This window comes from Sphingobacterium tabacisoli (assembly GCF_017908035.1).
GTDB lineage: Bacteria > Bacteroidota > Bacteroidia > Sphingobacteriales > Sphingobacteriaceae > Sphingobacterium > Sphingobacterium tabacisoli.
In genome coordinates, this window is the sequence record NZ_JAEQMU010000009.1 from 1 (window position 1) to 175,498 (window position 175,498).

Annotated in this window: 152 protein-coding genes; 69 read left to right on the forward strand and 83 right to left on the reverse strand. The window is 40.2% G+C overall.

Annotated elements, in window-relative coordinates:
- The first annotated feature begins 253 nt into the window (after positions 1-253).
- The 4 genes from JKG64_RS21595 to aqpZ all read left to right on the forward strand — a co-directional run bounded on the left by JKG64_RS21595 (position 254) and on the right by aqpZ (position 3,148).
- The gene (locus tag JKG64_RS21595) at positions 254-709 is read left to right on the forward strand and encodes a hypothetical protein (RefSeq protein ID WP_210356347.1); all 456 of its coding nucleotides are present in this window, start codon (positions 254-256) and stop codon (positions 707-709) included.
- A 21-nt stretch (positions 710-730) separates the two neighbouring features.
- Positions 731-1,447, forward strand: a complete 717-nt coding sequence (locus tag JKG64_RS21600) for a hypothetical protein (protein ID WP_210356348.1) — start codon at positions 731-733, stop codon at positions 1,445-1,447.
- A 15-nt stretch (positions 1,448-1,462) separates the two neighbouring features.
- The gene (locus JKG64_RS21605) at positions 1,463-2,032 is read left to right on the forward strand and encodes a hypothetical protein (RefSeq protein ID WP_210356349.1); all 570 of its coding nucleotides are present in this window, start codon (positions 1,463-1,465) and stop codon (positions 2,030-2,032) included.
- Positions 2,033-2,431: 399 nt separating this feature from the next.
- On the forward strand, positions 2,432-3,148 hold the full coding sequence (gene aqpZ, locus JKG64_RS21610) for an aquaporin Z (RefSeq protein WP_210356350.1): 717 nt from the start codon (positions 2,432-2,434) through the stop codon (positions 3,146-3,148).
- Positions 3,149-3,221: 73 nt separating this feature from the next.
- Here aqpZ and JKG64_RS21615 read toward each other — a convergent pair whose 3' ends face one another.
- The 3 genes from JKG64_RS21615 to JKG64_RS21625 form a co-directional block, all read right to left on the reverse strand.
- Positions 3,222-4,118 (reverse strand): 3-hydroxyacyl-CoA dehydrogenase, encoded by an 897-nt coding sequence (locus JKG64_RS21615; protein WP_210356351.1) that lies wholly within the window; start codon positions 4,116-4,118, stop codon positions 3,222-3,224.
- Between the two features lie 33 nt (positions 4,119-4,151).
- Complete coding sequence (locus tag JKG64_RS21620) at positions 4,152-6,092, reverse strand: oleate hydratase (protein WP_210356352.1); 1,941 nt, start codon at positions 6,090-6,092, stop codon at positions 4,152-4,154.
- Between the two features lie 81 nt (positions 6,093-6,173).
- On the reverse strand, positions 6,174-7,061 hold the full coding sequence (locus tag JKG64_RS21625) for a helix-turn-helix domain-containing protein (RefSeq protein ID WP_210356353.1): 888 nt from the start codon (positions 7,059-7,061) through the stop codon (positions 6,174-6,176).
- Positions 7,062-7,481: 420 nt separating this feature from the next.
- Here JKG64_RS21625 and JKG64_RS21630 point away from each other — a divergent pair, with 420 nt between their 5' ends.
- Together JKG64_RS21630 and JKG64_RS21635 are read left to right on the forward strand one after the other, a co-directional pair.
- Entirely contained in the window at positions 7,482-8,498 is a 1,017-nt protein-coding gene (locus tag JKG64_RS21630; protein ID WP_210356354.1) for a PAS domain-containing protein, read from the forward strand.
- Positions 8,499-8,503: 5 nt separating this feature from the next.
- Positions 8,504-8,902 (forward strand): response regulator, encoded by a 399-nt coding sequence (locus JKG64_RS21635; protein ID WP_210356355.1) that lies wholly within the window; start codon positions 8,504-8,506, stop codon positions 8,900-8,902.
- A gap of 69 nt (positions 8,903-8,971) precedes the next feature.
- Here the strand turns inward: JKG64_RS21635 and JKG64_RS21640 are convergent, their stop codons facing one another.
- The 24 genes from JKG64_RS21640 to JKG64_RS21755 form a co-directional block, all read right to left on the reverse strand.
- Positions 8,972-10,105, reverse strand: a complete 1,134-nt coding sequence (locus JKG64_RS21640; RefSeq protein WP_210356356.1) for a redoxin domain-containing protein — start codon at positions 10,103-10,105, stop codon at positions 8,972-8,974.
- A gap of 122 nt (positions 10,106-10,227) precedes the next feature.
- Positions 10,228-10,854, reverse strand: a complete 627-nt coding sequence (locus tag JKG64_RS21645) for a Pr6Pr family membrane protein (RefSeq protein ID WP_210356357.1) — start codon at positions 10,852-10,854, stop codon at positions 10,228-10,230.
- A 106-nt stretch (positions 10,855-10,960) separates the two neighbouring features.
- Positions 10,961-12,502 carry a PKD-like family lipoprotein gene (locus JKG64_RS21650; RefSeq protein ID WP_210356358.1) on the reverse strand — a complete coding sequence of 514 codons (1,542 nt, stop codon included), beginning with the start codon at positions 12,500-12,502 and terminating at the stop codon, positions 10,961-10,963.
- A gap of 31 nt (positions 12,503-12,533) precedes the next feature.
- Entirely contained in the window at positions 12,534-13,307 is a 774-nt protein-coding gene (locus JKG64_RS21655; RefSeq protein WP_210356359.1) for a DUF4843 domain-containing protein, read from the reverse strand.
- A gap of 5 nt (positions 13,308-13,312) precedes the next feature.
- The gene (locus JKG64_RS21660; protein ID WP_210356360.1) at positions 13,313-14,749 is read right to left on the reverse strand and encodes a RagB/SusD family nutrient uptake outer membrane protein; all 1,437 of its coding nucleotides are present in this window, start codon (positions 14,747-14,749) and stop codon (positions 13,313-13,315) included.
- A 4-nt stretch (positions 14,750-14,753) separates the two neighbouring features.
- On the reverse strand, positions 14,754-18,083 hold the full coding sequence (locus JKG64_RS21665) for a SusC/RagA family TonB-linked outer membrane protein (protein ID WP_210356361.1): 3,330 nt from the start codon (positions 18,081-18,083) through the stop codon (positions 14,754-14,756).
- A gap of 179 nt (positions 18,084-18,262) precedes the next feature.
- Complete coding sequence (locus JKG64_RS21670) at positions 18,263-19,411, reverse strand: FecR family protein (RefSeq protein WP_210356362.1); 1,149 nt, start codon at positions 19,409-19,411, stop codon at positions 18,263-18,265.
- An 89-nt stretch (positions 19,412-19,500) separates the two neighbouring features.
- Complete coding sequence (locus JKG64_RS21675; RefSeq protein WP_210356363.1) at positions 19,501-20,085, reverse strand: RNA polymerase sigma factor; 585 nt, start codon at positions 20,083-20,085, stop codon at positions 19,501-19,503.
- 141 nt (positions 20,086-20,226) lie between these two features.
- On the reverse strand, positions 20,227-21,567 hold the full coding sequence (locus JKG64_RS21680; protein ID WP_210356364.1) for a TlpA family protein disulfide reductase: 1,341 nt from the start codon (positions 21,565-21,567) through the stop codon (positions 20,227-20,229).
- Positions 21,568-21,579: 12 nt separating this feature from the next.
- On the reverse strand, positions 21,580-23,160 hold the full coding sequence (locus JKG64_RS21685) for a PKD-like family lipoprotein (RefSeq protein ID WP_210356365.1): 1,581 nt from the start codon (positions 23,158-23,160) through the stop codon (positions 21,580-21,582).
- 4 nt (positions 23,161-23,164) lie between these two features.
- The gene (locus JKG64_RS21690; RefSeq protein ID WP_021071728.1) at positions 23,165-23,980 is read right to left on the reverse strand and encodes a DUF4843 domain-containing protein; all 816 of its coding nucleotides are present in this window, start codon (positions 23,978-23,980) and stop codon (positions 23,165-23,167) included.
- Between the two features lie 11 nt (positions 23,981-23,991).
- Entirely contained in the window at positions 23,992-25,410 is a 1,419-nt protein-coding gene (locus tag JKG64_RS21695) for a RagB/SusD family nutrient uptake outer membrane protein (RefSeq protein WP_210356366.1), read from the reverse strand.
- 9 nt (positions 25,411-25,419) lie between these two features.
- Entirely contained in the window at positions 25,420-28,758 is a 3,339-nt protein-coding gene (locus JKG64_RS21700; protein ID WP_210356367.1) for a SusC/RagA family TonB-linked outer membrane protein, read from the reverse strand.
- Positions 28,759-28,963: 205 nt separating this feature from the next.
- Positions 28,964-30,112, reverse strand: a complete 1,149-nt coding sequence (locus tag JKG64_RS21705; RefSeq protein WP_210356368.1) for a FecR family protein — start codon at positions 30,110-30,112, stop codon at positions 28,964-28,966.
- Between the two features lie 85 nt (positions 30,113-30,197).
- Positions 30,198-30,776 (reverse strand): RNA polymerase sigma factor, encoded by a 579-nt coding sequence (locus JKG64_RS21710; protein WP_210356369.1) that lies wholly within the window; start codon positions 30,774-30,776, stop codon positions 30,198-30,200.
- A 178-nt stretch (positions 30,777-30,954) separates the two neighbouring features.
- Positions 30,955-32,082, reverse strand: coding sequence for a PKD domain-containing protein (locus tag JKG64_RS21715; RefSeq protein WP_210356370.1), 1,128 nt, complete (start codon positions 32,080-32,082; stop codon positions 30,955-30,957).
- Positions 32,083-32,119: 37 nt separating this feature from the next.
- Positions 32,120-32,956 (reverse strand): cyanophycinase, encoded by an 837-nt coding sequence (locus JKG64_RS21720; protein WP_246512755.1) that lies wholly within the window; start codon positions 32,954-32,956, stop codon positions 32,120-32,122.
- On the reverse strand, positions 32,956-34,005 hold the full coding sequence (locus JKG64_RS21725) for an isoaspartyl peptidase/L-asparaginase family protein (protein ID WP_210356371.1): 1,050 nt from the start codon (positions 34,003-34,005) through the stop codon (positions 32,956-32,958). Before JKG64_RS21725 ends, JKG64_RS21720 begins: the two co-directional genes overlap by 1 nt.
- A 15-nt stretch (positions 34,006-34,020) precedes the next feature.
- A complete protein-coding gene (locus JKG64_RS21730) occupies positions 34,021-35,082 on the reverse strand; it encodes a cyanophycinase (protein ID WP_210356372.1) in 1,062 nt (353 codons plus the stop codon).
- A gap of 10 nt (positions 35,083-35,092) precedes the next feature.
- The gene (locus JKG64_RS21735; protein ID WP_210356373.1) at positions 35,093-36,514 is read right to left on the reverse strand and encodes a RagB/SusD family nutrient uptake outer membrane protein; all 1,422 of its coding nucleotides are present in this window, start codon (positions 36,512-36,514) and stop codon (positions 35,093-35,095) included.
- A 38-nt stretch (positions 36,515-36,552) separates the two neighbouring features.
- Positions 36,553-37,869: a SusC/RagA family TonB-linked outer membrane protein gene (locus tag JKG64_RS21740; RefSeq protein WP_210356374.1), complete on the reverse strand. Its 1,317-nt coding sequence runs from the start codon at positions 37,867-37,869 to the stop codon at positions 36,553-36,555.
- A gap of 42 nt (positions 37,870-37,911) precedes the next feature.
- On the reverse strand, positions 37,912-39,996 hold the full coding sequence (locus JKG64_RS21745; protein WP_210356375.1) for a SusC/RagA family TonB-linked outer membrane protein: 2,085 nt from the start codon (positions 39,994-39,996) through the stop codon (positions 37,912-37,914).
- A 32-nt stretch (positions 39,997-40,028) separates the two neighbouring features.
- The gene (locus JKG64_RS21750; RefSeq protein WP_210356376.1) at positions 40,029-41,156 is read right to left on the reverse strand and encodes a FecR family protein; all 1,128 of its coding nucleotides are present in this window, start codon (positions 41,154-41,156) and stop codon (positions 40,029-40,031) included.
- Positions 41,157-41,229: 73 nt separating this feature from the next.
- Positions 41,230-41,793, reverse strand: a complete 564-nt coding sequence (locus tag JKG64_RS21755; protein ID WP_210356377.1) for an RNA polymerase sigma factor — start codon at positions 41,791-41,793, stop codon at positions 41,230-41,232.
- A 281-nt stretch (positions 41,794-42,074) separates the two neighbouring features.
- Here JKG64_RS21755 and JKG64_RS21760 point away from each other — a divergent pair, with 281 nt between their 5' ends.
- From JKG64_RS21760 to JKG64_RS21780, 5 genes are all read left to right on the forward strand, one after another.
- A complete protein-coding gene (locus JKG64_RS21760) occupies positions 42,075-42,641 on the forward strand; it encodes an RNA polymerase sigma factor (protein ID WP_210356378.1) in 567 nt (188 codons plus the stop codon).
- Positions 42,642-42,696: 55 nt separating this feature from the next.
- Positions 42,697-43,800 carry a FecR family protein gene (locus tag JKG64_RS21765; RefSeq protein WP_210356379.1) on the forward strand — a complete coding sequence of 368 codons (1,104 nt, stop codon included), beginning with the start codon at positions 42,697-42,699 and terminating at the stop codon, positions 43,798-43,800.
- 239 nt (positions 43,801-44,039) lie between these two features.
- Positions 44,040-47,429 carry a TonB-dependent receptor gene (locus JKG64_RS21770; protein ID WP_210356380.1) on the forward strand — a complete coding sequence of 1,130 codons (3,390 nt, stop codon included), beginning with the start codon at positions 44,040-44,042 and terminating at the stop codon, positions 47,427-47,429.
- Positions 47,430-47,447: 18 nt separating this feature from the next.
- Positions 47,448-49,241: a RagB/SusD family nutrient uptake outer membrane protein gene (locus JKG64_RS21775; RefSeq protein WP_210356381.1), complete on the forward strand. Its 1,794-nt coding sequence runs from the start codon at positions 47,448-47,450 to the stop codon at positions 49,239-49,241.
- 8 nt (positions 49,242-49,249) lie between these two features.
- The gene (locus JKG64_RS21780; RefSeq protein ID WP_210356382.1) at positions 49,250-51,604 is read left to right on the forward strand and encodes an outer membrane protein assembly factor BamB family protein; all 2,355 of its coding nucleotides are present in this window, start codon (positions 49,250-49,252) and stop codon (positions 51,602-51,604) included.
- Between the two features lie 278 nt (positions 51,605-51,882).
- On the opposite strand, the gene JKG64_RS21785 is transcribed toward JKG64_RS21780, so the two are convergent.
- The 7 genes from JKG64_RS21785 to JKG64_RS21815 all read right to left on the reverse strand — a co-directional run bounded on the left by JKG64_RS21785 (position 51,883) and on the right by JKG64_RS21815 (position 56,843).
- The gene (locus tag JKG64_RS21785) at positions 51,883-52,308 is read right to left on the reverse strand and encodes a hypothetical protein (protein WP_210356383.1); all 426 of its coding nucleotides are present in this window, start codon (positions 52,306-52,308) and stop codon (positions 51,883-51,885) included.
- Positions 52,309-52,412: 104 nt separating this feature from the next.
- Positions 52,413-53,393 carry an NlpC/P60 family protein gene (locus JKG64_RS23105; protein ID WP_246512757.1) on the reverse strand — a complete coding sequence of 327 codons (981 nt, stop codon included), beginning with the start codon at positions 53,391-53,393 and terminating at the stop codon, positions 52,413-52,415.
- Positions 53,312-53,698, reverse strand: coding sequence for a hypothetical protein (locus tag JKG64_RS21795; RefSeq protein WP_210356384.1), 387 nt, complete (start codon positions 53,696-53,698; stop codon positions 53,312-53,314). Before JKG64_RS21795 ends, JKG64_RS23105 begins: the two co-directional genes overlap by 82 nt.
- A gap of 66 nt (positions 53,699-53,764) precedes the next feature.
- On the reverse strand, positions 53,765-54,313 hold the full coding sequence (locus JKG64_RS21800) for a DUF6266 family protein (protein ID WP_210356385.1): 549 nt from the start codon (positions 54,311-54,313) through the stop codon (positions 53,765-53,767).
- 72 nt (positions 54,314-54,385) lie between these two features.
- Entirely contained in the window at positions 54,386-55,030 is a 645-nt protein-coding gene (locus JKG64_RS21805; protein WP_210356386.1) for a DUF6266 family protein, read from the reverse strand.
- Positions 55,031-55,402: 372 nt separating this feature from the next.
- Positions 55,403-55,789 (reverse strand): MerR family transcriptional regulator, encoded by a 387-nt coding sequence (locus JKG64_RS21810; protein WP_210356387.1) that lies wholly within the window; start codon positions 55,787-55,789, stop codon positions 55,403-55,405.
- Between the two features lie 85 nt (positions 55,790-55,874).
- Complete coding sequence (locus JKG64_RS21815; protein ID WP_210356388.1) at positions 55,875-56,843, reverse strand: hypothetical protein; 969 nt, start codon at positions 56,841-56,843, stop codon at positions 55,875-55,877.
- Between the two features lie 321 nt (positions 56,844-57,164).
- Here JKG64_RS21815 and JKG64_RS21820 point away from each other — a divergent pair, with 321 nt between their 5' ends.
- From JKG64_RS21820 to JKG64_RS21835, 4 genes are all read left to right on the forward strand, one after another.
- On the forward strand, positions 57,165-57,566 hold the full coding sequence (locus JKG64_RS21820) for a hypothetical protein (RefSeq protein WP_210356389.1): 402 nt from the start codon (positions 57,165-57,167) through the stop codon (positions 57,564-57,566).
- 174 nt (positions 57,567-57,740) lie between these two features.
- The gene (locus tag JKG64_RS21825; protein ID WP_210356390.1) at positions 57,741-58,271 is read left to right on the forward strand and encodes a Crp/Fnr family transcriptional regulator; all 531 of its coding nucleotides are present in this window, start codon (positions 57,741-57,743) and stop codon (positions 58,269-58,271) included.
- An 86-nt stretch (positions 58,272-58,357) separates the two neighbouring features.
- Complete coding sequence (locus JKG64_RS21830) at positions 58,358-58,558, forward strand: hypothetical protein (protein WP_210356391.1); 201 nt, start codon at positions 58,358-58,360, stop codon at positions 58,556-58,558.
- Positions 58,559-58,723: 165 nt separating this feature from the next.
- Positions 58,724-58,963, forward strand: a complete 240-nt coding sequence (locus tag JKG64_RS21835; RefSeq protein ID WP_210356392.1) for a hypothetical protein — start codon at positions 58,724-58,726, stop codon at positions 58,961-58,963.
- A gap of 70 nt (positions 58,964-59,033) precedes the next feature.
- Here the strand turns inward: JKG64_RS21835 and JKG64_RS21840 are convergent, their stop codons facing one another.
- Genes JKG64_RS21840 through JKG64_RS21850 form a run of 3 tightly spaced genes read right to left on the reverse strand, consistent with a single transcriptional unit; the run spans position 59,034 to position 65,169 of the window.
- A complete protein-coding gene (locus JKG64_RS21840; RefSeq protein WP_210356393.1) occupies positions 59,034-60,299 on the reverse strand; it encodes a TlpA family protein disulfide reductase in 1,266 nt (421 codons plus the stop codon).
- Between the two features lie 20 nt (positions 60,300-60,319).
- A complete protein-coding gene (locus tag JKG64_RS21845) occupies positions 60,320-61,672 on the reverse strand; it encodes a RagB/SusD family nutrient uptake outer membrane protein (RefSeq protein WP_210356394.1) in 1,353 nt (450 codons plus the stop codon).
- A gap of 11 nt (positions 61,673-61,683) precedes the next feature.
- Positions 61,684-65,169, reverse strand: a complete 3,486-nt coding sequence (locus tag JKG64_RS21850) for a SusC/RagA family TonB-linked outer membrane protein (RefSeq protein WP_210356395.1) — start codon at positions 65,167-65,169, stop codon at positions 61,684-61,686.
- Between the two features lie 678 nt (positions 65,170-65,847).
- On the opposite strand from JKG64_RS21850, the gene JKG64_RS21855 reads away from it, so the two are divergent.
- The 4 genes from JKG64_RS21855 (at position 65,848) to JKG64_RS21870 (ending at position 70,765) form a co-directional block, all read left to right on the forward strand.
- Positions 65,848-66,477, forward strand: coding sequence for a hypothetical protein (locus JKG64_RS21855; RefSeq protein WP_210356396.1), 630 nt, complete (start codon positions 65,848-65,850; stop codon positions 66,475-66,477).
- A gap of 239 nt (positions 66,478-66,716) precedes the next feature.
- Positions 66,717-67,985, forward strand: coding sequence for a gliding motility-associated C-terminal domain-containing protein (locus JKG64_RS21860; RefSeq protein WP_210356397.1), 1,269 nt, complete (start codon positions 66,717-66,719; stop codon positions 67,983-67,985).
- A gap of 4 nt (positions 67,986-67,989) precedes the next feature.
- On the forward strand, positions 67,990-70,356 hold the full coding sequence (locus JKG64_RS21865) for a collagen-like domain-containing protein (RefSeq protein WP_246512759.1): 2,367 nt from the start codon (positions 67,990-67,992) through the stop codon (positions 70,354-70,356).
- A 7-nt stretch (positions 70,357-70,363) separates the two neighbouring features.
- Positions 70,364-70,765, forward strand: coding sequence for a hypothetical protein (locus tag JKG64_RS21870; protein ID WP_210356398.1), 402 nt, complete (start codon positions 70,364-70,366; stop codon positions 70,763-70,765).
- Positions 70,766-70,986: 221 nt separating this feature from the next.
- Here the strand turns inward: JKG64_RS21870 and JKG64_RS21875 are convergent, their stop codons facing one another.
- The 11 genes from JKG64_RS21875 to JKG64_RS21925 all read right to left on the reverse strand — a co-directional run bounded on the left by JKG64_RS21875 (position 70,987) and on the right by JKG64_RS21925 (position 84,027).
- Positions 70,987-72,408, reverse strand: a complete 1,422-nt coding sequence (locus tag JKG64_RS21875) for a TlpA disulfide reductase family protein (protein ID WP_210356399.1) — start codon at positions 72,406-72,408, stop codon at positions 70,987-70,989.
- Positions 72,409-72,421: 13 nt separating this feature from the next.
- Entirely contained in the window at positions 72,422-73,885 is a 1,464-nt protein-coding gene (locus JKG64_RS21880) for a PKD-like family lipoprotein (RefSeq protein WP_210356400.1), read from the reverse strand.
- 16 nt (positions 73,886-73,901) lie between these two features.
- Complete coding sequence (locus tag JKG64_RS21885) at positions 73,902-74,615, reverse strand: DUF4843 domain-containing protein (RefSeq protein ID WP_210356401.1); 714 nt, start codon at positions 74,613-74,615, stop codon at positions 73,902-73,904.
- Between the two features lie 23 nt (positions 74,616-74,638).
- Positions 74,639-76,081, reverse strand: a complete 1,443-nt coding sequence (locus tag JKG64_RS21890; RefSeq protein WP_210356402.1) for a RagB/SusD family nutrient uptake outer membrane protein — start codon at positions 76,079-76,081, stop codon at positions 74,639-74,641.
- Positions 76,082-76,093: 12 nt separating this feature from the next.
- The gene (locus JKG64_RS21895; RefSeq protein WP_210356403.1) at positions 76,094-79,387 is read right to left on the reverse strand and encodes a SusC/RagA family TonB-linked outer membrane protein; all 3,294 of its coding nucleotides are present in this window, start codon (positions 79,385-79,387) and stop codon (positions 76,094-76,096) included.
- Between the two features lie 214 nt (positions 79,388-79,601).
- The gene (locus tag JKG64_RS21900; protein WP_210356404.1) at positions 79,602-80,741 is read right to left on the reverse strand and encodes a FecR family protein; all 1,140 of its coding nucleotides are present in this window, start codon (positions 80,739-80,741) and stop codon (positions 79,602-79,604) included.
- Positions 80,742-80,830: 89 nt separating this feature from the next.
- Positions 80,831-81,412 (reverse strand): RNA polymerase sigma factor, encoded by a 582-nt coding sequence (locus JKG64_RS21905; RefSeq protein ID WP_210356405.1) that lies wholly within the window; start codon positions 81,410-81,412, stop codon positions 80,831-80,833.
- Between the two features lie 229 nt (positions 81,413-81,641).
- Positions 81,642-82,448, reverse strand: coding sequence for a hypothetical protein (locus tag JKG64_RS21910; RefSeq protein ID WP_210356406.1), 807 nt, complete (start codon positions 82,446-82,448; stop codon positions 81,642-81,644).
- Position 82,449: 1 nt separating this feature from the next.
- Complete coding sequence (locus tag JKG64_RS21915) at positions 82,450-82,959, reverse strand: heavy-metal-associated domain-containing protein (protein ID WP_210356407.1); 510 nt, start codon at positions 82,957-82,959, stop codon at positions 82,450-82,452.
- A 7-nt stretch (positions 82,960-82,966) separates the two neighbouring features.
- Positions 82,967-83,446: a TlpA family protein disulfide reductase gene (locus JKG64_RS21920; RefSeq protein WP_210356408.1), complete on the reverse strand. Its 480-nt coding sequence runs from the start codon at positions 83,444-83,446 to the stop codon at positions 82,967-82,969.
- A gap of 230 nt (positions 83,447-83,676) precedes the next feature.
- Positions 83,677-84,027, reverse strand: coding sequence for a hypothetical protein (locus JKG64_RS21925; protein WP_210356409.1), 351 nt, complete (start codon positions 84,025-84,027; stop codon positions 83,677-83,679).
- Positions 84,028-84,176: 149 nt separating this feature from the next.
- Here JKG64_RS21925 and JKG64_RS21930 point away from each other — a divergent pair, with 149 nt between their 5' ends.
- Entirely contained in the window at positions 84,177-84,773 is a 597-nt protein-coding gene (locus JKG64_RS21930) for a methyltransferase domain-containing protein (RefSeq protein ID WP_210356410.1), read from the forward strand.
- Positions 84,774-84,827: 54 nt separating this feature from the next.
- Here JKG64_RS21930 and JKG64_RS21935 read toward each other — a convergent pair whose 3' ends face one another.
- The 11 genes from JKG64_RS21935 to JKG64_RS21985 form a co-directional block, all read right to left on the reverse strand.
- On the reverse strand, positions 84,828-86,171 hold the full coding sequence (locus JKG64_RS21935; RefSeq protein ID WP_246512761.1) for a TlpA family protein disulfide reductase: 1,344 nt from the start codon (positions 86,169-86,171) through the stop codon (positions 84,828-84,830).
- A 49-nt stretch (positions 86,172-86,220) separates the two neighbouring features.
- Positions 86,221-87,438, reverse strand: a complete 1,218-nt coding sequence (locus JKG64_RS21940; RefSeq protein WP_210356411.1) for a thioredoxin family protein — start codon at positions 87,436-87,438, stop codon at positions 86,221-86,223.
- An 87-nt stretch (positions 87,439-87,525) separates the two neighbouring features.
- Positions 87,526-89,037 carry a PKD-like family lipoprotein gene (locus JKG64_RS21945; RefSeq protein ID WP_210356412.1) on the reverse strand — a complete coding sequence of 504 codons (1,512 nt, stop codon included), beginning with the start codon at positions 89,035-89,037 and terminating at the stop codon, positions 87,526-87,528.
- 10 nt (positions 89,038-89,047) lie between these two features.
- Positions 89,048-89,860 (reverse strand): DUF4843 domain-containing protein, encoded by an 813-nt coding sequence (locus tag JKG64_RS21950; RefSeq protein WP_210356413.1) that lies wholly within the window; start codon positions 89,858-89,860, stop codon positions 89,048-89,050.
- A gap of 8 nt (positions 89,861-89,868) precedes the next feature.
- Entirely contained in the window at positions 89,869-91,317 is a 1,449-nt protein-coding gene (locus JKG64_RS21955) for a RagB/SusD family nutrient uptake outer membrane protein (protein WP_210356414.1), read from the reverse strand.
- A 6-nt stretch (positions 91,318-91,323) separates the two neighbouring features.
- A complete protein-coding gene (locus JKG64_RS21960) occupies positions 91,324-94,806 on the reverse strand; it encodes a SusC/RagA family TonB-linked outer membrane protein (protein ID WP_210356415.1) in 3,483 nt (1,160 codons plus the stop codon).
- Positions 94,807-94,965: 159 nt separating this feature from the next.
- Positions 94,966-96,087, reverse strand: coding sequence for a FecR family protein (locus JKG64_RS21965; protein ID WP_210356416.1), 1,122 nt, complete (start codon positions 96,085-96,087; stop codon positions 94,966-94,968).
- A gap of 141 nt (positions 96,088-96,228) precedes the next feature.
- Positions 96,229-96,792, reverse strand: a complete 564-nt coding sequence (locus JKG64_RS21970; RefSeq protein ID WP_210356417.1) for an RNA polymerase sigma factor — start codon at positions 96,790-96,792, stop codon at positions 96,229-96,231.
- 124 nt (positions 96,793-96,916) lie between these two features.
- A complete protein-coding gene (gene miaA, locus JKG64_RS21975) occupies positions 96,917-97,831 on the reverse strand; it encodes a tRNA (adenosine(37)-N6)-dimethylallyltransferase MiaA (protein WP_210356418.1) in 915 nt (304 codons plus the stop codon).
- The gene (locus tag JKG64_RS21980) at positions 97,828-99,000 is read right to left on the reverse strand and encodes a Gfo/Idh/MocA family protein (protein ID WP_210356419.1); all 1,173 of its coding nucleotides are present in this window, start codon (positions 98,998-99,000) and stop codon (positions 97,828-97,830) included. Before JKG64_RS21980 ends, miaA begins: the two co-directional genes overlap by 4 nt.
- Before the next feature lie 50 nt (positions 99,001-99,050).
- Positions 99,051-99,797 (reverse strand): hypothetical protein, encoded by a 747-nt coding sequence (locus JKG64_RS21985; protein ID WP_210356420.1) that lies wholly within the window; start codon positions 99,795-99,797, stop codon positions 99,051-99,053.
- 101 nt (positions 99,798-99,898) lie between these two features.
- On the opposite strand from JKG64_RS21985, the gene def reads away from it, so the two are divergent.
- Positions 99,899-100,477: a peptide deformylase gene (gene def, locus JKG64_RS21990; protein WP_210356421.1), complete on the forward strand. Its 579-nt coding sequence runs from the start codon at positions 99,899-99,901 to the stop codon at positions 100,475-100,477.
- 29 nt (positions 100,478-100,506) lie between these two features.
- Here def and JKG64_RS21995 read toward each other — a convergent pair whose 3' ends face one another.
- Positions 100,507-101,562, reverse strand: a complete 1,056-nt coding sequence (locus JKG64_RS21995; RefSeq protein ID WP_210356422.1) for a sugar phosphate isomerase/epimerase family protein — start codon at positions 101,560-101,562, stop codon at positions 100,507-100,509.
- A gap of 301 nt (positions 101,563-101,863) precedes the next feature.
- Between JKG64_RS21995 and JKG64_RS22000 the strand changes: the two genes are divergently transcribed.
- On the forward strand, positions 101,864-103,606 hold the full coding sequence (locus tag JKG64_RS22000) for an aromatic amino acid hydroxylase (RefSeq protein WP_210356423.1): 1,743 nt from the start codon (positions 101,864-101,866) through the stop codon (positions 103,604-103,606).
- Here JKG64_RS22000 and JKG64_RS22005 read toward each other — a convergent pair.
- Entirely contained in the window at positions 103,603-104,829 is a 1,227-nt protein-coding gene (locus tag JKG64_RS22005; protein ID WP_210356424.1) for a glycosyltransferase, read from the reverse strand. The two genes, JKG64_RS22000 and JKG64_RS22005, sit on opposite strands and share 4 nt — an antisense overlap.
- A gap of 316 nt (positions 104,830-105,145) precedes the next feature.
- Between JKG64_RS22005 and miaE the strand changes: the two genes are divergently transcribed.
- The 3 genes from miaE to JKG64_RS22020 all read left to right on the forward strand — a co-directional run bounded on the left by miaE (position 105,146) and on the right by JKG64_RS22020 (position 107,902).
- Entirely contained in the window at positions 105,146-105,727 is a 582-nt protein-coding gene (miaE, locus tag JKG64_RS22010) for a tRNA-(ms[2]io[6]A)-hydroxylase (RefSeq protein ID WP_210356425.1), read from the forward strand.
- A 113-nt stretch (positions 105,728-105,840) separates the two neighbouring features.
- A complete protein-coding gene (locus tag JKG64_RS22015) occupies positions 105,841-106,875 on the forward strand; it encodes an Atu2307/SP_0267 family LLM class monooxygenase (protein WP_210356426.1) in 1,035 nt (344 codons plus the stop codon).
- A 154-nt stretch (positions 106,876-107,029) separates the two neighbouring features.
- A complete protein-coding gene (locus tag JKG64_RS22020) occupies positions 107,030-107,902 on the forward strand; it encodes a DUF4349 domain-containing protein (RefSeq protein WP_210356427.1) in 873 nt (290 codons plus the stop codon).
- Positions 107,903-107,945: 43 nt separating this feature from the next.
- On the opposite strand, the gene JKG64_RS22025 is transcribed toward JKG64_RS22020, so the two are convergent.
- Positions 107,946-108,596 carry a hypothetical protein gene (locus tag JKG64_RS22025; protein WP_210356428.1) on the reverse strand — a complete coding sequence of 217 codons (651 nt, stop codon included), beginning with the start codon at positions 108,594-108,596 and terminating at the stop codon, positions 107,946-107,948.
- A 199-nt stretch (positions 108,597-108,795) separates the two neighbouring features.
- On the opposite strand from JKG64_RS22025, the gene apaG reads away from it, so the two are divergent.
- The 4 genes from apaG (at position 108,796) to JKG64_RS22045 (ending at position 115,026) form a co-directional block, all read left to right on the forward strand.
- A complete protein-coding gene (gene apaG, locus JKG64_RS22030) occupies positions 108,796-109,182 on the forward strand; it encodes a Co2+/Mg2+ efflux protein ApaG (RefSeq protein WP_210356429.1) in 387 nt (128 codons plus the stop codon).
- Positions 109,183-109,485: 303 nt separating this feature from the next.
- Positions 109,486-111,348, forward strand: a complete 1,863-nt coding sequence (locus tag JKG64_RS22035; protein WP_210356430.1) for an ABC-F family ATP-binding cassette domain-containing protein — start codon at positions 109,486-109,488, stop codon at positions 111,346-111,348.
- A gap of 62 nt (positions 111,349-111,410) precedes the next feature.
- Positions 111,411-113,270 (forward strand): tRNA uridine-5-carboxymethylaminomethyl(34) synthesis enzyme MnmG, encoded by a 1,860-nt coding sequence (mnmG, locus tag JKG64_RS22040; protein ID WP_210356431.1) that lies wholly within the window; start codon positions 111,411-111,413, stop codon positions 113,268-113,270.
- A 199-nt stretch (positions 113,271-113,469) separates the two neighbouring features.
- The gene (locus JKG64_RS22045) at positions 113,470-115,026 is read left to right on the forward strand and encodes an Ig-like domain-containing protein (protein WP_246512763.1); all 1,557 of its coding nucleotides are present in this window, start codon (positions 113,470-113,472) and stop codon (positions 115,024-115,026) included.
- A 27-nt stretch (positions 115,027-115,053) separates the two neighbouring features.
- On the opposite strand, the gene JKG64_RS22050 is transcribed toward JKG64_RS22045, so the two are convergent.
- Both JKG64_RS22050 and nadB read right to left on the reverse strand, forming a co-directional pair.
- Entirely contained in the window at positions 115,054-115,563 is a 510-nt protein-coding gene (locus JKG64_RS22050; RefSeq protein ID WP_210356433.1) for a gamma carbonic anhydrase family protein, read from the reverse strand.
- A 3-nt stretch (positions 115,564-115,566) separates the two neighbouring features.
- A complete protein-coding gene (gene nadB, locus JKG64_RS22055; RefSeq protein WP_021069599.1) occupies positions 115,567-117,159 on the reverse strand; it encodes an L-aspartate oxidase in 1,593 nt (530 codons plus the stop codon).
- A gap of 481 nt (positions 117,160-117,640) precedes the next feature.
- Between nadB and nadA the strand changes: the two genes are divergently transcribed.
- The 3 genes from nadA to JKG64_RS22070 all read left to right on the forward strand — a co-directional run bounded on the left by nadA (position 117,641) and on the right by JKG64_RS22070 (position 121,740).
- Positions 117,641-118,639 (forward strand): quinolinate synthase NadA, encoded by a 999-nt coding sequence (gene nadA / locus JKG64_RS22060; protein WP_021069598.1) that lies wholly within the window; start codon positions 117,641-117,643, stop codon positions 118,637-118,639.
- A 31-nt stretch (positions 118,640-118,670) separates the two neighbouring features.
- Positions 118,671-119,711 carry a thiamine-phosphate kinase gene (gene thiL / locus JKG64_RS22065; protein WP_021069597.1) on the forward strand — a complete coding sequence of 347 codons (1,041 nt, stop codon included), beginning with the start codon at positions 118,671-118,673 and terminating at the stop codon, positions 119,709-119,711.
- 118 nt (positions 119,712-119,829) lie between these two features.
- A complete protein-coding gene (locus tag JKG64_RS22070; protein WP_210356434.1) occupies positions 119,830-121,740 on the forward strand; it encodes an acetoacetate--CoA ligase in 1,911 nt (636 codons plus the stop codon).
- A gap of 49 nt (positions 121,741-121,789) precedes the next feature.
- Here the strand turns inward: JKG64_RS22070 and JKG64_RS22075 are convergent, their stop codons facing one another.
- Entirely contained in the window at positions 121,790-123,397 is a 1,608-nt protein-coding gene (locus tag JKG64_RS22075) for an acyl-CoA carboxylase subunit beta (protein ID WP_210356435.1), read from the reverse strand.
- A gap of 137 nt (positions 123,398-123,534) precedes the next feature.
- Here JKG64_RS22075 and JKG64_RS22080 point away from each other — a divergent pair, with 137 nt between their 5' ends.
- From JKG64_RS22080 to JKG64_RS22090, 3 genes are read left to right on the forward strand one after another with little or no spacing between them, the layout of a single operon-like run.
- Positions 123,535-124,686, forward strand: coding sequence for an acyl-CoA dehydrogenase family protein (locus JKG64_RS22080; RefSeq protein ID WP_021069594.1), 1,152 nt, complete (start codon positions 123,535-123,537; stop codon positions 124,684-124,686).
- Positions 124,676-125,530, forward strand: a complete 855-nt coding sequence (locus JKG64_RS22085; protein ID WP_210356436.1) for a beta/alpha barrel domain-containing protein — start codon at positions 124,676-124,678, stop codon at positions 125,528-125,530. The genes JKG64_RS22080 and JKG64_RS22085 overlap by 11 nt, the downstream gene beginning before the upstream one ends.
- Positions 125,517-126,224: an enoyl-CoA hydratase/isomerase family protein gene (locus tag JKG64_RS22090; protein ID WP_210356437.1), complete on the forward strand. Its 708-nt coding sequence runs from the start codon at positions 125,517-125,519 to the stop codon at positions 126,222-126,224. Before JKG64_RS22085 ends, JKG64_RS22090 begins: the two co-directional genes overlap by 14 nt.
- Here the strand turns inward: JKG64_RS22090 and JKG64_RS22095 are convergent.
- A complete protein-coding gene (locus tag JKG64_RS22095; RefSeq protein WP_394370183.1) occupies positions 126,221-127,015 on the reverse strand; it encodes a segregation and condensation protein A in 795 nt (264 codons plus the stop codon). The genes JKG64_RS22090 and JKG64_RS22095 overlap by 4 nt on opposite strands.
- 142 nt (positions 127,016-127,157) lie before the next feature.
- Here JKG64_RS22095 and dxs point away from each other — a divergent pair, with 142 nt between their 5' ends.
- Both dxs and dnaA read left to right on the forward strand, forming a co-directional pair.
- Positions 127,158-129,086 (forward strand): 1-deoxy-D-xylulose-5-phosphate synthase, encoded by a 1,929-nt coding sequence (gene dxs, locus JKG64_RS22100; protein ID WP_210356438.1) that lies wholly within the window; start codon positions 127,158-127,160, stop codon positions 129,084-129,086.
- A gap of 383 nt (positions 129,087-129,469) precedes the next feature.
- Positions 129,470-130,897 (forward strand): chromosomal replication initiator protein DnaA, encoded by a 1,428-nt coding sequence (dnaA, locus tag JKG64_RS22105; protein WP_133586785.1) that lies wholly within the window; start codon positions 129,470-129,472, stop codon positions 130,895-130,897.
- Between the two features lie 143 nt (positions 130,898-131,040).
- On the opposite strand, the gene JKG64_RS22110 is transcribed toward dnaA, so the two are convergent.
- The 6 genes from JKG64_RS22110 to JKG64_RS22135 all read right to left on the reverse strand — a co-directional run bounded on the left by JKG64_RS22110 (position 131,041) and on the right by JKG64_RS22135 (position 136,117).
- Positions 131,041-131,388 (reverse strand): hypothetical protein, encoded by a 348-nt coding sequence (locus JKG64_RS22110; protein ID WP_210356439.1) that lies wholly within the window; start codon positions 131,386-131,388, stop codon positions 131,041-131,043.
- Between the two features lie 180 nt (positions 131,389-131,568).
- Entirely contained in the window at positions 131,569-131,907 is a 339-nt protein-coding gene (locus JKG64_RS22115) for a hypothetical protein (RefSeq protein ID WP_210356440.1), read from the reverse strand.
- A 99-nt stretch (positions 131,908-132,006) separates the two neighbouring features.
- Positions 132,007-133,053 (reverse strand): tetraacyldisaccharide 4'-kinase, encoded by a 1,047-nt coding sequence (gene lpxK, locus JKG64_RS22120; RefSeq protein ID WP_210356441.1) that lies wholly within the window; start codon positions 133,051-133,053, stop codon positions 132,007-132,009.
- Entirely contained in the window at positions 133,050-133,511 is a 462-nt protein-coding gene (locus tag JKG64_RS22125; RefSeq protein ID WP_246512765.1) for a gliding motility lipoprotein GldH, read from the reverse strand. Before JKG64_RS22125 ends, lpxK begins: the two co-directional genes overlap by 4 nt.
- A gap of 23 nt (positions 133,512-133,534) precedes the next feature.
- Entirely contained in the window at positions 133,535-134,959 is a 1,425-nt protein-coding gene (locus JKG64_RS22130) for a PSP1 domain-containing protein (RefSeq protein ID WP_210356442.1), read from the reverse strand.
- A 9-nt stretch (positions 134,960-134,968) separates the two neighbouring features.
- Positions 134,969-136,117, reverse strand: a complete 1,149-nt coding sequence (locus tag JKG64_RS22135) for a DNA polymerase III subunit (protein ID WP_210356443.1) — start codon at positions 136,115-136,117, stop codon at positions 134,969-134,971.
- Positions 136,118-136,283: 166 nt separating this feature from the next.
- Between JKG64_RS22135 and dnaN the strand changes: the two genes are divergently transcribed.
- The 15 genes from dnaN to JKG64_RS22210 all read left to right on the forward strand — a co-directional run bounded on the left by dnaN (position 136,284) and on the right by JKG64_RS22210 (position 150,562).
- Complete coding sequence (dnaN, locus tag JKG64_RS22140) at positions 136,284-137,408, forward strand: DNA polymerase III subunit beta (protein ID WP_202105101.1); 1,125 nt, start codon at positions 136,284-136,286, stop codon at positions 137,406-137,408.
- Positions 137,409-137,420: 12 nt separating this feature from the next.
- A complete protein-coding gene (locus tag JKG64_RS22145; protein WP_210356444.1) occupies positions 137,421-138,080 on the forward strand; it encodes a DedA family protein in 660 nt (219 codons plus the stop codon).
- A 369-nt stretch (positions 138,081-138,449) separates the two neighbouring features.
- A complete protein-coding gene (locus tag JKG64_RS22150) occupies positions 138,450-139,022 on the forward strand; it encodes a CAP domain-containing protein (protein WP_210356445.1) in 573 nt (190 codons plus the stop codon).
- Between the two features lie 102 nt (positions 139,023-139,124).
- Positions 139,125-140,000 carry a YicC/YloC family endoribonuclease gene (locus JKG64_RS22155; RefSeq protein ID WP_133586776.1) on the forward strand — a complete coding sequence of 292 codons (876 nt, stop codon included), beginning with the start codon at positions 139,125-139,127 and terminating at the stop codon, positions 139,998-140,000.
- Between the two features lie 3 nt (positions 140,001-140,003).
- Positions 140,004-140,573 carry a guanylate kinase gene (gmk, locus tag JKG64_RS22160; RefSeq protein WP_021069579.1) on the forward strand — a complete coding sequence of 190 codons (570 nt, stop codon included), beginning with the start codon at positions 140,004-140,006 and terminating at the stop codon, positions 140,571-140,573.
- On the forward strand, positions 140,573-141,154 hold the full coding sequence (gene nadD / locus JKG64_RS22165) for a nicotinate (nicotinamide) nucleotide adenylyltransferase (RefSeq protein ID WP_210356446.1): 582 nt from the start codon (positions 140,573-140,575) through the stop codon (positions 141,152-141,154). The genes gmk and nadD overlap by 1 nt, the downstream gene beginning before the upstream one ends.
- A gap of 156 nt (positions 141,155-141,310) precedes the next feature.
- On the forward strand, positions 141,311-142,069 hold the full coding sequence (locus tag JKG64_RS22170; protein WP_210356447.1) for a hypothetical protein: 759 nt from the start codon (positions 141,311-141,313) through the stop codon (positions 142,067-142,069).
- A 31-nt stretch (positions 142,070-142,100) separates the two neighbouring features.
- Positions 142,101-142,913, forward strand: a complete 813-nt coding sequence (locus JKG64_RS22175) for a formylglycine-generating enzyme family protein (protein WP_210356448.1) — start codon at positions 142,101-142,103, stop codon at positions 142,911-142,913.
- Positions 142,914-142,934: 21 nt separating this feature from the next.
- The gene (gene surE, locus JKG64_RS22180; protein ID WP_210356449.1) at positions 142,935-143,717 is read left to right on the forward strand and encodes a 5'/3'-nucleotidase SurE; all 783 of its coding nucleotides are present in this window, start codon (positions 142,935-142,937) and stop codon (positions 143,715-143,717) included.
- The gene (locus tag JKG64_RS22185) at positions 143,718-143,978 is read left to right on the forward strand and encodes a hypothetical protein (RefSeq protein WP_202105109.1); all 261 of its coding nucleotides are present in this window, start codon (positions 143,718-143,720) and stop codon (positions 143,976-143,978) included. It abuts the gene before it with no gap.
- 15 nt (positions 143,979-143,993) lie between these two features.
- A complete protein-coding gene (locus JKG64_RS22190; RefSeq protein ID WP_210356450.1) occupies positions 143,994-144,881 on the forward strand; it encodes a 1,4-dihydroxy-6-naphthoate synthase in 888 nt (295 codons plus the stop codon).
- A gap of 133 nt (positions 144,882-145,014) precedes the next feature.
- Positions 145,015-148,308 (forward strand): preprotein translocase subunit SecA, encoded by a 3,294-nt coding sequence (gene secA / locus JKG64_RS22195; RefSeq protein ID WP_210356451.1) that lies wholly within the window; start codon positions 145,015-145,017, stop codon positions 148,306-148,308.
- A gap of 11 nt (positions 148,309-148,319) precedes the next feature.
- On the forward strand, positions 148,320-148,775 hold the full coding sequence (locus JKG64_RS22200; protein ID WP_210356452.1) for an SPOR domain-containing protein: 456 nt from the start codon (positions 148,320-148,322) through the stop codon (positions 148,773-148,775).
- A 13-nt stretch (positions 148,776-148,788) separates the two neighbouring features.
- The gene (locus JKG64_RS22205) at positions 148,789-149,979 is read left to right on the forward strand and encodes a M20 metallopeptidase family protein (RefSeq protein ID WP_210356453.1); all 1,191 of its coding nucleotides are present in this window, start codon (positions 148,789-148,791) and stop codon (positions 149,977-149,979) included.
- 19 nt (positions 149,980-149,998) lie between these two features.
- On the forward strand, positions 149,999-150,562 hold the full coding sequence (locus tag JKG64_RS22210) for a thiamine diphosphokinase (protein ID WP_210356454.1): 564 nt from the start codon (positions 149,999-150,001) through the stop codon (positions 150,560-150,562).
- Here JKG64_RS22210 and JKG64_RS22215 read toward each other — a convergent pair.
- Positions 150,559-151,854, reverse strand: coding sequence for a M20/M25/M40 family metallo-hydrolase (locus tag JKG64_RS22215; protein WP_210356455.1), 1,296 nt, complete (start codon positions 151,852-151,854; stop codon positions 150,559-150,561). The genes JKG64_RS22210 and JKG64_RS22215 overlap by 4 nt on opposite strands.
- A 220-nt stretch (positions 151,855-152,074) precedes the next feature.
- Between JKG64_RS22215 and JKG64_RS22220 the strand changes: the two genes are divergently transcribed.
- The 4 genes from JKG64_RS22220 (at position 152,075) to JKG64_RS22235 (ending at position 154,558) form a co-directional block, all read left to right on the forward strand.
- Positions 152,075-152,389, forward strand: coding sequence for a rhodanese-like domain-containing protein (locus JKG64_RS22220; RefSeq protein WP_210356456.1), 315 nt, complete (start codon positions 152,075-152,077; stop codon positions 152,387-152,389).
- A 191-nt stretch (positions 152,390-152,580) separates the two neighbouring features.
- On the forward strand, positions 152,581-153,999 hold the full coding sequence (locus JKG64_RS22225) for a Glu/Leu/Phe/Val family dehydrogenase (protein ID WP_210356457.1): 1,419 nt from the start codon (positions 152,581-152,583) through the stop codon (positions 153,997-153,999).
- A gap of 29 nt (positions 154,000-154,028) precedes the next feature.
- Entirely contained in the window at positions 154,029-154,331 is a 303-nt protein-coding gene (locus tag JKG64_RS22230) for a hypothetical protein (RefSeq protein ID WP_210356458.1), read from the forward strand.
- A complete protein-coding gene (locus tag JKG64_RS22235) occupies positions 154,328-154,558 on the forward strand; it encodes a DUF6358 family protein (protein ID WP_021069564.1) in 231 nt (76 codons plus the stop codon). The genes JKG64_RS22230 and JKG64_RS22235 overlap by 4 nt, the downstream gene beginning before the upstream one ends.
- A gap of 50 nt (positions 154,559-154,608) precedes the next feature.
- Here JKG64_RS22235 and gcvT read toward each other — a convergent pair whose 3' ends face one another.
- The 5 genes from gcvT to JKG64_RS22260 form a co-directional block, all read right to left on the reverse strand.
- Positions 154,609-155,688 (reverse strand): glycine cleavage system aminomethyltransferase GcvT, encoded by a 1,080-nt coding sequence (gene gcvT, locus JKG64_RS22240; protein WP_210356459.1) that lies wholly within the window; start codon positions 155,686-155,688, stop codon positions 154,609-154,611.
- A 165-nt stretch (positions 155,689-155,853) separates the two neighbouring features.
- Positions 155,854-156,549, reverse strand: a complete 696-nt coding sequence (locus JKG64_RS22245; protein WP_210356460.1) for a pseudouridine synthase — start codon at positions 156,547-156,549, stop codon at positions 155,854-155,856.
- On the reverse strand, positions 156,549-156,917 hold the full coding sequence (locus tag JKG64_RS22250; protein ID WP_210356461.1) for a hypothetical protein: 369 nt from the start codon (positions 156,915-156,917) through the stop codon (positions 156,549-156,551). The genes JKG64_RS22245 and JKG64_RS22250 overlap by 1 nt, the downstream gene beginning before the upstream one ends.
- A 74-nt stretch (positions 156,918-156,991) precedes the next feature.
- Entirely contained in the window at positions 156,992-157,480 is a 489-nt protein-coding gene (locus tag JKG64_RS22255) for a DUF4112 domain-containing protein (protein ID WP_210356462.1), read from the reverse strand.
- A gap of 7 nt (positions 157,481-157,487) precedes the next feature.
- A complete protein-coding gene (locus JKG64_RS22260) occupies positions 157,488-158,207 on the reverse strand; it encodes an SIMPL domain-containing protein (RefSeq protein ID WP_210356463.1) in 720 nt (239 codons plus the stop codon).
- Between the two features lie 132 nt (positions 158,208-158,339).
- On the opposite strand from JKG64_RS22260, the gene JKG64_RS22265 reads away from it, so the two are divergent.
- Entirely contained in the window at positions 158,340-158,531 is a 192-nt protein-coding gene (locus JKG64_RS22265; RefSeq protein WP_133586755.1) for a cold-shock protein, read from the forward strand.
- Between the two features lie 79 nt (positions 158,532-158,610).
- On the opposite strand, the gene JKG64_RS22270 is transcribed toward JKG64_RS22265, so the two are convergent.
- Both JKG64_RS22270 and recO read right to left on the reverse strand, forming a co-directional pair.
- Positions 158,611-159,081: a DUF805 domain-containing protein gene (locus tag JKG64_RS22270; RefSeq protein ID WP_210356464.1), complete on the reverse strand. Its 471-nt coding sequence runs from the start codon at positions 159,079-159,081 to the stop codon at positions 158,611-158,613.
- 93 nt (positions 159,082-159,174) lie between these two features.
- The gene (gene recO, locus JKG64_RS22275; protein WP_210356465.1) at positions 159,175-159,897 is read right to left on the reverse strand and encodes a DNA repair protein RecO; all 723 of its coding nucleotides are present in this window, start codon (positions 159,895-159,897) and stop codon (positions 159,175-159,177) included.
- A gap of 342 nt (positions 159,898-160,239) precedes the next feature.
- On the opposite strand from recO, the gene rpmB reads away from it, so the two are divergent.
- From rpmB to rimO, 5 genes are all read left to right on the forward strand, one after another.
- Positions 160,240-160,473, forward strand: coding sequence for a 50S ribosomal protein L28 (gene rpmB / locus JKG64_RS22280; RefSeq protein WP_021069554.1), 234 nt, complete (start codon positions 160,240-160,242; stop codon positions 160,471-160,473).
- A gap of 74 nt (positions 160,474-160,547) precedes the next feature.
- Positions 160,548-160,730, forward strand: a complete 183-nt coding sequence (gene rpmG / locus JKG64_RS22285; protein WP_002998409.1) for a 50S ribosomal protein L33 — start codon at positions 160,548-160,550, stop codon at positions 160,728-160,730.
- Positions 160,731-160,778: 48 nt separating this feature from the next.
- Entirely contained in the window at positions 160,779-160,940 is a 162-nt protein-coding gene (locus JKG64_RS22290; protein ID WP_210356466.1) for a DUF4295 domain-containing protein, read from the forward strand.
- 179 nt (positions 160,941-161,119) lie between these two features.
- A complete protein-coding gene (ftsY, locus tag JKG64_RS22295; RefSeq protein WP_210356467.1) occupies positions 161,120-162,082 on the forward strand; it encodes a signal recognition particle-docking protein FtsY in 963 nt (320 codons plus the stop codon).
- Between the two features lie 122 nt (positions 162,083-162,204).
- Positions 162,205-163,539, forward strand: a complete 1,335-nt coding sequence (rimO, locus tag JKG64_RS22300) for a 30S ribosomal protein S12 methylthiotransferase RimO (RefSeq protein ID WP_210356468.1) — start codon at positions 162,205-162,207, stop codon at positions 163,537-163,539.
- 32 nt (positions 163,540-163,571) lie between these two features.
- On the opposite strand, the gene JKG64_RS22305 is transcribed toward rimO, so the two are convergent.
- Complete coding sequence (locus JKG64_RS22305) at positions 163,572-164,396, reverse strand: N-acetylmuramoyl-L-alanine amidase (RefSeq protein WP_210356469.1); 825 nt, start codon at positions 164,394-164,396, stop codon at positions 163,572-163,574.
- 79 nt (positions 164,397-164,475) lie between these two features.
- Here JKG64_RS22305 and rlmN point away from each other — a divergent pair, with 79 nt between their 5' ends.
- Both rlmN and JKG64_RS23275 read left to right on the forward strand, forming a co-directional pair.
- Positions 164,476-165,567 (forward strand): 23S rRNA (adenine(2503)-C(2))-methyltransferase RlmN, encoded by a 1,092-nt coding sequence (rlmN, locus tag JKG64_RS22310; protein ID WP_210356470.1) that lies wholly within the window; start codon positions 164,476-164,478, stop codon positions 165,565-165,567.
- 55 nt (positions 165,568-165,622) lie between these two features.
- Positions 165,623-166,315, forward strand: coding sequence for a ComF family protein (locus tag JKG64_RS23275; protein ID WP_210356471.1), 693 nt, complete (start codon positions 165,623-165,625; stop codon positions 166,313-166,315).
- 136 nt (positions 166,316-166,451) lie between these two features.
- On the opposite strand, the gene JKG64_RS23355 is transcribed toward JKG64_RS23275, so the two are convergent.
- A complete protein-coding gene (locus JKG64_RS23355) occupies positions 166,452-166,835 on the reverse strand; it encodes a VanZ family protein (protein ID WP_021069547.1) in 384 nt (127 codons plus the stop codon).
- 176 nt (positions 166,836-167,011) lie between these two features.
- Between JKG64_RS23355 and JKG64_RS22325 the strand changes: the two genes are divergently transcribed.
- From JKG64_RS22325 to JKG64_RS22345, 5 genes are all read left to right on the forward strand, one after another.
- Positions 167,012-167,347, forward strand: a complete 336-nt coding sequence (locus JKG64_RS22325) for a PadR family transcriptional regulator (protein WP_021069546.1) — start codon at positions 167,012-167,014, stop codon at positions 167,345-167,347.
- A 137-nt stretch (positions 167,348-167,484) separates the two neighbouring features.
- Positions 167,485-169,110, forward strand: a complete 1,626-nt coding sequence (locus tag JKG64_RS22330; protein ID WP_246512767.1) for a PspC domain-containing protein — start codon at positions 167,485-167,487, stop codon at positions 169,108-169,110.
- 45 nt (positions 169,111-169,155) lie between these two features.
- On the forward strand, positions 169,156-171,570 hold the full coding sequence (locus tag JKG64_RS22335) for a TonB-dependent receptor domain-containing protein (RefSeq protein ID WP_210356472.1): 2,415 nt from the start codon (positions 169,156-169,158) through the stop codon (positions 171,568-171,570).
- Between the two features lie 264 nt (positions 171,571-171,834).
- Positions 171,835-172,659, forward strand: a complete 825-nt coding sequence (locus tag JKG64_RS22340) for an SMP-30/gluconolactonase/LRE family protein (RefSeq protein ID WP_210356473.1) — start codon at positions 171,835-171,837, stop codon at positions 172,657-172,659.
- 81 nt (positions 172,660-172,740) lie between these two features.
- Positions 172,741-174,036 (forward strand): UDP-N-acetylmuramoyl-tripeptide--D-alanyl-D-alanine ligase, encoded by a 1,296-nt coding sequence (locus JKG64_RS22345; protein WP_210356474.1) that lies wholly within the window; start codon positions 172,741-172,743, stop codon positions 174,034-174,036.
- Here JKG64_RS22345 and JKG64_RS22350 read toward each other — a convergent pair.
- On the reverse strand, positions 174,033-174,653 hold the full coding sequence (locus JKG64_RS22350; protein WP_133586741.1) for a trimeric intracellular cation channel family protein: 621 nt from the start codon (positions 174,651-174,653) through the stop codon (positions 174,033-174,035). The genes JKG64_RS22345 and JKG64_RS22350 overlap by 4 nt on opposite strands.
- Positions 174,654-175,498 lie beyond the last annotated feature (845 nt).

A 175,498-nucleotide genomic window follows, 5' to 3' on the forward strand; every position in this document is an offset into this window, starting at 1 on the left:
CTAAAAATCAGTATGCCTACGAAAGCTACTAAGACAACCCTTGGCTCTTCCTCTTCTCACTATATAAAGCAAATCTATAAAACAAAAAATGTCTCCTATATTTGCTTACAACAAACATAGGAGACAGCCTATTCATCGTCTCCCTATCTTTTCTGCTTTCTTTAGACGTTTCGTAAGACACCCTTGACGAATTGTAAACCATTTACCTTTTCTAAATAGTACTTTCTAATTTTGTTTCAAATCAAATCAAGATATGGCATCATTAAAACAAATCATCCTCGTATTAGCGCTGCTCATAGGGACCTCGAGTCTTTCATTAGCAAGAGTTAAAATCCCTCTTGGAGAAAGAGAAGTGCTTAACAAAGTTCACGACTTACCTGATACCGATGAATTCAAACTAGAAAACGGTAGCTACCTAGATCTGGCAACACTACACACGGAGTTTAATATCGCTTATATATTGCCATTGTATATCACTGCGGCCCCAAAACTTGTTGGCTATGATGAAAAAACAAAAGAGTACTATGATATTCCGGCCAAGGAATTAGAAACCTTATTAATTGAGCAGAAATTAAAATCCAGCAACCTTAATAAACTGCCTTTTTACACCCAATATGGCGGAAAATTAGTAGGATTAGCATTGATCGCCTTTATCATCTGGGGATTCATCCCTTCAAAGAAAAAGAAAGTAGAACCAAAGAATATTTAACCTTTAAAAACAATAAATATCATGAGTATTCAAGTAATATTAATCATTGCGTTCACCATTCTTGTGTATGGTGGAATAATGTACTTCACTTACGCGAAAAAAAGAAAATTGAAAGAGGCCATGCAGAATACAGACTTCAAAGCAGAGCTGCAAAAAGCCACAACTTATCGAGACAACTTTCTAGGCGGAGAATATAGTTACCTTCAAAAGCAAATGGGCAATCTTCCCATTGACGCATTCAACTTTGCCAACCTAGACTATAGCAATAAATCTGCTATAAAAGATGGCTTAAAAGACTCTTTAAGAAGCGCCGCAACTCTTGGTACCGTCAGATATCAGACTGTACAGACTCCCAAATACTTAATTCTGAGTGGCGATGATCTTCATCTTTTAGACACAGATACGGAAGGCGACATCAGCAATCATTTCGTATTCGACAAAGACAGACTTGCTCAAGCAACACTTATAGAAATCCCACAAAAAGGCACTATGCAGGCATTTGCCAAACAGAAGGGAGATAACGTAAAAGCCTATAGAATCTCACTACCGACAGACGGCCAACCCATAGAGCTTGTCCTGTTTTCTGCATTAGTTTTCACCTACGCGACGACCAGTACAGCCATGCTGTCAATGAATACCCAGAAACTAATCCAGGAAAACGTGATCGCGAATGATTTTCTTCAGCAGATAGGTCAAAAATACCCGAATCTCCGAGTAGCTATACCACTTTTGGACTAATACCCTCACTTTCAAATGAAAAACAAAAAATCAATTTTCATACTCATAGGACTACTGGTCTTGTCAACGGCAGGAATTGCAATCTGGGCCTACTCCGTATTGAATGGTATTGAAGAAGATAAGGAACAAACACTAAAACTATCAACAAAGATTTTAGATAGCTTCCCTAACCATACTTCCATCTATAAATACCCCGTATCCCCATCCATACCTAAATGGGGCAACAATTACCTTATCATCGAAAATGGAGGATATGATGAATTGGGCATTACTTACAAAGCAAAATGGAATGAAGGGCTTGGCACAACTTCCAACTTCCCTGGCGAGCAGATCAAGGGCTTAGTTGTGATTGCTATGGATATGCAGGCCCGAGGCGAATACATCGGAAAACTTGGACAAAAAGATAAGGCCTATCAAAGAAACTACATCGTGAGTTACTTTGACTTAGATAAAAAAACAGTTATTGCACGGGACACCTTATATGGAGAAGAACCTCCGACCACTAAAAGATCCACAGGCTCAGGAGCAGGAGCATTTCCCACAGACCAAACTGTGATTGATGCCATATCCAATCGTATACAATAAATAAACTACATACTCTTTTGTTAATCCCGTTGGTTAGACCCAACGGGATTTTTTTTTCTGAAAGTATATGTATTATTGATTCGATTCTATATTCCAAGGAATCAATGAGCTCTCTTAGTTCGGTTCAATAGACATCAAGAACTTTTTTCATGATAATTTCCTTTTGCATTGACATTCAAGAGCTCCTTGATAACATCGGGATCGGTTAACCACGGTTGGTGATTCAAAGGGATTATGAAAGTTTTATTTTAACAACATATCCTATCTGTAGACAAAAAACTACTTTTAGTCAAACTATTTTTACCTACCTTTAACATTAAAATGTTTCACTAGAAGAAATATTGCAATAACTTAAAATACCAATATATTCTTAAATAACAGTTATAAATTTAAAAAGTCATGACAAAAAAGCTATTCGCCGAATTTTTCGGCACATTTTGGTTAGTCTTCGGTGGCTGTGGTAGCGCTGTGTTTGCAGCTGGCGTTCCCGACATAGGAATTGGTTTACTGGGTGTTTCCCTCGCCTTTGGTCTAACCGTACTCACGATGGCCTACGCTGTGGGGCACATCTCAGGAGGCCACTTTAATCCCGCTGTCTCTGTAGGGTTATTTATAGGGGGACGTTTCTCGGCAAAAGATCTAGCCCCTTACATTATCGCCCAGCTCTTAGGAGCTATCGCTGCCGCAGGGTGTCTTTACACCATACTAAACGGTGCCGGCGCTTTTTCGACAGAAGGTCCTGGAGCGTTTGCCACCAATTTCTATGACATGCCTGGTTATCACGAGCGTAGCTACAGTGTTGGAGCCGCATTCCTGACCGAGTTTCTCCTCACTACCTTCTTCTTAATCATCATCTTGGGTGCTACCGACAAATGGGCCAATGGCAAATTTGCGGGACTTAGCATAGGCCTCGCTTTGACTCTCATTCACTTAATATCTATTCCGATAACAAACACCTCAGTCAATCCAGCCCGCAGTACCTCACAGGCTCTATTTGTTGGAGGAGCAGCATTATCTCAATTGTGGTTATTCTGGATAGCGCCGATATTAGGTGCCATCGCTGGAGGACTTATATATAGGCATCTTCTTAAAAAAGAAGACAACGCTACGGGATAGGGAAAACCATCTTAAAAAAAATAGCCACAACTTCCTATCTGTTGTGGCTATTACTGTTCGGTATCATTACACCTTACTTCAAGAAATCCTTATCCTTATAAGCAGGGTTTGGGTAGGTATAGAACCCCTCTCCCGTCGATACTCCCAATTTATTTTCATCAATAAACTGCTCTTTCAAATACGCTACAGTCTTTACCTTCAACGGATCACCCGTTGCGTCTGCCGCCATCTTATTAATATTGTAAGCTGTCGTAATCCCTACCACATCTAATATCGCAAAAGGCCCCAATGGAGCACCTGTAGCTACCATCCAAGTCTTGTCTATTGTTTCCGCATCGGAGACACCATCGACCAGAAGATTGGTTGCCGCCGTAAGAAGTGGCACCAGCAACGAATTAACAATATATCCAGGTTGTTCTTTATGCAGAGGCAAAGCAACCATACCAATTGTCTTCGAAAAAGAAACCACTTTATCAAATACAGCTTTATCCGTGCCTGGATGTCCCATTATTTCTGCCGTATTGTGTTTCCATATTTCATTCGCAAAATGCAACGCAAGAAATTTTTCCGGACGGCCAGTCTCATCTGCAAACTGGCTAGGCAATAACGTAGACGAGTTTGTTGCAAAAATGGTCTTCTCGGGGGCGACTTTGGCCAGTTTATGATAAAAATCGATCTTTATCTGAGGGCTTTCAGGAACTGCCTCAATTAGCAGATCTGCATCCTTTGTGGCCTCTCCTAGATCCGAACTATAGGCCAATCTGTTCTTAGCAGCATCGATCTCCTCCTGCCTGGCATTCAGATCCCTTTTAAAAGCGGCACTCAATATATCAAACTTACCCTTCGCTTTCTCTAAAACCTCATCATTGATATCATATACCGTCACACTATATCCATGAAAAGCACTTTGAAAGGCGATTTGATACCCTAATACCCCACTACCTGCTACTGTTACGTTTTTTATGTCCATATCTTAAATTTATTTTATATCAATCATTCGACCTTATCCCCTGATTCCCTTCATCCATTCTTTAAATTTAGCGAGGTGTTCGCCAATAAAAGATTCATGCTCTTCGTCATCCTTCTCCTCCCATGGCAGGATATGGTCGAAATAAGTTCCTTTTAACACTCTGCGAAGCAATCCTTCTCCAACAAACGGCTTATCATCATTAAGCGTTTTTGCAGCCTTCAGAAGATGTCTGATGTCATACTGAAGCGGACTAACATCCGGCACCTGCTTATTCAGATTCAAAAGTTCATATACTGCAATCCGGGCCGTCCGAACAGAACTTTCCATCGTAAAAACCACATCGTTGTTAGTCTCCACAAACTGTCCGACCAATCCAAGATTCTTACAGCCCTCCGGTACCACCGCTGGCCTATCTCCCTTAGCCCTTGGCATAAACATCGATGTAATGTAAGGCATGAATGCCGTACGTACGATAGTATTTGCAACTACATCATCCAGCTGATCGATGATACCCAAATGATGGCACAGCTCCGCCAAGATTTCATTTCCTGTACATTCCGGCATTGTTTTCTTTACATAATCTCCCTTTTTATCCATAAAGAGCGCATACACCCACAATACCAATACATCATCTGGCTGCTCCGGAAAATGGGGTTGTCTATTACAGGTAAAACTCATCAACCAATTCGAATCCGTTATCGTAATAATTCCACCGGTCACCGTTTTACCCGAATAAGGGTCATTGACAGCATATTCCTTTAATTTATCGATAAGCGCTGATGGTTTACAGGTGAGCGTCGCAGACTCCCAAGATGACTTCTCGATATTACTACAGAATTTTTCCGGATTACCGAAAATAGTCGATTTGGCGGCAAGGTTTTTCCATATCTTCCACCCTGCGCTCTGTCCACTAGTTGCATTATCGATTGCCGCAATAGGAGCCTTCGTATTATCTCCATACGAAGTATCCTCTGTCATCGACCCCGTAGTCACAATAACATAATCCTGTTCACGTACAGGAATGATCACCTCCTTACCTTTCTGCTCCGTGATAATTGCCTTTACCGTTTTTCCTTCCGTATTGATATGAATATCCAGATCCTTTACCAGGTTATTGAACTGTACCTCTACGCCTTTATCTTTCAAAAACCGGCCCAATGGTGTGACAAACGTATCATATTGATTGTATTTCGGGAATACTAATGCAGATAGATCATTTAGGCCATCAATAGCATGTAAAAAACGGTGCATATACAGCTTAAACTCTAATAAACTGTGCCAGTTTTCGAAGGCGAACATCGTACGCCAGAATGTCCAAAAATTGCTGGATAAGAAAGATTCTCCAAAAAACTCTTCGATAGAAATATCATCCAGTTCTTCCTTCCTTTTTAGTAAAAGCTTAATCAGCGTTAGCTGATCCTTCTTATTGAGACCAAACTTACTGAAATCCTGGACTTTTCCTTTATTATGAATTAGGCGCGCCTTCGAGAAGTTCGGGTCGTTATCATTAATCAAACGGTACTCATCTAAAACACTGTACGGAGCTGGCATCTCTAATGCGGGAATATCCTGAAACATATCCCACAGATTTTCATAAGTCATATCCATCTCGCGTCCACCCCGAATGATATACCCCTCCTTCGCATTACCTGCTCCGTCAAGAGATCCTCCTTCTACAGCCAGTTGTTCCAAAAACACTATATTTTTTGCGGGGATATGCCCATCACGGATAAAATAATATGCAGCAGACATTCCCGCGATGCCACTTCCTATAATATACACCTTACTATCTTGATACGATTTCGTTGGAATTCCTTTATTCCGCTGATAATTCCCAATCTGATCCGAAAAAGGGAGCGATTTCTCTGGGACGTTGCGTTGCCGCTCCTGACTAGCATCAGGTTGATGTTGCACATTACCGTTGCTTGAAGAAGCTTGCAATACTTTGTCAAATTTTGAAGTGATTGTTTTCATAAGTACTTACTATTTTAACGTTTACGTAAAATTACAGCATTATAACTAGCACTTGCTATCCCCAAATTCGCCAATACTGTGCTAGATTTCCCCACCACTAACCTGCGCCCGTCTATATTCAGAAGGTGACACATAGCTATACTTCTTAAAGAAGCGCCCAAAGGCCGATACAGAATTAAAACCAATAGCGTACGCTACATCAGACACCGTCTTCTCCGGGTTTCCTAATAGCGCTAAAGCCTCTTTCAAGATATACTCATCTATGATTTGATGAGGTGTCTTTCCTGCGCCCCGCTTTACCGCATTGATAAGATATTTATTGGACACACATAGACAGTCTGCATAATAAGCGACATCTTTATGCTGTCCCACATGCTCACAGACCAACTCCATAAACCTGAAATACAAACAATTACCATCCGAAAGAACATCCTCTTCCTCATGCATTTCATTGGCCACGATTTCGGCGACTTCTAATAATACATTAAATATCAACGTCCTCACCAGATCCAATGTATACCTCCCATTACGTTGACTCACTTCCTGAAGGTACTCCAAAAGTGAGAATATCCTGTTAGCATCTGCTACATTCGAACGAATCACACGGAATGAGCGTCCTCCAAATAGCCCCATTTTATCCAAAAAGAAGGGGTCAGCTATATTTTTCAGTAAGAAATTCTTATCAAACAGAAGAAGCCTCATCCTTAACTGTCCATCTGTTTCTACAAACCGAAGCACGGTCGAGGGCGCAAGCACCAAAAATTCATTTTCAGACAAGTGGTACTGGAGGTTATCAATCTCTATCCCGATCTGGCCTTCTACACATACACACACGGCGTAATAATCTACCCGAAAGGATGTTTTGGGAAATTCTGGAATAGGATTACCAGATGATATATAGTATGGCCGCACACAGTCGACTCCATAAAACATCAACGTATCATGCAATTTTTCATGTGCTTTATCCATATACCGCTTATTTGGTAGAGCTTAATCAAACAACCGCACAACATGCTGCACGGCACAACACTTAACTACATCGGTAGATATATATACTAAGATAATAAATATCTCTTAAATAGCTATTCGAAGCTCCCTCCTAAAATAGTCTACACAGCGTGATTTCCTTTTTTTTCTGTACATAACGAAAAAGAATCCTTTGTTTTCATTTTATTCAAGTATATTTAGCTATAATTTTTCAGGAGAATCGTCATTAAGCTTCTCTTTTTGTGCAACTTCCGCAGGTTCACAAAACTGAATTATCTATGAAAAACATAAAGCTGACCAGACAACAGGCCTTGTCCGCTTTCAACGATGTTCCCCTTATAGCAGATTTAGGATAAATCTAACTACACCTGGGCACATAGTAATTTTTAATTATAAGTTATAATGGAAAGAACGTTTGAATACAGTCAGTTTTTTAAATCGATGAAGTGTCCTTCTGTTATACTTAAGGTCACTGAACATGGCTTCGATATCGTTGACGTTAACGATGGCTATCTCGCCCTATGTGCTTTGCGCTTAAAAGATATGGAGGGGAAAAATTTCTTTTCCCTTTTTCCGATCAATCCCTACATCTCCGAAGATGATTGGCTCAACTCCTTTGACTCCGTTTTAGTCAAAAAACAAGAAGTGACCCTAGGAGTCCGGAAACTCGTATATCCTCTCAACTCAAAGACTACATTTTTGGATGTACGCTATTATGAAATACATCATATTCCAATTTTGAATGACCAGGAAGAAGTCACCTATATTATACGGACACTGACCAACGTGACACAACGTGTCATTCTAGAAGAGCTCTACAATGATTCCCAAAAATCAGTTCAGTATGGCAACTGGTGGGTCAACACCCAACATCAGACCGTCGAATTATCTTCTGGAGTTAAAGAGATCTTAGAAGTCCCCGATTCCTTCAAGCCAGACTTACAGTCGACAAAAAGATTCTATTGTAGCGAAGAAGAATTGGCAAGTTTCTACGAAGCCGTAAATAGAGCTGTAATCGAAAAAAAGATGTTCAAAAAACTACTCCGCATCGTTACAGCCAAAGGCAATAAACGCTGGTTATTATTAATCGGGCAGCCTGATTTTGTTGAAGGCATCTGCATAGGTGTACGTGGTGTCGCAAAAGATGTTTCGGAGAAACTAGCCTATATGGATAAAGTAGAAAACCAGCACAACAACCTCAAATATATTGCCTTTGCTCAGTCACACCTGGTACGAGCCCCATTGGCACGTATACTAGCATTAGTAGTACATTTGAAACAGAGATTTAATGAAGGCAATTTAGAGCCGCAACTATTTGATGCCCTCAATCATTCCGCACAGGAACTAGATGCTGTTATACATGAAATTATAAACAAGACTGTTGGAGAAAAACGGTTAATTGTTGACGATAAAGACTAAATCCTATGAAACTGAATACAGCTATTGTGGACGACGATAAGATTTTCCATTTTCTAATGTCTATCATGCTCAAAGAGACCCAGATCTCTTCCTCTCCACTATGCCTACAAGAAGGAGGACAATTCCTTCAATGGTGGCATACTCAAAAAAGCATCTCAGAAAATGTCCTTATATTTCTGGACCTTAACATGCCCTTAGTAGATGGATGGCAAGTGCTCGATGAGCTCAGAAATGAAAATGCAAAAAATATCTTTGTAGTAATCATTACCTCATCTATCGATCCTAAAGATAAAAAAAGAGCAGAGCGCTACCCCATGGTTATCGACTTCATTGTCAAACCGATACAATTACACGATCTTTTAAAAATTAAACATTCCACTTCTCTAACCCCATATTTCAGTTAACTTACCGGATAAAACATAAAAGGGGAAGTGTAAAACACTTCCCCTTTTATGTTTTTGTATAGACTAAGCTTAATTTAGCAACTCTGCTAATTTCTGATGTAACTCTTCTCCTCTCAAGTTACTCGCTACGATCTTTCCATCAGGACCGATTAAATAATTCTGAGGAATACCACGCACACCGTACAACGTCGAAGCTGCGTTTTTCCACCCTTGTAGATCACTTACATTAGTCCATTCCAATTTATCATCTGCGATCGCTTTCAACCAGTTATCTTTCTTCCCTGGGTTGTCTAGAGAGACACCTAATACCGTGAAATTTTTGTCTTTAAACTTGTGATATGCTTCTACCACATTAGGATTCTCCATACGACAAGGGCCACACCAAGATGCCCAGAAATCAAGCAGTACATATTTTCCTCTGAAATCAGACAGCTTCACCGGTTTATCATTTACATCGTTTTGTGTAAAGTCTGGAGCCATCGCACCTACAGCGGTTGCTTTTGCAGCGATAATCCGTTTATTGAAAGCCTCTCCTGCAGGTGTTTTTTTCACGTCTGCGCCCAATTTGTTAAAAGCAGGTTCCGCAAAATCTACGTCAAGCTGCGACCCTGAAAGGTCCTGCAATGCCAACAATGCAAAATATGATGTTGGGTTTTTCGCCAAATAATCTTTTTGAACAGTCTCCTTCTCTTCCATCAAAGGCCCCGCTAGACCTCTTAGCTTTTCTGCTAATTTACCGTCTTTACGTTGTTCATCAGTCGCGCCATACCATTCTGCATCTAGCGCAGCCATTCCCTTTGTCGATTTTTCCAACTGCTTTGCATACTGTGCATACTCTACACTCAAAGGATTACCTGATACAGTAGCATTTTTGATAGAATCTGTTGCCACCAATTTGGCAGTTCCTTTATCGATATATAAACTGTAAGAATCAGCTGTCTGCGCTGCACGACGATCCAATTTTCCTGTTGGAGCATAAGTGATTGTCATCTGTGTAGGCCCCTCTACCGTTCCCGCAAAAGAGAACTTTCCCTTCTTCACTTCAACGCTGTCTTGCGTCATACCATTACCCGTGCGATAAGCTAGGTACGCCTTAGCGTTGTCATTTGATTTTTTTACTTGAGCTTCGATTTTAAAAGCCCCTTGCTGTGCCCATACCGCTATTGGTAATGCGAGCACCATTGTTAATACTGTTTTTTTCATTTTAAAATTTAGTAATTGATTACATAGTAACCAGAAGCTAAATTAGATATTTTCACTTTTCCCTGCGACTAATACACGTATCAATTACGTTACCGCCTTTTATAAACAGGATTGGATCGGTTTTATTTTATAGAAAAACAGTGCTTATCTATCCAAATCAATAGCGCCGAAAACAAGAGAATAACCGCCCCTACGATCCCACAATTCACCAATACCATCGGTATACCCAGTGCATTCACATCTACAAACGGGTAGGGATAGAACCCCGTGATAGCTCCATGAGCCAACGTATACAACAGGTAGATGAGCGGGTAGATGAGCCACCCCAGTATATACTTCCATCTCAACATCTCCTTTTCAGGACTACGCCACCAATAGCATAATACCAGCAATGGAATCACGGAGTGGAGCAATTCGTCCATAAATCGAGCAAAGCCTTGTGGTTGCCACAAGAACCGTAAAGCTACATTATACACAAGACCGACGATAAGAATATAAAGTGTGATTGCTGTCAGTGTCGAGCTCTTCCCAAAAAATACACCAACGCACTTTTGGGGAGACAACCACAGACAGGTCGTACTTATGGCCACCATCAAATTGGTCTGTATCGTAAAATAACTGAAAAACCGGATTATGCGTACAACCGGAGACAATGAAGCGCTATTAATACCAACACAAAATTGAGCGACAATGGCAAACCAAGCCGTTACGGCAATTATTGCAGCAAGATTTCTTTGAGATAAAGTCATGACATCTATTATGTTATTATCCTAAGGTAAATATTTTTATACATAAAGGGTGCTACCATATGGTAGCACCCTTTATCGAAATCTATAAATACATCAAAACACGATTCTAAGGTATAGGCTTATAGGTATCTGCACTTACATCTCCATCGATATACATCACATCACGAGGACTTCCTTCTCCCTCTAATGTCATTTCAGGCATAGCCTTCAAATCCCCAGCGACCTTTTCAAATAGCATTACTTTATAGCTCCCCCCCTGTTTCACACCAATAGCAACATAGTTAAATGGAGTAACAGATCCTGAATGTCTCAAATGCTTTATAAAAGTTACTTCGCCACCGCCGGACACCGTATATTGAAGCTGCTCAAAGCTATTCGCCAAGTTTCGGCTATACACATTACCATCCGTTGCGACAAAATACATCATCTCTTCATCTCCAAACAGTAGCGTATGCAATTTCCCATCAAATAGCCTTTCTGTTGGTTGAATTACTTTTCTAGTGATTTTCATCGTCACAAAGTTAGGTTCCAACCTAGCGACTACACGACGGCTGGGATTGCTCTTATCTTCAAAAATTGCATATCCAATGATCTCATACCTATACTCTGGTGCCCCCAAATAAACCTGGTTTTTTAGTCCCATATAGTGTACCTTCTGGTTATTCTGCTCTACATCCATTTGAGATCCCTTACCTACCTGCACCTTGGTAAACATGGTTCCTGATGCGTCGGGCAGCGTCACAAATGTGCTACTCGCTGTATCAAAGAAATAACTGTACTGTCCTGGCAAGTAAAAAGGTGAGAGTGTATAATCCGAGTTTTTACTATCAAACATGACATTCGTTCCAAACATCCCCTTACTGACGTTCATCATATTTATACCGTACAATCGTCCATTATTAATAAGAAACTCGGACATTGAACCATAAAAAACAGCATCTCCACGGAAGTCATGGCTTGGGCTTCCCAAAAAGAATGTTTCCTTTGTATTTATCACCTTCAATGTGTTCAGGTACACCGCCTGGATATCACCTGTTGTATTGACAAACAATGTGGGCGTATTCGATGGTTTTGGCTTTTCGACGGTAGACTTATAGTTATGGACAAAACTCAGCTTCCCCGCCTTTCCCTCAAGCTTTCGCCCATTCACTGCACTATAGATATCAGAACTCATCCATTCTACATTACGAAACTTCGAGGCATAGAAAAAATCAAGATCACTATTCTGTTCATCATCTTTCAGCACATACCAGCCTGTTGTAAATTTTGTATTCACTCTGATATTGGCCTGACTTAACTTAGCTAAGCCTGTTTTCTTATTTTTGGCAATATGCACCAATATCCAATTCCCAGCGATCAATTTGACACGGTACTCTAATACTCTCGACCGGCCAATCGTGTCTAAGGTTCCTGACACAAGTGGATCGAAAACACCCCAAACGTATTCAAAGTCAGCATCAGGCAAGGTCGAATGAGCCATCGCGTCAATCCGAAGTGTATCATGCTCGGATATAACATTGTAACGTTGCTCCAACCCTTCAACACTGATGCTTTCTGCCTCTTTATAGTCATAACTATTACCATCCTTATGACAAGAGCTGACCAGTACAGCGATCATTGCTAACAACAACCCAAGTATATTTTTCATTTTCATAATTTATTCATTAGTTACGTTACACTTATCTTGGAAAAACAATAAGTTGCCTATTTTCATCACGCAGCGGTCCAGTTGTACTTTCGTTATTGTACTTTATCAATGCCGCATTAAGAACAGCCTTATAATACATCATCAAATCGGTCTGTGGCACCGCTTCAACAATCATCTGTTCATCCCACCGCTGTTGTGTCACCTTAATCATAAAACGATGCTTTTCAGCACTGTAATCACCGAGATAATACCGAGACACATTCGCTGTCCAGCCATCGGGTTTACTCAATTGATCCGTATACGACACCTCTCGCCAGAGCTTTTCTTTTTCGCCTAAGACAAACTCTTCATTCGCTTGTAGCTTAAACTTTAAAACCACCGTATTTTTCTTCAACGACTCGTCTCTTAGTAATACAACAGGGAGCTGCGTGTGCACGGTATTCGCTTTAATCACACAGAGCGCACCCCCCTCTTTATCGAAGGATTGATAATGGACCCCTGGAACCGCATTCTCCACATCAGGAACAGCCTCTTGTTCTATTTTAAAAAAACGATCCTTATTTTTTTTACCACCCAGTGCATATACATCAAAGTATACCGTATCCTGTAATTTATCTTCGGGTTCATAGACAAATGTATGCGCCTTAACCCGGTTGCGGAGCTGCCGGTCACTGTTATACAGATCTGCCGGTGCAGGGCCAAACTGTATAATATTAATATCTTCAAAGGTATTATAAGGAGCCTGTTTGCAGGACCAGAACGATACCGTCATACATGCAAAAAGCAAATACTTTATTATTTTCATAGCTCTTAATTTATAGTCTCTATCTTAGGTAGAGGCAGTACATAATTGATGGTCGCAGTAGCAGGTAAAAACAAAAAACTTGATCTTTGTACGTTTTTGCGTTTATAAGTATAGAAAGTCTGCCCTTCCGCATAAAATTCCTTGCGATACTCTTTTACAATTTCTACGTCCAATGCTTCAGGGTTAATGGGAGCTGACAAGTCTAGGTTCCGTGCCTTTCTAAAAGAAGCGAAGTATTCGAGCCCCTCTCCAAACGGAGCCGCCTCTGCAGCGATAAGATACAATTCACTTATACGAATCATCGGTATTTGTTTATAGTCTCGTCCTCCGGAAGTTTGAGAATTAGGCTTTGCCGAATATTTTTTGATAATATTCCCTTTCTTTCCATCTGCCAGGACTACGTTTTGCCATAATGAGGTTTCTCTGATGTCTTTCCCTGTATTCCCGTAAAGCACCTCTTTTAGTTTGTTCCATTCCTCTTCTTTTTTCAAAACCAGACTGGCGTAGTTTGCATCATACCTTTTTTCCAGATCATGGTCATACAAACCAAATAAATGCTCGCCGACCAACGTAAAGTTTTCTTTTGCAAAGTCTGCGGCAACTCCTAATTTGAATTTGACAGATCCATCCTTATTTTTAGATTCAAGTACTTCCTTGGCTGCTATATAAGCCTTTTCTTTATCTCCATACCAAAGATGTATCCGTGCTTTCAGTCCCTTAGCAGCGTAATAATTCATACGCAGATAGCGATGAGCAAAATAAGAATCTTTTACTGGGGCAGTCCCAAGACGCATATCCTCGATGGAGAGTTCTTGAATCGGATCGACTCGACCAAGTAATGTTGCTGCCTCATCAATATCACTGATCAACAAACTTTTACACTGCTCGTAAGACATCTTTTCGTGCAGCATAGTGGTAAATTTAGTAACGTAAGCCAGTTGACTTCCCTCTGCTGGGTTATGAGGCGCAGGACCAAACAACCGCATCAGATCAAAATGCAAGTAGGCCCTTAGTGCTAAAGCTTCTCCCTTGACCAGTTCATAAAGCCCAGCTGTTTTAAACACATTTTTTCTACTGTCAATCTGGCCCAACATCGCATTAACACTAGCGATCATAGCATATTGCTTTAGAAAAATCTCATCCAACATCGTCGCCACCTGTTCATTTTTATAGTCAAAATAGCCCAAGCGTCCTTCTGCGGATAGACTTGCCGCGTCCCAACTAGATACCAGGTGTTCTATCGTTGTTTGCGTCAATCGTCCACCATAGACCGTCTCTTCTTTCATCTGCACATAGACACCTGTCAACGCATCTTTGAAACCCTCTTCATCCTCAAAAAATGTCTCCAACTCGATCTGGGTTTTTGGACTGACATTTAAATAATCATTGCAAGATGTAAGCAATAGCCCACCCAACAACAGCATACTATATATATTTTTCATCTTTTTAAAAAGTTACGTTAAAGCCTAAGGAGTATTGTCTTGCAAAAGGATAACTTGTCCCTCGCTCTCTTCTTATGGTGGACAAGTACAACGGTTCAGACATATTGGCTGTTACGCTCAGCATATTTAGCCTCATAGCACGCATCCATGCTTTCCCACGTACGTCATATTGAAGATGTATATTCGATATGGCCAGCAGACTTTCATTCTGCACAAAACGAGAAGACTTATATGTCGGTGTATTCACCAGTAAACCCTTAAAGGCCGCAACATCTCCCGGTTCTTTCCAACGATCGTCAAATACACGTTGATCGACATTATACTTATAGTCCGTCACTTCCACCTTATCAGCCAGCGTACTGTTATACTGCTGAGCTCCGAATGAGTATCTAAAAGCCGTATTCAAGGTTATATCCTTGTATCTTATCAACGTACTAAAGTTTCCAAACAACGTAGGCTCCGTAGATCCCATCGCCACCACATCACGGCCACTCCAGGTCAACGTAGGTTCGCCATCGATTCCCCGAAACACTTCCATACCCGTACTTGGATCAATTCCCATGGATGGCACTACCCATATCGTTTTACTGGAGTACCCTTCTTCATACACGTTACCTATGATATCCCCTCTCGCTTTAGCCGTCGCCTGTGCCTTTTTCAATTCTTCAGAAGTTTCCAGTACTTTATTCTTATTCCTTACAAGACCTCCTGTTATAGACCAGAAAAAGGACTGCGGGTTATTCAACAGAACTACGGTTGCCGAACTCTCCACCCCCTTATTTCCTACGCGCCCGACATTTTCGGTATAACTTGTAAAACCATTAGAAGCAGGAAGGTTCAGAGTTGATATCAAACCTTTTGTTGTCTCTTCATACACATCAAGTTTCACTTTCAGCTTCCTGTCCAAAAATTCTGCATCGAATCCAATATTCTTTTTAAAGGTCTGTTGCCATTTCAATTGTTCATTTCCTAATCCCAAGAGAAAAGCTCCATTCCAATTGTAGTATCGATCCCCCGTATAGTATTTGTATGAGGTCATTGCTTGATAAGGGTCAAAATTTTGCGATCCCGCTATCCCTAAAGACCCTCTCATTTTTAAATGATTAATAACTTCATTGTTTTTTAAGAACTTCTCTTCATGCACATTCCACCCTAGACCAAATGACCAAAAAGGAGCATAACGATTTTTAGAACCAAACTGAGAGGCCCCATCCTTTCTATACACCATATCTGCGAAATACCGGTTGTCGTAGATATAATTGACGTTAGTTGTAAAACCTATTGCTCTACTTATCTTATCATTCCCTGTTGGTGTACTTCCTTTCGCATACTGCAACCCCATACTCAGAAAATCAAGCTTAGGATTCGAGAATCCCTCCACTAAAAAATTGTATCTATAGTTCTCGCTATGACGCAGATTGAAATCAACTCCTCCAAAAACGGTGTGTTTTTTATGGAATGTCTTATTGAAAGAAAGATTAACTCCAGCATCATATCCAAACTGATTGGAGGTTGACAGTCTATAATCACCTTTTCTAAATACGTTATCTAGACTATAATTAGCAAAGGCAGTATGTTCTGCTGGTCTAAAGCGGTCAGATTGTCCCATAGCTTTAACCAATCCCAACTGTGTTCGCAGAATAAGACCTTTCACTATCGTCCATTCTATAGACGTATTATTTAGAATATCGTTGGACGAGGTCCTATCATATGTTTTTAGGGTCGCATTATACAATGGATTTGCAGGTAAAGGATTCCAATAGAAGCCATAAGAAGATGCATCACCAGAATCTCCTAAAAATAAATTGAGCTGTCCGTCTTCGTTATAAGGTGCCCAGTATGGGTTCTGCTTACTATAATTATCAAAAGTTCCATAAGGGGACTGTGCATGTTTTCCTGCTTTAAATTTCGTGTCGTTACGAAATCTTATATTTTGATAATTATAGGTAATGGTCACCCCTCCATTGAATGTGTTTCGGTCGGAGCCCCTCATCACACCCGCTATCTTATTATATTGTGCCGAAGCAGCATATCTAAACCGACTATCTCCCCCTTCTACCCGCAGATTGTGCCTTTGTCCGTGCCCCGTCCTCAATGGAATAGACAACCAGTCGGTTTCTACCCCCCTATTAATTTCACTTAGGATGTAATTGTAATATTGCTTTAAACTAAAATCTTTATCTGGATTACGGTCACTGTAATAGCCTACAAGTCGCTCCAATTCCAATTTCTCGCGGGCTTTCAGAAGTGTGTATCCGGATAAATCTGGATTCTCAAAATTTATCATCCCTCCATAACTGACTCTCAATTTACCAGCAGTAGGCACCTTCGTTGTTATCACCACAACACCATTGGCACCTCTAGATCCATATATTGCCGTTGCTGTCGCATCTTTCAATATCGTGATGGACTCGACATCATTCTCATTGATATCCAGCAATGTAGCCAGGTTAGACTCAAAACCATCCAAAATGACCAAAGGCGTATTCAATTCAGCATGCGATTCATTCTTCAGATCCTTGATATTCGGAATACTGGAGTTACCGCGTATTTGAATCTCAGGCATTCGGTTCGGATCCGAGCCATACAGATTACTTTCTATAATATTAAAAGACGGGTCGATATTCCTCAATGATGTAATCAGATTTCGCGTCCCAAAGAGTTGCAGCTCCTTCGCCGTCACCGTAGTCGAAGCCCCAGTAAAGCTCTTATCTACCTTCTTAAATATACCAGTAGATATCACAACTTCGTCCAGCTCGCCTTCCTCCAGCACCATGCGTACGATATGACGAACCTCTTTTGGATTCAGCAGTTGTACTTTAGGTGTATACCCTAAAAAACTAAACACGACCTCTTGGTTAGATGCTGCTGCGGGCAGTACAAATTCCCCTTGTCTATTCGTCTGTGCTAAATTGGCACCTGTTGATCTCAAGCGAATAGAAACTCCAGCCAAAGGCTTGCCCGATTCATCCATCACGACTCCCTTTACTAGATCCTGCCGCTCGTCTACAGCGGATCGATCCACTTTACGGATCGTGACGACCTGATTATCCAATGTAAAAGCAAAACCTTGCCCAAGTAAACAGCTATTCAATACATCCGTCAGATTTCGATCGGACGCTTGAATGGTTATCGGTCTGAGCGACTTTACCTGTTCCGCATCGTAAATAAAATCATACTTTGTCTGCTGCTGAATTTGATTCAGAACCTCCTTCAAGCTTGCATTTTTGACACGCATCGATACTTTTTGCGCATAAGTCGATGCACTTACCTGAAGTAGCATCAATAGCCACCCCGTAAAGACAAGTTTCATGATGAGAATAAATTTCTTCATGCGTGGCAAAATAATGCCCGCATTTGTGGTCAATAATTTATACATTTGAAATAATGTGGTTAAAAAAAAGTTAGTTATTGTTAGCTTCAATCGACTGATTAACACTGCATTCACGGAAGTGTTAGCGCACTTCCGTTTTTGTTAACGAGCCGACCATATTTTTGTCTTTGTCAAGTCTCCTATTTCACAATTATCCTCCTTCCTTTGACTTCTATTTGGACACTCGCTACGCCCTCTATTCGTTTCAATATATCAGCAAGACTTCGGGTACGCGCAAAGCTCAACGTAAGCCGTGAAGGCACTTTCTTTTGAAACAGCACCTCATCAACGTCATACCACCGCTTCAATTCATCCAAGATAACTTCAAGCGGCTGCTCAGAGAATCGGAAATATCCTTCCTTCCAACCTGTCTCCTGGTCTACTTCCACCTGCAGAACTCGTATACCATTCTTCTCTGCTATAGTAATCGCCTGTTGCCCTGGAGACAACACCAAGTCCTTACCCTTATGCGATATCCGGACTATCCCTTCAGATAGCGTAGTTTTTGTTTCCAGCTCATTCTCAAAAGCCCGGATGTTAAAAACAGTCCCCAGCACCGTGACCTTAGCCTCTTTGGCATACACCTCAAAAGGAGATTTCTCCTGTTTAGCGACTTCAAAGTAAGCTTCCCCAATAAGTTTAACCTTACGGGTACCTGCTTTATAGTTTGAAGAAACCAACAACTGCGATGATGAGTTAAGCCACACTTTTGTGCCATCTGATAAAATGACCTGATTTGATACGCCTTTAGGTGTAGAAAAAGACAAAAACTCTTCCTTTACCGTCGGCCAGGCCAATACATCAAATCGATAGACACCTTCACTTATTCGCTGTACAGCAACATCTTTTGTCTCCAACCGGTCCAAAGAATCATTCACAACAAATACAGACCCATCACCCAATTTTACAAGCGCCTTATCATCTGGCAAAGTGATATCCACAGGAGCGGTTGCAACTTCGACCATAGCGTCTGCATTCCAAACATCCAATTTCAGCACAGCGACAGACAATACTCCCGCGATTAAGGCGGCGGCGGCATAAGGATACCACCTACGGAAGAGTGGCTTCCGATTCTCTAGCACCATTCCTGCTTCAGACCGTATTGCGCCCCGAAGGTTCTCTTTCTCAAATGGGGCGGCCATATCCACCACGATAGTCTCATCTACCATAGAAGACACCACTTCTTCCGGAAGTTCGACCATCAGGAGCCACAGCTCCTCCCGTTCGGCAACAGTTATGTCCCGTTTATAGTATTTCGGTAATAATTCTTTAAGTCGGTTAGCCTTCAAGTCAGTTGTATTTGTGATAAGAACACCACAAAATCAGTATGCTACTAGTCAATGCTGATATTTTTTATAAGAGACTACTATATAGCTATTTAAAAAAGCTTATTGATATACACAATAAGGGCTAGGTACAATTCGGCATCACTATGCTGTAGTTTACGCCTCAAGTTTTTAAGAGCTTGCGCCATGTGATTACGCACCGTATGAGTTGATAGTCCCAGCCGTTCGGCAATTTCCCGGTGGGTGAGTTGTTCATTTCGACTAAGCTCGATAATAATCTGTTGTTGCTTAGGCAGATCCGCGATACTTCGTTCGAGCAGCAGTTCCAGTTCTTTATGGAATATATCCTGTTCGACTGATGGAGTAATCATCGTCTTTTCATCGATACCATCATACGCCATACGCTGCCGTTGCAGTGACCTTATTTTATTCAGGCTCAAACGCTTAGAAACCACATAGAGAAAGACCCAAAGATTACCCTCTATATTAAGTTTGTCACGGGATCCCCAAAGCTTCACAAACACCTCCTGCACCACCTCCTCTGCCAGGAACCGATCCTGTGTCAGGTTAAAAGAGACACTGTACACGCCATGGCTTAGCGTATCATACACCTGTTCAAAGGCCCTTAGGCTACCTTCTTGAAGCTTCCGTATTGTCTCTTTTTCAACCAAATGCATATCACATACATCTTATTATAGCGGACTAAGTTAGAAAAAAAGAAGAGATTTACCTATAGAACAATAGTATGCCTTACAAAAAGAGGGCTACTCTTTCAAGCAGCCCTCTGCACAAACTAAACACTATTTATACTGATTTTTCTATTTTTTCTCCCACTCCTCCAAGAGTGTCTTCAACTTCGGATCAGAAGGCCTAGGACTGTCTGCCGTAATCAAATTACCCTCCTTGTCTATCAAGATATAACGAGGAATATTAGTTACTTTATATGCTTTAGAAAGACCATTATTCGGCCCTGCATGCAACTGTATTCCCTTAAGCTTTTTCTCCTTGACATACGCTTCCCATTTGGGTTTGTCTTTGTCTGTTGAAACCCCAACAAACGCTACAGCTTTATCTTTAAACGCGTCATTCAGTTGCTCCCAATACGGTTCTTCTCCACGACAGGGTCCACACCAAGTCGCCCACATATCTACCAACATTACCTTTCCTTTCATATTCTCGAGTGCGATATCGTTTCCTTCCAGATCTGGAAAAGCAAACTTAAAAGCAGGTACTCCCACCTTAGTTTCTACAAGCTTAGCCCCCACCGCGGCCGCACGTTCTTTTTGTTCCGTCAATGTAAAGTAACTTTCATAGCGCTCATACATTGTCAGAAAATCACTGTACGAACGGGCTCCTTCCAAACGGTTCAATACAAACTGTCCTTTCAGTATATTTGAGGGGATGGCCTCCACTTGCTTCTCGAAAGGTGGTTTGCTTGCTAAATCCACTTTTTGGTACACCAAAATGCTCATAAAACGATCGCCATACGGCAGTAGTAACAACTCATCTTTCAGATAGGCGTCGATATCGAGTCGTTTATAATAATCACTCATTTCCTCTTTGGCGGGGTGTGTCGATCGAGGCATGTAGAGATAAGAAATCGCATAATAAGCGAAATCAAAATCCACCAAAGTCCGAAAGAAGGTGTCAAACTTCGAATTTCCGGTTCTCGCAGACCTCCCGATTTTAACAACCTCATTTTTAAAAGCCTCTACTTCGGGAAAGAAGTCCACATATGTACTCATTCCACCCAGGTTAGTCCCTTTCTCTTTAAAGTTGGCAACCTGTTTATCCCAAGTGTATAAAGTCTGATTCTCTTTCGTATTCTTTCCCGTTAACTCGTATCCCCCTTTAGTCAGTCTAAAGCTTAAGGACTCGCCCCCTTTGACATAAAAACGGCTCAATCCCTGCTGCCCTTGTGTAGAGCCCGCCCCCACGAGATACAAGCCCTCATAGTCAGGAATAAAGCGAAAAGCAAAAGCCCCCTGACTATTCGGCATAGCAGTTGCGATTTCAACCAATCGCCCATTATACACCTTAAATAAGCTAACTTCTTTCAATGGAGTGACCTCGGTCACTCCATTAATATTCGTTGCTTTTTGGGCACGCAGCGTTGTAATTCCCAACAGCAAGATCGCAATGATATATAGATACTTCATTCTTTCTTCTTTTTACCAGCCTAAAGGTACTTCTGCTTCCGTCACATCAGCGACCTTTCCAAAACCATCAAAAGATAATAGGCTCTTGAATGCCCCATTAAATTGCGGCGCCTCCCACACATCCACTTTACCCGAAGCCTGTGGCTGTGATGGATCAAACGTAGCTACCACCAGCCCTATAGTCGAAGGAAGGAAGCGCTTGCCATGGGTTTTCTCATTTCTAGGGTTGGTCACTGTAGCGTATGTTACATATATACTACGCAGGTATTTGAACGTCGAAATCTGCCTATTACCATAGTCCTTCATCAAGGTTGTTGTCTTCTCGCTTGGATCGTATTGGTATATTTTACCTCCTACCACATATTGAAGGTAGCCGTAGCGTTGATCCACTTCAAAATGTGTTGCTTGCGCTATTCCTGGAATATGCGTTATTTCATCCCAAAACCGCCCGGCGAAAGTTTCAGTATTGGTCATCCGAGCCAAAAAGAACTTATTGTCCTTGGTCAGCACCGCATAAGCCTGACCGCCGAATGCTACAGTTTGGTTCATCCACACCAGATCCATCCCCACATTATTTGGATTGAATGCCGAATTGTTCGCATTGTAGGGCAATGGAGAGCTTGCTGTTTGCAACATGTCACCATTTCTTATGAAACGTTTATTAGCTATGTCATACATAAGGCACCCCATAAGAAAACCAGGATAAACAGCAACAGAAGAAGATACCTTTATATGCTTCCCATCCGATAGCCTATTAACTGGAGTACCTACCGACCATTGAAATGTTGGATTTTTAATATATACATCACTTCCTTTTACGACATAACCTGCAGAGGGTTCTGTCGGTCGTATCGCATCGATAGTTTCAAACTCAGATGGCCTTGCTGTCTCAAATTTGAACGCGTATTGTTCATTCCAGATAAAGCCATCAGTCAGGTTAATCTTTTCCGTGCGTTGGTCAGTTCCGATATACACCATATACTTAGCCCCTGTTCCACTGGCCTCAGTTTGGTTATTCCAAGTTGTAATAAACTTTGGTTTACCCTCTAGATTAATCTGCTTACCGGAAAGGTCCTTAATATTTTCCTGAAAATTACGATGTGCCTTAGGATAGGTACCTGTAGCATGATCGTACTCAAAGAAGTCAATCCTCGATTTACCATTATCTTCCGCCAAGATCATCCATCCGCCGTTATATCCTGCTGTAATCTGCATCTTAAACTTTTTTGTCCAACTAATATTGCTTTTCTTTTCTTTAACGGTATAATACACCGTATATGTACCGAAGCCCAAGGGTATCGCTTCATCTAGATTAACATGTTCTCCTAGAATAACAGGTTCTTTGTTCATTCCTACCTGATATGCCGTCCATCTATAAGTATAATCGTCCGTATTCACTTCCCTACCCGAAGACAACTTGATTACAGGTTCAATCTGTGGATTAGTAGCTGTTTTAGCCATGTACAGCTCTTCAAGGTTTGTTATAAAGAGACTATCTATAGTCGTGTATTCATAATTGCCCAAATCTTTTTTGCATCCTACAAATACAACAACAAGAGCCAATAATGCTATATATTTTGCAACTGTTTTCATTTTTCTAATTTGAGTTATTATTGCTAGGTCCCATTGTTATTTCCTTACCATTTTCATCTCGATGAACACGCCCTTCGGAAGCTTCTTTCGCTAGCCAATAGGACATATATGAGCCCCAAAACGACAACTTAGCTACAGTAAAATACTTATCAGCAACATATTGTGGGTTAATAAAGTGCTCTAGGTCTTCGTCAAACAGTTCGACGATAAGGTTCACTTTTGCGCCGGAGTATTCTCCCAAATACCCTTCAACCTGAACTTTCTTCGCAATCCATAAGTACGGTTTATCAAATCTATTGTCCGCTACAACGCGAAATTTTAACACCGATGTCTTTTTCTGTAGATTATCTCTCCAGCGATAAGCAATATTGGTATTAAAATTTTCATTCGGAACGAGTTCAAAAGCAGTCGAGAGCGGAGCGAGTTTCATTTCCTCGGCTTTCAGCACCTTAAGCTTGATGATACCTTTGTTTTTTCCGGCAGGAATTATCAAACGATCTGTCAATATCTGATAATGTATATTTTCCTTCAGCGTTCCCTCGGGATCAATTTTTATTTTGAATTCCCGATCTGCCCTATGTGTCGGCCCTGCGACCGATACGGATATACTATCTATTGCAGAAGTGACTCCCACAGGCATAAAGCCAAACTTAATGCTTAGACTATCTAAGGGTATTGTATTAGCCCCCGTTCTATATAGTTCTGTAAAATAAATAGACGCTCCATTTTCACTTTCATCAAACACGTCGAGCGACTGTTCCTTACAAGAGTAAAAAATAATGGCAGCAAATACTACATACAAAAATTTTATTTTATTCATAATATGTCAGGTTATCGATTAGCTAATTCTTCTTCTGGAATTGGGACTACCCAAGCGGTATTCGGTATATTACTGTTACCCGTAGTCAGTGAAGAAAGTACTGTCTCTATTTTTTTCCGCTTATAGTAGTACCACAACTGCCCTTCTCCATAAAACTCTTTTCGATATTCTTTCAGAATTTCATTATCCAGATTTGTCGTCGTTGTGAGTGCAGTCAGCCCTCTAGCATTCAGCACTTTATTCAAATAAGCAAGTCCTGTTGCCGGTGTGGGGTCCGTTTCGGCCAAGATATAGTACATTTCACTCAATCGGATGAGAGGAATCAGGTTACGTTGTTGTTCTACCCCCACGCGTTTATCCGCGATATCACTGTACTTAAAAAATACCTCGTGCCCTACTATCGCTGGAGGGGTTTTCCACAAATAAGTATAACGGTAATCCGCTGTTTTTTCCTCAAAGACTCTATTTATGAATTTATGAGGTCCTCCAGCCAAAATATTATCCCCCTGTTCATAATAGAAGTACTCATTGTAGTTGTTGTACAGGTCATTTGAATAGGCTGCAAAAAGAAGCTCCGTATGGAATATCCGGTCTGGATTTTTCGTATCTGCCGTGATTTTGGCCCCTTTTATCCATGGAAATAGATCAGATTGCTCGACGACTTCTTTGGCAGCCTGATGTGCCCCCACCTTATCTTTTCTATACAATAGCGCCCGCGCTTTTGTTCCCAACACCGCATAATAGTTGAAACGGTGGTTGTTCTGCTCCTTATAACCTAAACTCTTCACAGGATCATCCTTCATTAGAGACAATGCTTCATTGAGATCCATTAGCACCATATCTATCACCTTGTTCGCTGGAGACAATGGCTGCACTTCTACATTTGTCGCTCGGTAATAAGGGATAGCATGGAGTGTCGAATCGGCGCTATCATACACCGGCCCATACAGACGCAACATATCAAAATGTAGAAATGCCCGCAGGCCCAACAGCTCTCCTTTCATGGTATGGAGCCGATCGTGCTGCAATACCGCCCCCCCTTTGGTATCTATGGCCTCTATCAATTTGTTGATATTAGCGATAGCAACATAAGCATCCCCCCAAATCGCTTTTATACGAGGTTTGACCACCTTGGTTTCTCCATACTCATAGCGACCTAAAGCGGCCAATGCATGTGTGGCAGCACTGTTGGTCATGTACAACTGCGCCAATATATCTGGAATAGTCAAGGTAAGATTATCCCCATAGAGGTTGTTTGACGATAATTTGATATACACGCCATTCAGCGTCTCTTCAAATCCCTGTGCCGTCGAAAAAACCTGCTCTTCGGAGAATCGATCCTCTGGCTGTACATTTAGCCATTTGGTACAAGAACTAAAAGCCAGCCCTATAGAGCACGCAATGATTAGTTTAATATTCTTTAGTTTCATAATATTCTATTATTGAAAGTTTGCCGACAAACTGAACGATACTGTACGGGCAAATGGGTAACTGATACCGCGCTCTCTTTTTACCGTAGACAGTCTAAAAATCTCATTCACATAACCTGTAAACCGGAGGTTGCTCAATCGTGCAGATTGCATCCATGCTCGATTACGCAACTCATACCCTACGCTTGCAGATTCTAGTGAAAGTGTATATTCCTTTTGCACAAAACGCGAAGATGGTTGGGTCGACTGGTCTACGTTTGATGTTGATTCATCCCAATCATTTAACTGGATTTTTCTAAACTCCGCAATATCTCCCATCTCTTTCCACCGCGAATAAAGCGCACGTCTATCCTGATTGCTATTCACCATATCGCTCCAGTTGATATTTTCTACTTTATTGAACAGTGCCGAGTTAAAGGCTCCTTGGTTAAGGATATACCTAAAATTGACTCCCATGGTAAATCCTTTGAACGAAAAATTACTGCTCAATATTCCCTGAAATTTAGGTGCAGAATTGGCCGCAACGACCTCATCTTCCCAATCATACTGGAAGGTATAAGAACCGTCCTTCTTTCTAAAAACTTCGTTTCCTGTAGCTGGATCTATCCCCAAGGAAGGCACAGCCCATATATCATTGGGTGATCCACCGTCGCGATATTTCATCAAGGTACGACTATCACGCAGGCTTCTATTCAACGTCTCCAACACATTTCCGAATCCGGAATAAGTTTGCTTCACCGTGGAAGAAGTAAGCCCTAAAGTCCATACCACACGCTCTGAAGGTCTATAGATCGGCGAATATCGCGTAATAAGTTCCAAACCGTCTACAGTCAATGCTCCCGCATTTATAGGATAGTTGGACAATGCTGTCGAAGGTGGCAAGGTAATACCGACAACAAGCGGATCCGTAAACTTCCGGTAAGCGTTAACCTGTACCGAAACCCTATTATTGAACAAGTTAGCATCAAGTCCTACACTTGTCTGTCTCGTACTCTGCCATTGCAGGTTTGGATTACCTAATGAAGACAAATACAATCCCTGCCCCGAATAATTATAATCTTTGTAATAATCATAGGTACTGATTGAAGTATAGCTGGCAAAGCTTTGATTTCCAGTAATCCCGATATTTGCGCGCAGACGCAATAAATCGACCCACGTCGCTTCTTTCAAAAACTCCTCTTGGTTCAGGTTCCAGCTCAGTCCTGCCGAAAAGAAAGGTGAGTACACATTATTCGTTCCGAAGGAAGTCGAGCCATCATAGGTCAGCGATAGATCGGCATTATAACGTCTATCGTACGAATAGTTGAAAGAACTCACGATAGAATTCCGACGACTGACGCTCGATGAAGCTTCCGGTCTACCATTAGGCGCATATCCGTAAGCAAATCTCGGATTACCGTTACTATTGGTCGGAAATCCTACAGCCAAGAAACCTGCACTCGTATTATCCAGATCACTCACTTCAAACCGTAACACACCATTGACCAAATGCTTTCCAAATGTCTCTCCATACTGCGCTCCCACATTGGCCGTATAACCAAAAGACTCTCTATTTCTTGAACGCAGTGTTCCACGTTCCAATATAGCTGTCTTATCAAAACTCAGATCCAATGGCGAAAGAAATCTTTCCGACTTCGTATTGAATTTTTTGACTTGTATCGACGACTCTAACCTTAACGCATTATTGAGCTGATAGATTGCCTTAAAGTTGTTGGTCAGATCAAAATTCTTAGCTCGGTCAAAATTCGCCAACGTCGTCGCATACAGTGGATTTCTTATATATGTCGTTTCTTTGGTATCGTATTGTTTAAGTTCTGCCAAATACCTTTCCGAAGCATCTTTCTTTTCGTAATAAGGATTGGTATTCACCCAGGTTGAGAACTCGCCATAAGGAGATTCTTCACTCTCAAAACCACTCACGTACAGTTGGTTGATAATATTCACCTTTCCTGCACGATAGCCGAGATTCAAACGAGCACCCCAGTTTTTACCACCAGACCCCTTCATCACACCGTTATAGTATTTATAATCTCCACCTACAGAATAGGTCAAAGCATTCTCTCCTCCACTCACCATCAGAGAGTGCCGTTGCGAAAAGCTCGTCTGCAACGGTTCGTTCAGCCAATAGGTATTTACACCACGAGCCAGTTCTTTCTGATAGAACGAATACAACGAATCCAGCTTCTCCTGTTTTTCCCAGCTATCATTACGATAATGCCTGGTAAATCTTCCTGACAGGCGCTCAAATTCAATTTTTTCGGTAGCATTCATCATATTATATCCCGACAGATCCGGAAACTGTATATTCCCATCCGTGGTATAGTTGAAAATAAGCTCCCCTGCTTTAGGTCTTATCGTCTCAATGACCACCACACCATTCGACGCTCTAGATCCGTATGCTGCCGTAGAGGCTGCATCCTTCAATAGTGTCACCGAAGCGATACGGTTAATATCCAGATCCACGATAGTCTTCAACGACGTCTCAAATCCATCCAGTATAAATAACGGCTGATTTGGATCCGAAGAAAATTCATCCCTCAGCCCTTCCGTCGAGATACTCGATTGCCCTCGAAGTTCAATAGTTGGCAACGCATTTGGATTTCCCCCCGCAAGATTATTCTCCATAATTAAAAAAGAAGGATCCAATGTTTTCAAGGACTGCAACACGTTGGTATTGGATATTGCTTTAAGCTCTTCTCCCTTAAAAGACGAAGTAGCACCTGTAAAAGTTTCTTTCCGACGTTCCATCATTCCAGTGATGATGACCTCTTCGACTTTATGTTCTTGCCTTTTAAGAGTAATGATCGTCAGCCCTTGACTTTTAGTCACTTTAAATTCCTTACTTTCATAACCTAAATATGAAACGATAAATGTCTCGTTGACCAAATTGCCAGAGATATCAAACGTTCCGTCTTCCCTAGTTGCCACAGCCCAAGTCTGGTTCGACTTTAACCTGACCGATGCCCCCTTGACCGGAGCACCCTTTTCATCCAATATTTTGGCGACAAGCTGTTGCATAGCTGTTTGCGTCACCCTACCCGGACTCGTTCCGCTTTTTTTCCGAATAATAACAACCTTATTATCCAGTACATAGTCGAACCCTTGATTTCCTAAACAAAGATCTAATACCTCTGTCAGTCCGACAGCAGATACATCCAGCGTAATGGGAGGCAATGCTTTCACCTGCTCAGAGTTGTACATAAAATCATATTGGGTCTGTTTTTGCACCAGATCAAGAACCTCTTTAAGGCTCGCATTTTTAGCCTTAAGGGTGACCTTTTGTGCATAAACAGAGGCACTGACCTGCACAAGCATCAGTAGCCAGATCCCGATGACCAGTTTCATCATGAGAATACACTTCTTTAAACGGGACAAATAAATGTCCACGTTATAGATTAATAATTTATACATTTGAAATGTGTAGTTAAATAATTAGAATTAGTTACTATTAGGTATAATCAACTGATTTTCTACATGTATAGCGGGAGTGTTGCTGCACTTCCGCTTTTTATTCAGTTTGTTCATTATTGCATGCTTAGGTTCCATTTACCCTTTACTCCACAACGATCCTCCTTTCTTTAATAGTGAATTTCAGGGTCGATATCATTTCAAGTTTAGTCAACAGTTCGCCCAAACTACGTGTCCGTGCCAAACTAGCTGTCACCTTTTCTTTTGATTTTTTACGCCACTCTACTCCATCGACATCATACCAGTTGACCAGCTCTTCTACCACTTCCTCTATTGGCCGATCCACAAAGCTGAAGTATCCATTTTTCCAAGCTACGACAGTGCGTACGTCGACCTTCTTTTTTTGTAGATCAGCCACGCCTTGTTTCACGTAGGCCTGTTCGCCTGGCGACAGAATCAACTTAGATCCGTCATTTCTTACCGACACACTTCCTTCTATCAAAGTTGTTGCCGCTGTTTTCTCCCTGTTTACGGTCTGTATATTGAACGAAGTACCCAATACCTCCACCACAGCGCCTTCTATCTGCACACGGAATGGTCGTTGCTTATTGTGTGCCACTTCAAAATAGCCTTCACCCATTAACCGGACTTCTCGTTTTCCATTCCCTTCGTAGTAAGACGATACTTCTAGCTTAGATCTGGCATTAAGCCATATTTTTGTGCCATCTGACAGAATAACTTGGTTGGACACCCCTTTAGGCGTAGAGAAAGATAAAAATTCTTCCTTTGTACCTGGCTGAGCCAGCACATCAAAACGGTACACTCCTTCACCTATTCGCTGTACAGCGACATCTTTTGTTTCCAATCTGTCTAGCGAATCATTGACGACAAACACAGAGCCATCGCCCAGTTTGACCAAAGCCTTATCATCAGGCAAAGTGATATCCACTGGAGTGACCGCTAGGTCTGTCGTAGGCTCCTCCTTCCAGAAATCCAATTTCATAAGGCCAACAGATACGATTCCAGCAATCAAGACCGCGGCGGCATAACGCACCCAAGCAAGCCGACGCGTACTGCGAGGTTGCTCCTTACCGACACGCTCTTCAATCCGCTCAAACACAACGTCCCTTGCATAATGGATTCCCATGTCGACCTCTATCGTTTCGTCGATAACCCTGTTGACCTCTTCTTCACTCAAAGACAACAACAACTCCTCAAATACAATACGCTCTTCGGGCAGAAGAGTTCCTGCATTATACTTTACCCATAATTCTTTAAACCTTGCTGTACCCAAAATTCAGATTGCTTTTATTAGAAGAACACCGCAAAAAGAGAGCATAACTACTCCATGCTATTTTTTTTTGCAGAAAAAAGAAAACTTAGAAGAAAAAAGTCACAAAAGCCATATAGAGATCTCCATTCTTCCCTTTAAGCTTCGCTTTTAGTTGCTTTAAGGCTCGGGTGATATGGTTATTGACCGTATTTGGAGAAATCCCTAACCTTTCGGCGATCTGTTGGTGCGTCAACCCTTCATTTCGGCTCATTTCTATAACCTGTCGCTGTTTTTCGGGCAAATCAGCGATAGTCAAATTCAACAGATTGACTAACTCCTGATAAAAAATACGTTCTTCAAAAGAGTCAGCTATACCCGTAACCTGCTCCGCCAGGCCATCATGCGCTGCCTTTGCTCGCTTTATAGACCTTAATTTATTAATACTGAGACGCTTGGCAACCACATACAGAAAAACCCATAAGTTACCTTCCGTATCGATCTTATCACGGTGTAGCCACAGCCTTGTAAAAACTTCCTGCACCACCTCTTCAGCCAGAAACTGCTCCTTAGTAATCTGAACAGCGACACTATACACCCCTCCCCCCAGTTTATCATACACCGTCTTGAACGCCAGTCTGTTCCCAGCGATGAGGTCTTGTACAGTATCACGATCCACTAAATGCATTCGAGAAAAAAACTTAAGGGTAAGTATCTGTTAGTTACGCAAAAGTACAATATTATTTCAATTCTACCGCTATAGAGGGGCACAACAAAAAAGGGATAACAAAAACCCAAAAGGTTTTCGTTATCCCTATATTAACAGGAACGTATCCCCTTAAAAATCTATAGGCTATAACCGCTTACTACTTAACAAACATCCCTCTCGGATTATTGACTCCCGACAGCACGGTTTCGATTTCTGTACCGTCTAGATTTGCTTTCTTGATAATTCCATTGTTGGTCTCCGCCCAATATATTTTATTAGCAGTGTGATCTACCGTCATACCTGAGCCCCCTCTGTTACCAGAGAATGTCGCAATTTTGACCACTCCTGAGCCATTAAGCTCTGCTCGCATAAGTCCTCCTGCATTCCGATCATCATAATAGATCTTCTCATTGATCTCATCGACATACATACCATATCCATAAGCTCCTGCGATGAGTATACTTCCTCCTGTTCCATCAGCTTTCGCTACATGCAGATTTTCTTCATTCACATCATAGTAGTAGATAAATCCAGTTTTGCTGTTAAAACCAATCGCCCGCATTGATCCCCCCACTACTTTGATAAACTCCTTCTCATATCCGCTACCATCCAGATTCGCGCGAGATACATTTGTACCATCCGCTATATACATCTTATTATCAGCAAGATTGACCGCCACCCCATAAGGAGCACCTAATCCCGAAAGAAGCTCTTCCACATTGCTGCCATCAGCATTCATACGCCACACCTTGCCGGATCCTGAGTTTTGGAAATCACAGTAGTAAATTTTTTCATTTACCGCATCGTAGGCCATTCCGTGTCCCTCTTTACCCGTCATGCTGATTACGGTTTCAGCTGCCGAGCCCGGCACAAGCGACACCTTACGTATTAACTTGCTTCCATACTCTATAAAAAAGAGCTCCTTATCCGTATCAATTACCGCATCCGGATCAATTACAGCCAAGTCAACCGAATAGTTCCCCGTTCCTCCTGCCCCTACAGCTTTCAACTTAACAGTATATACGCCCGGAGCCGTATACGTCTTTAAAGGCGCTTTCTCCTTGGAGCTCGTTCCGTCACCAAAATCCCAGAGATAAGTTTCCGCACTCTCGGAGCCATTAGCAAACTCAATAGCCTCGTTAATTTTAAATTCTGTTCCCTTGACCATAAAAAAGCTTTTCACCGGCTCGCCTAGATCGTCAAAGTTGTATTTATTGTCTTTACAGCCTACCATTGCGATCAACACAATCAACAGTGTAGGCAACACTCTTTTCAACATGTTCATAATATTTAAGTTATATTATTAGTTCAACCGTGATATCCTATCTTATATTAAAGCTCTGTCCCTCTGAAAAAAGAGAGAATGTTGCGTTTTCAAAAGAAACCTTATCCTTACCGAACACTTTCAATTTTTTAGGAGCCGACACCACTACCACCTGACTATCTCCTGCCACAGTCGCTTTTTTTCCCTTCACAATAATCGCAGTCCCTTCATCTATCCCGATCAACATCTTGTCCGGATGATCAGCCAAAACACTCAGTAACCGGTTATAACGGCTTCTTATGATAAAATGTTGATCAATAATGGCATCCGTCAGATAACCCATTCCTTGAGCCGTCTCTGCATTATTTTTTCTCACCTCTTTAAAACTTCCCCCCGCTTTCTCCTCTCCGGTAAACATAATCGCAGACATTACTGCCGCACCGGCACTTGTTCCCGAGATCGTCGCTCCCTGCGCATGGGCTTTATGCAATGCATCATAGAGCTTCGTTCCTTTGACCACATTCATAAACTTATTCTGGTCTCCCCCGGTTATATAGATCAGACGTGCATGTGCTACTGAATCAATCCAAGACTGCTTTTCATTCGCTTCTTCCCGGGTAAAGTTAAAACTCGCTATTGCATTGTCGCAATGCTGCAAGAGCTGTCCACTGATAAACTCGACAGACTCCTCCGGTATACTTGTCGCCATAGGCAGCACGACAATATAATCTGAAGTCCGAAGATTCGCTGTCCTGACCAGGGTATTCACCAAGGCGTCCGAACGGTCGCCCCCTCCAATAATAAAAAGACTACCCTTTGATTGTCCAAGCGTGAAGCCTGCCATGCACACAAAAGCAATCAATACTAAATATTTAACTACAAAACCTCTTTCCATTACTTATAGATATAAACTGAAATTTTACCATTTTCATCCACCGTGCCACGATACATACCCGAGGTATTAAATGTCATAGCCACCTTACCCGTTTTATCCAAGCCAATGATTCCTCCATCACCCCCCATCTTTCCAATCTCATCGATTACCTGTTTCGTCGCTTGTTCGAGAGACAATTTCTTCAATTCGATCAGTGCAGACACCCTATTGGCTGCCACTTCTCGAATATAATACTCGCCCCAGCCCGTACTAGATATCCCGGCCGTCAGGTTATTACAATAGGTTCCCGCACCAATAATCGGCGAATCGCCCACACGACCATATTTCTTATTGGTCATACCACCAGTAGAGGTTCCCGCAGCGAGGTTTCCTTCCTTATCCAAGGCAACAGCGCCTACTGTACCGAATTTTTTATCGGCTTCCGCAACACCCGAGATCCGGCTCTTACGTATATCCACATCATTAAAAGCTGCACGTCCGGTCTCTTCCTCCCGTTTGGTCCGTTGCAATTGATCCCAGCGCTCCTGGGTAAAGAAATAAGAAGCCGGCACCGTATCACAGCCATTAGCGGCAGCAAAGAATTCTGCCCCCTTTCCGACCATCATCACATGTTCCGATTTATCCATCACCGCTCTTGCTGCATTGATGGGGTTTTTTATATTCGTAATACCAGCTACCGCACCCGCTTTTAGCGTCTTACCATCCATAATCGAGGCATCCAATTCATTCTTGCCCTCATTGGTAAATACAGCCCCTTTCCCCGCATTAAAGAGCGGTGAATTTTCCATCACATTAACAGCTGCCTGCACCGCATCCATAGAAGATTTACCTTCCTTTAAGAGGTCATAGCCGCTTTGGAGCGCCTCCGTCAGCGCAGCCGTATAGGCGGCTTCCTTTTCCGGTGTCATATGCTGTTTTTCGATTGTACCTGCCCCACCATGAATCACCATTATATACTTGGCCTCATCGATCTTCACTGCCTGATTTGTGCAGGATAATACGGTACTAGCCATCCCGACCAAACAAAAAACTCTAAAAATATTCTTCATCTCAGATCCTATTATTTAACGAGCCGATTGACTCCAGTTTCCACTTACAACTGACCACCAGTATTTTTCCCAACCGGTTGTACTGGCTGGTTCAAATGTGGTCATATTGAATCTATTATTTATTGCTGTCCCAGCTATTGCTACTACTTCTATGGCCTTTCCTCCATTATTCCAGGTCACAGGCTTGCCATCTTCAAATACCTCTGCTTTCTTACTGCCATCTGTTTTTAAGAAAAAAGCTTTGTTAGCTCCTAGCACTTCCGCCATTCCGTTCGCATCAATACAGACCGCGGTCTTTTCATCTACCGCAATACCATTAGGTGTTTTATTCCAGTCCTTCATGATACGTCCTAAAAACACGGCAGATCGTCCTTGTCGGCTACGTTGGGTAAAATGCTGATCCGTGATTACGTTTTGTAAGAAAGGAGCTTTCAGCAGATCATCTCTTCCTATACTAACTCTTTGCCCGTAAGGATTAATCAACGCATCAGCCGATTCCACACCACCTCTTTCTGCACTGAAATAGTAGTTGCCTAGAATAGCCGCACCAGCACTCGTACCTCCAACGGGCACTTTCTTCTCTGTCAGCAGATAATTAATAGCCGCCATTGTTTTCGTGCCTTTCCAGTACCCCACATAATCCGCCTGATCCCCACCTGCGATAAACAGCATCTCTGCATTCCGGATGATATGGGCTACCCCCGCATCGTCAGCTAGTTTGCGCGAGTCTATTTTTAATGTTTCCACCGAGTTGACTGTACCCAACCCCTTAATATAAGCATTATAAGCATCCGCTCCACTCGATCGAATCACCACCACATCGCCTCCACCACTACGGGCAATCATCCATTTTATTGCTGCATCCACATCAGCTCCTCCTCCCATGATGACGATTCCAGCTTGCGTTGGCGTTTTCACATCAGCGGTATCTCCGACGATACCTATAGAAGCTGGGCGTGCCACAGGTTTAGTCGGCTTGGGTGCATTCGGATCAAATGGATTAGGTGTATTATCCTTCTTACAAGAAGTAAATAGTGCCATTGCACCAAATACAACAAGAAAACCAATGTTTTTCATAATCCCCCTTCTATTTACCACCGTAATTTGGATTCTGCTCCATACTCTTATTTACCTTTATCTCCTCGGCCGGAATTGGAAAACAATATTGAGCCGCTGTAGGTTCCAATTTTATAGCCCCTACGGTATTGATCGCATCCTGTGTCGTACGCTCTACAGGAAGACCACGTCGTTTCAGATCAAAAAAACGATGACCTTCAAAAGCGAGTTCTTTAAACCTTTCGTTATAAATGGCATTCACCAGGCTTTGTTTATCTACAAAATTCTGAGGTATATAATTGTAAATTCGGGCAGCCCGCAGATCATTGAGGTCTTTAGCTGCTGCAGAAAGCGCCGCCGCACCATTACCCTTCTCCAACTCAGCCTCGGCACGTATCAGGTACATTTCAGCCGTACGAAAGAGCTTGATGTCAGCCAGGCCACGATAGCCCGCCTTACCTCCGGTATACTTTTCAACAGCATATTGCGATTTTCCGGTAGGACGGTTCGCATCGTATTTGATATAGCTCGCAAAACGTACATCATCATTGCGCTGTACAGTGGTTCCAAATAGATCGATCAGTTTGAAAGATGGAGCATATAGTACAATATCCCCTGTCTCCCGATAAAAAGCAGCACCAACCCGGGACTCTCCAATCAAGCGGGGCAATCTCCACACCAGCTCCGCTTGGCTTTCATCCTTCCATATCTTTCCAAAATCATTCTTCGGAGCCAACGGCTCCTTCGCAATTACTTCTGTTGCAAAACCCGACGCTTCGTCCCATTTTTTGGCATATAACGCTACCCGTGCCTGAATCGCTGATATCGCCGTTTTCGTAATCCGGCTATTATCACTAAATCCATCCGGCATGAGCTCTTTTGCCGCCTTCAGATCGGCAAAAATATCATCAAAATTAGACTGTACCGTTGGTCTTGTGGGATAAATAACTTCATACTTTTTCATATAAGGAACTCCCATCCCGTTGGGCTCATAAGAAGAAGCATAGCCCCTCAGGAGCTCAAAATGACTATAAGCCCGTAGCGCAAGTAATTCGGCTTGATATTGATTTGACCGATTTTGCTCGCTCGCGGCAATATTCAATTTTGGAATAGCTTCTAATACTAGATTCGCCCTACCAACAGGCATATACAAATCATAAAACGGAGAAGTCACGGAACCCGAAGACGAGTCATAGATCCATCGGTGTGAGGAAGTATTGGACACTGTATTTTCTGTCGGAAGCATCGCTTCATCAGATACGATAGCTACCGCATCGATCCAACCTGAATTAAGCACTGCATAAGCTCCCAAAACGCCCATATTTACATCTTCTAGATTACGAAATGCTTTGCTGGCATCAATCTGATCTACAGGAGGGAGATCTAGCTTATTGCAAGACTGTAAAACAGCACCCGTCAGTGCGAGTAAAACAACTATATTTTTGATATTCATAATTCTCTAAATTATCTCGTGAACTCGTGAAAGTCCGGTTAAAAATTAACATTGATACCTGCCGTATATTTTCGGGCATTCGGATATTCAAACCGCCCATACTGTCGGTTGTTTTCCGGATCCAATCCACGCCATGTTGTCCAGGTAAACAAGTTTTGACCTTGCACAAAAATATTAGCCCTTTTAAAAATTGTCTTTCCAAACAATGCGACCGGAATACTATAATTCAGCTGTAGGTTTCGCAGACGCATAAAGGACGCGTCCTGAATATCCTTGGATGTAAAATTCCGAGGAACATCTATCCGCTGTAGTACAGCAACATCGCCCGGTTTTTTCCAACGGTCGTACAACATTCGTTTACTTTGATTACTCGTCATGTAGGCCTGGTTCTCGATATAAAAATCAATATTATTCCAGCGATCCACACCGGACACAAAGGACAGCAATGCACTTAGAGTCAAGTCTTTCCAACGGAAGCTGGTCGTGATCCCTCCCGTAAACTTAGGAAACCGACTTGCCGACAACGGCACCGATTGCCCATCCGAATCGTAGACATTCGTGACCGAACCATCCCTATTATAATACTGCGCATCGCCATTTTCAGGATTCACCCCTGCCCACTGCGGACCATAATACGTGCCATAAGGAAGTCCGACCTGTATAATCCGGGTATCACCATCCATCAACTCATCCGATACGTCACTGACCCGCAATATCTTATTCTGATTATAAGCTCCATTTATACCGATATTCCAAGTGATATCCTTATTCCTTATAAGATCCCCATTCAAAGCAAATTCGATCCCCTTGTTTCCCATTCTTCCGGAACTCAATGGAATCGTAACCCCCGCCCCCATTCCTACTGTCGCAGAGGGTTGCAGATCCAAGAACATATTCCGGGTAATTTTATTATAAAAATCAACTGTCAAGTTTAAGCGTTGCCCACGAAAGAGGCCTATATCGAATCCGGTATTAAACTCATTGACATATTCCCAATCCGAATCGGGATTTGCCAGATTTGCAGGACGCATTGCTGGTTGGCCTCCATAGGATGTATTTACCGAGTACCATGACATATGGTTAAAACTAGAACCAAGCGGACTTGCAGTCTGCCCGTAACTGGCTCGCAACCTTAGTACCGGTATGAATTCATTCTCACGTAAGAACTCTTCTTGTTTTGCATCCCAGGCAGCCCCAAAGGAATAAAATCCATGCCAGCGATTTTTGCTCGGCACAGAAGCTAGAGAAGCTCCATCATACCTATAACTTCCCGTGATGGTATACTTGTTATCGTAGGTATAGCGACCGATTCCCATATAAGATAATAGAGCTGTCGCATCCCTTCTTCCTGTCAAATCAGGAATAAAGGCGGGGCTTACCGTAATCGCTTTCGGCGATTACGGAAGACGGTCATCCAAGCCATAACCTGTATAGCCAAATGCTTTTTCATTGCTTTGGACATATTCGAAGAATCCCGACACTTCAAAATCGTGCAAATCAATCGCTTTGCTGTAGGTCAGTCCAGAAGTAGACACCAAGTTAAAATATCTCTCATACCCTTCTCCAAAAGAACCTTTCTTTCCAAATTGGTTCTGCCCAATATAAGATAGCGGATTAACGAAAACCTGCCCCTCAGAATTTCTAAAATCAACCCCCGCACGGGTAGACACTTTCAAGCCAGGCATGATTTCATATGCCATATTCAATCCCAAAATCGTTTTAAATTGGTTTGTTTTGTTGGAGGTCCCATATAACACATCAATCCCCCGGCTACCTTCCCGGGTATCATAGAATGGATGGTCTGTATCGGTCGCATAAAAAACACCATCAGCCGTGTACGGATATTCATACGGTAGGGCATAGTACACAGATGCCATTGGCGAACCAACCCCTGTACCACCTTCATTGTATGTAAAACGGGAATTGGAATACCCTAGACTGAGGTTGACTCCTGCCGTAAAGCGACCATAATTCATATTGGTATTGCTCCTCAAGGTATACCTATTCATTCCTGTCTCTTTGACGATCCCATCTTCATTCCAAAGACTCAACGAGTTATAAGTCTGCACGTTTTCATTCCCTCCACTCAAGCTGAGCTGCTGCTCCATAAAACGTCCATCCTGAAAGAAAAGATCCCGCCAATCGGTATCCATATTCCGCAAACTATCCAACGCTTGATTGGCATCCTTCTGCCATCCTGCAGACTGCGTATTATAGTTGGGGTTTCTTGGAGAGAGTCTCCATCCAGGGCCTATATCCCGGCCTGTCTCCAGTCCGACCTCTTCCTCAAAGCGGAGCCGCTCTTTGGAATCCATCATTTCAAAAGCTGTCCTCGTCAACGTAGAGAAACCATACTGCGAGCTATAATTAACACTTAAACGTCCCTTCTTCCCTTTTTTCGTCGTTATTACCACCACACCATTTGATCCACGGGAGCCGTAAAGAGCTTTGGCCGAAGCATCCTTCAAAACATTCACGTTTTCAATATCTTCCGGGTTGATTGCCTGAAATGCGTTCCCTTCAATAGGAACACCATCCATCACATACAGTGGCCTCGTCGTCCCTCGGATAGAACCAATACCTCGTATTACCACATCGGCACTCTTTCCTGGCTGCCCGGAACTCGACACCACACTCATGCCCGGTACTTTACCTTGAAGTACCTGATCCAAAGATCCCATAGGCACTCCTCCAATATCTTTAGCTTGCACCGAAGCTGTTGCACTCGCGCTTTTACCTTTTTTATAATCGGTATAGCCTGTTATGACAACCTGCTCGATGAGGTTATCATTAGCCTGTAATACAATATTCAAATTTCCACTACCAACTTTAACGGTTTTAGAGAAATAAGAAATATGGGAAATAATCAGTTCATCTCCTTCTTTCGCATCAATGGAAAAAGTACCTCCACTTGTGGTTGACACCACTGCTTTCCCCCCTTTTACCGTAACAACCGCTCCGAGAATAGGATTGCCCGATTCGTCAACAACCTTACCGGTCTGTTGTTGATGCTGCGAAGTATGATAAGCCACACTCGTATTAACTGGTGCAGCCCTCTTAATGACCACCGTCTTATTCACTATTTCGCACTCCAGGCCATACGGGGCCAAGATCGACTCCAATGCTTGATTGAGGTCCGTATTGTTAAAAGATACACCTCTCCTTTTGAATTCAGCCACATCCACATCTTTATAAAAAAAGCTGTAACCGGACTGCTTCTCCATCTGTTGGAAAATCTGTTTAATAGACGCCTCTTTGAGATTCAAGGTTATCTTTTGCGCCTGAATTGGCATAGGCATCTGGAGTAAGGCTGTGGATAGCAGAACAACAGAAAGTCGCGTTTTCCAATTCCCTTTTGCAGGATATGCCTTTTGGATTTCCCCTAACAAATTCCCTTGCGAAGACCATTCTTGTCCCCGCCCTGTCGCCAACGGCTCTGCCGACTCCAATTCTCTTGGTCGAGCTTTAGTGTACTTTTTCATTAGGTTAATTAGTTATGTTAGTAATATATAATTTAGAGTGACTGCTTCTGGAATTCGATTTCTTTATGCTTGAGTTTATTCTCCCCTATTTTAAAGTGAATTCCAGCCACCTGGAGCACCTCCAGGACCTCAGCTAGGTTCATTTTTTGACTTATCTTGCCACTAAACCGCTCTGTGGAGGATCCTACATCCGACTTTATTTTCAAATCGTACCAGTTGGTGAGCTCTTCCATAATCTGGTTGGGTGTCGCATTATGGAATACAAAGTATCCATCCTTCCACGCGCTATATTCCGAGGCGTCCACAGTTCTCTTTTGCAGCTTATTACCCATGACGATAACCTGTTCATTTGGCAATAGAGGAATCTTTTCTGCTCCGCGCTCCAGCTGCACCCGACCTTCCATCAATGTTGTACGTTGTGTTCCGTCCCTATATGCCGCTATATTAAAATGCGTCCCTAGTACCCTCACCTTCTGATCAGCAAATGCTACAACAAAAGGTTGCTTATCGTCTTCCGAAACCTCAAAATATGCTTCTCCCTGCAAACGTACATTGCGCTCAGGGCCCAAAAATCTAGATGGAAAGGAGAGTTCACTTTTGGCATTCATCCACACCTTAGTACCATCTGGAAGATTTATTCTAAATATATTTCCTTGAGGTGTAGTCACAATATTATTGACAACCGCTTCCGATGAAGCGTTGTAGATCAGCTCCCCATCTATAATGGCCTGAGAACTACCGATAGTGCGGTTCGCTCCACTGTCTGGCGAAAGGAGAACCACTTTACCATCTTCAAATGTCAATCGGATAGAATCCTGCACCGGCATTATCTCTGCAATCGCACTAACATCCAGCTCCTTATAGATATTATTGGTGTAGTAATGTAAAACCCATGCAGCAATCCCCACTACCCCAATAACCATTGCTACACGCAGTAGTGGCCTTAGATAGGTTACAGTAGATTTTGGAGATACGTTTTTGACACTTTCCAGCAAGCGTTTACGTATTTTTGCTCTACTTTGCTCCTGCTGCAAAGGATCGAGCATAGCTTCCCCCTCCACTGAATCGAACCAAGTGCTCAACGTTTTAAATTCTTCCGGATTTTCAAATCCATCAAAATAGGCCTTTCGTATATTTTTATTCTTTTCTGAAAGAGGCATATCAGGTATTATATGGGTTACTTACTATATAGTGCCTCAGATTAAAACCAGCACCTACGCGGAAAGAGAAAAATTAGAGGTATAAATACAAAAACGCGTAGAACCCACTGGTTTTCAGGCGAATTCTTTTTATTGCCTTATTGATCTGATTCTCGACTGTACTCTTAGACAAGCCATATTCTATCGCTATTTCATCAATAGTCTTGTGATTGAACCGGCTCTCTTTAAAGATAAGTTTACATTTCTCCGGCAGATTTTCAATTTCTTCATGCGCCAGATCGAGTATGTATCGGTAGTGTAGTCGATCTTCCAGTGGGGCTTCTGGCAGTATCAACTCGATATTTTCCATATTCATATGTATGCCTTTTTCCTTATCAAGGTATTTGAAAGTCAGGTATCGCGCACCACTCATTAGGTAGGCAGGCATATTCAGCACCTCATGGATTCGACTTCTATTCTTCCATATACTCAAGAATAGGTCGTGCACAATATCCTCTGTCGCCTCGACCTGTTGGATTTTACGGTACACCTTATTATATACCTGCTGCCAATAGCATTCATAAAAATCGGCAAAAGCACGCTGATCACCAGCCGCCAACCTTTCAATCCAGGAAGGATCGCTCATTGCTTTAGCCATATTATAATTGAATAGATAATCACAAATATAGTAAACGGCCTACTTTCCTGCTAACAATCAAAAGCTTATTTATCAGTCTCTAATTTGTAATGCTTCCCAAACAATCTATCATTACATTCTGACAAACAATCAAGCTACATGTTGCATTATTCCCTTTATAGCTACCCTTCCATGCACCCTCTATTATCTGCAACACTATCTCTATCAGAGAGAAATTAATATTAAGTTAATACGGCATTACTACCTTTGGTGCATATCTTCAAATATCCACCACTAAGATTATGGAAAGCGAAAATATCAAAGAATGGACTGATGTCGAATTATTTGTAAAACTTCGTGAAGGAGACTCGTATTCCTTTACCGAAATTGTTAATAGATATTCAGACAGGCTTTTTCGTATTATACAAAAACGAGTCTCGGACAAGGATGACTCTCAAGATATACTGCAGGACATCTTCATCTCTTTATGGAGACGTCGCCAAGATATCCATATTGTAGACTCCTTCTTCCCCTATCTATCCAAAGCCGTGCAATACGAAGTGATTGACTTTATGGTTAAGAAGGATAAAAAAATCAAACGAGAATTTCTATTAGCAGAAAAAAGTGATCTGGACATTTGTACAACAGATCATTTTGAAGACAAAATCCATGCAGATGAACTCGACAACCTCATTACAGGTGAAGTGGATCGTATGCCAAAAACCATGAAGGCTGTATTCACACTAAGTCGCAAACATGCGCTTTCTATCCAAGAAATCGCGACCCAATTAGCCTTGTCTGAACAAACCGTAAAAAACAACATATCACTAGCCATCAGCAAGTTGAAATCCAGGTTTAAGTTCAACTAAAGAAAAATAATATTTTTTCGGTACTTCCTTACTTCTTTCAGGGTTATTATATTGTATGAAGGAAGTATATGCATACCGAGCGCTTCTAAAGAAATATTTAGAAGGTAAATGTACAGAGGAAGAAAAATCTCGTATTCGCCTTTGGTTTGATTCGTTTGATAATGAATCTGCTTCAGAAGAGGCCCCTTTTGACAAGGTGGCATTTATTCAAACACTACAACATCGAATAGAAAAGTCTGATGTAATACCCCTATCGAGAAAAAATAGAAAATCCAGCAAACTCATACGATTTTCAGCTGTTGCCAGCCTGATTCTCAGCCTAGGCATATCTATCCTGCTATACCATCAGCAATTAGCCCCAACCAAAGCACAATCACTCGCTGCCATCATCCCTTCTACATCAGCAGAAAATGATAATGATATTCTACCTGGTACACATTTCGCCACACTCAGCGATACAAAAGGAGTTCAAAACCTTGATCAAGATTCTATACTGATACTATCAGAATCGGCGGAAAAATCTTTTACCGATGAATCCATATCCCTCGAGACTCCCAAATCCGCTACCTATCAGATACAATTAGAAGATGGCACCAAAGTCTGGCTCAACGCATCTTCAAAGCTAATATTTCCGAATAAATTCAATAATGATGAACGACTGGTATCCTTAGAAGGAGAAGCATATTTCGAGGTTGCCAAAGACCCTAATCGCCCTTTTCGGATTCAGTCTAAAGGAACAGCGATTGAAGTCTTGGGCACATCGTTCAACTTGAAGGCCTATGACGAGGCAGTATCCACCTCTCTGATAGAAGGAAGTGTAAAAATCAACAACGGAAAACAAGTAGCTTTACTTATCCCAGGGCAGGAAGCTTCGACCCAAAAAGACAAAATAGTCATAACTGAGTCTGACCTACATGAACGGTTGGCTTGGAAACGAGGTGAATTCTATTTTGACGGACACAACATCAAGACTGTAATCCAACAAATCAGCATATGGTATAATATCTCATTCGCAGACGATGTTTTATTTACAGACGACTATAGTTTTAAGGGAACCATCAACCGGAATTCTAAACTCTCTGAGGTAATAAAAATACTATCATTTGCGACAGACCAAAGGCTGACAATTAAAGGAAGAAAAGTCTGTTTATTGAAATAACCACCATTTATCAAAAAAAATCGCCATGACATAACATATACTAAACCCCAAAAGCCATCATAACGAAAAAAGGGGATGTTGACGCATCCCCCGTTAATTGAAAGGCTTATTTCCGTGATCGTAATTAGGAACTATTAACCTTAAAACAATTCAAATTTATGAATTTTTTTTCAACATCCCCTTGTTGGGATTCTGTGAGGCTACAGAAGAAAGCACAAGCCTTAAAAATTCTTTGCATCATGAAATTATATGCTTTGATATTCCTGCTCTTCTCTGCTGGAGTATACGCATCCACAGGACGTGCACAGACCGTCAATCTTAAGCTAAAAAAAGTACATTTAGAAGATGTGTTGGAAGAGATTTCCAAACAGACAAAGCTAAAGCTTTTCTATAACCAACATGTTCTGGTTAACACCAAACCTGTCAATGTATATTCGATTGATGATGACGTCGCCGATGTGCTAGAAAAAGCATTGAAAGGACAGAACCTCCGATTTGAAATCATCGATAACACCATTGTAATCAGAGAAGATACCAAGACAGATATCGATATCAAGGGCACGGTTAGAGATTCTCTCAGTACATTAGGAGGAGTATCGGTGTTTGTAGAAAAACATCCAAAAATATCAACTCGAACCGACGCCAATGGACAATATACCTTACGTGTACCCGAAGGTTCGACCCTGATCTTTCGCTACATGGGCTATGCCGACGAGCATATAGCAATTGATAATCAAAAGATCGTCGATGTTACCTTACGCACGCAACAATCCAAACTTGATGAAATCGTCGTCGTGGGTTATGGTGTACAGAAAAAAGCCAATCTTACTGGAGCAGTGGATATGATTACCTCCGAGCAGCTGGCCAACAGACCTATTGCTAGCGTCGGAGCAGGTCTACAAGGGCTCATTCCTAACCTTAACATAGGCATATCCAACGGCCGAGCCACCACTAATCCTACATTTAATATCCGTGGCTATACCAGCATAAATGGGGGTAGCCCATTGATCCTCGTTGATAATATACCGTATACCGAAAGTGAAGTTGCCACCATCAACCCCAGCGATATCGAATCCGTATCCGTGCTAAAAGATGCAGCAGCTGGTGCTATTTATGGTGCTAGAGGAGGCTTTGGAGTCGTATTGATTACAACCAAATCAGCCAAATCTAACAAATTGGAGATCAATTTCAATACCAATATCGGCTATCGTACTATCGGTAAGTTACCTAAAACCGAAGCAGACCCCTATGTTGTCATGGATTTAAAAACACAGGCAGCAAGACCGCTCTACAACCTCTATCCAGAGTCAGCACGCGCATATGCCAAGCGCCGTTCAGAAGACCCTACACTACCTGAGGTAATATTATCCGACAACGAGGACAGCTGGATATATACTGGTAGCACACATTGGCTCAAAGAGGCCTACAAAGAAAGTGCTCCAACTTATATTGCCAACTTAAGCCTAGCTAAAAAAGCAGACAATCTCAGCTACTACCTATCTAGCGAATACTATCAGCAAGACGGGCTTCTGAAATTCGGCAACGACATTTACAGGCGTTACAATGTACGAGGCAAAGTAGATCTTGATGTCACAGATTGGCTTAAGATATCCAACAATACCCTATTGACCATGTCTCAGTATGATGCTCCGGTATATCTGGATGAGGATTTTTTCTGGAACATAATATCTACCAATTCATTGAGTGTTCCTAAGAATCCTGACGGAAGCTGGACTTCTGCTGGAGCTTCTGTACTTGGTCCATTAAAAGATGGTGGTCGTAGAAATTTTAAAAACAATGAGTTTTTAACCACCTTTTCGGCATCTGCAGCACTTCTTAAGAATATTTGGGACCTTAAGGGAGATATGACCTTCCGCAGAGGAACCTTCGACCAGCGCTCTTTCAACGTACCTGCTTTATATAAAACAGGCCCCAACTCAGCAGAACAACAAACTTTTGCCAACTCTTGGGCAAAAAATGACAATACAACAGGTCGATACAATGTCTTTAATCTATACACAGATTATCACCAACAACTTGGCAAGCACTTCTTACAAGCCTTGCTAGGTTACAACCAAGAGTATCAATATACCCAATCTTTGTGGACCCGTCGCGATGGGCTTCTTTCTCCTTCTCTACCCTCTATAGGCACAGCTGTAGGCAGCAATATCTCGAATCACGAAAGTATCAACGATTGGGCTGTACAAGGCGTATTCATACGGACGGCATACAACTATGGCAACCGTTATTTGGTAGAGTTTAATGGCAGATATGATGGTTCATCACGCTTTCCTAAAGGAAAAAGATGGGGTTTCTTCCCGTCGGCATCTGCAGGGTGGAATCTTTCAGAAGAACAGTTTTTCAGACCAATAAAAGAATCTATCCAACTGGATATGTTTAAGATAAGAGGATCATATGGCTCATTAGGCAACCAGGCTTCTGTATCAGAATATGGCTACATTCCGACCATGAGCAACAAACAGGTAGATTATATCTTAGGCAAAGGAAAACCACAGGCCGTATATGCTCCAGGAGCAGTATCCGACAATTTCAGTTGGGAGAGTATCGAGACCGTCAATCTCGGTGTAGATTTAAGTCTTCTTAAAAACCGTCTGAATATCAATTTTGACAAATACACCCGTTACACCAACAATATGCTTATTTCTGGTAAAGAGTTGCCAGGTATATTCGGAACAACAGTTCCCCAAGAGAATGCTGGTGATTTAAAAACTAAAGGATGGGAGCTTCGCCTAGGCTGGCGAGACAGTAAAGATATAGCCAACTCAGCGTTATGGTATAGTATCAATCTAACCTTGGCCGACAATCGCGCCTGGATCACCCGTTATGACAACCCAAGCAAGTCATTGGGTGGATACTTCGACCGTTACTATGTGGGACGTGAGATTGGCGAGATATGGGGTGCAGATATCACAGGATACTTCAAAAGCGATGAAGACGTTAAAGACCACCCCAATCAGACCGCCATGGGTACCGATGACCAGTCGTACAAATTCTATGCTGGAGACCCCATATTTGCAGACCGCAACGGTGATGGTAAGGTCGATAAAGGAGACGGAACAGTAGATAATCCCGGTGATATGTATGTCATAGGAAACGATGCTGCGAGACTCCCATATGGAGTCGATTTATCAGCCGGATGGAAAGGCTTTGACATACGCGCTTTTGTACAAGGTATTGGAAAGCGCGATTGGTATCCAGGTGCATCTAACATGTACTTTTGGGGAGTATTCACCAATCCCTGGACCAATCCTACCGTACAGAATCTAGATTACTGGACCCCCGAAAATCCTGATACTTACTTCCCAGCTATACGTGCATACTCGGCAGAAGACAGCTATCAACAGCTCGGCATTCCAAACAACCGTTACTTGCAGAACGGTGCTTATCTTAGAATGAAGAACCTGACTGTAGGGTATACATTACCACAGCGCATCCTTCAACGAGCACACATTAACAAGCTAAGATTCTTTTTCAGCGCCGAAAATGTATTTGAAATATCACATATCAAAGTAAAATTAGACCCCGAATCTATTGGCCCCGGAAGTACAGCACAGGCTGCTTACCCATTCCAACGCACATATACCTTTGGTCTATCCGTCAGTTTTTAAATATAAAGATCGTTAGTTATGAAACTCTTACAATATTCTATAATGCTACTAGCTGTTGCCACAACAGCTTGTAAGCAAGACTTCCTACAGCGGACACCGCAGACCAATGTAACGGACGAGACATTCCTACAGAACCCTACGGACCTAGAAACCTACACTAATGGGCTATACAGTCAGATAAAGGCCAATTATACAGATCTTCTATCCGACAATATCGCTTTAAGCAATAATGATCAAAACGCCGATGTACGGACATTATTGACCGGGACATTAAGTCCTGCTACTGTAGGAGGTTGGAACAAGTCGACTTGGGAACCCTTACGCAATATCAACTTTATGTTAGGTAAAGCGTCAAAAATCCAGGGAGATCCAGCCGTTATCAACCATTACATTGGCGTAGCACGTTTCCTAAGAGCCAACTTCTATTATACCATGGTCAAACGATACGGCGATGCACCATGGTATTCTACCGTAGTGGGTACCAGCGACGAAGCATTGCTCTACAAGGCGAAAGATCCACGCATATTGGTGGTAGACTCCGTCATGGCAGACCTTGAATTTGCAGCCAGGCACATACAACCGAGCCGTACAGACAATACATACGTCACAAAATGGTCTGCCCTCACCTTGCTGTCTAGAGTCGCATTGCACGAAGGAACCTTTAGAAAATATCATACCGAACTAAAGCTAGAAACAACAGCCAATGCATTCTTAGAGCGCGCGGCATCAGCCTCTGCCGAAGTAATCAGTCAGGGCGGCTTCCAGATCGAAGGTAATAGTGTAAATGACTTTATTAAGTTATTTTCGAGCAATAACCTCTCGTCCAACAAAGAAATCATTTTCCTTCAGCGAAATGACAAAAATCTAGCCGTAGCCAACAATACACATACCGTCCTGGACTGGCAATGGGCCTTAAGCTCCAGCTTAATGGATGAGTTTTTGATGGCAGATGGCACATCATTCACCGATTTAAAAGATTATGACAAAAAGGAGTTTGTCCAGGTATTTGAAAACCGTGACCCGCGTTTGGCGGCCACGATTATGCCTCCAGGATTCAAGACTTCCGAAAATGGCAATCCCTATGTAACACGACCTGACTTCGGAGGTTACCTTCAAATAAAATTTTATCCGAGAGATCCCGCTTTACGGGGAGGATGGGTATTGAACTATACTGATCTACCAATCATGCGTTATGCCGAAGTTTTACTGAATAATGCCGAAGCCAAAGCCGAACTGGGCACCCTGACACAGGCAGACCTAGACAACACCATCAATAAGTTACGTACCCGAGTAGGCATGCCAGCTTTGCTGATGACCGAGTCCAATGCCAAGCCTGACAATTACCTTTCAACAAGGCATCCCCATGTCACAGGCAATAATAAAGGGGTCATTCTCGAAATACGCCGAGAGCGCCGCGTCGAGCTTGCTTGCGAGGGATTCCGGTTTGACGACCTCTATCGCTGGAAAGACGGAGCTTTACTAGCCAAAAATCCGGAAGGCTTCTATATCTCTGGCCTAGGTGCTATCGACGTGACCGGCGATGGTACACCTGATATAGCCATACTGAAAGACGGAGACGAAACTCCTTTGTCAGGTCTATCTCCATCTATAAAAGAAAAAATTGTCAAATTTAATATCAATAGCGGAAATTTCTACCTTTCAAAAGAGACCTCAGGGCGTATTATGTTTAATGATGACAAAGCTAATCAACGTCCTCGTAGCTTTGACGAGAAGAAATACTACTATTTCCCCATACCTTTAGAACAAACCATCCTTAATCCGAACCTAAAACAACCGGAAGGCTGGCAATAATAGAAAAGATGAAAACACCTGTCTTAATACTATTTATACTCAGTAGCATCGGTGGTCTCAAGGCCCAATCCCTACAGGGATTGGTCTTTGAAGACCTCAATCAGAATGGATATTGGGATAAAAATGAACCCTACCTGAATCAAGTCCGTATCTCTGACGGATATGATGTGGCGACTACAGCCCCAAAAGGATCTTTCAACATCCAAGTACAACCGGAATCACGGTTTCTATCCATTACAACACCCAGCGGCTACAAACCTTTATTAAAACACTATATCACTATAGATCCCAATATCGGACAATACCTATTCCCATTAATCAAAGACAATCGCCAATCCACAGACAAGACAAGACTGCTTCAGATTACGGATTCGGAGACAAGTAATAGAGGGCCATGGGTCGACAACTTAAAAAACTACGCTGTCAATCAATCTGTTTCTTTTCTATTGCATACAGGAGACATCTGCTATGAGCCAGGCCTGCAGATGCATGCTGACAAAATAAACAGCACAGAGATGGGACTTCCGACATACTATACCGTGGGCAACCATGACCTGGTGAAAGGACAATATGGAGAGCGCATGTTTGAGGATCTTTTCGGCCCTACCTACTATTCTTTCGAGTCAGGACCCGTCCACATGGTCGTAACTCCGATGTTACATGGAGACCACGCGCCCCGATACACCAAAGATCAGGTGATTCGTTGGCTAAAAAAAGACCTAGCACTTAAAGACCCCAAAAAACCACTCGTATTTGTCAACCATAACTACATTGCAGATGCAGATTTTGTACTAAAGGGAGAATCCGAGTCTATCGATCTGAAAAACTATAATCTAAAAGCCTGGCTGTACGGACATTGGCACAACAACTACATCTACCAGCATCATGGCGTATATGTCATCTGCTCCGCACCTCCACACAGGGGCGGCATTGACAATGCCGCAGGACAGTTCCTTTCAATCGAACTAAACACCGATGGTGTATCTAACATCCGTCCGATATATAGTAATCTGACACAGCATTTGGAACTAATCAGCCCCTCGCATAGCACTAAAAACCCGACACAGAAGGAAAAACTGATCGACGTAGTAGCTTACGACTCCGAGCGTCAGATTATTTCTGTAGATGCTACTGCATTGGTTGACAACAGCCAACAGATCTCTACACAACTATCACCACAAGGAGACTGGCATTGGAAGGGTTCCCTAGACACCAAACAAGCGATCCATTCTTTAAACATAATGGTCAAATACAATGACGGCAAAATATTAAGTCGCAACTACCCAATGCCCACGAGCAGCGGTACCATCACAAAACTATGGAGCACAACATTAGATGCAGCAGTATGGCGATCCAAACCTCTAATATCCAAAGATAAAATCTATTTTGGAGCCATGGACGACGGATTCGGCAAACCTTTGGGAGTGTATGCTTTAAACAAAGAAAGCGGAAAGGTTATTTGGTACAGCCCCACAACAAACTCCATAAAGAACGAGCTTCAATTGATCAATAATACACTGCTGGCTACAGATGTAGAGGGTAATGCTTATGCACTAAATGCCGAAAACGGAAAAACAATTTGGGACAACAAGGTCTCGCATCCTACCATCCCGGCTTTTGTCTCTGGCCCTACAGTAGACCAGCAGTATTACTATACCGGAACAGGTACAACATACCGAAAGATTGCTATTGCGAAAGGTGAAACACAGTGGACAAGCACAGGTACCCAAGGCGGTGAAGCATCTCCTGCAGCCATGTCCCTATATAAAGATCAATTATTTGTTGGTGTCAACTGGAATGCACTATATGCATTGAATAAGAATAATGGAGAGGTTCTATGGAAAAATAATGATAGGGCATTGATATTCCGGAGTGCTGCTGTATCCTTTGCAAAGGATACTCTATATGCTGTCGGCAGCGGTTCTATCTACAAATTCAACCCTGCAGATGGCCAGGTATATCACAAAAAAGAAACCGAGGATAACCTTAATGTGATGGGAGCTCCACTAATTTTGGATCATTTGCTCATCTTAGGGACCGGCACGGGAGGAGTCAAAGCATACGATCGAGGTTCATTGACTGAGAAATGGCAATTTCAAACAGAGAATGCCCTTGTCTATACCTCTCCCTATACAGGACCGGAGCAGTCTCCTCGTATAGCCACCGTCGAGCCATCTATCCTACAACATAAAGGCAGACTCTATGTCGGAGCTTCAGATGGTCATCTCTATATTTTGAGCTTAGCGGGAGAGCTATTACAGAAAATAAATTTTGGAGCCCCAATATTTGCAGACCCAGTAATTGTAAATGACCGGTTATATGTTGCTGACTTTTCAGGGACAGTAACCTGCTTCAAGTTGTAGCTACCTAGCAAAGTACAACAACAGACACAAGAGAAGCTTTTTACACAAAGCTTCTCTTACTATTTTTTTGAATACCCTAGATTTCAACAACTTTAGCCTAACTCTATTTAATTCTTTATCTTTGACCAAGAGTCAAAAACAGAATGTTTCGTCACAAAGGAAAACGGATAAACTACACACACAATCTAAGACTTTCCTTTGTTGCAGGCCTCGTAATTGTAAGTGAAGTTATGCAATTACAGGTGCTTACATCATTTTTGGATACATGCCCTTTTGAATTAGACTCTACGATATATCACCAGTAGCACTAATACTATCACGATCCAAAAAAAAACATGGATCCCCCCGTCCTTAATATTGCGCGACCAATTGTAGTTCCATTCACCAGTGGCATCAATTTCAGTTTTCTGCTGTACACTGTCTGTAGACATAGAGCCCTTCGCCTGATGCGTACGAGCATCTGCGACTAAGATTTCTCCTCCCTTACTCCATACTCCTCCCTCAGGATGATAGAAGAAAATCGAGTCTGTTCGCAGTCGCCAATACGACAAACTGCTATCCTCCCGTTGCCATGACGACTTCTCCAAAGAGAGATACAGACTTTCCTGTTCTTTAGTTTGACCCTTAACTGTTTCCTGCTTCTTTCGGTTGATGCGACAGCCAATAAGAACAAAAGAGATAATGATGATTGTGATGTATTGCATGGTTATAAAGTTATCGTGCTATGTCCCGAATTTACTCCGGGGTTAACAAGCCTATATAATTAATTATATTTTGAGATCACAATCTGGATAACAGGTTAACATGTTCACTCGTTAACCTGATCAACCCAACCCGCCAACGCATACACCGTCCGCAGGTGTCGACGTCGGGATTGGACACGATCATTACTATTTCCCTCGATCGTGATCAAGTAATCGTTAGCCCGCTCTTTAACCAGTCCCACATGATTAATACGTTTCACTCTGGTTCCGTATATACCGAATACATGCGCTTTTACCTTCTCACTTTCTAACGTTTTAACCTTTTCACCACTTCTCCAATACACCCGAGCCTTTGGAAACAAGGCCGGAGACCACGGGTTACGTGGAACGTCAAATCCAGCTTGCCCATAAACCCAACTCACAAAAACCGCGCACCACTCATAGCCTTTACCAAGATTAGTATAGTGGAGGTATTCTTCTACACGAGGACCGTCGTTATTGCCAGTCGCTTCACGGACGCCAAGTTCTTTTGAAGCTATCGTTATTATTGATTGACGAATACTAGCAAAAAGAATCTTATCATCTTTAATCTTCATGTCTTCGTCGCCAGACGGGTTCCTTCTTTTTCCCAAAAAGAAGCAAAAATCGTCGCTCGAACCTTTTGACCGTACTGTAGTGCCTCCCCCTACTAATGTCAAAAGCTTCACAGGCGACATTAATTTTGGTTGTAAGGGACTACTAGCACTTGCTAGATAAGGCGGTCTAGGTTGTGAGACTGTTTGAGTTCTTGATGTTTCGTCATCCAACGGCCTAGGGTGATACAGCGTTAAGAATATTTTTTGCAGGTCGTTAAAAACATATCGATGAAGTGGAGCGAAGTGCAACGGCTCCGAGATGTTTAGACCTGTCAAGAAATATTTAGCGTCGTATTGCCCAAGTCTTGATTTGTTTGCTTCTTTATTTATCAAGGAATAAAGAAGAGCCTCTCGCGGCTTAAGCGAGCTTAAAACACTACTACCATCGCCTTCAAAACTGCATAAAGCAGTAAAAAGAAAACCGAGAAATAGATAATACATTGTTGCCATGATGATAGTTGATTAAAATGATGACCAAACTGTTTACGAAATGATTTAAGCGGATGCCACAGTAGCTCCTGCAGCCATATACTGATATAGATAGCGAGCCATCCTACGAGCAGCCCAAAGACCGCAACGGTCAGCGTACCAAAGTCCAGCACACCGATGGCAGGATCCATAAGCTGTAATATGACCGATAGACCTACCCAACCAATAATCAGGAAGAGAAAGCCAAAGAATAGCTTCTCTTTTAAAGAGAGTTCATTCTGCCAGCCCTGGGCCAGCCATGAAGGGTTGTTTGTTAATGTTTGCATATTATTAAGATATAAGGTTACGAGGTTATGTAGTTATAGCATTCAGCAAGTAATGAGTGTTCAGCATCAATAAAAACCAAGGTATTGGCTACGCGAGAAGTACTTTCTGTCCCTATCATGCACCACAAGATAGAGATGGACAGGACGACCATGCAGTATACTGGGCAGTGCGGTCTCCATCTTTTCATCCCTGCGCAACACCTTCTCTTCATTGATAGCCGCGTTTCCCTGCTCCACATCATATGCACAGAGGATCAGCTCATCGTCCCACTCGACATCTGCTATACGAGACTCCACCAAAGTCCACTCCAAGACAAGTGTATCTCCCTGACGGAATACCGTATTGATTTGCTGCCCTACAAATGATCCATTTGACAATTTCGCCAACGCAGGATCAACCTTTATATCAGGATACTCTCCCACCATGGCATTACGGATCAAGAAAGACATCGCTTGTCCGATTGGACTCTTCACTTTCTTACCTCTTGAAAACCCCATACGGATCAAACTATTGAGGGGGTTTATAAAAAACCTTGCCTGTGCAAAGCGCTGTCGCACAGTCAGAGCTGCTAGAGGAGCCGCTTCCTTTATTTTCTTTTCAGATATGACCAACATAATCTCCAAAATTTAAAGGGACGAACCAGAGGGAGTATAAATCCCTCCGGCTCAGCCCCTGGATTAAACCATTTATACCAAATCCAATTCGCCTAGATACGAGCTTCTAGACACTTTTTTACCTTTGCGATCTGCAAAGAATATCCATACATGCCCTTTACCTCCCAAGAAGTGAGTCGGGATGACAATATCTACCGTACCATCCGCACGTGTCGGTGGCGTAGGTACCGTCATAAACTCATTTATCGTAGGCTGATGCAGCAGGATGACCACCTGATCATCGGCTTTGGAGCCGTACAGCGAATTAAGCGCAGTATCCCAATCGATAGAAAGCGTACCGGCAGCTACCGAAGCTGTCATAGCTCCACCGCCCACAAACGATCCCGAGCTGATCAGGATCTTGCTGTAATCCAGCTCAAATAAGGGATAGACACCTGTCACCGCAGTATCCATATTCGCCTGTAGCGCTACATTGGCAGGCGTCATCGCATCGGCATTCTTCTGTCCGAAGCCCAATTTCAGGATCGGTGCTATCGGCATCAGAAACTTTGTAATAGTCGCAAACCGCTCCTGTTGGATTTTCTGTTCTTCACTAAACGGTTTTGTCCGTTTTTTGGAGAGCCCTTTGATGTAGTCGATTCCCTTCCAGCTGCTCCCGATCACCGAACCTGCTTTTCCTTTGAAGCCACCATTTGCTCCATGTTTGATTGTTGCCATTTTTTTGAAATTTAAAAATTAAACCATACGTAAAGAATTGACATATACCGGTATTAATTGCTTTACACGGACAAACATAGTTCCTAACACATACCCCTGTCAATAGCCAGAAGACACTTGTCGGGAGTATGGCGGACATCACCCAAGATACTGTCGGGACGCTGTCGGTATCAAGTTCCGCCCAGGGCTAGACCTGTTCCGTACCAGCTCTGTACCAGCTTCGGAATTTCCAGTTCCTATAATCCGTATTCCAACACCTATTCATCGCGTGCACCTGATAACAACGTGATGAATAGGTGATAAATCTGTGATAAAAAGGTGATGTGCGGCCGAAGCTGGTACGAAGCGAGGGCGAAGCCATAGCGAAGATGGTCAAGGCATGATATTGGGCATCCTACGGTGGTAGATACGGTAGAAAATCACTACATCACTTTTGGTATAGTACTTTTCAACGCCCTGGGTAAATTTAGAGCGGATCATCTCTTCCTTTACCTTACGGTTGAGCGTCCGCTCAGATATCCCTACGTAGGCGCACACCTCCTTTGTGGACATATATCCCTCATCTAAAGCAACTTTTAAAAAACCCATTAGGAGTTCTCCTTTCTTCAGAAACAATGTTTCCAGCGCACGGTTACCAGGACCGTCTGCAGTCAATGGGGAAGAGGAATCTAATAATCTTCGCAGAAGATCCTGTGTAATACCTATAGAGGCCTCTATACGCGATAGAACCGTCAATATTTCTGGAATTGAATTAAGCATGGTTATGGTCATTTAGGCCATACCGAAACCACGGGGATATCGCTATAAATCCCCTATGACAGGTTAAAAATGGAGGAGAATCCGTCTACAGCCGCTCACCTAGATCAATATACTGATCAGCCCAGTCTTCTGGAAAACTCGCTCTATGTTGGAGATGAGACACGACTTTACTTTTTAACCCCTTGGAAATACCGCTCAGCTCGGCTACGGTACACCGCTCCTGATCAGCAATATGCTCCAGAACCGAGGCACTCAGCTCTCCGTCTGCCCGAACTAGGATTTTTTTCCGTTTCTGACACACAAAATACCATACATTGAGCCACACACCACGCCTTATCTCGACAAACCAGCCGCTTACCAATAGATACGAGAGCACAACAGAAGTACTCTTCATACTATGTCTGCTTCCATCAACGGTGTAACACCGGCCATACTTATTAAAGATCAAAAGGACTACTTCCTTTGCCAATAGGCGCTTCATATTGTCCGGAATAGACCCTTTTTCTACCAGATCCTGGACACGCTCGCTGATACTGACCCTCGCAGTAGGGTATTCTACCCGACGGCTTATTCCATAAGCAATCATACTGCTTCTCAGATGAATAGCAGGAAGATATATAGGGTGCCACAAAGGTCTTAGCTGCAGCAAAAAAGACTGTAACAACATGAATAAAACAAATATCGGAAACCCCTCAGTCGGAAAGCTAGAATCCCAGACCGAACTATCTGCCACACGAAATAATAGCTTGACTGCCATAAAATGCAATAGCAATAATGGGACAGCAACCGATATCAAATACCATAAAGCGAGCCTTCCTCTACGTGCGGGATCCCCCAAAGGATTACGGTGTTCAAAAAAAAGAATGTAAGCAATCACCAATACAAAAGAATAGAGAGTAAAAAGCAAAAACGACACCACACAGATCAACCAAAAGACAATATTGTCTATATAAACATTTATCATCCAAAAACGGCTACCTGTATTCACCAGATAAGCAAACAGCATAACCACGAACACCATAGAGGCCTGATGTAATTTTCGTAAGACCGACATATAAAAAAGTTTATAAAAGGCTAGTAACCAACCTACAATATATAAACATTTTCTTTAAAATTATTCTTTATCCTGAAAAAACAAATTTCATCATGGCGTTTTTCTTCTATTCAGCCACATACCCTATACCACGCACCCCCTCCTATCTACCTCCTCACCGCTAAAAAGTTTTCCACAAAACAACCGTTCGTCCGAAATATACCCCAACAGCCCCCGTTCTCCTTTTTCCAATAACGGGCGCACCCTATATTCGCACTGACATGGGCAAGATAGAACGACTATCTCCCAACTGATAGATAACCTTTTAAAAAATTAATTTCTATGAAAAAACCATTCAATGTATCCGGTGTCGCCGCGGTACAGTCCTGGCTGATGCAACTCTCGGATCAGGATCTCGCCCTAGAGCTACAGCTACTCCAAAAAGATCCTGTCGTCTGGCTATTATTACACTTTGAGTTTACACCCTCCCAAGAGCAGCAACTTCGCAGTCTAACAACCGACTTTCTTGAGGCATTGGCCCAGGCGCTCGCCAACAGTTGGCAGAACAGGGAGCTTGTCGCCTTCCAAAAGAATGAGCCGCCTGCCGCTCCCATCGCAACGAAAGATAAAAGCCACAACAAGGATGTCTTATTTTTCGGGACTACATCCAGCCAACAGCGTATCGCCGAAGATAGCCGACCGCTGAGCAGCAGTGCGCTAGCTGTACAGATCATATACAGCTAGTAATTTTTGAGACACGAACCATAGCCCCACGCTGACCGAAACCCGGAGTGGGGCTACTATAATAAACCATGCAACCTGAGACAATCCCTATATATTGAACTAGAGCAGCTAATTCGGCTCTCGTGGTAGCCACTACCAAGATCGAAATTTGTAACACACACAGATTATACCCATATGAACAGTAATACGCACAGTGGTCTCGACCAATATCTAAGTAGTATAAAAGCCGACTGGAAAATCCATTATCCCGATCTGGAGAAACATCTACAGCTAGAGCAGCTATACGCCAGCGAGTGGCTGTACCATGAACAAGGATGCATCTACCTCCTTCTCGAGGGGGTATTAGGCAAGTATAAGAAGAATATACCCTTGCGGTATGTGTTACCTCATGAACCCATAATAATCCTACAGGAACAATCTCCAACACGCTTCAAAGCGCTAACCCATGCATTGCTCTACAAGATAGACCAGCAGAAGCTGTACGAACTCCACCGGCTCTATAGTGATATAGCACAGCTCTATCACCGCATCTGGCTCAATCATCATCAATACCTAGAATACCGCAACAACCTACTTGAGTACCGCAAAGGCGAAAGGCTAGAAGTATTCCGTAAGGACTTTCAGGTAGTGATCCCATTAATCACACGGAAGGAACTCGCTCAATATCTCAATCTAAGCGAAGAATATTTACGTCAACTCTTCTGAATATAAATCCCCAACTAATTGGGGTATGAAACCCAACTTTTACCAGAATACCTGCTTTAATTTTGAGATATAATAGTAAAAAAGAAATGACAGCAGTAGCAACATATCAACCATCAGGTACAGCACAAGCAGGCAGACACCGAGCCTTGCGGATAGACTCCGCAGCTATAGGCCATCCCTCCTGGGGGCAGACCTACCCTATGCTGTATTCAGTTGGCATGATGAGAAGCTATTGCTACCGGCCGCTATTCAAACGGATACGGCGTAGATTCGCGGTATACCCGTGAGGCGGTATTAAAGAGAATGGTCTGGCAAATAAGGAGTCCCACCGCCAAGAACCAAAAAGCTCTCTTCGTGAGGGCTGGGGCCAATGAAGTATCTGATTTTTTTAACCAAGGCAGATACCGCCATTGTGATCAATTCATAAATCTAAGTTACGTAATTCCAATATTATGGCACTACAATGGTTTAAATACAACAGCGGCAACGCTTCTGATCCGGCAAGCTACACTAAGCATGGTGCAACAGCACCGACAGACTGTAGCACACCAACACAGCAGCTCTGTGCTATTCGGGCAGAAGAAGATACAAACGCAAAACCCATTATCGACAATACTATTCTAATCGAGATGGTTAATGCACTACAAGCTGAAAGTAATAAACCTGGCTTCGTCTTATTGAAGCCTCGTTAACAGCGTGTAAGGTAAACAGTGTATAGTAATCCAATTAGGGTATGGTTGAAGAAACCATACCCTTTTGCCTTTATAAGTTGACCTCTTCAACAACTAAAACATCTATTTTTCGTTCTTCGATTTCTCCACGAATACCATAAACGACAAGCTGTTTATTCAATTCTTCCAAAGTTTTAACATTTCCTACCTCGATTCTAGTATCAATATTTACCTCGTCTATGACAGGTGGGAATTGGTTTACGTAATCTAAAAAAGTAGCAAATACTTTCGAACCAACGTAGACCATCTGCCCCTCTTTCTTCTCTTTAGATGGTACAGCAACACATGATTTGAGAACCAAGCAAGGCATAAGTTTTTTATCAAGATAAATTTTTACACCGTATATGCTTTCAAAGTCATACATAATTTCTAGAGCCTGTATAGAATCCGGTCTCTTTATCCTATCGTAGCGTTCATATGATATCCCATTGTCTACAAGCCATACTTCTTTAGGATTAGCAGAGAAATTCTCATAAATTGTTGAATCCTTCACTTTCCACACCACCCTGTCCATTCGTGGGACGAAGTACTTATCTAAAAGCTTAGCATTCGCCATTAAGCTCTTTAACGCACTATATATTCCTGAATTGAAAATAGATGACCTATATAAGCCCGTAACACTGTCCGTTTCAAACTTCCACGGCTGATAATTTACATCACTTTGATAACCTGAAAAAAACACACCCGCTTTTAAAATTTCAGTAACGCTACCGCTTGCCGCAAGAAGATTTCCTTTGCCAAAATCATCTTTCAATGGCAGATCTATGCTTCCCTGCTGATGTAGCTTGAGGATATTATCCGACGTTATGAATCCACTGGAAGTAATAGCCTGCACCTTTCCCTGATATAGCAATATTGCCTGTGGAATACTCTTGTATGGGAACATTTTTCTGAAGTAATCATCTTGATAGATTACAGGGAGATTTACTTTATGCTCTTTAAGATACTCGTTTTTATGGAAGAAGTCCGTCATCGTCTTCTTATCTTCAGGCGTAACTATTATGACTTTAAAAATATTTCCATGTTTCTTTTCAAGCTCCTGTAGATGCGGCATGATCTGTATACAGGAACCACAAGAGGTCTCAAATAAATCGATCAGTACCACTTTATCGTACAATGCCTTCCAATTGATCTTATTCTCCATTCCACGCATCAGCTTTATGGAGCTAGGTGGTGTAAACTGCTCACCGACATAAAGTCTTTTAGAGAGATCAATCACTTTAGCGTTCTGTGCAATCAGGTTAATGTGCGTACTGATCAAAGTCAGTAATATTATAAATGGCTTTAAATTTTTCATTTCTTGTTATCTTTAATTGGTTATCGTCTATTTTGTTGTACACCGCTTAGTTCTATTACCGTTTCGGGTATTCTATAAGCGTACCGTAAGTCATTTGGTGGTAAAGTATAGGTCTGATCACCTATAGTACGTTTCAACGTAGTCTGAAATCGCGGATCTAGATTGAGCCGTTTGAGGTCAGACCAACGTCTACCGCGAAACACCAATTCTTTACGTCGTTCCGTCAGTATTGTACGAAGCAATTCGTCTTCATTAGATTCAGACACAGGGATAAACAGCGCATCCTTATTCCATCTTGATTTTAAAAGTGTATTGAGTGCTTTGTGGGCTTCATCAAACTTGCCGATACGGGCGGCAGCTTCCGATTTTACGAGATAGATCTCACTGGTAGTAATCCCAAAGAACAGTGTATTACTCTGATCGTAGCTCCCTTTAAAATAGTGAGTGCCTTCGGGCTCGATATTAGCTTTGAAAAACGCACGTTTACGTAAGTCATCATCCGAATACGCGGAAAATAAAATAGTATCTACCAATGCATTAGTAGCTCCCAAGGGATTCGTTGTAATAGCTAGAGCGGGAAATAGTACTTCCACATTAAATCTTAGCATGGGGTAATTAGCGTTTAAAGCCAGACTATGGAAGTCCAAGAGCTCAGGACTCAACTGTAAACAGGAGTCAGCATAAATGTAGGCTTGATTAAAATCTCCCATATCCAAAAAAACACGAGCCAATGCTCCATAAGCACTAGCTTTATGGGGCCGTCCTTTTGTCGTTTCTACAATGGGGAGATTAGCGATCGCTGTCTTAAAATCCGATATGATCTGCTTGTAAGTATCCACTAGGGATGGACGAATCGATTTTTGGTCTATACCAGGACTGAGCCGCACTGGAACACCCATTTCATGAGCAGCTGTTGACATGGTATATGCGGGACTATAAATTTCAGTAAGCTGATGAAGTGCAAAAGCTCGGTAGAAATGCGCTCCTCCGTGTATGCGCTTATATCTTCCATCAGCTTCGTCTACCCCTTTCAGAATATCCAATACCTGATTGGATATATATACCACCTTGTAGGGCCGTTGCCACTGGATTGTATTCGTATAGGGTTCATCCGCCCAGATATAGGCCATACGCTGTTCGTAATTGGTTATGCTCTGCCATACATCTTGGGTCAGAAAGTAATCATCTACCCCAATTTCACCCCATGCCGGGTAATAGGTATTCAACGTACCGTAATCATTAAGAAGTAATTCGGTATCTTCAATAGTCTTGGGAACAACCAGCTTGATATCCGATTTTTTATCTAGAAAGTTATCGCAAGAACTCAATATCCATACTGCGACAGCTATTAAACATATTACATTCAGTTTCATTTTCATTCAGTTTAAAGGTTAAAATTGATTCCGAAAGAGCTCATCATGGGATCGGGATACCAGTCACTTCCGTATTCTGGATCTATACCATGTTTGTTGGCGCGCCATATGGCACCTAGGTTTTGGAGATAAGCATATACACGCATATCTTTCAGGCCATATCTTGCCAAACTGGGCAATCGGAGGCTCATCTGTATATCACGCAGTTTGATCTGCCCTGCATTCTCTACTAAAGCGGATGAAGATCTGTATAAGTCGCTACCCGATGTGATATTGGGATAAGTAAATGCTGGTACATCAGTCCACAATTCATCCCCCGGCTTTTGCCATCTTTGCTGATAATCGGCATGTCCATAGCTCTGATTTAGAAAATCTGAATTAAAAAATGAAGTGCGCAGAAATTTATGTCCGAGCTGATAGGATATATTCCAGGAGAGTTCCAGCCCCTTATACTGTATGCTATTCCTCCATGACCCAAAGTATACCGGTAAATAAGAGCCGTGATTTTCCAGAGTTTCGAGTTTACCGGTGGTTATTGCAGCGTAATTCTTTGAAATTTCACCATTCAGATAGCCTCTTGCTGTTCCATCTTCAGGGTCCAGTCCAGCCCATTTGTAGGTACGCAGACTATTGAGCTGCTCTCCTTCTACCGCTGTAGAGCGAGCTCCAACTAAAAGAATAGCCATATCGGTTTCCAAAAATGCTTTGGTCACCATCGTCTTTGAATAAGAAAATACCAGATTACTATTCCATATCCAGTTTTTAAGTGAGAGCGGTTTTCCATTCAAGGACACTTCTACTCCGCGGGTATCCAGATTTGCGGTATTGATCCGCATGGATGTAAAACCTGTAGTCGGATCGATCTCTCCGCCTGCTATCAGATCTTTAGGCTTTTTCTGATAGTATTCTATCGTACCCCGGAGTACATTGTTTCTGACAGCAAAATCGAGTCCTAGATTAAGATTACTCACCCGCTCCCATCGCAGCGTCGGATTGGGCGGTGTACTCATCTCTGCATAGCTCTGCCCTGTAATGCTATTGGGCATAGGCGAAATATAGATGATAGGAGAAGCTGCTACTTCAGCATTAACATTACCATTATAGCCGTAGGTGGCTCTAAGCTTCAATAGCGGGAATAAGTCTTTATCCATAAATGATTCTCCTGACAGTAGCCATGCCCCACCTACAGACCAAAACGGCTGTCCCCTATCGTTTGTCTTTACACCAAACAGATTGGAAGCGTCCTTGCGTACACTAGAACTGAAGATATAACGATCTTTATACGTATAAGATCCATTAACATAATAGGATACAAAGCGATTCACCAGCGATTGATAATAATTATTATCCGGGATAAAAGTAGTACCGAAAAGACCATTAAGAAAAGGAACCTCTATCCCATGTGGCATCGGTTGGAATGCACCAGTCTCAGGGTCGAAACCATCGTATTGTACCGTCCTAAATTCCTTATTCACACTTCGGATATCAAATCCTCCGAACAAGCTGAGGTCATGATCGTCCCATTTTTTATCATAAGAGACAGTCATTCTGCCCTGATGGATATTGCTATTCCATAGCCTCTCTCCATAATAGTCACCCAAAGGTAAATTCCAGTACACCTGATCTCCATTCCAGCTCGCTAGGTCGTTCAATCTACGTCGCTGGCTGTAACTTTTCACTCCGTACCAATCTTCTATAGGATTGTGATTTCGCTGATACCCATAGAGTCCCGAGATCTTTATCCCAAAAGGAAACTCATATGTAGCGGATAAGTTCGTATGAAGATCACGGTTGTATTGCGTCTGGCTTGTCTGATTAATATCCTCCAACGGAATATAGTCCCATCTCATCAACCTACCTCCTGCTACGGTATCGCGGAATGTCTGGCTGAATGGCACGATGTCTACAGCTAAAGGATTTCCCCGATCATCTGCAAGCTGCATATAAGGCCAGTTGGAAACTCCTTTCCCAAGTCGCCTATAGGCGACAGGCTGAAAACTATCCTTTTTACGAGACTCCGTATAGGTTACCCCTAGATTGATCAGCAAATTCTCTGTTGCTTTGATCTGTGTATTGGACTGCAGATTCCATCGTTTGTAATCGGATGTGATTACTTCTCCTAGATTTTTATCAAAACCTACCCCTATAGAAGTACTTACTTTTTCTCCACCGGCATTTATACGTACACTATATTGCTGATTGACACCTTCACGGTAGATATACTTCAAAAAATCATCCCTCATATCGATACTACGTAAATGATCCAACTGCATATTAAGTTCCTCTTCTGTTATCAGGTTCTTCCGCTGTTGGTCCATCAGCTGGATTATCGGTTCAGGATTACTATACCAAGACCGTAAATCCCGATCGAACTTACCTTTAGCGAACAAGCTTTGCATGGCATCGATATAGTCTGTGGATCTCATGCTTGGTAGATAATAGAGATTGGGCTTTGCCTTTACACTGATACTAGTATTCACTGCAATGTTCGTCTTTTCATTAAACTTAGCTCGTTTAGTAGTTATCACTATTACCCCATTGCCGGCACGCGCTCCCCATATAGAGGCCGCTGCTGCATCTTTTAAGACGGTTACACTTTCTACATCGTTGGGATTGATGTTGTTAAAGGTTCCGTAACCATAGTCCCCCAACACATTATCATACGGGACTCCATCAATCACCACTAGAGGCCAAGATTCAGACATTAAAGTACTTTGCCCTCGAATTCTAACATTAAGCAAGTTTCCACGATTATCGTTGTATATTTTATTAGACAAAATACCCGGCACCACATCCTCCAATCTGGATACAAAATCCGTAGACACCTTACGATTGAACAGCGCCGAGTCGATAAACTCAAAGCTCCCCGTAGCTCTTTCCTTGGGTATCTTCTGGTATCCGGTAGATACCACTTCTACCTCTTCAATCTGTTTTTCATTGGCCTGTAGGGCGATATTTAATGTAGTAGACGTATTCTCATAGGCAACCCGTTGCTCTTTGTATCCGATATGTTTTATTAGTAATACCCCTGTAGGCTTATCTACGCTGATGGTAAACCTCCCCTCCCTGTCCGTGCGTGTATGCTTCTTATCTACTGTGACCGAAGCCCCTTCGATAGGCTTTCTATCCTGAAGAGATGATACCACACCTATCAGTACGGATTGAGTTAGGCCTTTGGCCCCCTGCCCGTAGGCAGGAGAAACCAAATAGCCACTAAACAACACACAGAATATTATTAAAATAGCTGATAGCTTTTGGCTCATAGCTAATGGCAATCTCCATCCACGCACTACGTCACCTCGACCGAAGTGGAGAGGTCTACAATTTGGCAATGGAAACTTTGTATTTTGTTCTTTTGGGCGACCAGAACGGTCTTGATAACGGGGACCTGTCCCGATTTTATATCGGGATAACATGTTAACTCCTTCATCCGCCAGTAGTCGGACACAGCCTTCCCCGAAGGGCAGTTCTCTCCCACCCCTTAAAAAATTGTTCATTTTTCGGTTATTTTTGATGTGACCTAATAGCTATGTGACCGTCACCCTTCTCCTATCCCGATTCTAATCGGGAAGCGAATCCACTAACTAGCGGATAAGTCGAACGGGTCTACAATCATGCAACCATAAGGCAGGCCACACGGTTAATAAATAAAATTGATTGATTCAATATCGGGCGAGCTCTCTTTTAAGTCTTTAATTGGTATAATTATCGGGTTTTATAATTGGAGCGCAAAACCGATTAGATTGGTCTCCCAGAGACCAAATCCACCCCCAAGCTACTCGGGTGCGGAGATTAATTTTTTTTCGAATTGTTTTTTCATAACTCACTTTATATTCAGTGAGTCTCTCTAGATGAGCAAAAAACGTGGAGTGCTATCTAGCTTTATCCCCCGGGTCTCACGCCTTCGAAGTCCGCATCAAACGATAGCATCCACGCCTTTATATTGCGAATATAGCAAACAAAGGTCAATGGATGTAATCTACCGCTCTCGACTTCTATAAATTGTGAGACTTGGGAAACGAGACTCGTAAACTACAATTACTAACGACTTACAAAGTAACTTATAAACCCATAAATCATTATTAGTTCAAATATACAAAATAAATAATAATAAATAATAAAAAAGTAGAACTTTAGTTATACAACTAAATCCAATTATAAGCTTTAATTTATAAATGGAAAGTCGTTATGAAAAATCTTTAGAAAAAGACATCAAAAAACTCCAAAAAAGGCTAGGAGAACTATTGAAACAAGAAAGGGAAAAGTCCATTCACGGAGAAATAAAATCCTACACAGCATTAGTAGACATCGACAAAAGTACAATTTATGCAGGTGAACGCGGTGAGTCCAACTTTACAGTCTCAAGGCTTTACACATTGCTTAGAGGCAACGGACAAACTCACGAAGAAATTATTCAAGCCTTCACATTCTTAATAACTGGCCTACATAAATATAGCGAGTTTTCATTATCTCCTGAAACCGAACAACAACTCAGACTACAAGTAAAAACCAAGTTAGGAACAGAAGTAGCTAAGTCCTTAAAATCTGACCACATTAACAGAATATACCTGATGTTGGCCTATTGTGATGACAAAAAAATAAGAAAAACTGATCTAAAGAAGTTTTTTGACCTCGATAGCTATACGAAACATTTTAACTTCTGCCTCAAAATAGCCGATGACATGGGCTGGATAAATATGACCAACCCAGAAAAACCCAATGCCAAAGACCAAAGCTACTACACAACCAAAGCTGGTAAGGAAATACTTCGTCTGAAACAAGAGGAAGGTAGCGAAACAACATAATAATAGCTATTCCCAAAAGAAAACAAAAAGGGGGTAAAATGAATAAGGGTTATAATATATATCTACAAATTCATAGACAGCTCCCTAATTTCAATCTTAAAACATACCAAAAACACAAAAAAAGCGCTCAACACAGCATTTGTCCCCCTATTGTCCACCCCTAAAACTTCAAAGTAGGCACCCCCATACCTTATCTTTACCGAGTTAGATATTTTTCAAAGTAAAGTATTCCCTATTCAATGAAGCCGATAGCAGCCTTGTTCTTACTTCTTCTTTCTGTTGGATACGCATTCTGTCAGGACAACAAAGGAAGTGTTATCCTCGACAACTCCGTAGTGCGTGTAGAGCAAGATGTCACAAGATCGCTATTCGGCGAAACTATTTATTTTGGTCCTGAAGCGGAATGGAGTATTAATGGTACACTCGAAATATGGTGCCAACGTATCTGGATAGCACCTGGAGCAAAGATCTACGGAAACGGCCGTATCCTAATTTACAATCCTGCGGAAAGCCCATTTTATGATGGCCTTAAGAAGAAACCGACGGTAATCGATGGTAACAATGGCAATTTTATTAAACTACTCGTAGAGCATCATAATAGTGTCGGTATAATACTGCAAGACATCGATGATCCAGGGTATAGCTCCACAGGTGTATCCGGATCGGATGGAGCAGCACTAAATATAGGAGGCGAATTAAAACTTGCGCAAGATGGGGCTGATATACAGCTCAACGGCTATAACCTATCGTTTGATAAAGAGGCATCCATAACGCAATATGGCAATCGCCGCAAACTGATCATGCGAAATGATTATGGACATGTTTCCAAAATACTGGCCTCTGGTTCACATTTTATGTTTCCGATAGCGACGGCATCGCTCCACTATGCCCCCGTCACTATATCTGGGAGCGACAAGGATGCGACAATCTACGCTCGGAGCAGCGATTATGCAAGCAGTATAGTACGACTTAAGCATCCGCAATCGGGTATTGCTATAAACTGGCAGGTCTACGCTTCGCAACCATTAACTGCAATGCTGACGCTCACACATCCGGTGACAGCGAATAAGGAAAAGTATAGGGACGAGCAAGCCGCGATCTACCAGTTTACGGAGATGGAAGAAATGGATCTCCTTCCCACCAAGCGAGTTTCGGAAGGAACACATCAATCCGGTGCTGTTCAATTAGCTACAGAACCATCAGATTATAGATCATGGTTTACCAAGTCAATCGCTTTATCCAATGAGCTGTTTATACCTAATGTTTTTACTCCAAATGGAGACGGCGTGAATGATCGATTTGTAATACAGCAGATGGAAGCTTTCGACATAGTCAGTCTTTCTGTTTTTAACCGCTGGGGCGACAATGTTTACCATAAGCGCGTGTATGACAATAGCTGGGATGGCTCGGGGTTGAATCCAGGGACGTATTATTATGTTATCGAAGCAAAAGAAGGGAATAATAGCTCTATATATAAAGGGTGGGTTTTATTAATAAAAGAAAATTAACGGTATGCAGAAAATATATAGTCTATTCATCATAAGCTTCTTTATTATCGGAGGCGTAAAGGGACAATCAAAAATTTCGGACAGTAGCGGAGATAGGTCACTGCCCAGCAAAAACGCGATCTTGGAATTGAACAGTAAAACACGTGGCCTCCTACATGCCCGTGTCGAACTAAGAGAAACAAAAGATCCCTATCCACTAGCCGCCCACGAAGCTGGTATTATGGTTTTTAACACCAAGGCTGTTGCCGATGTTCAAGTTGGTATTTATTATAATGATGGAACAAAGTGGGTAGCTAACCTTTCGGCTTACGATAGTTGGCTGTCGGCGGGAAATACGGGGTCGGTCGCAGATTTTGTAGCTTCATTGAAAGGAGCAAAGGGTGATAAAGGAGATGCTGGTGCTGATGGTGATACCGGTATACAAGGACCAGCAGGACCTATAGGGCCACAAGGTCTAAAAGGAGAAACCGGTTCCAAGGGAGATGCTGGGGCCGATGGTGCTGCCGGTATACAAGGACCAGCAGGACCTATAGGGCCACAAGGCGTAAAAGGGGATATTGGCCCCAAAGGAGATACGGGTGCAGACGGTGCAACTGGTACTCAAGGACCAGCGGGACCTATAGGACCACAAGGCTTAAAAGGTGACACAGGCCCTAAAGGAGATACGGGGGCAGACGGCGCAACGGGTACTCAAGGGCCAGCGGGACCTATAGGACCACAAGGCTTAAAAGGTGACACAGGCCCTAAAGGAGATACGGGGGCAGACGGCGCAACGGGTACTCAAGGGCCAGCGGGACCTACAGGACCACAAGGCTTAAAAGGTGACACAGGCGATATGGGGCCGGCTGGTTCAGATGCTTCGATCAACAATGTAGCCGCAGGAGGCGATCTAGCAGGTCAATACCCTGCTCCACAAGTAGCCGCACTACGCGGAAAAGCAATCAGCACGACAGCTCCGGTGACCAACGATATTTTAAAATTTGACGGGACACAGTGGGCACCATCCACACTAAGCGCTTTATCGGGACTAGTACTCCCCTATGCTGCTAATGAAAATAATACCTCCCCCCTATTTGCTATTAACAATAGCGGGGATGGAGCCGCAATTTCAGGTACATTAAACAGTACAAGCTCGAGCATCGCAGCGGTACAGGGTGTAATAGACAATACAACACCAGGCGGGTTTTCTACCGCTGTAAAAGGCATCAATAACGGTACGGGGGGATTAGGAATAGGCGTCTGGGGTTCCCATGCCGGATCGGCCTGGGGAGTATATTGTAGTGCTCCCAATGGGCTAGGCGTATATGGAAATGCTACAGCCAACGGCACAGGAGTATATGCCAATAGTAATACAGGCACAGGTCTTATAGCAGCTAGTACTAATGGCGTGCCGGCAAGTATCTCCATATTTAACAATTCAAACAACAACAACGTATTGAAGGCAAGCTCCGTTGGCAACGGAACTGTTATAGATGTCTCGACAACAGGTAACGGCAAAGGGGTGTTTGCGGATACGAAGTCTGGCTTTGCTATCCACGGGGTAACAGCAGCACAAAACTCTGCAGGTATCGTAGGAAATAACAATGGCGGTGGTGAGGCCATAGTAGGAATTACGACAAGTGATATAGCTGGAGCCGTGGTAGGACGTAACAACGGAGGTGGCTATGGCGTACGGGGCTTTGTAGCCACGAATACGAGCGGGAACAGCATAGGCGTATATGGGGATGTAGGGACAAGCGGCAGCACGGGCCGTGCCGGACGCTTTGAGAATTATAATGCTAACAATCCAGCGAATACGCTGGAAGTAGAAACAAACGGCACCGGCAATGCACTCCTGATAAACCATACGGGAGCATCTGGAAATTTGGCTGTATTTCAAAATGACGAAACCAATGTCGTACGGATCACGAAGACCGGTCAGGGTATCTTCAATGGTGGCACACAAAACTCTGGAGCAGACATCGCAGAGGCCTTTGATGTGATCGGCGCGCGAAATACTTACGAACCTGGAGATGTACTCGTGATATCGATAGATGAGGATCGTAAGGTAGAAAAATCATCCGATGCCTATTCGACATTGGTAATAGGTGTATATGCGACCAAACCTGGGGTATTGCTGACCGAAGAAGATATGGATACGGATCTCTCAGACAAGGTACCTATGGGAGTAGTGGGCGTAATCCCAACCAAAGTCTGTAACGAAGGCGGCCCTATTCAAAGGGGAGATCTATTGGTTACCTCTTCTGTGCCTGGCGTAGCCATGAAAGCGGACCCGAACAAAGTAAAAGTAGGTCAGGTAATCGGTAAAGCCTTACAGCCATTTGCTGGAACTGGTATAGATAAAATAAAGGTATTCGTTAACGTAAAGTAAAAACATTATGTATAGTAAATTATTGGTTATAAGCTTCATATTATGTGCACACAGTCTATTTGCACAGTCGCACGGAGAGAATAAGAAATTACAACAGGCCATAAACATGCCGAGTGACATGCAAAGCCTCAAGCCTCAAAGCACGGTCACTAAACGTACAGCGCCCCTATTGTCAACAACGGAAGATATACGTGGTCAAATAAAAACCCCACAGGAACTGTTTAATTGGATGTTTTCGATGTCGCCAATAGTGACTGTCTCTAATAGCCCTGTAGCCCTCCACTCCACTTCGGTTTCGGATACACACCTGCTCCCTACTGATATAAAGCTAGCTTCGGATCAACCCATAGAAGAGCGAAAAATAGAAAAGCCTAAAGATATAAGCAAGATGAGCAATCAAGGGCAATAAAATTAGCGCTTAGTGTCGCTAAAACGCAAACCTTACAGTCGAAGGAGGTCAAAATATGGATGACAGGTCTCTTGTCTTATAATAATTTTGATAACCTGAATTATTATGAAGCCTTCCCATCGGATGACTATAATGATATCCCCTCCCGATTATAAAAAAAATAGCCGTTTGGAAACGACGATCCAAACGGCTATTCCATATCACCTCTATATGGAGGATTATTATTTGACCAGGTCTATCTTATAACTGATTTCATCTACGATCTCCTTTACAACAGGTGAGCTGCCAGATGACTTGAACCGGACCTTACCATTCTTATCAATAATGATCTTGGTAGGAATACCGGTAATACCGTATTGCTCGACCAATGCCCCGGCACCTTCCATCTTATCAAATACCACATGAAAACGGTAACCTTTCTCTCCAATAAAGGCTTTCACCTTTTCCTTGTAATCTTCGCTGCGCTCCCAGGTATTAATGAATAGGAATACGACCTCTGGATCATCTTTATACTTGTCTACCGCTGCTTGCATGCCAGGAAATGAATTGACACATGGTCCGCACCAAGTCGCCCAAAAATCAAGAACGAGAGTTTTGTCTTTGTAATCGGACGATTTTACAATTTTTCCATCCATATCCATTAACTCAAAGTCGAAAGAGTTCTCATTGATCATCGAATTTTTCCAATAGGCCTCATTCTCTTTGGTTTTTTTCTGGTCGATACGAATTTTATAAGCTTCCCACTCCGCGGCAGTACTGCCTAAATTTTCGAACAATACTGGCCCTTCGCGTTCTTGGATTGGCGTAAGTGCTGTTTTAGCATATCTAGTATCGAGCTGCAGGAAAGCATCAAAGTTACGACCGGTCTGCATGAGCGCCTGAAATCTGATGTCCTCTAGAGAAAGCTTATGCTCTTCGATGAGGCTTAAGGCCTCTGCCCATTTCTGCTGCTTGCTAAAGAGCTGTGCCTGCAACGTATATACCTGCTGTGCAAGGTATTTGTTTTCCTGAAGCACATTAGGATACTTCGCAATAAGCCCATCAAGGAGCTGCCCACTTTGGGAGACATCACCTTGCTCAAATGCCTGTTGCGACAGCTTAAACTCAAAATTTGCTTTTGGCCCGTCTTTAACGATCAGAGCTGCATACTTTCTAGCACCAATAATCGCGTCATTATCGGTTAATTTATTGCTAATCTTAGCATAGCTTGCATCCGCAAACGATTCTGTCTGTAAAGCTGCCTTATACTGCTTCTTCCAGGTATTGATGTCTTTATCTAAACTGGATTCGTCCGTATAATCTTTCAATATATCATCTAGACGGCTACCTGCAGCATAAGTACTCTTAGGAAACTTCTTTAATAGGTTCTGATGGGCAAGCTCTACAGACTTGTTATCTCCCAAAAAACTAAAAACAGATTTGCCGTGTTTGATATACTCTTCGTTCTTGGATTCTATTAAATGGGAAGCTTCCCATTTAATAGAATCTTTTGCCAATGGATCCTTACTCGTCAATAAGCCATTGACACGATCTTGAATGTCTTTGAAAGTCAGGTTTGGTCGATTCGCCAATTGCGCCTGGGCCGTACCACCTAGTACCGCTGATAAAACGATAGCTAGAATTGTCTTTTTATATAAATGCATCTTTATCGTATTATTATTCTTTCGGATTTCTATAGTTTAGCTGCACAATATCTCCGAAATCACCGAAAGATTGTACATATTTACCTCCTTCGATATCACCTGTCGGTGTCAAATCAAAAAAGAATACTTCGCCTTCTTTACCATCATAAGTACCCACAACCAATCTTCTGTTGTACAAAGGATCTCTATATGCGCTCCAACTCTTAGCCTTATACATCTTGATATCCTTGATCTTTTTATTGGCCGGGAACTCATATAGCTTACGCGAAGAATTAGCCATTATATCATACAAATAAATAGCCTGATCTGTCGTATAGTAAAGATGCTTAAGCGATGATGAAGCCGCAAAAGCTGTTGCCTTCTCCAACGCTGGACTATTCTGAATAGCCCAGTTGGTATCGGCAGGCGTCTTCAAACTAGGGTTATAACCATAATAGTAATAACCGGACGCATCTTTCATCACGGTATAATAAGCCCCATCCATCCCCAAATCAGCAGCAATCATCGTTTTCCCTACATTAGTGACATCGTAGCTCGCGCCTACAATAGGAGTAAATGCGCGCAACACACGGCTATTATAGTCTGCAAACAAAAAGCGCTTGTGTTTATTGTCATAGAATGAATTGTAAATCTGCTTTCCCGCTGCAAAGAAATATGGAAACAAATCCGCATCTTCTCCTCCAAAAGCTCCAGAATATTTTCCCGGTGCGCCAAAGTCTGCTGATATATCTGCATGTACCTTCCCGCCATTAATGATATACTGATCACTATTGATATCATTCACCGTGTAATACGGATCTGTAAATCGAAGTTTATTCAGAAATAGATCATCCTCTGTTTTAAGCAGGTTAAAATCATTCGCATTGAATTGATAAGATGTTTGATCCGTAAATACATACAAATGATCCATCTTACTGATGATGCCAGAATATGTTTTTAGTCCCTTACCTTCCAAGTCCAAACCATTAATATCCTTTATTGGGTTCAAGAACGTTTGATTGTCCTTACGGATAAAGGAGAGCTGTGCTTTATCATTTACATTACTCATTACCAACCAGCCTTCATAAAAAGCACCATTGACCGTCAAAGGATACCGATTTATAGCCTTTAAACCAGTCTTGGTATTGGTAACCACATACTGAAGAAAGTAACTATTGGGAGACAATTTGATCACCTCCTTCAAGTCTTTCTCCTTCGATAATAAAATCGGCTTGGGCTCTTCCTGTTTAACACCAGACTGCGAAACCTCTGCTACCACAGGGTACGCTGTCCATTCGTAGGTATAGGAATCGCCAGCACTCGCTATCGATTCACTCAATACTGGCGTAATCACCAGCTCCTCCAACTGCTGGGCAACAAAGGACGTAGCTCCTGCTTCAACAGAAACCTTATTAACATCCTTATAATCGTAATTACCCTTATCCTTGGCACAAGAAAGCATAAAAATGCTCAATATACCTAATACTATTCTTTTCATATTCGTTTAGCTTGATCTATAATGGGAAACTAATTTGCTTTCCCGTCTCGTCTAACTTGGGACCAAATTCATCTTCGTACTTTTGAAGCGCACCGCTCATTATACCACCGTAGTTGATAGACTCAGAATATCCCATCGTCCCTCCTACATAATCTGGCATAAAATCCGACATACCTAGCACTTCAATCATAAAGCGGTATTTCACATCGCTGTACTCTCCAAAATAATTCTGGATATACAGCCAATAGCTTGGCTTTATCAAACGGTTGTTAAAATTGATCTTGTACGTGCGGTATAATCCTCGGCTGGAAATCATTCCCGGCCCGTTGACAAAATCTTGATTCGGCTTTAATTCCAACTCCAAGCGTACTGTCTTTGTCGCCAAGTCTTCGGTATTGAAAAGCACCACCGGATATATTAAGTTGTGTGCTCCTGCGGGTAGCTTCATCGCCGGCAGTTTATAATGCAGCCCCTCCGTAGCCGTAGAGCCTCCAACAGCGTGCAGTTGGATTTCCCGTTCATAATCCGTAACATCTCCCAACACCTGTACCTCCAAAAAGATCGTGTCTTTGGTCAATATCGCTACATTGTTGGCAAATGAATAGCTAAGACTATCACTTAATTGAGCTACAATATAAGCTCCCGAACCTGCTTGGTATTCCAGTGAGCCTTCTTTTTTACAGCTAGCAAACGTGCTGATCACCGCGACAAACAATATTATATGTCTCATCGCTATTTTAATTCTTTTATTCATTATTTCGATGTATCGTATACGGGGTTAAACTCAGTCTCGCTATCTGGAATAGGTAGGATATAAGAATCCTTGGTTAAATTCTTGCTACCAAACTGCATCCTTCCAAAATTTAAACGCTTGTAATAAAAGAACAATTGCCCTTCCGCATAAAACTCTTTCTGGTATTCTTTAGTAATCTCATTGGTCAGAAATACATCCGTAGCACCTTCCACTTTCAAAGTGCCAAGACCTCTATTGGCGCGTACAGTATTCAAAGTAGTAATGCCGGCTTCTGGCGACGAAGCTGTTTCTGCAGCAATATAGTACATCTCGGACAAACGCATCAAAGGCACAGTCTGATCCAGTCTAGCTGTATAGATAGCAGTTGTTCCTCCATTCCAAGTCTGCCAAAATTTGGACGGATATACTGTCCCTCCATCATTCTCTATTAGGTATACATATCTATAATCTGTAGATCCTCCTGTTGCTGTCTCATATAGGGTTTGATAATTGGCGGCAGTCCGCTTCAAACTATTGTTTGACAAAGACGTTGTATATCTAAAGTAAGCTGCGCTCCCAGTCTCGGTCCAATCTTTCATCTTTAATACTCGAAGGGAGAAAATCTGTTCATTGGAAAACAAGCGATCCTTGCCGGCAGCTGTGGTCGATATCTGTGCATTCGTAACGAACTTCAGCAGACCGGAGTTAATGACATACTGCGCATCCTTAGCGGCCTGCTCTTTATTGCCAGCATATAGATTGACTCGAGCTTGTAGCCCTTTGACCGCTAAGAAATTCATTGAAAAGCGACGGTCCCGATTCCCTTTGAGTATAGGGTCAACATTAGCCAACAACTTTTCGGCCTTCTCTAAATCCTTTAATGCTAAAGCAAGAAACCCTGTGACCGTCTCCGGCTTTTCCGGATTGGCATTCATCACGGTACGGTAAGAAATAGCTAATGCATCTGCCCCTTGTCCGAAAGAAACCGCGTAGAGTCTTAATAATTCAAAATGTAGGTAAGCCCGCAAAGCCAAGGCTTCTCCTTTTATCAAAGCGTGATTATCGCCTGTGAATGTAGCTCCCGAATCATCGATATGGGCCAATATATTATTCAGGCCAGCTATGGCATTATAACTTCCTTGCCAGATTCCTTCACTGATTTTTTTGACTTCGTCTTTATCAAAATTCAATCCTGCACTCTCTATAAATATGAAGCCATTGGCCGTAGTTGCATAATTCTGCGCCATTGCAGAGACAAAGCCCATACTGAGCTGATCCCCATATAACGGACGATCCGCCATAGATGCATAAATACCCGTGATCGCCTGCTGAAAGCCAATCTCAGAACTGAAAATATCGTCCTCTGCTATCGAAGACTTGGGCTTCACATCGAGGAAGCTGTCACATCCCGTATTGACCAAAAGCAATACGCTAAATATGTATAGTAATATCTTTTCTTTCATAATAATCCTATTTTATAACCCTACTCTTAATGATAATGAATATGTACGTGCAAAAGGATTGTCGATACCTCGCTCTGCCTGAATACTACTAGCGCGGAACAAATCATTGGTAATTGCAGTCAGCTGTAAACTATTCAATCCCCAACGCTTTACAAAGGCATGTCTATAAAAATTGTAGGAGAATGATGCCGAATTAAAGTTTAATGTATTCTCATCCTGTACAAAACGGGAGGTCGCTCTTGTCTTCGCTTTATTAATTTCAATGCGGGTATACGGACTATGGCTTCCTGGTCCTGACCAGCCTAGATCGTACGCTCTGCGGTCTACATTGTATTTTGGATCTACACTTTCTACTCGATCTACCAAAGTCTGGTTGTAGTACTGACCGCCAAAACGATAGTCAAACTGTAGTGACACATTAAATCCTTTATAATCGACCTGTGTTCCAAAAACACCGTTCCATTTTGGATCTGTGACACCATACGCCACCTTATCGGCCGCATTCCAAGAGAATGATCTCTCGCCATTACGTGTTAAAAAAACCTCGTTTCCGGTGGTGGGGTCTACCCCGAGCGAAGGAACCACATAGATGGTATTGATCGCTGCTCCTTCTGTCAACAAAATATTAGGAACGTTCGGACTATCTTTTAGTGCTTCTTTATTAAGCTTATCATTTAAGGATTTCAATTGGTTAGACAGCTTTTTCAACACATTTTTATTACGAGCGGCACTACCATTGACAGACCAAACAAAACCTTCGGCAAGGCGGTTGATAACTTTGTAGCGCGCATTGATCTCGTATCCATTATTTTCAATCTCTCCTAGATTCTCCGCATAACTCGAAAATCCTGTTGATGAGGCTAGGGTAATCTGCGTAATACTATTCTTCGTCAACGCACGATAATGATCCAAACGAAGGTCTAAAGACTCATTGAACAAGACGATATCGGCTCCAAAGTTGGCCGTACGTACATCTTGCCATGATAGATTAGGATTACCTAAGCCTTTGATCGAAGCACCTACTTGTCCATTATAAATATTACCAGTGGTATAGTCATAGCGTGTCTGCGCCTGGTAAGCAGGGACGTTAATACTTCCTGAAGATCCGTAGCTCGCGCGTAACTTAAGTCTATTAACTATTTCACTCGTGGTGAAGAACGATTCATTATGAATGTTCCAGCCCGCTCCAGTAGACCAGAAGGTACCAAAGCGCTTGTCTGAGCCAAACTGGGACGAACCATCCCGACGAATAGATACATCAGCCAAATAACGATTATCATAGCTATAACTACCGTTAACCAAGGCTCCGATCCGGTTGACTTTGCCCTCATCGCCCGTAGGACGACCATTTTGTTCGTACTGTGTCGCAAACAAAAGATTGTCTAATTTATCGAAGGCAAAGCCTTCTGTTGCTATAGCATAAAAGCTCTGTCTGGAACTTGCGATGTCAAAACCTAAAGTAGAAAACACCAAATGTTTACCAAATGATTTGTTATAATTGGCCGTTAGCCGACTCTCATAACCAAAATCATCGTCGTTACGCACCTTATAACTACCCCGACGGGTTATATCTTCCTGTTTAATAAAACTAGAATGCTGTGCTGGTAAAAACTCATCGTTATCTCCTTTTTGCTTATTCAAGCTGAGATTGGCCTCTATAAACAAACCTGGCTGTACATCGTAGCGCACCTGAAAATTGTTGGTCAAACCAAAGTATTTATTTCTATGAATAGAATGGAGCGTAGCATCGTATATAGGATTACCATAGGTATCGAAACGACCTGGTTCGGTCTCTACCTTTTCCAATTCACGCTTTACATTCCCCTGTGCGTCGAAAGGTGTCCAATATGGATTCATCAAAACATAGTTTTTAAAAGATCCATAGGGCGATTCATTAGCCACATTTTGGAAAACTCGAAGTGAATTCTGAAAACGAATATTTTTCACCTTGTAGCTTAGGTCAAATTGGCCGGAATAATTCTTCCGAGTCTGTCCTTTCATGACACCCGCCTGCAAATCGCCAGCAACCTGTACGCCATATCGCACGTAATCATCACCTCCTTGAAGATAGACGGAGGTACGATTGGAAGCACCGGTCTGTACAGGCTGTGCGAGCCAATCGGTATTAACCCCCGATAAAACAGCCTCTAAACGATCATTATACATCTTATCGTAGAAGTATTGATTCGCTACCGATGTACTGGGTCTATTGTAAACACCAGCTCGTTTTTCAAAATCTAATTTTTCTGCTGCGTTCAACAACTTATAGACCGACAGGTCTGGTGTTAACAACCTAAAGTCATTATTGACCGTCACCTGAACTCTACCTGCCGCCGGAGCAATAGTCGATATAACCATGACTCCATTCGCTCCGCGCGACCCGTATATAGATGTCGCGGATGCATCTTTTAAAAGTGTAATAGAAGCAATTAGATTCATATCCAAATCGACAACCCGCTGTATATCTACTTCGAAGCCATCGAGAATAAATAAAGGCGCATTGGGATTGGCAGATAATTCACCACTCAGATTAGGCATGGAGTTAGCTCCCCGAAGCTGTACTTCAGGAAGGGTATTGATATTACCTCCGGCAATATTGTTGGGCATAATCCTAAATGAAGGATCTAAAGCACTGACAGCGGCAAAAAGATTATGAGAATTGATACGCTTCAACTCCTCGCCTTTCATCGATGTAGCAGCCCCAGTAAAGTTTCCCTCTGGTCTTTTGAATATCCCTGTCACAACAACCTGATCTAATTCCGTATCGTCCGCGACTAAACTGATTACGAAATGCCTAAATTCGGCAATTGCAATCTCCTGTGTTTTATACCCCATATAACGGATCACCAAAATGGTCCCTCCGTCAGGTACTGCTAAAGAAAAACGTCCTTTATCATCGGTCTGGGCCATCGTCTTGGTCCCTTTGACCTGTACGGTTACGCCCACAAGAGCCTTCCCATCACTCTTGTTGGAAACAACGCCTGTAATAGCTCGGTCTAGGGTCTCCCTTTCAGACCCCGCAGTAATAATGATGGCTCTGTTCTTGATCTGATAGCTTAGGTTTTGTCCATCTAAACATGCATCGAGTGTCTTGGTAAGGGCCTCATCTTTGACACGGATCGAAATCGGTTTAGCATTTTTAATCAACTTCTTATTGTAGAAAAAATCATAACCACTCTGTTCCCGAATGTCATCGATAACCCGCTCTAGGGGTTCATTGGTTTTATTAAGGGTAATTTTCTGTGCAAAGCCATTGGCACTTACCTGTAATATCGCCGCAGTCAGAAAAAACATGACTAATTTCATCTTCAGCAAAAATTTAATCAAGGCGTGTTTTTGACTTTCACGCCTGAAATCTGATTTATAATTCATAAATTTAAGTTGCTTGGGTTTTATCCAAAGGTGTTTATATCCATAATTTCTTTATCCCAAAATGGGAAGGGTGGATCCGGCATTTGTGACTAGGGGTGCTACCAACACTCCTAGTCTTCTGTTACGAATCAACCAAGGTCAATAATGATTATTTCATAACAGTTACTCTCCTTCCTTGTACTTCAAAATGTATTTCTTTGGTTAGTTCCATAATTTCAAAAATCTCCTCTATATTCTTGTCTCGGGATATCTTTCCTTCAAAGGTCATATTCGGGTCTGGCTTGATCTTATACACAACTTCAATATCATACCAGCGTGCTACTTTATCCATGATGCTCTCTAGGTTGCCGTTGAATTTAAAATACCCATTTTTCCAGGCTGTTACTTCTTCCAGATCAATGTTGCCTTTTATCAGACTCATCTTTCCATTGGATACCTGTACCTGCTGTCCAGGTGCAAGTTTCTGAACCGCGGTCCCATTAGACACCTCTACTGCTCCTTCTAAAAGGGTGGTTATATGAGGAAATGATCGGTAAGCTGAGATATTAAATTTGGTACCCAATACTTTGATTTCCTGTCCTTCGCTCTCGACAATAAAAGGATGGGATGCATCCTTTTGTACCTCAAAATAGGCTTCGCCACTGAGTACGACTCTGCGCTCGCTCCCACTAAACTGAACGGGGTAACGTAGTGAGGATACGGAATTGAGCCAGACTTTGGTACCGTCGCTTAGTGTAATACGATATTGTCCGGCCGCAGGCACAACGATTGTTGCCGAGGTATGAGCACTAGTGCTGATAGTATTTCCATCTTCATAGGTGATCGCATTGGCCTCGTTAACAATTCCGGATTGCGATTCACTGAGCTGATATTGTGAACCATCATCCAGCACAATTGTCGCCCTATTCGTGCCCGGAGTAATGGGTGCAGATGAGGTGATATTTGTAACAATACCAGGTTGGGCATCAGGCTCTACCGCATTGGACTGGGTATAATAATACATACCTGCCCCTACTGTCGAGAAAAGTAGGGCTGCTGCGGCGTAACGTGTCCATCTAAGAAAACGTACTCTAGTCACTGGACGACGAATCTCCTGATCAAGACGCTGCTTGATCTGATCTTTGATTTCGCTTTTTTCTTCGACAGTTATCTTTGAGAAATCATCTTCATAATCTTCAATAAGTTTATCTCGCTGTTCGAGAAATTTTAACTCAGCTTCTGTCGCTGTACCAGCAAGATAACGTGCAATAATGTGCTTTAAGTGTTGACTATTTTTTTGGTCCTTCATAACTTATGCCAACCCAATATGGTGATCGGTCTATAAGGTATGTGCTTGAAAAAGCGAAAAGTCCCAAAGTGAAATAAAAAAAAATAAAATTATTTTAAAAGCGAGGATATAATAAGAAGCGTTGTGAGGTAATGTGCATATCTTTCCTGTAGTTCTGTCTTGGCTCGTTGCAGCTGATTCTGAACGGTTTTACGAGAAATGCCCAAGTCGTTTGCAATAGTTTCTGTCGACAGTCCGTCTAGATAATGCATCAGAAATATTTTTCTTCTTTTTTCGGGTAACACTTCGATCCAACAGGACAACAATTGCTCATATTCTTTTTCCTTTATGCTGGTATCGGCATAAAAATAAGAAACAAGATACTCTTCAAATTCCAGATAATAACTGTGCTCTAATGGTGCTTTCTTAAGTTCTTTATAAGTAAGAAACCGTATTGCACTATGTAAATATGCAGAGAGGTTTTCTACCTGCAACGTTTCGCGTCGCCGCCAGATATCCATAAATACCTCCTGAACAAGATCTTGACATCTTTCTTTGAATCGGAGCCTATTGTAGGCATAGCTGTAAAGGGAAGACCAATACTGATCATAAAGATGCCCAAAAGCGACTTCGTCTCCGTGTTGCAGTTGGAGCAGTAGTTCTTTTTCATCGTATGGACATGCAGCAGTCATTAGATCTCGGTCAGTTAATCGGGCTAAACTTAACAAATATTTTACAAATGGTTAAGATTTCTAATCAAAAAACTGAACAGAAGCCTCCATCATATAAGCAGAAACGTTTTGTGACGGAGGTCCGGTTGGTTGTCACACCGATTATCAAACTATTTCGGAGTACAATACATATACCCCAAAAACACTTAGGGCGGTTTGATCAAACCGCCCTAAGTAAGAACTAAAAAAACTATTTGGTCACGTTAAAAAACGTATACTCCAATTTTAGAAACACCCCGTCTTTTATCGGGCGATGTACGGAGCCATATAGCTCCTTCTGGTAGGCTACATCTATACGGGCCTGACTATTGATAATAAATTGTACAGCCGGTACAATGTCCATATAGGAACGGCCATTCTTCGTTATGGTCTGCCCTACTAGTTCTATCATGGCATTGATATTGGTCTGCTTATAGCTTTTATAACGGTTAGGGTACATTAACCTTCCAGCCGAAAAAGTATAATTGATGGCGTCTTTTCCATATAACTCGGGAAAGTCGTTGCCGTCATTGTCCAAGGCGCGCCCATAACTGACATTAGAGCTGAGTGCCAGCTTCTTAATAAGTTGTGTTGCAACAAGACCGACTTCAAAACCGGAGTTTTTGCCCATGAGATCTATTGACTCCTGGTGGATAGCGCTCTTGTTCCAGCTGTATCTTCCGAAGGCCGCCATCCGGAAATGGCTCTGCAAATCATCTACAGAATAGAAACGATACTTGGCATAAGCGCTGGCACCGGCTAGGTTCATGCCATTTGCGGCATTGTCAAAATAGCTGGAAGCACGGACCATAAGGCTCTTATTGATTCCCCATGTTACTTCGGGAGATAGCCCGTAGATATAATTATCTTTTATGTCATTCTTGATTAATGATTGACCTACGCGTACACTAAGTGAACCGGCCGGCACATTGCTGGCCGGTTCTGTAACTACAAATAATTCCTGTGCATATGCACCTATAGCGCTGCATATGAAAAAAAACATTACGATATACCTCATACTACAATGCTACTATATGGTATACTTTATCGTTTTCTGAGGAATAGCTACCATGTTTTGCATAGGTTTTTGATAGCTTCTTATACTCTTTTTGTGTTACAAAGCCTTTGTCAACGACTCTGTACTGGTTTGAGCTGGCTTTCTTGTCTTCGATAAATACTAAAGAATCGTCTCCAACAGCAACTTGTTGCGCGGCAACGGCTTCAGGTGACAGGGTCAAAACCATAGATCCAACGAAGAAGCCTGCTTTTTCAACGGCATCCTTTAGCACTTTGGGGCTTACCGTTTGGTTGTCATTGAAAGAAATCGTAAACGTGTTTGTGTTAAGGTCTGTAGCAACATCAGCTATCTGCGACAGGGATTTTAACTGCTTGTTGATGGCATTGGAACACATCGAGCAGGTAAGCCCTGTAGCCATGATATCTACTTTTGAAATCTGTGCATGACCAGAAAAACTGGCAACTAATAAACCTAAAACTGCTATAAATGATTTTATTGTGAAAGTTTTCATCGTTATCTTATTTTTTAATTTGTGAAATAATCTGTGATTCTGTAGGGTTGATTGCGACAAGTTTGCCCGACTGGTCAAATAAATAAGTCGCCGGGAGGGCTTCAACGCCAAATACGACGGCAGAGGACGCATCAAATCCTTTGGGATCGATCAATTGTGTATGCTTCATCCCGTCTTTCTGAATAGCCTGAAGCCATTTTTCATTGTCCTTGTCTATAGAAATCCCTACAATTTCGAAGTTCTGTTTTTTGTACTTATCATACATCTTTACAAGGTGCTTGTTGGCTTTTCTGCAGGGCAGGCACCAAGAAGCCCAAAAATCGACCAAAACCGTCTTTCCCTCAAAGGAACGAAGTGCGATATCGACATTTTTATCATTCTGTAATGTAATATCAGGAAGTATATCCCCAATTTTCACCTGTGCATAGGAGTTATTAGCAACTAGCAACAGGAGCATTACTGCCCATACTGTATGTATTGATTTCATCTATTTGTTTTATGCACAACCACTCGTGAGCCCGGACAAATTGCTATTGACACCGTATGTCGAAGCAATCTATAGCTTGGTCTTCTCGTGCTTGAGCTATTATAGACCACAGGTATAAGAATACAGTCATTGATTGCCCGGATTCGTTACAGCAAGGATCATTAATAAAATGAATGTTTACCTGAAAAAGGTGTGGACAGGACAGACCATGGGCTGTCCATGCTGAAATATTAGCTTATTTTGGGAGGAAGCCAGATAGCGCGGGCATCATTGCTGTGAAAGAACTCGAGGTAGAAATAGTTTTGCTCTTTTTCGGAAAATTCGAAAAAAAGATCACTCTCGGCTATATGAAAAAATAAAGAAGTCTTGCCATCTATAGAATAGCCGCAGGAACAGCTTTTGCCATCGCCCTTGCAGTGTTTTTTAGGAGTAGCTTCTTTTTCTTTGCAGCAAGATTTTTGAGATGACATCTTTTGACAGCATACCTTGACACCTCCGACAGCTCGCGCCATCGCGTACTGCGGCCCCATAAACAGGGCAATCACAGCAAGGAACAGTATGAAAATCTTCTTTATCATCATATCTAAAAGATAAAGGTAATATTTTTAAAACTCGTTTCTACCAAAAAGACTGTAATCTATGTGATACATTATATGTCATCAAATCGAAAAAAACTAGCTATCTTAGAGGTTATTTTAGTTGCTGACCTAAAAAAGTGCAGAGCCGACACATGATTTTTAAAACACTACGAGCAAATATCGCTGTAGAAGACAGTACATTTGATGAACTGTACCCTTTACATATAAGAGAACTGGCAGATCGTCACTGGACACCAGTTGCAGTAGCAAAACTAGCCGCAGAGTATTTGGTGCAGGGACCCAACAGCAAGGTGCTCGATATCGGTGCTGGTGTAGGCAAATTCTGTTTGGTAGGAGCTTCCTGTACTGATGGCATGTTCTATGGTATCGAACAGCGTGAATCGCTGATAAAATTATCTACCGATATCGCCGAAAAGTATGATGTTAAAAATGTGGAATTTATACATGGCAACATCAATCAGGTTTCCTTTGCGGACTATAATGCGTTTTATTTCTACAATTCTTTCTACGAAAATATAGACACTTCCTGTCCGATTGATGATCTAATTCCGACGGATACAAAACTGTTTAAGGTCTATACAAGGTATCTAAAAAATGAGCTGGATCAACTACCTATAGGTACCCGCCTGGCAACATACTGGGGTACCTGGGACGAGGTGCCCCGAAGCTTTGAACTGGATGGTTCAGCCTGCAATGGTATGTTGAACTTCTGGAAAAAAACGGTGTAATAAAAGAGGCTATCTTTCGATAACCTCTCCAACACAAATAATATTATGAAACTTTTATTTCTTTAACCACTCGTCCAAAAGTGCTTTTAGTTTAGGGTCAGATGGACGTGGACTATCCGCTGTAATTAGATTTCCTGCTTTATCAATTAAGATGTAACGCGGAATACCGGTTACTTTATAGGCATTTGACAGGTCATTACCTGATCCTGCATGGATCTGGATTCCCTTCATACTTTTTGTTTTCACATATTCTTCCCACTTTGGCTTATCCTGATCTACAGATACACCGACAAATACGACTTCCTTGTCTTTGTATTCTTCATTCAGCTTCTCCCAGTGCGGCTCTTCGGCTCGGCATGGTCCACACCAAGTCGCCCAAAGATCTACTAATACGACTTTACCTTTCAAATCATCCAAAGCTATTTTCTTACCATCGATGTCTGGATAGGCAAATTTAAAGGCTGGAACTCCTGTTTTGGTCTCTACAAGTTTAGCTCCTACAGCTACTACACGCTGCTGCTGTTCTTCTAGAGTAAAGTAATCCTTGTACTGCTCGCTCATCTCTAAGAAATCATTGTACGAACGGGATCCCTCCAAACGATTGACTATAAACTGTCCTTTCAGAGTCTTGGAAGGAATGGCCGCCACCTGTTGGTCAAAGTCTGGCTTTGTTGCCAAGTCTATCTTTTTAAACACCAATATGCTTAGAAAACGATCCCCATAGGGTAATTGAAGCAACTCATCTTTTAAATATTGGTCAGCATTAAATGAAGTATAATACGCGCTCATGTCCTCTTTTTTGGGATGGGCCGAACGGGGCATATAGAGATAAGAAATCGTGTAATACGCAAAATCAAAATCTACCACCGTTGGAAATAGTGCATCAAACTTCGCATTGCCTGTTTTAACAGATTTCGCAATCTTTGCTACATTACCTTTAAAAGCCTCTACCTCCGGAAAAAAATCTACATAGGTACTCATACCGGCCAAGTTTGTTCCTTTGTCTTTGAAATTTGCAGACTGCTTATCCCATCCATAAAGAGCTTGATTCTCTTTACTGTTCTTACCGACTAGCTCATATCCTTCTTTTGATATCTTAACGTTAAGATCTTCTCCTCCTTTAAAATAGAAACGGTGAAGCCCCTGTTGGTTTTGAGAAGTACCTGTGCCGACCATATACAATCCCTCGTAAGTCGGCGTAAAACGAAAACCGAAACGACCTTCTTGATCAGGAGTAGACGTCGCTATCTCAACCAAACGACCATTGTAAATTCTAAATAGACTGACCTTCCGATAGGGAGCGGAATCTAACGTACCATTGATATTACTTGCTGTCTGTGCTATAGCCATCACAGTCGTGATTGCTGCAACAAACATTAAAACTATTTTCTTGATCATATATAATCTGTATTTATTTTCTTGGGTTTAATTCAGGGTTTTAGTTGATTCAATTCATGGAAAACCCTAAAGGACGTTTTAAATCCATAGCGACGAAACCATTAATATCTTTACGTTTAATAGCCGCCTGTATCGCTAATGCGTCTTCCTTTTTAATTTTATAATATGGATTTTTGAAATCATCCGTCAGCAATTGCTCTATTCCTCGGTCAGCATTTTTGAAATCGCCAAGGTAGGTGTACAACAACGTGATCTTGTACTGGTCGGAAAACTCAAGCTTATCCTTTTTGGCCTGTTCCTCGTATTCGGAAAGGATTTTTTTAAGTACCGAAGTGTTTTCCTTCTGGTCAATAATTACTTGCCCAAGCGCATTGCTTCGCTCTTCCCATTTGGGATAAAGATTAAATTCATCCATCAATGTAAAATAGATTTCAGCATCTTTTGATGTATTATAAAATTCTGTAGCAAAACTAGGCAAGAAAACCTCCCAAAGATGATCGTTAAATACAGGTTTTATATGGGTAAACATTTTGCGAAGTGCATCAACATCTTGCTTTCTACCAAATTGTTCGCTTTTTATTTTTGCAAGCCCATTAATCTTGTTCATTAATAGATTGCCCCCGTACATTTCGATCAATTTAGGAAGATTATCGTATGTCCAATCATTGTATTGCGGAAACTGGGTCACCGAATTAGCTAAAAATGCTACTTCGCTAAACAAATCCTTTTGCTGAGCTAAATAAGGCTCTAACTCTGAAAAAGGGTGATTGACTCCTGTTTTGATAAACCGCTCACTATAAGCCGCAGGATATTCTCTGTCCAGGTCTGTATCAAATGCCAAATAACGGTTTTGATCATTTAGCTGAACAGCCTTCTGTAGCAAGGGAACGAAGCGCGGCACACCAAAGAACCCGGACTCCGTCAAAATAGCTTTACCCTCAGCATTTAGAATAACATAGGTAGGAAACCCCTTTGCTCCGTATTTACGTGCTAATCTCTTGCCATCCGTTTCTTTCATCACGTCAGTCTTGTAGAGAATAAAATTCTTCTGAACCTCGGCCTGTACCTGCGGATCAGGAAACACTTTTTTGTCCATCTCGGCACAGGGCATACAGCCGACAAAGTACATATCAATAAGGATCAGTTTGTTTTCTTTCAGCGCCTGCGCTCTGCATGCTTCAAAAGAGCCTTTAAACGCCTGGTCCTGTGCTTTCACAACCACAATAATAAAGCAGAATGCAAGTAATAGGTATATTATTTTTTTCATTATTAATGTTTTAGGATACATGAACATTTAACTCTATTCATTACATAAAACCCAACTATGTGTAAGCTGGGCTTTATAAGTGAATTATTATTCACGGTAGGAAATGCTCACAATTTTACCAAATCCTTCATAAGACTTTTCTAATTGGGGCACGCCAGACAAACTGATCTCATAAAGCTCCATCTTACCCGAAGTAGTTGGCTGTCCTGCGTCATAGGTACAAACGACTAGTTTCTTCTGGAGTTCAAGGTAACGATTACTACGATTAAATATATTAGGATACTTAATCAAGGAGATGATCTTATTGCCCTTATCAATCAATAACTTATTAACTTTATTAAAGGGATCATATTGATATATTTTACTGCCAACAGAATACATAATATAACCATAAGTAGGGTCTACATCATAAAAATCAGCATTATCAATAGGTATGCTTGAATCTAAGACATCATCGCCTTGAAGCACCAATTCAGTATCATTATCGATAAATCGGATAAGATTCAGTTTTTTGGTAACGGGATCTCTCAGTAATGCATAGAATTGCTTATTTGTAATTGGAACATAGGCCATATATACCAAATCTTTCTGCAAGTTATCCGGTTTAAATGTATCCGGAGTGGATGACGAAGGTATAATCAATGCCTGATTTAATCCTTTATGAATTAAAAACCGTTTAGCCTTTATGTCAAAAACAACAAGATAATTCTGCGACTCTCTCTTATCTCCTAAAAAAGGGGATATATCAATCATGCCTCCCGTATTCAATCTGTTTAAAGAAGGTCCATATAAAGTTGCTTGAGGAATATTTTCCCGGCTTAATATCCCTTCACTATCGAGGACATAAGATTCTGAACCCGTCGAACTAAATTTGACTGCGTGATAATTTGTTGGTGTTGGTCGCATCACCTCTTCCTTGAAATTACTATATTTATTCCAGGTATATATTTGATTATTGATACTGTATGTTAATTTATCCGTAGAAACATACACTCTTGCACTGGGCTTGGCTGTTAAAAACTCTGAATTTCTAACGTAATGAACCATCAAGGGTTTCCCCTCTATTTTCCAACCACCACTTGCTTTTGTAATATCAAAATAGGGGTCGTATACCGTGGTTTTCGCATTGAATGCCAGCATATCCAAACGCGCTTCATTATTGATATCATTTAAAATTAACCAGCCATCTGCTATCTCTGTTGTGACCCTTAACCCAACCTTTTTTTGCCAGTGATACCCTGTTTCCTTATCTGTTATCTGATAAAACAAGGCATATTTAGATGGTACCAATGATAACATAACATCTAAATCTTTGTCTGTGCTGAGCACTTTTTTAATGTCAGCATTAGAAGCTAAAGAATCATAGCTAAACCATTCATAAGAATATTTATCGGCATCAAAAGAGCTGCCATCCCGTAGTTTCAACACGGGTTTTATTTTTAATTCTACCCCAGAAAACCCAAGATAATTATCTTCCATGTTTTCAATAAGCACATGATTTTGTTCCGAATAATCGTAATTCCCCAAATCCTTTCTACAGGAATTCAAAATACAAATGGTAAAAATTAAAAGACTGAAACCTATAATAGTACTTTTCATAATTTTTAATTTATTGTGCATACTTACCCATTTTCATAAGAGTGATACCATCGACCTCATAAACAGGAGTCCCCATGGCCTCCATTTCATTCAAATAAACCTGCATACTTTTAGACCAGGCAACCAAAAGGTTTGCGGCAGGCATATATTTCTCTGCCGTTACGACATCAATGTCCCAATCAAATCTACTCGCCATAATTTGGAATTTCTTTGCACTGAAATCGCCTAGATATCCCATCAAAGATGTCGCACTCGGATTCTTCTTTGGATCCCAAAACCAAGGAGCTCCAGCAATATCATCTACCGTAAAATGATGTATTGTAAAATTCTTCTTTTTCTTGTTTACACCTGTACCAACAATCTGATTAACCATTTCTGTTTCAAAGTTTTCATTGGAAAGAAGTTTCATCTCTAGAAATAGAGGTGCTATTCTCATTTCCGGAGTGCGCAATAGCTTAAAAATGAGAACATCTCTCACCTCACCAGATCTTATCACAAATTTGGGTGTCAATAACTCATAATCAATACCTTCTTTCAGTGTACTGTTCTTTGAAAATTCGATTTTATAGGGTCTGTCAATACTCTGCGGCCCACCTGTTGTAAGCACGGAAAGAAAATATAGGCTATCTTTAATATTGTCAGGTACATAACCAAAGGAAAAACTGTTGGTATCTTGAGGCACATACCCTTTGTTGCCAGTTTGATCCATTCCTTCAAATAGAATGGTATTATTTGCCGTGTAGTATTCTAATTCTGCTTGTTTACAAGAAGCTATACAGATTAATAATGTCACTGCGACTAATATTTTTTTTAGATTATTCATATTCAAACTTATCTTGGTTGAGTTTCAGACAATGGAATAGGGAAAGTATACTGATCCAAATTGATTGCTTTTTGAGCATTTGAAGCTGCAGAAATAATAGATTTCGTATTTGTACGCTTGTAATAATACCACAACTGCCCCTCCCCATAAAATTCCTTTCTGTATTCTTTCATGATATCTGTAGCAAGGTTACTAGCATTGCCTAAAACATCACAGTTTCTATTTTTCCGAACTTCATTCAGATATTCTAATCCTTTATTTGGATCTGTCTCACACTCGGCAGCAATTAAAAACACCTCACTAATACGCATACCCGGCACGGTATACCTAAACTTATATTCTGATTTATTAGACGCTGTAATATCCTTGTATTTGGTAAAGATATGATAGGATTTACCTCCTGTCTGATCCCACATATTACCATAGCGATAATCATTGGGCCAATTGTCAAATATGGTATTCAAAAACTTTGGAGTCGTCCCTGCACCTAAAATAACCTTATCCTCCAAAGCCCCGCTAAACTGATTTTCGTAAACTTGATATAACTTTGGATTTTCAAAAGCGAAAAGAAGCTCTGTGGAAAAGACTCGATTGGCTGTACTTTTATCCCCTATATTAGTAGGCTTAATCCAGGGAAATTTTGTCTGATTCGCCATGATCTCTTTCGCCGCACTTAAAGCCGCTGGCTTATCGCCTTGATACAAAAGAACTCTAGCCTGAAGTCCCTTGACTGCAAAATAATTCATGTGATAGTTACGGAATAGTAAATACGGCATACTACCCAATTCATATGTACCTCTCGTCATATCAACGACCTCCATAAACATAACCGGATCATAAACTTTTAATAGGTCTTCCGCAACTTTTAAATCCGATAGAATTTTCTCTACTACAAAAGAGCTCGTTGAAAATGGAGCTGCGTCATAACCAGTTTTATCATAATATGGAATAGATCTCGCCCCTGGGTTATTTTCATAATTCGGGGCAAACATGCGAAGCAGATCAAAATATAGAAATGCTCGGATACCATGTGCTTCGCCTTTCATTATATTTTTAGAGACATCATCTAAAACAGTTCCATATGTTTCTAGATTTTCAAGAAAACGGTTAACATTTGCAATATTGACATACATATCTGTCCAGATATTATCAATTGCTTTTTTAACCTCATCTTCTCCATAATCATAAGCAACTAGTTGCTGAATTTTTTTGTCATGTGAAGGAGTTGTATAATAAAGCTGTGCCAACAGGTCCAATGTTTTGACATTGATTTCATTACCATACATACTACTACTACCCAATTTTAAATATATCCCATTCAAAGCGTCTTTAAACCCTTGAGATGTTTCTAAAACTTCTTCTTCAATAAACTTATCTTCAGGCTTTACATTCAACCATTTTGTACAACCAGACAACAAGACAGAAAGGATATATAGTGGAATTATTATTTTTTTCATTTTTGCTTATTTAAATGTTGCATAAATACTCATCGAGACATTTTTCGTAAAAGGATAATCTATCCCCCGTTCTCTTCTAACTGTTGAAGAATAAAAAATATCATTGAAAAAAGTGTTGATTCTTAGATTGGATAACTTTAAACCATCCAACCATCTCTGGTCCCTAAATTCATAACCAAGACTAATGGACTCACCGCTAAATGTGTTTTCTTTCTGAACAAAGCGAGAAGATATCGGCGTTGTATTTGTGATACTTATTGCCTTAAACTGAGAAATATCTCCCGGTTTCTGCCAGCGATCATAAAGCGCTCTCTTATCTTGATTATTCTCTACATTTTTTAATGAAATATTCTCCACTTTGTTAAACAAAGCTGTATTTAGATTATCCTTCCGGAAAATATAGCGCAATAAAACATTTGCGGTAAACCCTTTATAGGTAAGACTCCCTCTAAGTACTCCTTCTGCTAAGGGCTGGGCCGTACCCACTTTCACGATATTATCAGGATCATAGTTATAAGTTTGTTCGCCATTTGAAGTTAAAAAAACCTCTCGGCCAGAAGATGGGTCTATCCCTAAAGATCGTACTGCCCAAATATCATTTGGACCATAACCATCTTTATAGCGGGTCAGCGAGTTACTTTCTCGCATTTCTTGATTTAAAGCACTTAGTTTATTGTTGAAGTTATCATAATGGGACTTCAACATAGAACCTGTTAATCCAAAAGTCAAAACAATACGGTCTACAGGATTGTATATAGGCGAATAGTTAACCGTTGTTTCTATCCCTTTATAATTTAACGTTCCTGCATTAAATGGATAAGCAGATAATCCTGTCGAAGATGGCAGTGTGACAGCAACAACCAAAGGATCCGTAAGTTTATCATAAGCATTAACTTGAACATTCAATTTGTTATTAAACAACACCGCGTCCAAACCTACACTTGTTTGTCTCGTTCGCTGCCATTTTAGATCTGGAGCTCCCAATGCTGACAGATAAATTCCCTCACCGAAACGATTAAGGTCAGTCACATAACTATATACTGATTGACTCACATTTCCAAAGTTCTGATTACCTGTGACCCCTATATTTCCTCTCAGACGAAACATATTGACCCAGCTGATTTTCTTAATAAAGTCTTCTTTATCTAGATTCCATCCCAAACCAAAAGAATAATAGGGAGAGTACAAATTATTTGATCCAAAGCTAGTAGACCCATCAAGGTTATAGTTAAAGTCCAAGTTGTATTTTTGAGCGTATGAATAGTTTATAGAACCAAGTACCGAATTTCTTCTACTTTTTGTTTTGTAAGATACAGGCTTGGAATCCGTCACAAAACCGTTTGAAAATGCGGGGTTACCATTACTCGTTGAGGGAAATCCTACGGCTGTATATCCATTAGATTGATTAACTGTTTCATTAACTTCTCCTCGAAAGTTGGCAGTAATAGAGTGTACATCACTAATAATCTTTGCATAGGTAAGCATAAGATTTCCCGTGTAACTAAAATAGCTGTTCTCTGCATGATCTAGACTTCCTCTTTTCGAATAATCTACACCAGCGAACTTACTGTGTAATGAAGATAAGAAAGCATCTGATGTCGTATTTCCTTTGCTAATCTGTCCTCCTGCTGTCAATCGTAGAGCAGAAGTAAAGTCATAATTAAACTGTAGGTTATCCGTAATCAGATAATTTTTTGTTTTGTCAAAACTTTTCAAGCTGGCATTATACAATGGATTAACATTGGTAATATCTACTCTTGAGTCATTCGTCAGAGTCTTATAGGACAAATACATTTCGTCGGCAGGGAGCAGTTCAAAATACGGATTGGTGTTCACCCAAGTTGAAAAACTACCGTAAGGTGACTCATTTCCAGTATATCCCGAAATATAAGCTCTGTTGGATACATTTAATTTTCCCGTCCTATAACTCAAGTTTATGTTAGCACCCCAATCTTCACGACCAGATAGCTTTATTGCTCCTTTTGTATTTTTATAGTTCATACCAACATCGAACACGACTGCTCCCTCACCTCCTCTAGCACTAACGGAGTGTCTATGGGAAAACCCTGTTTGCAGTGGCTTGTCCAGCCAATATGTATTTACACCGCGTAAGACATTGTCTAATCTGTCATTATAAAGCTGATCTAATTTAAGCTGCTGACTTACATTGCCTTGATTAGCATAAAACCTTCCTGACAATCGCTCAAATTCTAATTTCTCCGCCGCATCCATCATATTATAGCTTGATAAATCTGGAGCCTGAACTTGCATATCGGCACTATAGGACAATTGAACTTTTCCTGGCTTTGGCTTAATCGTCTCAATTACGACAACTCCATTGGATGCCCGTGAACCATAAATAGCCGTTGAAGCAGCATCTTTGAGAATAGTAGCGGACTGAATGATATTCATATCCAAATCCATAATAGTACGCAAGCTTGTTTCAAAACCATCTAAAATAAATAACGGCTGATTGGGATCTGTCGAAAATTCATTCTTTAAGCTAGATGTTGGAATACTGGTCTGTCCTCTCAATTCTATCTTGGGCAACATATTAGGATTTGAGCCTAAAGCATTGTTTTCGATTTGAATAAAAGATGGATCTAATGCTCTTAAGCTTGCAACAACATTTTGGTTGTTCACCATTTTCAGTTCTTGTCCTGTAAAAGATGCTGTTGCTCCTGTAAAACTTTCCTTTTTTCGTTGGGTTATCCCCGTAACCACCACTTCTCCAACTTCTTCTTCTTGTTTTTTCAACCGAATTATCATACGATTGCGCTCCAGGCTAGCCTTTACCTCTCTACTCTCATAGCCGAGATAAGAAATAACAAGAATTTCATTCAATGAAGTTATTGGCAAATTAAACGAACCATCTTCCTGAGTTGCTACTGCTAGCTTTGGATCCGATTTTAGGCGAACCGAAGCTCCCTTAATAGGTTTACCATTTTCGTCCAATAACAGCCCTCGTACCACTTGCTGTAAAACAGACTCTGCGATTTTTGATACGCTCTGAGGAAACTCTCGGGAGGTTGACTGAGGCTGTAAAACTCTTCCCTTCTTTATAACAATGGTTTTGTCAAAATATTCAAAAGTAAAATTACCATTCTTCAATACGCTATTTAATGCTTGATTCAAAGGCATGTTTTTGACATCGACATCGACTCCTTTTACTGGAGCAATATCTGTCTTGTTGTAAAAAAAAGTATAGCCACTCTGCTTCTCAAAATCTTTTAAAATAGCTTCTAAATTTGTCTTTTGTCGCTTTAGCGTGACCTGTTGGGCATAGGTGCTTGCATCTACCTGAGACAGACCTAGTCCTAACAATAAGGTGATTAGGTTAATTTTCATCAATGATCGGGATAGTGGTCTTGACAGATTGGGACTCTTATTATTCCCATCGAACACCGTCCGTCGGGTTCCTGGAGTCGGTCCATGTAGAGACAGACCTTCTTTCCCATTCTGTAAGAACGGATTTAAAGAAATTTTCATTAATTTCGATTGTTGGTTGTAACGATTAAAAATTAGTTCACTTGATCTACGGCCTTCAACTACTCATCGGGTTCTGCGCCAACAGAATCCGATTTTTGTTTATCTATCAGGCTATCCCGAATTGCTGTACTCCATTTTGATTCTTTTCATGTTTTTAGATTATGTAATGATTAAGTTAATTCGTTTGTTTCTACCGACAACGGCTTTGGTACTAAGCTCAGCATAATTCAAAAGCTCTACCAGTCGATCTAAGGACAGGTTGCGCGGAATCTTACCGATATACTGTGCGGTATTGGTTTTGCGATCGTACGTAATATCAATATCGTACCAACGGGCAATCTCTTGTAAAACCGTTGCTGTGTTGCTCCCGTCAAAACTAAACTGTCCTTTGGTCCAGCTCAAGACATCATCAATATTGATTGTCCTTGTTTCTAAATGTTGGCCCATAGAGCTTGCTTGCTGATTTGGTTTGAGAACTGTGGTACGCGAAGCCAGGTTGACCTGTACGACTCCTTCTGCTAGTGTCGTCTGCTCACTATCCTCCTGAGGATAGGACCTGACATTAAACTTAGTCCCTAGTACTTGAATCCGTTGACCTCTTGCCTCGACAATAAAACGGCTCTTTTCGCTGGTTTTTGTTACTTCAAAATACCCCTCGCCCTCTAGCTTTACCACGCGATCGCCAACACCGAAGGAGGATGGATAGGTCAATTTAGACTCTGAATTGAGGGTAACTCGTGTTCCGTCAACCAATGTCAGCTGATAGGTCGCCGCCCTGGGAATACGTAGGCTATTAGATTGTATTTTCTCTGCTCCATTGGCAGCATTATGATAGCGAACCTTGCCTTCAGCATCTTTGGTGATGATTGTTTCGCCAATCTGTAAGCTTTCATTGAGTGCAAGCTGATCTAAATCTATTTCCTCTCCTCCCTCCAATACTATTATAGCGCGCTCTTTTGCTGGTTGAATCTGTGCCAGTTGCTCTACTGTAGCGAGATCTGCTGATGTAAGTGAATTCCAGACAAAATATCCCCCAACCAGAAATATAGCCGCTGCTGCAGACCAGCGGTATAACCGCTTCGTATTAAATCGTTTTGACTCGGTACTTATCGCATCAAACAGCCGCTTTTTTGCGCGTTGCTGTATGGCTTCCTGTTCCATTTGTTGGATCAAAGAATCAGCTTCGAGACCATCGTACCAAGTAATCACGTCCCGATGGTCTTTTTCCTTCGCGTTCAAAAAATTAGTTATCTGCTGGTATAGCCGCTGTACGTGCTTCATAAAAACCCTCGTGTGTATTTATACCAACCACAATGAGTGCCCAATTAGGGTTACTTTTCAACCATAAAAATTAGAAATGGTCAAAAACATAAGGTCAGTTAATAGATAAGTGTATAAAAAGAGGGGTACCTTCTACTCGATTTAGAAAAAAAGTAGAAAATTCTTAGTCACATCACGTAATCGCCTGATAGCCTTATTAATATGCTTCTCGACTGTAGACTCCGAAATATCCAACTGTTGAGCGATTTCTTTATTACTTAAGAATTCACTCCGACTAAGTTTGAAAACTTCACGGCATTTGTCTGGCAAATTTTCGATTTCATTGGAAACAATGTCGATAATATAGCGGTAATGAAGACGCTCTTCTAAAGGAACTGTCTCATCAAGAATATCTAAATGTTCTAGATCCATAGGATTGGCCCGTTTTAACTCCGTACGGTAATGGGCCAAGATAAGGTAACGACACGAAGAGTATAGGTAGGCCGGTAAGGATTCTATATCGAGCATATTGTGCCGGTTGCGCCAAAGAGAAAGAAAGAGGTCGTGTAGAATATCTTCGGCAACTTGTGCATCCGATACTTTGGATAGGATATGCTTTGTTAGATCATCAGAAAAGAGGTCATAGAGTAGCGAAAAGGCTCTTTCGTCCCCCTCGACAATGCGCTCTAAAAGCAACCTAAAACCCGTTAATCTACTGTCATTCATGAATACCCGCCACTAAAGCTAACAAATTTATAATACAAACGTTTATGAAAGTTGTTTCGCGACAAAGCTATAGATTTAGCTCCGATACACAAACCTACAACAAAGACTACAAAAAAAGTAGTCTTTATTTTATTTTATCGAGCCAATGAATAATGTGACCATCCCGCTCCATTTTACGAAAATAGGTCATCTGTCTTTTTGCATACCGATGTATCTCGGTACCAAGCTTGTGCAAAAACACATCATACTCTATTTGACCACGAAGGTAATAACTAATGTATTTGTATTCCAGTCCATAATAGGCAATTTCATCATGAGTCAATCCTGAATGTAACAGGTTTTCAACTTCTCGAACCATTCCTTGATCCAATCGATCAAGTAAGCGTTGGCTGATTCGAGCGCGCCGAAGTTCGACGTCAGGATTCAGTCCCAAGATGGTCGCAGTGTAACCTGGTACAGAGGGAGGCAAGATATGCCCCGGCTGAGAGAGCCAGTTCAAAATTTCTAAAGCCCGAGCCATTCTCTTTTTGGAGGTATAATCTATGGCGAAATCGGAAGGAATGAGGTACTGAGCAATCTGCTCTTGCAGCTCCTGCTTTGTTTTCTGCTCCTGAAAACTACGCCAAACAATGTTGGTCGGCACCTGGTTATAGGGCTGGGGGCTGAGTAATGCTTGTATATAAAACCCAGTCCCTCCACAGACTATAACGGGCTTGCCTTTTTCTTTTATAGATCGGTAAGCACCCTCAAAATCCTCTAAAAATCGGGCTACATTATAGTGCTCGCCTGGATCGGCAATATCAATTAGGTGGTAAGGTATATCTCCATATTCCTGAATATCCTTGCCGGTACCAATATCCATGTGCCGGTAAACCTGTCTCGAATCGGCACTGATAATCTCGCCATTCAGGGTTTTGGCTAATTCTACCGCTAATTTGGTTTTTCCGGAAGCTGTGGGACCTGTTATAATTAAAATATCTTTCTCGAGAAAAGACGTTTCCCGAGAAAGATACTCAAGGACTTGTTTGCTGTTTATCACAGTACAAATTTAGTCCATTTTTCATTGCTCTCATTACTTTTTACAACAGTATCAATGAAAGCCATACCCCGTACACCATCGGCTACCGTAGGAAAATCCAATGCCTCTGGACTTGGGGTCTTCCCTACTCTTTTGGCAGATACAGTCAGGGCAAAATTGCGGTATATATTAGCAAAAGACTCCAACAGTCCCTCGGGGTGCCCCGATGGAATCCGTGTGTTGTGTGTCGCAAACGAGCTCAATGTATAAGGTGCAGCATAAGCATTGCCTGTACGGTACAATTGACGGGGTTGATCCAACATCTTGACGATAAGATTATTTGGGTCTTCATTCGCCCATTCTAATCCCCCTTTTTCACCATATATACGAATACGCACGGCATTCTCCTCGCCCGCAGAAACCTGTGAAGCCATCAAAACACCTTTTGCCCCATTTTCAAAACGCAAAAGGACGGATCCGTCATCATCCAATAACCGGCCTTCTACAAAAGTAGTCAGATCTGCACAGAGCTCTGTGATACGCAATCCGGATACATATTCTGCAAGGTGCGCCACATGTGTCCCAATATCACCCATAACCAACGATTTGCCCGAACGCTTTGGATCTGCTCTCCAAGCCGCTCCTGCATTACCTTCTCGTTCGGAAAGACGGCTTAACCAGCCTTGGGGATACTCGACAAGGATTTTACGAATCTTACCAAAGTGTCCCTCACGCACCATCGCTTTGGCCTGCTTGACCATCGGATATCCGGAATACGTATGGGTAAGACATAAGGTACGACCAGTCTTATTTACAACTTCCTGCAAGGCTAGAGCTTCTTCTAATGACACCGTCATCGGTTTTTCGACAACCACATCAAAGCCGCTTTCCATCGCAAGTTTTGCAGGTTCAAAATGTAAAAAATTGGGGGTCACAATCGTCAAAAAGTCCATCCGCTCACCCTCAGGCAGCAGAGCCTCTTTTTCGATCATCGTTTTATAATCGGGATAAACTCGATCTGGAGCAACAAAAAGCTCCCGACCAGATTCTTTTGATATTTCTGGATCTACACTGAAAGCGCCACATACCAATTCGATCTTTCCATCCATAAAGGCAGCAATACGGTGTACGGCACCTATAAAGGCGTCTTTTCCTCCACCGACCATGCCCATGCGTAATCTACGTTCCATAATTAATTTATAAGTTTAATGTTGAAGGATGTTAAAATAGCAAAATCTATTTAAAGTAAGAGCTTTAATTTCAAACTCCCCTTATTTTCAATGTAATAGTCCACTACCTGCTCTTCTGTAAAACGGGAAAAACGCTGCCCCCCGACGACGGCGAAACGCTGTGGAGCGGTCGTATCGACTACCTCAAAACCTAGGGTTTCTAAAGACGAGGTATCCTGGCACCAATCTCTATCTGCATAGGTCATGATATCCTGTGGTTTAAATTCTTTTATAAATGCCTTCAATAGTTTGGATAGCCCGCCTATAACAAGCCTATCTCCCTTGTGGCAAAAACGAATCAACTCGAAAGATCTAAAATCTGGACCTAAATGCCACATAATGCGTCCTCCACTGAAGACGGCGACAGATACCAACTCTCCCTGGTTAAAAAGCCCATATCTATATTTACCAGGAAGTGCTCCCTGAAGGTGATGTTCTTCTTGAAACTCTACTGCAGCCTGCTTGTCAATACGGGCGACGACTGTAGAACGGGCGTAGATACGCTCCCCTTGTCCATGCACCCCCTTCAGCCGATTGATAATCTTATCCCTGGCACCGAGGAGCTGATCATAGTCGAGATGTATCACATCCTGCCCTGCGACCTCCTCGACGCGATGGGTGTGAGGCTTGTACATAAAAAGTGTAACACGGTCGGTGTGTACTTCAAAAAAATCAGTGTGTTCGTTGACTTCTTCTATCGTAATATGTTCCGATAACAGTTGAATAAAGTGTCTGATGTCTTTTTTTGATTCCCGCACGGTATAAAATTACGATTAATAATTATAATCCACCCGGATGAAAATAGATCGATCCGTGGCGCAAAAATAAAAATTCATACCTTTGCAAAAGATTAAGAAGAATGAAATTACCAATAGTAGCATACGGTGATCCGGTATTACGGAAAAAAACCGAAGAAATAGATGAAGATTATCCTCAATTAAAGGAATTGATAGATAATATGTTTGAAACAATGTATACAGCACATGGAGTAGGGCTTGCTGCTCCTCAAATAGGGCTGCCTATACGTTTGTTTGTCATTGATGGCTCTCCTTTTGCTGAGGATGAAGACGGTGATACAGACCTAAAAGATTTCAAAAGGGTATTTATTAACCCGATTATTGTGAAAGAATATGGCGAAAAATGGGCATTCAATGAGGGCTGTCTTTCTATCCCGGATATCAATGAGGAGGTAATGCGTCCATCCAATGTAGTGATAAACTACCTGGATGAAAATTTCGAGGAGAAGGAAGAAGATCTGGCAGGATTGGCTGCACGTATCGTACAACATGAATATGACCACATCGAAGGAAAGCTTTTCGTAGACAAGCTGGGCCCCCTTAAAAAGACAATGTTAAAGAGTAAGCTGGATCAGATCTCAAAAGGGCAGATCCGCGTAGGCTATAAAATGAAATTTCCGCTACAAAAGAAAGGAAGATAAAAAGGAGCTCAATAGAGCTCCTTTTTTTATTAACTAAGTCCTAGTATTTCTTTATTAAAGGCGGCATCCGCTCCCGTGGATGCAAAGTCGTCAAATGCTTTGTCCGTAACACGGATAATATGATCCGAGATGAATTTAGATCCTTCTGTCGCACCATCAATCTGGTTCTTGATACAGCACTCCCATTCCATGACGGCCCACCCATCGTAACCGTACTGGCTGAGCTTGCTGAAAATGGTCTTAAAGTCGACCTGTCCATCTCCTGGTGACCGATATCTGCCTGCTCTATTTAACCAACTTTGATACCCACCAAAAGTACCTTGTTTGCCTGTTGGATTAAACTCAGAATCTTTGACGTGAAATGCCTTGATGCGCTCGTGATAAAAATCAATATATTGTATGTAATCCAGTTGCTGTAATACAAAATGGGATGGATCGTACAATAGACACGCTCTAGGGTGATTGTTTACCTTTTCTAAGAACATCTCGTAGGTAACACCATCGAAAAGGTCTTCGCCGGGATGGATCTCGTAACATAGATCTACACCACACTCCTCGAAGGTGTCTAAGATTGGAGTCCAACGTTTCGCCAATTCGGTAAAAGCTTCGTCTACCAGCCCCTCTGGCCTCTGAGGCCAAGGGTGAAAATATTGCCATAACAACGACCCACTGAAAGTAGCATGTGCTTTAAGACCTAGATTCTGAGATGCTTTTGCACCATATTTTAACTGCTGTATAGCCCACTCTGTACGCGCTTTGGGATTATTTCGGAACTTCTCAGGAGCAAACGCATCGAAAAGCTTGTCATAAGCAGGATGTACTGCTACCAATTGCCCCTGTAAATGGGTAGAAAGCTCTGTAATCTCTAGCCCGAGCTCGTTTAATTTACCTTTATATTCGTCGGCATAGGTTTTACTTTCAGCAGCTTTCTGTAAATCAAAATAATGAGGGTCTCCGGTAGGAATCTGAAGTCCCTTGAAGCCTAAAGATTTAGCCCATTCTGCAATGTTTTCTATGGAATTGAAAGGCGCTTCTTCTGCAATAAACTGTGCAAGGAATATACCTGGTCCTTTTATTGTTTTCATCTGATTACTGTTTGTTTATCGGTATTTTACCCGAACATTAATAACTATTGATCTATCTCAATTAACGCTCGGCTGTAGTTATAAGTTTAAGTTCTGTAATATGACTATGTATGGGAATAGCTATCTATCGGGTAGATGAACTGATACACAGGCTCAATAAAGATAAGCTTATTTTTGAATAAAAATGTAGGTAGACATACAAGATAACTTTGAAAAAGGTAAAAAATATAATTTTACCATGATCTGTTTTCTTAGAATTTATGATAGATTTTATTAAGTTTGATAAATAATAAAGCAAGTCATGCATACAAATTATGAGTCAAATCCTATTTTAGACCGCCTACCAAAACATTTAAGGCAGTTTATTAAACCCCAAAACTACGAGGAATATACCCCTATCAATCAGGCTGTATGGCGCTATGTCATGCGCAAAAATGTGGACTATCTATCTCGGGTAGCACATGACTCTTATCTTGAAGGGCTAGATAAAACGGGACTGGAAGTTGATAAAATACCTGATATGTATGGCATGAACCGCATATTGAAAGAAATCGGCTGGGCAGCTGTAGCTGTTGACGGTTTTATTCCGCCTAACGCTTTTATGGAGTTTCAGGCTTATCATGTTCTGGTCATCGCCTCTGATATCCGACAACTTGAAAATATTGAATATACCCCTGCTCCTGATATCATACATGAAGGAGCTGGGCATGCCCCTATTATCGCCAACAGGGAGTATGCAGAATACCTACGTCGATTTGGTGAAATAGGAAGTAAAGCAATCTCTTCGGCACATGACTATGAAATATATGAAGCCATCCGCGAGCTCTCCATTCTGAAAGAGGCAGAAGGTACGCCTATAGCGGAAATAGAGCGGGTAGAAAATCTGGTAAATGAGCTTCAAAACAAGAAAATAGAGCCCTCCGAAATGGCCTTGATACGTAATCTGCACTGGTGGACTGTGGAATATGGACTGATAGGCACTGTGGAGAATCCTAAAATATATGGAGCTGGTCTACTCTCTTCTATCGGTGAATCGGCTTGGTGTATGCGTGATGAGGTTAAGAAAATCCCTTACGATATCAGCGCCGCTTACCAGGGATTTGATATTACGAAACCTCAACCCCAACTCTATGTCACTCCTGACTTTGCTTATCTAAGCTTGGTCCTAGAGGAGTTTGCCAACACAATGGCACTCCGCACAGGAGGAATCAGCGGGGTGAAGAAGCTTATAGAATCTAAAGCATTGGCCACAATAGAATTATCCACCGGTATTCAGGTATCTGGTGTTTTTAGCCGAGTTATCGAACAGGATGGCAAACCTATTTATATACAGACCTCCTCACCTACAGCTTTGGCTTATCATAACAAGGAACTTATAAACCATGGTACCAACTATCACAACGCAGGCTTCAGCACTCCTGTTGGTAAGTTGAAGGGAATAAATCTATCTATAGAAGATATGAGCCCTAAAGATCTACAGGCCTATAATATAGAGGAGGGTAAAGATATCAAACTCGAGTTTGAAGGTAATATTACAGTAGAAGGCCGTATTATTACGGGGCGAAGGAATATCAAAGGAAAGATTATTTTAATCAGCCTGGAGAACTGTACAGTCCGCTACCACAATGAGGTGCTATTCCAACCGGAATGGGGTACCTATGATATGGCAATTGGAAAAAAAGTTATTTCTTGCTATTCGGGACCTGCAGATGATAGCAGTTTTGACCTCATTTCGCATGTTTCGCACACAAAAACGATCAAACAACAGAAGACACAGGGAAAAATTGAACTTGAAAACCTGTACCTGGCGGTAAGGACCCATAGAGAGGGTAAAGATAAAAGAGACTTAGAACAGATACTACAGACAGTTAACACAAACTACCCGGACGATTGGCTATTGACCTTAGAAATATGCGAAATCGCCCACAAAGAAGGTAATACTGTCCTATTTGAGAGGTCTCAAAAAACACTAAATGATATTCAGCAGGCAAAACCTGCTGTAAGTAATCTGATAAAAGACGGGCTACAGCTGATCTGTGGTTAATTTTTATCCTTATTTTTCGTTTCAATCCATAAAGACATATATTTTGTGGATTGAAACGATTGATACATTAATATCGCCCCGATAAAGTTCCGCTCCCTAAAAGACACCATATCTTCCTGTATTTCTAATATGGTTTTCAAAAGTCTATCGCTGTAGGAATTATCTGCATACAGGCTATTAAATAGATCGAATCCTACTTTTTGCTTCTCTTCCCAAAGTAACTTCTCCCGATAAAGCCGAAGGCTGTATGCAACAAAAGCTACCGTATCATCAGTAACAAATCCGCCCCATTTCTCATTCTGTTGCATTGACTCTGCTCCTATACTACTACTCACAGAGGGTGTCCCAGAATACATCGCATCGACCAGTTTGCCTTTGGCCCCTGCTCCAAACGGAATAGGAGCAAGCAATACGCGGTAGTTTGCAAGGCTATTACGTGCGTCTTCTGCACGTCCTTTAATTAAAAAACCTTCTTTGGGTTTATGCAATTGAAAAACCTTCTCGGAGGCATAGGCACCGAAAATATGGAGCTCAGCCTCACGTTCCTGCTTTCTTATTTGGGGCCATATCTCTCGCTTCAATCGCTCTACGGTTCGCCAATTGGGCTCATGTATAAAATTACCGATGAATACAAAATCTTTACGCTGTCCAAAAACAGGTAAAGTCGAAGAATGTATATCTGCTAATTTTTCTTCTTGAAAAGGAAGATAAAAAAGACGCTCCATAGGGACCGCGAAGTCTTGTGTAAGAAGTGTGATTTCTTCTTTTGATATAATCAATGATAAATCTGAGCGCAATATAGCAGCTATCTCCCGCTTGGCTGTGTCTGTCCTATAATCTATAGGCATAGCTTTCTTAAATGCTTCCTGTCTAGCAAGCCTAACAAAATGAAGGTCTTCTGTATCTAATATACGAAGTGCATCGGGGCAGTGCTCTGCTACCCGCCAACCATATTGCTCTTCTACCATAAAACGATCAAAAACCACAATGCTAGGTGCTAATTCTCGAACGAAACTATCAAAAGAGGAATCATTAAGCTGTATCATATGCTCTGCTATTCCTAAAGAAGTCATATCATATGAATGCTCCCCTTTGCCGGCTGCTGAAGCAAAATGAACCTCATAATCTCTAGAAAACAAACGGACTAGATGTAACATCCGCCATCCCGCGGCCGAAGAAGTAGGTTCAGGCCATACTAAACCAATAAAAAGTACTTTTAGCATTTTATACGCACTATGCTTTTATTTTTTAACTATCTTTAAAGCAACCTTAAAAAACAAAAATAAGACAATTAAATTAACCGAAATAAATGACTTCGTTTTAATCCATATTTAAGGCTATTTATTACCTATGCTAAAAACTGTTTTTGGGAATCATCTCAAAGGGGCAGGCTACATCCCAGCCTATACCGGTCTCAAATAAAACGTTTTGAGACCGGTTCACTTCTAATCTCTTGATAGAAGATAGAAACGCTTTGACCAAAGCTTATCTAAAGGAAATTATCTAAGTTTGTAATCAGGAAACAAATCGAGAATAATAATGCTAGGATTAAAACTACTTACAGACCCTCGCTGGGCCAATATTGCCGAATCTAATTTGGAAGAAATTTTGACGGACCATGCCTGGTGTGAACAAAAAGCAGCTTCCAATGCCATAATGCTGATCACTCAAAATCCAGAGTTTGAAGATCTCGTACACGAACTGACGGATATCGCACTGGAAGAAATAGAACACTTCAAAATGGTAATAGGTATTATCAAAGAAAGAGGATACACACTAGGACGGGAAAGGAAAGACGATTATGTGGGCCAGTTGATGAAGTTTTTAAAGAAAGATGGTTCTAGAAACCAAGCTTTTATAGACCGTCTATTATTTGCAGCGATGATAGAGGCCCGTAGTTGCGAAAGGTTCAGAGTACTTTCTAAAAATATTAAAGATAAAGAACTGGCAAAATTCTACCATGACCTGATGGTCTCGGAAGCAAATCACTATACTACATTTTTAAACTTTGCAAAAAAGTACAGTAAAGACGTAGATGTAGATAAACGCTGGAAAGAATGGTTGGATTTTGAAGGTAAACTGATACAGTCATATGGTACCAAAGAGTATATACATGGATAAGTTTTCTTAACCTATCTTAATTTTTGCAAACCCAAGGAGGGGTATATTTGTATAAGTTTAAAGTGGTCAAGATAGATAAATTGACTTTTGTTATACGCTTACATTAAAAAACTATGTTAGAATTAGGAATAGGTATGTTTGGTGATCTTCAGATAGATCCTAAAACAGGTCAAATACAATCCACACAACAACGTCTTCAAGAAATAATTGAGGAAATCAAATTGATGGATGAGGTGGGCCTTGATTTTTTTGGTATGGGTGAACATCACCGACCAGATTATGCTGTAGCCTCTCCTGAAATAATTCTTGCTGCAGCCGCAACCGTAACAAAAAATATTAAATTGGGTTCAGCGGTATCGGTTTTAAGCTCAACAGATCCTGTAAAACTATATCAGGATTTCGCTACTGTAGATCTTATATCAGGCGGACGAGCGGAAATAATGGCGGGTCGTGGATCTTTTATAGAGTCGTTTCCTCTTTTTGGTTATGATCTGAAGGACTATAGTGAATTGTTCGAAGAAAAATTAGAACTATTACTCAAAATAAAGAAAAACAAGTCCATTAACTGGACCGGAAAATTTAGAAAATCGCTAATAAATCAGGAAATCCATCCAAGAGCAACAGAAAATGGATTGCCTATATGGGTTGCTGTAGGTGGCACGACATCTTCAGTAATCAGAGCAGGAAAACTCGGTTTGCCGGTTATGTTCGCCATCATAGGTGGTGCTTGGGAACAGTTTACACCACTATTTGAAATGTACAAACAGGCTTATGAAGATAATGGACATGATATGGAAAAATTTCAAGTAGGTGTACATATGCACGCCTTCTTTGGAGAAGACAGTAAAGCCGTCGCTGAAAAATACTATCCTATATATGGAGCACAAATGAATAGAATAGGAGCTTCCAGAGGCTGGCCACCGTATCAAAAATCGCAGTATGACTTTGGCCGTTCGGCCCATGGACATCTCATTGTAGGAGATGCAAATGAGTCTATAGATAAGATTTTGGCTGTAAAGGAAGCTTTCGGTTTAACGCGATTCTCCGCTCATACTGATGTGGGAAGTCCGGACCATAAAGACATGATGAAAGCCATCGAAATATACGGAACGAAAATAGCCCCAAAAATAAGAGAGGCTACCAAATAACTAAAAAGGCGCTTAATGTATTGTTAAGCGCCTTTTTAGTTATAATATGTCGGTCAATTATGGAATAGTACCTGTTTGTGCATCTATCTGAAAACCCTAAAACTAAAAAACGATATTTAGGGTTTAGCTATTTGTCAAACTAAATAATAAGAAGATGAACAAGATAACATTCCTACTCGCTCTATTAAGCTTAACAGGTGTTTTAGCATGTGGGCAGGGCTCTAAAGAGGTGTCAATGGAAAGCAGCGCTGACGAAGCAACAGCTTATGACTTAAAAACAGTAGATGCGGCTGCTACAACCGCGATGCCCTTAAAAAGCGAAGCAACAGAATTAGAAACAGAGAAACTAGAAGCAGAAAAACTAAACCAAGGAAAAAAAATAATACGAACCGGAAATATATCGATAGAATCTAAGGACCTCAAAAAAAGCAAAACAGCAATCGATGCCCTTGTAAAAAAAGCTAATGGCTACTATGAGCAGGAAAGTACCACCACAGGGACGACTTATACAAACTATAACCTAACCCTACGGATTCCCTCCTCTCAATTTGACACCTTTCTCGAGGGAATAGAGAAAAGTAATGATAAAATAACGGAAAAATCTATTCATGCTCAAGATGTATCCCTTGAGTACTATGACCTGGAATCAAGGATAAAAAGTAAAAGAATATATCTAGCTCGGTATCAAAATATGGTAGCGAATGCAAAAAACGTAAAGGAACTATTAGAAATAGAGGAACAAATAAGACAATTGCAAGAGGAGATAGAGAGTACAGAAAGTGCCCTAAGAGCAATGAAGGATCAAGTGAGCTATAGTACACTTGTGTTAAACCTCTATAACTCGGACTCTATAATTGCCTATAGTGACAGTGGCTTTTGGCTAAAAACGAAGGAAGCTTTTGGTTTCGGCTGGGAACTTATAGAAAATATTTTTATTGGTGCAATTGGTATCTGGCCTATTCTACTATTGTTGCTCGGTACATTTATAGGTTGGCGGAGATATAAAAAACATAAAAGAACTAAATAAAAAAGGGGCAAAACGTGCCCCTTTTTTTATTGAATGATCACCCTTATTTAAGAGCTGTCAGATCCAACGCTTTAAATGCTGCTGTCAATTCATCCAGGGAATAACCTCTGCCTTCAAGTTTTGCCACAAAACGTTTGTTATATATCCATTGTATCTCTGAATTCTTCACCCCTTGATCACTATGCTCCTTAACCATCGTTTTCGTACCATTAATGTCCATGGTTTTCTCAAACCCCGTATCTGTTATCTCTTCCTTATCGGTCATCATTCCCATAAACATAAGCGAAACAATACTAGATCCACCTTCCCCTGCTCCATCCATAATATCAATCACCATACTCTTAGACTGATCTTCATTTTTATATTCCGCTTTACCACTTGCTAAGTTGAGTGCACTCATCTCTCCCACTTGGAGAGAAGTACGCTTTAATCCCTGAAAAGTATCCGGTAATACCTTTTTAAAAACATCATTGGAAATGGGACTCATGGCTTTTAACTCGTTCATACGAGATTCAAGTTCCTTGGTATATTCTTCCAATTTGCTTAATCCTTTTATAGCTTCAGCAGATTCACTTACTTGCTCTAGTACGCCTTTTTCTTTGTTTCCTTCTTCCTGCTTTGCACTATTACCACCACAGGAATAGGTTAACCCGGCCCCTATCAGTGAAGCCAACATAATGTTCTTTATTTTCATTTTTATAGATTGTTTGACAATGATATGTACTCTAAGCTGAAAAGAACACAAAACTGCCTCCCCCGCTTCGTGTTTTTTTCCATCAAAAAGCATACCCTAAAAACCAAAATAGTCAAAACAATCTAATAAGTTTAAACTATTTAGTATCAATAGGTAATAGAATTATGATTTTAAAAACATAGTTCCTAATTTTGGTACTATGGTCACACAATCAACTGCAGGAATCAGTATATCTGTAGAATGCGTATATCAACCGGAATACTCTAACGCAGACAACATGCATTTTATGTTTGCGTATCGTATCACCATAGAGAATACCTCCGACTATACTGCTCAGCTAGTAAGCAGACATTGGGATATATTTGATTCTATAGGTGAACATAAACAAGTGGATGGTGATGGTATAGTAGGCGAACAACCCATCCTCCAACCGGGGGAATCACACCAGTACGTATCAGGATGCAATCTAAAAAGCGAATTGGGCTATATGAAGGGTTACTATACAATGATACGGGAAATAGATGGTCAACTGTTTCAGGTAGAAATACCAAAATTTAATCTCATAGCTTCTTTCAGGCTGAACTAACAGCTTTTTGTAAAAACTACTCTATACCATTCTTTTTCTAATCTGCAAGAGATAATTTGCTTACTTTTGTGCTTGGATAGATATGCCTACAGTCGAAAGACTATAATGCTGTAATCCAAAGTTATAGGTAAAGCAAATTCAGCTTCCCTAAGTAAATTACAAACTATTGATTACTAAATGATTACAACTTAATCTAATAATCATCCGGCGTACTGGGCCACGACTTTTCATAAAGGATCCCAAGAACAGTCCGATTCAGATAGTAGATTTTTTATAGTACGATAATAAAATAATTAGGAAAACGTGAGTATACTCAGTACAGAACAAGTTGGTCACTCTTTTAATGACAAATGGTTATTTAAAGAGTTGCATTTTGGCTTGCAAAAAGGCGATCGCATAGCTCTGGTCGGAATAAATGGGACAGGCAAATCTACTTTATTAAAATTACTGGCAGAAGTCTTTCCTCCAGAGGAAGGCAAAATTGTAAAAGAAAAAGGAATCCGAATAGGGTATTTGCCTCAAGAACCTGATTTTTCAGGTTTGAACACAATCAATGACTTTATTTACAGTGCAGACAACGAGCAACAGCAATTGATCAAACAGTATGAAGAACTTATAGACTCTCCTACTGTAGACGAACACAAGCTGGCAATGATCACCGACCAATTGACAGCACTCAATGCCTGGGAGTATGAATACAATATAAAAACTATTTTAAACAGGTTACAGATTTCGAATTTTGACCAAAAGATAGATAGCCTTTCTGGAGGACAGAAGAAAAGACTATCCCTAGCCAAGCTTCTTATCGACGAACCTGATGTATATATATTGGACGAGCCGACCAACCATTTGGATATTGAAACTATCGAATGGCTAGAAAAACTGCTAACAACAGGTCAGAAAACTGTTCTTACAGTTTCTCACGACAGATACTTTTTAGATAATATCTGTACAGAGATACGTGAACTGGATAAAGCTAAAGTGCACCTATATAAAGGAAACTATGCCTACTTCTTAGAAAAGAAAGCAGAAAGAGAATATAACGATGCCATACAGGCCGAAAAAGCACGCAATCTATTAAGGAGAGAACTCGAATGGATGCGTAGACAACCCCAAGCTCGAGGCACCAAATCAAAATCACGAATAGATGCCTACTATGCTTTAGAAGAGAAATCAAAGGGACCTAGAGCACATGACAAAGTAGAGCTCAGCGTTAAAGTATCCCGTCAAGGATCGAAAATACTTGAATTAAACAATGTCTCCAAATCATTTGATGGACATACATTTATAGACAACTTCTCCTATATATTTAAAAAAGGAGATAGAATTGGGCTAGCTGGCAAGAATGGCACAGGAAAAAGTACCTTTCTAAATTTACTAACGGGAACCCTCCCTCCTGACGCAGGGACTGTAGATATCGGAGAAACAACCAAATTCGGATACTACAGACAGGGTGGATTAAATTTCGATAGTGGAGACCGTGTACTAGATATAGTAAAGAATGTAGCGGAATATATAAAAATGGCTAACGGAGATACGCTAACAGCCTCCCAACTACTAACTCTTTTTCTCTTTCCTCCAGAAAAACAATTCGGAATGGTAAGTAAATTGAGTGGTGGAGAAAAGAAACGTCTGCAGTTGATGCGTGTACTCATGGCCAACCCTAATTTCTTAATACTAGATGAACCTTCCAACGACCTAGATATAGACACCTTAAATGTACTGGAAGATTTCCTAATCAACTATCCTGGAATATTAATATTGGTATCGCACGATAGATACTTAATAGATAAACTCACAGAGCAACTCTTTATCTTTGATGGAGCTGGAGACGTAACCATATACAATGGAAACTACGCAGACTATAAAGCAGAGCAAGAGTTAAAATTAAAAGAAGAAAAATCTACAGATAAAACCCCTAAAGACTCCCCTACTACTACAAGTCAAAGCAATAAAAAGAAACTTAGTTTCAAAGAGCAATTTGAATACAACACAATAGAAAAAGAAATAGAAGTCTTAGAAAAAAGTATAATCGAAAAAACAGATTTACTAAACAACACCACAGAACACGAAGCGTTAACTGAAATATCAAACGAGATACAAAACTTACAAAAAGAACTCGATAAAAAATCAGATCGCTGGATAGAATTATCAGAATACATTTAAACTGTTTCACGTGGAACATAAAAAAACAAACACCTGTTCCACGTGAAACATCACTAATTAATATGTTTAATAAATATAACGTAATAGTTGTTGGCGCTGGCCACGCAGGTTGTGAAGCAGCAGCAGCAGCAGCAAATCTCGGGTCCTCTACCCTGTTAATCACGATGAATATGGGGGTGATAGCTCAAATGAGTTGCAATCCTGCAATAGGTGGAGTAGCAAAAGGCCAAATCGTAAGAGAAATAGATGCGATGGGTGGATACACGGGTATCATCGCTGACAAGTCCACGATTCAATTCCGAATGCTCAACAAATCCAAAGGACCAGCGATGTGGAGTCCAAGAACCCAAAATGACCGTATGCGTTTTGCAGAGGAATGGAGATTACAACTCGAAGCTATTCCAAATCTGGATATGTGGCAGGATACGGTCAAAGAAGTAATTGTAGAAAATGGCACTGCTAAAGGTGTGATAACTTCGCTAGGTATACGTATAGAAGCCGACGCTGTCATACTAACAAATGGAACTTTCTTAAATGGTCTGATACATATTGGTGACAAGAAATTTGGTGGTGGCCGTACCGGCGAAAAATCTGCAACAGGACTGACAGAACAACTGGTTTCACTAGGATTCGAATCAGGGAGAATGAAAACAGGAACTCCCCCACGCATAGACGGAAGAAGTTTAAACTATGCACTCATGGAAGAACAATGGGGTGATGAAGAAAAAGGACGATTCTCTTTTACAGATGTTCCATTACCTACAGAACAACGTTGCTGCTGGATAACCTACACGAACGACAAAGTACACGAAATACTCAAAACCGGATTTGAAAAATCTCCAATGTTTACTGGTCGAATCAAAGGCCTAGGACCAAGATACTGTCCATCCATAGAAGATAAAATAAATAGATTTGCTGAACGAGATAGGCACCAAATCTTCGTAGAGCCAGAAGGATTTCAAACTGTTGAGATATATGTAAACGGTTTTTCAACTTCACTACCGGAGGATGTACAGCAAAAAGCATTACGACTTATACCTGGTTTTGAAAATGCAAAAATGTACAGACCTGGATATGCAATAGAATACGACTACTTCCCTCCTATGCAACTGGATCTAACCCTAGAAACATTGAAGGTAAAAAATCTATTCTTCGCAGGTCAAATAAACGGAACAACAGGTTACGAAGAAGCCGGAGCGCAAGGTTTTGTAGCAGGAGTAAATGCGCACCAAAAGATAAATGATCTGCATGAACTTATTCTAAAAAGATCAGAATCCTATATAGGTGTACTAATAGATGACCTAGTAACAAAAGGTACGGAAGAGCCGTACCGTATGTTTACCTCCAGAGCTGAACACCGTTTACTACTGAGACAAGATAACGCGGACATCAGGCTCACTCCTATCGCACATAAACTAGGACTCGTATCTGACGAAAGACTACAGAAAGTACAGGAGAAAATAGACAACTCCGATAAGCTCGTCAACTATATGAAACAAGCTGCTGTAAGTCCAGAAGAAATGAATGGAATATTAACGCGAGAAAATTCTAGTCCGCTGAATCAGAAAAGTAAAATGTTTGCTGTACTTACACGTCCACAAATTAATATCCAACACCTAGCAGAAGCAAATACAGACTTCGACGTACTGTTGCAACAATACGATAAGGAAACAATCGAGCAGGCAGAAATAAAAGTAAAATACGATAGCTACTTCGAAAAAGAAATAGAGATCGTAAATAAGATGAAAAAAATGGAGGATAAAGAAATTAATCCTAATTTTGACTATTCTTCATTAACTTCGCTATCGATAGAAGCACGCGAAAAGTTACTCAAGGTAAAACCTCGAACACTTGGACAAGCTTCACGAATATCTGGGGTATCACCTTCTGATATTAGCGTTTTAATGGTTCACATGAGTTAATTGATTATATATCAACAGGTTATATAATATAAAATAGACTTAAAATAAAGCGATATAAGAGATTATCTATAATTTTATGATACTAGAGTCCACTAAAGATAATATTGCGTCAAAACGCCTTAAAATACGTTTAATTCAAAAATTGATAATAATAGGCTTTATATCTCTTATATCGCTCACTTTTTTTCGATGTGCAAACATGCAGCGTCCTACCGGCGGACCAAAAGATTCGCTTCCACCAAAAATATTAAACGAGTCGCCAGCAAACTTTACTAGAAATTTCACTGCTAAAGAAATCGTTCTGACAATGGATGAATATATCAAACTGAACAATCAGTTTAAAGAATTCAGCATATCACCAGACGTGGACAAGCAACCTGAATATAAAGTGAAGAAAAAAAACCTACATATACTTCTCCCCGATTCACTGGAAAAGAATACAACCTATACCATCAACTTCGGTAAAGGTCTGGTAGATTATAATGAAGGGAATCCTATTGTAAACTATACCTATGTTTTTTCGACAGGTCCTGAACTTGACTCTTTAAAAATAACAGGATCGGTAAAAAATGCCTATACTAAAGTATTTGATGAAAAAATAGATAAAGATGTAAAGGTACTGCTCATCCCTACCCGACAGGATTCTATATTTGGTAAACGAAAAGCTAACATATTTACCATAGTGGATTCTTCAGGAAATTTCACTTTTAGAAACTTGAGAGAGGACACCTATCGAATATATGCATTAAAAGAGCAAAACAACGACAGGATTTACAATAATCCGGAAGAAGCCATTGGTTTTATAGGAGATAGCATAGTGCTCGATAAAAATGTAGAAAATATTAAAATAGAATACTCTGTAGGGAAACCGACCAAATTCAGAACGATTGAAAAGAAAATTGAAAAAAATAGTAGAATACTGTTCACCTTTAATCAGCCTATTGATTCAGCTCGCCTCCGGATAATGGAACCTAATATAGCTATCGCTGATCAACAAATCCGATTCTCGAATTACAATGATTCTTCTTTCGTATTTCTAAGAAATGTGGACTTTGATTCCATTAAATTCGAGCTGAGTGATAAAGATAAAATACTGGATACAATACTCTTACGAAGATCAAAAAATGAAAAATACGAACGATTTATAGAGCCTGTTATTAACATAGGGAATAAGGTCGACAAGATTAAACATCTTACCATAACGAGTCTCTTCCCGATTAAAAATATAGATAAAGCTAAAGTAATCCTGATGGAAGATAGTACGTCAAGACGTAACTTTCAACTGCAACAGGATAGTCTTAACCAGAATTTATACCATATACGCTACAATTGGAAAGCCAATAAAAACTATGAATTGGTATTAGAAGAAAAGGCCATATTAAGCCCATTTGATGATTTTAACAAAGAGTTTAAAACTAAATTTACTTTGGACGAATCAGAGAACTATGGTGATATTAAATTCAAAATAAGCGGAATAGAGCCTGATATCCAATATATAGTACAGCTTACCGACGAAAAAAGGGAAAAAATATTTGACAGTAGAATAGTTGTCAATGTGAATGAAGTTGCTTACGTAAAGTATCCAGGAGGAAAATACATATTGCGTGTCATAAAGGACCTAAATAAAAACCAACGATGGGATGGTGCTGACGTCTATAATAAAATACAGGCTGAACCGATCTGGTACTTAGACAAACCGTTTACAATACGTGCGAATTGGGAGCAAAATGAAAATATAGTGCTACAATTTGAATAAAAATCAGTTTTTAGAGCAGCGTCTTTATCATTTAAACCAAGAGGCGTACATCACGTAATTGTGTGGAAGATTCTGCAATAGAGACAGTTGGTCTTCTGTCAATGGCTTGACTTTCTTTGCCGGAACACCAGCATAAAGAAAGCCTGATTCACAGATCATATTTTCTAAAACTACTGCGCCTGCTGCAATGATTACATTGCTTTGTATATGCGCTCTGTCCATTACAATAGCTCCCATACCAATAAGTACGTGACTATCTATGGTACAACCGTGGACTATTGCATTATGTCCTATATTAACGTAAGTACCTATATCGGTTCCATTTCGTTCGTAGGTACCGTGAATAGTTACATTATCCTGAATATTGGAATAATCTCCTATTTTAATATAATTTACGTCACCACGTACTACCGCATTAAACCAAACGGAACAGTGGTTTCCAACTGTTACATCACCCACGATTGTACAATTAGGCGCAAGATAGGTATCATCACCTATAAATGGAAAGCTCTCTTTAACTGGGAGAATTGTAGCCATAATCTATAAAATTGTATCTTCCAACTGCTCTGCATGTTGAAGATAATCTGTTGTAAAATGTAATCCCCTACTCTCTTTTCTATTCATGGCCGATTTGACCACCAAATAAGCCACTTGTATAACATTCCGAAGCTCACAAAGTTTAACAGATAAACGCGTCCTTTTATAAAAAGATTCAGTTTCTTCATGCAATAACCCTAAACGACGCATAGCTCGATCAAGACGAAAATCGGAACGAACAATACCTACGTAATCACTCATAAATTTTTGTGTCTCACGCAAATTGTGAGTTACCAAAATATCTTCATTAGATAGTTTGGTATTCGAATCGTCCCAATCCGGAACTGATTCTTGATAAGTCAGGGAGGCAAACTTGGCTTCTGCATCCAAAAATATGCGATGCGCATACACAGCAGCTTCTAATAAAGAATTGGAAGCCAACCTATTAGCTCCATGAAGACCTGTAGATGCACATTCTCCACAAGCGTACAGGTTGGCTATTGAACTAGCACCAAACTCGTCTACAAGTATGCCTCCACACAAATAATGAGCTGCTGGAGTAACAGGTATAAAATCCTTGGTCATATCCAATCCGATCGAAAGGCACTTCTCATAGATATTTGGAAAATGAGAAAGCAAATCGGCCTTATTGCGATGCGTAATATCTAAATAAACAAAATCTAGCCCAGATCGCTTCATCTCGCTATCTATAGCCCGAGCGACTATATCTCTTGGAGCAAGCGAACCACGCTCGTCATACTCCTCCATAAAGGATTCGCCATTGCATCTCCTTAAAATACCTCCAAAACCGCGCACGGCCTCAGAAATTAAAAAAGCAGGGTATTCACTCGGGTTGTATAAAGCTGTCGGATGAAACTGTATAAACTCCATGTTCCTAACCTTTCCTTTGGCCCTATATACCATAGCAATACCATCTCCGGTAGCAATAGTTGGATTTGTCGTACTCGAATACACATGCCCAGCTCCTCCTGTAGCCATCAAAGTGACCTTTGCGAGGAACTTTTCCACATTGTTAGTAAAAGTGTTGAAAGCGTAAATACCGTAGCAAGCGGTGTCTGTAGACTTCTTATCCACATGTTTTCCTAAATGATGCTGTGTAATGAGATCTACCGCAAAATAATGCGTTAGAATCTCTATATTCGGTTCCTGATGAATCTTCTCAAGTAACGCACGTTCAATCTCATAGCCCGTAATATCCTTATAATGAAGGATTCTATGCGCAGAATGACCTCCTTCTTTCGCTAAATCGTAACTACCTGAATCTTCTCTGTCAAACGAAGTCCCATAAGCTATCAGCTCTTCTATACGGGCAGGCCCCTCTTTGATCACGTTTTCCACAACCTGTGGATTACAAAGTCCATCCCCTGCAATCAGGGTATCCTGTATATGTTTTTCGAAGCTATCTGTATGATCTGTAACGACTGCTACGCCTCCTTGAGCGTACTTTGTATTGGACTCATCTTCATTAGACTTAGTGACTATCAATACTTTACCTAACTTAGCTGCTTTCAACGCAAAACTCAACCCTGCAATACCCGAGCCTACTATTAAAAAGTCAACTTTTCTCTCCGACATATTAAAAACTTAAATCTAGAACCTTTATACGTTAACAAATTAACAAAATATGTGGAAAACGTGTAAACAAATAGTGAATTAAATTGTAAAACTTTTTATTATTCCACAATCGCCTATAAATACACACATCCTGACCTCAATAATTCTACAAATATGAAGCAGATATTAACAAATTGTAAACATAAATCAATTCACATCTGAATATGGAAAAAATAAAAGCATAAAAATTACTCGATTGAAAATCAAGCGATATCTCAATAGATCCTGTGGATAACTTGTGGATAAAACAGCACTATCTCAAAAATAAAATAAAATTTACCTCACTTATCCCCATTTTCCACAGACTAATAAACAATAAGATTGATTTATATAAAATAGATTATTAATTATTGAAAAAAAGGAATGTGGATTTCGTTTGAATTTCTTTGTTTACTTTTGTGATGTTGATTTGGTTCCAATGATTGACAAATAAAGAAGAGAGATGAATATTACTTTTGAGAGAGACTTAGAAGCCAAAGGCTTTATCGATGTTGCTATTGATCCTAGTATTGATTTGGTCGATGAAATAAAGCGATTGAAGAAAGAAAAGAATGCTGTTATTCTAGCTCATTATTACCAAGAGTCTGAAATACAGGATTTAGCAGATTATATTGGGGATAGCTTAGGATTGTCACAACAAGCGGCTAAGACAGATGCCGATGTGATTGTATTTGCAGGTGTTCACTTTATGGCTGAGACAGCTAAAATACTGTCCCCCAGTAAAAAAGTACTTTTACCGGATTTGAAAGCAGGGTGTTCTCTATCGGATAGTTGTCCTCCACATTTGTTTGCGAAATTTAAAGAACAATATCCAGATCATCTGGTGATTACTTATGTGAATTGTACAGCTGAATTGAAGGCGCTATCGGATATTGTATGTACATCAAGTAATGCTGTACAGATTGTAGAGAGTTTGCCACGTGACCAAAAGATTATTTTTGGCCCTGATAAGAATTTGGGCGACTATGTAAAGAAAAAAACAGGTAGGGATTTGGTTTTATGGAATGGCGCATGTATGGTACATGAAATTTTTTCTCAGGAAAAGATAGAAAGATTGCGTGACGAAAATCCTGGAGCTAAATTTATAGCCCATCCAGAATGTGAAGAACATATTCTGAGTCAAGCTGATTATATCGGATCTACGTCAGGAATGTTAAAATTTACAATCGAAGATGCCAGTCAAACGTATATTGTAGCGACAGAATCGGGAATTTTACATCAGATGCAAAAGGCTAGTCCAGATAAAAAGTTTATTCCGGCTCCGCCAAATAATGCATGTGCCTGTAATGACTGTCCACACATGAAGCTAAATACATTGGAGAAATTGTACAATTGTCTTTATTATGAGCAACCTGAGATTATGCTGCCGGAAGATGTGATTGCTAGAGCTCAAAAACCTATCGAACGGATGTTGGAAATATCAGCTCAATTGGGATTATAATAGATAAATAATAGAAAATACGAGCAAAAATATGTTTGATAATATAGATAAAACAAATATTAGTGAGTTAGGAGAATTCGGTTTAATCGATCATCTGACACAAGCTGTGGAATTAACAGAGTCTTCAACCGTGAAAGGAATCGGGGATGACGCTGCTGTATTGGACTTTGCGAATAAGAAAACGCTGATTTCCACTGATCTTTTGCTCGAAGGAATTCATTTCGATTTGCGTTATGTTCCGCTAAAACACTTGGGATATAAAGCTGTACAAGTAAATTTGAGCGATATTTATGCCATGAACGGTATGGCTTCTCAGATTACGTTTTCCATCGGATTGTCTTCAAAATTTCCGTTGGAAGCGGTTGAAGAAATTTATGAAGGTGCCTTGATAGCTTGTAAGAAATTTAACGTTGACTTGATTGGTGGTGACACTTCTGCTTCGGCACAGGGATTGGTGATTTCAGTAACCAGTATTGGTTATGCGGAGGAAAGTGAAATAGCTTATCGATCAGGTGCTAAAGAAGGAGACTTAATCTGTGTATCGGGTGATTTAGGTGGGGCTTATGTGGGATTACAATTGTTAGAGCGTGAAAAACAGATTTATTTGGAAAATCCTAACATTCAGCCCGACCTGGAGGGAAAGGATTATATTATCGAGCGGCAGTTGAAACCTGAAGCCCGCAAAGACGTCGTTCAATTATTGGATGCGTTGCACGTGAAACCTCATGCTATGATCGATGTGTCGGATGGATTGGCTTCAGAAATATTGCACATTTGTAAAGCCTCAAATGTGGGATGTAAACTGTACGAGGATAAAATCCCTATTGATCCAATGACTTATGAGACTGCTCGAGAATTTGGATTGGATCCTACAGTATGCGCGTTGAGTGGTGGTGAAGATTATGAACTTCTATTTACAGTTCCACAATCTGACTACGATAAAATAAAAGGGCAATTGGATATTTCTGTTATAGGGTATGTAACGGAAGCAGCAGCAGGATGTGGTATGATATCGAAGTCAGGACATGTACACGAAATAAAAGCTCAAGGATGGAATGCTTTCAATAAATAGTTTGTTTTAAAGAAATAGTAAAAAATAGGACCTTTAGATTACGATATATATACTATTGTTGTTTATTTTGTTGCTTAAATTGCTAATTTTGCAATTATAATAGCCGAAAATAAACAATATGAGCAAAGCTTTATGGACACCATCGTCCGATTATATCAGTAAATCTGGACTTTTCCATTACCAACAGTTTTTAGAATCGGATAAAGGAAGAAAATTTTCTTCTTATCATGAACTGCATCAATGGTCAATTGACAATTTAGAGGAGTTTTGGTCCAGTTTACTTTTCTACTTTAACATATCGTATTCAGGTACTTATGAGAAAGGATTATCCTGGGATGATAGTGCTTCTGATTTCATTGGTACACAGTGGTTTGATGGTATAGAATTGAGCTATGCAGAGCATATTTTCAAACAAACTACTACGGAAAGACCCGCTCTTAAATTTGCTAGCGAATCTATCGGATATGAGGAAGTCTCGTGGAAAGAACTGGCAGAAATGGTCAGCCGAATTCAACAATTTCTTGTGGAAAAAGGTGTGGAAAAAGGTGATCGTGTCGCCGCTGTCTTAAATAACACGATCGAGTCTATTGCTATCTTTCTAGCTGTGAATTCGTTAGGTGCTATATGGTCATGTTGCTCTCCTGACTTTGGGGATGTGAGTATTTCAGAACGATTTACCCAAATAAAGCCAAAGGTATTATTTATAGAGACTTCCTACCAATATAACGAAAGGGTGTTTTCTAAGTTGGAAACATTGGAGCGGCTGAAATCGGATCTCGTGGATCTCGCAGCTATCGTACAGGTATATGAAGATGATTGGAAGAAAATTATATTCGATTATGTGCCAAAGCAATTAACTTTTGTACGTGTCCCTTTCTCGCATCCAATTTGGATACTATATTCTTCTGGTACAACAGGTAAGCCAAAAGCTATTACCCATAGTACGGGAGGAAATCTTCTGGAGCATTTTAAAGCTTTAGTATTACATCAAAATGTACAGGACGGAGAAAATTTTCTTTGGTACACAACAACAGGTTGGATGATGTGGAACTATGCATTGTCGTCGCTCTTATGTGGCGCTACCCTTTGCTTGTTTGATGGTATTATTAACCATAATAAACACCTTACTTTTTGGACATTTTTGAAAAGAGCGCAAGTAGATCATCTTGGAGCCGGAGCGGTTTATTTTACTTCATTAGAGGGAATAGAGATAGCTGATTATACACCGAAGGTTATTGGCTCTACGGGATCACCGTTGCCAATAGCTACGTTTGAAGATTTGCAAGGTAAATTTCCGGATGTACATATTGTTTCCTTGAGCGGAGGTACGGATGTTTGTTCGGCTTTTTTATCGGGTAGTCCGACGCTACCAGTATATGCCGGGATGTTACAGTGCCGAGCACTAGGAGCTGATATTGTGGCTTTTAATGATCAAGGGAAAGCTGTATATGATGAGGTAGGTGAATTGGTAATCCGCAAACCTATGCCCTCCATGCCACTTTATTTTTGGAACGATACGGAAAATAGGAAATATCATGAGAGTTATTTTGATCATTTTCCGTTAGTATGGAGCCATGGCGATTGGATAAAAATAAATGATGAAGGTGTAATAATCTACGGTAGATCGGATGCTACTTTGAATCGAGGTGGTGTGCGTATAGGTACTGCGGAAATCTATAATGCAGTAAATAGTCTACCACAGATAAAGGACAGTTTGGTAGTCTGTATAGACTATGATAATGGCTCTTCGTCGATGTTGCTATTTGTACAGACAGAAGATAAAAGCGATTTTAACGAGGATCTAAAGGATATGATAAAACGAACACTGAGGGGACAGTATAGTCCAAGACATGTGCCGGATTTCATTTACCCTGTTTCTGATATTCCTTATACACTGAGCGGTAAAAAACTAGAGCTTCCTATCAAAAAGATTTTTTCGGGAACAGAGGTTGCTAAAGTTGTTTCTACGGATATTATGCGTAATCCAGAATCTCTAGCTGGATATGTTTCTATTTATAATTCTATTTAGATTGTTAGGCTATTAAGGGTTGATTTTCAACCCTTAATAGCCTATTTTATTAGGTCTGTATAACACCTACATTATATTTTGGTATGTCGGGATTGTGGTTTGCTGCCTCAATGCCCATGCTGATAATTTTTCTGGTTTCTTTAGGATCTATAACACCATCTACCCAAAGTCGAGCAGCCGCGTAATAGGGACTTAACTGTTCATTATATTTTTGCTCTATTTCGGAAAGTAATTTATTTTTTTCATTTTCAGATAGCTGTACGCCCTTCCCTTTTAAGGTTGCTTCCTGAATCTGTAGTAGCGTTTTACCTGCTGAAGCGCCACTCATAACAGCCATTTGGGCAGTTGGCCAGGCGTATATCAATCTTGGGTCATAGGCTTTACCACACATCGCATAGTTGCCTGCCCCATAACTATTTCCGATTACGAAGGTAAATTTTGGTACCACGGAGTTGGCCATTGCATTTACCATCTTTGCTCCATCTTTTATGATTCCTCCCTGTTCCGATCTGGAACCTACCATAAATCCTGTTACATCCTGGAAGAAAACTAAAGGAACCTTCTGCTGATTGCAGTTCATGATGAATCTAGCCGATTTATCTGCAGAATCCGAATAGATGACCCCTCCCATCTGCATTTCTTGGGTACCTCCCGGTTTCTTCGCTTTAACGACTTCTCTTTGATTGGCAACTATACCTACTGCCCAGCCATCTATCCGGGCTAAGGCACAGATTATGGTCTTGCCATAATCTTTTTTATATTCTTCAAGGGAATCTTTATCTACTATAGAATCTAGTAACTGAAGCATATTATAGGGCTTGAGTCTGTCTTCGGGAAGATTTTTATAGACGGCATCTGTAGGTAACAAAGGTAATTGGGATTCTATTCTTGAAAATCCTGCTTTGGGTGTATCCCCAAACTTATCCACTATATTTTTGATGGCATCTAAACAGCTTTCATCATTTGGATATTTATTATCTGTTACGCCTGATATTTCAGAATGTGTAGTGGCACCTCCCAGACTTTCGTTATCGATTACTTCGCCTATTGAAGATCTAACAAGGTAAGAACCGGCTAGAAAAACAGAGCCTGTGCCCTCTACGATAAGTGCATAGTCTGACATAATAGGTAAATAAGCACCACCGGCCACGCAGGACCCCATAATGGCAGATATCTGTGGAATACCCATAGCAGAAATCTTTGCGTTGTTTCTGAAAATTCGACCGAAATGTTCTTTGTCTGGAAATATTTCATCTTGCATAGGAAGATATACGCCTGCTGAGTCCACTAAATAAATAATAGGCAGGTGGTTTTCCATTGCGATCTCTTGTGCTCTTAGGTTCTTTTTTCCTGTAATCGGAAACCATGCCCCTGCTTTTACGGTAGCATCATTGGAAACAATAATGCATAATCTTTTTTGTACGTAGCCCATGACAATGACTACACCTCCGTTCGGGCAGCCCCCATCATTGGGATACATATTCTCTCCTGCAAAAGCTCCTATTTCTGTATAAGGGCTATTGGGATCCAGTAAGTATTTTATACGTTCCCAAGCGGTAAGTTTTCCTTTTTCCTTGTGTTTTTGAATTTTGTCTAAACCGCCTCCTAAGTAAAGTTTTTCGGTTTTTTCTTTTAGTATTTCAAGAAGGTTTTCCATATGTTATGGATTATTAATTTAATATTTACAAAAGGTCGTTTGAATTATTTTTATAAATATCGTAAAATATTATTTGTTTTTTTTGATATTTGTAATAATAATTATAAACTGAATATAAACATAAGTAAAATTTCATTATGTATAATGCGAAGGATACCGAGCAAATGGTAATGATACGTGAGAGCGCACGTGAATTTGCAAAAACGCACATCAAACCTTTTGTGATGGAGTGGGATGAAAAGCAATATTTTCCTGTAGAGCTTTTTAAAAAAATGGGTGATTATGGTTTCATGGGAATTTTGGTTCCGGAAAAATATCATGGAGCGGGACTTACTTATCAGGAATACATAACTATATTGGATGAAATATCTAAGGTATGTGGTTCTATAGGTCTTTCTGTAGCTGCTCATAATTCGTTGTGTACAAATCATATTCTATCCTTTGCGAGTGAGGAACAAAAGGAAAAATATTTACCAAAATTAGCTACTGCCGAATGGATCGGTGCCTGGGGGCTGACAGAAACTGGATCGGGATCTGATGCAGGAGGAATGACAACTGTGGCTGTTCAAGATGGTGATTATTGGGTAATAAATGGTTCTAAAATTTTTATTACGCATGCAATAAGCGCAGATGTAGCCGTAGTTATTGTCCGTACGGGTGAGAAGGGGGATAAACATGGGATGACGGCTTTTATTATTGAAAAAGGAACACCTGGATTTACTGCAGGTAAGAAGATCGATAAATTGGGAATGCGGGCATCGGAGACAGCTAGTTTATTCTTTGATAATTGTAGAGTTCACAAAGATCAGGTAATAGGAGAAGTCGGTAATGGTTTTGTACAGGCACTAAAACTACTGGATGGAGGTCGTATTTCTATCGCCGCCTTGTCTTTGGGAATTGCGCGGGGTGCTTACGAATGTGCGTTGCAATATTCGAATGAGCGGGAACAGTTTAATCAGAAAATATTTGATTTTCAGGATGTTTCATTTAAATTAGCCGATATGGCAACCAAGATTGAAGCTTCGGAGCTATTAATCAGACAGGCTGGTTATTTGAAAGATACGAATCAAAAAGTGACGAAAGAAGGTGCTATGGCTAAGCTCTATGCATCAGAAGTAGCTGTCGAGGCTAGTAATGAATCCGTACAGATACATGGTGGCTATGGATTTACAAAGGATTTTCCTGCTGAAAAGTTCTTCCGCGATGCCAAGTTATGTACAATAGGTGAAGGAACTAGTGCAATACAGAAAATGGTAATCGCACGCGAAATAAGAAAAGATGTTAAATAGTTCAGAAATACAACTTATAGAATGTCCTAGAGATGCAATACAAGGTATAGGTGGTTTTATTCCTACGGAAAAAAAGATCACCTATATCAATGAGTTGTTAGCTTCCGGACTATTCGACTATATTGATTTTGGAAGCTTTGTCTCGCCAAAGGCTGTACCCCAACTGGCGGATACGGTTGAAGTATTGGAGGGATTGGAAAAGGGAAAGACGAAGTTGTTGGCAATAGTAGCGAATGAAAGGGGGGCACAAGCGGCTTCTGTATTGGAGAAGATTGATTACTTGGGATATCCATTTTCTATTTCGGAAACATTTCAGCAACGCAATGCTAACTCTTCTGTTGACGAGTCTTTTGAGCGCGTGAAAGGGATATGTGACCTGATACAAGGGAATAAGCAGGAACTTGTGGTCTATATCTCTATGGCATTTGGAAATCCTTATGGCGATCTATGGCATGAAGATTTAGTTATAGAATGGATGGATCGTCTAGCAAATCTAGGAATAAAACGTTTTTCTATAGCTGATACGACTTCGGAAGCTTCTGCAGATGCTATTTCTAGTTTGTATAGGCTAGTTGCAAAAGAATTCTCCAATGTTGATTTAAGCCTTCATTTGCATGCACGGGTTGAAGAGGCGTTATTAAAGGTTGAAGCAGGATATAATGCTGGATGTAGACGTTTTGAGGGGGCATTTTTAGGGTATGGTGGATGTCCATTTGCAAAGGATGATCTGGTAGGTAATATTCCGATGGAATTATTGTTGGATAGATTCGAAAAGGGAAACCTAGAGCAGCATGTAAAACTTATGGATGCATTTCAAACTATGATTACACATGGAGTTATATAAATATATCAAAGTTGAAATAGATCGTCATATATGTAAAGTAGTATTGGCCCGACCGGAGAAGCGAAATGCGTTTACTCCTACTATGGTCAATGAGATAAATCATGTATTTCAAAGAGTTAATGGAGATGATGCTATTAAAGTGGTACTCATCGAAGCTGAAGGACCTGTTTTTTGTGCAGGGATGGATTTAAAGACTTTTGAAGATGCAGGACAGGATGAAGTAAATCCCACCATTATAAATGAAAATATATCCTTGGGCGAGGTATTTGAGAGGTTGTATAAACCTTCGATAGCTATTGTGGAAGGAAATGTAATAGCGGGAGGTTTTTTGATCGCCTTGGGCTGTACTTATGTATTTGCTACTCCGGATGTCAAGTTTAGATTACCAGAGTTGGACCTTGGTATATTTCCGTTTCAGGTGATGGCTAGTTTATTGAAGATCATGTCCGAAAAACAGGTATTACAGTTATGTCTGGATACAGGGTATTTTGATTTTGAACGGGCTCGAAATCTAGGGCTTGTGGATGGTATTCTGGATAGGAAAGAATTAGATGTATTAATAGGAAGCTTCGAAAATAAATCTGTTCGTGCTCTGAAAGAAGGTATAAAGTCCTTACGAGCTATAAAATCAATTCCGGCAAAAGATCAGTTTACCTATCTGAAAGAGGTATTGGATAATCTGAAGAGAGGCTAATTAGCATCTGCCTCTTCAATGACTTGATCGATAGCATTTGGATCTTTCTTTTCTATAGAAAAGCTATTATACCCTGCTCCAATCTCTATCTCTAATAGTTTTTGTTGCAACATTTCTAATATAGCTAAGAAATTGAAAACAAACTGTACTCTATTCTCTGAGTGCTTGAGGATATGTTGGAAATCCAGTTTCTTATTCAGCTCAATGAGTTCAGCTATGGCTTTCTTTTGCTGTTCGATTGTATAAGGGAATTTGACAACGGTATGTGTAACAGGCATTACCCTGTGGGTAAAATGAAACATCATTTTTTCATATACCATCATCAGTTTATATAAATCGAAAGATGCGAGTTCTTCTTCGGTAGTCTGTCGCTGGGTGTGTTTTAGATCATAGGCAATATTGGCGCGATGGTGTAATTTTTCGCGGTCCGTTTCCAAAACTTTTAACGATTCGCAGACATCCTTGAATTGTTTATAGAGGATAAGTTTCTGAACAAGTTGTTCTTTTAGATCTACTTCATTTTCGTTTCCATCTAAATCAGGACGGGGAAGTAACATTTTTGCCTTGATGCGCATCAGTGTCGAGGCAACAAAAATAAATTCGGAAGCTAATTCTATATTTAAGGACTGCATCTTCTGGATATAATCCAAAAAGTCATCTGTAATTCTAGAAATAGGGATATCGTGGATGTTCAGTTCATCGCGTTCGATAAAGAACAATAAAAGGTCAAAAGGACCTTCAAATTGTTCCAGTTTTATTTCGTAGTTTGTAGCATCCATATACAATCTCAAAAATAGACATTTGAAAGTTAATATTTATGTTTTAGAAAAACATCTCTGGTATATTTAACGGACAAAACTAATTCTCTAAATAATTGTAGATAGTTTATGGAATTAATTGTTACTTTGTATCTTATTTTGAAATTTTTTTGGTATGCAGGTAGAAGCAGGAGCACTTTTAAAAGGAATTCAATTTCCGTCTGATTTACGTAATCTAAAAGATAGTGAATTGGAAGAAGTATGTAAAGAGCTCAGACAGTATATTATTGATATTGTTTCTGTCAATGGGGGGCACTTTGCGGCTAGCTTGGGCGTAGTCGAACTGACCGTAGCATTACATTATGTATTGAATACGCCTTATGACCAGATTATATTTGATGTGGGACATCAGGCTTATGGACATAAGATATTGACAGGTCGACGTGATTCTTTTCATACAAATCGCATTTTAGGCGGAATATCAGGATTTCCTAAACGTAGCGAGAGTGAATATGATGCTTTTGGGGTAGGACACTCTTCAACGTCTATTTCTGCAGCTTTAGGGATGGCCGTAGCGTCAGCCTATAAAGGGGAAACGGATAGACAGCACGTCGCTATAATAGGTGATGGGGCATTGACGGGAGGAATGGCTTTTGAAGCATTAAATCACGCTGGTATAGAGAAATCGAACCTACTGGTGATATTGAACGACAACTGTATGTCTATTGACCCCAATGTGGGGGCAATGAAGGAATACCTAACAAGTATTACGACTTCTAAAAGTTATAATAGATTCCGTGATGATCTTATTGCTGTATTGGCTAAGATTTCTAAGAATGGTCCTGACGCGTATGGATGGGCTAAAAAATTGGAGCAAAGTATTAAGGGGACATTATTAAAAAATTCTAATTTATTCGAATCACTTAATTTTAGGTATTTCGGGCCGGTTGATGGACATGATGTCAATAAGCTAGTGAAGACACTGGAAGATTTGAAGCATATCAATGGACCTAAGTTGTTACATGTAGTTACAATGAAGGGAAAAGGGTATTCTCTAGCGGAGAAAGATCAGACGAAGTGGCATGCTCCTGGTTTATTTGATAAAATAACCGGTGAAATTAAGAAGACCGCACATGATAAGCCTCAGCCACCTAAATATCAAGATGTATTTGGACATACCTTGGTTGAACTTGCTGAAAGTAACAGCCGGATTATGGGAATTACGCCGGCAATGCCGAGTGGATCATCCATGAACATTATGATGAATGCCATGCCAGATAGGGCATTCGATGTAGGGATCGCAGAACAACATGCTGTAACCTTTAGTGCAGGTTTGGCAACGCAGGGATTGGTGCCGTTTTGTAATATTTACTCTTCGTTTATGCAACGTGCCTATGATCAAGTGATACATGACGTAGCTTTACAAAATCTAAATGTCGTATTTTGTCTAGATAGAGCGGGATTGGTGGGAGCTGATGGCCCAACACATCACGGTGCATATGATATCGCATTTATGCGCTGTATTCCTAATATGACTATAGCAGCACCGATGAATGAAGAGGAGCTACGTAATATGATGTATACGGCCCAATTGGAGAATATGGGCCCATTTGTGATTCGATATCCTCGCGGATCGGGAGTAATGCCGGACTGGAAGCGTCCTTTTAGGGCGTTGGAGATAGGCAAAGGGCGTAAGCTTGTGGATGGTGAAGAAGTAGCTGTTATTAGTTTAGGACACGTAGGTAATGAGGTGTCAAAGGCTTTTCATATCTTGAACGAAGAGGGGATATATCCTGCTCATTATGATATTCGGTTTGTGAAACCAATTGACGAAAACCTACTACACGAAGTATTTAAAAAGTTCAAGAAAGTCATTACTATAGAAGATGGGGTACTGCCAGGAGGATTTGGCTCGGCTGTACTTGAATTTATGGCCGATCATAAGTATACTGCAGATCTTGTCCGATTAGGTATTCCGGATGAGATTGTAGATCATGGAGAACAGCCTGAACTGTGGAGATTGTGTAATTATGATGCAAATGCGGTGGTAGAAGTGTGTCGAAAACTAATGCAATCGCAACCAACAAAGACGATGGTCGGTTAATCTAAAACCGAAAGAAAAAAAATATTTTCAAAATTCATTAAGCCACAAGTATTTGTGGCTTATTTTTTGCTGTAAATATGGGAGAAAAGAACTAATTATTGAGGCGCAAAGTTTTCCACAATTTTCAACCTGCAATCCAATTTTTTTCAGAAAAAGCAATCTATTCTTGCTAACAGATCCCTGTGTGGAAAAGTATAATTTGACATGAAGATTAGTGTTAAAATTACGCTAAAAATTATGTAAGTTTCTGTATTTCAGTTGTTATTGTTTTTTTTGGTTTTTGATTTTTTTACCTCAGAAATTTTTGTCATCTTCGTTGAGAGCGAAAGTTATAAACAATTATTTTATCATTAATTGGTTATCAAGTTATTAACAATTTAAGAATGGAAAAAACGTATACAGGTGTTTGGAATAATTGTCTTCAGGTCATAAAAGATAACATTCCGGCGCAGAGTTTCAAGACATGGTTCGAGCCTGTAAAGGCTATTCGTTTGGAGGGAAACGTTTTAACTATTCAAGTACCGAGTTTGTTTTTTTACGAGTGGTTGGAGGAGCACTATGTGGGTATTCTTCGTAAGACTGTAAAGAAATTTTTAGGCGAGCAAGGAAGATTAGAGTATAATATTGTAGTAGAGAAATCTTCTACCAATATTCCTTATACGACAAATCTACCTTCGAATGGAAATGGGGCTGAAGCTAAGAGACAATCTATCCCGGTTCCTGTCGCTCTAAATAAAAATATTAAAAATCCATTTGTCATACCTGGACTAAAGAAGTTACAGGTTGACCCGCAGCTGAATCAGAACTATACGTTTGAGAATTTTGTGGAAGGTGAATGTAATCGATTAGCTAGATCAGCAGGATATGCAGTGGCCAACAAACCTGGTGGTACCTCATTTAACCCTTTGATGTTGTATGGAGATGTAGGATTGGGTAAGACGCATTTGATACAGGCGATCGGTAATGAGATAAAAAGGAACTTACCAGATAAGCTGGTTATATATCTTTCTTGTGAGAAATTCTGTCAGCAGTTTGTAGATTCCTTGAAGAATAATACAATCAATGATTTTGTAAACTTCTATCAGGCAATGGATGTTATTATTATGGATGATGTCCATAATTTTGCCGGAAAGGAAAAAACACAGGATATATTTTTCCATGTGTTCAATCATTTACACCAATCAGGAAAGCAAATTATTCTGACTTCGGATAAAGCACCAAAAGATCTTTCTGGGTTAGAGGAGCGTCTTTTAAGCCGTTTCAAATGGGGATTATCTGCCGATATACAGGCTCCAGATTTAGAGACTAGAATTGCTATTCTAAAAAAGAAAATGTACTCGGATGGTATAGAGTTGCCTGAGAATGTTGTAGAATATGTAGCAACACAGATTGATAATAGTGTGCGTGAACTAGAAGGCGCTCTGGTTTCATTATTAGCTCAATCGACATTAAACAAGAAAGAAATTGATCTGAACTTGGCAAAATCGATGCTAAAGAACTTTGTGAAAAATACCCACAAGGAGATCTCGATGGAGTATATTCAGAAATTGGTATGTGAGTACTTTGAAGTTCCTGTAGAAATGGTTAAATCTAAGGTACGTAAGAGAGAAATAGTACAGGCTCGCCAAATATCAATGTATCTGGCTAAAAATCATACCAAGTCCTCTTTGAAGTCGATTGGGAGTTTCTTCGGAGGAAGAGATCACTCTACTGTAATTTACGCTTGTCAGACAGTAGAAGATTTGATCGAAACGGATAAGAAATTTAAAACATACGTACAGGACATACAGAAGAAATTAAAAACTTCTTAGTCGTAGTAATATAATACAGGAGAAGGGCTGATTCATACTAAAGAATCAGCCCTTTTTATATGAAATAAGGCGAGCCAGAGTATTTTCTCTGACCCGCCTCAGCTAGGTAATTATGAAATTAAAAACTATTGTACTGATTCAATCTATTCTTTTTTATTAGCCATCTTTTCTTCTAAGTATTGAACGAACAATGGTTTTTGTTCGTCTGTCAATAAGTCGTTGATCTTACCATTGGCAGTGGCTGTCAAAGCTTGTATTTGTTCTTTTACTACATCTGCCGATAATGTTGTGTCTGATTTTATCGCAATTTTTGCATTTACTTTTTCAAGAACAATATTATATACAGCTGTTTGTTGGTCATCAGTCAGTGTTAATTTTTCCGTTAATTCTGTAACCGTTTCTTTTGCTTTGTTTTCTGGATTTATTTCTTGAGCGAATAGAATCGTGACAGCAAATAAAAAGCTTAGTCCAGTTAAAATTAATTTTTTCATAGCATTTAAATTTTAAGTTTTTGAAATGTATTATTAATCGTTTTCTGAATTAATAACTGTCGTATCGTCTATTTTATTGCTTTGATTGTATCCTGTTTGTTACAATTTAACATCATTTAACACAACTTAAAAAGTAATAAAATAGCTTTATATCTTTTTAAGTTGTTGTATTTTAGTATTTTATTGTTTTTTTTGTCGATTCATTTTGCTTTTGGTACTATTTTGCAAAGAGTCGTATTTTATTACTTGTTCCTCTGTTAAGAAACTTTTTATTTTAGTGTCTCTTTGTTTCCAGGTTTCCCTCCTATTCTCTGGTTTTGTTTCTTTTTGAAAAATTAAAAGATAGTTATAAATAGAGTCTTTTTGGGAGTTTTGAAGATTAAGCGCTGTGGCTAATCGTTCAACTTTTATTTTTGCCTGTTCTTCAGGACTACGATGCTGTCTGTTGCTCCTCTCCTGTGCTTGCCCAATACTTATGGACAAAGCTGTGGTTATTGCTAATGCAAATACTGTTTTCATGATGAATCAATTAATTGTTTACACCATAAATTTCATTAAATAAATTGACTAGTAGGGAGTTGATCCTTTAACTTTAGTGAAGATTAACTTTCGTTAAAGCTAATTAACACTTGTGGCAGACTGTATGTAATTAAATATAAAATGATCAAAGGTATCCTGCTGCTTATCCATTGATTTGAGAGTGATAGGGATGTAATAAAGCGGTATATCCTGCAACGCAGAGTTGGGTACCCTTTGCATATCTTTTTCTGTCGTTATGATAATTTTATTGGTAGTAGGTAGAGACTGATAATAATCTGCAATTTTATCGAAGTCTTTATCCGTGTAATTGTGATGGTCTGGATATTGTAAGATATGTACTACATTTCCCAGATCAGTGAGATAAGACTGTAATGGCAGAGGATTAGCTATACCACAAAAAAGAACAATATCAAGGTTTTTCAAAGAGGCTGTTAGGTGTTGATTATTTCTATCTTTTGGTTGTCCATAATCAATTCCCGTGTAGAATATAGGCGCTAGAGCATGTTTTCTTATTTGGTGTTCTATACGATTTCTATCTTCACTGAGAATGTCATCAGGACACTTTGTAATTAATATTAGATCGGCTCTTTTTGTTGCAGAAAAATTGTCCCTAAAGTTTCCGGTAGGAAGCGGGATTATGGGGGATAAAAGAGAGTTAAAGTCGAAAAGAAGGATGGTGAAACCTGGAGTTAATTTTCTATGCTGATAAGCATCATCTAAAATAATGAGGTCATGATCTTTATTAAGTTGTTGAACTCCGTAACAGCGATTTTCAGAGACAGCAACTGTAATTTCCGGAAATTTATTTTTGAATTGTAAAGGTTCATCCCCTACTTCGATCGCTAAAGAATCGCTGTGTACAAGTTTATAGCCTTTTGTTTTTCGACCATATCCCCTACTAAGTGTTGCAATCCTGTAATCATCTTTTAGTAATCGGATTATGTATTCCGTCATTGGGCTTTTTCCTGTTCCTCCTATGGCAAGATTACCAATGACAATTGTTGGGATGGAGAATTTGGTGCCTTTTAGTATAGCTTTGTCATAGAGTGTATTTCTAGCCCATACAATGAACCAATAGATTAGACTTATTGGTAATAATAACCACCGAATAAGGGTAATAATCATTGTTTTACCACCTTAATACCTACATCAACAATATCCTTGAGTGGATTTTCCCGCATGTTCTGTTCGACCGCAAAGGTATATACACCGGTATCAGGGAAGACAAAGTTTTCTTTTGCAAGGTATTGTACTTCATATAGTGATCCCGCTGAATTTCCGAACCAACGTCCATCCAACTGAGCAAGAGGTATTTCTTTGCGATAAGCTGTATCGACTAATTTTGCGCCTTTTTCATGAAGAAGTACAAAAATATTGGAAAAGCTATATTCATTGGAGTGGCGTAGGTTTATATAGATGTTGTATCTAGCCTTGGAATCTGCTATGTGTACATCAAATTGAGGTTTTTTTTCATATGACCATGCTCGGTCTGGGATAGGCTGGTTCTTTTCATAGACAGCACTATTGGTACACGAAACCAAACAACTAATTATACCAAAAGCATATAGAAGGGGTCTTATCATATTGAAAAAATAGTGACGAGTATCTACTCGCCACTGTTATTTGGTTTATCGTTATTTTTGTTTCTATTCCTGTTATTATACCTTCTTTTTTTGCGCTGCTCATTTTTTTGCGCGTTGTCATCTCCCAGATTAGCAGAGGGCGCAGTTTTGTTATTGTCTTTATTTTGAGCAGGTCTATTCGGACGGCTTTCTACACCACTGCTCGTTTCCTTTTTTTGACCTGAAGGGGCTTGCTTTGGAGCTTGTGCCTGATTAGGGTTTGTATTTCCCTCGGTTTTTTGATTTGTTGGAGTTTGTCGAGGTTTGCTTTTTTTCTTTTTACGTCTTTTGTTTTTATCATCCAGACGTGTTAAGCTATCTTGGCCAACGACATTTTCATAGTCAAAAACAACCGGTTTTTTGGTCTCAACAGTTTGAGGGGTATAATCTAATGCGTCAGGCTTAATTCCTCCTTTATTCATTTCTGCAAGTTCTTTTACTTTGCTGATGGATAATGGGATCCAGTTTTCAGCACCAGGGTAAGAGAACCACATTGTTTTTTTGAAGATATCTGTTTTTTGAAGATAGGCCATTCCACTATTGGTCTCTATTCTGTCTACATCGTTAGGAATGTCCTTTAGTGCATCCATATAGCTATCCAATTCATAGTTCAAACAACACTTTAACTTACCGCATTGGCCAGCTAGTTTTAGTGTATTGAGGGATAGATTTTGATAGCGGGCAGCAGAGGTTGATACGGTCTTAAAATCGGTAAGCCACGTGGAACAACAAAGTTCACGGCCACAGGATCCTATACCTCCCAAACGGCTTGCTTCTTGACGCATTCCAATCTGTCGCATCTCTATTCGAATGCGGAAGGATTCGGCCATACGCTTTATTAACTCGCGAAAGTCAACCCTACCTTCTGCTGTATAATAGAAAGTAGCCTTTGTTTTATCACCTTGATAGTCTACATCGGATATTTTCATCGATAGACCAAGATCTAAAGCAAGCTTTCTCGCTCGATGCATGGTCTCCCATTCAAGCTCTTTTGCAATGTTGAATTTCGTAACATCGGCATCGTTTGCCTTGCGGTAGATTTTCTTGACGACGGAGTCTGGTGCGATATTGTTTTTCTTCAATTGAAGACGGACGAGCTCTCCTGTCAAAGAAACATGCCCGATATCGTATCCACCTGTAGAAGGCTCTACGGCTATCATTTCGCCCATTTCTAGGTAAATGTTGTCCGTGTTTACATAATAATCCTTACGAGACCCTTTGAAGCGAACTTCAACAATGTCAAAGGGTTTATAATTTGAAGGCAAATCCATGTCGGAAAGCCAGTCATATACATCTAATTTATTACATCCGCTGGTCATGCAAGAACCATTGTTATTGCATCCTGATGGTACTGTACCTAATTTACTTCCTGTACCACATCCCCCGGATGAGCAACTGCCACATCCCATATTTCTATTTTATATTATTGAGTCCCGATTTTTCGGGAACGTTTGATATTTGAACAATAAAACCAATTGCAAAGATAAATCTAAAAATAATATTTTGGCGTTACCATTGCGTTCAATCCCATAATGTGTCTTTTCTAGGATATTGATAGCTTCTTCTAATTGTTCAAATTGGAATAAACCACTAAATTTTTCTACAAATGCAAATTCTTCTTCTTGTAAAAAGACTAGATTTCTCAAGCCTTGTTGCATTAATATGATCTGTCTCATCATATTGATGGCATAAAGTAAGAAACTTTTTTGATTTTCCCGACCTAATTTCGAAAGTTTGTCTTCAGTAAGACCGATTAGTTCTTTTCCATTATCAGTGACTATAAAACGTAACCATTGAACCAAAATAGAAAAAGTTTCGTTTTCACCATGTTGGTGGATTAAGTTAAGAGCCTCTTGAATATTTCCGTCTGCAATAAAGGATATTTCTTTGGCACGCCTAGGGTCTAACTTTCGCTCCTCAATTAAATAGCTATTCATCTCGTCATGATGAAGCTTGTTAATTTTGACCAATTGGGTCCGGGAAATTACCGTATTTATTATTTTATCTTGATTTTCGGCAACTAAAAGGAAAAGAGTTTTTTCCGGAGGCTCTTCAATAAGCTTTAAAAGGGCGTTTCCTTGGGTGTCAAGATATTCCGGAAGCCACATAATCAATACTTTGTACTCAGCTTCAAAAGATTTGAGACTCAGTTTTTTGATGATATCATGGGCCTCAGCTATATTGATATTAGCTTGTTTATTGCCAGAATCTAGTTGCTCTCTCCAGTAATTCAAACCTAAATAAGGATTGGTAAGAAAAGCTTTGCGCCACTCGTCCATATAGGTCGTAGCAGTTTCTTCTTTGCCTTTAGCAAAGAAGGGATAGGAAAAATGTAAATCGGGGTGGATTAATTTTTCATATTTTCTGCAAGATGCACAATGTCCACAACTATCGTCCTCTTGTCGGTCTTCACAATTGATGTATTGGGCATATGCCAACGCTAAAGCCAGACTGCCTGAACCCTCTGGTCCTAAAAAAAGCTGAGCATGGCTGACCCGATTGTTTTTTACCGAGTTGATTAAATGGTTTTTAATGCTTTGGTGTCCTACTATTTCCTTAAATTGCATATCGTAAGTCTACACAAACTTAGATAAAAAGCGTTGTATTCACGAATACATAGTACAAAAAAAACCGAAGTGAATATGTCAGTGATGAAAGATAAACCCGTACTTAGATTGTAAAAATTTAATTCTTTTCTGTATTATTGCATATAAAAATATATCGAAGCTAGACATGAGATTTATAGTATCCACATCTGTATTATTAAAGCAATTGCAGGCCATAAGCGGGGCATCCAGTAGCAGTACTGTTCTTCCTATTTTAGAGAACTTTCTATTTGAAATAAAAGATAACACTTTAACTATTTCTGCGACGGATTTACAAACAAGCATGGTAACTTCTGTGGCCATCGAAGCTAAGGAAGAAGGAAGAGTAGCAATGCCATCAAAGATTTTGATAGATACATTGAAGACGTTACCGGATCAACCTGTTGCTTTTTCGGTGGATACAAAAACGTTGGCGATAGAGATTAGTGCTGGAGATGGAAAATATAAGCTCAGTGGTGAAAATGCAGATGACTTTCCTAAGATACCTGTTGTAGATAATGTTTCAACAGTTCAAATTACAGCTTCCATTCTATCGGAGGCTATAAATAAAACAATATTTGCAGTAAGTAATGACGAGTTAAGACCGGCGATGTCTGGTGTATTGGTGCAATTGGGAGAACAGAATATCACTTTTGTAGCAACAGATGCACACCGCTTGGTGAGATACCGTCGTACAGATGTCGGTGCAGAAAAGGCAACATCTATCATTCTTCCAAAGAAAGCTTTAACATTGTTAAAATCCTCCCTACCGTCTGATGAAACTTCGGTAGCGGTAGAATATAATACGACAAATGCATTCTTTCAATTTGGCAGCATTCATTTGATCTGTCGCCTTGTAGACGAGCGTTATCCGGATTATGATGCTGTAATCCCTCAAGTGAATCCAAATAAACTTACAGTAGACCGTGCTTTGTTTTTAAACACATTGCGTCGTGTGGTTATTTTTGCAAATAAAACGACACATCAGGTTCGTTTGAAAATCAATGGTAGTGAACTGAATATTTCTGCGGAGGACTTAGATTTCTCTAATGAGGCTCATGAACGTCTTAATTGTCAGTTTGAAGGCGAAGACATGGAGATAGGATTCAACGCGAAGTTTTTGGTAGAAATGCTAAATAACTTAAACTGCGAAGAAGTGGTTTTGGAAATGAGTACTCCAAATCGTGCAGGGTTGTTATTACCAGCAATCAAGCAGGATAATGAAGAAATATTGATGTTGGTCATGCCAGTAATGCTGAATAGTTTTAACTAATACTGAATTCCATTGGATTTAATATATTCATTGATAGATTTTATTCTTCACATTGATGATCATCTGGTGGAGATTGTAAATGACTATCAGACCTGGACATATCTGATTTTATTTCTAATCATATTCGTTGAAACAGGTGTGGTCGTGATGCCTTTTTTGCCAGGGGATTCGTTACTTTTTGCAGCAGGTATGCTTGCCGCTCAACCAAATGATCTTAATATCTGGATTATGATTATTCTGTTGCTTATTGCCGCTATTACGGGGGATTCCTTGAATTATGCGATTGGTAAGCATTTTGGAATGCGTATTACTCGGTTTAGGCTGTTTGGGAAGCAAATGGTAACAGATGCACAACTTGAAAAAACACACTCGTTCTATGAGAAATATGGTAGCAAAACGATCGTTATTGCGCGTTTTGTTCCTATCGTAAGAACCCTCGCCCCTTTTGTGGGAGGAATTGGTAGGATGAAATATAGTACGTTTATAACCTATAATGTTATTGGAGCAATTCTTTGGGTTGTCGGAATTACATTGGCAGGCTATTTCTTAGGGAATATTCCTTTAATTCGAGATAATTTTTCTAAGGTGGTTTTGATTATTATTATCCTTTCTATACTTCCGATAGTTTTTGAAGTAGTGAAGGAAAAACTAAAAGGAAGTAAAGCAGGCTAAAGGCAATATATGTTATAATAGAAAGGGCATTCAATCATTTGGATGCCCTTTCTGTTTTGCGTTTAGCGAAGGATAATAGGTGTGTGATGAGGTTTGTTATAGCACGGTATAGATAGGGACTGTCTTATGTTCAAATTTATACTAACTTAGCTTTTAGTCCGAAGTTCATTCGGAGATTATACGGACTTCATTCGGACTTTATTCGGATATACCCGAGTAAAGTCCGAAGTATGTACGTTTTAATATTGGATCACATTCGATTTTAGTAATAATCAGTTGTCAATCATTAGGGAAGTCTTTCTAACGTTTGCAAGGACCACAATTAAACGTATATACCAAAATCCAGTCTATTAAAGAAATAATTTTGATATGCGCATTCTATGTCTTTTAATTTTGATTTCCAGTTCTGCTGTAGCCCAAAAGAAAATGATAACGACCGACCGGCAACAAGCAAAGGAGGCGTATACCCTACTCAATGACATCCGTATGCATCCCGAGAAATATGCTAAGAAATTAGGAATTTCACCGGTGAATAAGGTGAAAAGAACGACGTTGATTTGGAACGATGATCTTGCAAAGGTAGCTGAATTTAGGGCTTATGATATGGCTAATCGTAATTATTTTGAACATGTGACACCAGAAGGTTTGGGACCGAATTATTACATGGTAAAGGCTGGATATCACCTCAACCCCGATTGGACGAAGAAAAAATCAGCGAATAATTTCGAATCGATAGCAGCCAACCATTCCACGGCTATAGAGGGAATTAATGCTTTTATCATCGGAAAGGGATCTCCAGGGTTTATGCATCGGAAACATGTTTTAGGTATGGACGATTGGAATGGTTCTCTAGTCGATATTGGTATCGGTTTTGTCCATTCACCGAGCGGATCTACTTATAAAACCTATTTATGTGTAATCATTGCTAAGCATGATTGGTAGGATGGTTGTCGATAAACGTCAATTTTGTATAACAGGATATAGTTTGGGGTTTTTCAATAGTCAGATTGTTAGAAATCAACATTAGTTTTCCTACCTTTGCATATGATAAAATCAATGACAGGATATGGTGTAGGTTCGCATGAGAATGCGAAGGTTAAATACACTGTGGAAATAAAATCACTTAATTCAAAATTTCTAGAGCTAGGAATACGTTTGCCTAAGGCTGTTTCGGACAAGGAGCTTACGCTTCGTGGAGAATGTAGTAAACTGATAGAACGAGGAAAAGTGAACGTTTTGATTTCATCAGAATACGCTGACCAAACAGCGAAAGCATCTTCTATAAACCGTGAACTGCTGAAAAAGTATTATAATCAACTTAAAGATATCGCTGCACAGCTCGGAGAAGATCAAACGGGTTTATTTAATCTAGCGTTGTCAATGCCTGAAGTGATTGCGAACAATGAAGACGAAGTGGATGAAGAAGAGGGTAAAGTATTATTGAATGCTTTCTATCAAGCTGTAGAATCATTCACTGGGTTTAGAATGGATGAAGGGAAGGTTCTGAAAAATGATTTGGAGAAGCGCGTAGAGTTGATTCTTGATTATTTAGGACAGGTAGAAGCTGTCGAAGGTGATCGGATCCCATTGATCAGAGAACGCTTAAGCCAGTATATGGATGAAGCTGTCGGAAAAGAGAATATAGATAAAAATCGATTTGAGCAAGAGATAATTTTTTATATCGACAAACTTGATATCACTGAAGAAAAAGTTCGTTTAAGAAGTCACTGTAACTATTTTTTGGAGGCGCTTAATGCCGCGGATTCTAATGGTAAAAAACTAGGGTTTATTTCTCAGGAAATGGGGAGAGAGATAAATACGCTAGGATCGAAGGCTAATAATGCGAACATTCAGCAAATTGTAGTTCGTATGAAAGAGGAGCTTGAGAAAATCAAGGAACAACTACTAAATGTATTGTAAGTTATGAATAAAAAATTGATAATCTTCTCTGCTCCCTCTGGAGCAGGAAAAACAACGATAGTAAGACATCTGTTAAGTAAATATAGTGACAAATTGGAGTTCTCTATATCGGCGAGTACTAGAGAGCCAAGAGGTAGCGAAGAAAACGGTAAAGACTATTATTTCATTTCCAAAGAGGAGTTTCTACATAAGGTAGCAAAGCAAGAATTTATAGAGTTTGAAGAGGTTTATTCTGGAACTTATTACGGAACACTGAGGTCCGAATTGGATCGTATATGGTCTCTAGGAAAGAGTGTTATTTTTGATATTGACGTAGTCGGTGGATTAAGATTGAAATCTAAGTTCCCAGAGGAAGCGTTAGCGATTTTTGTAAATCCACCATCGCTAGAAGTGTTACAAGAACGACTTTCTGGACGTGGTACAGATTCAGAAGAAAAACTGAAGGAGCGCTTTGCAAAAGCGGAATTGGAGTTGAGTTACGCGGATAAATTTGACGTGATATTAAATAACTTCGATCTGGATGTAGCATGTCAAGATGCGGAAAAAATAGTATTGGATTTTCTGGATAAATAATGGCAGGCAATAAGATTGGGCTTTTCTTCGGATCTTTTAACCCGATACATATAGGACATCTGATTATTGCAAACTATATGGCGCAATATACAGACCTAGCTGAGGTATGGTTTGTTGTGTCACCTCAGAATCCTTTTAAGGACAAAAAAAGTCTGGGCAATATGTATGATCGCTTAGAAATGGTGAACCTTGCTATTGAAGGAGCAGAAAAGCTGAAGGCATGTGACATTGAATTCGGACTTCCACAGCCTTCTTATACGATAGATACGCTGACCTACATGAGGGAACGGTATCCGAGTAAAGAGTTTGTGTTGATTATGGGAGAAGATAATCTAATGGGGTTACACAAATGGAAGAATGCAGATATCTTGTTAAGAGATTTTCAGATTTTTGTCTATCCAAGGCCAAAATACGAGGCTGGGGAATGGCTGAATCACCCAGCTGTGACAATGACAGATACACCTCAAATGGAGTTGTCATCTACTTTTGTAAGAAGCGCTATCAAGGGCAGAAAGGATGTTAAGTTTTTTGTCCCTGATCGTGTTTTAGAATTTATAGATAAGAAGGGCTTGTATCTCTAGCTTTATGAGGCGCTTTCGTTTCGATCAATGGTGAATATACTACCCCTATAGACCTCGGCTTAATCCACATATTCCTTTGTGGAAAATAAGAAGAAATCATTAATTTTATTTTCGGAAAAAAACTTTCGACAAGTAGGTCACTAGTTTACTATTGCTATGAGATATTTAATAACAGTTTTGATCAGTATAAGTGCAGTAGCGTTTTCTTATGCACAAGATGATTTGGCACTTTATGAACCCACAAAAGCGGATTATGACTATTGGGAATACCGAAGGAAGATGACGGTTCCGCCCTACGGTCTGGATAAAGTGAAGGGCTTAATCAAGAAAATCGAAATCAAGTCTGATGATAACGATGATATGGGACTTTCGGCCTTATCTACAGCTGATTTTAAATCGTTGACTCTGCGCGAAAAATTTACATATGCGATGGTTCATCCAGAAGTATATTCGCAGAATTGTGATATACGGATTATGTTGCCCAATGAAGAGCAAAAGGTATTTGGCTATTTGCTTTCTACATTAAACGAACAGACCTGGAGCCAGCGACAGCTAGTTTTCTTACGCGAGAATAGAGACTCTGTAATGTCCTATATAGAGGAATCTACTTTACGAAGCAAGCGGATGGGCGTGAATTACAAGGATGTGATCGACGAAATTAACGGATGGGAAATGATTCCCTTTATCATTACTTATTTTGAAAGTAATAAGAAAGATAAAGATGCATTGACTTTGCTTCTTTTATTGATGAAAAAAGGAGAATATGAAGAATTTCTGAAGTCTACCTCCTATCGAAAATTATATGGACAATCCTATAATTATGAGACGTATATTGAGTATAATAAGGCAAATGAATCGTTGATATTACAACGTGCAATGGGTTACTTTAAAGAAAAAAGTACTGGAGGAAAATAATTCGATAGGAATAATAAATAGAGTGGATTAGATGCAAAAGATTTTTTTTTTTCTGTTGTCTATAGGTTTTACTGTTTCTTCTTTTGCACAGGATTTGGATTTTGTTCGGATTGAAGAAGGAACATATACCGTGGGGGAAGACGGGGCTATCCTGAATCCAAGAAGAACTGTTTTTATCAAGAAGTTTAATATCGCTACAACAGAGTTGACTAATGCCGCTTTTCTGCTATTCGTAGAAGCTACAGGGTATAGGACCACTGCTGAAAGATACTGTAATGCGCAGGTTTTTGAGCCGGGGCTGGAAGAGTTTAGGTGGATACAGGATAGTACGGCGTACTGGCGTTTTCCAAATGGGGTATCCCGAGGTGGGATAGTGAATAAGATGGATCATCCTGTCACATGTATTTCTTATCGGGATGTTATTGCATACTGTAAATGGGCAGGTGTACGACTGCCAACCTTTGAAGAATGGGAAGTTGCAGCAAAAGCGGGTTCCACGGGAAAATACTTTGAGGGGGCTTCTGAAGAAAAAATAGAAGAGTATGCAAATATCTGGCATAAAGACGATCATCTTAAGCCCGATTTTTCGGATGGTTATATGTATACAGCACCTGTAAAAAGCTTTAAGGCTAACCCATGGGGGCTATATGATGTATTAGGAAATGTCTTCGAGTTTTGCGAAGGACGGCTCCCGCAGGATAAAGGGCGTAAAGTAGCTCATGCCCGAGGTGGATCTTGGTGGTGTAATAGGACGAGTTGTGCCGCGTTCAATACTGTTTTTATAGGTTCTGTAGCGCCAATGGCTTCTTTTAGTAATCTCGGATTCCGTGTGGTACGGGATTAGATTATTTACTAACTTAGCAGTATGACAAAGAAGAAACCTACTATACTCGTTGTGAATGATGATGGTATAACAGCCCCAGGAATAAAGGTCTTGTTGGAGGAAATGAAAAAGTTGGGACGGGTGATCGTTGTAGCTCCAGATGGGCCTCAATCGGGAATGGGACATGCAATAACTATTGGAAAACCATTGAGACTGGATAAAATAGAGCTATATGAGGGTGTCGAGATGTATAAGTGTTCTGGTACACCTGTGGATTGTGTCAAACTGGCGGTAAACCGGATTTTTAAAGGAGAGAAGCCCGATTTATGCGTATCGGGAATAAATCATGGGCTGAACTATTCAATCAATGTATTATACTCTGGCACGATGTCAGCCGCTGTAGAAGGAGCTATTGAAGCGATTCCATCAATTGGTTTTTCATTAGATGATTTTTCACATAGTGCTGACTTTTCACATTGTAGACCTTATATCTCGGCCATAGCGGAGCAAGTGTTGGCAAACGGACTACCTAAAGGCACGCTCTTAAATGTTAATTTTCCGCATATAGATAAGGAGATAAAAGGAATTAAAATATGTAGGCAGGCTAATGGTCATTGGATAGAAGAGTTTGAGCATCGATTGGACCCTTATAACAGGGAATATTTTTGGTTGACAGGACAGTTTGAGTGGAGTGATAGAGGAGAAGATACAGACGTATTTGCGTTAAAAAACGGTTACGTTTCTATAGTGCCTACGCAATATGATATGACTGCACATCATACGATTCAAGAATTAAATTCTTGGGCATTTAATTTCAAAAGCTAAATGAAAGATTCTTTTTGGGCTGGAGGAGCAATAGGTGCCCTCGCTCCTATTTTAGCCTACGTACTATCTAACTATACCAGCATACAAACAAGCTACTTTTCAGATAAACCTATTGCACTGTATGTGGTTGCAGCTTTTATTAACCTGATTGTTGTGCGGTTTACCTATCGGGCAGGAAAAGAGTCGTTGGCTAAAGGGATTGTTTTTGTAACTTTTATAGCGATGCTGGTTTTGGTGATTACTGTCAAAATAAAGGTATAACACTATTTTAAAATAATGAAATTAAGTTTAGGTTTTTCTCCATGTCCTAATGACACCTATATATTTGATGCTTTGATACATCAAAAGATTGATACATACGGGCTGGAGTTTGAGGTCGAATATCATGATGTTGAGACGCTGAACCAAAAGGCTTTCAAGAAAGAATTAGCTATTACAAAGCTGAGTTATCATGCCTTTGCTTATGCTGTCGAGGATTATGAGTTGTTGGATGCAGGTAGTGCTCTAGGGTTTGGTGTAGGCCCCTTGCTTATTACCAAGAATAAGGCGTTAGCTGAAGAACTAATGGAGTATGTAGGTCAGGACCTGCCTGATAAGTTTAGGAATCTGGCTATAGCTATACCAGGTAAATATACAACTGCAAACTTTTTGTTGGGCTTGGCTTTTCCCCAATTGCAAAATAAGCAAGAATTGGTTTTTTCTGATATTGAAGAAGCGGTAATGGACGGTAGGGTCGATTTGGGATTGATTATTCACGAAAACAGGTTTACTTATCAGGAGAAGGGGTTACATAAGGTGGTGGATCTTGGCGACTACTGGGAGAAAACAACTAATAGTCCTATCCCCTTGGGCGGTATTGTGATTCGTCGGGATTTGCCACTAGACATTAAAGAGAAGATTAACCGTTTGGTACGCCATAGTGTGGAATTTGCATTTGCCAATCCCAAGTCTGGAATTGAATATATACGCAGTCACGCTCAAGAGATGGAGGAAACTGTGATGTATAAGCACATAGAACTGTATGTGAATTCCTATTCAATTGATTTGGGAGGTATTGGTAGAGCGGCTATAGCTACTATGTTTGAACGTGCTGAGGCTCTTGAATTGATCCCCGAGATGAAAAAAAACATCTTTTTAATAGAAAGAGACAAGGGATTTGGCTAGATATAAAAAAAATACATTGTAAGAGTGAAAGTTATCGTTTCGAATAAGTAAATTTGCCCGGTTAGTGCCAAAATGTCCTATGTTTTGTCTTTGGATTCAATTTTGTGCATGTGGACAGAGATAAAAAAAAATTATGTTAAAATTCTTAAGTAAACTATTTGGTAGCAAGTCAGAACGTGATATTAAGGCTATCCAACCTTATGTAAATAAGGTTAAAGATGAATATAGCAAGTTAACCAATTTATCACATGACGAGCTTCGTGCCAAAACAATCGAATTTAAAGCACGCATTCAGGACTATTTAAAGGAAATCGATGCAGAGATTGCCGATTTAAAAAGCAAGTCTGAAAATACAGAAACAGACATGGCTGCCAAAACGGAAGTTTACGAGAAAATCGATAAATTGAACAAAGACCGAGACAAGAAGCTTGAAGAAATATTGTTAGAAATATTACCAGAAGCTTTTGCGGTTGTAAAAGATACGGCTCGACGCCTTACCGAAAATTCGGTACTGGAAGTTACGGCTTCAGATTTTGATCGGGAATTGGCCGCTCGTAAAGCAAATGTCACTATTCAAGGAGATAAAGCTTTATGGAGCAATTCTTGGATAGCAGCCGGAAATGAGGTGAAATGGAATATGGTACACTATGATGTACAATTGATTGGTGGTATAGTTCTACACCAAGGTAAAATCGCAGAAATGTCGACTGGTGAGGGTAAAACTTTAGTAGGAACATTGCCGACTTATTTGAATGCACTATCTGGTCAAGGTGTACATATTGTAACTGTCAATGATTATCTTGCTAAGCGTGACTCGGAGTGGAATGGTCCTCTTTTCGAGTTCCACGGATTGAGTGTAGATTGTATTGACAAGCACCAGCCAAACTCTCCACAACGTCGCGATGCCTATAAATGTGACATCGTATACGGTACTAACAATGAGTTTGGTTTTGATTATTTGCGTGACAATATGACGCAAACACCAGACGCTATGGTGCAACGTAAATTGCATTTTGCAATGATTGATGAGGTCGACTCGGTATTAATCGATGATGCCCGGACCCCATTGATTATCTCTGGACCAATCCCTATGGGAGATCAGCATGAGTTCTATCAGTTGAAGCCACGGATAGAACGCTTGGTAAATGCACAGAAAGCCTATATCAATACGGTATTTAATGAAGCTAAAAAAGCTATTGCAGCAGGAGATGTAGATCCTGAAGCGGGAGGCTTAGCTTTGTTTCGCTCATTTAGAGGTTTACCTAAGAATAAAGCATTAATCAAGTTCTTGAGTGAAGGAAATCATCGTCAGATTTTGCAGAAAGTAGAAAATTACTACATGCAGGAGCAAAATCGGCACATGCCTAAAGCCGATAAAGAGCTATTCTTTGTTATCGATGAGAAAAATAACCAGGTAGAACTTACTGAAAAAGGTATTGAGCTAATTACGGCTTCTGGAGAGGATCCAAGTTTCTTTATCCTGCCAGATGTGGGATCTGAAATTGCTGATATCGAAAAATCAACAGCTACATTGGAAGAAAAAGCTGCGCGTAAAGAAGAACTATTGCGTGACTATTCTATAAAGGCAGAACGTATTCACTCTATAAACCAGTTATTAAAAGCATATACCTTGTTCGAACGCGATGATCAATATATCGTAGATGAGGGTAAAGTTAAGATTGTAGACGAGCAGACAGGACGTATTATGGATGGTCGTCGTTATTCTGATGGTCTGCACCAAGCAATCGAAGCTAAAGAAAATGTAAAGGTAGAAGATGCAACACAAACTTATGCGACAGTAACGCTGCAAAACTACTTCCGTATGTACCATAAGTTATCGGGTATGACGGGTACAGCTTCTACAGAGGCTGGTGAGCTTTGGGAGATCTATAAGTTGGACGTAGTCGAGATACCAACGAATAAAGGTATACAGCGGGATGATAGACAGGATTTTATCTATCGTACAGCACGTGAGAAATATAATGCGGTCGCTCAAGAAATACAAAACCTAACAGAACAAGGACGCCCAGTGTTGGTCGGTACTACTTCTGTAGAGATTTCGGAATTATTGAGCCGTATGTTGAAGTTGAGAGGAATTAAGCATAATGTCTTGAATGCTAAGTTGCACCAGAGGGAAGCAGAAATTGTTGCCGAAGCTGGACATCCAGGGCAGGTAACAATAGCGACCAATATGGCAGGCCGTGGTACGGATATTAAGCTTACGGAAGAGGTTATTAATGCTGGTGGTTTGGCTATCGTTGGTACAGAACGACATGAATCCCGTCGTGTAGATAGACAGTTGAGAGGTCGTGCTGGACGTCAAGGAGATCCAGGGTCGTCCCAGTTTTTCGTTTCATTAGAAGACCCATTGATGCGTTTGTTCGCTTCGGAGCGTATTTCAAACATCATGGTGAAGATGGGCGTTGAAGATGGTGAGGTGATGCAGCACAGCATGTTGACCAAATCTATTGAACGGGCACAACGAAAGGTGGAAGAAAACAACTTCGGTATTCGTAAGCGTTTGTTGGAGTATGATGATGTTATGAACTCACAGCGTACGGTAATCTATACTAAGCGTAAAAATGCATTGTTTGGAGAGCGTTTGGATGTAGATTTGAATAATGCAATTTATGATGTTGTCGAAGATGTGGTAACCGAATCGAAGGAAGGTGGTTCTTATGAGGAATTCCAAATCGAGATGATTCGTTTGTTTGCGATAGATCCAACAGTAACAAGTCAAGAATTTACGGCTAGTAGTATCGCTACGTTAACAGATAAGTTGTTTGATCAGGTGATTACACACTATGAAAGTAAAGCAAAACATCTAGCAGAACAAACATTGCCGGTATTGACCAATGTGATGGCAGAACGAGGCGATATGATTGAAAATATCGTTGTTCCTTTTACTGATGGCATTCGTGGCATACAAGTTGCGACAAATCTTAAGAAAGCGATCGAGACTCAAGGTGCTGAAGTGTTCCGTTCTTTTGAAAAAGGAATAGTTTTGGCCTTGATTGATGAGGCTTGGAAGGAGCATCTTAGGGAGATGGACGACTTAAAACAGTCTGTGCAAAATGCTGTTTATGAGCAAAAAGATCCAATTATCATTTATAAAATGGAGGCTTTTAACTTGTTCAAGAGCATGTTGGCAAGTATGAATAAAGAGATTGTGAGTTTCCTATTCAAAGGTGAAATCCCTGGACAGCAACCACAACAGGTACAAGAAGCAAAACCAGTTGTACAGCCAAAGGTCGTAGCAACGAAGGAGGAACTAAGTTCGCCGACAGGGGTATCTGAAGAAGATGTAGATACTAGAACTGCTCAGGTAACCCAGCCAATAAAGAAAGAGCAAACTGTTGGCAGAAATGACGAATGTCCTTGTGGATCAGGATTGAAATACAAGAACTGTCACGGTAAAAACGCTTAAAAAATAATATAATGTTGAGAAAAGGATTGATTTTAGGTTTTGTTCTAGGAGTAATGGTCTTGTCGACCAAAGCACAGCAAACAGGTGTAGTTGAAGTATCTCGAGATACCTTGATTGCAATTTTGCAAAACTTCAGAGCAGAGCATGAAATCAATCCCACAGCAACACGGACGGTTAGTCTTGGTCCTAAGGTGGTAGATAAGAGTAAAGCAAGCCGGGTGAAGAGAAAGGGGTTCCGAGTGCAGATATACTCTGGTTCCAACCGGAATGATGCCTATGCTGCCCAAAGCCGTTTTAGAAGCCAATACACAGATATGGATAGTTATATAAACTACGAAGAACCAAATTATAGGGTTAAAGTGGGGGATTTTACTAGCCGAACTGAAGCAAATAATTTTATGCGTGTATTGCGTTCACAATACAGTTCAGTCTTCGTATTCCAAGAAGACATTTGGGTTTGGGAATAGTAATATGTACACAATGGCCGATCTTAAGAAGGATATACAGGCATTGGCAAAAGCCTTTTTTTCAGAAACAGTCGATATTCGTCGGCATTTACACCGTAATCCAGAACTTTCATTTGAAGAATTTGAGACATCCGCTTTTGTAAAGCAACAATTGGATGTGCTAGGGATCCGTTATGAGTCCATGGCAAATACGGGGATCGTCGCCCTTGTTAAGGGAGATTTGGAGTCGGATAAGATTATTGCATTACGTGCAGATATGGATGCGCTTCCTATTACTGAAGTAGAGGGACGTGAATATGGCTCCGAACGAATAGGCGTCATGCATGCTTGTGGACATGATGTGCACACTTCTTCCCTACTTGGAGTAGCAAAAATCTTGCAACATTTAAGACCCGTTTTTGGAGGTACTGTAAAACTTATTTTTCAACCTGGAGAAGAAAAGCTACCAGGAGGAGCATCCCTAATGATTAAAGAAGGGGTTCTAGAAGATCCTAAGCCAGAGGCTATTTTAGGACAACATGTCATGCCTTTTATTGAGGTTGGAAAGGTTGGGTTTCGAGCTGGGCAATATATGGCGTCGACAGATGAACTCTATATGACGATCAAAGGCAAAGGAGGACATGGGGCACACCCGCATCAAAATATAGATCCTATTGCTATCACCGCACAAATTATAACGGCTTTGCAACAAGTCGTAAGTCGATATGCTGACCCTCGTATTCCTACTGTGGTATCTTGGGGAAAGATTATAGGCAGTGGAGCTACGAACATTATCCCAGATGAGGTGATCGTAGAAGGAACGTTTAGAACTTACGATGAGAAGTGGCGAGGTGAGGCGCATAAAAGAATGATCCAGATTGCCGAAGGAATTGCCGAGGCAATGGGCGCTCATTGTGAGTTTGAGGTTCGTAAAGGATATCCTTTTTTGACCAACGAGCCCGCTTTGACAAATCAATCGCGATCTTTTGCAGAGGAATACCTTGGAAAGGAAAATGTTGTAGAGTTAGAGCTTTGGCCCGCTGGAGAAGATTTCGCTTATTATTCGCAAGAAATACCAGCATGTTTTTACAGACTAGGTACAGGGAATACTAGTAAAGGAATAACTTCCGCAGTCCATACATCTACCTTCGATATTGATGAGGATGCTTTAGAGCTAAGTATAGGCTTAATGGCTTATATAACTATTCAACAGCTCAAAGCATAAAAGCGATAATCCGAGATAAATGTCGTCACATCATATTGTCAGAGAGAACCAAGAGCCCGCACTATTAGTACAAGACTTTAGGGCATTAGAAAAGGGGCTGTTAGATCAGTTGTTAGAATGGTCCCCTACCATAATTACAAATACCTATAGCCTGGATTTTTTTCTTTCGGAGGGAATAAAAGTAGATATTGTTTTTTCGGCTATGTCTATTCCTTATCTACAAGAAGAAACTAGGCTGTTTTCGCTTGAGGGCTCATTTTTCGATACAGCAATATCTTTTTTAATCTCCAAATCCTATCCCGCAGTGAATATCTTGTGCTCAGAGATGGATGATACGATAATAAAATATGCTGAGGATATTAATATGGTTGTTTTTTGCGAAAACAGAAGATATGTTTTTGTGAAAACACATTATGAAAAGTGGAAACCGAAAGGTGAAAAAATATTTGTTGATCCAAGGGTTTTAAAATCTCAGGAAGGATTGCGTCCTACTGGAGGGCAATCCTTTGAGACGGAAACGGATGGTTTCTTTCGTTTGATATTTAATACTGAAATATTCGTTTGTATAGGTGAAGAGGTTTAGTCCTTTAACTTTTCTACGCGGCGAGGAGTTTGGCTTCCGTTAATAATTCCAGAAGCACCAATAGCAATAGCTTCTATACTCGATTTGATATTATCAATATTTAGCGTGCTGACTTCATCTCTTACGGTATGATAGAATTTGTCTTTGTCAATCTGTGATGTAGAGAAAGTGTGTGCTGGGACACCGAGTGCTGCCAATACCGCATTGTCACTTCTGTAAAATAGATTTTGCTGTAGGTAGGGATCTGGGTAGAACCGAAAGTTTGAACCGCTTAGATTATGCTGCATTAGCTGGCCTAAGTCGGATCGGTCATATCCTGTTATATACAATGAATTAGGACCAAATTTGGCATCTTTACCGATCATTTCTATGTTTATCATGGCGATAACACTGTCTGCATTAATATTGTTTGAAAAGTATTTTGATCCGAACATTCCTATTTCTTCTGCTGTAAATGCAACAAAGATTAATGTGCGATCATTATTATTTTGTTCTTTATAATATTTAGCAAGACTGATAATGGCGGTAGTGCCCGAAGCATCATCATCTGCGCCGTTGGCAATAGAATCTTGTCCTTCGGCATCGATAATACCAATATGGTCGTAGTGTGCTGAAAAAATAACATACTCCCCCGGTTTAGACTTGCCAGGGAGGATTGCAGCAACGTTTGACATAGACACCGTTTTTATATTATTTTCGCTGATAATCTCATACTTGTCAGATGCTTTTTTGCTAACTATAAATACTTTCGTGGGAGTGTGGCTTGTTTTGGTGACAAGATCTTCTCGCGAATATATTTTATTGTAGCGAGCTATAAAGGCAGAGAAGCTAGGGTCGACAAGTATAATTGCATCTTCATCAGACTGTACATGATTTCTAAAACTCTGGGCAAAATCTTCTCCTTTCTTTATACTGTATATGGGTATCTGAGAGGATGTTGACCAATGGATTTTTGGAGCATGTCCCAAAATCAGAAAATTATTTGGTTCTTGAACTTTTCCATCCCAGGTTACAGAGCTATTACGTTTTGATATCTGTTGCATCTCAAACCGTTGTCTATAATCGTTTTCCGTGTAGGATGTGAGGCCAACGGCTTTAAATTCGTTTGCTATAAAATCAGCCGCTCGCTCCGCGTCTTCTGTTAAAGCGTGTCGACCTCTCATATCATCGGATGCCAGTACGTTTAAAATTCTTTCTATGTCGCTGCGATCTACAATATTGTGCGAAGAGTTTTGGCAAAAAGCAGTGCTCGTAAACACGAATAGTAAAGGGATGAAGAAGAGCTTTTTCATTATTTTGATTTTGTTCAATATAGCGTACAATTTAATAAATAGGATTGATATAATTTTTTTTATGATGGATTCGTGAATCCCATGCATTTTATCTAAGTTTGATTCTAATAAAAGTAAAAGAGGAAGTGGCTGTTTTGCAGAACTTTTAAGTAGTGAGCGAGAAAGCGAGGTGTTACTTTTAATCAATCAACAAGGTAATAAAAAGTTAAAATTTACACATATGAAAGAGGTTACAGTTCAGGAGTTAAAATCAATGATAGATCAAAACGAAGAGTTTCAATTGATTGATGTTCGTGAGACATTTGAATATGAAGTGTCTAATTTGAATGGTATTAATATTCCTTTAGGTGGTATTTTGATAGAATCCGATAAACTATCCAAGGATATACCAGTAATCATACAGTGTCGTTCTGGAAAGCGTAGCGCACAAGCAGTGATGTTATTGGAACAACAGGGATTCTCGAATTTGGCAAACCTTAAAGGAGGTATATTAGCGTGGAAAGAGGAAATTAATCCGGAAATGGACGTGTATTAGATTTTGCTTTAATTCTAGTTTCTTTAAAGAAGGTAATTAATAGGTGTTTTAGGACACCTTTTTTTGTGCGAAATGCATTTTGTCTCTAGGAATGTATTTTTTTATATAAAATAAAGCTATTGAAATACAGTGCGTTCGCTCTAATTTTTTTAATTTTATAGTATCTGAATGTGTAACTAATTACGGATACTATGTCAACAAGTAATACTTATAGCTTTTTTAGTGGAGTAGAACGTAGCTTTGATAAAGCGGCAAAATTCACACGGTTCTCAAAAGGAATTCTAGAACAGATTAAAGCTTGCAATTCTATTTTGCAGGTTAAATTTCCGGTCCGCATAGGAGATCAAGTCGAGGTTATAGAAGCGTATCGGGTACAGCACTCGCATCACAAATTACCCTGTAAAGGAGGCATCCGTTTTAGCATGGAGGTTAATCAGGATGAGGTAATGGCTTTGGCGGCACTGATGACTTATAAATGTGCGATTGTCAATGTTCCGTTTGGAGGTGGTAAAGGTGGTATAAAAATAGACTCTTCTAAATATACTGTTGGAGACCTCGAGCGGATTACTAGGCGGTATACATCGGAATTATGTAAAAAGAACTTTATTGGTCCAGGGATCGATGTTCCTGCTCCCGATTATGGAACTGGAGGAAGGGAGATGAGTTGGATTGTAGATACGTATTCTTCCCTGAATCCGAATGATGTCAACGCAATGGCTTGTGTGACAGGAAAACCTATTTCTCAAGGAGGTGTTCGTGGTCGTGTAGAAGCGACGGGCTTGGGGGTATTCTTCGGGATACGGGAAGCCTGTTCCATAAAAGAAGATATGGATAAAATAGGATTATCTATTGGAATAAAGGGAAAGAGAATAATTGTGCAGGGGCTTGGAAATGTGGGGTATCATGCTGCTAAATTTTGTCAAAATGCAGGAGCCATCATTGTCGGATTGATTGAATATAATGGAGCTATATATAAAGATACGGGTATTGATGTAGATGAGGCACAAGCATATCGGTCACAGACAGGATCACTATTAAATTTTCCTGGAGCGGTAAATATACCGGATGTAGCTGAGGGGCTGGAACAAGAATGTGATATCTTGATACCTGCAGCCCTAGAAGCGGTCATTCATGGGGGAAATGCAGATAGAATCAAAGCCAAAATAATCGGTGAAGCAGCAAATGGACCGTTGACTCCAGAAGCAGATGTTATACTCAATAGTAAAGGGGTGTTAGTCATTCCGGACATGTATCTCAATGCGGGAGGAGTAACTGTTTCTTATTTCGAATGGCTGAAGAATTTGAGCCATGTTCGGTATGGACGTTTGGAAAAAAGATTCAGCGAAAATCGGTATGCTGAAATCATGAATTCGGTTGAAGAGCTCACAAATAAAAAAATGTCGGAAGTGGAACGTAAAATGATTCTGAGAGGACCTGATGAGATTGATTTAGTCCATTCGGGTCTGGAAGATACGATGATGGGATCTTATCAAGAAATCAGGGATGTCTGGAAGAATACTGATGGAGTCGAAGATTTGAGAACTGCAGCATTTATATGTGCTATTAATAAAATTGGCGTGGCCTATGAGGAACTAGGAATCTTTCCGTAGATAATAGTATTTTTTTGTAATTTCGGAGGATGAAAAATTTATATCACCAGACTAAACAGGCATTCTATTTTAGTCTGGTTTTTTATGTATTGGCAATTGGTACAGTCCTATTAAAGATCCCGTTTGCGGTGGTACTGGTGAGTATATCGCTGCTTATATCTATGATTTGGGTACTATTGGTACTTCGAGAGATAATGTTGTCAATAAATATTGGTACGTCCGAGCGTGTACTGTTAGCCCTATTTGTGATTTTGACGAATATTCTAGGAGGGATTGTGTATTTTGCGTTTATTAGGGAAAGGGTAATTGGTAAAGAAAACAAGAAACGATGAAGAAACATTTTATACTAAACTTATTACTGAATTTAGGTATAATCTTTTTGATAATGAGTGGTGTAGCTGCTTATCAAAGTGGGAATATGCTGATTCTGGGAGCAGCCATAGCTATTTCCGTAGTGCTGATCTATTTGAAGATTGTTCTTTTGAAGCATGTCAAGAGCGATTTGGTCAAAAAGCAACAAGAAAAGAACAGTATGGTTACTAAAAAGAAAAAGGGATAATGTTAATTATCCCTTTTTTATGAGCGTATATCTGCTAGTCTACTCGCCAATTACTTTACAAAAGGAGGCTTTTTGATTACAGCTTTTACTTTTTGGTTTCTTATGTTGATGTAAATCTCCGTACCTTCTTTAGCAAAAGCATTGTTGACATAACCTAATCCAACTGATTTTTTCAATGTAGGGGATTGCGTGCCTGAAGTAACTCGGCCGATAATATTTCCATCTGCATCTACAATCTCATAATCATGGCGGGGAATTCCGCGATCAATCATCTCAAAACCAACAAGCTTTTTTTGAATTCCAGCCTCTTTTTCGGATTTTAAGTTTTCTGAGTTTACAAAATCTTTTGTGAATTTGGTAACCCATCCCAATCCTGCTTCTAAAGGTGATGTATTGTCGTCGATATCATTTCCGTACAAGCAAAAGCCCATTTCTAAACGTAAGGTATCACGAGCACCAAGGCCAATCGGTTTAATTCCATAAGGAGCTCCAGCCGTAAAAATTGCATCCCAAACAGTTTTCACATCCTCGTTGGCAACATATATTTCAAACCCTCCTGCTCCTGTATACCCCGTTGCAGAGACGATTACATTGTCGACTCCTGCAAATTTTCCTTTTTGGAATGTGTAGTATTCCATGGATGCAAGTTCGATATCTGTAAGCGACTGTAGGGCCTCAGCGGCTTTTGGTCCTTGGATAGCAAGTAAGGCCGTTTTGTCAGATATGTCTTTCATATCGATATCAAATGTATTGAACTTGCTTATCCAGTTCCAGTCTTTTTCGATATTTGAAGCATTGACAACTAGAAGATAAGTCTCGTCATCCAATTTATACGTTAGAAAGTCGTCAACGATTCCTCCATTTTCGTTTGGAAGATAAGCGTACTGCACTTTGCCATCATATAGTTTTGATGCGTCATTGGAAGATACTTTTTGAATCAAATCGAGAGCTTTTTCACCTTTTAAGATAAACTCTCCCATGTGGCTTACGTCAAAGACGCCCACTCCATTACGTACTGTTTCGTGCTCATCGTTTATGCCAGTGTATTGTACAGGCATGTTGAAGCCTGCAAAAGGAACCATCTTTGCACCTAGTGATATATGCAAATCTGTCAAAGCTGTGTTTTTCATTCTTTAGCTATATAAAAATGTTTTATTACAAAAATACTTATAAAGTTGATATTGTGACCTTATATTTTGCAATATTGATAAATTCTGACAGGTATGTCCGACTGCTCAAGAATTATGAGCAGAGACGCTGTGGTCCAGCTGCGCCGGTAGCTGGAGGTATGAAGATTAAACGATATTGCACATGTTAATATGTAGCAAGTCTAATGCTTTTTTAAAGTTGAGATGAATATCCGCCTTTATATCGACTTTATCTCCAGTATGCGGGTGATGAAAAGAGAGGCTACTTGCATGTAGGAGCATTGTATCTATTTCGAATTTCTCTTTCCATAACTTATTCTGTTTATTACAGCCATGAGGTCTGTCTCCTATAATCGGATGGAATATGTGTGCAAAGTGTCTACGCAATTGATGCATGCGTCCAGTTTCGGGATTGGCCTCTACTAGAGAGTACCTCGAGGTATCGAACTTGCCAAGAGGAATTGAAATCTCCGCTTGTGCTAAACGACGAAAATGTGTTATAGCATTTTGTGAAGTACCGTTTTCTTTTAATAAGGGATAATCAATACAGCCCTGATCGGGGCAGAAACCTCTTAAGACAGCTAAATACCGCTTATCCATTTTGTTTTCAGCAAATAGCGGTTGAGTGAGACGGTCTGTCTCTTTGTCCAGTGTAAAGAGTAGCACCCCTCCTGTCTTACGGTCCAATCGGTGGGCGGGATAAACAGGTCTGCCAATTTGATCACGTAACATCTGTAATGCAAACTCGGAGGCATCATTTGCTATGGAAGACCGATGGACAAGTAAACCGTGTGGTTTGTTGATCGCGATTAAGAACTCGTCTTGATATAAGATTTCTAGCATTACAGATCTTTTAATATTGTAATGATTTCATCTGCTTTTTCATCAATTTTAGGACTAATCCAAATGGATTTAAATGCCCCCACTCCTATCGGAGTTTCTGTATCCTGCCATCTTAACTTTATAATGGAGAAGAGGTAGTAGTTTTTGATGATAATACTTCGATCAATAAAATCCTGAACGATTTTATCGCCAAATAACGTCATACCTAAAAGCACAGCATCTTTGTCCTTATAATGTAGTTGTTTTTCAAGTAGATCTTTTGCTTTGATCGTGAGTGCTTTTTCAAACTGTTCACGGGGAGGATTGGTCAGAATACTTGCGAAAATTAAAGCAAGCATTAGTAGTGCGAATATTCTAGTTTTGGACATGGAGCAAAATTAAAATTAATTTAAACAAAGTCACAGGGATTGTACTTATAACTTGGGAAGTATCAAGAATACTCTTAGAATATGGTACCTAGGAGGCGAATAAACCACCCAGATAGTAACCACATGAAATAGAATAACGCGATACATACAACAAGTAATATAATCAATATGCTGATCAATAGTTTTTTTGCGCTACCCTGGTGTTTTTCTTCAAAGTAGTGCTCGCGTAGAAGGATTATATTCTTCTGGTTTGCTTTATGAAAAAAGTCAAATACTTGCCCAAAGAAAGGAATTGCACCAAAGAAAGCATCGTAAATCACGTTGAGTAGCATCTTTACAGCCACTTTGGAACCAGCACCATTGCGAAGCATTATTAGAACTAATAAAATAGAGGTGCCAAAGGAGATGATTTGGCCAGCATAAGGTATTAAATTTAATAAGGGATCCAGGCCAAACCTGAATCCCCCGATATTAAATTTATTGTCTAAGAGATAGGAAACGCGCTCGACCCAAATGAAGTCTTTTTTACGCTTGCCTGTCCTGTCGTCTTGTTTAGTGAGCATGGTCACTTTATTTTATTTCAAATACACCGTCAATGTAACAGGTCAATTTTATAGGACGGATATCAATGTTCAGGTCATTTGATTCCGCGCCTCCAGACGTGTCCATGCGGGACGCTTTTGCGTACATCATTTGAGGTACAGGAGCGAAGTCATTAAAGTTGATGCTGCTATTGTCATTAATAATCAATACTCGGCCTACAGACTGACCATCGGCAGCCGCTAGAATTTCTGCATTTTGTCGAGCATCTTTTACCGCAATTGTTTTTAATTCCTTTTCAATCTCTCTTTTTTGAGAATGGTCATAACCATTTATAGATGTGCTTTGTAAGCCCTGTGGGTCAACTTTGTCCAACATGGTACTGAGGCCATTTAAGTTGGTTACTTTAATGCGGTATTGACGGGATTGCAACAACTCGTTGTTCTTTTTCTTGTTTTCGTAGTTGTAACTGTAAATGTTTTGAATTGTAATGTCTTCCTTCTTTACTCCCGCCGCGATAGCTCCATCAAATAGTTGTTTTTCTATAAGTTCGATAGCTACTTTTTTCTTGGTGTTGCCATCCATATAGAATTCTTTCAGGCTGACGGAGAGATAAATGATGTCCGGAGTAACCTCTTTTTCTGCATATCCTTTGGTTGCTACTTTGCGACTGCTTTCGATGTTCATTGTTTGCGCGTTTACCATAGCTAGAGAGCTAATTAAAAAGAAAAGTGTTATTATTTGTTTCATATTATTGTTTTCTAAAATGTTTTATAATTCGATAGACAAAGAAAATGTGATAATGTTTAATATAGTTTTAAAATAAATGATAAGTTTTTGTTTTTTATCCATTATCTTTAGGAAAATTAACAATTTAATATAATGCAAGAAGGTAAAGTAAAATTCTTTAATGAGACCAAAGGTTTCGGTTTCATTATCCCTGCATCAGGCGAGAGCGAAATTTTTGTTCACGTTTCGGGATTAGTTGACAAAGTTCGTGAAGGTGATGACGTCACTTACGAAGTAGAGCAAGGTCGTAAAGGTCTTAATGCAGTAAATGTAAAAGTTATCTAGTAGATTCTAATATATATTTATTGTGAAAAAGCCCGGAATCCAAAAGATTCCGGGCTTTTTTATGTTCACCAGATAGGGCTTATTGATTGTCGTTTTTAAACGGGTTGTTTTGCCCAGAGAAAGGGTTGTTTATTTCACGTTGTCCAGCGAAAGGATCCTCATTCTCCCCTCCTTTGGGATCTTCTCCATATTGGTTTTGCCCACGGTCTCCCTCTTGAATAAGAAGGTATAAAACATAAAACGCACCTATACATGTTAATACCCAAAGATAATTCCAGCCAGATTTGCCGGAGTCATGTAAACGTCTTACTGTTACTGCAAGGCCCGGGATGAAAACGGCTAAAGAGTAGATTCCTCCAATGACACCGGTTCCACCACCATAGGCTGCCATTTCATTTCCTCCCATTTTTAATCCGAAGACACTGTCAATGAGGCTTAAGACAAGGCTGATACCAACGTTTATCAAAAAAAACATCCAATACTCTTTTCGTCGAGCACGACCGTTGAAGTTTGCGTAATTGTCTCTTACGACTTTTAAATACCATTCCATAGTTGTAGTTGTTAAAGTTATATTATTGTAGTGTAGTTATGTAACAAAGTAATTGATAAATCAAAAATAGATTATTTTTTTTTAACTGGAAATTTAATGGAAAATTTCTTCTAGGACCTCCAGTGAGTTAACTGTTCCGAAATTTTCTGTATGCAGCCGGTAAAAGTTTATGATCTGTTGTAGGATATATATGCGGTCATTGTGCTTTATAGCTATATCAGCACTGTTTTCATAGCTAGAACTAAGAATGTTATGAAATAGACTAGTGTGTGGTTCTTGTAATGCATAGCTGTGAGCCGGAAGGCTGTCTGTAAATCGCCCTTCCATCAGGTCAAAAAATGGTTTTGACTGTGAGGTTGTACTGGGTAGATATCCCAAAAACCGACTTAGTTTCATTAAAAAGCATAAATGAAAATTGTGTATGGAAAGATTAGTTTGGTCTAACCAAAGTATGGATTGAAAGACGAAATGAAAAAGCTGAGGATCTGGATGCTGATGTTTTAAAACTTTATATAGAACTTCATTTAAAAAAAGTGCTACCGCACTTTTCTTGATATCTAAAGGTATTTGTGCAAGTGCCGGGGCCGGTTGTGCCTCTTTAATTCGTTGTAAGTTGCTCCCCTCCTTTACATATACCACCATATCCAAAAGATGAAGGGGCTGTAGCATATTTATATGTATTTTGGCTTTGGGTTTTCTCGCACCATTAATTAAGTATGATTGTAAGCCAAGGTTTTCTGTGAAAATTTGAGCAACAATACTACTCTCTGAATAATTTGTAGTCTTTAGGGCTATTCCTTTTGTCTTTTGTAGCATATTCTATTCGGTCGACAAACTTATACAAATTTGGGATTAAATTCTGATATTAGGTAGAAAGCCACTGGAGGGCTGTTGTTTTGCGATGACTCAGGGCATAAATCTCTCCTTTCTTGGAGTACCGATAATGTTAATTGTTGAAAACTATTTTCAGAGACAAAGAAGGAGAAAATATTTCAAAAGACATACCTTTGCAAGGACTCCGTGAATAGTAGAATGTTTTAGAAAAATATTTCTACCCCTAATTGTTGTAAATCCCAAAATAAATATAGATATTTGCAAACTCTTTGCAGAGAGTGCAAAGGTGATTTATGTAAATAGACAACATTAAAAATAAATATCATGTCAAGAATTTGTGACTTAACAGGCAAAACGGCATTAAAAGGAAATAACGTATCTCACTCGAACGTTAAGACCAAGCGTAAGTTTTACCCTAATCTACAAACTAAGCGTTTTTACATTCCTGAAGAAGATCGTTGGATTACTTTGAAAGTATCTACGTCTGCGATTAAAACAATTAACAAAAACGGAATTACTTCGGTTATCAGTAAATTTATCAAAAAAGGATACGTTTAGTAGATAATTGCCTGTTAATTAAAGATATTCATGAAATCGATCCGTCAGCTGACGGATTAAAATAAAGTAAAACAATGGCTAAAAAAGGAAATAGAGTACAGGTTATTTTAGAATGTACTGAGCATAAAGAAAGTGGTCTTCCAGGTATGTCACGTTACATCACTACGAAGAACAAAAAGAACACAACAGAGCGTTTGGAATTGAAGAAATTCAATCCTGTATTGAGAAAAGTGACTGTTCATAAAGAAATTAAATAAATCATATTTGGTTAGGTATCGGCCTAATCCAAGTTAAAAAATATAATTATGGCAAAGAAATCGGTAGCATCGTTACAAAAAGGTGGTGGTAAAGAGTATACAAAAGTAATCATCACAACGAAGTCTCCTAAAACAGGAGCTTATACTTTCAAAGAAAGCATGGTGCACAATGACAACGTTAAAGACGTTCTTGCTGCAGCAAATAAATAAGCAGAAAAATATTCCTTTTTTAAAGTTTTTCTTTAAAAAGTTGAAGAGCCGTTTTGGTGCATAAGCCGAAAGGGCTTTTTTAGTATATTTGCTTCCTAAACATGAGAAGAGCGTAAAGATGGAAGACCATTGGTCTATAGATATGCTTTTGATCTTCTTACTTTTTTTAAATTTGAAATATGGGTTTATTCGATTTTTTTAAGAAGAAGCAAGAATCTCCTGAAGCACAAGAGGCTCTGGATAAAGGATTAGAAAAGACCAAAGAGGGTTTTCTATCAAAGATTACTAAAGCTGTAGTCGGTAAGACAACAATAGATGACGATGTTCTGGATAACCTCGAAGAGGTGCTGGTAACCTCCGATGTAGGAGTTACAACCACGTTGAAGATTGTAGAGCGTATTCAGCAACGTGTGGCAAAGGATAAATATGTCGGAACTGATGAACTAAACAGGCTACTAAAGGAAGAGATCCAAGCTCTGCTCGCCGAAAATAATAGCGATGACTTCCAAAGTTTTGAATACGGTAACCATAAACCTTATGTTATTATGGTAGTAGGTGTAAATGGAGTGGGGAAGACAACGACTATAGGGAAACTAGCGCATCAATTGAAATCTGCAGGAAACAAAGTTGTTTTAGGAGCCGCGGATACTTTTAGAGCCGCAGCTGTGGATCAGATTAAGCTGTGGGGAGAACGTGTTGGAGTTAGAGTGGTTGCACAGGCTATGGGTTCGGATCCAGCCTCGGTAGCTTTCGATACGATTAAGTCTGCTGTATCCAATGGTGATGATGTTGCGATTATTGATACCGCTGGTCGATTGCATAACAAGGTCGGATTGATGAATGAGCTTGGGAAAATTAAAAATGTAATGCAAAAAGTGATCCCGGGAGCTCCTCATGAGATTCTACTGGTATTAGATGCTTCAACGGGACAAAATGCGATAGAACAGTGCTCGCAGTTTACACAAGCAACAGATGTCAACGCCTTAGCTTTGACAAAATTGGACGGAACAGCAAAAGGTGGTGTTGTAATTGGGATATCCGATCAATTTAAAATCCCAGTGAAATACATCGGTGTTGGAGAAAAGATAGGTGACTTACAGCTTTTCAATAAGAAAGATTTCGTCGATTCCTTATTCAAATAGGATAACTGGTATCGTTATAAACGCGGTAATGTAATAATCTTGATTTGGGGTTGCGGAACCGTTGTTAAAGAGAGGGAAAGGGTATTCTTTGGTACTCATTTCGTACTACTCAAAATTATAAAATGAAAACAAAGCAAACAAAAGCGACAATTTTGACAGCAAAACCACGGGTAAACGTAGTTACGTTGGGCTGTTCAAAGAATATTCACGATAGTGAGGTCTTGATGGGACAATTGAAAGGAAATCAGATCGACGTCGTGCATGAATCAAATAATATACAGGCCAATGATATTGTGGTCATTAACACCTGTGGTTTTATTGATAATGCGAAACAAGAGTCTATAGATACGATTCTACAATTTTCCGAGTTGAAGGATCAAGGTAAGGTAAATAAGGTAATCGTAACGGGATGTTTGTCTGAGCGGTATAAGCCCGAGTTGCAGACGGAAATCCCTAATATAGATGCATATTTTGGAACGAATGATTTACCCGATTTGCTTTCATCGATTGGGGCAGATTATAGGCATGAGCTTCTAGGTGAGCGATTGTTGACAACACCTTCTCACTTTTCTTATTTTAAGATCGCAGAAGGATGTAATCGTCCCTGTTCATTTTGTGCTATACCGCTGATGAGAGGCAAGCATGTGTCAAAATCTATCGACGATTTAGTAAAAGAAGCTAAATTTCTCGCGTCTAACGGTACAAAGGAGCTTATTCTTATTGCCCAGGATCTTACGTATTACGGGTTGGATATATATGGCAAAAGAAATCTTTCTGATTTGTTAAGACATTTGTCGGATGTTGAGGGAATTGATTGGATTCGTCTGCAATATGCTTATCCTTCGGGATTTCCTATGGACATATTGGATGCCATGAATGAGCGAAGCAATATCTGCAACTATTTGGATATGCCTCTACAACATATTACAGATAATATGTTGACTTCTATGCGTAGGGGGACAACGAAGCAAAAGCAAATTGACCTTGTGAATAGAATAAGGGATAAAGTGCCAGATATCGCATTGCGCACTACCTTGATATGTGGGTACCCTGGAGAGACAGAACGGGATTTTGAGGAGATGTTAGACTGGGTAGAAAGTACACGTTTTGATCGATTGGGCTGTTTTACGTATTCGCACGAAGAGAAGACTCATGCTCATAATCTTGAGGATAATGTTGCAGAAGAGGTTAAGCAAGAGCGCGTAGATGCAATTATGGAGGTCCAACAGGGAATTTCTTACGATATCAACCAATCTAAGGTTGGGAATAGTTATAAAGTATTGGTCGATCGTATAGATGGAGACTATTATATCGGACGTACGGAGTATGATTCTCCAGAGGTTGACAATGAGGTTATTATCGCCGCAAAAGACAACTATCTCCGGATAGGGGATTTTGTGAACGTTGCTATAGAGCGGGCCGAGGATTTTGACCTGTATGGATCGGTTGTAAAGTAATTTTATAAAAAAAGGGGCTAAAGCCCCTTTTTTTATAAGTATTTCTTAAAGATGGAATACAGAACCTTGAGATCGTATTCTGTCAGTTGGGCAGAATTGGTGTCTTTTTGAATGTAATGTTGTTTGAATGCTTTTATTGCAGCATCTAGATTCTTCACATCATATCCAATTATTCTAAGAGCCAACCTAGGCTCAAAACCCGGGGGAACATTTTCTAGGTATTCATCGTACCAATATCCGAATCCTTTGTCAGCGAGAATTTTCCACGGGAAACGTGAAGGGTCGTTTTTACGTGTTGGAGCGTAGTCCATATGTCCGATAAAATTTGCCTGTGGTATATTGTAACTTTCTTTGAGAGAGCTTAGTAGGTTAAGAAGGGCTTGTATTTGCTTATCTGTCCAAGGATCGGTAGTTCCATTATTATCAAGTTCTATGCCGATAGAGGAAGAGTTTAAGTCTGTATCGTTGCCCCAGCGTCCTGCGCCTGCATGGTGGCCACGATATAGATCATTGACCATTTGCACGATTTTGCCATCTCGACCAATTACATAATGAGAGCTGACACCTGCTTTAGCGTTATGAAATGTTTTTACTGTTTGTCCTAAGGAATCTTGTGCCGTATGATGAATCATTACATAATTCGGTTTTCGAATTCCGAAATTGATAGAAGCAATCCATTCTTTATCCGTGCTTGCTATTTTTTCCAATTGCCCTTTTACAGGAGCTTCTTTATACTGTATTGCAAACTCCTTTGCTTTTTTCTTATATACTTTTTCCGTTGCGGAATATTTATTTGAGCCACATGAGCTCATTAATACTATTCCAGTGATAATTGAGATAAAGAAGTGTTGTTTCATTGTGTTTAGCTGTTTTGTGCACAATATAGGAATACTACTTTAGAATATCTTGTAACAGACTCGATTCAAAAAACAAAAAATGGTGAAAAAGGGAAAATTGACGTATCTTTGTATCGTGTTGAGTACTACAAAATTGATAGATATACGGAGCCTTTCATTGGAACAATTGAAAGCCAAGCTAGTGGATATGGGTGAACAGGGATTCCGGGCCAAACAGATTTATGAGTGGATTTGGCAAAAATCCGCTACAGATTTTGAGGAAATGAGTAATCTCAGTAAAGGTCTGAGAGAAAAATTGAAAGAGTGTTTTTCCATTAATTATGTTAAGGTCAAGCAATCACAAATAAGTAGCGACAAAACAATAAAAAGCAGTTTTTCCTTATATGATGGAAATATCATAGAGGGGGTGCTGATTCCAACACCAGACCGGATGACTGCTTGTGTCAGTTCGCAGGTGGGGTGTAGCCTGACCTGTAAGTTCTGTGCCACGGGCTATATGGATCGTAAGCGTAACCTAAATGCAGATGAGATCTATGATCAGGTGGTACTTATTAGCAAACAGGCAGAAGAAAATTATGGACAGCCCCTCAGTAATATTGTCTATATGGGAATGGGGGAGCCGTTACTTAATTATGCTAACATGATGAAATCTGTGGAACGTATAACTGCAGCAGATGGATTAAATATGGCTGCGAAACGCATTACAGTGTCTACAGCGGGTATTGCTAAGATGATAAAGAAGCTCGGGGATGACGAAGTGCGTTTTAACCTTGCACTGTCGTTGCATGCCGCTAACGATAAAAAGCGAAATGAGATCATGCCCATTAATGAGCAGAATTCGTTGGCTGCTTTGGCTGAAGCGTTGAGGTACTACTATGCTAAGACGAAAAACCCTGTTACATTTGAATATATCGTATTCCATAATTTTAATGATGAGCTACAGGACGCTAAAGAGCTAGCAAAATTTTGTAAACATGTGCCCTGTAAAGTCAATATCATAGAGTATAACCCAATATCCCTGGCTGATTTTGTAAACGCTGAAGCAGACAAAATTGAGGATTTTGCAAGCTATTTAAGGAGTCAAGGTGTGGTGACGAATGTGAGGAGGAGCCGAGGAAAGGATATTGATGCGGCATGTGGACAGTTAGCTATAAAAGAGAAAACTAACTAGTTAGATTTAACCGACATATTTTATTAAGTTTGCTTTATACCAAGGTAAACTAGTTGTGAATATAACTCACTTTGTAAGGGACTTACTGCATGTGCTATTGCCCAATTTGTGCCTAGCCTGTGATACGGCATTGTTTGCTCATGAATCTATAGTATGTACCGAATGCTTATATCATCTACCTTTAACAGATTTTCATCATGATGTAAATAATGAGACCGCTAGACAGCTGTGGGGTAAGTTGGATTTTGAGGTGGCTATGTCTATGTTGTACCTGTCTAAAAATTCAAGGGTAGAACGACTTATACATCAGTTGAAGTACGGAAATAGACCTCAGATAGGACGATTTTTGGGAGAAATGTATGGGAGGATAATAAATGATATTGCTAAAGATCAGGGATTTGATATGTTGATCGCTATCCCTATTCATAATAGAAAACGCCGAGAGAGGGGCTATAATCAAGCATTCCAGTTTGGTTTAGGCCTGTCAGAATCCCTAGGTATACCTGTCCATGAGAATGTGCTGGTACGAAAGGTATACAATGTAAGTCAAACGAGAAAAAGTCGATCGGAACGATACGAAAACGTCGAAGGTGTGTTTAGTATCAATCCACAATATAGCATGTTAGAGGATAAACATGTTGCATTGGTCGATGATATATTGACTACCGGTGCGACTTTAAGTGAGGCGGGTAGAATTCTTAAGCTATCTGGAGCTAAAGTCAGTGTGTTGACCATTGCCCGCGCGTGATGTTGCCTTGTCTTTTATTTCCGCTTGCCAGACAATGGTTTGGGACAGCCACAGTCTTTTTTGAAAATTCCACACGACTGTAACGTAAGGAATGTTATAAGTGCTGCTAAAAACCAGGTTGTATATTTTCTTCTTTTCATTTTTCTCTTTTATAAAAAAATACGAAGGCAAATGTAGCCATTCCTATACCTATGATATCTGCAACAATATCCCATATGTCTGCTGTCCTTGTAGGGGATAAGTATTGTTGAGCAGCCTCTGTAGCAAAGGCAAAGATAACAGTGCTGGATACAATTTTGAGAATACTTGTCCATTTATTTACAGACCTCTTGCTTTTCAAGATAGATTCCCAGTAGAGTATTATACATAGTACGAAAAATATCCCACAATGAACCATTTTATCAAAGCCTTCATAAAAGGTAACGCTTTTGACTTCAAAGTTTTTTGACGGTAATAGTAGTAGAACCAACATTACTAGCGCCCATACGATTGCCCAGATATAGCTTTTTAGGTATTTCATCGATGCAAATCTCGGATTATTGCCCGATATAACCGTTGTTTTATTGAATTAAGTTTTGTTAAATATTATTTAAATAAAATTATTTAACTGATTTACAGCTGTTTGTGTTTGTTTTTTAAAAAATATAGTACTGTGTATTGCAAAGTACCATCTAAAGGATATAACTTTGTATTGTTATGATAGCAGAGAATACACAGATCCAGATGCGGAAAGGAATACTTGAGTATTGTATCCTTTCAATAATCTCTAGAGGAGAGATTTATGCTTCGGATATAATCGCAGAACTCAAGAAAGCAGAATTACTCGTGGTTGAAGGGACGCTATATCCTTTGTTAACCAGACTGAAAAATAATGGCCTACTAAGCTATAGTTGGCAAGAGTCTACTTCTGGTCCCCCACGCAAGTACTATCAGATTACTGAAGAGGGAAAGGAAGTGTTACGCAAATTAGATGTCACTTGGAAAGAGTTAGTATACGCTGTTGAAATTTCTTTAACAGGTAATAAGAAGTAAAAGCAAACCAATTTGTCAACAGACGAATAATGAAAAAAAATATACATATGAAATATCCATGTAGCAGCAACTGCACAAACACGAATGAATATAGTTTGGATATTCCATATGACAGATAAAAGACAAATTATATACATATGAATAAGACAATAATTATCAATATAAATAGTATAGTCTTCCATATTGAAGAAGATGCTTACGAGGTGTTGCGTAGTTATATGATTGAGATTAAGCGCCATTTCAGTCAATCTGATGATAGTGGGGAGATATTACAAGATATAGAGAACCGTATTGCTGAAATGTTTACGGAACGAATCCAAGTTGGAAAGAAAGAAGTTATCTCTATGCTAGATGTTAACGAGGTGATTGGGCAGATGGGAAGGGTTAGCGACTTTGAGCAAGTGGACGAAATGAAAGATGAACCTTACTTGGATGAATCGAAGGAAGATTATAAACGTGTTATTTCTGAAAGGAAATTAATGCGTAATCCCGACGATAAGGTGGTCGCAGGAGTTTGTAGTGGGTTGGGGTATTATTTCGGTATGCAGGCGAAATGGATTCGAGTCTTGTTTATATTATTCTTTCTTTTCGGAGGATCTGGAGTGCTTTTGTATGTTATCCTTTGGATTGTGATGCCAGAAGCAATTACACGGGCTGATCGGATGTCTATGCGAGGGGAAGAACCTAATCTTCAAAATTTTAAAAAGAATTTTGAAGAAGAATTAGAAGGCTATAAAGATGATTTTTCAGCTGTAAGAGGGCATCTGAGTAACGGAGGAAAAACGGTTGGTAAGGGGATATCTACCTTTTTCCAGATTTTAGGTAAGGGCTTTGCTTTTCTGATGCTCATTTTTTGTGGAATGGTAATCATTGGTATGCTCATTACTTTTGTCGGTTTTGCAACAGGAATCTTAGGTTACCAAGATGAAATGGTATTTCCAGGATTACAATTACTGTCAACGGGACAGGCGTTTATTGCTTTGCTTGCCGGAGTTATGGCCATTACAATTCCTTTTATAGCGCTATTGCACATTTTTTTAAGAATGTTGCTGAAAACGAGATCGATGAATACGTATCTATCGCTTAGTTTGTGGGCTGGATGGATAGTATCTATCATTCTGATTATTTTCTATTCTTTCGTGGGTATACAAGAGTATAAAGAATCGAGTACCATTAAAGTGGAGAAGATCCTAGAAAAACAAAATGTTTATCATTTCGAAGAAAAGGATATTAGGGTAATAGAAGCGGCAGCATTGGATAACGGAGATAAGAAGTATACAATGACATTCAAAAAGAAGGAGTTATCCAGATACTTAAGGAATGAAATAAACATTCGCTTCGAATATATTGATTCATTAGATATACCTTATATACAGTATAACTATTTTGCGAAAGGGCGAACTTATCAAAGCGCCTCGGAGCGTGCATCGCATATCGACTATTTAGCAAAACAGGATAAGGGAAAGATTGTCTTCGACAGCCATTTTGCGTTGACTACTGAAGAACCTTATCGTGACGAAGCGGTGTCTGTCGTGGTATTTCTTCCTGTGGGAGCAAAAGTAACAATAGACCAAACCATTAGATCGAAAATGTGGAACTTACCCTATTCCGACTGTAAAAAAGAATATGATAATGATGAAACTATAAAATATACAGAATGGATTATGAGACGCTCCGGGCTACAATGTGCCCCATTGCATATCGAACAAGCGAAGAAGAAGGAAAAGAAAGTGAAGGATGCAACCATTTCAGACGAAGAATAGTCTTATTAAATAATCAATAGATTTAGTCCCTAACGATTGCCTACTATGAAAAACGCTTTTTTTTGGATAATCACTCTAGTATTGTATAGTACAGTAGTAACGGCTAATCAACGTCCGACTTTACGTGGGAAGATTGTGAATCACAATAATGAACCAATTAATGGAGCTTCTGTCTATTTAATCACGACTACTGCTAGAGCAGTTTTAAAAACAGCTGTAACGGATGAAGAAGGGAAGTATACAATTTTGGACTATCCAAGTGGAACGTTTATAATAGAAGCCACAGCTGTTGGATTCGGTAAAGGTGAAACAGCCATATTCAAAACAGGGGCTGAAGGTGTGGAGTTGCCAAATGTTATGTTGACTCCTGTTAACAAAGAAATAGAGGCTGTAACGGTAATGGGAGAGCTGCCTTTGATACAGAACGTGAAGGGAAAAATGGTGATGAATGTAGAAAACTCTTCAGTTAGTGCGGGAAATAATGCGTTCGAAGTATTAAAGCGAGCGCCTGGTGTCAATGTAGATAAAGATGATAATATCAGTCTAATGGGAAGGCAGGGGGTCAATGTTACAATAGATGGGCGACCTACTTATATGACAGGAGAGCAGTTGGCTACATTTTTGAAGAGCACAGATGGTGGGCAAATCAAGAGCATAGAACTCTCTAGTACACGTTCTGCTAAAGATGATGCTGAGGGGGCTGCTGGAGTAATTAATATAATCCTGAAGAAGAATAAACTGGAAGGATTTAACGGCTCTTTTGTTGCTAGTGTCGGTCAGGGAGAGCGGCTTAGAGGGAACTCTTCTATCAACTTAAACTATAAGAAAGATAATACAACCGTTTTTAGTAACTATGCTTATACAGATAATAAAACGATAGAAACCCTGAATATTATGCGTGTGATTCCTGACGGCGATAAGCAAACTGTATTTAGTCAGCTTGCTGAATTAAAAGAGAGAGATCGGACGCATAATTATAAGTTGGGGCTAGAGCAAAAGACATCTGTTCGTAATACATTTGTGTTACAATTCAGCGGTAATAATAATGTAGAAAACCAAGATAATCCCGGTACAACGAATATGGGAAGTGCGCCAGGAGTGATTGATTCTGTGATGAATTCTTATACATTAGGCAAGGAAAAATTTAATAAGTACACCTTTAATGCTAATAATGAGTTTAGGATAGACACGATGGGTAGGACGTTGACCATGGATTTGGACTATAGTATGTTTAAAACCAGTACTGGACTCAATTACGAGTATCGTACCTATTTCCCTGATGGGGAGACGCTAATCTATGCGCCGGAGAAGGAGCGAAGTTATTCATTGACAGATATTAAGATCTTCGCCGTGAAGACAGATTATACACAGAAGATCGGTAAAGGTAATCTTGAAGCAGGGGTTAAGTATAGTAATGTAGAATCAGATAACGGAATAAAATTTGATCACCTCATTGTGGATAGTTGGCAAAATAATCCAAGGCGTTCCAATGCATTCAATTATGTAGAGCAAATAACGGCAGGATATATTGATTATAGTATGTCGTTAAATAAGTGGGAGGCGAAGGCGGGACTTCGCTCTGAATATACGGTGACTGATGGAATATCGGGTACGGAAAATAAAGAGAATAAGCGGGATTATTTAGATTGGTTTCCTTCGGGGTCGTTGAGTTATACTAAGAACGAAAATCATGTATTTACACTTAACTATGCTCGCAAGATATCAAGACCGAATTATCGACATCTTAATCCATTTGAGTATTATATTGATAAGCGGACATCTATGCGTGGTAATCCATATTTGAAACCAGAATATACAAACGGATTTTCGCTGTATTACACATTATATAAGATGTTTAATATTGCGATAGGGCACGACTTTACGAATGATGCCATGGTGGAAAGTATGGGACAGGACACTGTTCTGAAGACAACATGGGTAACCCGGGAAAACCTGGGGAAACAGAACACAAGCTACATCAACCTTACTATACCGGCGCGCATCGGTAAATTCTGGACGATGTATAATAATCTGACCGGAATATACATGCACTTTCGTGGCCCCATAGCAGGTTATTATGTGAGTGAAGGATCAACATTCTTCCAGTTGAACTCAACTAGTAATTTTAAAATTAATAAAGCTATTTCTTCTGAATTGGCTTTGCGCTACAATTCACCGTTCTTATATAATGTGTATAAAATTCAAGGAAAATTCAATACGGATGTCGGTATAAGTTATAACTTAAAAGACCAGCGTAGTTCGTTCAAATTGGCGATAGCGGATGTTTTTCGAAGCAACCGGAATAATTTATACACCAAATTCAGAGAATATGATTCAGATATACGGCAATACAATGATACCCAGTCTATCCGGTTTACTTTCAATTATAAATTCGGAAACTTGAAGCAATCCGTTCGCCGTCGAGAAAATAGCAGTGAAGAGAAAAATAGAGCTCAATAGGAGCTATTGGCTAACTTATTTATGTTTTAGATTTAGTCGTACCGTAAGCTAGCTGAGCTTACGGTTTTTTTGTGCGCTGTTAAACTCATTTTTATTAGATTTGTTTAAGTATATAGAAAAGTATTCTCGAATCATCAGATTGGATGTCAGACCTTAATAATGTAAATTGACAGTTGATTTTGGGATTGACTAAATTTTGTATGTAGAGGAATCGTATACAACTCTGAATTGTAGGTCCAAGTAAAGAACTTTAATAAAATAGTTATGAAGAAGAAAGTTTTAGCATTATGTGTGGGGCTAATTGCTTTTACGGCAAAGAGCCAAAATCACCAACTTGAGAAGTTATGGGTGGCAAATGAAAAGCTTGCTGTCCCAGAATCTGTTTTATACGATGGAGTAAAGGAGGTATTATATGTTTCTCTGATTGATGGAGGTGGTGCAGAAAAGGATGGAAAGGGAGGGATAGCTCTTTTAAATACGGATGGTTCTATACGAAATGCTACTTGGATTTCGGGATTGAATGCCCCCAAAGGACTGGCTCTACATAAGGGGCTATTATATATTGCTGATATTGATGTTGTCGTTGTTGTAGATGTGGTTTCTGGGAATGTCATTGATGAGATTGGAATTAAGGAGGCCATATTTCTGAATGATGTTACAGTGGATAATGAAGGAGTCGTGTATGTGTCGGATACTAGAGAGAATAAAATTTATAAAATAGATGAGGGTGACTATTCGCTGTATATGGATAATGTAAATAACGCTAATGGATTGAAATGGTTGAATGGAAGCCTGTACGCGCTGGCGGGTAAAGAGCTTTGGCGAATAGATTCTCAGAAAAAAGTTACTATAGTGGCGCAAGGTTTCGAACAGGCAGGGGATGGGATAGAATCTATTGGAGATGGTGATTTTCTGGTGACGTGCTGGCCGGGATTGATTTATTATGTAAAGGCAGATGGTGTAATCGAGAAATTACAAGATGTACAGGGAGAGATGAATACTGCAGATTTAGGGTTTAATGCTAGAGAACGTATATTGTATATTCCTACTTTTAATGGTAATAGTGTAATAGCTTATAAGCTTAAGTAAGACGTTTTTCAAAAAGATTCATGAATAGACTTTGACAACCTGAAGTATTATTTATTTTTGCTTTAACAAAATAGGTAGACCATGAAAATAGAAGCGTTGTACAATATATATAAACAGTATCCTTTAATATCTACGGATACGCGTAATATAAAAGAAGAAAGTATTTTCTTTGCATTGAAAGGAGCTAGTTTTGATGGTAATACTTTTGCTGACCAAGCGCTGCTTAGCGGAGCCCGTTATGTAGTTGTGGATGATCCGACACGTAAGAAAGACGAACGGTATATACTAGTTGACGATGTATTGGAGACTCTACAGAGGTTAGCAGAATACCACCGGGACCAATTACACATACCCATAATAGGTATTACAGGAACAAATGGAAAGACAACCTCTAAAGAACTGTTATACGCTGTACTCTCACAACGATATAAGACCTTCGCTACCCTAGGGAATTTAAATAATCATATTGGTGTTCCGTTGTCTATACTATCTATATCTAAAGATATTGAAATTGCAATTATTGAGATGGGGGCAAACCATCTGGGCGAAATATCATTTTTGTCGAAAATCGCTAAACCAACACATGGATTGATTACAAATGTTGGAAAAGCTCATTTGGAAGGCTTTGGTTCATTTGAAGGAGTGAAGATTGCTAAAGGAGAACTGTATGATTATTTACAGGATCATCATGGAATACTGTTTTTACAAGGGGACAATATACACTTAGTGGAAATGGCGAAGAAGAGACATATCGATACCGTAGTTCGGTATGGATTTGGTGCAGAAAATAATGTGATAGGCAAGCTGTTGATTGCAAATCCTTACTTGGCTATTACTTGGAAAGAGAGAAACAATTCTGCAACATATGAAGTCTCTACGAATTTGACAGGCTCTTATAATACAGAGAATTTTTTGGCAGCAATCGCTGTTGGATTGCACTTTGGCGTAGATCCAATTGCTATAAATACTGGAATAGCAAGTTATATACCTAAAAATAACCGATCACAGATTACAAAAACAGATCGAAATACAGTTATTGCGGATTTCTATAATGCGAATGCCAGTAGTATGGCCGCGGCATTAGATAATATGAAAGTCCTTTCAGCCGAACGTAAAGTATTGGTTTTAGGAGATATGTTTGAATTGGGTGAAGACGCTTACGAAGAACATGCGCTTGTTATCCAGAAAGCGAAGGAGCTATTATTAGAAAGGCTTATTTTTGTAGGGAAAGAGTTCTATAAGCATAAGTGCGAAGGAGCTGAATTTTTTGAAAGTACAACAGAAGCACTGATTCCTATGGCTACAATATCTGGATGCTTTGTGTTACTTAAGGCCTCTAGAGGAATGTCTTTTGAGCGGTTACTGGAAGCTCTTTAGCTTTTTTTGTCTTCGACGGGGGAAACTGTTGGCAAAGATAGGTTGTATTTGACGGATATCAATCGTACACCGACTACAAAAGAGGCCGAAATAAAAGCATTCCATCCCCTGCTTAAACCGAAATACTCTAAGATTACAAATAAAATAGCACCAGAGAGGCATGCTGATGCATAAATCTCCTTTCTTAGGATTAGGGGAGTTTCATTCATCAATGTATCTCGGATTACACCGCCCATAGCGGCGGAAAACATACCAAACATTATGGCGGCAATATTGCTACTGCCATAGTCTAGGGACTTTTGTGTCCCAACTACGGTAAAAAAACCAATTCCAATAGCATCGAATAATGTTAAAGTTTTTGCCCAGTTGTAGAGATGCCTATTCGCAATTACTGATATGAAGACACCAATGAATATTGCAATTAGATAGTTGCTGTCCTCAACCCAAACGGGGCGTATATTTAAAAAGACATCACGTAAAGACCCACCTCCAATTGCTGTAACAAAGCCCATAAAGGTTGCACCAAACACGTCAATCCCCTGTCTGTTCGCTGCCATTCCACCAGATATGGCAAAAACCATCGTCCCAAGTAAGTCTATTCCGTAGATGATATTCATAATCTAAGTACTGTTAGACAATGATACAGAAAATTTTCAAAGTTTAATATCCCTAATACGATATATACGCCCCTCCTTTGGTGTCTTCTGCATCGCTTCTTTACTACTTCATGTCTGCTTTAAATTTTACAGGGGTTATTTTGTGTTATAATAGAGGTCTGTAGAGGGTTCATAGGGGTAAGCCACTATAAAAGCGCTGTTACGCCTTGTTTAAATCCCTGCTGATCCTGCCCTATGATAGGGATGGTATGCCTTTTTTGCAGTCCATGGTGCCTGTGGACTTTCTTTTTTCAATTTTATTGTCCGCTGTTCCAGCGTTTTACGTTATATGCTGTAAAATAGTCTGTGTTATGTCTTTGAAATGTGGTTTGAAAGTTCCTATCTTTGCACCACTCCGCGAGGGAGGGACGGTTCTTCGGAACGATGACATAAGGTAGACAGAGTGGTTATTTTACGGTTTAATCCGTTAGATCCGATGCTCTGAAATCTTCTCCGGAAATTATTTTAAAATAAAATTTGGAGGTTTAAAAAAGATTCCTACCTTTGCAGTCCCAACGGAAACGAAGGGTGGTCGCCGCAAGGGAGGCCGGAAAAACAAAATGACGAGTCATATCTTCGGATGTCGATAATAAAAGCAGAAGCGCGATGCGGATGCGGACAAAGTTCTTTAAGGAAATGATCATGTAACGTAACGAGTAGTTGAGAAACAACGAAAGTTAAAAAAACTCAACCTGTCAATCATAGAATCAGAAATTATTTAAATAAAGACAATTCTATTTTTTATAAATAGTCTTGATCTTACACTTCATTTTACTATGGAGAGTTTGATCCTGGCTCAGGATGAA

What these genes read in the sequence shown, in the direction of transcription:
- JKG64_RS21595 (WP_210356347.1), top strand. Translation starts at nt 254, where the DNA reads ATGGCATCATTAAAACAAATCATCCTCGTATTAGCGCTGCTCATAGGG.
- JKG64_RS21600 (WP_210356348.1), top strand. Translation starts at nt 731, where the DNA reads ATGAGTATTCAAGTAATATTAATCATTGCGTTCACCATTCTTGTGTAT.
- JKG64_RS21605 (WP_210356349.1), top strand. Translation starts at nt 1,463, where the DNA reads ATGAAAAACAAAAAATCAATTTTCATACTCATAGGACTACTGGTCTTG.
- aqpZ (WP_210356350.1), top strand. Translation starts at nt 2,432, where the DNA reads ATGACAAAAAAGCTATTCGCCGAATTTTTCGGCACATTTTGGTTAGTC.
- JKG64_RS21615 (WP_210356351.1), bottom strand. Translation starts at nt 4,118, where the DNA reads ATGGACATAAAAAACGTAACAGTAGCAGGTAGTGGGGTATTAGGGTAT.
- JKG64_RS21620 (WP_210356352.1), bottom strand. Translation starts at nt 6,092, where the DNA reads ATGAAAACAATCACTTCAAAATTTGACAAAGTATTGCAAGCTTCTTCA.
- JKG64_RS21625 (WP_210356353.1), bottom strand. Translation starts at nt 7,061, where the DNA reads ATGGATAAAGCACATGAAAAATTGCATGATACGTTGATGTTTTATGGA.
- JKG64_RS21630 (WP_210356354.1), top strand. Translation starts at nt 7,482, where the DNA reads ATGGAAAGAACGTTTGAATACAGTCAGTTTTTTAAATCGATGAAGTGT.
- JKG64_RS21635 (WP_210356355.1), top strand. Translation starts at nt 8,504, where the DNA reads ATGAAACTGAATACAGCTATTGTGGACGACGATAAGATTTTCCATTTT.
- JKG64_RS21640 (WP_210356356.1), bottom strand. Translation starts at nt 10,105, where the DNA reads ATGAAAAAAACAGTATTAACAATGGTGCTCGCATTACCAATAGCGGTA.
- JKG64_RS21645 (WP_210356357.1), bottom strand. Translation starts at nt 10,854, where the DNA reads ATGACTTTATCTCAAAGAAATCTTGCTGCAATAATTGCCGTAACGGCT.
- JKG64_RS21650 (WP_210356358.1), bottom strand. Translation starts at nt 12,502, where the DNA reads ATGAAAAATATACTTGGGTTGTTGTTAGCAATGATCGCTGTACTGGTC.
- JKG64_RS21655 (WP_210356359.1), bottom strand. Translation starts at nt 13,307, where the DNA reads ATGAAAATAATAAAGTATTTGCTTTTTGCATGTATGACGGTATCGTTC.
- JKG64_RS21660 (WP_210356360.1), bottom strand. Translation starts at nt 14,749, where the DNA reads ATGAAAAATATATATAGTATGCTGTTGTTGGGTGGGCTATTGCTTACA.
- JKG64_RS21665 (WP_210356361.1), bottom strand. Translation starts at nt 18,083, where the DNA reads ATGAAGAAATTTATTCTCATCATGAAACTTGTCTTTACGGGGTGGCTA.
- JKG64_RS21675 (WP_210356363.1), bottom strand. Translation starts at nt 20,085, where the DNA reads ATGCATTTGGTTGAAAAAGAGACAATACGGAAGCTTCAAGAAGGTAGC.
- JKG64_RS21680 (WP_210356364.1), bottom strand. Translation starts at nt 21,567, where the DNA reads ATGAAGTATCTATATATCATTGCGATCTTGCTGTTGGGAATTACAACG.
- JKG64_RS21685 (WP_210356365.1), bottom strand. Translation starts at nt 23,160, where the DNA reads ATGAAAACAGTTGCAAAATATATAGCATTATTGGCTCTTGTTGTTGTA.
- JKG64_RS21690 (WP_021071728.1), bottom strand. Translation starts at nt 23,980, where the DNA reads ATGAATAAAATAAAATTTTTGTATGTAGTATTTGCTGCCATTATTTTT.
- JKG64_RS21695 (WP_210356366.1), bottom strand. Translation starts at nt 25,410, where the DNA reads ATGAAACTAAAGAATATTAAACTAATCATTGCGTGCTCTATAGGGCTG.
- JKG64_RS21700 (WP_210356367.1), bottom strand. Translation starts at nt 28,758, where the DNA reads ATGATGAAACTGGTCATCGGGATCTGGCTACTGATGCTTGTGCAGGTC.
- JKG64_RS21710 (WP_210356369.1), bottom strand. Translation starts at nt 30,776, where the DNA reads ATGCATTTAGTGGATCGTGATACTGTACAAGACCTCATCGCTGGGAAC.
- JKG64_RS21715 (WP_210356370.1), bottom strand. Translation starts at nt 32,082, where the DNA reads ATGAACATGTTGAAAAGAGTGTTGCCTACACTGTTGATTGTGTTGATC.
- JKG64_RS21720 (WP_246512755.1), bottom strand. Translation starts at nt 32,956, where the DNA reads ATGGAAAGAGGTTTTGTAGTTAAATATTTAGTATTGATTGCTTTTGTG.
- JKG64_RS21725 (WP_210356371.1), bottom strand. Translation starts at nt 34,005, where the DNA reads ATGAAGAATATTTTTAGAGTTTTTTGTTTGGTCGGGATGGCTAGTACC.
- JKG64_RS21730 (WP_210356372.1), bottom strand. Translation starts at nt 35,082, where the DNA reads ATGAAAAACATTGGTTTTCTTGTTGTATTTGGTGCAATGGCACTATTT.
- JKG64_RS21735 (WP_210356373.1), bottom strand. Translation starts at nt 36,514, where the DNA reads ATGAATATCAAAAATATAGTTGTTTTACTCGCACTGACGGGTGCTGTT.
- JKG64_RS21745 (WP_210356375.1), bottom strand. Translation starts at nt 39,996, where the DNA reads ATGAAAAAGTACACTAAAGCTCGACCAAGAGAATTGGAGTCGGCAGAG.
- JKG64_RS21750 (WP_210356376.1), bottom strand. Translation starts at nt 41,156, where the DNA reads ATGCCTCTTTCAGAAAAGAATAAAAATATACGAAAGGCCTATTTTGAT.
- JKG64_RS21755 (WP_210356377.1), bottom strand. Translation starts at nt 41,793, where the DNA reads ATGGCTAAAGCAATGAGCGATCCTTCCTGGATTGAAAGGTTGGCGGCT.
- JKG64_RS21760 (WP_210356378.1), top strand. Translation starts at nt 42,075, where the DNA reads ATGGAAAGCGAAAATATCAAAGAATGGACTGATGTCGAATTATTTGTA.
- JKG64_RS21765 (WP_210356379.1), top strand. Translation starts at nt 42,697, where the DNA reads ATGAAGGAAGTATATGCATACCGAGCGCTTCTAAAGAAATATTTAGAA.
- JKG64_RS21770 (WP_210356380.1), top strand. Translation starts at nt 44,040, where the DNA reads ATGAAATTATATGCTTTGATATTCCTGCTCTTCTCTGCTGGAGTATAC.
- JKG64_RS21775 (WP_210356381.1), top strand. Translation starts at nt 47,448, where the DNA reads ATGAAACTCTTACAATATTCTATAATGCTACTAGCTGTTGCCACAACA.
- JKG64_RS21780 (WP_210356382.1), top strand. Translation starts at nt 49,250, where the DNA reads ATGAAAACACCTGTCTTAATACTATTTATACTCAGTAGCATCGGTGGT.
- JKG64_RS21785 (WP_210356383.1), bottom strand. Translation starts at nt 52,308, where the DNA reads ATGCAATACATCACAATCATCATTATCTCTTTTGTTCTTATTGGCTGT.
- JKG64_RS23105 (WP_246512757.1), bottom strand. Translation starts at nt 53,393, where the DNA reads ATGGCAACAATGTATTATCTATTTCTCGGTTTTCTTTTTACTGCTTTA.
- JKG64_RS21795 (WP_210356384.1), bottom strand. Translation starts at nt 53,698, where the DNA reads ATGCAAACATTAACAAACAACCCTTCATGGCTGGCCCAGGGCTGGCAG.
- JKG64_RS21800 (WP_210356385.1), bottom strand. Translation starts at nt 54,313, where the DNA reads ATGTTGGTCATATCTGAAAAGAAAATAAAGGAAGCGGCTCCTCTAGCA.
- JKG64_RS21805 (WP_210356386.1), bottom strand. Translation starts at nt 55,030, where the DNA reads ATGGCAACAATCAAACATGGAGCAAATGGTGGCTTCAAAGGAAAAGCA.
- JKG64_RS21810 (WP_210356387.1), bottom strand. Translation starts at nt 55,789, where the DNA reads ATGCTTAATTCAATTCCAGAAATATTGACGGTTCTATCGCGTATAGAG.
- JKG64_RS21815 (WP_210356388.1), bottom strand. Translation starts at nt 56,843, where the DNA reads ATGTCGGTCTTACGAAAATTACATCAGGCCTCTATGGTGTTCGTGGTT.
- JKG64_RS21820 (WP_210356389.1), top strand. Translation starts at nt 57,165, where the DNA reads ATGAAAAAACCATTCAATGTATCCGGTGTCGCCGCGGTACAGTCCTGG.
- JKG64_RS21825 (WP_210356390.1), top strand. Translation starts at nt 57,741, where the DNA reads ATGAACAGTAATACGCACAGTGGTCTCGACCAATATCTAAGTAGTATA.
- JKG64_RS21830 (WP_210356391.1), top strand. Translation starts at nt 58,358, where the DNA reads ATGACAGCAGTAGCAACATATCAACCATCAGGTACAGCACAAGCAGGC.
- JKG64_RS21835 (WP_210356392.1), top strand. Translation starts at nt 58,724, where the DNA reads ATGGCACTACAATGGTTTAAATACAACAGCGGCAACGCTTCTGATCCG.
- JKG64_RS21840 (WP_210356393.1), bottom strand. Translation starts at nt 60,299, where the DNA reads ATGAAAAATTTAAAGCCATTTATAATATTACTGACTTTGATCAGTACG.
- JKG64_RS21845 (WP_210356394.1), bottom strand. Translation starts at nt 61,672, where the DNA reads ATGAAACTGAATGTAATATGTTTAATAGCTGTCGCAGTATGGATATTG.
- JKG64_RS21850 (WP_210356395.1), bottom strand. Translation starts at nt 65,169, where the DNA reads ATGAACAATTTTTTAAGGGGTGGGAGAGAACTGCCCTTCGGGGAAGGC.
- JKG64_RS21855 (WP_210356396.1), top strand. Translation starts at nt 65,848, where the DNA reads ATGGAAAGTCGTTATGAAAAATCTTTAGAAAAAGACATCAAAAAACTC.
- JKG64_RS21860 (WP_210356397.1), top strand. Translation starts at nt 66,717, where the DNA reads ATGAAGCCGATAGCAGCCTTGTTCTTACTTCTTCTTTCTGTTGGATAC.
- JKG64_RS21865 (WP_246512759.1), top strand. Translation starts at nt 67,990, where the DNA reads ATGCAGAAAATATATAGTCTATTCATCATAAGCTTCTTTATTATCGGA.
- JKG64_RS21870 (WP_210356398.1), top strand. Translation starts at nt 70,364, where the DNA reads ATGTATAGTAAATTATTGGTTATAAGCTTCATATTATGTGCACACAGT.
- JKG64_RS21875 (WP_210356399.1), bottom strand. Translation starts at nt 72,408, where the DNA reads ATGCATTTATATAAAAAGACAATTCTAGCTATCGTTTTATCAGCGGTA.
- JKG64_RS21880 (WP_210356400.1), bottom strand. Translation starts at nt 73,885, where the DNA reads ATGAAAAGAATAGTATTAGGTATATTGAGCATTTTTATGCTTTCTTGT.
- JKG64_RS21885 (WP_210356401.1), bottom strand. Translation starts at nt 74,615, where the DNA reads ATGAGACATATAATATTGTTTGTCGCGGTGATCAGCACGTTTGCTAGC.
- JKG64_RS21890 (WP_210356402.1), bottom strand. Translation starts at nt 76,081, where the DNA reads ATGAAAGAAAAGATATTACTATACATATTTAGCGTATTGCTTTTGGTC.
- JKG64_RS21895 (WP_210356403.1), bottom strand. Translation starts at nt 79,387, where the DNA reads ATGAAATTAGTCATGTTTTTTCTGACTGCGGCGATATTACAGGTAAGT.
- JKG64_RS21900 (WP_210356404.1), bottom strand. Translation starts at nt 80,741, where the DNA reads ATGAAGGACCAAAAAAATAGTCAACACTTAAAGCACATTATTGCACGT.
- JKG64_RS21905 (WP_210356405.1), bottom strand. Translation starts at nt 81,412, where the DNA reads ATGACTGCTGCATGTCCATACGATGAAAAAGAACTACTGCTCCAACTG.
- JKG64_RS21910 (WP_210356406.1), bottom strand. Translation starts at nt 82,448, where the DNA reads ATGAGGTATATCGTAATGTTTTTTTTCATATGCAGCGCTATAGGTGCA.
- JKG64_RS21915 (WP_210356407.1), bottom strand. Translation starts at nt 82,959, where the DNA reads ATGAAAACTTTCACAATAAAATCATTTATAGCAGTTTTAGGTTTATTA.
- JKG64_RS21920 (WP_210356408.1), bottom strand. Translation starts at nt 83,446, where the DNA reads ATGAAATCAATACATACAGTATGGGCAGTAATGCTCCTGTTGCTAGTT.
- JKG64_RS21925 (WP_210356409.1), bottom strand. Translation starts at nt 84,027, where the DNA reads ATGATGATAAAGAAGATTTTCATACTGTTCCTTGCTGTGATTGCCCTG.
- JKG64_RS21930 (WP_210356410.1), top strand. Translation starts at nt 84,177, where the DNA reads ATGATTTTTAAAACACTACGAGCAAATATCGCTGTAGAAGACAGTACA.
- JKG64_RS21935 (WP_246512761.1), bottom strand. Translation starts at nt 86,171, where the DNA reads ATGATCAAGAAAATAGTTTTAATGTTTGTTGCAGCAATCACGACTGTG.
- JKG64_RS21940 (WP_210356411.1), bottom strand. Translation starts at nt 87,438, where the DNA reads ATGAAAAAAATAATATACCTATTACTTGCATTCTGCTTTATTATTGTG.
- JKG64_RS21945 (WP_210356412.1), bottom strand. Translation starts at nt 89,037, where the DNA reads ATGAAAAGTACTATTATAGGTTTCAGTCTTTTAATTTTTACCATTTGT.
- JKG64_RS21950 (WP_210356413.1), bottom strand. Translation starts at nt 89,860, where the DNA reads ATGAATAATCTAAAAAAAATATTAGTCGCAGTGACATTATTAATCTGT.
- JKG64_RS21955 (WP_210356414.1), bottom strand. Translation starts at nt 91,317, where the DNA reads ATGAAAAAAATAATAATTCCACTATATATCCTTTCTGTCTTGTTGTCT.
- JKG64_RS21960 (WP_210356415.1), bottom strand. Translation starts at nt 94,806, where the DNA reads ATGAAAATTTCTTTAAATCCGTTCTTACAGAATGGGAAAGAAGGTCTG.
- JKG64_RS21965 (WP_210356416.1), bottom strand. Translation starts at nt 96,087, where the DNA reads ATGAAGCACGTACAGCGGCTATACCAGCAGATAACTAATTTTTTGAAC.
- JKG64_RS21970 (WP_210356417.1), bottom strand. Translation starts at nt 96,792, where the DNA reads ATGAATGACAGTAGATTAACGGGTTTTAGGTTGCTTTTAGAGCGCATT.
- JKG64_RS21980 (WP_210356419.1), bottom strand. Translation starts at nt 99,000, where the DNA reads ATGGAACGTAGATTACGCATGGGCATGGTCGGTGGAGGAAAAGACGCC.
- def (WP_210356421.1), top strand. Translation starts at nt 99,899, where the DNA reads ATGAAATTACCAATAGTAGCATACGGTGATCCGGTATTACGGAAAAAA.
- JKG64_RS21995 (WP_210356422.1), bottom strand. Translation starts at nt 101,562, where the DNA reads ATGAAAACAATAAAAGGACCAGGTATATTCCTTGCACAGTTTATTGCA.
- JKG64_RS22000 (WP_210356423.1), top strand. Translation starts at nt 101,864, where the DNA reads ATGCATACAAATTATGAGTCAAATCCTATTTTAGACCGCCTACCAAAA.
- JKG64_RS22005 (WP_210356424.1), bottom strand. Translation starts at nt 104,829, where the DNA reads ATGCTAAAAGTACTTTTTATTGGTTTAGTATGGCCTGAACCTACTTCT.
- miaE (WP_210356425.1), top strand. Translation starts at nt 105,146, where the DNA reads ATGCTAGGATTAAAACTACTTACAGACCCTCGCTGGGCCAATATTGCC.
- JKG64_RS22015 (WP_210356426.1), top strand. Translation starts at nt 105,841, where the DNA reads ATGTTAGAATTAGGAATAGGTATGTTTGGTGATCTTCAGATAGATCCT.
- JKG64_RS22020 (WP_210356427.1), top strand. Translation starts at nt 107,030, where the DNA reads ATGAACAAGATAACATTCCTACTCGCTCTATTAAGCTTAACAGGTGTT.
- JKG64_RS22025 (WP_210356428.1), bottom strand. Translation starts at nt 108,596, where the DNA reads ATGAAAATAAAGAACATTATGTTGGCTTCACTGATAGGGGCCGGGTTA.
- apaG (WP_210356429.1), top strand. Translation starts at nt 108,796, where the DNA reads ATGGTCACACAATCAACTGCAGGAATCAGTATATCTGTAGAATGCGTA.
- mnmG (WP_210356431.1), top strand. Translation starts at nt 111,411, where the DNA reads ATGTTTAATAAATATAACGTAATAGTTGTTGGCGCTGGCCACGCAGGT.
- JKG64_RS22045 (WP_246512763.1), top strand. Translation starts at nt 113,470, where the DNA reads ATGCAGCGTCCTACCGGCGGACCAAAAGATTCGCTTCCACCAAAAATA.
- JKG64_RS22050 (WP_210356433.1), bottom strand. Translation starts at nt 115,563, where the DNA reads ATGGCTACAATTCTCCCAGTTAAAGAGAGCTTTCCATTTATAGGTGAT.
- nadB (WP_021069599.1), bottom strand. Translation starts at nt 117,159, where the DNA reads ATGTCGGAGAGAAAAGTTGACTTTTTAATAGTAGGCTCGGGTATTGCA.
- nadA (WP_021069598.1), top strand. Translation starts at nt 117,641, where the DNA reads ATGAATATTACTTTTGAGAGAGACTTAGAAGCCAAAGGCTTTATCGAT.
- thiL (WP_021069597.1), top strand. Translation starts at nt 118,671, where the DNA reads ATGTTTGATAATATAGATAAAACAAATATTAGTGAGTTAGGAGAATTC.
- JKG64_RS22070 (WP_210356434.1), top strand. Translation starts at nt 119,830, where the DNA reads ATGAGCAAAGCTTTATGGACACCATCGTCCGATTATATCAGTAAATCT.
- JKG64_RS22075 (WP_210356435.1), bottom strand. Translation starts at nt 123,397, where the DNA reads ATGGAAAACCTTCTTGAAATACTAAAAGAAAAAACCGAAAAACTTTAC.
- JKG64_RS22080 (WP_021069594.1), top strand. Translation starts at nt 123,535, where the DNA reads ATGTATAATGCGAAGGATACCGAGCAAATGGTAATGATACGTGAGAGC.
- JKG64_RS22085 (WP_210356436.1), top strand. Translation starts at nt 124,676, where the DNA reads ATGTTAAATAGTTCAGAAATACAACTTATAGAATGTCCTAGAGATGCA.
- JKG64_RS22090 (WP_210356437.1), top strand. Translation starts at nt 125,517, where the DNA reads ATGGAGTTATATAAATATATCAAAGTTGAAATAGATCGTCATATATGT.
- dxs (WP_210356438.1), top strand. Translation starts at nt 127,158, where the DNA reads ATGCAGGTAGAAGCAGGAGCACTTTTAAAAGGAATTCAATTTCCGTCT.
- dnaA (WP_133586785.1), top strand. Translation starts at nt 129,470, where the DNA reads ATGGAAAAAACGTATACAGGTGTTTGGAATAATTGTCTTCAGGTCATA.
- JKG64_RS22110 (WP_210356439.1), bottom strand. Translation starts at nt 131,388, where the DNA reads ATGAAAAAATTAATTTTAACTGGACTAAGCTTTTTATTTGCTGTCACG.
- JKG64_RS22115 (WP_210356440.1), bottom strand. Translation starts at nt 131,907, where the DNA reads ATGAAAACAGTATTTGCATTAGCAATAACCACAGCTTTGTCCATAAGT.
- lpxK (WP_210356441.1), bottom strand. Translation starts at nt 133,053, where the DNA reads ATGATTATTACCCTTATTCGGTGGTTATTATTACCAATAAGTCTAATC.
- JKG64_RS22125 (WP_246512765.1), bottom strand. Translation starts at nt 133,511, where the DNA reads ATGATAAGACCCCTTCTATATGCTTTTGGTATAATTAGTTGTTTGGTT.
- JKG64_RS22130 (WP_210356442.1), bottom strand. Translation starts at nt 134,959, where the DNA reads ATGGGATGTGGCAGTTGCTCATCCGGGGGATGTGGTACAGGAAGTAAA.
- JKG64_RS22135 (WP_210356443.1), bottom strand. Translation starts at nt 136,117, where the DNA reads ATGCAATTTAAGGAAATAGTAGGACACCAAAGCATTAAAAACCATTTA.
- dnaN (WP_202105101.1), top strand. Translation starts at nt 136,284, where the DNA reads ATGAGATTTATAGTATCCACATCTGTATTATTAAAGCAATTGCAGGCC.
- JKG64_RS22150 (WP_210356445.1), top strand. Translation starts at nt 138,450, where the DNA reads ATGCGCATTCTATGTCTTTTAATTTTGATTTCCAGTTCTGCTGTAGCC.
- JKG64_RS22155 (WP_133586776.1), top strand. Translation starts at nt 139,125, where the DNA reads ATGATAAAATCAATGACAGGATATGGTGTAGGTTCGCATGAGAATGCG.
- gmk (WP_021069579.1), top strand. Translation starts at nt 140,004, where the DNA reads ATGAATAAAAAATTGATAATCTTCTCTGCTCCCTCTGGAGCAGGAAAA.
- nadD (WP_210356446.1), top strand. Translation starts at nt 140,573, where the DNA reads ATGGCAGGCAATAAGATTGGGCTTTTCTTCGGATCTTTTAACCCGATA.
- JKG64_RS22170 (WP_210356447.1), top strand. Translation starts at nt 141,311, where the DNA reads ATGAGATATTTAATAACAGTTTTGATCAGTATAAGTGCAGTAGCGTTT.
- JKG64_RS22175 (WP_210356448.1), top strand. Translation starts at nt 142,101, where the DNA reads ATGCAAAAGATTTTTTTTTTTCTGTTGTCTATAGGTTTTACTGTTTCT.
- surE (WP_210356449.1), top strand. Translation starts at nt 142,935, where the DNA reads ATGACAAAGAAGAAACCTACTATACTCGTTGTGAATGATGATGGTATA.
- JKG64_RS22185 (WP_202105109.1), top strand. Translation starts at nt 143,718, where the DNA reads ATGAAAGATTCTTTTTGGGCTGGAGGAGCAATAGGTGCCCTCGCTCCT.
- JKG64_RS22190 (WP_210356450.1), top strand. Translation starts at nt 143,994, where the DNA reads ATGAAATTAAGTTTAGGTTTTTCTCCATGTCCTAATGACACCTATATA.
- secA (WP_210356451.1), top strand. Translation starts at nt 145,015, where the DNA reads ATGTTAAAATTCTTAAGTAAACTATTTGGTAGCAAGTCAGAACGTGAT.
- JKG64_RS22200 (WP_210356452.1), top strand. Translation starts at nt 148,320, where the DNA reads ATGTTGAGAAAAGGATTGATTTTAGGTTTTGTTCTAGGAGTAATGGTC.
- JKG64_RS22205 (WP_210356453.1), top strand. Translation starts at nt 148,789, where the DNA reads ATGGCCGATCTTAAGAAGGATATACAGGCATTGGCAAAAGCCTTTTTT.
- JKG64_RS22210 (WP_210356454.1), top strand. Translation starts at nt 149,999, where the DNA reads ATGTCGTCACATCATATTGTCAGAGAGAACCAAGAGCCCGCACTATTA.
- JKG64_RS22215 (WP_210356455.1), bottom strand. Translation starts at nt 151,854, where the DNA reads ATGAAAAAGCTCTTCTTCATCCCTTTACTATTCGTGTTTACGAGCACT.
- JKG64_RS22220 (WP_210356456.1), top strand. Translation starts at nt 152,075, where the DNA reads ATGAAAGAGGTTACAGTTCAGGAGTTAAAATCAATGATAGATCAAAAC.
- JKG64_RS22225 (WP_210356457.1), top strand. Translation starts at nt 152,581, where the DNA reads ATGTCAACAAGTAATACTTATAGCTTTTTTAGTGGAGTAGAACGTAGC.
- JKG64_RS22230 (WP_210356458.1), top strand. Translation starts at nt 154,029, where the DNA reads ATGAAAAATTTATATCACCAGACTAAACAGGCATTCTATTTTAGTCTG.
- JKG64_RS22235 (WP_021069564.1), top strand. Translation starts at nt 154,328, where the DNA reads ATGAAGAAACATTTTATACTAAACTTATTACTGAATTTAGGTATAATC.
- gcvT (WP_210356459.1), bottom strand. Translation starts at nt 155,688, where the DNA reads ATGAAAAACACAGCTTTGACAGATTTGCATATATCACTAGGTGCAAAG.
- JKG64_RS22245 (WP_210356460.1), bottom strand. Translation starts at nt 156,549, where the DNA reads ATGCTAGAAATCTTATATCAAGACGAGTTCTTAATCGCGATCAACAAA.
- JKG64_RS22250 (WP_210356461.1), bottom strand. Translation starts at nt 156,917, where the DNA reads ATGTCCAAAACTAGAATATTCGCACTACTAATGCTTGCTTTAATTTTC.
- JKG64_RS22255 (WP_210356462.1), bottom strand. Translation starts at nt 157,480, where the DNA reads ATGCTCACTAAACAAGACGACAGGACAGGCAAGCGTAAAAAAGACTTC.
- JKG64_RS22260 (WP_210356463.1), bottom strand. Translation starts at nt 158,207, where the DNA reads ATGAAACAAATAATAACACTTTTCTTTTTAATTAGCTCTCTAGCTATG.
- JKG64_RS22265 (WP_133586755.1), top strand. Translation starts at nt 158,340, where the DNA reads ATGCAAGAAGGTAAAGTAAAATTCTTTAATGAGACCAAAGGTTTCGGT.
- JKG64_RS22270 (WP_210356464.1), bottom strand. Translation starts at nt 159,081, where the DNA reads ATGGAATGGTATTTAAAAGTCGTAAGAGACAATTACGCAAACTTCAAC.
- recO (WP_210356465.1), bottom strand. Translation starts at nt 159,897, where the DNA reads ATGCTACAAAAGACAAAAGGAATAGCCCTAAAGACTACAAATTATTCA.
- rpmB (WP_021069554.1), top strand. Translation starts at nt 160,240, where the DNA reads ATGTCAAGAATTTGTGACTTAACAGGCAAAACGGCATTAAAAGGAAAT.
- rpmG (WP_002998409.1), top strand. Translation starts at nt 160,548, where the DNA reads ATGGCTAAAAAAGGAAATAGAGTACAGGTTATTTTAGAATGTACTGAG.
- JKG64_RS22290 (WP_210356466.1), top strand. Translation starts at nt 160,779, where the DNA reads ATGGCAAAGAAATCGGTAGCATCGTTACAAAAAGGTGGTGGTAAAGAG.
- ftsY (WP_210356467.1), top strand. Translation starts at nt 161,120, where the DNA reads ATGGGTTTATTCGATTTTTTTAAGAAGAAGCAAGAATCTCCTGAAGCA.
- rimO (WP_210356468.1), top strand. Translation starts at nt 162,205, where the DNA reads ATGAAAACAAAGCAAACAAAAGCGACAATTTTGACAGCAAAACCACGG.
- JKG64_RS22305 (WP_210356469.1), bottom strand. Translation starts at nt 164,396, where the DNA reads ATGAAACAACACTTCTTTATCTCAATTATCACTGGAATAGTATTAATG.
- rlmN (WP_210356470.1), top strand. Translation starts at nt 164,476, where the DNA reads ATGGTGAAAAAGGGAAAATTGACGTATCTTTGTATCGTGTTGAGTACT.
- JKG64_RS23355 (WP_021069547.1), bottom strand. Translation starts at nt 166,835, where the DNA reads ATGAAATACCTAAAAAGCTATATCTGGGCAATCGTATGGGCGCTAGTA.
- JKG64_RS22325 (WP_021069546.1), top strand. Translation starts at nt 167,012, where the DNA reads ATGATAGCAGAGAATACACAGATCCAGATGCGGAAAGGAATACTTGAG.
- JKG64_RS22330 (WP_246512767.1), top strand. Translation starts at nt 167,485, where the DNA reads ATGAATAAGACAATAATTATCAATATAAATAGTATAGTCTTCCATATT.
- JKG64_RS22335 (WP_210356472.1), top strand. Translation starts at nt 169,156, where the DNA reads ATGAAAAACGCTTTTTTTTGGATAATCACTCTAGTATTGTATAGTACA.
- JKG64_RS22340 (WP_210356473.1), top strand. Translation starts at nt 171,835, where the DNA reads ATGAAGAAGAAAGTTTTAGCATTATGTGTGGGGCTAATTGCTTTTACG.
- JKG64_RS22345 (WP_210356474.1), top strand. Translation starts at nt 172,741, where the DNA reads ATGAAAATAGAAGCGTTGTACAATATATATAAACAGTATCCTTTAATA.
- JKG64_RS22350 (WP_133586741.1), bottom strand. Translation starts at nt 174,653, where the DNA reads ATGAATATCATCTACGGAATAGACTTACTTGGGACGATGGTTTTTGCC.